The sequence below is a fragment of the Paenibacillus xanthanilyticus genome, from assembly GCF_042682185.1.
Lineage (GTDB): Bacteria > Bacillota > Bacilli > Paenibacillales > Paenibacillaceae > Paenibacillus_Z > Paenibacillus_Z xanthanilyticus.
On sequence record NZ_JBHUHA010000001.1, the window covers coordinates 2303269 to 2533954 of the forward strand.

The window sequence follows — 230686 nt, forward strand, 5'->3', positions numbered from 1 at the left end:
GTTCGCTCCTCTGCTGGTACGGCTTCCACCACCCGCCGTCTCTCTGAACCAGCCGTGTACGAAGCTACTGCTCCTTATCGACGCCCATTACATAAAAATGGTTAGTTCGATTATAAAGAAGCAACGGCTTGCCTGTCAAGTTACGATGACTTTCGAGGTCGATCGAGGTCGCAATCGCCCCGCAACGCGATGCCATGCTTATTTCACGCACACGAAGAACAGCCGCTCGCTCCCCGGATTAGGCGCTTCAAATGCGAAGTCCGCGTAACAGTCGACCTTGCTGAATCCCGCCTCGTACAGCGCGTCCTGCAGCCAATGCCGGTCGTACGCGCGCTGGACATGCGTCTCCTCGATGCGGACGTATTTGGCATCCTCCGCCTCTGCGTCCCGCGCGAAAATGGTCAGCTGATGCTCGATCTCCAACCGATCCTCGTCATAGCTGCTTGTCCAAATGTACGCCACGTCCCGCTCGTCCAACGTGAACGGCTGCTCCTCGGCGTAGCGCTCGAGCTGGCTCGGCGCGTGCACGTCAAACAGAAAAGTGCCGCCCGGCTTGAGCGCCGCCCACGTCGCCCGGAACGCAGCCTCCACGTCCGCCGGCTCCGTCAAATAATTCACGCAGTCGCAAAAGGATATCGCGGCGTCAACCGGCTCCGGCACCTCCCATTCGCGCATGTCCTGCTGCAGCCATTGGATGGAGCCGGCGTCTGCGGGCAGCGCACGCTGAGGCAGCGACTCCCACTTGGCCCGGCCGACCGTCAGCATATCCGCGGCCAGGTCGATTGCATACACCTGCTTGCCAGCCTGCGCCAGCGGGATCGCGATGCTGCCCGTCCCGCAGCCTAAGTCCGCCACGACTTTCGGCTCGCCCAGCTTGCTCCAAGCCTCGCTCGCGAACCGGATCCAGTCGGGATACGGCATGTCTTCCATTAACCGGTCGTAAACGAACGCAAATTGCCCATAAGCCTGCATCATGTTCTCTCCTACTTCATCTTGATCGCTCCATTATAGCACTGCGAAGGACGGAATTGCATACAGCCTCTTCCTTGGTTCATCGCGCAAAAAAGCCGGCAAGCCCTCTCGGACTTCCCGGCTCCATGTCGGATACCTGTTAATTCTCCGCTTGCTGTGGGGCTTCGGCGTTGAGCTTCGTCCAGTTGCCTTCCTGCGTGACGATCCCTTCGCGCATCAGCTTGCCGATCGCGCGCTTGAACGCCGACTTGCTAATGCCGAACTTCTGCTTGATGACGTCGGCCGGCGTCTCGTCCGAATACGGCATCGACCCTGCCGGACGCGACTTCAGAAAATCCAGAATCCGGTCAGCGTCTTCCACGCGGCCGACTTCCTTGCGCTGCGACATCGACAGGTTCACGCGGCCGTCCTCGCGGACGAACGTCACGCGGGCGCGAACGCGCTCGCCCATGCGCAGCGGTTGGGTGCGGTCTTCGGCGGGAATGAACCCATAGGCGCCGAAGCCGAGCACGCCCCCGTCGATCAGCACGAACGAACCGATCTTCAGCGTCTTCGTCACCCAGCCTTCCACCCAGTTGTTCTTCCACGATTCCGGCGCGCGGAACGTGAGGGCGGACAAATCTTCCTCCGTCGCGACATTCGCGACAAGTCGTCCGATTTTGTCATGCGTCAGCTTCACGAATACCTCGTCGCCCGGCTGTGGACGAAGCGTCTTCAGCTCCGGCTGCTCGGAGAGCGGCAGCAGCAGCTGCCGGCCAAGGCCGATCTCCAGGAACGCGCCGATGCGCGGGTGCGTGTCCGCAACCACGAGCCGCGCGATCTCGCCGAGTGTGATGAGCGGCTTGCGCATCGTGGCCGCAATGCGGTCCTCCGTGTCATAGAACAGGAATACCTCGAGCTCCGCATCCGGCTTCGGCTTTTTGCCGACCAGCTCCGTGTAGTGCAGCAGCACTTCGCTTGTCCCATCTGTCAAAAAATAGCCGAAGGGCGACACTTCGCGTGCCACCCTTAATTTCGCGAACTCTCCCGCGACGAACGTCATGCGAATTCCACAACCTTCGCGTCAGACCAGAGCCGTTCGATGTTGTAATATTCGCGCTCGTCGCGATGGAACACGTGCACGACGACGTCGCCGACGTCGACCAGCACCCAGCGCCCTGCGTCCGCGCCTTCAATGCCTCGCAATTGCACGCCTTTCTCTTGCGCCCGCTTGCGAATCTCGGTCGTGATCGCCTGAACCTGCGTGTCCGAATTACCGTGGCAGATGACGAAATAGTCCGCCACCAGCGAAATGCCTTTCAAATCCAGCGCCACGATTTGGTGCGCTTTCTTGTCTTCCGCCGCCGCGACGACGATTCGCATCAATTCATCCGCGTTTACTGTCATAGCTCAGCCTCCTGTAATTGTAAGATCAAATCATTGCGCGCGGCCACCGTCAGCGGGAAAATCCGCTTCCCTTGGGCCAGCAAATACGAAATCGTCGAATCGAATCCGGCAATCAGCGCTTTCTCAACACTATGCTCGGCTAATTCGCGAATTTTATGCACGCCGGGGAAATCCCGGCCGGGTTCCATATAATCGGCCAAACAGACGATCTTATCCAACAGCGTCATCCGCTCGCGCCCGGACGTATGATAGCGGATCGCATCGAGCACCTCGATGTCGGCGATGCCGTAATCCCGCTCCGCGACGAACGCGCCGACGGGCGCATGCCACAATTCCTTGTCGAACCGCAGCAGCTCTTCCGGCATGCCTTGCTCCCGGATGATCGCCTCCATCTTGGATGTCGGCCAATATTTGGCGACGTCGTGCAGGATGGCGGCTTGATCCGCTTGGTCCGGATCCGCGCCGAACCGTTTGGCCAAGATGACCGCCGTCTCCATTACGCCGAGCGTATGGGTCCAGCGCTTCGCCGGCATCTCCGCGCTTACCTTTTCCATCATCGTATTACGATTCATAGAGACCGTTCCTTTGGATATAAAAATAGACGCTATCCGGCACGTAATACCGGATCGACAAGCCCGACACCGCCCGCGCGCGAATGACCGTGGACGAAATCTCGATGTGCGGCATCCTCGCGAACTCGACGCGCCCCTGCAAGAACGCGGGCAGCGCCGACGAGTCTGGCAGCGGCTGGCCCGGTCGCTCCAGCCCGATAAACCGGACCCTTGCGGCGAGCTCCTCAATCCGGTGCCACTTCGCCAGGTCGTTCACCCGGTCGGAGCCGATAATATAGGCGAACTCGTGCTGCGGATGCCGCGTCACAAGCTCCGTGGCCGTATCGATGGAGTAGCTGACGCCACCGCGCTTAAGCTCCATATCCAGGACGCGGAACCGCGGTTCCGGCTCGGTCGCAAGCATCGTCATCTCCAGCCTGGCAAGTCCGTCCGCTCCCGGCTCATGATCCTTCAGTGGAGGCGCGTAAGAGGGCACGAACCATACTTCGTCGAGCCCTGCGGCCTCCAGCGCGGTCTGCGCGGCTATCAAATGGCCGACATGGATCGGATCGAACGTGCCGCCCATAATGCCGACTTTCAACATGTTCGGTTAGCCTCCCTAGCGAAGCGGCGCTCGCCCTTGCAAACGCGCCTAGTCAAGCTTATGGCAGCTCGATCGTTTTATTCTCTTTGGATTCTTTGTAAAGGACGATCGTCTTGCCGATGACCTGTACGAGCTCCGCGCCCGCTTCGTCCGCGATCCATTGGCCAACTTCCTTCGGATCTTCGGTCGAGTTGTTGAGCACCGATACTTTGATCAGCTCGCGCACTTCGATCGCTTCGGCGACGTGACGCACCAAATTGTCGTTGGCGCCGCCCTTGCCTACTTGGAAAATCGGGTTAAGATGGTGCGCCTGCGAGCGCAAGAAACGCTTCTGTTTGCCTGTCAACATGTGCTGGATTCCTTCTTTCCGTTAATAAAAGCTTGCTTCTGCCTAGCCGGTCGCGGTTGCGCCCAGCGCGTCGAGCACGGCCTCGCGCATCGCCGCCACCGGCGCGTCCACGCCCGTCCAATATTCGAACGCGTAGGCCCCTTGATAAATAAACATGCCCAGTCCGCCGTGAAATCGCAGCCCCCGCTCCTGCGCCTCCGCCAGAAACTTCGTCTTCAGCGGATTGTAGATGAGGTCGCTCGCGATGGCTCCCGGCCGCAGCCAAGCCGCTTCGACCGGCGATTCGTCCGTATTCGGGAACATGCCGATCGACGTCGTATTAATGACGATATCCGCCTCGCCGCACAGGGCCGGCAGCCGATCGAGCGCGGCGGTTCGGATATCGGCGCGCCCGTGAAACAGCTCCGCCAACTCCTCGGCGCGGGCGGCCGTCCGGTTGGCCACCGTCACATCGCGGACGCCTTCCTTGGTCAGCGCGTACAGAATGCCGCGCGTCGCGCCTCCCGCTCCGACGATCAGCACCCGTTTGCCGGCCAGATCGGGCTCCGCTTCTTCCTTGAGCGAACGCACGTAACCCAATCCGTCGGTGTTGTAGCCGGTCAGCTTACCCTCGTCGTTGACAATCGTATTGACTGCTCCGATGATCTGCGCGCTCTCGTCGATCGCGTCTAGATGATCCATAATATCAAGCTTGTGCGGGATGGTGACGTTAACCCCGCGGATGCCCATTGCGCGAACCCCCGCGGCGAAATCGCCTAGCCGGTCGCTTGTGACGTGAAAGGCCGTATATACGCCGTTCAGCCCGGTCTCTCGGAAAGCCCGGTTCATCATGACCGGCGACTTGGAGTGCCGGATCGGATCCCCGATCACGCTATACAGCACCGTATGGCTGTCGACGGCATTGCCGCCGGCAGCGGCTTTCGCTTCGTTCCCCAACAAATCCGTTCACGCTCCCATGCGTTAATAAGAATGCCGAACTTTGACGTAACCCCGCGCTAGATCAACGCGTCGCGAAGCATGACGCGGACGCCCTTCGGCGCGTGGACGTCGATGAGCGCGCCCACCTGGCTGTTCACGTGAATCCAGCCGAGCCCGGAGATGAACACGTCCACCTCGGCGCCGCGTTTGACGCTCAGGCGATGCCTCGTCCATGCGGGCATCTCCTCGAGCTGCTCCGCGGTTGGCGGCGCCAGCAGGACCCCTTTATGCTCCGCGAACAGCTCGTCCGCCCGCTCCAGCTTCGTCCGGTGCAGGTTCAAGCCGCTGGCGACGTAGAACGTGAACGACTGTCGATCACCTTCGACGAAATCGAACCGGGCCAGCGCGCCGATGAACAGCGTCTGCTGCGCGTTAAGCTGATAAACGACCGGCTTGATTTCTTTCTCGGGCAGAACCGCCTGGAGCACGTTCCGCGGTACGATCTCGGTCATCCGGTGCTGGTAAACGATACCCGGGGTATCGATTATATCGTGTCCGTCATCGAGCGGGATATGAACGGCGTCGAGCGTCGTCCCCGGATACCGGGACGTGGTCAGCTCGCGCTCCAGATCGGAATAGTCGCGGATAAGCCGATTAATCAGCGTCGACTTGCCGACGTTCGTGGCGCCGACGACGTAGACGTCCCGGTCGCCCCGGTGCTTCGCGAGCGATTCGATGACGTATTCGAAACCGGTGCCGCGCTTGGCGCTGCACAAGATGATGTCCATCAGCTTGATACCCTGCGCCTTGGCCTGCTTCTGCACCCAGTTGCGCAGCCGGTTCGTATTGATGCCTCTAGGGAGCAAATCGATCTTGTTCACGACGAGCAGCACCGGATTGTTCCCGACGAAGCGCTGCAGGCCGGGAATAATGCTGCCCTCGAAGTCGAACAGATCGACGATATGCACAACAAGGCTGTCCGTAGCGGCGATGCCGCCAAGCAGCCTTAGGAAGTCGTCTTGATCGATCGCGACCGAAGCCGCCTCGTTGTAATTCTTGATGCGGAAGCAGCGCTGGCAGATGACAGGCTCCTTCTGGAGCGCGGCTTCCGGCACGTAGCCTGGTTGGCTCGGCGTCTGCGTTTGCAGGGTTACGCCGCATCCGGCGCATCTGCTTGTTTCTTGTTGCAATTTCGTCACTTGCGATCCTCCTCGGGCCATAGCCCTTTTTTGCGCAGCCTGGATAGCGCAACCCGCTCGAGCAAGCGGTTGAAACGCGTCATAATGCCCTCGTCGGCGGGCGATATCGCATGCACGAGGATCGTATACAATCCCATTCGCTTGCCCCCCAGCACGTCGGTCATCATCTGGTCGCCGATGACGGCCGTCTGTGCGGCCGGCAAATCCAGCACCGCGAGCGCGGACTTGAACGCGCGGTTCCACGGCTTGCGGGCGGCGTGAATGAACGGAATGTTCAGCGGCACCGCGAATTTCGACACGCGCGTTTCGTTGTTGTTCGAGACAATGACGACCTTGAAGCCCAAGTCGCGGACGACGTCCAGCCACTTGACCAACTCCGGCGTGGCCAGCGGCTCTTTGGCGCCGACCAGCGTATTGTCCAGGTCCGTAATAATGCCTTTCATGCCCTGTTCCTTCAGCGCATGGAGATCAATATCGTATATGGTTTTGACGCGCATATGCGGCAACAGCCGTTCAAACATGGTTTCGACTCCCCTGCTATCGCTATACCCGAAACTATACCATACAACCGGAAGAGCATGCAAAACTTGTCTGCCCGCCCGCAAGCCCCGCAGTCAGACGCGAAGAACCTCCCTTGCGCAACCGCGGCAAGGGAGGTTCGGACGTGGTCCGTGGCTAAGCGATTCAGCCCGGACGCGATTGCTACATTATTAAGAAGACAAACGCTCGCGAATGGCCTTCGCGTCCTGCTCGAAGCGGGACACGTCTTCCTCCGACAGCGTCGCCCGGCTGTATTTCGCCTTCTCGAACGCGTGCTGCACGCGTCTGAACTCGGGCTGCAAGCTCGAGAAGCGGGACGACCACCGGTCGATGGTCTCGCGCAGCGTCTCGTGCTCGATGCGGTCGTATCCTTTGCGGCGGCAAAAGCGAAGCAGCCGCTCCGTCTCGCGGACGACGCGCTCGTTGGCGTTCTTGTAGCGAACCGCCCGGGCAGGCCATAGCGGCAGCGACTGGCGGAAGCGGAACAGGAAGAACGCGGCTGCCGCGACCAGCACGACGGCGCCAGCGATCATCGCCACCGTTACCCATGGGGAAGTACCCGCCGCTTCCGGAGCCGTTACGGTCGGCGAAGCCTCCAGATCGGCGGGCAGCTCGACCGGCGCCGGTTCAGGCGCGTCTTCCGGCAGCGCGTACGGATAGCTAAAGCCGGTCGTCGGCTCGAATGGCAGCCAGCCGTAGCCGGGAAAATACACCTCGACCCAGGAATGCGCGTCGGAGTTGCGCACCACATACGTGCCTTCGCCCTCTGGATTGATGAATTCCATCTCTTCCCCGCGGAAGCCGGCCATCGAAGGATCGACCGGCAGCGTGCCCGGCGAATAGCCTTTGACCCAGCGTGCGGGAATGCCGAGCGTGCGGACCATGACCGCCATCGACGTCGAGAAGTAGTCGCAGTAGCCCTCCTCCATCTGGAACAGGAAGCCATCGACCAGATCTTCGCTCGTCCGGTTGGTCAGATCCGGCTCATTATTGTAGGTATAATTGTTCTGCAGATACGCCTCGATCGCCTTGACCTTATCGTAGGCCGAAGTCTGATCGCGCGTAATGTCCGCCGCCAGCGTACGGACTCGCTCCGGCAGCGTGTTCGGCAGCTGCAGGTACATGGCGCCGACGCTGCCGTCGCCCTCGCCCGCAGGCACATTCCGGAGCGCCGCCTCGTCAAGCAAGGCCACGTCCGATACGATGGAATACGTCTGCGGATATTGAATCGTCTCCGTTCTGCCGATCAGACGAAGCTCCCATGACTGCGGCAGCCAGCGAAGACGCGGCAGCGGCTTGCCTTCCTCCTCGACCATGACGACGGAAGAGATCGGACCTGCGCCGAAGAGCACCGGAAACTTGTCTTCGCGCAGCATCGTGACCGTCTGGGAGACCTGGGTCGTCTTGATCCCTTCCGGCTGCCCGCTTTCGAGCTGCTGCTCGGCCTTGATGCCGGTGACGGTCGACTCCTCGCGTTCGTCCCTGGCATCCTCCCAGCCTTTGCCCGTATAGAGCGCCTTCGTCTCCCCGCGCCAATAACTGCGCTGGTTCGTCGTCACTTCCATTACGGGCGAGTAGTCGAACGTAAAGCCGCTGCCAAGCGCAGTGTCATTGCGGCCATAGCCGGAGCGGCTGTCGCCTTTCTTGGCAACCGTCTCGATGCCGATCTTGTCGCCGATCATGGAGGGAACCGCTTCGCCCCGCGATTCTTTCCAGGCCGTATACGGATCCTTCACGATCGGATCGATCGAGGGCACGAATACGCCTGCGCCCATGACGATCGCGATGACCAGGACGACGGAGGCGACCAGGCCAAGCGGATAGCTCAGCAGGTCGTGCCAGCTCTCCGGATGCTTCTGCCTGAACTGCTCGAAGTGGCTGGCGACCAGCCAGAGCAGACCGATCATAATGATCAGCGCCACTTCCTGCCACAGGAAGATCGGCGTGAACAAAGAATCGATGACCGATAGGGACAGCAGGGCGGCGCCGACCACGGTAATGAGACCGGATTTCCGCTTGCTGAGCACGACCGAAGCCAGCACGATCAGCCATACGCCGAGACTGATCCAGAAAAATGGAAACAGCGGCGCGATCAGATCGGATAACCATGCCTGAACCCGGCCCGGGCCGAATTCCTTCGGATACACCGCAAACCAGCGGAAATCGGTGAACGCTAGATTAACGACGACCAGGGCAAGCGCTTGCAGCGCAATCGCCAGCCTTCTCCCTGGAACAGCCAAAGCGATAAGCGAGGTCGCCACCAGCTGTCCGTAAATAACGGCGAACGTCTCCTCCCACCACCAGTCGCCGAAACATTGCACCCATAAGGCGATGATTCCGGCCGCGAACAAGTAAGAAAGCCGCTCGAATCCGTTGGCGATCAAATACGAAGCGATGCGGCGCGGCGAAGTTCTCATTGGCTACCTCCTTCCAGCACGGCGGGCAGCTCCTGCAGGCTGGCGACGGAATAGACGCCAAACCCGCTGCGGCGCAGCAGCCTCAGCCATTCCGTGTTCATGCCTTGGGTGCTTTCTTTGCCCCGGATATGGATCAGCAGCGGCACGATGCCCCGCCGGTTCAGCCACTCCATCGCGCGCACGGTCTCTTCGCCGCCCTGAGGCGAGACGATCACCGCGAACGAGCCGTGCGGCAGCATCGCGTCCGCTTGGCGAAGCGTCCGATACAGCGGCGTCGCGCCGTCCGGCTGGACGCGCACGAAATGATTCATCATCAGCTCCAGCTGATCGGGAGACGCTTTGGCCGAGAAGCCTTCCTTTGCGGCGCCCGCCGACAACAATCCGATCGACGTCGAGCTGCGGAAGGAAAATTGCGCAATGGAGGCAACGACCGATACGGCCAGCTCGAACTCGTCGCCGCTCGCATAAGCGCCCGCATAACGGTCCAGGACGAACACCGTGCGCGGCAGCGACTCCCGCTCGAACTCCTTGGACTTCCACTGCCCCGTACGAGCAGTCGCGTTCCAATGAATGCGGGACAGCCGATCGCCGTAAATATACTCGCGCACGCCGTTGATCTGCGTCGTCTCCTTGGCGGCGCGCTGGGTCGCCGACGTCGAGTATGGCCCCTTGGCCCCGGTGCGCAGCTGCGGCCAATAGCGAATCGGCACCGTCTGCGGATAGACGCTGAACGGCTCGGCGTTCACGAAGCTCCCCGAATGCTCGAACAAGCCGAATATATCGCAGGTGGAGCAGACGGTCGGCGCGAAGCGGTAAATGCCTCTCTCCAGCGGGGGCGTCGTGTAGGAGACTTCGCCCATCCGTTTGTAATTGGGCACGAACGAAGCTTCGAAAGGCAGCTCCGATCCGTTCTGGCGAACGAGCCGATCGCGGACGAGCACGTAGGGCGCCGGCCAGAAGCCCGGCAGCTGCACCGCTAGACTGACCTCGACTCTGGAGCCGGCCGACAACACCCGCTCCCCGCCCGCGAATTGACCGCCGAACTGGAGCTTCCGCTCGCCGACCACGCTGCCGATTCCGCTGAACCGGCCGAGCAGCAAATACGCCAACAGCACATTGAAAATACAAAACAACATCAGCGACGTCTTCCCGCCTTGAAAGAGCAGGAAAAGCAGCGAAAAGACGTACAGCAGACCGATGACCCGCCATCGGGTGAGCGCGCGGCTAAAGGTCAGCATGCGCTTACCTTTCCATTCTGACCGGCACGCTCGTTTGGCCGATCACGGCCTCGATCACTTCGTCCGTCGTCAACCCGCCGAGCCGCGCTTCCGTGTGAAGCACGATGCGATGCGCCAGCACCGTGCCGGCGAGCGCCTTGATGTCGTCGGGAATGACGAAATCCCGCTCCTGCAAGAACGCGGAGGCTCTCGCCGCCGCGAGCAGGGAGATGGCCGCCCGCGGACTCGCCCCCAGCTGGACGCCCGAATGGTCGCGAGTGGCCCGCACGAGCCGAACCAAATAATCGCCTACCGCCTCGTCGACGTGAACTTGGCGGACTTTCTCCATCAGCGCCGCGATTTCCGCGCTGTCCGCGACGGGTTCCAGCTTGTCCGCGGGCGATGTCGAATCCGGCGCGAGCAGCATCTCGCGCTCGGTCGCGGCGTCCGGATAGCCGAGCGAAAGCTTCATCATGAAGCGGTCCAACTGGGCTTCAGGCAGCGTATACGTGCCTTCGAACTCGATCGGGTTCTGGGTGGCGATCAGAATGAACGGCCTCGGCAGCGCGTACGATTCGCCGTCCACCGTCACGTGACGTTCCTCCATGGCCTCGAGCAGCGCCGATTGGGTCTTCGTCGTCGCGCGGTTAATCTCGTCGACGAGCAGCAGGTTGGTCATGACCGGACCCGGGCGGAAGACGAACGTCTCATCCTTCGGATGATAGATCGCCACCCCGGTTATATCGGTCGGAAGCAAATCCGGGTTGCACTGCACGCGGCGGAATTGTCCGCCTATCGTTCGGGATAAGGCTTTGACAAGCTGCGTCTTGCCCGTGCCCGGCACATCTTCGATCAATACGTGGCCGCCGGCTAACAGCGCGGTCAGCAGACGGTCGATTTCCACTTTCTTCCCCAGGATACAACGTTCCAGATTGCCGCGTATAAGCTGAATGAGCGAAAAGTCCTTACGTGTTACTTCCATGGTATACCTCCCGGATGATAGAAAATGAACGCCATGTTATTATTTTACAAAATGTTCAGACGGCCGTATAGACGAGGTTTTGCCGAAAAAATTTGGAGGTTGTTACAGCCGCCGAGCTTCTTGCGTTACGCGAAGCGTCGTACAATATCGCCGTATACGTCCACAGCGGCGGGAACGGTCCCGGACATTCGGCGTTACGATGGACCTAGATTTCGCAGGGGCTATTCTAACAACGAGACAAACCCACATTTTGTTACAAAAAGCTCTTATTTCCTGAAGAACAAGACAACGCAGCGAAAAACGCAAAAACGGCTGTGCGAAATTACCCGCCCAACCGTCTCTTTCCTTACGATATACAGTCCCGCCTTTCGGCGCGCCCTAGCCTTTCGGCCTGACGACAAGCGCCGCCAAAAACGAAAAGATGATCGCCGCCGATATGCCCGCGCTCGTCAAATCAAAAATGCCCGTGATGACGCCGATCCACCCGTCCCGGTAATATTCGGTCAGCGCGCCGTGCACGAGCGCATTGCCGAAGCTCGTGATCGGGATCGTCGCGCCCGCGCCGGCGAAATCGACCAGCGGCTCGTAGAAGCCGAGGCCGTCGATGACGGCGCCCGCCACGACGAGCGTCGCCATCGTATGGGCGGGCGTCAGCTTCGCGACGTCGAACATGAGCTGCCCGATGACACAGATGGCACCGCCCACGAGAAAGGCCCACAGAAAATGCATCGCTAATCCTCCTGTCCCTTTATGGTTTCGCCTCGATCGCGACGGCGTGCGCGATGCACGGAATACTTTCGCCCTGCTGGAACGACAGCGGCGAGAGCAGCGCGCCCGTGGCGACGACGAGAATCCGCTTCAAATCCCCTTGCTTCAGCCGCTTCAGCAAATGCCCGTACGTGACAACGGCCGAACAGCCGCAGCCGCTTCCGCCCGCCTGCACCTTCTGCCGCGCGACATCATACACCATTAAGCCGCAATCCCCGAATACGGTGTCCTCCATCGGCACGCCGTCGCGTTTGAGCAAATCCTTGGCGATGCCGTGTCCGACGGTCGCCAAGTCGCCGGTCACGATCAAGTCGTAGTCCTTTGGTTCACGGCCCGTGTCGTTGAAATGCGCTTGAATCGTATCGACGGCTGCCGGCGCCATCGCGGCGCCCATGTTGAACGGGTCCTTGATGCCCAGATCGACGATCTTGCCGATCGTGGCGCATTCGACGACCGGGCCGTCACCGTCCGGCGCCAATACGGCTGCGCCCGCGCCGGTCACCGTATACTGCGCGGTCGGCGGCTTCTGCGACCCGTATTCGGTCGGGTACCGGAATTGCTTCTCGGCCGTGCAATTATGGCTGCAGACGCCGGCCAGCGCATATTGCCCGGAACCGGAATTAATGATCATCGCGGCGAGGGCCAGCGACTCCATCGACGTCGAGCAGGCGCCGAAGACGCCCAAATACGGAGCGCCGATCGACCGGGCCGCGAACGTGCTGCTGATGATTTGGTTCATGAGATCGCCGCCGACGTAAAAGGACAGCTCCTGCTTGTTCACCTTCGCATGCTTGAGGGCGAAATCCGAAGCCTGCTCCATGAGCAGGCGCTCCGCCTTCTCCCAGCTCTTCTGCTGCATGTCCAGCTCGGGGTGCACCAGATCGAAATCCGCAGCCAGCGGTCCGTCGCCTTCATCGGGACCGACGACCGTCGCCGCCCCGATAATGACGGGCCGCTTATCGAACCACCAAGTCTGTTTGCCCCTCAACATGGTTAGTGCCCCTCCAAACCGAGCGCCATATAAATGATGCCGATGAAAAAGGCCGCAACGGTGCCGTAGACGATGACCGAGCCCGCCAGCTTGAACATGTTCCCGCCGACGCCCAACACGAGTCCCTCCGAACGGTGCTCGAGCGCGGCGGAACACATGGAATTGGCGAATCCCGTTACAGGAACCGCCGACCCGGCGCCGGCCCACTGCGCGATTTTGTCATAGACGCCCAAACAGGTCAGCACGACGGAGATCATGATCATGACCGCGACCGTCGGATTCCCCGCCTCCTGCTGGGTCATCCCGAACGCGTAGGCGAAAAAGTCCTGCACCGCTTGTCCGAGCGTGCATATAAGCCCGCCGACGAGGAAGGCGCGGAGGCAATTCTGAGGCACGGAACGCGCCGGTTCCCGGGTCTTCGCATAGGTTTGGTATTCCTGCGGAGACATCGTCATTTTCTTATATTTCGATCCGGTCTTCGTAGCCATCCCGAGGTTCATCCCTTTCCTGGAAGATTACCGCCGCTGCAGCCGATTCATGGGCCGCGGCGGCAGTCTGCGCTACAGAAAAGTATTTGTAAAAACCGCTAACCTTATGTAAAGGACCCGGAAACAGAAAAACCTCCGGAAGTCCAGCATCCGGAGGTTCGGTTCACATCAAGGCGATCAGCAGCAGCACGACAAGCAGCACGTACAAAATCAAGATAAGCAATAAGAACGATTCCCGTGGCAACGCAATCGCGTCTCCTCTCTTGCGTCAAAATGGGCTTATAGTCCATCGTATGCAGAAAGGCGACCGGGCGGAAGCGGAAGTGCCAAGGTTTTTTTCGAAGCCTAGGACGCCGAAGCCGAAGACGCGGCGTCTTCGCCGGATTGCGGCGTGCGCGTCACGCTGCGGCGGCCGTCTACGCCGACCGGCACGTCCCCGTCGATCGTCACGCGCCGCACAACGCGATGCTGGTCGCCGTAGTCGTTCACGGCATAGTGCTGCGTCGCCCGGTTGTCCCATATGACGACGTCTCCTGCTGCCCAACGCCAACGAACGGTATTTTCGAGCCGCGTCACGTAGCTCTGCAGTACGGCGAACAGATGAGCCGAATCCGACGATGGCAAGCCGACGAACCGTTTCACGAAGTGGCCGAGCAGCAGCGACCGCTCGCCGGTCTCCGGATGGACGCGCACGACCGGATGCTCCGTCTCGTAGACCGTCGAAGCGAATACCTCTTTGTGACGTTTGATGTCGTCCGCCGTCGCTTCCGTCTTACGCGCCGCATAGTCGTAATCGTTCGTATGAATCGCCCATAGTTTGTCGGCTAGCTCCTTGAGATGAGGCGGCAAGTCGTCATAAGCCGCGGCGGCGTTCGCCCAGACGGTATCCCCGCCCGCCTCCGGGATGACCACGCCGCGCAGAATCGAAGCCTGCGGGTAAGCGGCGACGAACGTGACGTCTGTATGCCAAGAATTGGCACGTCCTCCATGTTGAGAATCGAGCTCGAGCACGTACGACGTTCCCTGCTTGATCGGCACGGTCGGATGCGCCACCGGCTCGCCGAATGCCTTCGCGAACGCCTCTTGGCCAGCATCGTCCAGATGGTTCTGACCGCGGAAGAATAGCACTTTATGACGGAGCAGTTCCTGACGGATCGCTTCCAGCTTGGCCGGTTCCAAATCAGCTGCTAGCCGGATTCCTTTCACTTCGGCGCCGATCTTCCCCGCTACCCGTACCACTTCAATTCCTTGGTCTGCTGCTAGGCTTTGTTCGACTGTGCTCATCTCGTTACCTCCTCATAATGGCGCTTTCCGTTCATCCGCCCGCCGCTTCGGCAAATAAAAAAGGCCGGTTCGCCGCAAAAAGCGGCGTCCGGCCTCCAGTCACCTGGTGGGCTGATTATTCGTAAGCAATTTAATCCGATTGGATTAGTTATATATTATGTGCTATGGAAGAAGATGTCAAGCGGGTTTTGTTATTTCGCGTCCTCGATCCAAATGGTCTTGGATGACGCCGGCTGCCGACGGGACGCAGGTACATCCATATCCGGTTCCCCGATATACAGCAGCCCCAGCATGCGATCCTGTTCGCGCAGGCCGAACGCCTCGTTCATGAGCGGATGATAGCACGGTTCGCCCGTCCGCCAGACAGCAGCCAATTCAAGACCATGAATCGCGAGGAGCATATTCTGCACCGCCGCGAACACCGCGCCGTACTCCTCAATCTCGATGACGCCTGATCGATCTTGCGGCACGACGGCCACCCCAATCACAAGCGGCGCGCGGTAAGCTTTCTTCCGTGCCGCTTCGGCCTTTGCGAGGCTCTCCTCGCTCTCCGATTCTGGCTCGCCTTCCCGCGCGATAGCCGCATAAGCATTGCCGAGCTTGCCTCGGCCCTCGCCCGTCATTACAAAAAACCGCCACGGCTCCGTCAGCCTATGATTCGGCGCCCAAATGCCCGCTTCCAAAATACGCTCGATCTTCTCGCGCGCGATCGGATCTTGCTTCACCTTGCCAACCGATCTACGGCCGTGTATCGCCTCGAACAACTCCATTGTCGCCCACTCCCGTCTTTCTCAATTAGTCGGACACGCTCATCCCATTGTAGCAAACCGGAAGCTCTATTCTCAACCGATTCTCAATTAGGCCGAATGGGTCCGCTAACCTTCTCGGGGCTTCAGGCGTCGTCGCTCTCCACGAGCCGCTTGAGCGCCTCCAGCTTATGGTCCCAGTACCGGTCGTAGAACGCCAGCCACCGCTTCAACTCAAGGAGCGGCTCCGGCTCCAGCCGGTATCGGCGTTCCCGGCCGACCTTGCGCTCCTTGACGAGCCCGGCCTCCGAAAGAATGCGAAGGTGCTTCGAGACGGCGGTGCGGCTCATTGGAAAATGTCCCGTCAACGTCGTTACCGGGAGCTCCCGATCGACGAGCAGCTGGAGGAGCGACCGCCGCGTCGGGTCGGCGATCGCCTGAAAGACATCATGCTGCGGCTGCTTGTCCGGCTTAACGCTTGACATACTCGGCGAGTTTGCCTACGATGCCTTCCCAGCCCTGAGACATCGTATCGCGCACCACTTCGTGCGGCTGGCCGAATTCCGTCACCTGCTCGGCGGTCCAGCCGGCGTGAATAAGGGTGAACGCCGTCGCCTCTCCTTCGGCGGCAAGCTCGAACGTCAGCGTCCAGTCTTTCCCCCATGTGAACGACAGCCGGTTCGGCTCATCGATTTCCGTTACTTTGCAAGGCGATTTGCCGAAATGACCGGCTTCCAGGTGGAACTCGTGGCCGACGACGGGCTCGAAATTATTCGGCATAAACCAGGCGGAAATGCCTTCGGCGGTCGCGACGGCTTTCCACACTTTCTCGATCGGCGCTTGCAGCGTGATCGTCTTGCGAATGTCGGGCAAAGTTTGCGTACTCATGTGTCAATCGCTCCATTTCGTTATGGATTCGGATGCACGAATGCCATCCCGTTTAATACGAAACCTTTTGGTTTCATTTCGTTTTAATAATAGGATACCATTCGGTTGCGTGTCAACCTTATCACTCGTCATGGAGGGCATTCCCAGCAACCAGCAACAAGACCCCCCGACGCTGGAAACATTGAGCAAGGAAGCGCTATGATGCAAAAGGCCGCAGCTGCTGAAGGCTGCGGCCTTTTTCATTCCCGCATCGGAACATCGAAATACAGGAGCAGAAACAGCACGAAAACCGCGCAAGCCGCTAGCGCCCACCCTTTCCTGCGCGCATGCAGCGGTATTATCGCGAACATGACGAAATAAAAGGCGACGGACCACCAGAGCGACCACCCGTGCTCGTACGATATATAACCTGACAGCATCCAACTCCCCTCTAACGCGCTGAAGCCAGCCACCCATGCAATATAATAGACGAGCATCGGCTTCCGACGAGAAGGAAAGAACCCCAAATAAAGCAGCGTTACGGACGGAAGCAGCACGAATGTATTCGTCATGTCCGCGGGCTTATGGGCAAGCAGAAAATCAGGTTGGAATTTCCAAGTCAAATAATCATGGCAAATAAAGTTGTAGAACACGTTCCAAAACGACACCAGCAAAATCGTATCATAATATTTCCGCCACCTGCGCCATGCCCCGGTGAACAAGACAGCCAACGCAAATAGTACATTCGTGACCAAAATCATGGTCGCGCTGCCTTACGCTTCCACGTACTTGCCATAATCGGGTTTGGCTGCGATATCGAACTCGTTCGCAAGCCTCTGCAGACCCGCCGCCAGTTCTTCGCCGGCTGTCGGCCGACCATGTCCGGTAATGGCGAACTGAGGCCGCAGCGCCGCCAAGCGCTCTACGGAAGCTTTGGCCAGCGTCCAATCGGGCGTGAAATAACGCGGCGGTCCGCTAATTTCGAACTGCTGTGTAATCACCTTGTACAAATACTCCTGCCGCACCGTGACGAACGCGTCGCCCGCAATGAGCGCGCCATCCGACTCCCGATAGAACGAGACATGGCCATCGGTATGCCCGGGCGTCGCTATCCAGCGAAAATCAGGCAGGAACGGGACGGTTCCATCGTCAGGCAGGGGCTGCACATGTTGGCCCAGATCGATGGGCTCATTCGGGAAAAATCCGGACAACTTGGCCACCATGCCGCCTTCCACGCCTGGATCCGGCTCGGGATACGACTTGACGCCGGTTAAATAAGGAAGCTCCAGCTTGTGCGCGTAGACCGGTATCTGCCAATGTTCAATGAGCTCGATTATGGCGCCCACATGATCAAAATGACCGTGCGTCAACAAGATTGCGCTGGGACGTTTGCCGGCGCCGAATCGACCTTCTGCCGCTTCGATGATCGCATTCGCTGAATGGGGCATGCCGGCGTCGACCAACACGTATTCGTCTTGATCCGGTTTTCCGATGAAGGCGATATTGACAATCTGCACCGAGTGGCAGTACAAATCCTCCGCGACCTCGACTCCTTCTCCGCTTCGAACAGAGGTCGCCGGGATGAACCCGTAATCCTCGCCATACGACATTTCCTGATCTGCGCTCATAGGCCCTCCTTCTCTACCTTCGAACTCGACATGCTGCAGTTAATGTTCCACTATTTGTTTGGGCTATGTATGATGAACGACAAACAGGCCGCCTGGAAGGCAGCCTGTTGGGGTTTGTCGAAATTTCCCGGGCAATAAAATCGTCCTCCCCGTCGCTAGGCAAGGAGTTTCAATTTGGCGGGATCCATCGCGTTTCGCAGCAACGCACGGAGCGCTGCCACCTGTTCACCGCCCAACGCGGACTTCGGCACGATAACGGTCCGGGCGCGACCCATATAGACGATCATAAAATCATGGTTCTCCGCTACTTTAAACACGTCCCCCCATAACAGCGTTCCCGCTCCGGAAGACTGCTCGTACGCAATGCCTTCATCGGAGAACGCATAACGCATTTCCTGCTTCAGCAGCCGGTCCGACCCGAAAATCCGCTTACTTCTCAGCCACAAACTGCCGTAAGTCAGCCCGTAGATCACGACGCAAAGCGCAGCGGCACTGCCCATAATAAGCGGAAGCGAGTCGGCGAGCGCGATATCCCGCGTTAAATACAGCACTACGCCGATATAACTCGCGAAATACAGCAGCAGCGAGGCCAGGCGGCTTTTCCTGCTGTGCCACAGGTTCAATCGGAAATAATCGCGAAACGTTAATACGACGGAAACTCGAATCTCTTGCATGATCTCGGTCGCTCCTTTTTCTTGTCTACCTTAGTGCTTTCGGCGCGCGTGGAGCGATTTCCTTTTTCTCACCTCTCTATCTCCGCCACCCCTTCTCGAGCGCGTAAGTCGCCAGTTGGACCCGGTTGTCCAGCCCAAGCTTGCCAAGCAGGTTTTTCAAATGGTTCTTGACCGTTTGTTCGGATATATCGAGCTCGAAGGCAATCTCCCTATTCGTCAGTCCCTTGGATATCCACCCCAATATTTCCCGTTCTCTCGGCGTAACCGGACACGGCGAACCTTCCTTCGGCCTAGCGAATTCACGCAGCATATAACCGGCGATAGCGGCGGGCAGCGGCGTTTCCACCGACACGACCGTCTCTAAAACCGCCAAGGCGATCGAAATCGGCATCGCGCTGCACGAAGGGCATTACTTCGGCATCGCGAACTTCCTCGTCTGCCTGCTCGCCTGCGCTGCGCTCGCCGCAAGCTCGCTGCTGGGCGCTGTCATGTGGTGGCGAAGGAGACCGAGCGGAATTAAGCTCGGCGCCCCTGCTGCCCGAGCGGATTACAAGCTGCGCAAGGGGGCGGTCGCGATCATCCTCGCGCTCGCGGTTCTGCTGCCGCTGGTCGGGATTACGCTGCTCGCGGCGCTGCTGCTTGACCGGCTCGTGCTGCGGCAAATCCCGGCGGTGCGGGCGTGGATGAACTGAAGCGCTTCGATTGGCATGCCACCGTTTTCCACAACGGGCGTGCGAACTTATCCGATTATTATTTTGCGCCCGGGAAACATTATTGGCAGACGACAACGCTTAGGAGGCGCACCAAAATGACGATGGCGTACGGCATTGCCCTGCTGTTCGGCGGGCTTCTGGCGGTGAACGGACTGTTCGCCTATCAAAGCAAGCACATCGACCCGACCTTCTGGCCGACGGTCTGGTTCCAGCTCAAGTGGGTGCCGCTCATGTTCGCCGCCAATGTCATGATCGGGTTCGGCATCAAATTTTGCTATCGAACGACGGACAATCTGACGTTCTCCCTCTCGCTCGCCAAAGGGATCGAAATCGCCATCTGCGTGCTGCTCGGCTGGGTATTCCTGCACGAGGTGCCGAGCTGGAAGACGTACGCGGGCGTGGCCGCCGTGGTTGGCGGGTTCGTGCTCATGAAGTGGGGGTAAGCCGCAGCATGCAAAAGAGACCGCGCCGCCGTGGTCTCTTTTATTGCTATGGAACAGCCTAGCTCTTCATCCGCGGATCCAGCACGTCGCGCAAGCCGTCGCCCATCAAGTTAAACCCGAGCACGGTCAGCATGATCGACAGACCTGGGAAAATAACGGTCCACGGCGCGTTGGCGATGAACTGCCGCGAGTCGGACAGCATCTTGCCCCACTCCGGATCGGGCGGCTGAGCGCCCATGCCGAGGAAGCCGAGCGCGGCCGCTTCGATGATCGCGGTGGCGACGCCGAGCGTGCCTTGCACGATGACCGGCCCCATGCAGTTCGGCAGGATGTGATGCAGCAGGATGCGCGGCGTCTTCATGCCGAGCGCTTTCGCGGCCGTGATATACTCCTCGTTCTTGATGCTGAGCACACGGGCGCGCACGAGGCGTCCGAACACCGGCACGTTGACGATGGCGACCGCCACGAGCGCGTTCTGCAGGGACGGACCGAGCGCCGCCACGATCGCGATCGCGAGCAGGATGCCCGGGAACGCGAGCAGAATGTCGAACGTGCGGGAAATGAGCATATCCAGCCAACGGCCGTAATAGCCGGCGGCGATGCCGAGCAGCGTGCCGACGACGATGGAGCCGATGACGGAGCTGATGCCCACCCAGAGCGAGATCCGCGTGCCATACACAATCCGGGTATAAATATCGCGGCCGAGGTCGTCCGTGCCAAACCAATGGTCGCCGCTCGGCTTCTGCAGCCGGTTCATCAGATCCTGCGCTTTGTAGTCATAGCTCGTAAGCAGCGGCGCTGCGATGGCGACGAGGACGAAGAAGACGATAATGCCGAGACCGACCAAGGCCATTTTGTTCTTCCGAAAACTTCTCCAGCCTTCCAGCCATGGAGAGGTCGAAGCCGCCGCGCCCGCTTGCTGTGGTTGAAGATTCGTTACGGTTTGAGACATGGCGCACTCCTCCTATTCATAGCTGATCCGCGGATCGACGGCCGCGTAGAGCAGATCGATCAGTAGGTTGATCATGACGAAAATAAACGCAATGATGAGAATGCCCGACTGGATGACCGGATAGTCCCGGGAGCTGATCGCTTCGAAAATATACCGGCCGATGCCCGGCCAAGCAAAGATGGTCTCGGTCAGCACCGCGCCGCCGAGCAAAAGCCCCGTCTGCAGACCAATAATGGTGAGCACCGGAATGAACGCATTGCGCAGCGCATGGCGATAGATGACCCAGAATTGCGACAACCCTTTGGAACGCGCGGTGCGGATGTAGTCCGAGCGCAGCACCTCAAGCATGCTGGAGCGCGTCATCCGGGCGATGATCGCCATCGGAATCGTGCCCAGCGCGATGCCCGGCAGGATCAAGTGCTTGATCGCGGTCCATACTTGATCCCATCGACCGGCGATCATCGCGTCGATGACGTACAGATTCGTGACCGCGTCGATCGGATCACGCGGATTCATCCGCCCGATCGAAGGCAGCCAGTGCAGCTTCAGGGCGAAGATCCACTGCTCCATCAGACCGATCCAGAAAATCGGCATCGACACGCCGATCAAGGCGATGAGCATGCACAAGTAGTCGAACCACGAATTGTGCTTCCATGCGCTGATGATGCCGGCGTTGACGCCGACGAACACGGCCAGCGCCATTGCGACGAGCGTGAGTTCGAGCGTTGCCGCCAGGTAAGGCCATATTTCCTTGGCGATCGGCTCCTTCGTCTTGATCGACGTGCCGAGATCGCCCGTTACGAGCTTTTTCAGATAGTCGCCGTACTGCACGTACAGCGGTTCATCCAGCTTCAATTCCTGCCGCAGCGCCGCCTTCGATTCCGGGCTTGCCTTCTCCCCGAGAATGACGTCAGCCGGATCGCCGGGAATGGCATGGATGATGGCGAAGACGATGATCGTCATGCCGAGCAGAACCGGAATGAGCATCAGCAAGCGTCGAACGGTGTAATTTAGCATGCAACCGTCACCCTTTTATTAGAAAGTAGAAGGCGGTAGGTGACCTACCGCCTCGCGTGGAGTCCAAACTTGCTGTTCTTATTTAAAGGAAATCGTGTCGTACGCTTCGGAGCCCGTCGGCGATGGAACATAACCGTCCATGTTCGCCTTGCCCGCCAGCAGCGGCGTGGAGTGAACGAGCGGCACCCATGGCGCGTCCGCTTTGATCAGCACCTGCGCTTGCTTATACAGCGCTTCGCGCTTCGCCGGATCGGTCTCGGACTGGCCGGCTACGAGCAGCTTGTGCACTTCTTCGTTGCTGTAGAAGCTGTAGTTGTTGCTGCCGATGCTGTCCTTGTCGAGCAGCGCATACAGGAAGTTGTCCGGGTCGCCGTTGTCGCCCTGCCAGCCGAGCATGTACAGGTCGTCCTTCTCGCCCTTCTGCGTGTCGTCCAGGTATGTCGCCCACTCTGGCGAGACGATGTTCGTCTTAACGCCGATCTTCTCGAAGTCCGCTTGGATCGCTTCCGCCACCTTCTTGCCGTCTGGCATGTACGGACGCGCAACCGGCATCGCGTAGAACGTCAGCGGATCGGGCAGGCCGTTCGGGTAGCCGGCTTCGGCGAGCAGCTGCTTCGCTTTCTCGAGGTCATACGGGTAATCCTGCACGTCGTCGTTGTAACCCAGCGTCGATGGCGGCATCGGGTTCTTCGCCGGCACCGCAAGGCCGCCGTAGAATGCATTGATGATGCCTTCTTTGTTGACCGCATGGTTGAGGGCGACGCGCACTTTCACGTTATCGAACGGCGCCTTCTTCAGGTTGAAGCCGAGGTAGCCGACGTTGAAGGACGCGCGCTCGATCTTCTGCAGATTCGCATCGCCTTCCAGCTTGCCCAGATCGTCCGGGTTGACGCCTTCCATCATGTCGATCTCGCCGTTCTGCAGCGCCGTGAAGCGCGCGGAGTTGTCCGGGATGACCGTAATGATGACGCGGTTCAGCTTAGGCAGACCTTCCTGCCAGAACTCCGGATTCTTCTCCACCGTAATGGATTCGTTGCGCTTCCACTCTTTGAAGACGAACGGGCCGGTGCCGACAGGCTCGGATTTGAACTTCTCCTTCTTCTCTTCGACCGCCTTCGGGGAAGCGATCGCGAATGCCGGCATCGCCAGATTCTGCAGGAACGGCGCTTGCGGTTTGTTCAGCGTGAACTGAACCGTGCTTGCGTCGACCGCCTTCACTTCTTTGATGACGCGGCTGCCGTCCGGACCGAACATCGAGTCGAAGTAGTCGAAGGAATCGCCTTCGAATTTGAACGGACTCTTCGGATCGAGCCAGCGATTGAAGTTGAACACGACCGCGTCGGCGTTGAAGTCGGTGCCGTCATGGAATTTCACGCCTTGGCGAAGCTTGAACGTGTACGTCAGGCCGTCCGCCGATGTCTCCCAGCTCTCCGCGAGCGCGCCTTCGACTTCCGTCGTGCCTTCCTTGTAATCGAGCAGCGTATCGAAAATTTGCTGTGTCGCCTTGAACGATTCGCCGTCCGTGACGATCGAAGGATCGAGCGCCGCGGAGTCGCCGCCGCGAGCCACGATCAGCGTATCCTGCGTGGACGCTCCCGATGCCGCGCCGTTGTTCGCGCCCTCGGTGCCCGCGTTCGTATTCTCCGTCTTCGGCTGGTTGTTCGCCGCGTTGCCGCCTTCGTTGCTGCTGCAGCCTGCCAGCAAGACCGATGTGGCCAGCACGACGGCCGCGCCGCCCTTCATCCATTGTTTGTTGCTCATGAGACCCACTCCTCTTTAAGTTGATAACGCTATGTATGATTGCGCGATCTCATCCTTGCCCTGCGGCGGGATAGAGATGACAAGCCACGAAATGATCGCCGCCCGTCTGCTGAAGCACGGGGCGCTCGGTGCGGCACCGGTCGGTCGCGGCCGGGCAGCGGGTATTGAATACGCAGCCTGCCGGCACGTTCGCCGGGCTCGGCACTTCGCCTTGCAGCAGAATTCGTTCCTTCGCGGCGCCCGGCTCCGGTGACGGAGCAGCGGACAAAAGCGCTTGGGTATACGGATGCTGCGGATCGCGGTACAGCGAATGCTTGTCCGCGATCTCGACGATGCGGCCGAGGTACATGACGGCAACCCGGTCGCAGAAATGCTTCACGACGCTAAGATCGTGCGCGATGAAGACGTAGGTGAGCTTGAAGCTCTCCTGCAGGTCCTGCATCAGATTGAGGATCTGCGATTGAATCGAGACGTCGAGCGCCGATACCGGCTCGTCCGCGACGATCAGCTTCGGCTTCAGCATAAGCGCCTTGGCGATCGCGATCCGCTGACGCTGGCCGCCGGAGAATTGATGCGGGTAGCGGTCCAGCTGCGAGACGTTGAGGCCGACCGTGACGATCAGCTCCTCGACCAGCTTCCTGCGCTCCTTGGCATCGCCGATGCCGTGGACGATCAGCGGCTCCTCCAAAATTTTGCGAACCTTGTGGCGCGGATTAAGCGAAGCGAACGGGTCCTGGAAAATGATCTGCATCTCTCTGCGCTTGCGGCGCATCTCTTCCTTGGAGAGCTTCGTCACGTCCTCGCCTTGGAACAGCACTTGTCCCGAGGTCGGCTCGATCAGCCGCAGAAGCGACCGGCCCGTCGTCGATTTGCCGCAGCCGCTCTCGCCCACGATGCCGAAGGATTCTCCTTCCTTTACCGCGAACGATACGCCGTCGACCGCCTTGACATGTCCAACCTCCCGCTGCATCAGTCCTTTGCGAATCGGATAGTAAGTGGACAATTCGTTTACTTCCAGCAAGTTCTGTGTCATGTGTTCGTCCCCTCTCTACCCGTTCAGCCAGCAGCGAGACCGGTGTCCCGCTCCCTCGCCCGACTGCACCAGCTCCGGAAGCTCGGCGGCGCAGCGGTCCATGGCGAATTCGCAGCGCGGCGCGAACCGGCAGCCCTGCTTGATCGTCCCCGGAAGCGGCACGCTCCCCTTGATGGAGTACAAGCGGTGAACGTCGTCCTCCATGCGCGGGATGGAGCGAATGAGCCCCTTGGTGTAAGGATGCTGCGGGTTGCGGAACACTTCCTCCACCGTACCTTCCTCGACCACCTTGCCCGCGTACATAACGACGACCCGCTGGCACATCTCCGCGACGACGCCCAGATCATGGGTGATCATCAGGATCGCCGTGCCGGTCTCCTCGTTCAGCTTCTTCATCAAATCGAGAATTTGCGCTTGGATCGTCACGTCGAGCGCCGTTGTCGGCTCGTCCGCGATAAGCAGCTCCGGCTCGCAGCAGAGCGCGATGGCGATCATGACCCGCTGCCGCATGCCGCCCGACAGACGGTGCGGATATTCGTTCACAATCTGCTCGGCCCTCGGAATGCCGACTTTCTTCAGCATCGCCACGGCGTGCGCCTTCGCGTCCTTCTTGCTGATCTTGCGGTGGATGCGCAGCGTCTCGGCGATCTGATCGCCGATCGTGAGAAGCGGATTGAGCGAAGTCATCGGCTCCTGGAAAATCATCGAAATCTCTTCGCCGCGGATCCGGCGCATCCGGCTCTCGCCGGCCTTGGCGATATCCTCGTCCTTGAACCGGATCGAGCCGCCCGCGATGCTGCCGACCGGCTTGGGCAGCAGCTGCATAATCGAGAGCGAGGTGACGCTCTTGCCGCAGCCGGATTCCCCGACGATGCCGACGATCTCGCCTTTGCGAATCGTCAGATCGACGCCGTCGACGGCGGGAATGACGCCCCGGTCCGTCTTAAAATGAGTCTGCAGGTTGGCAATTTCGAGTAACGTCTGACCCATTTTCTACCCCCTATTACGTGTCAACTCTATGTAAACTATGAAGACACCTGCAAAAAACTAAATTATGTAATATATCATGACTCAATTCGGTATTAATTTCTATTTTTTGCGTAGTAACAGTATATTAATAGACTAAAAGTTATGTCAATTCATTTTTTTGCATGAATTATGTGATATTAAATAACATTTTTCACGTTATACAAGGATGCTAATATTTATTCACATATTCTCGTTTGGAATTTAATTACATTTAGAAAAATAGGGGTTGATCAACGATATTACTTCGACATTTCGTATTTTTATGATTATGCATTGCATAATAACGCTTACAAATTCGAATTTCACCCCTGTTGCAGCCATACGCTCAGTATTTATTACAATTCCGCCCTCACTCGCCCCCGCAACCTCGGGCATGTCAAATGAAAGCGTTTGACGTTGAGGCGTCAGCACGGTGCCCGGATAAAGATGAAGGCTATTCTAACACCGAATCTCCTAATATTAGGGTTTCTCAGGATCTTGCTGTAAGCCAAGTCTCGGCGTTATGGCGGCCTTGCCCTCCGGAGAATTGGGAATTTTCCAAGCCTAAATTTAGCAATCTGTACCAAAATCGCGACGACAAAAAAGCACCCTTCATTTCGAAAAATGAAAGGTGCTTTGTCGCAGGCGCATGGCCTCTTTATTGCTGGCTGACTTTCTCTTTGTACATCGCGTTCGTGTCCTCCACGTGCTTCTTGAAGTTGGCGTCGTTCTTGAACGACTCGACGAACTTGTCCCAATCCTCCAAGCTGCTTTGACCGATGATGACGTTCACGATCATGTCGAAGCGCTTCTTGTTCCAGTCTGCGCCTCTTTCCTTGAAGCCGTCTGTCGCCGGCAGTCCGTACGTCGGATCCGGAACCGCGTTCGGCTTAATGGAATCCACGAGCTGGTGATTGTATTCCCGCACATCAGCCGGCATGCCCGCCGCTTCGGCGCGGCCGTACTCGTTGAAGTAGCCGGAGAGCATTTGGTTCGTTTGACCATAGCCGGCTGCTTTGCCCGCGTCCGTCTGCGTAATGAAGCCCGCTTCGTCGACCGTGTAGTCTTTATCCTTGATGCCGTACGAGATCAGGTCGTAGCCTTCTTTGGTCGCCGTGTAGTCGTAGAACTCGAGAATTTTCTTTAGCTTCTCTTCGCTGACTTTCTTGCTGATGAACAGCTGGCCGTAGAAGCCCGGCGCTTCGTTGTAGTACGTTTTGCCGTCGGCCGCGGCCGGGAACGGATACGCCTTGATGACGGCGTTCGGATTCGTTTTGTTCAGCTCGAACTGGAAGTTCCAGCCGTCGTTGACGTTGCCGAACCACATGCCCGCTTTGTTCTGCAGGATATTCTCCTTGACCTGCACGCTCTTCAGCACCGGCATATCCGGGATGATGTTGCCTTTCTTGAACTCTTCGCTGAAGAACGCCAGATTGTCCTTGAACTGCGGCGTCCACCAGTCCGGAATGAGATTGCCGCTGCCGTCGTCCTTCCAGTTCGTGCCCGTGCCGAACATATAGTACGGCAGATTCGGGTTCGGCGAGCCCATGAATACGGCGCCGTACGTGTCTTTCTTGCCGTTGCCGTCCGGATCGTTCTGCGTGAACGCCGTCAGCACCTTGTCGAGTTCTTCCATCGTCGTCGGCGCCTTCAAGCCGAGCTTATCGAGCCAGTCCTGGCGGAACATGAGCGCGGATTGGCCGTTCAGCGGACGGACGCGCGGCAGCGACATGATTTTGCCTTTGTATTTCACGTTGCTCCAGATGTTCTCCGGATACGCAGCGAGGTTCGGATAATCTTTAATGAAGTCCGTCAAATCCCAGAAGGCGCCCTGGTCGATCGCGTTGGCGTACGTCGGCGTCAAGTTGAGGTCCTCGACGAACATGACGTCCGTCAGGTTGTTGCCCGCAAGCAGCGCCGTCAGCTTCTCGGTAATGTTGTTGGCCGGGATATAGTTGACCTTCAGGTTGATGTTCAGCTTCTCGTTGATTTGCTTGATCGCTTCCAGATCGTTCGGCGGCGATTCCGCGAACGTGATCGTCGTGATCGTAATATCCGTCGGCTCGGCTTTTGTCTCTTCTTTGCCGGCATTGGCGCTGGCGTTCGATTCGCCGTTTGCTCCCGCGTTCGACGCCGCGCTATTGCCGCCGTTATTGTTAGTGCCGCCGCAAGCCGCGAGCGATGTCAGCATAGCGGCGCAGACGACGCAGACCGCAAGACGAGTGTGAAGCTTTTTCATGGAATGACCTCCCTGGTATTCGTACATGATTTTGACCCTATGCTCCCAATTGCGCTCGTGTTGCTCCACAATGTACCGGATACCACCACCTCTCAAGTATAGGGCAGGCGGACTAGCCTTTAACAGAGCCCACCATCATCCCTTGCGTGAAATATTTCTGCAGGAACGGATAAACGACGACGATCGGAATCGACGAGATGACGACCGCGGCCATCTTGATGACCTGCGGCGGCATGACCTGCTCGCTGCCGAGCATCTGCGCCACCGACGGATCGGCGACCTGCGTCGAGGACTGAACGAGCATCAGCTGCAGAATGACCTGCATCGGACGGAGCGAGTCGGAGTTAATGTAGAGCACCCCGGCGAAATACGTGTTCCAATACGCCACCGCGAAGAACAAGCCGAACGCCGCCATCGCCGACGCCGAGACCGGTATCATGATGCGGAAGTAGACGCCGATATCCGAGCAGCCGTCGATTTTCGCCGCTTCCTCCAGCTCGTCGGGCACTTCGAGATAGAAGTTGCGCATCAGGAACACGTACCACGCGCTGGTCAGCGACGGCAGGATAAGCGCCCAGATCGAATCCATCAGGCCGAGCTTGTCGATGAGCAGATAGTTCGGGATCATCCCCGGATTGAACAGCATCGTGATCAGAATGGCGAACAGGATGAACTTTCTGCCTTTCAGCCGCCTTCTGGAGAGGACGTAGGCGAGCGAGCTCGTGACCACTAGCGAGAGCAGCGTGCCGCCGACGGCGAGAATGCCGCTGATGCCCATGGAGCGCAGGAATGTTTGGGTCGACAAAATGTATTCGTACGACGCGAGACTCCACGTCTCCGGTATGAGCACGAACGACTTGCTGCTGTATTCGACCGGATCGGTGAACGAGACGAGAATGACGTACAGGAACGGCAGGAAGGTCGCCAGACCGACCAGCGTCAGGATGAGATAGGTAAGGAACGTGACGCTCTTCGCGCCTTCGTGTATGCGGTTCAGTAGAGACCCTCCTCTCCGAATTTCTTCGCCAGCCGGTTCGTCATGATGACGAGGATCAGGCCGACCACCGATTTGAAAATGCCCGCGACCGTCGCGTAGCCGAAACGGCCTTGCTGGATACCGACCCGGTACACATAGGTGTCGAAGACGTCCGCGACGTGGGCGACCGGTCCGCTCATCATCAGGTAAATTTGCTCGAAGCCGACGTCCATTACTTGTCCGAGCCTCAGAATGAGCAGGACGATGATCGTGCTTTTGATGCCCGGAATCGTAATGTAGCGCATCTGGTTCCAGCGGTTGGCGCCGTCGATACGGGCCGCTTCATACAGGTCTTGATTGATGCCCGAGAGCGCCGCGAGGAAAATGATCGTACCCCAGCCGGCTTCCTTCCAAATGCTCTGCGCCGTCAGCATGCCCCAGAAGTAATTCGGCTCGATCAGGAACGCGACCGGCTTGCCGCCGAACTGCTCGATCAGCTTGTTGACGATGCCGTCCGCCTGGCCGAAGAGCAGGAAGCAAATCCCCGCGATGACGACCCACGACAGGAAGTGCGGCAGGTAGACGATCGTCTGCACGATCCGCTTGAACACCATGAGCCGAACCTCGTTCAGCAGCAGCGCCAATATAATCGGAATCGGGAAGAAGAAGACGATGTTCAGCAGGCTGATCGCCATCGTGTTGCGAAACAGGATCATGAAGTCCGGGTTGCTGAAGAATTCCGTGAAATACTTGAAGCCGACCCATTCGCTGTCCCAGAAGCCGAGGAACGGCGAGTAATTCTGAAACGCCAGGCTAAGGCCCCACATCGGAAAATACTTGAAGACGAGGAAGAACAGCAGGCCGGGCACGGCGAGCAGGTACAGAAACTTATCCCGCTTGAACGCCTTCTTCCACTCTTGCAGCGCCCCTTGCTTGTGTCCGGGTTTCGCATGCGGCAGATAGGAGGCCCCTTCCTGCACACGTTCGATTGGTAACGACAACTGAGCATCCCTCCGTAACGATCGAGCTGGATTCGCTCGCTCCTTGTGATGTCTGCATCGTATCGTGCCGCCAAGAAACGCGGCAATGACCATTATTTGAACGGGTTCGGCCGTAAGGGTCGAGTTGGCTGACATCCCGCAGCAGCTAGGCTTTGCGGGTGCCAGGTCGCAAGATTTGCCGCTTCGACCGGGTCCAAACCGAGAAATGGGTATCCCATTTTGGGGCGTTTTCGCCCCTCGGACCCCCTTTTGCGTAAAAGATGACACCGCATGTCGTGCAGGCGATAGGCGATTGAATGCCTTTTGGCAAAAAAAGAGTGTCCCTCCTCCCACCTCCTCCGCCGAGGAGGCTCCAAGCTTATGCTTCCGAAGTGCGGTTTCCATCGGAAACCGCTTAGGCGCTGCCCTCTGGACTCCCGGTTTCGTGCTGCGTGTTGGGTTAGTGGTTGGCGTATTGCTTCGTGCGGAGCACGCTTTTGTCCTTGGGACAAAGCTTACGTTGGTGGATCCTCCTCCCACCTCCTTGGCGGAGGAGGGCTGCTGATTTTGCCAGTCGCATTTTTTGCTATGCCAATGGTCGTATGTTAAAAAATGCGCATCCTTAGGCGCATCGCTAGGGGAGGGCGTGCGGCCGGTGCTAATGATCACAAATCTAAAACAAAAAAAGAGCCCGCTGGCGGACTCTTTTGGCTCCAAGCTATGGATGGATGAACCTACGAGGCTGTCTCTCGGTACTGGCCTGGCGTGACGCCGACTTGTTTCTTGAAGACGCGGATGAAGTTCTTCGGCTGGTAGCCGACCTTCTCGGAGATGACGTTGACGGGCAGATCGGTTTCCGTCAGGTAACGCTTCGCTTGGTCGACTCGAATGCCGGTCAAATATTCGATGAAGGAAATGCCCATCTTCTTCTTGAACAGTTTGCTCAAATAATGCGAGCTGATCTCGCACATTTGCGCGCATTGGTCCAGCGACACGTCCGTGGCGAAATGCTCGTCCAAATAGCGGACCACCTGCTCGACGACGTGCTCGTACGCCTGGCTTTGGCTGCCTTGCACCGATGACGCGATCGGCGTCAACAGGCGCGCGTCGATCCAATCGTGCAGTTCTTGGGCCGTCGTATGGCGAATCATCTCTTCGTACGGATTCGACTCCTTGGCGAACAGCTGGTCCGACCGGATGCCAAGCAGATACGCCATGCGCAGCAAGGTCGTCAGCAGCTGCTGATACGTCATTCGGATGAGCTCCGGCCGGTTGACGTTCGGGGCAAGCGCGCGGGAGAACTCGTCCAACATGCGCCGCGCCTCCGCCAAATCACCCAGCTGCAGGGAGTTCTCGATCTGCGCTTCGATCTCGACCGGGTAGCGGTACTGAATCGTCGGATACGACCGGTCGGAGCTGCTAATTAGCTTGCCGCTGCCGACGAGGAAGCGGGATCGAACCGCGAGCACCGCCTCCTGGTACAGCTGAGGCAGGGCGGCGACGGATTCCGCGATCTCGCTGAGTCCGATCGTGATCGGCACCTTGAGGTAGTTGGCGAACCGCTCGCGCATCAGCTCGGCGGCCGCTTCCGTTCCTTCGCGCCATCCGCTCTCCTCGCCCTCGTCGTTCATGAGCCAGATCGCCACCTGATCGTCCAGCAGCTGAATGACGATGCCGTCCAGCCCCGTCTCCTCCGCGGCGATCGTGTCCATCGCCATGTTCTTGATCGTGAATACGATCAGGTCCTTGTCCTTCTCCGTGAACCGCTTCTCCCCGTCTCGCGACGGATCGTATGCCACCAGCAGCACGCGGTGCCGGCGGTACGCCGGAATATTGTAGCGCTGGAATACTTGCGCCAGCTGCGGCTCGGAATAGTGGGAGAAATGCCCCTGCAGCAGTTGAAGCGCAAAGCTCTCGCGAATGATGGGAATTTGCCGGTTGACCAGATCCTCCAGATGAACCGCCTGCTCGCTGAGTTCCTTCCACCTTCGGCTAACGTAGCCCATCTCATCTTGAATGCCTTCGCCGTCCTTCCCGCCGCGCACGAGCGTCAGGAGACTGGCCACCGGCTGGTACGCCTTTCGCGTCCCGAGCGAGGAGATGGCAATGCCGAGCAGCAGGAAGAAGACGACGATCGCCAGCGTAATATAAGCGATGCCGTTCGCCTGCTTGTTCAGCTGGTGAACCGGGATCATATCGGTGTACGTCCAGCCGTTGAAGGCCGACTTGATCGGCGTGACCTGATAGTCGACGCCGTCCCACTCGTAGATGAAGCTTTGCTTGGATTCCGCCTGCGCATGAATCTTCTTATATAAAGGCTCGGGCGGCTGATCGGACCCGACATGGGCAATAATGGTTCCGTCCGCGCCAAAAATAAAGATGCGCTCCCCCTCGTACGTACGGAACTTCTCGATCATCGTGCGGAACTGCGCGTCGTCGATGCGGATGAAAATGAGGCCGACGGCCGCCCCCGTCTGCAGCGGCGCGCGCAGCACGAGCGTCACCTCCGGGGGCTTGGGCGATGACAAGAACGGATAGGATTCGGTCGTCCACTTAAAGCGGACTTCCCCGCTTAATTCCTCATATAATTGCTGGATCTGATCGGTCGCTTCCACCCGCACGCCGCCGAACGTCGGCGACTGGATGTAGCTGTCCGCCCATGTGTACATGGCAATGTCGCGAATTTCCTGGTTGGCGATTTGGAACGCGGACAGATTCTGAAAGATGCCGGAATAGAAGGAGGCGTAATTCACGTCGCGCAGCTCCTGCAGGTCGGAAGAAAAGAAGGAACCCAGCATAAGCTGCATCGCGTTATTCTGCACCCGGTCGAGCGTTTGGTCGATCGTCGCGGAGGCATTGCTGAGTAAACGGATGTTCGATTCGCTCACTTCGCGTTTGATCGTGGAGGAGGAATACAGGTAACTGAAGATGCCCACGAATATGATCGGTAGGACCGAGGCTATTATCGAAATGGTGATCATCCGCCGCATGAGGAGATCGCGTTTGGGACGAAATATACGGATCGGCGGCAGGAAGCGCGCGAACTTCGACATGGGGACACCCTCTCTAGATGTACATCTAAGCTATCTCCTCTATTATAACGTACATGTCCTCCTCCTTCATACCCTTGGACGGGATCAAAATATGATCGTGATAGGCGGCCTGCTTCCGGTTCCGAACCTGTTCAAAAGCCGCCGGCGTGGAACTTTTACCCACGGAAGCGACAAAGGATATTTTTGATTTTTGTCGAATATAGTCGAATACAATAAATTCGTTTTAGGATGTGCGAGCATGAATCTTTTGCCCAAACTTCAGTCGCGAGGCATTCGGCTGGCCACGGTATTGACGCTGTTGGTCGCGACTGCCGTTATGTCCGCGCTGCTTATCCAACTGATCGCTTCGTACCATTCCGAGGAAGACTCCTTAATCGATACGACCTTGACGCTCAACTATTCGAACGCCCATAAAATCGCCGGCACGATCGACTCATTATTCACGTCGATGCGCAGCAGTCTCAAAGCGTCAGCCGATTATGTCGTCGGAACGGACGCTTTCGAAGCCGGTGATATCCAAACCGAGCTGGAGCTGATTCGAGTGACCAGCCGGTATTTTAATTCGCTGACCTGGGTGGATGAGACTGGCTATGTGCTCAATATCGCTCCGGCCAGCGTCGGCCTCAAGGGCAAGATGGTTAATTCGGGGCTCACGAACGTCGCGCTCCAACTCAGACGCCCCTATTTGTCCAAGCCTTACATTGCCCCGAGCGGCCGCTTAATCGTCATGCTGACGGAACCCTTGTATAATCGCGCCGGCGAGTATCGCGGCATTTTGATCGGTTCCATCTACTTGCAGGAAAGCAACATACTCTATGAAATTCTCGGCAACAGCAGCGTGGACGAAACCGGTTCCTACTTCTATGTTACCGGACCGGAAGGACAAATTCTGTATCATCCCGACCATGCCCGCATCGGCGACAATACCGGCGCGAATCCGGTTGTCCGCAAGCTTCGGGAAGGGCTGAACGGCAAGCAGCAGGTGACCAATACCAAGGGTGTGCCGATGCTGGCCGCCTACGTAGCCGTCCACCAGAATCGGTGGGGAGTCGTCCAGCAGACGCCGATCGACGCGGTGCAGGACAAGCTTAACGCCAATCTACGCCAACAGGTGCTCTACATGCTTGCGCCATTCCTAATTCTGCTTCTAGTTGTCGTCTTTGTCGCGCGCAAGCTGGCGCATCCGTTCGTCTCGCTTGCCGACACGGTCAAACAGATGTCCGAGGGCACGTATGCCCCGATCGCGCATACGAAGCCGCACTGGAACCGGGAGGCGGAGCTGTTGACGAAGACGGTCATCTTCGCCATGGAGGAGATGCGCAAGAACAACACGCAGCTCATTCGCGAGGCTTCCACCGATCCGCTTACCGGTCTGCTGAACCGCCGGACGATGACCGATATGATGGAGGGCTGGCTCGAAGCGCGCTTGCGCTTCTCGGTCGTCATCTTGGACATTGATTATTTCAAGTCCGTCAACGACGCATTCGGACATTCCACGGGCGACGAGGTGCTGAAATCCCTCGCGCGCGTACTCGGGCAATCCGTGCGCCGCAGCGATGTATGCTGCCGGTATGGCGGCGAGGAATTCGTCCTCCTCTTCCCGGGACTGCACCCGGGCGAAGCCTTCGCCCAGGCCGAGCGAATTCGCAGGAAGGTGGAACGGATGGCAACGCCGATCGGCCGGAACGTGACGATCTCCATGGGCGTCGCATCCTATCCAGTCCATGCCGAGACCATGGAAGCGCTGATCGACGCGGCGGATCGGGCTATGTATCTGGCCAAACAAAACGGCCGCAACAAGACGATCGTGGCGTCTTCGGCGGAAAAGGCGGAATCGGAAGATGAGCCGAAGTCCGGCGAATAATTCAAAAGACTTGCCCGCGCGGGTATGCCGCAGGGCAAGTCTTTTGGGCGTCCGCCGATCCTCGCGTTACGAGGTGACGGCTTCGAGCTTTCCATTATACGGAATATTCTTCCTTTTTACCATCAAGGAACACATGCACCGTGTCCATCTTTAAGCGGGATCGCCGTCCCCATAAAAACGCGAAGTAGACGCCTCGTACGATCTCGTCCAGCATCATGGCCAGCACGATGCCCTTCAGCCCCCAGCCGAGCGCAGCCCCAAGCACATAAGAACCGCCCGTCGAGACGAACCACATGCCGATGACGGACATCATCGCCACCGGCCGCGCGCCCCCGACGATATTCAAAGCGCCCGACAGACAGAAGGGAAGGACACGGAGCGCCTGCCATGCGATGCAAAGCGCCAGCAGCGGTTGCGATGCCTCCATGATCGCTTCATCCTCCGTGAATAGGCGCATGACGGGTTCGCCCGCCAGCCATAGCGCCGTCGAAGCCGCGAGAATCAGAACCGTGCCGGATCGGATCGCCCTGTAAGGGCCCCTTCGCACGCGTTCATGCAAGCCGGCGCCGTGCCAATGTCCGATCTGAATCGCCAACGCGCCGCCGACCGCCGACGCGATCATCCACGGGAACTGCTCGACCGTCTGCAAGTAGGTATACGCCGCGAGCGGAACCGGGCCAAGCGACGAGATGACGGCCATCAGCACCAGCTGGGAGAAGCCCCACGACATCGCCGTTATAGAGACCGGCAGGCCGATGGCTAAGATTTCCCGCACGAGATCACTATCAGCGCCGCGGAAATCCGCCCGCCCCAAGCGGGGCCGGAACACTCGCCACAGGACGAAGAGCGCGGCCGCCAGCGCCACAAGCCGGCTGACGACGGTAGAGAGCGCCGAGCCTTCGACACCCATCGCCGGGAAATTGCCTGCTCCGAAGATGAAGACGTAATTCAACAATAGATGCAGCCCGTTCATGGCGACCGTGATGAGCATCGGACTCTTGGTGTTGCCCGTGTTGCGGATCAAGGCGTTCACGACGAGATGCAGCGTGATGACGATCAGCGCCGTGCCTACGATGCTCAAGTAGTCGTTTGCATAATCATGCACTTCGCTCGGCACGCCCATCAGACGCAGCACCCAATCGGAGCCGAAGGCGAAGAACAACCCGCCCGCGAGCCCGAACGCGATGTTCACCTGGATCGCGATTGCCACCGTTTTGCGGGCTTTATCCCATTGCCGAGCGCCCCACATCCGGGCCAAAATCGCGCCCGCCCCCGCGTTGACGACCGTGAACAGCATCATTGCCGCCTGCAGTACTTGGTTCGAGACGCCGACCGCAGACACCGCGTTATCGCCGATCCGGCTGACCATGAGCGTATCGACGGTGCCCATTAGAAACTGTAGCATCAGCTCGATGCCGATCGGCCAGGACAAGCGCCACAGGCCAAGTTGGTTGTTTTCATCCGCCGAATCGCCAAGGGAACGAGATGAGCGCGCCGGCGTCTCGGACGCCGCTAAGGGAAGGGACGCATGCCGGGCATCTCCATCTCGATCCTGCTCCCGTTCATTTTGCCGTCCCTGTTGTTTGGATAATTCGCGGTCCATTTTGGTTCATCAGCTCTTTTCGTATCGAGGTGAGGCTTGTGGGTACCGGACGTTCAAAAAAGACAAGCCGGAGCGCTTCGCTCCGGCTTATCGTACCTGCTATGTTCGCTTAAGCTTGGCGTGTCAGCAGGCGAATGCCGTTGACCGGCAGCTTCACCGCCGTACCGGCCGGCTCGCCGCTCTCCATGTCGCGGTAGCCGCGCGCATCGAGCTCAACCTGCTGCTCCGAGCCGCTGAAGTTCATCAGGAAGACGAAGTCGGTCTCGCCGTCCGTGCGTACCTGTGCCGTCACGCCGGCCGGCAGCTCCGCGTCGATCGCGCGCGCCACGCCCGCTTCTTCTACGATCCGCTTGTAGAACGCGCCCAGGAAGTCGTCCTTCAGCCGCGTCGCCATATGGTAGGCGCGGCCTTGACCGAACCGGTTCAACGTAAGGGCCGGACGTCCCGCGTAGAAGCTGCTCGTATACGTGCCGAGCACCTCCGCGCCTTCTGTGTGGATCAGCTCGCAGATTTCGCCCGCTTCGAACTCGCCTTGCAGGCCGAGGGCATTGCCTTCCGCCAGCGCGACGCCGTTGCGGTCATGGTCGTACAGGCCTTCGATCTCCTCCGCCCAAATGCCGAGCGTCTTGCGCAGCGGACCCGGGAACCCGCCGAGGTGGCACAGGTCATGCTCGTCGACGACGCCCGACCAGTACGTGGCCACGAGCGTGCCGCCCTGCTCCACGAATTGCTCCAGCTTGCGACCCGTCTCCTCGCGGCACAGGTACAGCATCGGCGCCACGATGAGCTTGTAGCCCGCGAAATCCTGTTCCGAGCCGATGATATCGGTCGGCACGCCCTGCTCCCACAGTGCGCGGTGATGGGCGTAGACGGTCTCCTCGTATTTGATGCCCATATTGCGCGGACCTTGCGAGTCCTTGATCGCCCAACGGTTGTCCCAGTCGAAGAGAATGGCGGTCTGAGACGGCGTTACCGTGCCGACGACGGCCGAAATGTCCTTCATCGTCTGGCCGAGCTTCGCGACGTCTTGGAACACGCGCGTATGCTCGTGACCGACATGGTCGACGACCGCGCCGTGGAATTTCTCGCTCGAGCCCCGGCTTTTGCGCCATTGGAAGTATTGAACGGAATCCGAACCGTGCGCGATCGCCTGCAGCGACGACAGCTGGTGCATGCCCGGCTGCTTCAGCTTGCTGACCGGCTGCCAGTTCGTCAAGCTCGGCGTGCTCTCCATGAGCAGGAATGGCTTGTGCTTCAGCGAGCGGTACAAGTCATGGTAGAACGCGACCGATGCGCCCAACTGACTGTCGTCCACTTGCTCGTGCCACGTTGGGTAAGCATCCCAGGAAATCACGTCGAGCACCTCTGCGAATTTGCGGTAGTCGAGCCCTTCGATCATGTGCATATTCGTCGTCGCCGGCAGCGACGGATTTGCGCTGCGCACCGATTCAATCTCGTGGCGGCAGAAGTCCACCGTCTGGTCTGTCACGAAGCGGCGCCAGTCGAGGTTGTGGCCGTGCACCATGTTCTCGCCGTGCGGAGCCGGCGATTCCACTTGGCTCCAATCGGTGTACGTGTGCGCCCAGAACGTCGTCCACCATGCGCTGTTGAGCGCATCGAGCGAGCCGTATTTCTTCTGCAGCCATTGGCGGAACGCTTCTTGGCAGTAGTCGCAATGGCAATCGCCGCCGAATTCGTTCGAAATATGCCAGCCGAGCACGGCCGGATGGTTGCCATAGCGCTCCGCGAGCTTGCCGTTGATGATCGCCGTCTTCTCGCGATAGACCGGCGACGTGTTGCAGTGGTTATGCCGCATGCCGTGCAGATTGCGAACGCGATTCGCTTCCGTGCGGAGCACCTCCGGATACTTGGCGCTCATCCATGCCGGACGCGCGCCGCTCGGCGTCGCCAGCCAAGCGTAGATGCCGTTCGCCGCGAACGAATCGAGCACCTTGTCCATCCATTCGAAGTTGAAGTTGCCTTCGGTCGGCTCGAATGCGGCCCAGGAGAAAATGCCGACGGCCATCACGTTGCAGCCAGCCAGCTTCATGAGCCGGATGTCTTCCTCCAGCACCTTCGGATCGTGCAGCCATTGGTCGGGATTATAGTCGGCGCCGTGCATGAGCACGGTCAGTTTATCGCTTATCGGGGCAAATTTGGTCGTCATCTTCGATCGCTCCTCGCATTATCGTCATATCCGCTTATCTACTTTTGATTATAAAATGAAATCGTTTTATACTCATAGAACAGATGCTTCAAAAAATCGTACGATCTTAACATGGAAGGTGGACTGACTTCCTGATGATGCCATTCCTGCTGGCGGAATTCGCCAATCTCGAGCAACTCCTTCCGCTCTACGTCACGTGCGTCGGCAGCCATGCCCAGAAGCATCTCGACCGGCCGGACGGGTATACGGGCCACCAAATTCTGCTCTCCCGCAGCGGCAAAGGCGTCTTCCGGATCGAGGGACGCGGGGAGCTGAAGATGACGCCGGGCACGATGCTCCTTCTGCCCGCCGGGGTGCCGCACGAATACTATCCCGACCGTTCGGACGAGATCTGGGACCTGGGATTCGTCGCGTTCGACGGCTCCGCGGCCGCGCTGCTGCTGAATCAGATGAACCATCTGACGACGACCGTGCTTCCGGCGCCGAACTTCGATGATCTGTGGAGCCAGCTGGAATCGCTGTGGCATTTGATCAGTTTGAACGGCGAGCAGGCATACTGGGAATCGTCCAAACGGATGTACAGCCTGCTGCTCTCCGCCTTGGAGGGACAGACCGCCGCGAAGCGACCGGCCACGAACGTCTATCCCGCCGGGCAATCGAACGCCGCGCTCCAGACGGCCGTCAAGCTGATCCACGACCATTACAACGAGCGTCTGCTGCTCGCCAACGTCGCCCGCGCCGCCGGCTATTCGGTGCAGCACTTCCACCGGCTGTTCGTCGAGAGCTTCGGCATCACGCCGCAGCAGTATATTCTTCAGCTGCGCATGCGAAGGTCGGTCCAGCTGTTCGAGGAGCAGCCCGGCATCTCCGTCGAGAAGGTTGCCGAGCTTATTGGCATGGAGACGAGCTACTTTATACGGATGTTTAAACGGACTTATGGGACGACGCCTAAACAGTATAGTAAGTGAAAGGGGCTTCGCCCCTTTGGAATCCCCCGTTTGTTGGCCTCCCCCCACCCCCTCCGCCGAGGGGGCTCCAAGGGCTCCCGCCCTCTGGACACCCGCTTTTCCAGCATCGCGTTCGGGCGCGGTTGGCGGTTGGTTTCCGTGCTGGGCACGCTTTTGTCCTGACGGACAAGGCTTACGTTGCGAGTTCCCTCCCCCCACCCCCTCCGCCGAGGGGGCTCCAAGGGCTCCCGCCCTCTGGACACCCGCTTTTCCAGCATCGCGTTCGGGCGCGGTTGGCGGTTGGTTTCCGTGCTGGGCACGCTTTTGTCCTGACGGACAAGGCTTACGTTGCATGTTGCCTCCCCCCACCCCCTCCGCCGAGGAGGCTCCAAGGGCTACCGCCCTCTGGACACCCGCTTTTCCAGCATCGCGTTCGGGCGCGGTTGGCGGTTGGTTTCGTGCTGGGCACGCTTTTGTCCTGACGGACAAGGCTTACACTTGTTGGGCTGATCCTTCATGGCGAATATTATGCAGGCTGCGTTGGTGACTATCGCTTACGTTCGCTTTCGCGGACAGCTTTACATAAAACAAAGCGCGAACCCATTGTCGGGTCCGCGCTTTTGTTTACAACTTTATTCCCCATACAACACGCCCATCAGCTGATGGATCACCACGGCTGCTTCGGCTCTCGTTGCGGTTGCTTTCGGGGCGAATTTGCCGCCGTTTGTGCCTTGCATGAGTCCTTGCGCTTGGACGGCCTTGACCGCTTCGCGGGCGAAGGAGGAGATGGCGGCTTCGTCGGTGAAGCTTGCTGCCGTTCCTGCGGCCGGCTCGGCGCCGGATGCCTGGATGGCGCGGTGAAGTAGCACCGCCATCTCCTCTCTTGTGATCGCGTCGTTCACGCCGAACGTGCCGTTCGCTTTGCCTTTGACAATGCCGAGCGCTTCGGCGGCAGCGATGGATGCGGCGTACCATTGTCCGTCTTTTACATCCGCGAATGTGCTCGCTTGGCCTTCGGCGGAGCCGCCGATTGCCTGTAGGAGCATGTGCAGGAATGCCGATCGTGTGACTTGGCCGCCCGGCTGGAACGCTTCCGCGCTTACGCCTTGGACGATGCCTTTCGCTGCCAGCGCGGCGATCGCCGGTTGCGCCCATGGGTGAGCCTCCGCGTCCTTGAAGGTCAGGTTCGCATAGGCCGCCGCATATCGGCTGAAATGCTTCGGCAAGAAGTACAGCGTCGACGTCGCTTTGTCATAACGGACTTGGCGAACCGCCTCGAGACCTCCTTGCTCGTTGACGTAGTACACGGTCAGCTGATCCGCGCGTTCGCCTGCCTTGAGCGTGTACGGGATCCCAACTTCGATTTTGTTGCCTTTCCATTCGAGCTTCTTGCCGTCCACGGCCAGGTGGAAGTCATAGACCGGACGGTCGCCGACCAGGCTGCGCGCTTCTGCTGTCAGGTTCTCCACGTTCACTTGCGCGACCGAAAGCTCTATCGGCTTGCCGGCCAAGCCTGCGGCTTTGTCCAGCAGCGACGGATCGAGGCTGACTCGAACACTGCCGATCGCGACCTCGACGGCTTTCACTTCTTTTTGCGTCAGATTCGCCATCCAGTCCGCAGGCAGCGAGACGTCCGCTCCCTTGGCGCCGGCGGGCAGCTCGATCGCGATGGCGATGCGCTTGTCATCGCCTGCCGCCGTTTGCGGCAGCTTGCTCGAGCTTAACTCGACGCTCACCTTGCCTTCCGCGTCCGGCTGGCCGGCCGCAGCTACCTTCACCTGCGAGCCATCGACCGTTACGGAAGGCCCGCTTGGCGTGCCGACCACGACGGTGCCGCCGGATTGCTGCTGACCGGCGACAAGTCCGGCGAGGGCCGTCTTCAGCTGCTGAGCCGCGTTGTCCACTTCGTCCTGCAGGACCTCATGGTTCGCCGCAATTTGCTTCGCCGCTTGCAGCGCGGCCGCAAGCTTCGTCCAGCTGTCGCTTGTATATCCGCTCTGCTGAAGCGCATCCGCCTTGGCGATTTCCGCTTCAAGGACAGTCTTGTTCGTCAGGAACAAGCCGGTTGCGCTGAGATCCATGAAGCCGACCCAGTCGCCGCCATTCGTAACGGTAACTTTGATGTATCTGGCGATCGTATTCGCCGGCAGGACGACCGAGGATTGGTCGATGACATCATTCGTCGTGTCCGCCGCCACGGTGTACGTCTCGCCGTCCTGCGAGACTTCGATTTTGAACTTCTTCATACCGGACCACAGGTTCATCGACACTTTCTTCACGAGCGCCGGCTTGCCCAGATCGACGCTCCACCAGCTGCCTACGCCTTGGTCCGTGCCCCAAGACGTATTCGGATTCGCGTCGATCGCGCCTTCCGGCGAATTGTTCTGTCCGCCGCCGCTGCCCGCGCTCGACGATGCGGTTGCAATCACGCCTTCGGCTTCCGTCAGGTCGACGAGCGGGCGGAGCGCCGTCTTAGCCGCTTCCAAAGCGCTCAGCGCCGTATCCACTTCAGCCTGCGTGGCATCTGCATTCGCTTGTACCGCGATCGCGGACGTCAGCGCCGTTTGGAGCGACTGCCAAGTCGAGCCCACATAATCAGAGCCGCTCAGCTTGCGAACATTGGCGATCAGCACGAGCAGCGCGCTCTTGTCGACATTGGACAATTGATCGATGGCCGCATTCAGACTCGCCGCCGCCTCGTTCGTCTCGGTCTGCGTCGCCTTCGCGCTCGCGAAGACTTGTTTCGCCGTCTCGAGCGCCGATGTGAGGACGCTCCACGTCTGCGCCGTCCAATCGGACGCTTCCAACGCTTCCGCTTCTTGGATCGCTGCGGCCAGCGTCGTCTTTACCGCCGGAATCACGTCAAGCGCGCCGATCGCGGACGTCAACGCCGCCGCAGCCGAATCGACTTCCTGCTGCGTCGCTGCGGACGCGCCGTACGCCTTGGCATTGACGGCATCTGCGGCCGCGATCGCCGGCGCCAGCGATGGCCAGCTAGCTGTCGTAAAGTCCTCCGCCTTGAGCGCCTTCGCCTTCGCCAGCACCCGTGCGAGCTCCATCCGGTTCGCCGGAGACTGCGCCATGCCGACCTTGTACACGTCGAGCGAGCTTAGCGCATAGCCCTTGTACGCATAGCCGCCGTTCTCCGGATACGAATCATAGTCGAACATCGACTGATTCTCCCACGCATCGCCTTCGGAGGCGATCCAGCCGACGTTGGCCGGAATCCAGGCAGGCTCCCAGTAGAAGAATCCGGCGCCCTTGTCTGCTGGCACGGAAGCTAGCAGCTCCATGATTTTCTTGATTGCGTCGTATTGTCCCTGCACGGTGGCCGGCCAGATCGCCCCTCCGACCAGATTAGCATCGGAACCAATTATATTGCCGTGCGCGTCGCCGTCTTTATACGAGAACGGATACGACGTTTCGGCGATAATGACATCTTTGTTGTAACGTTTCGAAATGTCGTCCATGTTGCTCTTGACTGCTTCCAGCGTGCCATGCCAGAACGGATAATACGACAGTCCGATAAGGTCATAATCGACCTTGCCCGTCACGCCTGCCGTCATCCCGCTAATGCCGTCGAAGAAATTGCGGAACGTGCCGTTTTGGCCGCCCTCGGCCAAGTGAATCATGATTTGGATCTTCTTGCCGTCAATCTGTGAATCGCGGACCGCCTTCGCGCCGCTGTTCAGCAGCTGTACCTGCTCGTTGAAATTAACCGAGCCGCCGAGTCCGGTCAAGACGCCGGAGTTGATCTCGTTGCCGATCTGAACCATGTCCGGCAGCGCGTTTGCTTTCTCCAATTCCGTCAACGTTTCGAATGTGTAATCATAGACCGCTTGCTTCAGCTGATCAAAATTATAATCCTTCCATGCCGCAGGACGAACCTGCTGGCCCGGATGCGCCCAATCGTCGGAGTAATGGAAATCGACGAGCAGCTTCATGCCTTTCGCCTTCACGCGTGCGGCCATCCGAACGACATCTTCCATATCGTTGTAGCCGCCCGACTTCGTCGGTGCGTTCCACTGCCGCAGACGGACGTAGTTGACGCCGCGGTCCTTCAGAATGTCCAGCAGATCCCGCTCCGTCCCGTTCTCGTCAATATACCGGCCGCCGTTGTCTTCGATGGCGGTCAACGTCGAGATATCGACGCCGCGCACAAAATCGTCCCGGTACCAGGAGACTGTAACGGAGGCAGAAGGTTGAACCGACGCACCCGCGACCGTGCCAGCGACCATAAAGCTGCCTGCCGCCGCATATTGGCTTGCACTCACGCTGCCCCATGCGACGTTCACTTCCCCGCTCGTTCCGTTCGCGTAACGAGCGGTTACTTTGGCAGGAAGCACGGGCGCGATGCCGACTTTGGTCGTCAACGCAACCGGATCGTAGCCGGTAATCGCGCTCGGCGCATGGTCATTTTGGAGCTCCCGGATTTTCAACTCCTTAATGCCCGGCCACCAGCCGCTGCCGGCATAGAACGAGATATTCACCTTCACATAACGGACGCCGAGCTGTTGGAACGAGTCCGTCGCAACCGTCGATGCCGCCGTATTGTTGGATTGATCGACCGCCGTCGTCCAATCCGTGCCGTTCGCAGACACTTCGATTTTGTATTTGACGTTCTGCCCGTCATCCTTCCAGGTGATCTCCGAGCCTGCGAGCGAGTAAGATTGGCCCAGATCTACCGTGAGCCAGTGCGTACTTCCTGCCTGAATCGCGCTTGGCGCGGCCCATTTCGTATCCGACTTGCCATCGACCGCATAGTCCTTTAAATTCCAATTCGCCGCATCTTCCCCGCTCACGGTAACCGTCTTGCCCTGTGCCAAATTAACGTCCGCCGCTTGTGCAGGCTGCGCGGTCCATACCATGCTTCCCCATGCAAGGAGTAACGACATGATCAGTGCGAAATGCTTTCTACCTCGACGCATTCGAGCCTCTCCTTCATATCACGTATTGTCGCCGTTGACTCAACCCCATATGTAAGCGCTATCGCAAAAGCTAAAAATAAAGGCCTTTTGCCTAAGCGATTGGGTTTTGCATATGCAACCTTAGTTGAGTCCAACGGCATGCCGTTCGTTTCCTTTCTCTCTTCCCGGATTCCAATATGTGCCATCTGCTTTGCTTTTGAAAAAAGCTGTCCCGAACTTTCGTTGCGGGACAGCCGTATTCACTTCAATTGCCGATTACTTTTGCGCCGCGAGGAACGCGTCGATTTGCGCTTGCAGCTCGGTTTGCACCTTGTCGATGCCTGCCGCTTTGAGCTGCGCGATCAGGTCGGCTTGGCCTTTGTCCAAGTCTTTGATCAGGCCGTACTCGAGCGGAATCGCGTAGCGGAGCATGACGTTGCCGATGTTCGCCACTTCGTTCTTCACTTTGGAGTCGTCGAACACGAACGTCTCGAGCGGGAAGTGATACACTTTGCTCGTCCACGTGTTGAACATGTCGTCCGCCACTTTCGGATACGCCGCGTCTTGACGGTTCAGCTCCGAATTCCAACCCCATGCGGAGAAGCCCGATGGCGAGTAGTTCGCCGCGCTAGGACCCGCGTTATACTTGTCTTCGCCTACCGGCTCGTAGTGCGTGCCGGCAATGCCGTACATCGAGAGATCGTGAATTTGCTTGTCGTTCTGAAGCAGGTCGATCAGCATCAGGGAACGCTCGACGTTCTTGCTCGTCGCGTGGATCGCCAGGCCGTTCTGCGTGGAGATCGCGCTGATTTTCTTCTTCTCTGGCGTCAGGTCCGCGATGGCCAGCTCGATGCCGACGTTCTCGCGCGTCGCTTCCATGATGTTCGCTGCGACTGTGCCGATGTTTTGCGCATAGGAAGCCGCTTTGCCTGCTTTAATGTCTTGCCATACGTCGTTCTTGTTGCTGACGACGTTGCGGGACCAGCCGTTGTTGTCGGCCAGATCTTTGTAGTACGCAAGCAGCTGCTTGAACTCCGGCGTGTCGTACACGTTGAACACTTTGCCTGTAGCATCGTCCATTTTGTAAGCCAGCGGGAAGTTGTAGTCGACCAGGTTCCACTCGTTTTGCTGCTCGAGCAAGATTTGGTCGAGCTCATGCCATTTCCAGCCGTCGGCCGCTTTCGCTTGGAACGCGTTGATGCCTTTCTCGTTCGCCGCGATCGCCTTGACGTACGCTGCATAAGTCTCCGGGCTCGTGACCGGCTCCAGGTTGTATTTTTTGCGCAGATCTTCGCGGATCAGGACGACTTTGTCCGTGATTTCCACGTTGTTGTTCGGTACCATGAACAGCTTGCCGCCGACTTTTGCTTGCTCCCAAGCGACTTTCGGCATATTCGCCCAAGTTTGCGGGGCATACTTCGAAAGCAGGTCCTCGGTCAGCTCCAGGAAGCCGCCTTTGAGCGATTGGTCATTGTAGAACGCCCAGTTCGCCGTGTACACGATGTCGAAATCTTCATTCGCCGCGAATTTCAGCGGGTATTTCTGCGACCAGTCCGCCCAGTCGAGGAATTCGGCTTCGACCGTCGCGTTGATTTTCTCTTTCACGAGCTTGTTGAGCTCGCCGAAAACTTGGTCGTAATCCGCTGGCTTGCCGCCGACGAGCAGCATTTTGAGCGTCACTTCTTCGCTCGTATCCGAAGTGCCGGCATTCGCCGCACCTTCGGTCTCGCCGTTCGCAGCGCCGTTGTTCGCTGCTTGGTTATTCGTCCCTGCGGTATTGTTGTTGCCTCCGCAAGCGGTGAGCACAATGGACAACATCATGATGATCGTCAGCAGAAGAATCGCTGATCTTTTCTTGGTTTGCATGAACCGCTTCCCCCTAAAAATATAGATAAGTGTAGTATATGATAACCGGGCGGTGCCCAGGGTCATCCAAATCTTAGCCTTTGACCGAACCGATCGTCAGACCTTGCACGAAGTAGCGCTGAATGAACGGATACGCGAGCAGGATCGGACCAGTGGCCACGAGCGTCATCGCCATCTTGAGGCTCTCCGTCGGCAGGCTGACGTTCACGACCGCGCCGGATTGCATCATCGCTTTGCGCATGCCCTCCATGTTGCCGAGCATTTTGTACAAATAATACTGTAGCGGCATCAGGTTCTCGTTGGAGATGAACAAGAGCGCGTTGTACCAGTCGTTCCAGTAGCCCAGCGCGATGAACAAGCCGATCGTCGCCAGCGCCGGCTTGGCCAGCGGCAGGATGAGCTGCAGGAAGATGCGGAAGTCGCCGGCGCCGTCGATCTTGGCCGATTCCGTGATCGCTTCCGGAATGCTGCTCATGAACGATTTCATGACGATGATGTAGAAGACGTTCAGCAGCATCGGCAGAATCAGGACGAGCAGCGTGTCTTTCAGATGCAGGTACTTGATGATCATGAGGTACCATGGCACCAAGCCGCCGCTGAACAGCGTCGTGAAGAAGAAGAAGAACGAGAATTGGTTGCGCCATTTGAAATCTTTGCGCTGCAGGACGTAGGCCGTCATCGCCGTGAGGAACAAGCCGACCAAGGTGCCGATGGCCGTCACCGCGATCGTGACGCCGTAAGCGCGGAGCATTTGCTCCGGATACTTGAATAGAACGCTGTATGCTTCCGTCGAGAACGCCGATGGGATCAGCTGGAAGCCATTCTCGATGATCGACTGCTCCGCCGAGAAGGAGGAGGAGACGACCAGCAGGAACGGAACGAAGCAGAACACGGCGAGTACGGTAATGACGATATAGCCGATGATTTGGAGCAGCAGCACGTCTTTGCCGCGCCGGTTGGCGGCGGTCTTCGATGGACTGCTTGCTTGCGCTGCGGATGCGCTCATGTACAATTCCTCCTTCTGTTAGAACAATGCGCGGTCTTTGTCGTAGCGGCGCACCGCGTAGTTGGCGAGCATGATTGTCGCGAAGCCGAGAATCGATTGATAGAAGCCGACCGCCGCCGACAGTCCGATTTCGTTGGACGTGGTCAAGGAACGGAAGACGAAGGTATCGATGACGTCCGTGTTCGAGAACAGCAGGCCGTTGTTGCCGACCATGTTGTAGAACATGCCGAAGTCGCCGCGGAAAATGTTGCCAATCGCCAGGAGCACCAGAATGATGATCGTCGGGTACAGGTTCGGGATCGTCACTTTGAAGATCCGCTGGAAGATGTTCGCCCCGTCGATCTCCGCCGCCTCGTACATTTCCGTATCGATGCTCGTGATCGCCGCCAGGTACATCACCGTGCCGTAGCCGAGCGTCTTCCAAGCCGATACGATGACGAGAATGACCGGCCAGTAGGATGGCGTGTTATAGATGTCGATCGGCTCCATGCCGAACGTCGTCAGGATCGAGTTGATCGTGCCTACGTCATAGTTGAACAGGTTGTACGCGATCGCGCCGACGACGACCCAGGAGATGAAGTACGGCAGGAACATGACCGACTGCGCGATTTTGCGGAACCACTTGCCCGCGACCTCGAACAGCAGAATCGCGACCGTGATCTGGAGCACGTTGTTCACGACGATGAACGCGATATTATAGAGCGCGGTGTTCCGCGTAACGAGCCAGGCGTTGCCGGACTCGAAGAAGAATCGGAAGTTGTCCAATCCGTTCCAAGGGCTGCCGAAGATGCCGCCCGTATGGTTGTACTGCTTGAAGGCCAGTACGATACCCGCCATCGGGACGTAGGCGAATACGAGGAAGAACAGTACGGCCGGCGCGAGCATGATCAGCAGCGCCCGGTTTTTCCTGATTTCCCCCCAAAGTCCATTCCGGTTCATCCGAATGTCTCCTCTCGTGTGTTGCTCTCTGTGTGTATAAGCTAATTATAGCGAGGGAGCGCTTTCGACAAGATTGAGGGGGGCAACTAAAAGTAGTACAAAAACAATGATTTGCGATTCGAAGTTTAGTTTAGAGTTGAGCGGGATAAAAAGACGGCACCCCAGGCTGAAATTAACCGGGATGCCGCAAGTTCCTTATAGATGTGTATCTTAACCTTTCTTATATGTAGGGTTAAGCCCCGAATGCCCGGGGCTTCCTCATATTAAGTGATTCCGACTTGTGCCGCCACATATCTACCGCGCCCGATACGCCTTCTCATACCGCATCACTTTCCGAAAAATCCGCTTATCCGGCAGCTTCCGGAACAAATACGGATCCGGCATCGTGTTCACCTCGAGAATCCACGGCTTGAGCGTGGCGTCCATGGCGATGTCGAGGCCGACCTTGTACACGCCGGGGAAAGCGTTCCGCAGCGTCCGGCCGGTCAAGACGCCGAGCTCGGCCAGCGACTTCAGCTTCGCGTCCGCCTGCTTGGCGTGCGGCGCGAGCAGCCGCTCTGCCGCGACGAGTTCGCCGCCGTTGTGCGCGTTCGTGACGATCTTCCGCTTGTCGGCGACGCGGCCGATGATGCCGGTCGTCTCCCAGGTTCCGCGAGGCGAGTATTGGGCCATGACGCGCAGATCGAACCGCCGGCCTTTATATTTCAACAGGTTGATGCCGCGCTGGACCAAATAGTTGCGCTGACGCGTCTCTCGCAAGAGCGCGGCATAGAGCGAATCGTAAGTACCGTGTTCCTTCACCTTCGTACCATGCTGGTACCGGAAAGCGCTGCCGAGTCGTTCCACCCGCATGACGCCGTTGCCCCACATGCCCTTCTCCGGCTTGACGTATACCATGCCGTATCGGTCCAACATGCGCTTCAGCGTCGACTTGCGCATCCGCGCCGTCTCCGGAATGCAGCGGGCGATGCGCGGCTCCTTGCGAAGCGCGGCGGTTTTCTTCCATTTGCTCCAGACATACCCGGGCACTCGTTCCACCTCTTCCCCCGACGTCCGCCTTCCGCGCCGCCGGGTCTAGATTGAAGCAGGCCGCTTCAGGCTATCCTATGCGATGCGCCATTCGCCTGACCGTCCATTTGCCCCGGGAAGACCAAAGGCAAAGACCCGCATCCTCCCGGACGCGGGTCCCCACTCATATCTTATGCTTCTTCCGGTACTCCCCAGGCGACATGCCGATCGCCTGCTTGAACTGCCGGTTGAAGTAAATGATGTTCTTATACCCGACACGCTCGGCAATCTCATACACCTTCAGCAGCGGGTCGCGCAGCAGCTCGCAGACGCGGTTCATCCGCCGCTCGTTCAGGAAATCGCTGAAGTGCTGGCCGGTATCTTCCTTAAACACGTGCCCCAGGTAGTTCGGCGTGAAATCGAAGTGCGCCGCGACTTCCTTCAGCGTGACGCGGTGCTCCAGATGGTCGTCTACGTAGCGGATGATCTCCTCGATCAGCTTCCGCTTCTGACGCTGCTTCTTGGCGTACAGCATCTCGGACAGCTCGAAGAATCGGCGGCGCAGCCAGGACAGCACGTCGCCCATCGTCTCGAATTGGAACAGCATGACCGGCTGATGCGATTCCCACTGGAGCAGCTCGTACAGGTTCTCGCCCTGCCGCTGCAAATCCGCGTGCAGCTTGGAGGTGATCCGGATGATGAGGTCATAAATTTCGCTCTTCCGGCTGCCGGAGACATCCCGGTTGAACAGCTGGAGCAGGCAATCGTCGATGGCGACGAGATCGTATTCGAGGATCGCCTCCAGCATCCGGTCGACGACCTCGTCGTCGCTTCCGGCCAGCGCCGGACGCGGCGAGGACGCCGCGCCGTCGCGGATAAGCCGGCTCTTGCCGAGCAACCACTTCGCGCTGATCGCCGCCTGCGCCTGCCGGTACGATTCGTGCAGCCCCGTCAGCGAAGTCGTATAATGGCCAAGGCCGACCGTAATCGTGAGCGGCGATCCGCCGCGCACATCGGCGATCAGCTCCTCCAGCATCGCCGTCAGCCGCTCCTCCGGCACGGAGGAGACGAGGATGAACCGCGAAGCGCCGCTCATGAGCAGCGTCCCGAGCGCCCGCTCCTGGACCAAGCCCGCGATCAATAGCTCGATCCGGCGCGCCGCGCCCGCCCGCTCTTCTTCCGGCACCCGCCACTCCAGATCGTCGATCTCCATCGCCGCCACGGTCGCCCCCGCCTGCAGGAACGGGTGCAAATAGTCGCGGATATGCGGCTCCACCGCGCCCCCATCGCCGGATTGGAACCATCGCAGCAGGAGCTCTTGACTGACGAGCGAGAGCGCCTCGGACATGGAGCGGTCCTGCTCGCGCTGCCGGCTCAGCTTCGCGTTCAACGTCTCGAGCATCTCGTGCAGCTCGTTGTCGTCGACCGGCTTCAGCAGATAGCCTGCCGCGTTCACCTGCATCGCTTCCTTCGCGTAGCCGAAATCCTCGTGCCCGCTAATGAAGACGATCTGCACGTGCGGATGCAGTTCTCTCACCTTTCGCGCGAACTCCAGCCCCGTCATGATCGGCATCCGGATGTCCGATAGAATGACGTCCACATGCTGCTCCTCCATCAGCTTGAGCGCCGCGAAGCCGCTGTTCGCCGTTCCCACGACCTGCACGTTCAAGTGGCTGCCCGCCACCCGCCGCCGCAGCCATTCCAGATCGATCGCCTCATCATCCACCAACAAAATATTCATTCTGTATGCACCTCGCTTGCTGTAATCCGCGTATTTCGCGTCCGCATGGCCGATCTATCCGCCGCTTGCATCCTCCGCGCCCGCCTCCTCGCGATGCTCGAACGGGAGCAGCAGCTGCACCGTCGTGCCGCCGCCGTAGACGCTCTTGATCGTGACGCCGTATTCGTCCCCGTAGCGCAGCTTGATCCGCTCGTTGACGTTCTTCAGCCCGTAGCTGTCCGACTGGCTCGGACCGACAAGCAGCCCCCGCACCGTCTCCGGCTTCATGCCGACGCCGTTGTCGATGACTTTCAGCTCGATCGACTGGCCGACCCGTCTGCCGGTGATCCGGATCGCGATCCGTTCCCCGAACCACGCATGCTTGAAAATATTCTCGACGAACGGCTGCAGAATGAGCTTCGTCACCTGCACGTCCTCGATGCCCGGTTCGATGTCGATGTAGACGGCGAATGCGTCGGCGTATTTCACCCGCTGGATGTCCAGGTACGTCTCCACCTGTTCGACCTCTTTGCCCAGCGGGATGAACACCTTGCCCGAATTGAGCGTCAGCCGGTAAAACTTCGCCACGCCCTTCACCATCTCCGTCACCTTGCGCGTCTCCCCGAGATTCGCCAGCGAGCTGATCGTCGAGAGCGTATTATATAGAAAATGCGGGTTGATCTGCGCCTGGAGCGCCTCGAGCTCCGCCTGCTTCTTGTGCAGCCCCTGCACGTACACGCGATTGATCAGTTCTTGAATGTTCGCGGCCATGACGTTGAACGCATCGGCGATCTGCACGAATTCGTCGCTGCCGCTGAACCGGATCCGCTTCTGGAAGCTGCCCTCCTGGAAGGAGCGGAGCATCTTGACGATGCGGTTCATCTTGCGTCCGGATAGCCTGGCCACGATGACCCCGATGAACGCCATGACGGCGAAGCTGGCCGCGCAGACGAGCATGATCGAATTGCGCAGCTTGCCCGCGTCCTTCTTCAAATACGAATACGGCACGAGCGTCTCGATCGAATAGCCCGTCCGCGGTATCGGCTCGATCAGCGTCAGCGAACGCTCCCCCAGGCTCGAGCTCGCTTCGCCCCGCTGGAACACGGTCCGACCGGTCGTCGTCTCCTGGAGCCGCAGCACGATGCCGTCATCGAGCGGGAACGCGTTGAAATCGCCGAGCAAATCGTCCAGCCGCGTCGTAATGCGCACGTAGCCGATGACCGTCAAGTAATCGCTGTACGACACCAGCTTGCGCAGATGCGAAATGTTCTCCAGCCGCTCGTCCGAGTCCAGCTGCACCCACGTATTGTCCTTGCCGGATTGGCGGAATTCGCGATAGCCTTCGCTCTCGGCCAACCGCTGCGCGGGAACGATGTAATAGTCGCTCTTCTGGATCGGCGCCGCCACCGGGTCGCCTTCGACCACGTTCAGATCGTCGTTCATCGTAAATAGCATAAGCCGCAAATTATTCCCGTACAGCTTGAGCGGCCCCTGCAGCTGCGGCACGATCTCGTCGAGCATCGTCCAATACATCTCGAGCGGCTCGCCGCGCGTCTGGATCGCCCGCTGGAACGGCACGCTGCTGAACAGCGTGTCCGAAATGCGCTGCATCTCGGACATTTTGTACGTCATATTGTTGCGCGACTGCTCCATCGCCGTGCGGATGTTCGTCTCCGCCATCTCGGTTCGCGATTGGATGAGCATCGTGTAAGAGATATAGCCGATCAAGATATCCGTCAACAGGACGAGAATCAGATAAGGCAGCATCATTTTGTACGTAAAAGGCATGTATCGCTTCATCTTCCGCGTCGCTCCCCGGCCGTTCGTATCCCCCGCGGTCTTCCCGGGCTTAGTATGCCCCGTGACGCCGCGAACGATGGAAATTGTTGCATTAGTATAACAAAACGTTGATGCCCTCATCTACAGCCGCATTATCAAAGCGCTTACAATTTGAGATGTCGGAAGGTCGCGACCCTAATAACCGATAAACTACCCCACCGCTCAAAAGGAGGAATCATCATGTCTCAACATTCGAAAAGGTTATGGAAGCCGTTCCTGCTGCTGCTCGCCGCGCTGCTGTTGACCACCTCGTTCCCGTATACCGCCGGTCAGCAAGCCGCCGCCGCGCCAACGTTCGCCAAAGGCGCCGATATTAGCTGGGTCGCCGGGATGGAAGCGCAAGGGTACAAGTGGAAGGACAAGAACGGCACGACGCGCGACATTTTGCAAATTTTGAAGAACGATTACCAAATGAACTCGGTGCGCCTGCGCGTCTGGGTCAATCCGAACATGAGCGACTACTTCAACGGCTACATGAACGCCGACACGGCGGCGAAGCTCGCCAAGCGCGCCAAGGACCTCGGCATGAGCGTCATGCTGACCTTGCACTACAGCGACTCGTGGGCCGATCCGGGCCAGCAGACGAAGCCGTATGCGTGGCAAGCCTATAATTTCACCCAGCTGATGGACGCGGTCTGGTCGCACACCGTCTACGTCATGAACACGATGAAGACTGCAGGCGTCACGCCGGATTGGGTGCAGGTCGGCAACGAGACGAACGACGGCATGCTGTGGAGCGACGGCCGGGCTTCGGTCAACATGAAGAATTACGCCTGGCTCGTCAACACGGGCAATAACGCGGTCAAGAGCGTGTTCCCGTCCACCAAAACAATCGTCCATCTGGCCAACGGCTACGATAACGCGTTGTACGTCTGGAACATCGGCGGCTTGATCGCCAACGGCGCGACCTTCGACATCATCGGCATGTCGCTCTATCCGAGCGCGTCGGATTGGAGCGCCAAGGTGACGCAGACGATCAGCAACGCGAACAACATGATCAGCCGGTACGGCAAAAGCATCATGATCTCCGAGATCGGACTCGACTACAATCAGCCGGCAGCGGCGAAGAGCTTCATTGCCGACATCAAGACGAAGGTACGCAGCATCTCCGGCGGCAAAGGCCTTGGCGTGTTCTATTGGGAACCGCAAGCGACGCCGGGCTACAACGGCGGCTATAACAAAGGCGCTTGGCAGGCCGACGGCAAGCCGACGATCGCGCTCGACGGTTTCTTGAACTAATCTCTTCATTGTAAAACGACCCTCGCGGCGCGCGGCATAGAGGCCAGCAACGAAAACCGATACTTTTTCAACGATTCGATGAAAAAGGGGAACCGCCGGGCCAGATTATAGTAGAAACGCAAAGAAGGCAGACCCCGCGGTCTGCCTTCTTTGCGCACGCCATCGAGGATGACCGTGCGCCAAGCTCTACTCGTCCAACATGATCCCCGCCACGCCCGCGCTGATGAGTCCCGCGACCGCTTCGATGACGGCCCGCGGCTGATGAATATGAATCGCATGCCCGTTATCAAGGTATCAGCTGCATGATTTCCAGCAGCGTGCGCGTCTTCTCCCGCTTGGTCGGCGTGCGGAACATCGAATCGACGTACGTATCCTTCACCCAGTCCTCGAACGGCTCGGACGTCTCCACCTCGTTCGTATCCGGGTTATATTCGATGCCGATGACCGACAGCTTGGACTGCGCGCGTTTGCCGGTCAAGCGCAGGACGGAGGCCATATTCGCCGCTTCGCCCGAACCGAGATAGGCCAGGATGCTATCGTGCGTCTCCTTGTATTGCGCCTGCAGCCGCGTGATTTCCTCGGCCGCCGCATTGTCCATCGCCGCCTGCTTCTCGAGCTCCCGTTCCCGGACCGCCTCCATCTCGTCGTCCGTCAGCGGCCGCGTCGGCTTGCCGAAGGATAAGGGATCATAGACGGACTCCGCCACGTAGGGGTAGCCGGTCCGCTTGGTCCAGACGCCGCCTCCTTTGCGCAAGATATGACCGATCGACGACGACGAGCCTGCCGTCGCATCCACGAGGCCATGGTAATCGTTGCCGCCCGGTCCCTTCCTGTCGGCAGCCATCGGGATCATGAAATCCGGCCGCGATCCGCGAAGATTGCCCGGCGTCGCTTGGATGTCGACGCCGCTCATGTTGGAGGAGGCGTAATCCTCGATGAGATAACCGCCCGGAGCGGATGGATGCACGCTGGCTCTGCCGCTGATATGATCCATCAGCTTGTTCTGGAAATTATCCGCGTGCCCGCTATAAGGGAACTTGGCGGCAACCTCCGTCACCTTCGTCCGGCCGGCGATGACGTCATTCACGACCTTCTGCACGTTATCTCGCGCCTTGTTGACGTGGCCGTCGATTTCTTTGGCTTTCGATCTCGCCCCTGCGATCAGTCCCGCCAACGCCCGATTCTGGTCATCGTTCAGCTCCTTCGAGACGACCGGCGGCGTCGGGGTCGGCACGTATTCGATCACCCGTCGCTGCATGACGGGCCCGCTAGCTGCCGCCCCCGGCTTCACGGCCTGATCCGCCGCCAGCTGAAGCAGCGCCTGGTTGCCGATCTTCCGCTGCAGGGCGTGCATCGCGTGGGATGGCGCAGCCGCCCTGCCGTCTCTGCCGCCGGGCGGCTGCGTCTGCGCGTGGCGGCCCTCGCGCTTGTACCTGTCCATGTCGTGCTTCATCCTCGTTTGCTCCTCGCGCCTTCTGTTTGCCATGCTTCTCTCGCTACTTCATATTGTAATCGGTTGTCGAATCATGCTAAACGGCTATATCGGAGCGCGTTCTGTCACGAGGATAGGCAACTAGGAGGAGCAGCGGGCGTCGGACCGGTCTCTGTCGGCGATTCGCGGCTTAATAACGCTCGAGAATCAGCTGCGTCTTGAGCGAATCGGCCGTGATGAGCCAGCCTTGGCTCTGCAAGTAGGCGATCAGCGCCGCGCGCTCCGATGCCGCCTCGGACGCGCTGTCCGTTTTGAACGAAATTTCCACGATATGTTCGGTACCTGTGCCGGCGGCATTGCGGATCGGCCAAATTTCCAGGTCGGTCTCCACGCTGCCGAACGCGCCTTCGTGCTTGCTTACCGCGATCGGACCGTGCACGCGGGAATTCTCCAGCGTATCTTCGCCCCAGCCGTCCTCGTTCCAATCCGCCAGCTCGCTGGGCATCTTGTCGACCGCGATGCTCCGCGCTTTCGATTCCGACGGCAGCGTCGTGCCGCTGTACCCCGATGCGCTTTTCGTCGCCTCGGTCGAAATGCTGAGCGTCTGCTTGCCGTAGTTCCAGTCGATCTCGGCTTCGAAATCTTCGTCGCCCGCGTCGAATCCGTCCTGATTCGCCTGCGTCAGCGCGGCGTTAATATCTCCGTTTACGATCGGGTACCGCTTCTTGTAATTGATCTCGAACTCGCTCTTGCTCGCCTTCTTGCGGAAGCGCACGTCCCAGCCTTCCCCGTTCAGATCCAGCTCGTCCGTATCGAAATACTCCACGCCGATCGCCGCAGCCGAGCCGAGACCGAACGCGCTCTTCAGCGCCGCGGTCGGCTTATGGTCGGAGCCCAGCACGAGATTCGGGTTCAGCAGCAGCTTCACCTCGTAGGTTGGCGTCATGTTCGCGCCGGCCGCCTGCGCCGGCTTCTGCGCCGGCAGCGCCGGGGCAAGCAGCGCCGCTCCCACCATCATTATCGCCACTCTCTTCGTCCATGTCCGTGTTTTCATTCCTTCAGCTCCCTTGTCGATTGGTTTCTCGCGTACAGGTTAAGCATAGAGGCGGCTTGTCAATCGGGAATGAAGGACGATCGGTTGTTGCATTAAAAATACAAAGAAAAACTATATACGCTCCAATACTTCCTTTGCGGGAGCCGGCGGCGAATCGGTCGTAGCCGGCGTCAAGTAGCTGATAAAATGATGCAGCAGCTCCGACGTATGCCGATCCCGGTTATACGCGCAGCAGATACTCCGCGCATATTGAAACTCGGGGATCTCTTTGGCGACGAGCAGTCCTCGCTCGACCTCGCTTTGAACGGCCAGCTTCGAGATGAACGACGCGTGGCCGCCCTGCATGACCGCCTGCTTGATCGCCTCCAGCGAATCGAGCTCCAGATGGCTCTGCGGCTTGATGCCCCATCGGGCGAGCCAGCGGTCGGTCATTTGGCGCGTGCTTGAATCTTTGCCGTGCAGAATCAGATTGGCGGTGGAGATAAGCGCGGGCGTAAGCGCCGGGTAAGCCTCGAGCGGATGGCCGGGCGCGCAGATGAGTACCAGCTTGTCCTCGCAGATCGTCCGCAGCGCGAGCGGCGGCAGTTGGAGGGGCTCGGTGGAGATGACGCCCAGATCGATCTCGTGCTGCATCAGCATCTGCTGAATGATCGGAGACGGCTTGACCGCCACCTGGACGGTAACGCCGGGAAAATGCGCCGCGAACCGGGTCATCGCCCGCGGCAGCATATAGGTAGCCGGCACGTAGCTGGCCCCGATCCGGAGCGTTCCCCGGGCAAGCGCGCCGAATTCGCCGACGACCCGCTCCGCCTCCGCCGCGAGCGCGTTGATTTTGGACGCGTAATGGAGCAGCGCCTTGCCCGCTTCGGTGAGGATGATTTTGTCCATGCGCGGCTCGAACAGCTTCACGCCCAGCTCCTGCTCCAGCGTCTTCATATGGTACGTGACGGTCGGCTGCTTCAGCCCGAGCAGGTCGGCCACGGCCGTAATGCGGCGGTGTTTGTCCACCAGCTCCACGATTTGAAATTTCAGCAGGTTGATGTTCACGCGGCGCCTCCTTTAGGTTCATCCGTTTAATCGTACGCTGGGGCTAGCTATCGACCGGAATCAAGCTCTTCCTCGCCGGTTGCTCCACTCACCACGCCGCGCACCGATAGTCCGCGTAGCGATTCCCGTGAACGGTCGCGCACGAGTAGGCCATCCGCCCGTTCAGCTCCACCAAGGTAAGCCGTAGACCGTGCTTCGCGCCCGTATCGATGCCGAGCATGCCTGCGCCCTGCCAGAGCTCGCCCGGCTCCGCGCCTAGACGGCGAGTCGGCGTGTGGCCGAACACGACCGTCTCCTCCCCCGTATAGGGCGTCGTCCAAAATTCCTCGCGGATGCCGACGAGATCGCCCGGCAGCTGCCGCTCCAGCGGCACGCCCGGACGCAGCCCCGCGTGGACGAACACGCAGCCGCCCTGCCGATGATAGAGCGGGAGCGCCTTGGCGAACTGCAGCAAAGCCTTGCTCACGAGTCCGTCCCCGCCGCTGCGGGCGCACCGCTCGAGCAGCGCGCATTCCATGTTGCCCGCCAGCGCGACGGCGCCTTCCGCCACCAATTCGCGGATCGTCCGCAGCGCCGCATAGGTCGCCGGGTCCGTGTCGATGTAATCGCCGAGCAGCACGAGCGCGTCATGGCCCGGCCGATAGTCCGCCTGCTTCAGCAGCAGCCGAAGCCCCTCGACGTGACCGTGTATATCCGAAATCGCAAATAAACGTGAGCTGCCCATATTACCCTTCCTCTTCGATTCGATAGATGAACGTGCGCGCCGCCTGCAGCAGCAGACGTCCGGCTGCGCCCGCAGGAAGCGGCTCTTCATGGAGGAACGTAAGCGACTGGTCTTCCGCCGTCCGGGCTAGTACCCGCCAATGGCCGCCCTCGAACACGCTGTGCACGATGCGGACAGGCAGCGCGCTCGCGCCCTTGGGCACTTCTGCCAACGTATCGGCCATAAGCGGCCATGCGGCCTCGCCGCCAGACGAACGAGCCTCGGCCAAAACCGCCGCGCCTGCCTCCCGGCCGTTCGAACGCCTCACGGAATCCTGCCCCGCCGCCGTTTCCGCTTGCGCGGAGGTCACAAGCTCGACGGCTTCCCCCGCACAGTCGGGATCCGGGCTCCACTGCGCCGCATCCGGCCGCCACAGCACCCTGGCTTCTTCCCCTGGTCTAACCGCTGCGCCGAGTGCCGGTGGTACGCCCTGGATCTCGGCGCCGTCCACCTGCAAGCTCGCATATTCGCCATGACGCAGCACCCTGCCGCGCAGCTGATTGCCCGCGCCGAGCAGCAGCGCCGCCGAACGGGTCGCCGGCCGCCTGTAGCAGGCCTGCGGCGTATCGATCTGATCGATGCCGCCGGCGCGCATGATGATGATCCTGTCCGCCATGGAGAACGCTTCGTCCGGGTCATGCGTAACGTGGAACACCGTCGTCCCCAAGCGGCGGAACAAATACGCCATCTCCGCCCGCATCTCGATGCGCAGCCGCATGTCCAGATTGGACAGCGGCTCGTCCAGCAGCAGCAGATCCGGCTTCGTCGCCAGCGCGCGGGCGATCGCTACCCGCTGCTGCTGCCCGCCGGAGAGCTGCGGCGGCAGCCGGTCCTCCAGTCCTTGCAGATGCAGCAGCCGTACCAGCTCCGCGATGTCCGAGCGGATGACCGCTTCCGCCTTCTTCTGCCTGCGCAGGCCGTACGCGATGTTATCGAACACGGACATGTGCGGCCAGAGCGCGTAATCCTGGAATACCATGTTCATGCCCCGCTTCTCCGGCGGGACGCTTCGCGAGGCGTTCGCGATGACCGCCCCTCGCATGCGGAGCTCGCCTTCGTCCGGCTGCGCAAGCCCCGCGATCAGCTGGAGCAGCGTCGATTTGCCGCAGCCCGACGGGCCGAGCACGCTGATGATTTCCCCTGCGTATACTTCAAAACCGACGCCCTGCAGCGCAGCCTGCTTACCATACCGCTTGCCGAGCCCGACCGCCTCCAATATCGGCTTCCTCATGCCGCCGTCTTCCTTTCCGTTCGTCGAGCCGGCCTCACGATGAGCTCCAGCACGAGTATGATGATGATGACAAGTCCCGCCCCGGTCAGCGTCGCCGCCGCGGCGTAGCCGAATTTCAAATCCTCGAACGCTTTGTTAATGACGACCGGCAGCGTCATGTAATTCGGCGGATAGAGGATCGAGGAGATCGCCAGGTCGAAGACGCTCGAGCCAAACGCGGTCAGCGCGGCCGACAGCAGCGCGCCCTTCGTAAGCGGCGCGAGAATCGTCCGCAGCCGAAGCGCGAAGCCCGCTCCTTGCATCTGCGCCGCCGCCAGCAGCTGGCCCGGCACCTGCGCCATCGCTCCGGTAATCATCCGGGTGACGACCGGGATCGCCCCCGCGATGCCGGCCAGCGCGAGAATCCACGGCGTGCCGTAGAGCAGCAAGCCCACATGCTCGAGCCAGGCTTGATTCCAGATGAAGATGTAGCCGATGCCCAGTACGATGCCCGGCACCGCCAGCGACACGAGCGTGATGGCGTCGATCGTCCGGCGGAACTTGAATTGCGAATACGTCAGCACGTAAGCGACGAGAAAGCCGATCAGCAGCGCGATAATCGCGGCGCCAGCGGCAATCTCGAGCGAATGCAGCAAACCGGTCAGCAGCGCGCCGTTCTCGTTGAACAGCGCCTTGTAGTGCGCCATCGTCATGCCGCCTGCCCCGGCGTCCGCGCTGCCCGTGAACGACATCAAGGCGTTGGAGCCGAGGGGGATGCCGATCGCTGCCGCCAGGAATAACGCGTTGCCGGAGGCCAGCAGCCAGCCGCCTCTTCTTGGTCGGCGCGGCTCGTTCTTCACCGCCCGCGAGGAGAGAAAATCGAATCGCGCCCTGCGCAGCGCCAGCAGCTGCACGAGCATGGCGAAGACGATGAGCAGCACGAGGTAGAACGACAGCGCTCCCGCCATATCGAACCGGATCGGCGACGTATAGAGCGCGCTGTAGATCGAATACGGCAGCGTCGGAAAACGGAACACGGTCGCGATCGAAGCCGGAAGGCCGAAATCGCCGACCGTATCCACGAACACGAGCATCGCGCCCGACGCGATGGCCGGCAGCAGCAGCGGCGCTTCGATCGTCCGCCACGCCGTCCACGGCGAGGCGCCGGACATGCGCGCGGCGTCTCCGAGGCGACTCGCCTTCCACGCGAGCGCCCCGTGAATCGCCAAATACGCAAGCGGGAATTTGCTCAGCGTCATGACCGCGATCAGTCCCGCCGGCTGAAAGACGAGATCATGCAGCCATCTCCAACCGAGCCAAGAAGCCGCCAGTCCGTCCGCGGAGGCGAACATGACCCAGCCTTGCGCCAAAATAAACGAGGGCGTCACGAGCAGCAGCCAAACGGCGATGTCCAGCAGCCGCGCGCCCGCGAACGCCCATCGGGCACGCACGGCGGCGAGTCCTCCGCCGAGCAGCGTCGCCAGCACGGTCGTGCCGACGCCGAGCAGCAGGGAGTTCTTCAAGGAGGCGAACCAGAGCGGCCGCTTGAAAATATCGAGCAGGAGCGACAGGTCGCCAAGCGCGAAGCGGCCGAAGAACACGCCCGGCAGCAGCACTTGGATGACGACGGCGGCAAGCGGAAGCAGGATGAGAACGACGAGAAGGGCCAGCATCAGCCAGCCCAACCGGTCGCCTTGTTTGAACAGGGCGCGCATCGCTTATTTCACCGCTTGATCCGCGAACCACTGCTTGATTTCCCCTTCGTGCTCGCCTGCCCATGCCGCTTCGGCCACGACCAGCTTGGCTTCGGCCGCGCGGTCCGCCTTCGCCTTCACGCCTTGCGCCGACGGCTCGAAATAACTCTCCTCGCCCTGGTCGATGAGCGCCTGCTGCGTCTTCGGATCGAGCAGGAACTCGACGAACGCCTTTGCCGCGTCGGCATGCTCCGTCTCCTTCTGGATCGCCGCGACGCGGACCGAAGCCGGCGCGCCTTCCGCCGGCCAGATGATGTCGACCGGCTCGCCCTTCGCCTTCAGCGTATACGCGTTGCTCTCCTGCAGCGCGGCCGCCTTGATCTCGCCGCCGGTCAGCGCCTTGGCGACATTCGGGTTCTTCGGATAGACGCGCAGGCCGTTCTTCATGAGGCTCTCGAAATACCCTTGCGCCGCTTCCGCGCCCTGCGACTGGAAGAACCACGCGACGAACGGGTACGCCGGCGCGGCGACGGCCGGATCAGCCATGCCCACCGCGTCCTTGAACTTCGCGTCCGCGAGCTCCTGCCACGTCTTCGGCGCGCTGGCCGCGTCGTACGCCTTCGTGTTGTACACGATAACCGAAGCCGCGTGCGCGCCGGTCGGATAATAGGCGCCGCTGGCCGGAATCAGGCCTTTGGCGAAGTCGGTCAAGCCCTCCTTGTTGGCCGGCGTCCAGTTCTCCAGCAGCTGGCCGTTCTTGCCGAGCTGGTCGATCATCGGCATCGCGTCCATCCACAGCACGTCCCAATGCGGATTGCCCTTCTCCGCTTCGATGCGGGAAGCGAGCTCCGCGCCGTTGCCGGTCACCAATTCCAGCTTGTAGCCGGTCGCTTCCTCGAACATCGGCTTGATGATCTCGTCGAAATCGTTCAAGTAGACGACGAGCGGCTCATCCGATTTCGGGGCGTTCGCCGATGCGTTCTCCGCCGTATTCGCGCCGGCCTCCGCTGCCGCCGCGTTGCCGCCCGCGCCCGTCGTGCTCGTCGACTCGTTGGCCGCCTGCGCGCCGCCGCCTTCCGCATTCCCGCTCGCGGCGTTGTTCGTGCTGCCGCAAGCCGACAGCGCCATGGTCAACAGAATCGCAGTCGCCAAGGTCATGCTTTTGTTTCGATAACGGTTCAACATCGTATACCCTCCCGATTGATCTTCCTTGTCCCTCTACACGTTAAGCGTACAGACGGAGTGTCACGCGATGATCAACGAGAAGCTAAGAGATTATTAAAAGAAGTTGATAGATATCGAGGATCGCATAGAATTTTTCTATACGCCGCGCCCCGGGGCACAGGAAGGAAAGTTACGAATTATCGGGGCGATGATGATTTTGACGGAGGCGCTGTCGAATATCGGCCGCTCAACGACGAACGAATCCACGGCTTCACGGAAAGCACGCCTACACCTTAACAATAAAATAACGGGACATCCCCCTGCAGCCCGCTATAATAATGCTTGCAGTCCAAATCGTTCCAATCGAAGGAGGAATACCCGTAATGAACAAATGGCTCCGGCTGATCGCCTCGATCGCCATGGCGCTGACGCTCGTCTTCGGCAGCGCCGCGTCGCCGCTGCTCCAGGGGAACCAGGTCGCCGAGGCGGCCGCGCTCGGTCCGACCGACTTCGCGGGCATCATCAATTACTTAAAGGCCAATGGCAAGCTGCCGCCCAACTTCCTGACGAAAAGCCAGGCGACGGCGCGCGGCTGGGTATCCAGCAAGTGCAATCTGGCGACAGTGGCGCCGGGCTACAGCATCGGCGGCGACGTGTTCGGCAACCGCGAAGGGTTGCTGCCAGCCAAATCCGGCCGCGTCTACTACGAAGCGGACGCGTACTACGTATCGGGCTGCCGCGGCTCGAAGCGCGTCGTCTGGTCGAACGACGGCTTGTATTACACGACAAGCGACCATTACGCCACGTTCACGAAATGGTAAGATAGGAACGGGACTTGCGCCGCCGGCGCAAGTCCCGTTTACTTCAGACATCATCCTTGAGGAGTGAAACCGATCATGACCGTATCCGAAATCGTTCTGGACGGCCGTACGCTGACGACCGTCGGCGACTTCCACGACCTGTTCCAGTCCCGCCTGCATTTCCCCGGTTACTACGGCCGCAATCTCGACGCGCTGTATGACTGCCTGCACGATTACGCTGCCCCGCCGCTGACGATCCGCTGGCTGCATTACGACGAAAGCGTGCGCCTGCTGGGCGAACGTGCGCATAGCATCGCGCAGACGCTGCGCGACGCGGCCGGCGAGATTAGCGGACTCGAGCTGGTGATCGAAGGCGCTTCCGAATAAGTCAGCTCCCCCGTATTGATCGGATCGAAGCCCCTAAACGACCGCGGTCGGTTGTGATGGCCCCTATGCCGGGCGTTTCACGGCGCGGCCGCGGCGGTGAATAGCGACTAGATGCGGCTGCCATCGTCCGAATAGCTGGCCGAGCCTTCGTAGCGGAGGACGGCTTGCGTCCCGTCCAAAGCGACGCGCATCCGCGCTTTTCCATGTTAACCCCCCTTTGCTTCATAGGCATGGATACATCAATCATATGGTAAAATAAAGGCATTGCCCAGCATCGAACTTCCGTTTCCCGGAAAGGAGGTCTTCCTGATGAGCCCAGCCAAACTGCTCAAGTGGCTTACCGGCGCAGCCGAGCTGTTCCTCGCCATTCCGATCCTGGGCGGCGCCATCGTCATCGCAAACGGCTACGTCCCGCTGACGATCATGTTCATCGCGCATGCGGTTACGCTGCTGCTGTCCATGAAAGAGCGCTCGTCCAAATACGGCTCCGTCTTCGGACTGCTAACCAGCCTGCTGGCTTGGATCCCGTTCCTCGGCTGGTTCATGCACGCCGTTGCGGGGATTCTGCTTATCGTCAGCGCGATACGCGGCGAGCGGTCGCATTACACGCGTCCCTAACGCGCAGCACAACGCACAACGGCCTCGCGGGCGACGATCGTCCGCGAGGCTGTTTCAATTCGGCCAACTTGTCCACCTCATCGGCCACGACGGCGAAGCCTTGCCGTGCTCGCCGGCCCGCACCGCTCTCCGAACGGTGCTCCGTCGCGACGGGATCGGCCAAGCGGAAAAAACCCGGCGAGTTCGCTCGCCGGGTTTTAGCTGCTGCACCATTCACCGACGGCGTTACGTTCTGCGGGCATGCCTTTCGGCCCATTCGAACAGGTCGGTGACCCATTTGGCCGCCAAACCGCCGGCATAATACAACGGCAGTAGATACCAGTACTCTATATTATAGCGCCAGAACAAATCGGCCGCGCCCAGCAGCGGCTTCACTCCAAACGTGAAAACGAGCGAAAGGAGCAGCAAATATAAATAATAATTTTTTCTTCGATTAATGGTCCACTGGTAAACCAGCATATAGGTCACCGGAATTAACGAGGCCTCCTGGCTAAAGCTCATCGACGGGAACGGCGTGAGGCGATACGGATAGGCCCACAGTTTATGCGCCGTCGCGTACAGATCGGAGTAGAATGCGATAATATGGATGGCGAATCCATAGAAGCCGATCCGGAGCGCCTTCGTGCGGTCAAGCTTCAGCGCCAGCACGACCAGCGGGAAGACAAGCATGGCAAGCACGACCCAGAACTGCCATGTCCCCATGCCCGAATAGGTTTCCCAATATTGAGCTTCTTTGCTCACATTAGCCGATAGCGCGTCCATGAGGTCCTTCAATGTTTGTTCCTGTGTATTATCCAAGTGGCAACCCTCGCCTTGCTTTCGTTGTAGTCGAAATTATTCTTTCCCGGCAATCCATTTTTACTCATCCAGATCGGACTTGTCCCCCAATCGAACGGTCGCGCGCAACAAAAACAGCCCTTCCGGAATTGGAAGGACTGCCTGTTCGCGGCAATTCGCCGCGTCTTACGGATTAATTTTGACTTTCTTTATAATGGGTTTCGTGCCGGTCACGGTCACCGCGCCGCCTTGAACGTCTTGCTGTTCGTCGGCCGTCAGTTCCTGCGCCAGATCGGACAACAATGCCTCGTCGGAAGATTGCTCCCGCTTCTCTTGTTCGGACATCCTAATTCCCCCTCAAGATAGATGACATAGATTAGACAAATTATACCACGACTTTAGAACTAGATACGAGCGTTTGATTTTAAAAAAACGAGCCGTTTTATCGGCTTCCTCGAAATTGGCGCAGCCTGCCCGCAGCCGCAACCGCGAACAACACAACCGCAGCCGCAAGCACGTACCACGCCATTCCTTGATCAAGCGCCTGCCGCGTCGTCCCGAGGAAATCGAGCCCGGACAATTTGTTCAGCGGCCCCACGTACCAAATCAGCAAATATACAACCTGGAACAGCTTCGCGCTGCCCGACCAGATGCCGAGCGCCAAGGCCAATCCGGGAATGAAAAGCTCTCCGGCCAGCAGCGCGAGCGCGTTGTCCCACGCGCCGACGAACAAGAAATGGACGAGCGCGCCGAAACCGCATAGAAAACTCACGACGATCCCCGCCAGCGCCAGCGCCAGGAACTGGTTGCGAATCGGATTCGCTGCCGTAAAGATCAGCTGCTGCGTCCGGTGCTGCGCTTCGCCCGTCCCCATGACGGACCAGATCAGGGCCGGCCAGACGAAGGTGAGCGGGACGATGATCTCCACGACCGCCTCGTAAGGCAGACTGACGCCGAGCACGATGAAAAGCAGCGCGATCCCATACCACCAGACGCGCAGCCCCTTCAGCATGAGACGCAGCTCCATCGCAAACGTGCGGAAGAGCTTCCTGCCGGAGGCAGTTCCCCCCGCATAAGGGGTCAGCTTGATCCGCATGCCGCTCTCTCCGGTCGTCTTCGCTTGAAGCGCAAGCTCCTCGCGTTCGGCCTGCAGCCGTTTGGCCCGCTTCTTGCTTCTGCCGCGGCTTCGCTTCGGGGCGTATTTGGCCTCGTCGAAACGATGGAAGAACAACGACGCGAGCGCGGCGATTCCGATCGCGACAAGCAGCCAAATGTACCGTTCGGCGAACATGGCGAAGGTCCAATCGACGCCCTGCCAGTCGTACGTGACGAGCTCGTTCTTCACCGGCGTGAAGCCGAAGACATGCGCTTCTGAGCCTGCCTTTCCCGCCACCGCATTCGCTTCGGCCGACATATCGTTCAGCACCGGCGAGATGCCCATCATGTCGGCGAGCGGCCGGGTGGCCGACGTCGACATGCGCAGCAGGCCGATCCAGACCATGAAATAGACGAAGTTGCCGAGCCCCTTGCGCAGCAGCGGGACGGATTCGAACAAGATCGCAAGCGCCGCGACCAGCGCCATCGTCGGCACGGCCGCGTACAGGAACGGGAGCAGCAGCTCCAGGGCGTTGACGGACCGTACCTCCCCGCGCAGGAGCTGCATGGCGAGGGCGGAGACGATCAAGACGCTGACGATGGTCAGCAAGAGGACGAAGCTGCTCCACATTTTACCTACCGTATAGAGCAGTCTTGTCATCGGCGTGGAAGCAAGAATTTGGCCGACCCCCGTTCGCGTATCGCGCTCCACCGCATCCTTCACCAGATAGAAAGCCGGCAGACTGAGCAGCATGGAGGCGAGGACGGCGACGGCGCTGCCAACCCAAGCGGAATCGTACATACCGCGCACGTCATCGATCGATAAGGATAAATAGCTATCCGAGCTGGACGGAATAAATTTATAAACGATGAAGACCGACGCGAGGACGGTGATGAGAAAGCTGTATCTGCGGGTTCGTTCGAGGAAGTCGGCTTTCATCATGTGGAACAAAATACGGGAGCGGTTCATGCGCCGGCCACCTGCTTGCTTGCCGCGATGTAATACAAGTAGGCGTCTTCGAGATTAGGGGCCGCGGGCACGCTCTCCGGCGCAGGCTGCGAATCGGCGATAACGCGGACCTTCACCCCTTCGCCGCTCTGCACGGTGCCGCTGATCAACAGCTCGCCGCGCTTGGCCACCCATTGCTCGCTCGTCATCATCCACTCCCATACCTTTCCTTCGGCCTCGGCCAGAATGGCGCTCGGGGAGGCCTGAGTAATGGTGCGTCCCTTATTGACGATCGCGATATCCGTGGCGGTCGCTTCGATATCCGATACGATATGGGTGGAGAGAATGATAATCCGGTCGCCCGACAGCTCGGCGAGCAGGTTGCGGAAGCGGATGCGCTCCTCGGGATCCAATCCGACCGTAGGCTCGTCGACGATGAGCAGCTTCGGATCGCCGAGCAGCGCCTGTGCGATTCCGACCCGTTGGCGCATCCCGCCGGAGAAGCCGTGCAGCGGCTTGTTGCGCGCTTCGTAGAGGTTCGTCAGATGCAGCAGCTCTTCAATGCGCTTCCGGGCGATGCGCGCGTCAAGTCCGCGCACGGCGGCCAAATAGTCCAGGAACTCCACCGCGTTCAAATTCGGATACACGCCGAAATCCTGCGGCAGATAGCCGAGCACGGCGCGCACCGCGTTCGGTTGTTGCACGATATCGACCCCGTTCCACGTGATTTTGCCGGACGTCGGTTCCGTGATTGTAGACAAAATGCGCATGAGCGTCGATTTGCCTGCTCCGTTCGGGCCGAGAAGGCCTAGAATGCCGGTGCGGATGTGCAGTGACAAATCGCGAAGACCATAAAAGTCCCCCTTATACTTCTTGCTTACATGCTCGATAATCAGCTCCATATGAGCTCCCCCCGGATCAAAGATCCATTATATGGCAAATAAAACTCGGATCATCTAATGATTGCATAGATTACATGCATCCTCAATAGCCATTTTTGCTAACGGAAGCCAGTTCTGGATATCCGATCGCAGACGCGAGATCTCTCCCCGCCGCCGGCAGGATAATGGTAGAATAGGAGGGCATGCACAACCGGATCCGAAGACGGAGGATAACGCGTGGATAACGAGAAGCAAACGTTCTGGCGCTCGTATTTGTCCGGGCTCCAGCTGAGCGTGGCGGTCGCCGCCTACACGAAGGTGCCGCTCACCTGGCGGGACGACGATTACGTGCCGGACATTAACAAGCTGTATTTCATCGAGGACGGGGAGGGCTACGTCGCGGTCGGCGATGACCGCTACTACCCGAAGCCGGGCAGCCTGTGCCTGCTGCCGGCCGAGCGGCGGCAGTCGTACGGCACGACCGGCGAGCAGACCTTCAGTAAGTATTGGTGCCACTTCACGGCGAAGCTCGGCGGCCTGCATCTGTTCCATGCGCTGGAGGTGCCGGTCGTCGTGCGGATCGACGATCCGCCCCGGCTGAAGGCGATGTTCGACCGGCTGATCGCCGCGCATCAGAGCCCGGATTGGACGGCCGGCATGCTCGAGCAGGCGGCCCTGCTCGAAATCTTGGCCGCTTTCCTCGAGCAATCCCGGCCAGTCGCGGCCGTCGCGTCGCCCGAAGGCGCAATCCAGAAGATGACCAGCGTGCTGGCGTATATCGAGGCGCATCTGGCGGATAACCTGACGGTCGAGGAGCTGGCGGCCCTGCTCCACTTTCATCCGAACTATTTCAGCCGCGTGTTCAAGCGGACGACGGGCCTGTCGCCGATCCAGTACGTGAACCGCAAGCGGATGGACAAGGCGCGGCACCAGCTCGCCTTCACCGGCATGAGCGTATCGGCCATCGCCCTGTCGCTCGGGATGGAGCCGACCTACTTCTCCCGGATGTTCAAGGAGCATACGGGCCTTGCGCCGAGCGAATACCGGGAGAGCTTCGCTTGAGCGACGAAGCGCGAACAGGGCCTCCCCCGTCACCATTGCGGATGACGGGGAGGCCCTTATGCGTTACGGATAGAACGTGCTGGCCGGCGTCGTGCTCGCGCACCACCTGGACTTGAACAGTTCCGCGATGAGCAGGTCCTTTGCTTCGGCCGTGCCGATGTAGCGCAGCGCTTCGGAAGCGTGAGCGCGCACGTAGCGGTTGTCGTCGGCGAGCGCCCCCGCCAGCGCTGGCACAGCCGCGCCGGCGCCCGGTCCGAGCTGCGCAAGCGACAAGCCGGCGGTGAAGCGAACCTGCGTGTCCGCGTCGGTCAGCGCGTCGGCCAGCGCCGAGACGACCGCAGCCTCCGGCGTGCCGATCATGCCGAGCGCCTCGGTCGCCGTGCGGCGCACCGGCGCGGACGGATGGGCGCACAGCGCGAGTAGATCCGGCAGCGCTTCCTTGGCCGCGTCGCGCAGCTCGCCGAGCGCGAACGCCGCGTGCCGGACCGTCTCCTCGCGACCGTCTTGCAGCGCCTGCCGCAGCCCCGGCACCGCCTCTTCCCCCGCAACGGACAGACCATAGGCGGCCAGCCTCGATGCGGCAGCATGCTCGCCCCGCAGTGCCAGCTGCAGCGCCTCTACGCCCGGCTTGCCGCAGCGCGCCAGCTCGTAGGCCGCATTCAGCGCGGCAGGCTCGAACGCGTCGGCAAGCCCAAGCTCAAGTTCCGCAATGTGTGCGGCATCCGCTTTACGCGTATTCGCCAGACTGCCGATTTGCCCGTGCAGCCAATTCCAATTCTCCTCCCACATCGCCTCGTGGCGAGCGATCGGCGCGCGCAGCCCGGCCGGTTCGCGCCATTGCCGCTCCTCGCTTGCCCAAGTAGGCGCCGTCGGCGCTTCCGTCCGCATGAATTCGAACTTCAACATATACCGCGGGCTGCCCAGCACATTCGGGGTCGAGCGGTGCCAGATGTCGTAATGGATCAGCGCGAACGTCCCCGCGCCGCCGCTGGCCACCTGCTCGTCTTCGGTATCGTCGGCCGCGAATGTGCGCGTCTCGTAGTTTTGCGTGCCCGGCATAACCCCCGTCGGCCCGAGCGCCACCGGCGTATCCTGCGGGAAATACATGATCATCGCCCACCATGGATGGTGATTGCGGATGCGCGAGTAGCCCCAGTAGCTGTCCTTGTGCCAGCCCCCGGCGACCGGCTGCGCGTTGTAATGCCCATGACGGTGCGCATGCAGCATGTAGTTGCGGCCCAGCACGCTCGTCAGCGCGCCCGTGATGACCGGATGGTCGAACACCTGCTGGATTTCGCGAACGCGCGGCAGCAGGTTATTGCCCGGATTGCCTTCCTCCTTGTAGATGGCGTCCAGCTCCTCCGTCAGTTTCCGGTGGAACGCTTCCGGGAAATCGGTGCGCAGAATGAGAAATCCTTCTGCGATAAAGGTCCTCATCTGCTCGTCGGTTAGCAATATCGGCGCTTGGCTCATGGCGGCTGCCTCCCTATGGGAATGGTGTTGTCGCTTTCACCTTGATTATAGGGATAGCGCAGCCGAACCGACATCCACGATCCTAAGCGATTGTTGGATAAAACAAACCTGGTTCAAACCTTGGGCGAACCGGCCGACGCGGCTAAGGTTAGGGCTCTTTGCGGATTCGCCGATTCTTCAACTCGGAACCTGAAATAACGATCGAAACGGTCGCTTCCACCTTTGCTTTGGCGAACAAGTCGTTCCAATCCTTTTTGAGCGGTTTGAACTGACGGTAATGATAGCGATAAAGCTTTTCCCCGAACCCGAATATATCCACGCCGTATTGATCCTGCACGCGGCCGATGATGTGCAGGACTTGCTGCTGCATATAATCGGACAACGCCTGCTCCAAGGCTTGAAATCCCTGCACCTTATGAACGGGCAGATCGGCATCCAGGCTGTTTAGCTGGCCTTCCCCTCGAATTCGCAATTGAATGAACGGCGCGCCATTCTTCATCGCGACGCGCACGCGGGTGTGCACGCGGTTGATCCGGACGGAAGCTTGGCCCGCATGGCCGGGAATCGGGAACGTCATTCCCGTCTGCTTCAGTTCGTTACGGACGAGATTCAAGATGCGCGTCTCATTGACCGAGAGGAACCCAATCAGCCTATCGTCCTTGAATACGGCCGATCCCGCGACTTTCAAATTCGACTTGGGGATAGCCGACTGGGAGTTCTGTCCGGCGTCGTTTGCCTTGACATTGCCGATCACCGTGATCGCCCCAAGCGTGAGTTCTCTCCCGTCGATCAAAATCGCCTGCGTGTAGTCGAACAATCGGCTGTTCGGAACGCCTCCCCATTCCTGGCGGAAATTCTCGACCTGGGACTGAATCTTCCAGCTGGCGTACACGCCGCCCGGCGACAGCACCTGCAGCACGTCCGAGGCGGGCACATCCTTCGCGACCAAGAGCAGCACGTCCTCGCGTACGTACCGCGAGCGCTGGACGAGGTCGATGAAATTGTTCAACCCTTTGCGCGCGGTTCGCTCGTCGATCACGATGACCCGCACGTGAGAAGGCATCATCAGCCGCTCGACATTTTCGTTCAGCCTTGACGCGGTGTCGGCGATCGAATTTCCCTCTACCGTATAGAGAACGGTCGGAATGCCAGATCCCTGACCTTGGGATGGCGTCGCCCCCGCCGCGTTCAACACCTCGAAGGTGACGCGGTGCCGGCCGTTCTTGCCCGGCTCCACCGCGACGCCGGTCAGCAGCGCCGACCGGTTCACCTCGGTCAAATCCCAGCAGCCGGCCAGCATCGCGCATGCGGCCGCGAGCGTCAGCCCCCTCAACAACCAGCGAATGCCTGTCATGAGGTCTTCCCGCCGATGATCCGCGAGAATGGGGACATATAAGGGACACCGAACGTTTCCATGCGCGACAGATGGATCATCAGAACGGCGCAGCCGAGGATGACGCCGTACAAGCCGGTGCACGACGCGAGCAAGATGAGACCGAATCGGAATAGGCGAATGTTCGAGCCGAACGTATAGACCGGCGCGACATAGCTCGAGATGACGGTAAGCGCGACGACGATGACGTTGATGTTCGACACGATGCCCGCCTGCACCGCCGCTTCGCCAAGCACGAGCGCGCCCGCGATCGAGATCGCCTGTCCCACGAGGCGGGGCATCCGGGTACCCGCTTCCCGCAAAATCTCGAAAGCGGCCTCCATAAGCAGAATTTCAACCACCGCCGGGAACGGAATCCCTTCCCGCTGGGCCGCGATGCTCGTCAGCAAAATCGTCGGAATGAGCTCCTGATGATAGCTCGTAATGGCGACGTACAGCGAAGGGACGACCAGCGACAACAGGAACGCGACGTAGCGAAGCACCCTGGCGAACATGCCGACCAGGAACCATTGATAGTGATCTTCCGGCGACTGGAAGAAATCGCGAAAAATCGCGGGGACGACCAGCACGAACGGACTGCCGCCCACGATGACGGCGATGCGCTTATCCAGCAGGCAGGAGCAGACCGAATCCGGCCGCTCGCTGTTGTAGACGGTCGGGAACAGCCAATAGCCGCGCGGACGGAACAGCGACTCCAGACTTCCCGAATCGAACAGGCTGACCATCCTGCAGGAGCTCACCTGTTCCCTCACCTGCCGCAGCACCTCTTCGTCCGCTTCCTCTTCGATGTAGGCGAGGTACACCTCGGTTCTCGTCTTCTCTCCGATCTCGTATCGCTCGAACCGGAGCTTGTCCGTCCTGATGCGCCTTCGGATCAAGCTCATATTCGTCGCGGCCGATTCCGTGAAGCCTTCCTTGGGCCCCCGGACGACGTTCTGCGAAGTCGGCTCCTCCACGGAGCGGGTTACAAGCTCCTTCACGTCGACGAGCAGGCAATCGCGCGCTCCTTCCGCGAACAGCGCGGCATACCCGCGGCCGAGCTTCATCGGCAGGACCTGCAATTGGCCGGACAGCTCGGCGCTTAATCCGCTTAAGCAGCGCTCCCGCACCTGCTTCAGCAGCGCATCCGCATCCTCGCCGGCCAGATCGTCGCCCGCTTGCGCGAGCGGCTGGATCACGTAATCCATGATGAACGACGCGCTCGTCAACGTCGTGAAGTAGCATAACAGGCCTTCCTTGCCGCAGAAGCGGAGCGATACGAGCGCCAGATCGTCCGTATTGCCGAACGTCCTTTGCAGCGCGGTTCGCACGGCCTCAAGCGTCAGCCCGCCCCCGTCTAGTCCGGTCGGGCTCCAATCGGTTGTGTTGTCGCCACGGTTCATGTGCGTTCTCCTTTGCGAAAGCGGATCCGCAGCAGGATGAGCGTTGCCGCCGGGACCGCGAGCTGGACCGGGATATGAAGCCAATAGATGACGTACTTCAACCCTTCTTCGAAATGCTCGGCATTGTTATGCGTCACCAGAATCGAGAAAGCGCCGACGAGCAGCGCGCACGGCAGCGTGAAGCGGCGTTGGCGCCCGAACACCCGGTTCGCCCCGAGGGCGGCGGCATGCACGAAGACGGCGCATTTGATCAGAACGCCAGAGATGATAATGAGCGCGACGAACGCGTCCAGCCGGGTGATGAAATTGAAAATACTGATCATCCTCGCCGCGTCCAGCAGCGGGAAAACCGAAAACACGATGTTTTCCATCCCCAGCACGCTCGTTTGCAGCATGTCCGAGAACGTCAGCAGCAGACAGGCGCTGATCATCGCCACCCAGCCGGTGCGCCGGAATGAACGAACCGTGCCGAAGCTGGAGCTAAAGACAAGAAAGACGATCAGCTCCCCGTACGGGAACCATACCGAGCTTTTCAGTGGAACGATAAGCACCTTCGTCAGCCCTTCGGATAGAAACGGCAGAAGCCGCTCCGTGTCGACGGAGCCGCTGAACAAGAGAAGAAGCGCCAACGCAAAGAAAAAGGAGCCGATAAGCGCCGCGATCAGCACGGATAATCGGCCCATCACCGCTATTCCTCCGGACGCGGCATAGGCGATAACCAGCACGAACATAAAAATCAAGACCGAAGACGGTGTGGCACGCAGTATCGAGGTCATGACAAGCTCGATCATGTCGCGGACGTTGCGCGAGGCGATATAGAGAAAATAGACAAGATAGCACAAGGCCCACACGCGCCCAAGCGTCTTCCCCCACGCTTTGTCTAGAATATCGTACCACCCGCCCCCTTTCCCGGCCGCGGCCAGTCCCGCGAAGAGAAGGAAGAGCGCGCCCGCGGGAACGACCGCGATCAACTCGACAAGCCAAGCATCGGGCACAAGCCGGGGCGGCCCGAAAATGATGGACGTCCCGAGCAGAAAGACGAGCAGGATGGTATACCCGTGCACCACGTTCATTCTCGTAGTGGCCGCCAAAGCTAGATCACTTCCTTTCGTCCTGAATCCGAATGGCTCGCAGGCGGCGTAGGATGGCTGCTCCCATGTCTCCCCAGCCGGCGAGCAGGAGCGCCGCGCCGATCATGATGAAGGCGGGGCCGTGCGTATAATCGAACAACAAATGCCGACACGTCTCGTACAAGCTCTTCCGGTACACCAGCATATCCAGCCCGGCCAGCAGGATTAGTCCCATCGAAGCGATGATCCAAACGCCAAGCGCCGTCATCTCCATGCTCCTCTCGAACGCGTCTATACATGGTAAATTGCGCTTGCCCGGCCTTAATTATGTACGATGTCCGAATGAGTCGGGCGTTTCTACCACGAGGCGAACGCCCTCGACAACCGGTGCAGCCGCACATAAGATATCGGGATACCTGCAAGCGGAACAACGCTGGGAAGGAGAACGCCCATGGCGCGAACATTTAACCGCAAGCCGGCTGCCAAGCGCATTGCCGCCGCAGCCAAGCGTCTACGAGTAAAACCAGGACGTTCGCGATTCGGCCCCAAACGTTCGGTATCGAAACGAACCAAACGAGGCGCCGGGTCGCTTAAGCATTCGCATAAGAAGCGGCGCCCAGCGCGATTCGCGGTCTCCGCGCTGCCGGTGCCCGCATTAAACTTGCCCGACGTGCCGCGATATGCCCCCGCCCCGCCGGGCGAACGCCAGCTGTCCGGAGCGAAGCTGTCCATCCTGTATCTCGTGCACGGCTTCTTCCCCGAGTCCTACACGGGCACGGAGAAATTCGTGCTGAACATGGCCAAGGCCATGCAGCAGCGGGGCCACCGCGTCAAGGTCGCCACCTATAGCGGCCTCGTGCCGGAGGAAGCGCCGCTGACATTCGGCGACGTGCTCGGCAGCGAATACGAATTCGAAGGCATCCCGGTGCTGGCTTACCGTCACCGCAGACACGATCCCGCGCAGGCCGCCGGCTTCGGCGATCATTCGCTTCTGGCGCTGGCCGAAAGCATCCTCATCCGCGAGCAGCCGAACCTGCTGCACGTCGGACATGCGATGCGCGGCATGGAATTCGTGCAAGCCGCCCGGAACTTAGGCATCCCTTACGTCATGACGTTAACCGACTTCTGGTTCGCCTGCCCCCGTTCGAACCTGCTGCAGGTCGACAAGCAGCTGTGCGCCGGGCCCGAGGGAGGGACGGCCTGCATGACGCGCTGTCAGATCCCTTACGCCGCCGACCGGCTGCAGACCCAGATGCCGCTGCTTCTCGGGGCTAGCCGGATTCTATCGCCTTCGGTCTTCCTCGCTTCCTTCGTCAAACAGGCCTTGCCTGATCTGCCGATCGAAGTGCTGCCGCACGGCATTCGCCATGAGACGGTCGTCCCCAATGCCAAAAGCTACGGGAAAGGCAGCCCGATCACGCTGATCTACGGCGGCTCGTTGAACGAGCATAAAGGGGTGCACGTGCTCATCGCCGCCCTGTCGAAGGTCGCCTCGCGCCGGCTTCGCCTGCATATCTACGGGTCCGGCGAACCCGCCTATGAAGCCGCGCTGCGCCGTGCCGCCGCCCGCGACGCGCGCATCTCGTTCCGAGGCCCCTATGCCGAGGGCGACATCCCCCGCCTATATCAAGAGGCCGATATGGCCGTCGTGCCGTCGGTCTGGTACGAGAACTACCCGCTCGCGCTGCACGAAGCGCTCGCCGCCCATGTCCCGGTACTGGCGTCCAATATCGGCGGCATGGCGGAGAAAATCGTCGATGGGCTAAACGGCTACACCTTCCGCGCCGGCGACGCGAGACATTTGGCGGAGCGCATCAGCATGGTCGCGCGCGATCCCGCGCTGCTTAACGGCTTGAAAGACAACATTCGCGCCATGCCGCTTTCGGACGTCGGCGTCGAAGCGGAAGCGTATGAATCGATCTACTATGCGCATGCGAGACCATGACGAAAGCCCTCGGCCAGTCGCGTTGACGCGAGTCTGGCCGAGGGCTTTGCAAGGTTGAACCGGAAGCTGGCGAAACACTGTCTTATAGGGGCAAGCGCAAATGGAGTCGGTTCGCGGCCGGCTATACTCGTCTAACGGCCGACGGACCCGCGATCACGTCGACGAGCAGCTCGGGGAATTGCTCCCTGAGCATCGCCGCCACGGTGGCCATCCCCGCCTCCTCGCTTTTTTGGTGACCGGTTACGAGCAGCGCCTTGGCCAACCCCATGTCGACCGCGTCGCGAACATATTCGTTCGTCTCCCACTCGTTCGTCTCGCCCGCGATCAGCAGATCGATGCCGCCAATGCGCAGGACGTCCATCTGAATTCGTCCTCCCGGCGCGCCGGGAAGGAACCCGATCCGGCGGGCGGGCATGGCGGGATCGCCGGCCAGCAGCAGGCTGTCGATGCCGAGCCGCTGTTTCAGATGATCCGCGACGGCGCCGACATTCCCCGCTTCGCCGGGCGGCAGCGTCAACAGGTGGCGGTGGTCGGGATCGGCATACGCCGACCAGCCGAGCTCCTGCAGCATGCCGCTGAGAATGCCGTCGGGCTCGTATTCGTGAATATAGTCATGCAGCCGGAAGATCGCGATGCCCGTCGATTCGATCAACTCGCGCTTCTTCTCGTAGACGGGATCGCCCTCGAGCCAGCTCGTCTCGTCCAGATGGTTGTAGAACGTCGGCTCGTGCGCGATGATCAGGTCGGCGCCCGTGTCGACCGCCTGCTTGATGATCGCGAAGGTCGCCGTCATCGCGACCGCGACCTTGCGCACCGGCTTGTCGGGGCTGCCGCTCTTCAGCGTGTCGACCGTCTGATCGAGCGGTCCGACCGGCGCGACGAGACGGTCGATAATCGTTTGAACGGTGATGCTCAATGGATGGTGCCTCCTTCATGGGGATTAGGGACGGAAATAAGTATGTACGCATGCTACAGACTAGCATAGCATGAAATCCAGCCGATTCGCGCCGGTCCAGCCTGGCCAACGGCAAAAAAACCGGCTCGCCCCGCGAGCCGGTTACTTCGTCTGTCCTTGCTTATTTCACATCCAGCACGATTCCGCTTGCCGTCGCCCACGCGCCGACCGGCGTCACCTCGTACGTCATGCCGGCCGTCAGCTTGCCGCCGTTCTGAATATCGAAGATGCCGGTCTCGCCTTTGCGCGTCTGCACCCGGTATTGCGCCGTCAGCACCGAGCCATCCTTGCCCTTCAGCTGCACCGAGCGGTAAGCGAACAGCTCGTCGCCCGGATCGGCCGTCAGCGATATGCGGATCGAAGCGTCGTCGATGTTGGCCGCGGAAGCGATCGTAAGCGGCGCCACCTGCTCAGCGGTGAAGGTCTTATTCGCAAGCTCGAACCAATCGGAGGTAACGGTATACGTCAAGCCCGGTTGGAGCGAGGTGCCGGCCGGCAGACGGAATTTCGGCTCCTGCTTGCCGTCGGTCGATTGCGTGAAGCCAACGTAGTTGACCGTGATCGGCGCGCCGTTCTCCGGCGTGAGCACCGCTTGGCGGGTCGCCAAGGAAGAAATGATTTGAAGCGGCTTGCCTTGGAACGTGTTATCCGCTTCGAGCACGATGGCATTGGCGCCACGGCCTCCCGAATAAGCGGAGATCACGTAACCGTAATCGATGACGCCGTCCTCGCGCAGGGAGCTAACTTCGAACGTGTCGTTCGTCACTTGGCGGACATCCTTGAGCTTAATCGTTTCCTCGGCACCGGTCAGGTTGAACGTTTGATTGCCTTTATAGGTGAGCGAGAAGCTCTCGCCAGGTTTCATCGTTTGGACGGGCACGATATAAGTCGCGATGGAGCCGGTCTTGAGTCTCGGCTGGTTCACGAGCTTCAAGCCGTTGCTGAACACGAAGTTCGCCTGCGCCGCTGCCGTCGCTTCGTCCGCCAGCGTCATCGGCTGGTCGAATACGACTTCGAACGTAATTTTGTTGAGCGCCCTGATCGATACGATCGAGGCCGCTTCGCTGCGTACCGCTTGCTGCGCTTGAAGCAGCAGCTGCGCCGCTTGGCCGCGCGTAAGGTTAGTTTGGCCGATGCTCAGACCGTCCATCCAATATTGCACGGACTTGACGTCGCGCTGCAGCGCCTTGGCGATCATCGGCGCGATGTCGGCGGCCGCGAGCGGCTTGTTCGGCTGGAATTGCGCGTCTTCTGTCAGCAGTCCGCCGGCGAGCGCGGCGCTCGCGTAAGCGTCGTACCACTTGGCGTTCGGCAGCTCCGATGCGGCCTCCACGTTCAAGCCCAGCGCCAAGACGGCCATCTTGATGAATTCCGCGTTCGTCAGGTGCCGCTCCGCGTGCAGCTTTCCGTCGCCCCCGCCTTGCAGGACGCCTTGCTCCGCGAGCTTCGCCATCGCCTGCTCGACGCTTACCGCCGCCCTGTTGCTCGCGCTTGCCGCCGATAGCGGCGCTTGGAACGGCAGCAGCGCGCCTCCTCCGATCATCATGGCAATCGCGATCATGGCTGCTTGCTGGTTACGCTTCTTCATCTATTCCTCTTCCTCTCGGCTCTGATTTAGTGGTGTTTCCCTTGACTACTTCATCATAAGGGACGACCCTAAACCCGCTTCAAAGGAGATCTAAACAATTTATAAACAAGTCCGAAACCTAGCATGAACAGATTCATCCGATGGCCCGCTACACCGTGAACCGATAGCCTGCTCCCCATACCGTCCCGATAAACTGCGGATTGGACGGGTCGGCTTCGATCTTCTCCCGAATGCGCGAAATGTGCACCGTGACTGTGGCGATCTCGCCATTGGATTCCATTCCCCAAATGCGCTCGAACAGCTCTTCTTTGCTGAATACCCGGTTCGGATGCTCGGCCAGAAACAGCAGCACCTCGAACTCCTTCGCGGTCAGCGGCACCTCTCGGTCGCGCACGAAGACGCGGTACGCCGCCTTGTGGATCGCAAGCTCGCGCACCTGGATCACCTCGGGCTCGGCCGTCTTCCGCTCCGCATCCCGATCCCGTGCCGATAGCCGGTCGTACCGGGCCAAATGCGCTTTCGCCCGCGCCACCAGCTCGCTCGGACTGAACGGCTTGGTGACGAAATCGTCGGCGCCGAGCCCGAACCCTCTTATCTTATCCACTTCCTCGTTCTTGGCCGACACGATGAGCACGGGAATATCCAGCTTCTCCCGCACCTGCTTGCAAATCTCGAAGCCGCTCGCGCCCGGCAGCTGCAAATCGAGAATGAGCAGATCGAAACCGCCATCCAGCGCAAGCCTCAGGCCTTCCGTGCCATCATGGCAAATCTCCGCGTTGATATCATGCAAGCCGAAGTAGTCCTTCTGCAGTTCGGCGATATAAGGATCGTCTTCAATAATCAGTATGCGTTTCATCAGTTCGTATCACCGGCGTTCCTGTAAGATTGGCAGCGTAAAATAAATCGCGGTTCCTTGGCCTTCTTCGCTGCGGGCCGTAATCGTCCCGCCATGTCCTTCGACGATCTGCTTGGCGATCGCCAGCCCCAGCCCGCTCCCGCCGCCTGACCCCGGCGTGCGGGAGTCGTCCGCCCGGTAGAACCGGTCGAACACGAACGGCAGCGCCTCCGCCTTGATGCCCGGCCCGTTGTCCGCGATCATGACGGTCACCTGGCCATGAGGCTCGTCCGGGCGAATGCCGACGGTAATCCGCTTCGGCTCGCGCGTCATGAACTTCATGCTGTTGCCGAGCAGATTCCGGACGACGCGCTTCAATTTCTCCCGGTCGGCCCGCACGAAGACCGGCTTCTCCGGCAGCGGCTCCCACTCGACCTCGATGCCCGCCCGCTCGAAGTCGATCGCGTGCTCCTCGACGAATCCTCGCATGAGCACGGCGGCTTCGGCGTCCTCGAACGTGAACGGCTCCTTGTTCAAATCCAGCTTCGAGTAGTAGAACAGCTCCTCCACCATGCGCTCCATGTCGGAGGCGCGGGTATGGATGGCGCGCGCGTATTGGTCCAGCTTCTCCGGCGTCCGCGCCACGCCGTCCCGTATGCCTTCCGCGTACCCTTTGATCGTCGTGATCGGCGTGCGCAGGTCGTGCGAGATATTCGAGAGCAGCCCTTTGCGGTTCTCCTCGTACTGCAGCTGCAGCCGGATCGATTCCTGCAGCCGGCGCCGCATCTCGTCGAAGCTTGCGGTAAGCTGTCCAACCTCGTCCTTGGACGTCGGCCGCAGCTCTTCGGTTAGATCGCCTTCCTTGATCCGTTCCGCAGACTTGCGCAGCCCTTCGAGCGGCAGCACGATTTTGCGCGTGACGTACCGGTACAGCACGATGCCGGTCAACAGCACGATCAGCGCGAACAAGCCGACGAGGACGGGCAGCATTTTGCGGACGACCTCCGCGAACGGACTCCGCTCCCGGATGACGAAGATGCTCCCCTTCTCCTTCTGCGCCGCATCGAAGTAGAAATCGAATTTGGCGTAGGCGAAAAAGCGGCTGCCGACGTTCATCGTCTCGCGAATGCGATAATTCCCCATTTCGTAGGCGGGCAGCGCGCCGGCGAAATCGGTCTCCTTCATGTTCGGCGTCGCATAGAGCAGCTCGTCGTCCTTGCGAACGAGCAGTCCGGCCTGCACCATTTTGAGCTGGAGATCGTAATCCTGCAGCAGCGCCGGGTCCGTCAGCTTGTCCGGATCGTGCTTGGCCAGATATTTCAGATCGAGGAAGATGCTCTCCTCTTCCTCCGACAAGGGATGAAGCGAATAATGGATCGTATAAAAGCTTCGCACGCTCCGGTAATCGCCCGTCGCCGCGACGGACAACAGGTAGGCCGCCAGCATGAACAGCGTCACCGAGACGATGACGACCGAGGTCAACGAGAATAGCAGCCGAAACCGAATCGACACGAGAGGCACCCCTTCCTTTTCGTCTGATTAAGCGAGATAGGACTCCGTAAGTTTCGCGTATTCCGCATATTGCCGCGCCCACTCTTCCTTCCGCTGCGGTATCGGGCGGCCGTCCAGCAAAGCGGCGATCACGTCCAGGCAAACCTGCCAACCGGCCAAGTCCCTGGCTGTGTGCGCCGTGACCGTGCCGATCGTCTCGATCAGAATAAGGCTGCTGCCTTCGTCTTGCGGCTCCAGCTCGAAGCGGACCCGATCCTCGCCCCACTCGTATTCGAGGACGGCCTGCGGCGTCATCGCCATAATCGTCATGCGCTCGAACGCGCCGTCCCCCATATCGAACAGCATGGCCCCGCCTTCGCGCAGCTCCTCGACCCGCAGCTCGCCGAACCATTGGGTCAGCTTCTCGTTATCCGTCAGCATCGCCCAGACGTCCTGCGCCTCATGACGGAACCGCCGTTCGAAACGGGCGATATAACCGCTCTGCGTTTGTTCGAAATTAGCCAGCATCTCAAGGTCCTCCCCTATATTTAGATATTCCGTTGCTCTGAAACGCTATCCATAACAAGAATTCACTTCATTCTAGCATAAGGGCATAAAAAAAGACCAAGCATCAAATCGCCTGGTCCGCAAATGCCGAAGTCCTTACAATTCCGCCAACGCCTTCTCCCGGTAAGCTTTCACTTCCGGCACGTCGGCCTGCTCTCCGTTCTTCTTCACGAATACTTGCCAATCGTTCCGCTCCAGCACCGCCAAAAATCCCTTCACGATCTCGCCCGTCTTCGTGTCGGGGTGCGCGGCGACCGTCTTCGTGTAGCTCGCCTTGACCTCCTCCGCCAGCTTGTACGTATCGAAATCGAAGACCGGCGTGTTATTCAACCCATACAGGTACATCGACAGGTAGTTCTGAAACAGCTGCTTCACGCGAGCAAACTCCGGCGCATCCGGATACCGGGTCAGATAGGCTTCATGCGCGAGCGTCCGCTCGGCGAGCTGGTCCCAGCTGATGACAAGACCGGCATCGCTGGACGACTTCTCGTCCGACTCCAAGGCGAGCAGCGCGATATAATCCACAAGCTGCGGCGATAGCGAGCCCGCATGCTTCTTCAGCAGGCCGTAATCGACCACCGGGAAAATCATGCCCTCCGTCGCCTCCAGTTTGTAGCCTTCCGCCCACACGTTTTCGATCGCCCGCTTCACCTTGTCGTCCGTCACCTGATTCAGCTTCTCGGGCGTAATCGGCCATTCGATCGCCGCCAGCTGCTCGTCGATCCGCTGATCGGCCAACCGCTGTTGAGCCGGCTCCAGGTCCTGCTCGTAGAACGCCAGCATGTCCCGCATGATTCGATCCGCCTCGTCCGCCGGCAGCTTGGCCAGATTCGCATCCAAGAACGCGAGCCGCTCCTTCGCGTCCGCCTGCTTCGTCTTCAGCGCTTCATATTCGGCGACGATCCGTTCGGTCTTCTCTTGATCGGCGCTGTCCGCATCGTTCGAGCCATTGCCTCCGTTCGTCGTCTCGCTGCCAGTCGAGCCCGAGCCCGTCTGCTCGTTATGAACGGTGTCTCCGCCCGGATCCGATGCCTTCCCGCAGCCGACCAGCAGCGTGCCGGCAAGCATAATCGCCATGAGCAGCGCCGTATAAGAACGCCATTGTGTTTGTCTTGTCAAGCGAATCCCTCCTACATCCTGCTAAGTAGCTATTAGACGGCTAACGATGCGTCAAGGTTGCACCGCGATGGAACCGCAGCGCCATATCCATACGCACCGGTAATATGCGTCTTCCCGATGGATGCGATGCACGCGGAGCGAGCTTAGCATGTTCATGGCCACAAGAAGCACCAACAAGAAGGAGCACATGGTCTCCTTCTTGTTGGTAACGTTAGCTCGAATCAGCCCCTACGCGGTTTATCGGAATAATCCCAATACCGCGTCCAGCGAGTAGTCACCGGCACCCGTCAGCGCCGCGCCGATCGCGACGGCGAGCAGGACAAGCGGATATTCATAGCCGTTTGCCGTAGACCACAGGCCGTTGCGCCAGTGCACTTTGACGATCGCGCCGATCATCGTCAACGCGATGAAGGCCGCGGCGATCGGCGTTAACAGACCCGCCGCGAACAGCGCCCCGCCCGCCAGCTCCAGCAAGCCGGCGAATACCGCCATGACGACGCCGGGTTTGATGCCCACCGATTCCATCCAGCCGCCCGTTCCTTTCGGCCCGTAGCCGCCGAACATGCCGAACAGCTTCTGCGCCCCATGCCCAACAAACAATACCCCTACCACGACGCGTACAATCAACAACCCGAGATCCATCATGTAAACCCATCTCCTTTTTCGTTTTATTTTAATTATCTTTATTTAAAGATATATAGCGCAAGTTTAGTCATGATCGCCGTTCGCGAATTTCTCGGCGGCGAGTTTCAACGGCGTGACGTCATTGCCGCGCTCATCCATGACGGACACGCTGCGCATCATCGTTTTCACCTGTCCGCGGATATAGCCCAAATATTCTTGGCGAAGCCTCGCTTGCTCGAGACGTTCATCCTCCGTCAATCCGCCGCCGCGCTGCATGCGGCTCAATTCGTTAATCCGGTCCAAAATCGGGATCATCATATCGTTCATCTCTCCTTGCATGCATGTATTAATAAGGCGCTACGGTCGTAACCGGCAGCAGCTTCGCTTCGATGTCGGCTCTTTGCTCCTCGAACCATTCCGGCAGCATCAGCTTCTCGCCGAGCTTCTCCGGCTCTTCATCCCGCGCGAAACCTGGAGGGTCGGTCGCGATCTCGAACAGTATGCCGCCGCTCTCCCTGAAGTACAGCGCCTTGAAATAGTTGCGGTCCACGATCGGCGTCGCCTTGAATCCGTGCTGGATCGCGATGTCTCTCCATTGCTCGTGGTCCTGATCGTCCCGCGCGCGCCATGCAATATGGTGAACGGTGCCTGCGCCGCTTGCGCCCCACTCCATGTCGCGGAGCGGCACGTCGACGCGGTTGCCCAGTTCGGCGCTCGATTGGAATCTGGCGTAGTTGGCGTCTTCGCCGACTTTCACGAATCCGAGCACCTGCGCAAGCGTACGCATCGTCGACGCGTGATCCACGCTGTAGAGCACCGCGCCGCCGAAGCCTTTGATCGCCTTCGCCGCCGGGATGCCGCCCGTCGTCGCCGTCTGCGTCGCGCCTTCCACTCGCTCCACCAGCTCCAGCCTTAAGCCGTCCGGATCGGCGAACTGCAAGTACGTCTCGCCGAACCGTACCGAATTCGACGCGCTCACGCCCAGCAGCGCGAGCCGCTCTTCCCAGTACGACATCGCGCCTTGCGGGATGACGAACGTCGTGACGCCGACCTGCCCGCCCCCGACGCGTCCCTGCCGGGCGTGCGGATACGGGAAGAACGTGATGATCGTGCCCGGCGTTCCCGCTTGGTCGCCGAAGTAGAGATGATACGTGTGCGGATTATCGAAGTTGACCGTCTTTTTGATCAAGCGAAGCCCGAGCACCCCCGAGTAGAAATCGACGTTCTCCTGCGGGTTTCTTGCAAAAGCCGTAATGTGGTGAATGCCTGCCGTCCGGTTCGTCATCCTTAATCGCTCCCTTAATATAGGTTAGTTGTTGGGTGATCCATCTATTGCCTCGTCGCCGTGTCCGTTCGTTGTTGTCTTTGTTTTAATTATCTTGAATTAAAGATACTTTACTTTGAATCAATTGTCAATACCCTCTTATCCATTTTCCGCTTTTTCGTTCTTTATATTCTTGCCTTCTTAATTACCGCTTTTCTCTTACTTGTTCGGCTGCTTTCTTTTTCTCGCCGCCCCCCTCCCGCTTTATGTCGATTGATGTCATAATAGTAGTATCTATCAATCTACCGGGGAGTCGTGGCTACCATATGAGCCTAAATCATGAGAACGACCATTCTTCATCCTGGATGGAGCCGCGCAGCATGCAGTTCCCGGGTGCCGCGCTGTTCATCGATATTTACGGTTTCACCTCCTTAAGCAAGCAGCTTACCGCGCAGGGAGCAGCCGGCATCGAACAAATTTCTATATTACTGAATACATATTTCGACCGCATGCTCTCGGCCATCGACCGCATGGGGGGCGAGGTCGTGCAGTTCGCAGGAGACGCCCTGCTCGCCGTATGGACCGTCGACCCGGACGAGCATTCGCTGGAGGAAGCCGTTCTCTCGGCCGCCCGCTGCGGATTGCTGCTGCAGCGCCAGCTGCATGACCGGGAGATGCTGCCCGGGCTCCTGCTCTCGCTTCGCATGAGCATCGGGGCGGGCGATATCGAGAGCGCGCTTGTCGGCGGGCTGGATAAGGAGTGGGAGCTTGCGCTGGCCGGCGAAGCGCTTTCTCAGATTCGCGCCTGCAGCGCCTACGCCCAGGCGGGCAGGGTTCTCCTCTCTCCGGAAGCCCGCTCGCTCATCGGGAAGCGCTATCCTTCGGAATTAACCGAAGCCGGCAGCGCCTTCTTCTCCGAGGAGGCGCACGATGAGCCTCCATCCGAGTCGAAGGATAATGAAGGAACCCTCCTTCAAGATCCCGCCCAAGCTGCCCAGGTCGACTGGTCCGCCGAGCTTCGGCTCATCACGGTGCTCTTCGTGAAGTTCAGCCAATCCGCGAATAAGCTGGACATCGGGCAGCTGCAGCCCGCGACGGTCGCCATTCAGCAGGCCATGAAACTGCACGGCGGCACGATCCACAAGATCAGTCACGACGATAAGGGCAGCGCCGTCATCGCCGCGCTCGGGCTTCCCGCCCACACCCACGAGAACGACGCGTTCCGCGCCGTTCGGGCCGCGCTGGCGATGCAGGAGCGCTTGAAGGCTCTCGGTCTCGGCCATCGCATCGGCATCTCCACCGGTCTCGTGTTCTATGGCTCGATCGGCAACGCGGTGAAGCGGGAGTACACCATGCTCGGCGACGCCATGAACTTGGCGGCCCGCCTCATGCAGCATGCGCCGGAGCAGGAGATCCGGTGCGACGCCGCGACGCGCGAGGCCGCCGGAGGCGGCGTATGGTTCCGCGAAGAAGCGCCCGTCATGCTTAAGGGGCTGAAGGAGCCGCAGCCGCTGTTTACCCCGCTCGGATTAACGGGAGAAGCCCGGAGCAGCGGGCAGACGCTAGTTGGCCGGGAGCGCGAGATCGCCGAGCTGCGGCAGAGGCTAGACCTGCTCGCACAAGGAAGCGGAAGCTACGTCAGCCTCATCGGCGAAGCCGGCATCGGCAAGTCCCATTTGCTCCAATTCGTCCTGCGCGAAGCGGCCGCCCGAGATGTGACCGTCCTTCGCGGCGCGGCGGACGCCGCCGAGCAGTTAACGCCGTACTATCCGTGGCGAAGCATTTTCCACGCGCTGCTGCGATTGGACGCGCTTCCCGAAGACGAGGACGCCAGGCAGCTGGCCGTTCTGGACACGATCCGCCGTTCCGCTCCCGACCTGGAGCACCTGGCTCCCCTGCTGACGCCCGTGCTGCCATTCGCGATCGCGGACAATGCGTGGACCAAACCGATGACCGGTCAGATCCGAGCGGATAACGCGCATGCCTTGATGGTGCGGCTCCTCGGACACTTCGCCGAAGCAACGCGCACCGTGCTCGTGCTCGACGACGGCCATTGGGCGGACTCGTCCTCCTGGTCGCTGCTGCTGCAAGCCGCGGGCGCGCTGCCGCAAGCGCTGCTTATCGTCGCTTCCCGGCCGGAGAGCGAGCAAGTGGAGGCGGGCGAGCAGGCGAGCCTGCAGCTTCCGTCCTCCCTTACGCTGCGCCTCATGGAGCTGTCGCGGGACGAATCGCTCGCGCTCATCGCCGACCGGCTCGGCGTCGAGCGGCTGCCGGACGAGGTGGGCGCGTTTATTCTGAGCAAATCGGAAGGCCATCCGTTCTTCAGCGAAGAACTCGCCTATGCGATGCGCGACAGCGGCGTCCTTGAGATCCACGACGGCCAATGCCGCGTGCTGCGCAACTTGGACGAATTGTCCGACGTGCATTTTCCGACGACCATCCAAGGCATCGTCCGAAGCCGCATCGACCGTCTGCCCCAGGAGGAACAGCTCGTCTTGAAGGTCGCCAGCGTCATCGGACGCATCTTCACTTATGCGGCGCTGGACGGGACGATGCCCGTCGCCGGCGGCGGCGAGAAGCTGTTGGCCCTGCTGGAGACGCTGACCGAAGCGAACCTTACGCTCCGCGAACCGTCCGATACGGAGCTTACCTACCTGTTCAAGCATGTCATCACGCAAGAGGTCAGCTATAACTTGCTGCTGCATTCCCAGCGCAAACAGCTGCACGGCACGCTCGCCAGCTGGTACGAGTCGCAGTACTCCGACTTGTCGCCGTATTACGGTCTGCTCGCTTACCACTGGTCGAAGGCCGAGGATACCGACAAGACCGCCTACTACCTGGAGCGAGTCGGATTACAAGCGCAGCGGACGGGTGCCTATCAGGAAGCGGTCGGCGCGTTCACCGCGCTCGTCGGCGGAGAGACGTTCGCCGAATCGTCCGCCTCGATGGCGAAGTGGCGCCGCATGCTTGGCGAAGCGTATATGGGCATCGGGGATATGGCCAACGCCTCGGAGCAGCTGTGCGCCGCGCTGACGCTGTACGGGCGCCCGCCCGCTTCGACTCCTGGCCGCTTCAAGCGGGACATCGCCAGACAGGCGGCTCGCCAGCTGCTGCATCGCGTCATCCCGGAGCGTCTGGTCGGTCCCTTCTCGCAAAGCCGAAGAGAGCTGCTGCTGGAGCAGTCGCGGTGTTACTGGCGGCTGGCGGAGATCGCGTTCTTCGTGAACAAGCCGGGCGATAATCTGTACCATACGCTGCACGGCCTGAATTTGGCCGAGCGCGCCGGCATCTCGCCGGAGCTCGCCCAAATCTCCGGCAACATGTGCGTCACGGCCGGCATCATGTCTTTACATAAGCTCGCGAAGGCCTATATCAATCAGTCGCTTCGGACGATGAACCAAATCGAGGAGCTGTCGGCCGAAGCCTGGGTGCGCATGAACATCTCGCTTTATTTCACCGGCACCGCGCAGTGGAAGGAGTCGATGGACTATTCCGGCCGCGCGATGGATATCTACGAGAAAATGGGTAACAGACGCTACTGGGAGGCTTGTTCTTATCTGATGGTCAAAGCGCTGGCTTACCACCATGCAGACTTCCCGGCAAGCACGGCGCTCGCGGCGAAAATCTACGAGTCCGGCCGTCTTAGCGGCAACGCGCAAGCCAAGTCTTGGGGGCTTCTGGCGCAAGCGGAGAATGCGCTCTACAACGACAAACCGCCGGAAGCGCTGCGCCTGCTGTCCGAAGCCGAGGCGCTCATTCCGATCCATATCGGATTGACGGAGGAAATCCGCCTGCACAATCTGCTCGCGCTCGTCCATCTGCGCACCGGCGGTCTCGACGAGGCGAAGCGCTACGCTCGCCAGGGATTGACGCTGACCAACCAGTCCGCGGCGACGACGTATTATTCGTTCGACGGCTACGCCGCGCTTGCCGAGACGCTGATCGATCTGTGGCAGCGGGAGAGCGGCGATCGGATCGAGAGCCGAGCCGCGATGGACGAGGCGATCGGCATCCTGCGCCGGTTCGCCAAGACGTTCCCGATCGCGCTCCCTCGCCTCCATGGTTACGAAGGCTCGATCGCTTGGCATGAAGGCGACCGCGAACGCGCCCGCAAGTTGTGGAAGCGCAGCCTGCAGCAAGCCCGCAAACTCGGCATGCCGTACGAGGCATCGCGGACGGAAGCCGTCATGTGGCAACTGGATAGCCGCTCTTCCTAGCGGTTGCAGCAGCCTCGCCTATTTGGACAATAAGAAGGCCTGAGCGAGACGTCCTTGGAGGACGCCGCTCAGGCCTTTTTTGGCGCTTCGAATCAGAGCCGTTATTTGACGCTCGCGAGCTCAGCCGCAGGTAACTCCGTCATGCGCGCCGTCAGCCCGCCGAACGGGTAAGTCGGCAGCGTGATCCGGCTAGGCCGCATCTCGCCTTCCCCGTACAACCCGGTCCAATCGACGCCAAGTCCATGTACCCATAGCGGGAGCAAGCGGTCAAACTTGCGCTTCGCCAGCCAGCGGCGAACGAGCTCGCCGCAATCCTCGTCGTCCGCCGCGAACAGGCGCACCGCTTCGTTATCCGGACTTACGCGGCCGTAATAGATGCCTTCCTGCCCGCAATTGCCGGAGACGAAGGCCGTTAGCTTAGCGCTTAACTCCCGGAACGATCCGGCCACAACCGCAAGCCTTGCGTCCATCGCATCCCTGCCTGTCTGAAGCGTGAACGCCGCGTCGTCGATCCGCTCCTCCGGAAGCGTGGAGACGAAGGCGAGCAGCTCGACTGCCTGCGCTTGGAGCGCGGCTTCGTCCATCGCCGACAGCAGGAACACGCCCGGCTGCTCCGGCGCAATGACGCTGGCTCTTGGCTTCCGAGGTCTCCGCTCGTACGCTTCCAGTACGACATGCGCGTTGACTCCGCCGCGGCCCAGTGCCGTAATGCCCGCCAGCCGTGGCGCCTTCCGGCCTTGCTCATCCCGATTCGCGTTCTCTCGGTCCACAGCGAAAGGCTCCGCGGCGGAATCGCGCGACGGATCGGAAAGGTCCGGCCGCAACAATTCCAGCGCATTCATAACGCTCGCCATTCCGGCAGCTTGACCTGCGGCGCTCGACGTACGGAGGCCGTGTCGCGGCTCCAGCCGACCAGTATCTCCCGCCGCCCGTCCAAGCTCGCCGTACGCGGCTTCCGCCAGCACTTGCAGCGCATCCTGCGCCTCTGATCCGAAAGCCTTCCCGTCCAGCTCCGCGTAGTCAACCGCCGAAGGAGCGATGTCCATTTGGTCGTAAGCATCCGCTATCAGCTCGGACAGCGCATTCTCGCTTGGCGCGGCATTCGACCTGGAACGTCCGCCATGGCTCGCGATCGAAGCACGGATCACCGCGGCGATCGGGTCTCCATCGCGCTCAGCCGCGCTCAGCTTCTTAAGCAGCAGCATGACGCCTTGTTGATCGCCCTGTACGGCGGCACCAGCGTCGATTCCGCCGACGAGCGCCGTCTCGCATTCGCCTGCGCGAATGGCCTTAACCGCGCGATCGATGGCCGCGAGCGCGCTCGAACCGGCCGTATTGATATCCTCGCTCGGTCCGCGAAGATCGAGCAGCCAGCTGAGCGAATTTGCCGCATTCAGCGGGGGCCAACCGGCATCCAAGCCGTCTCCGATTGCTGGGTCTAGGTGCCGGGCTGAATCGGCGGCAGCGCCTCCGTCCATGCCGACGAAGACGGCCGTTCGGCTGCCCGCAAGCGCGCCCGGCGCGCAGCCAGCAGCCTCGACCGCTTTCCAGCCGTGCATCAGCGCCAGCCGATGAAGCGGCTCCACAAGCGCAGCCTGCTCCGGCGACAAGCCGAAGATCCGCGGATCGAACCGCTCCCGCTCGGCGTTATCAGCCTCTCCGGCTTGCGGCTGAAGCCCTTGTTCATCCGCGCCTGCGACGAACGGCAACGAGCCGCTCATGCCAATGATCGCGATCGGTTCATGCAAGACGGGTCCTGTCACGGCAACGCCGTGAGCGGCCTCGCGCTGCGGTTCTCGCTTCGGCAGCCAGTGCCGGTCTTTCGCCAGCGGATAGACCGGCAGCGGGACGCGAACGTATCGCCCGCCCCGGAACAATTCGCCGTAAGGCAGCGGGCAGCCTTCCGCAAAGAGGCGCGCGAGCGTTCGAACAGGCTCGTCGCCCGCCTCTCCGGCGGAAGCCCCCGCGCATCGGCTCAGACACTCGCGTCCCAGCCGGAGCGCGGCCTCATCCTTGCTTCCGCCGCGGACAGCCGCTTCCGATACGCGGACGTCCTCGCTACTCCCCGCTGCCAGCCAACGTTCAAGCATGTGCAGCAGCTCGCTTGGCGTACGCGCGGCGCATGCCAGACGGTGTCCGAGATGCTTTCTTCCCGTTAGCAGCGTAAAGCTGATGTCCGCCAACCCCTCAGGCCGCTCCCGGCGAATGTAATCCGCCAGACGTTCGGCTTGCAGACGCAGTTGATCCGGCGTTCTCGCCGACAGCGCGATCAGCCGGCTACGGCCGTCCGCGGTCGGATGAGGCCGATCAGGCGCTTCCTCCACCACGAGATGCGCGTTAGTGCCGTTCAGCCCGAAGGCGCTGAGCGCGGCTCTGCGCTTCCCTCCAACTGGCGCCTCCCAAGGCGTCAGTTCGGTATTGACATAGAACGGGCTTTGCTCGAAATCGATATTCGCGTTCCTGTTCTCGAAGTGGAGCGTCGGCGGCATCTGGCGGTTCTGCATGGCCAGCAGCAGCTTGATTAACCCCGCCACGCCGGAAGCGGTCGCCGTATGGCCGATATTGGACTTGAGCGACCCAATGGCGCAATATCCGTTCGCCGGCGCGGACGAGCGGAATACGCGGCTCAACGCCTCGACCTCGATCGCGTCTCCGAGCTGCGTGCCCGTCCCGTGCGCCTCCACGAATTGGATCGTCGACGGTTCGATGCCGAAGTCCTCGTATACCCCGCGGACGAGCCGCTCCTGCGACTTGGCGCTCGGGGCGGTAATGCCGTTCGTTCTGCCGTCCTGGTTCATGCCCGAGCCCCGGATCACGCCGTAAATATGGTCTCCGTCCGCGATCGCGTCCTCTAACCGCTTCAGCACGACGGCGCCCGCGCCTTCGCTCAGCACGAAGCCGTCCGCACGGTCGTCGAATGAGAAGCAGCGTCCTCGCGTAGACAGCAAACCGGCATTGGAGCCCGTCGCTTGGAAGTCCGGTGTTAGCCGCACCGATACGCCCCCCGCGATCGCCATCTCCGTTTCGCCCGTCCACAGGCCTTGGCAGGCCAGATGAATCGCCACGAGCGAGCTTGAGCAAGCGGTATCCACCGCGATCGCAGGCCCGTGCAGATCAAGCACATATGCGATGCGCGACGGGATGAGCGAGGGCGACATTCCCCACAGCGCTTGCGACGGCGCGTCCTCGCCGTAGAGTTGATGGTATTCGCCGTTCTGACAGCCGACGTAGACGCCGCAGCGACGGCCTTCCATCGCTTCGCCGGCATAGCCCGCATCTTCCAGCGCCTTCCACGCTTCCTCCAGGAAAATGCGCTGCTGCGGGTCCATATAGTCCGCTTCTTGCCCTGGAATATTGAAGAATGCGGCGTCGAATTCGTCGATCCGCTCTAGGAAGCCCCCATACAGCGCGAACGGCTCGCGATTCGGGAACGCCCGTCCAAGATCCCAACGCGTCGTTTCCTTGACGAGATCATCGCCGGCCGCCAGATGCGCCCACAGCTGGTGGACATCCTCCGCGCCGGCGAATCGGCCGCTCATCCCGACAACGGCGATCGGCCCTTTCGCAACTACGGGAGTCGAAGCGGCGCCGCCGGCTTCGCGGCTCTCCGCGCTCGCGGCGGTCTCCGCGGCCGATTCGCCGACGAATCCCGCGACTTCATAACCGTCGAACATGGCCTGTTCTTGCGTAACCCATGAAGGATCGGTCGCTGCGCTGACGTCTCCCTTCGGCATGCTGGCGCGATTGTCGGACGCCGCTGCCGCGCGCCGAGCAGCCCAGCTCGATGCGATCGCGTCAGCCTCGTCGCTTAAGCGAGATTCCCGGGCAGCCGCCGCCTCCTCGAGGCCAGAATCCTCCGCAGTCTTCGGCAGCCTGATATCGGAAGCATGTCGATCGACGAGGTGACCGGCCAATTGATGAACGGAACTATAGTCGAAGATGTCCGTGATCGACAGCTTGCAGCCGAGCGCTTGATTCAGCCCTTTGACCAGCTGAATGCCGGTAATCGAATCCAGGCCGTAATCGGAAAAGGCGTCGTCGTCGTCGATCATGTCATCCGTCAGCTGAAGCGACTGCTCCAACTGGCCCCGGATCACCGTCCGAACATAGGCGCGGACCTCGTCCGGCGTCCATTCGCTCATGCCCGTGCCGGTTCGGCGGTCGGCCGATATTGCCGCTGCAGCATGGTCGACATTCAAGTCCGCAACTTGGCGCTGCGGAATTACGAGTCCCACCGCCTCGGCAACCGCTAGTCGCGATGCCTCCGAAGTCTCCGAAGCCGTCGCCGGCTGCCGAATGAATCCGTCGCTTTCGCTGACGATGATTTGCTGCCCTCTGCCGCCGTCCGCCGCGAACAGCACGGAACGGAAGCCTTCATCTTCCAGCGCCCGCTTCCATTCCGCCTCGCCCAGGCACGGCGAGCCCGGAATGCGGATCGCTTCGTCCTCGTACAACCACCAACCGTCCAGCAGCCCGAACGTCACGTGGGCGAACACGGTATTGGACGTAATTTCGTTCAGCAGCAGCAGCCCGTTTTGTTTCAACGCCGCTTTGCAATTGCGCAGCGTCCGGCGAATATTGGCCGTCGCATGCAGCACATTGGCCGCGATGACGAGGTCATACGCGCCGCATTCCAGTCCTTGCTCTCCATACGGAAGCTCCGCATTCAGAAGGCGGCAGTTCAAGTAGGGATTCTCGCTGCCGTACGCCCGCTTCGCATGCGCCAGGAACGCCTTCGACATATCCGTATAGCAATATTCCTGCACGAGCTCCCGATAAGGCCGCAGCCTGCGGAATATCTCGGCGCTCGTCCCTCCTGTGCCGGCCCCTACCTCCAGAATGCGAATGCCGGGCCGATCTGCGGCGCTTGACGTACGTCGCTCCGCCGCGATCTCTTCCATGTACGCTTCGACCATATCGCCCAGCACGCCGTTATAGTAGTCCGCGGTCCGGTTGTGCTTATAGATGCCTTCCACGAGTTCCATCGTTCCGCCGGGGAATAAAATTTCCGTCGCCTTGACCAGCCCGGCCAAAATATCGGGCAGCGCGCGCAGCGTCCGTTCGGCTAGGCGCGCTTGCGCCGCCAAATCCGGATCCGCGAGCCAACCCGCGCTCAGACGGTCCCACTGCGTCCACAGCTCCCTGACATCCGGAGGATCGGCCTGCACCGCGGCGTAGCCCTCTCCCGTTCGGACGAGGAAGCCCGCGCGCGCCAAAACGTCCAGACTCTCGCGCATCCATCGCCGGTGCGGCGCCCGTAATGCATTCGTCTGCTCCATGAGCGAGCGAGGGTCGCGCCCCCGCCCGAAATAGCCGGCCGCATGAAGCTGTCCCCATAGCATTCGGTTTAACATCTGTTCCATGAGCTCCATGCATCCTTTCTTCATAAATCCGCAAGCCGCCCGCGAAAGGCGCCCCTTCGTTTAGAGACCATGACGTTCGCCAAGCGCGGCCGCCGCCTCCCGAAGGGTCAGCCGAACGTCTTCCGGCAGCGCGGTCAACCGAGCGCCAAGCTCCTCGCTCAACCTGCCGAGCAGCTGTACCCATGCGACGGGATCGATCCCCTGCTCCGCGAGCGAAGCGTCGGCATCCATGGCCGAGCGATCGACACCCATGCCAGCCGCCGCAAGCTCCAGAATTGCTGCTTCCAGCTGCGCGGCGGCGCGGCTGTCTGCGAGTACCGCCTTCGGCTGGACCAGATCGCCAAGCCGCGCGCTGCCCGCTCTTCGGCGCATGGCCTCCATGCGCGAAGCTCCCGCTGCCGGGTTGAACGACAATCGTGTTCGCCGGTCGATCAGCTCGAACTTGAAACGCGAATTGCATTTCATGAACGCCGCTTGAACGAAGGGCCCGCTCAACAGAGCTTCCAGCGCCCGCATGCCTTCCTCCGGTGTTACGGACGCAAGGCCGGACTGGGCCAACCGATCGCGGTAAATGTCCGAGGCGACAATACCGACCGTGCCCCAATACCCCCAGTTCATGACTTTCACCGGGCATGGCCACTCGCGGCCGAGCGCCCGGGCGAACATATCCTTGAACAGGCAGCCCGCGACGTAATTGCTCTGGCCTGCCGCGCGCATGAACGAGTTGACCGAGGAGAAGAACAGGACGAAATCGAGCGTATCCCGGCCGAAGACTTGCGCCAGCCGCACGCTGACGTCGATCTTCGCGGCAAGCGAAGCGCGGAAACGATCCTCCTCCATCCGCATGAGCCCTTGATCGAGCATCACGATCGCCGAATGGACGATGCCGTTGATCGCGCCGAAACGCTGGCGGATGATCGCACGGGCGTCCTCCAGCGCAGCGCGGTCGGACGCATCGGCACTGACATAGAACGGCGCCGGTCCGAATCGGGACAGCTCCCGGATTCGGCCGCGGATCGCTTCATCCTCTTCTCTGCGCCCGATCCAAGCGATCTGCGCCCGATAGCGGCGGATCATATATTCGGTCCACGCTTCGCCGATTCCGCCTGCCCCGCCAATGACCACGTAGACGCCGCCATGGCGATAGGCGCTGCCCGCCGGCTGAGCGGCCGGGGATTCCTGCGGAATCAATCGCTGCCGATACCACTGATTGCCCCGTCTTGCAAAGCACCCTTGGCCGCCCGCCGAAGCCGGGATAGCGTCTAGATCGGGAACCGCGCCGCCCTCGAGATCGAGCGAGACGACCTTCCAGAACGGGTACTCCTTCGCCATGACGCCGGCTAATCCGTGAATGCCCGCGTGATGCGGCGCCGCCTGCTCGTCCGGCCGGACCTGCTGCGACTGCCAGGTCAACCATATCCAAGCCAGCTCCTTCGTGCCGTAGCCGAGCTCCAGCATCGCCTTGACGACTCGGAAGGCGGCAAGCGTCCCTTCCTCCTGCGCATCGATCAACCGTTCGTCGGACGCCGTGCCGAATTGCTCCTCCGGTGCCGCCCAGAGTACGCGGCCGATCGAACCCAGTCCAGCCAGCTTGTCGACCAGCTGCTCAACGGATGCGCGCGGTTCGACGTTCAACAGGATCGCATCGGCATAACGACGACGCACGGCCAAGCGAACCGACTCGTTCCCGCCGATCATGACGGTCCGTCCGGGTGCTTCCGACGCGACTGTTACCGTTGCCTCGACCGTCTCCCAGACGGGAATCAGCGTTAACGCCTCCGCGTCCTGGTTCGGATCCGCATCGTGCTGCGCCGAAGCAAGCTCGGTCCCGGACGCCGCCAAAGGTTCAGGCGGCGTCCGGACGGATGAAGGCTCCGTCCCATACGCCGCGGAGCCGGCTGCCGCGTGTCCCGCATCCGACGATGCCACAGGGGCATCCCCGCGCCAGATCGGATACAGCTGTCCGCCGAACGGATACGTCGGCAGGCTCATCCTGCGCGGCCTCGCGCCTTCGTAGAGCAGGCTCCAATCGACGGCGAACCCGCGCGCCCACAGCGCGGCAAGCTTGCGGCTGTTCCGGCTGCCCGCGAGCGACCGGACGACGTCGCCGAGCGCCTCCTCGTCCTGGAGCAGCGCGAGCAGCTCTTTGTTCTGCTTCACTTGGCCGCGGTGAACGTGCTGACGCTCGCCTGCCAAATAACCGCGAAGCAGACCGTCCAGCTCGGATACGCTTCCGACGACGCAAGCCAGCCGTTCCTCCATCGGCTCGCGGCCGACCTGGAGCGTGTAGGCGGCATCCCGAAGGTTCGCATCCGAAATTTTGCCCTGCCGGATGGCCTCGAGCAGACGCCCGGCCAGCTCCAGCAGCTGTCCTTCGCTTCTCGCCGAAAGGGGAATCACATAACGATCCGCGGGGAGTCCATATCCGGCGCTGCCGGTTTCTTCCTGCGCGTATTCGCTTATTACGACGTGGGCGTTCGCGCCGCCCGCTCCGAACGAGGAGATGCCCGCGATGCGGACGCCTCGCCCTCGCAGACCCGGCGCTCCGACTTCCGGTCGATGCCACGCCGCCAGCTCGCGCTGTACCCGGAACGGCGTCGACGGGAAATCAATGTCCGGGTTAAGCGTCGCGCTGTGCAAGGACGGCGCCAGCTGGCCGTGTTTCATTTGGAGCAGCACCTTCGTCAGCCCGGCAATGCCGGCCGCGCTCTCCCCATGGCCGATATTGGTCTTAACGGAACCAAGCGCGCAGTACTGCGTCTTGTCCGTATGCTGCCGGAACGCCAGCGTAAGTCCCCTTACCTCGATCGGATCGCCGAGCGCTGTGCCCGTGCCATGGGCTTCGATGTACGACACCTCGTCGGCCTTGACGCCCGCCGTCTCCAAGGCGCCCTCGATTACTTTGGCATGCGCCGCCGGATTCGGTACCGTGTAGCCGTTCGTTCGACCGCCTGCATTGATCATGCTGCCTTTGACGACGCCGTAGACATGGTCGCCGTCGGCGATGGCGCGAGCGAGCGGCTTCAGCAGGACGGCGCCGACGCCTTCGCCGTCGACGAACCCGTCCGCCCCGTCCCCGAACGCCCTGCATTCGGGTCCTTCCGACAGCATCGTGAACTCGGACAGCACGACCAGATGGTCCGGCTTGATAATGAGATTCACCCCGCCGGCGATCGCGCAATCGCTTGATCCGCTGCGCAGGCTGTCGCACGCCAGATGCAAGGCCGTAAGCGATGACGAGCAGGCCGTATCGACCGCGAGGCTAGGTCCCTTCAGATCGAAGGCGTACGAGACCCGGTTCGCGACGGAATAGTTGCGGCTGCCCCGGCCGGACGCCCCATGCGTGACCCCGACGAATACGCCTACTTTGCCGTTCGCTCCCATAGACGATGGGGCATATCCGGCATCCTCCAGGCATTCGTAGGCCACCTCGAGGAACGCCCGTTCATGCGGATCCATCTCGGCCGCTTCCGCCGGGGAAATCTGGAACAACAGCGAATCGAACCGTTCCAGGCCATCGATGAAGCCGGCCCATTTCGTATAAGCGACGCCTTTTCGCCCTTTGCCCGGCGCGTAATGCGCCCGCCAATCCCAACGATCCGCCGGGACCTCCGCGATCGCGCTGCGCCCTTCGCTTAGCAGCTTCCAGAACTCGTCCGCGTTCGCCGCGCCCGGGTACCGGCCGGCCAAGCCGACGATCGCGATCTCGTCCTCGTAAGCGAAGGCTTTGGAAGCACGCGCCGCAGCATTAGGAGCGGCAGACAGGAAGCGGTTCTTGGCAGGCGCGCTGTTAGGCGTAGTCTTCGGCTCGAGCGATCTGCTTGCCGGAGTATGATCGATTGCCTCGCCAGCTCCGTTGCCCACGGCTGCCGTTGTCTGGACGGCCGAAGCCGCCGGCGCGGCCGCCAGCCCGAAGTGCGCCCGCAGCGTCTCGGCTCTGGTCTGGACGAAATGGTCGGACAGCTCGTGGATCGTCCGATGCTCGAACAGCAGCGTTTTGCCGACATGGCCGAACGCTTTCTCCAATTTGTTGCTCACTTGCACGATCAGGATCGAATCGATGCCGTACCGTTCCATCGGCTCGGACGGATCGATTTTGCCGGCGGGCAGGCGCACCGCCTCGGCGACAATCTGCACGATGTACGCGCTGCAGCGCTCCTTCAGCAGCCGGTCCGCAGCCGCGTCGGGCTGCACGGCAGGCGGTACGGCCGCGATATTCCGCTCCGCGGACATCGCCGGTTCTGCCGCAAGTTCGGGTCTCGGATTCGGTTGCTCGATAGCAGCCTCATCCCCGATAACGCCGTCGCTCTCCGCCCAAATAATCTGCTGGCCGCCCCGATCGTTCGCGGCATAACGGACGTTCCGATAGCCTTGGTCCGTTAGCGCGCGCGTCCATTGTTCGGCCGAGAGGCATGGCGAGCCCGGCAGTCGGACATCCTCCTCCTCGTACAGCCACCAGCCGTCCAACAAGCCGAACGTGACATGGGCGAATACCGATTTCTCCGTCAGCTCGTTCAGGACGAGGAGCCCGCCCTTCTTGAGCGCGCTCTTGCAATGGCGCAGCGTCCGGCGAACGTTGCGCGTCGCGTGCAGGACGTTCGTGGCCAGCACGAGATCGTATTCCCCGCAGTCCAGCGCTTGTTCCTCGAACCGCTGCTCCGCGTTCAAGATCCGGTAAGTCAAATAGGGGTTCGCCGCGCCGTATTCCCGTTCGGCATGAATCAAGAACGCCCGGGACAAATCCGTGTAGCAGTACTCCTTCACCCGCGCCCCGTAACGCTGCAGCCGGCGAAGCACCTCGGCGCTCGTGCCGCCGGTGCCTGCCCCCACTTCCAAAATCCGGACGGCCGGCTTGCCGGCCTCTACGCTGCGCTGCACGTACGCTTCCACTACATCCGCCACGACCGCGTTATAATAATCGGCCGGCGCATTATGCTTGTAGATGCCTTCGACCAGCTCCATCGATCCGCCCGGGAATAAAATCTCGGTCGGCTTCACCGCTCCGGCCAGAATGTCCGGCAGCGCCTGGAGCGTCGACTCGGCCAGTCTCACGCGCGCAGCCAAATCCGGATCGGCCAGCCAGCGCGTCTTGTGCGTGCGCCACTGTTCCCACAGCGCGGCGTTATCCGGCCGGTCCTGCCGCGAAGGCACATACGAGTCGCCGGCCGAGACAAGGTAACCGGCGCGCGCCAGCACGGCCAAGCTCTCCCGCATCCATTTATCATACGGCGCCCGAAGCGCGGATGTCTTCTCCAACAATCGCGCAGGCGTCAGTCCCGGCTCGAAAAATCCGGCCGCGTGCAGCTGTCCCCACAGCAGGCCGGCAAAGGTCTGCTCCGTCTCGGCGAGCGTCGCCAAGCTGGCTTCGTCCCACGGGACGCCGCGCGCAGGCGCTGCAAGAAGCGCTTCGCCTTCGACGGCCGCGCCCGCTTTCTGCATGCCCGTACGACTGCCGTCCGCCGCTTTCATGAACACCAGCTCCCTTACGTATACCAGCATACGGCCCTGCTCGTCGCATAACGCGACGTCGAACAGGTCAATCGCGCCCTCGGCCAGCCGGACATGGGCCCAAGCAACTTCCGCCGTGCCCCCGAATACTTCGATCGCCGCCGCCGTGAACGGCAGGAACGGGTGAGGCTCCTTGTCCAGCTTCTCGGCCAGCAGACCGACGCACGCTTGGATGGCGGTGTCCATCATGCCCGGATGAAGGATGAAGCCCTCTTCCGTGCCGGATACCGTCTCTTGGCGCAGCGTTAGCTTAGCGATCGCTTCCTTGTCGCCTACGTAGAGCATGTCGATCCCGCGGAAAGTCGGTCCGTATTGCAAGGCAGAGGCGTCGAACAGCTTGTAGCAGGCTTCTGCGTTCATGGTCCGGACTGTGCAGCGGCGCAGCATCTCGTTCACGTCGATTGCATCCGGCCGGACGCGGCGGTCCAACTCGCCCGCGACGGCGATCGCCTGGGCATGAAGCACTTCTTCGCCATCCGCGGCGATGCTGAACATGTCGCACGCAATTCTTCCTTCATCTCCGGGCTGCAGCCGGATATGAAGCTCGCGCGGGCCGCCATCGACGTAGAACGGACGAATCCATACCGCGTCCTCGAGACGTGCCGTACGCGATTGCGAAGCCAGCGACGAAGCCGCGCGGGCCATCTCCAGATAGGCGACGCCAGGGAGCAGCTTCCGGCCGTCCACGCGATGGTCGCGGAGGTAGAACTCCCCGCCATCGAACGCGGTGCTGTAGCGCTGCTCCGCGAAGGTGGACGTATTCCGGCGAACAAGGGGATGAAGCGCGCCGCTCAGACTGCCGGCGCGTCCGGCGCCCCCCATCATGCCGCTCGGCTGCGGATCGACCCAGCAGCGCTCCCGCGCGAACGGATATGTCGGCAGCGGAATGCGACTCGGACGGCGATCCGCTTCATACAGCCGCGTCCAGTCCGTCTCTGTACCGCGTACCCACGATGCGGCAAGCAGCTCCAAGTCGGCCGGCTCATACGTCATCCCTTCGGCTTCCGGCTGCCGCTGCGCGGCACGCCTCGCGCTTCCCCGGAAGACGCCTTCCGCCTGTCCTTCCAAATAGCCGGATAGCCGCGCCGCAAGCTCCGAGACGGAACCGGCGACGATCGCCAGCCGCTCTTCCATCGCTTCGCGCCCCGTCTGCAGCGTATAAGCGGCATCGGCCAGCCGGTCTTCCGGCAAACTGCCCAGCGCGGCAAGCAGCCGCTCCGCTTGTTCGCGCAGCCGGTCTTCCTCCTTGGCCGAGAGCACGAAGATGCCGGGCCGCGCCGGTGTAATGCGGGCGACGTCCGTGTGCCTGCGGCTGCGGGGGACGTATTCCTCCAGCACCAGGTGGGCGTTCGCCCCGCCGAAGCCGAAGCTGCTGATGCCGGCGCGGCGCGGGATCGGATTCCCGTCGCGATCCGTCAGCGCGGTCCACTCCTCCGTCTGCCGCACGATATAGAACGGGCTGCCTTCCAGCTGAATATAAGGGTTGATCGTATCGCAATGCAGACTCTTGACCCGCTTCTTATGCTTCATCTGCAGCAGCACCTTGACGACGCCCGCCACGCCGGCCGCCAGCTCCAGATGGCCGACGTTGCTCTTGACCGAGCCTAACCCGCATGTCGGACTTGCTTCCGCCGTGCCGCCATGCTGCGCATACAGCTCGCGGAACGCCGATTTCAGCCCGTTGATCTCGATCGGGTCGCCCAGCTCGGTTCCCGTGCCGTGCGTCTCGATATAGGTCACTGTCCGCGGGTCGATGCCCGATTGCGCGTAAGCGGCCACGAGCAGATCGGCCTGCGCTCTCGGATTCGGCGCGGTCAGCGAGCTGGCGCGGCCGCCGTGGTTGACGGCGGCGCTCCGGATGACCGCATACACATGATCGCCGTCACGCTCCGCCGCGCTCAGCTTCTTCAGGACGAGCATCGCCGCCCCTTCGCTGCGCACGTAACCATCGGCCTTGGCCGAGAACGTCTTGCAGCGGCCGTCCGGGCTCAGCATGCCCGCCTTAATGAAGCTCTCGTAGTAGTCCGGCGAGATCAGCGTATTCACGCCGCCGGCCAGCGCCAGGTCTGAGGCGCCGCTCCGGATGGCTTGCACCGCGCGGTAGATCGCGACGAGCGAGCTCGAGCAGGCGGTCTCGACCGGCTCGCTCGGGCCGTGGATGTTCAGGAAATAACTCAACCGGTTCGGACCGACCGAAGCCATCGTGCCGGACGCGTAGTGGCCGTCGATCGGATGACCCGACTTCGCGATCAGCTCGTTATACCCGTTGCTCATCATGCCGGCGAATACCGCCGTATTGCCGCCGGAGAGCGAGCGGGGATTGCAGCCCGCGTCCTCGAGCGCCTTCCACGCGTGCATCAGCAGCAGGCGCTGCTGCGGATCCATGAGCTCCGCCTCCTTCGGCGAGATGCCGAAGAACAGCGGGTCGAATCGGTCGATGTCTTCGACGAAGCCGCCCCAACGCACCGCGTTCCCGCTGGCTTCCTCCGAATCGCCGCTCTGCCTGAACCACGTCTGCCGATCGCGCGGCAGCTCGCCGATGCAATCTTTCCCTTCCAGCAGATTGCGCCAGAACTCGTCGACATCCCGAGCCTGAGGGAAGACGCCGCTCATGCCTACGATGGCGACAAGCTCCTCTTCCGAGCTTGTCCGTTCCGCCCGTTCGGATATTCCCGCCCGAGCCAGCCCCGATTCCGTCTTGGCAGCGTCCGATTCCGAGCGGAGCGGCACGCTCTCGCCCGCATGGAAGCTCGCCTGCTCTTCAAGCGGCGGGGTAACCACCGTGATCCGGCGCGCATCCTCCGACAGTCGACGAGATAGCGAGTCTCCGCCCTGATCCGCGAGATAGGACGCCAGCCGGCCCAACGTCGAGTAAGTGAAGAAATCGGCAGGGGTTAGTCCGAACGCATAGAAGCCGTTCAATTGTCTGGAAAGCTGTAAATATAAAATCGAGTCAAAGCCGTACTCTCCCAGCTCCGTGTCACCGCCCAGCATCGACCGTTCCGCGTTCAGCAGCTCCGCCGCCGTATCGAGCAGCAGATCCAGCACTCGCGCCTCAAGCGTTCTCTCCTTCTCTGCCGGGGAGAAAGTCGAGACGTTCAGCGCTTCCCTATTACCGCCGCTATGACCGCCCTTCTGACCGGCCAGCTCGTCCCGACGGCCGGCTCGTTCTTCCTCCCGAGCCTGCTGCGCCGTCCGAATCGCCTTCGGCAGCCAGTATCGCTCTCTCGCGAACGGATAAGCCGGCAGGCGCACGCTGCGCCAGGCGACGCCTTCAAACAGCGGCCCCATCACCGCGCGGACTTCGCAGCCGGCTTCGTACAAATCGGCCAGCCTGCTGATGCCCCGCGCGTAATCATCCGCCCCTAAGTCACCGGCAGCCAGCTCCGCGGCAAGCGCGCGTCCTTCTTGCTCCGGCTCCGGCGTCCAACCTTCCTGCCCATTGGCCTGCCCATAAGCCGCTCCCGTGCCGGCTTCCTGCTCCAACAGGCGGAGAAGCTCCTCCAGATTGGCCGCCACGTACGCCTTGCGCGCTTGAAAATGCTCCCGTCCCATCGCCAGCGCCGAACTGACCTGCTCCGGGGTCCATCGTCCGGCTTCGCGCCGCAGCCAGCCGCCAAGGTCGCGTATTCGGCGCGCCAACGCCTCCGGCGTTTTGGCCGACAGCGCGAACAGATAGGCGGGCCGATTCATGCCCGGCAACACGGATGCCTCCGGCTGCTCCCGAAGCACGACATGCGCGTTCGTGCCGCCCGAGCCGAAGCTGCTGACGCCTGCGTAACGCAGCCGTCCGCCGCCCGCTAACTCCCACTCCCGCGCACGGTCGAGGACGTAGAACGGACTGCCGGCCAAATCAATCTCCCGATTCAATCGGTTGAAATGCACGTTCGCGGGCAGCGTGCGGTGGCGGATCGCCAGCACCGTCTTGAGCAGGCCGGCCATTCCCGCCGCCGCTTCCAGATGCCCGATGTTCGTCTTGATCGAGCCGAGGCCGCAATAAGGCGTCGCGATCGGATTCTTCGATTCGTCCGTGAACGCTTCGGTTAACCCGCTCACTTCGATCGGGTCGCCGAGCGGGGTTCCCGTGCCGTGGGCTTCCACGTATCCGATCCTCTCCGGCGGCACCCCGGCATCGCGCAGCGCATCCTTGACCAGTGCCGCCTGCTGCGACGGATTCGGCACCGTCAGGCCGCTTGCATGACCGCCGTGGTTCACGGCCGTCCCTTCCAGCACGGCCAGAATCGAATCGCCGTCCGCCAGCGCGCGTTCAATCGGCTTGAGCAGCAGCATCGCCGCGCCCTCTCCGCGAACGTAACCGTCCGCCCCTTGGTCGAACGTGCGGCACGCCCCTTCCTTGGACAGCATGCCTGCCTTATAGTAGGAGACCGTATTGGACGGGTCGCACATGAGATGGACCGCGCCGACCAGCGCTTGGTCGCAATCGCCGCGCCGAATGGCGCGCACCGCCTCGTGGACGGCAACGAGCGAGCTTGAGCACGCGGTATCGATTAACAGGCTCGGTCCGAGCAGGTCGTAATAATACGAGATGCGGTTCGGAAGCATCGACATGGCGCTGCCCAAGCCGAAGCGGGCATCCACCTCCTCTGCCGAACGGCCGAGCAGCAAATGATAATCCGAGCCGCTGGCGCCGATGTAGACGCCGGTGCGCGAGCCGGCGAGCGAGCTCGGCGGATACCCTGCATGCTCGAGACATTCCCAGCTCAGCTCCATGAGCATCCGCTGCTGCGGGTCCGTCCACTCCGCCGTGCTCGCCGGCATGCGGAAGAACGCAGGATCGAACTCGTCGATACGATCCAAATAGCCGCCGCGATCGATGCCCTCGTGCTCGCCCGAAGGGTCGATCGACGTAGGCCAGCGCCACCGGTCCGACATCGCGGATACCGCGTCTCGTCCTTCGAGCAGCAGCTCCCACAGGGATTCCAAATCGCGAACGCCCCCCGGCAGCCGGCAAGCCGCTCCGACGAGCACGATGCCGCCTTCAGCGACAGCCTCGGCCGCTGCCGCGTTTCCTTTGGCATGCGGCTCGACCTGCTCCGCTTCCTGCCGAGGCGCCTCCGTCTCCGCCTCTTGCACGGCGGCATGCTCGCTCAGATACTTCGCCATTTTGTCGACCGTGCCGTGCTTGAAGAAGAACGTCGTGCCGAGCGTCACGCCGTATTTGGCGTTAATATGCTCGCTTAATTCCAGCAGATCGGCCGAATCCAGCCCCATGTCCATGAGCGGGACATGCGGCTCGCAGCTATCGGGGTCGCTCAACATGAGCTTGATCGTCGCCTCCAGAAACCGGCGATACGGCTGCGTGTCCCTCGTCTTGGCCGCTTGTCCGCCAAGCACCTTATCCGGCTGCTCCGCGTTCGCCGAATGCGCGCGCTCGTACCGCCGCCGCGCGCGAAGATCGTAGCGCACCAGCACGCCATTCCCTTCGTTCGCCGCGTCCAGCGGCCGGTAGCCGGGCACGATTCCGACGATCCGGGCGCCGTGCATCTCGTGAAACCGGAGCGTGGCGTCCTTCGGCAGTCCGAGCTGGTTGCGCGCCTGTACATACTGCGGGTAGGCAAGCTCCGATTGTTTGGCGTAATCCCTGCACCGGGAGACACCGGCTGCTTCGCCGACGCCGCTCGTCACCGAGGCCAGCTGCAGCGCGAATTCAAGCAGCTGGTCGCCGATGCCTTCGTTCTGCGCTTCCGGCAGCACTTGAATGCCCAGCAGCTGCACGACGCTTCCGCCGGGCCGATGCAGCGACTCCACATCGTCGATGCGCGCGCGAAGCAGCTGGTCCGCGCTCGCGATCCGCTGGCTGTAGATTGATCCGACGATCCGCCCTTCCTTCGCGACGACCAGCTGCCCCATTGGATAGCGGGCGATTCTGGCGGCTAGCGTGTCCCTGGAGGCGCGAATGGACGAATCCCAGCATTGCCGCTCCAGCTCCTCGAGCGCGTCCAGATCCGCCGGCGACGCGGTGCGGACGCTGTAGCCGCGCGGCTCGAAGCCGTTCAGCGTAATGCGCGCAAAATTAAGCGTCTTCGGATATTTGCGCCCGTATTTCTCGTGCGGGAACAAGCCCGCGGCCGCGGCGGCCAGCAGGAATTGATCGGCCTCGACGAGCAGCTGCTGCGAGAACCGGTGGAACGCGTCGAAATGGAAGCTTTCGCTCTTGCTGATTTGCCCTCGCAGCGCGGTTGGCTTTAAATTATGGACCTCCAAGACAAGAAGACCATGCTCCGATACGACGTCCGCCCATTTGCGCAAATGCTCGGTCAAGCTTCGGAACGCCTCACCAGCCGGGATTTCACGCCCGTCCGCCGCGACGAATATCCCTTCGTCCACGCCGTGCGCGGCTGCCCCGTCTCCCTCGGCAGGCGGCAAATAGATCCGATCATGATCAAGGAAGGAGCGCACGTGGAGAATACGCTCCGGCTGGTCGACGCCCAGCGCCGCCAAATCCTTCATTAGCTTCGCCGGATTGCCGATGTCTCCGGTCAGGGTCAGCGGGTTCAGTCCTCGCAACGTCTCCCGCGTCGCCTCCAGCGCCTTCTCGTTGTAGTCGATGCCGATCAGCCGCAGCGGATAGCGGTCCAAATGCCGGCCCCGCACCGACTTGGCGCAGATCATCTCGTGCAGCCGGTACAGCAGCGTGCCGTCGCCGCACCCCATATCTGCGATATAGTCCGGCTGTTCGTCGAGCGGCTCCCGGTCGAAGATCGCCAGGACGGCCGCTTCCAGGTCCGCGAAATATTTCTCGTGCTGAAAACCGCTGCCGGTGACGTTCAGCGTCCGGTCGATGTGCGCCTCGTGCCCGTCATCGCCGCGTCGAAACACCGCCTCGCAATCGCCGAAGAGGACCTGATTCATTTGCCGCAGCATGGGCTTATAGGAATAAAGGATGGCGGTGTTATACATGCGGTCGATCAGAAAAAATCCCAGCTCGGTCAGCTCGTCGCCCTGCGGCTTGCGCGTCAGCCAGCCCTTGGCCAGAAGCAATCCGACTACCTCGTCCCGGACGCGGCCGGACAGCCCCGCGAGCAGCGCTTTCGGGTCGGAGGCGCGTCGGCTGTCCAGATCGGCCCGGCCTTTGAGCTGCGTGATCAGAGGAACGAACAGCATTCCATCCAGAAATTCGGCGAGCAGCGGGTCGTCGATTCCCCAGCCTGCCGCGGCGCGCGATGCCCAGTTGGCCAAAGTTAGCGAGGAATCCTCGCCTTCAACATACGCGCGCATCGGGAAATCGAGCAGCTCGGTCATATCCGCGGGAATAAGCCGCTGTCGCGCAAGCTCATCCGTGCCTGCATAACGGTCTTGGTCGTCCCGTTCCACCCACCCGAGCGATTCAAGCATCGCGAGGGCTGTCCGCAAATGGCCGCCGTTGGCGCCAAGCCGCTGCGCGAGCGAGGCGAATGGAACCGGCTGCCCGGCGCCCAGCAGCTCGAATAAGCCGTGCTGCCTGCAGGCCAGCAGGACCGGGACGGCGATCAGGCCGTTCGCGTAATTGTGCAAAATACTTAACAATCGGTTTCCCTCCCATTCGATCTCTATCTATAGGCCGGTCATCGCGGCGAAACGCCGGTTCAGGTATGCTGCCGCTTCTCGCATGAGCAGTAGTCCCAGCTCGTCGACATGCCGGCTTCTCCATCCTTCGAATTCGGTTCCCCGCACCCACTGATTGAACGCGCCGAGCGCGGGACCGCAGAAAATTTGATAGTCCGTCCGCCAGTCCGGATCGCCGCTCAGCGCTCTGTCCGCGGATTCGTCCAAATACCATTTGAAGACGAGCGCCATCTTTGCCTTCGGATCGCGTTCCGCCCTTGCCGTCTCCTCCCGCGTCGCCGATGTTTTGGCAGCCTCGTACGCTTCATTGAAGCTTCGTTTCAAATATTTCGACTGTATCGCCTCGCGCGTCTTGTCGTCGATCGACTCGAACGACTCGTGTTTGTCGTAGAGCTTGGCCAGCTTATCCGCCCGATAGGGGAAAAACGTGCCGCGCCCGGCAACCTGCACCTTCGCGCCGTTCTCGAAGCCCGAAGCCGACGGCGCGTAAGCCATATCCTGCACCTGCGCGCGCGCCAGCAGCTCCTTGACGGCATCGCTCGCGGCCGCTTCCGCCGTGCACTGGTTGATCGAACCCGTCGCGATGAAGTCCGCGCCGAGCATGAACGCCGCCGCGGCCGATTCGGGTGTGCCGATGCCGCCGCCCGCTCCGACGCGGATCCGCCGCGCGTAACCGTGTCGCCTCGTCAGCTCGTCCCTTAGCCGCGCGATCGCCGGGAGCAGCACGGCCGTCGCGCCCTGGTCCGTATGGCCGCCGGAATCCGACAACGCGACCACATCGTCCGCGACGGGCAGACTTCGCAGTCCTTCCGCTTCGCCTGGTGTGATAAGCCCTTCGCGCAGCAGCTCCTGCACGAGCATCTCCGGCGCCGGACTCATGAACGCCTCGGCGACCTCGGGTCTTGTGACTTTGGCGATAATCCTGTGGTTATTCGTCCAGCGTCCTTGTTCATCCCGAAGCAAGCCCTTCGCCTTATACCAGACCAAGGCGCGGGTGACGGTCAAGAACGACGACGCTTCGACTACGCTAACGCCCCGCTTCGCGTACAATCGGACGAGCGCTTCCTCCGCCGCGGGATCTCCAGGCCGGTGAAGCACATTAAATCCATATGGCTCGTCTTTCCCAAGTCCGGATTGAATGTCCGCGATCGCTTGTTCAATCGCGCTCACACTAAGCCCGCCTGCGCCGAAAATACCGAGCATCCCGGCACGTCCGCATTGGACGACGAACGAAGCGGAGGAGATTCCTTTGTACATGGCGCCCGCCATATAGGCGTACTTCAAGCGATAGTCCGCTTTGAAGCTCGCATCTCCCAGCGATTCGGCCGAAATGAGGGCGGCGCTCGCGCTGCCAGATGGCGATACCCGCGCTAGTTCCGCACCAGGCGTGTTTTCGACCCTGTGATCTTCGAGTCGGCTTGCGGCCGTCTCCATTCGCGCCGCGATCACCGGGTTATCCGCGCGTGCAGCATCGGTCGCCGGCGGCCGATTCGCCTCGAAGTCCTGTCTGATCGCCCGCACGAGCTTCGTCAGCACGTTCCCCGGCCCTACCTCTTCCATGACCGTCTCGCCGCCTTGCGCGAGCAGATAGCGGACGGAATCCGTCCATCGGACCGGGCTCGTCATCTGATTGACAAGTCCAGCCTTGATCTGCTCCGCTTCGTATGGCCGCGCCTCCACGTTCGAGATCACCGTTATCGACGGCTCGCGGAACGCCAACGGGTGCATGAACCGTTCGAAGCTCTCCCTCGCTTCCTTCATGTACCGGGAATGGAACGGTCCGCTCACGTTCAAAGGAATGTACATGCTCGCGCCAGCCGACTCGAACACGGACTGCGCACGAGCGATCTTGGCCTTCGGGCCCGCGATAACGGTCTGCGTCGGCGAATTATAATTCGCGACGTCGATTCCCTCGAGATCCCCGCTCTCCAATACATCGCGCACGCCTTCGCCCGGAAGGCCGATCACGGCAGCCATGGCCCCTTCCGGCGCCTCAGCCATCAGCGCGCCCCTGCGCTGCACGAGCCGAAGCCCCGTGCCGAAGTCGAATGCCCCTGCCGCGAACAAGGCCGAATATTCGCCCAAGCTGTGTCCCGCGGCGAAGTCGGGCAGCCGCCCCGCCGTCTCGATCCGGCTTAGATAGGTCAACGCGTTCACAACGTACAGCGCGGGCTGCGTGTAAGCCGTATTCGCCAATAGCCCGCGCGGATCGCGCAGGCACAGCTCTTCGATGGAATAGCCCAAGATCTCGTCAGCCTCTTCGGTCAACGCCCTGAAACGCCCGAACAATTCGCCGCCCATCCCTCTATGCTGCGAGCCTTGCCCGGGAAACAAATATACGAGCATGCTTCTCATCTCCCCATAACGCCTTATTAACAAGAGGACTCCCCGTCCCGGTCCATCCATCCGGGTTCCAGCAATCGATACAGGTCCGGCGGCTCATGCTCGTAGTTGACCGGCAGCACGACGGACATCGCCGTCTCCCGGAACAGCCAGGAGAAGGCCCGGTATTGCGGGAAATTCGCGAATCCCGCGACGAGCCAGCGTCCGGTCCTCTCCACGCGGTCGATCTCGTAGACGGACAACGGCGTGGTCAGGCCGGTCCGCAAACATTTGGACAACGACTCCTTCGCCGTCCACAGCAAAGTCGCGGCCTCCTGGAACGAAAGTCCCGCCGCCGTCGTCCGTTCAAGCTCGCCTGGCGTCAAATACGATCTCACGAGCTCCGCTCGTTCCTCGCTCAACATTTCCTCGATATCGATCCCCGCCGGGATGGATTCGGGAAAAGCCAGACATGCCGCAAGCCGGTCGGTATGCGCAATGCTCACCTGCCGGTTGGCAAGCTCAGGATGAATGAGAACGGGCTGCCCGAACATGCCCGGCCTGATCAGCATGCGCGCGAGCGGGATGTTCGACGCGACGCAGCCCGCGGCCAGCTTGGCGGCGTGCCTGCCGAGCAGATACGCCGTCTTCCGTTTGTCGGCCTTCAATTGGTCCCAATACCGCCGCTCTTCCGGATGCAAGCTTGCCAGCAGCGGTCCGGCCGCCGGCCAAGCTCCCGCCTTGGACAAGCAGATTCCGACGGCATTCTCGTCGCCGAACGAGAACAGACGGGTATTAGGCGGGTTATTGTCAATCGATGCGATTGCGTCTCACCTCTTGTCTATGCTCCCGGTTCCATATATCCGCTCTATGATTAGTCAAACAGGTCTATCGATTTAAGCCGAAATGCCTTCCTGCCAAGATCTTCTTCCCAATTGAACCAATTATAACGTAACGATAGAAGAGCATCTATCCAGAAAGATGCGGGTCTGGTTATATACGGAAGCCGGTGCGTCGATATGGCGCAAATTTTCTCTTTTTGGTTATCTCCCATATATTCGCAGTTCGAACGGTTTTTCCTTTTTTCGACAGTAAACAAGCTGACCGGCACGCCGATGCCGGCGCTTCGCGTCCTGCGACGCAGCCGGAAACGACAAAGAACCGTTCTTGGGCCGCGGCCTAAGAACGGTTCTTCCGTCTCTCTATTCTTCCACGTTCATGCCATACAAGAATTCGAACTGGGCTGCGTTCGCGGATGCGGGCGCCCGTCGAAGCAGCGCGTCGCGCAGCGGAATGAGCCATTCATGCTGCAGCTGCGCTACCATCCCCACCCTGCGGGATAGCGTGATTATTTTCCCGGCCCGTTCAACTCGCGTCTGTTCGTAGGCGGCTAAGGCGGCCCGGACATCCGGCGTTCGACGGCGAAAGGCCGCGGCCAACGCGACCGCGTCTTCGATCGCCTGACTCGCGCCCTGCCCCAAATTCGGCGTCGTCGCATGGGCGGCATCGCCGAGGAGCGCAATGCGGCCGAAAGCGAAACGGGAGATCGGTTTCATATCCACGATATCGTTATGGATGAGCGCCTCTGGGCTAGCGCGCTCGATCAGCTGCGGAATCGGAGCATGATAGCGGCCGAACATGCGGGCAAGATCCGATGGCTGCAAAGCCGCCATGACCGGATCGCGCGGACCGGCCTTGACGCAGGCGAACCAATACACGCTGCCGCCCGGAAGCGGCACGATACCGAATCTTCCCGCCGGCCCCCACGTCTCCGTCGCCACGGCTCGGTCCAAGGGTAGACCGTCGCCGGGAACGACGGCCCGCCAGCACGTATACCCCGCATAACGGGGGAGCGACTTCGGCAGCAGCTTGCGTCGGAAGGCCGAATTCACCCCGTCCGCGGCTACGACCGCATCTGCCGCGACGGTGGTCCCGTCGGCGAAGGCGACGTCCACACGCTGCTCCGTTTGCGAGAAATCGACGGCGCGCTTCCCCGTGACGAGCGCGTCTTCGGCCAGCTCGCCGCGCAGCGCCCGGTGCAGCGCCGCCCGATGAATGGACGCGTTGTCGTTGCCGAACCGTTCGCGGATAACCGCCGAATTCACCTCGCTGAGCATCTGGCCGCGATGCGCCAATATACGAAGCTCACGCAGCAGGTTCGCGGACTGCATGACCCGCTCGCTTAATCCGAGCTTATCGAGCGCTTGCCAAGCGTTAGGCGCGACGGTAAGCCCTGCGCCGAGCGCCTCCACCCGCTCCGCCCCTTCGTACACGACCGCCTCGAAGCCCTTGCGCCGCAAAGCGATCGCCGCGCATAAGCCTCCGATTCCTCCGCCAACGACTACGATCCGCATCTAAACGCCTCCGCTTCTTATTCGAACTGTACGCGAATGCTCGCGATTTCCGACCGCGTCCCGATCCGGATGGGCGGTCCCCAGAAGCCAAAGCCGCTCGTGACGATGGAATGCAGCTGCTCCTTCTTCACGTAGCCCCAATCGTTCTCGTAGATCGCATCGGTAATCAGATTGCCGGGGAATACCTGCCCGCGATGCGTATGGCCCGATACCATGAGACCGATGCCTGCCTCTTGCGCCATATCCAGCTCATATGGCTGATGCTCGAGCAGGATGACGGGCTTCGTCATGTCGACGCCTTCCATCAGCTCGGACAGCGGCTTCCGTTCGTGGTCGCTGCGATCCTTACGCCCGATCAGCGTAAGCTGTCCCTCGACGACCGCGGTCTCGTCATAGAGCACTTCGATGCCGCTGGCCTCGAGCGTCCTGATCAGCTCCTCCATCGTGCCGTCGTGCTTGTCGTGATTGCCGAGCGTGGCGTAGACGCCATAAGGCGCCTGCAGGCCGGCCAAAATATCGCCGATCTTCTGATCGATGAACGGCCGGATGTCATCATCGAACAAATCGCCGGGCAGCAAAATCAGGTCCGGCTTGAGCTGGTTCATTTCATCCACCAACCGCCGCGCGTGATCCTTCCCCGACAACAAGCCGAAATGCGTATCCGCCGCCATCCCGATGTGCAGCTTCTCTAACGAGGAAGCTCCTTTCTTCATCTGAACGTCGTACGTCCGCACGACGGGGCTATAAGCGTTATAAGAACCGTAAGCCAAAAAACCCAACAGCAGCGCCAGCGTGACGAAACCGGCCCAGACTTGCGTCCCCCGTCTCGGCAGCCGGGTCAGCCGCAGCGCGATGACGGTCAAATGCGCGAGCGGCACGAGGAGGAGCAGTAAATAGAATACCGCCATCCAATAAGCGCCGATGATCCCCAGTATGCGCGCTTCCGAGATCCGGCCCACGATAAGGGAGCTCGCGGCCAGCGCGACGACGGCGCCGTACAACAATTTGAACCGGCGGCTCGACGCGCCGGGACGCATCCAGCGGAAGCCGCGCCAGCCAATATAATAGACCAGCCCGCCGTACAACAGCAGGGCGATGATGCCGATGACGATAAACATGCGCATTCTCCTGACGTTCGAATTTTAGCTCGCTACCGACCATTTTACACGAACAAGGGGGCGAGTAGACAGGCATGCTCTGACGGTTATGTGAAATGCGCAACGACACCATCTAATTATATCTATTTATATTTAATTATAACTAAACACTACTAAATGTTGCAGGATTATGTTACCATGATGGACATATTCAACCGGGGGGGCGTTATCCGAATGCGAACCAAATGGCTTGCTTCGCTTGCGGCTGTGCTGGCCTTCGCAGCTCTAACCGCGCAGGCCGTGCCGGCCGGCGCCGCGAAATCGAAGAAAACCGAGCTGCTCATCTCTGCGGCGGTCAGCCTGAAAGACAGTCTTAGCGATATCGAGAAGCAGTACGAGAAGACGCACACGAATATCGACTTGAGCTTCAACTTCGGTTCCTCCGGCACGCTGCAGAAGCAGATTGAGCAAGGCGCCCCTGTGGACCTGTTCTTCTCGGCGGGCCGCAAGCAGATGGACGCGCTAAAAAAAGAGAAGCTGATCGAGAGCAACTAACCGGCAAATCAATTAAGAAAATAGCGATCGGCCAGCCCGAGACGGTACCTGCCGGCCAATACGCGAAGGAGACGCTGACGGCTCGCAAAGCATGGGATGCGCTGCAAGACAAGCTGGTGTATGCCAAAGACGTCCGCCAAGTGCTAAACTATGTGGAGACCGGCAACGCGGACGCCGGCTTTGTCTACCGGACAGACGCACTAATGTCGAAGAAGGTACGCATCGCGGTCAACGTCGACCCCCGCGTACACGCGCCGATCGTCTACCCGGCGGGCATCGTGAAGGAGACGGAGCATCCCGAGGAAGCCAGAGCGTTCCTCGCGTATCTGCAGACGGAGGAAGCCGCCGCCATCTTCGCGCAATACGGATTTATAACGGACTAATTCTTCATAGACGGGACTGAAACGGCTTGGACTGGAACACCTTCTTCGAACCCATCGCGCTGTCGATCCAAATCTCGATCGCGGCAAGCATCGCGGTCTTCTTCTTCGCGCTGGCCGCCGCTTGGCGGATGGCCCGAGCCCGCTTCGCCGGCAAGAGCTTGGTGGAGACGCTGCTGCTGCTGCCGCTCGTGCTGCCGCCGACGGTCGTCGGTCTGATCTTGCTCGCCGCGCTCGGCCGGCGCAGCTGGATCGGCCAGGCGTACGAGTCGTTGTTCGGCGGCCCGATCATCTTCACGTGGGGAGCCGCCGCGATCGCGGCCGTCGTCGTCGCCTTCCCGCTCGCGTACCGGGCGATGAAGACGGGCTTCGAGAGCGTCGACGGCGACCTCGAGGACTCGGCCCGGGCGATGGGCGCGACCGAATGGCAGGTGTTCCGCTACATTTCGGTCCCGCTCGCCGGACGCGCTTTGACGTCGGCGTATATCCTCGGCTTCTGCCGCGGACTCGGGGAGTTCGGCGCTACGCTTATGATCGCCGGCAGCATCCCCGGCAAGACGCAAACGATTCCGACCGCGATCTACGTGGCGGCGGACGGCGGCAGCATGACGATGGCCTGGGCGTGGTCCGGCGCGATGCTAATGCTGTCGTTCCTCATGCTGCTGCTCTCGAACCGGATCGTTCGGGAGCGCGACTAAACAAAGGGCGAGCCCCGCCGATCGGCGGGGCTCGCCCTTTGTCGTTCATTCGCGGTCAATATTCATCGCACATGATTCATCGATGCGGCAGCCAGGAATGCCGACCGCCTTTCGTGCCGCCGCACGAGGCAAGCCCCCGACGTGCCGCCGACCTTCCGCTCACTCATATTCCGACAGCGGGTCGGCAGCCGTACCTCCGGCGATATCCGCGATCGCGCGGTACAAGTTCGGCGGGAACTCCGCGATGCGGTGACAGAGGTACAAATACCACTCATCGCCGTACGTAATATAGACGCGCACCGGATAGCCGATTGCCTTTAACCGGCCGGCCAGATCGGGGCGGATGCCGTACAGCAGCTCGAACTCGAGCCCTTGGCCTATCCAGCCGCGCGCGGCGACCGCTTCGATGAGCGTCTCGTCGTGCGTCGCGACCGAAACGCGCCGTCCTTGAGCAAGCGCGGCCTCGACAAGCGACAAGTACCGCTCGTTCAACGCTTCCGATCGGCCGATTGCCGCTTCCTCCGGTTCCCGGTAGGCGCCCTTGACGATGCGCACGGGACCGCCTATCCCTTCCAGACCCGCCAAGTCGCCGGGCGTCCGGTTCAAGTAGGCCTGCAGCGTGATGCCGATGCCCGGCTCCTCTGCGGCCGCTCGCTTATAGACGGCCAGAATGCGGTCCGTCTTGGCGGATTCCTCCATGCTGACGAATAGCTCGATGCCGGTTCCCCGCGCTCGCCGGGCTAACCCCAGCAGCTGCGCGACCGCCAGCTCGTCGTCCGCCGCCAAGCCGATATGCGACAGGTCGAACGAGACGCGCGCCGCCATGCCGAGCCGCCACAGCTCGCCGACGAGCGCCGCCAGCTCCTCCGCCGCCGCTTCGCAGGCTTCGGCGTCCTGCGTATTCTCGCCGATATATTCGAGCGAGATCGCATATTCTTGCCCTAGCAGCCTTCGACCGGCTTCGATGCCGTCCTCGCGCGAGTCCCCGGCCACATAGCGCGCGGCCGCGCGCCGCAGCAGCCCGTTCAACGCGGGCGTCCGCTCGACTTGCGCTTTCAGATCCTGCCTTCGCGCAATCGACTTCAACGCATCCGCCGCCTGACATTCCCACTCTATAATTCGATTCATGGCAACCACTCCTTCGCTTCTATACCTCTTCAAGGTACAAGAACAAAGGATCGCCGTATTGTACGAAATTGCGCTCTAGCGGGAAACCGCGTATTTCCCCGGCGTGGCCCCGACGATCCTGGCGAACTCGCGCGAGAAGTGGCTTTGGTCGTAGAAGCCCGTCTCGGCCGCGATATCCGCGATCGGACGCCGCTTCGCCAGCTCCGCCTTGGCATGATTAATCCGCAGCAAGTTCTGATACGCGTGCGGCGGCAAATGACACTCCCGCTTGAATAACCGAATGAGGTGAAACCGGCTGATGCCCGTCGCCTCCTCAAGCTGCGCCAGCGTGACGCGGTCCATGTAATGCGTCTGCAAGTAATCCCTCACCCGCTCCGCATGCTTACGCTCTCCGAGCTGACGGCGCGCATGCCCGCGGTCGCCGAGGCCGTGACCGGATAACGTCTGAACCAGCCCGATCAACGCCGTCTCCGCCTCAAGAGGCGTGCCCTTGCCGGATATGGCGTCCATCGCCGCCCGAATCATCGCCGCGCATGCCGCATTCTTCCCGTCACCCGGCAAGTACGGCATGTCGAGCCGATCCGCCTCGCCGCACTCCGACAGCTTCATCCACTCCGGGCGGATAAACAGCATGCTGTAGGCCCAATCCGACTCCGATTCGGGCTGGCAGGCATGCAGCATAAGCGGCGGAAAGCTGATGACCCGCCCCTTCTCGACCTGATGCACGTCCCCGTCGCACCAGGCGCGGGTTCGCCCCGAATCGATCAGGCCGATCGAATGCTCCTCGTGAAAATGTTTCCGGTAAGCCAAATCGCCGCGCGTGCAGCGCTTGCCTTCCAGGAACGGCAGCGCCTCGTCGCGGTAAAATGCAACCTCCGCCATGCGAAAGCCCTCCCTTGCCGTTAGCGGTTTGGAGCCTGCGCCTCGGCAGGCATCCTTCCACAACACTCTTTCGATCTATATGCCCTTATCTCCTGCTTGACTGCTTACTCCGTCTGCTTATACCGATCCAGCGCCTGCTGGTGAATCTCGATCGCTCGGCCGATGTTCAGGGCATGCAGCTCTTGTACATAAGCGTCGAACTTCTCCAGCGGCTCGATCCCGAGAATGATCTTCAGCGAAAAATCGTCCACGAGCGCCGACGCCTCCTGCATGATCGCCGCCAGTTCGGCGCTCTCCTTCTCCGTCTTCGGCGAGGCGGGCAGCGCATGCTCCGCCGCGTCGGTGCGCGCCCACACCCGGATCGCCTCCTGCTGCTCCGGCATCGCGTAATACTGCTCCATGTACCGGACGTCCTGCACGAACGGGCCGAAATAACTCGCCCGCGTGTACAACGCCAGCGCCTGCGAAGGGGCTAACCCGTCGGGATTACGCAGAATCAGATCCGTGTATCTCGGATAGCCGTCCCTCATCTCGTACGTTACACCCTCGGTTCCGAAATTGAACAGCATATGCCCTTCCGGTCCGTAGCCGTAATCGAGCAGCCGCACGGCCGCTTCGGCGTTCTTGCTCGTCGCCGCGATCGCGACGCCGCCGCTTGCGCCGACGGACGGCGCCCGCTGGCCGAATTTCGGCCGCTCCCCCTTGCGCAGCACCGGATACGGCGCGGCGACCAGCTTGGCGTTCGGCTCCTGCTGCCGCAGCGAAGGCAGCCAGGTGCCGATGCCCGCGCCGGCATTCCATATGCTGGCCCCGCTGCGCCCCGTCTGCATGCTGACATCCTGCGTGACGGAATCGACGGCGGCGAAATTCCGGTCGATCAGCCCTTCGGCATACCAATCGCGGAAGAGCGCGAGGAACGCCTTGTACCCCTGCTCCAGCGGCCCGTAATTCACCTGGCCATTGTCGACGTAGAATCCTTTCTTGACGCCGAACGCGCCGACGAAACCGCCGTTCTCGATGCCGTTCAGCGGATTGGGCACGCCGAGGAAGGTCAGCGGCGCCTCCACGCCTTTCCGCTCCTTGAACGCCCGGAGCGCCTCATGCCAGTCATCGATCGTCTCCGGCACGGGCAACCCCAGCTCATGGAGCCAGTCTTGGCGGATAATCGGGCCTTGGTAGATGCGAAGCCGCTCGTCCCGCTGCACGAACGGGAAGGCGTAATAGCTGCCGTCCGCCGTCCGGATCTGCTTGTCGATGTCGGGATGCTCGGCCAGATAGCGGCGCAAATTCGGGGCGTAACGCTCAATCAGGTCGTTCAACCGCAAAATATGTCCATCCCGGATCGCCTTCTCCGGCCCGCCGGGGTAGTTGATCCACTCGTGTTCGATCATGTCCGGCAGCTGGCCCGAGGCGAGCAGCACGTTGATCGCCTCCTTCGATTGATTGCCGGGCGGCCGGAGGAACGAAATCTCGACGCCGGTCTGCTTCTGCCATTCCTGAAAGAACGGCACGTCCCTGAAGTCGGACCGGATGCCGGCCGCGTTGCCGTTCATCTCCGCCCAATATGTCAGCGCCGCGCCTCCCTCTCCGCCCGCCTCGGCTGCTTGATCCCCGCCTACCAAGGCAGCGCCCGGGTCCGTTGCGGCTCCGCCGGCGCAGGATGTCAGCAGCAGCAAGGACAGACATGCCGCCGCCAGCGGCAAGCCGAACGCAATCTTCCATCTGATCCCCCGCATAGCAGATCTCCTTCCCTAGTAGATCTCCTTGTATTTGCCCGGCGTGACGCCCTCGTATTTTTTGAACACGCGGATGAACGTGGCGGCGTCGTTGTAGCCCACCATGCGCGAAATTTCCGTAATTGAATCCCGTTTGGCCCGGATCATCGCCTTCGCTTGGGCGATTCGGGTTTTGTGTATGTAATCGAGCAGCCCTTCGCCAGTCTGGTTCTTGAACAGCCGCGACAGGTAGCTGCCCTTCAAATCGAACGCGTCGCCGATGCCGTTCACATTCAGGTTCGCGTCCGTGTAGTTGTCCTCGATATAACGAGCCACCTGGGCGGTCAGGTCGCGCAGCGAATCGTCCCGCTCCTGCGACACGTTGGCGGCGCGCTTCGCCTCCGCGAAAGCGCATACATCTTGCAGCAGCGCTTGGAGCTCCACGCGCATCTCCTGGATCGTATCGCAGGCGAGAATCCGATCCATCCGCAGCGGATCGTCCGCCAGCGGGCCGCCGCCCGCTTCGCCCAGCTCGTTGACCGCCTTGACCATCGTGCCGACGAGATTGAACATTAGACAGCGCGCCAACGTCAGCGGCATGCGCGGCTGGTCGAAGTTGCGGCTCGTAATCTCGTCCATGTACGCGGCAGCCTGGCACCGGTCGCCAACCTTGATGAAATTGATCAGCTGCTGCTCGACCGCGAGCGGATAATAATAACCCGTCTGTCCGCCGCCGGCCGGGCTGATCCGGATGTCTTCGTATGCGATGATGCCCTGCTTGCCGAGCACCATCTTATACTCCATCGCGTCGACCGCCTCCCGATAAGCATCGGCAATGCCCGGCAGCGCCCCATGCACGCCGCTAAGCGAGATCGTCATCTCCATCTCGTACCGCCGCAGGAAGTTCTGCGCCTCGGCCGCGATGCTCCTTAGATCCGCGCCGGCATCGCGGGCATCCGGGTGAAGATTGACCAGGCAGACCATCATATCGTCCGCCTCCGCCATGTAGCCCGCATGGCCGTGTCGACCGGCCAGCTCCTCGACGACGTTGGCGATAATGAACGGAATGAGCCTTCTCCGCTCGCTCGCGTCAATGCCCGGCAGCTTCGCGTCCAGCTCCGCCTCGTTCTCGAGCACGAACAACAGGACGGCATATTCGTCGGACAGCATCGTCATGCGGAAAGAGCGGAACGCTTCCTCGTACGGCACGGGCGTATCCATCCGGCCTTTGAGCAGCCGGTTGATCATGTTCGAGCGCAGCGCGTGCTGATGCTTCTGCAGCTGGCTGGCGATCTCGTCCTTCTCGCTGCGGGCGCGAAGTATCGCGCGCTGAATCATCCGCAGCTCGTTGGCATCCTCCCGCTCCGGCGCGGCGCTCCGACCGCCGAGCAGGCGAATCAGCTCCTGGATCGGCGAGTAGTTGCGGCGCATGAAAAACCAGGTCAGGATGCCTGCTCCGATAACGCTGATCAGCATGCTGATATAGGTGAACCGGCGGACGTATTCCGCCTTCTCCCAATAGAGCCCGGCCGGCAAAATAAGCGCGTACTTCAAATCCGACACGTCCGATTCGATGGTGAACAGCTCGGACTCCCCCATCCGCGAGGAAGCGAGCTTGACCCGGTTTCCCTCCATGAACGGCGCAAGCTCTGGCGCGTCCGGACGGCTCTGGAGCAGGACGTTGTCGTCTTCGTTCAGAATGAGCAGGAGTCCGCCGCTGAAGCCGGAGATGCTCTCGATCCCGCCGAGGAATCTCGCCGCGTCGGCCATGACGACGACCGTCCCTGTCCCGCGTCCGCTCAGATCGTTCGGCAGGGTGGCAATATAAGCGATCGAGGACTGCGAGGGCTTCGCGTATAGATGAGGCAGCACGGCGAACCGGCTGCCGCCCCGCTGCCCGACCGCCTGCGACCACTGTTCGAAGGTCATCGCTCCCGTGTCGTGCACCGTGCGGAAGGCCGTCTTCATATCCCGAATGTTGCCCGGCCGCAGCACGGAAGCGCCTTCATTCCACACCACGTAAAATTCGTCGATCGTCGCGTACGACGTCTTGTAGAATCGCAGCGCCTTGGCGACCTCGTAAGCGCCGAACGGCATTTCCTTCGCCGGCATGTTCGTGTACATGAGCTGGCGCACCTTCTCGTTCCACAACATCTCCATGCTGAGCCGCTTCATCAGATCCACCTGGTTGTCGATCGTGTAACGCATCTGCTTGAGCAGCGAATCGTTGGCGCGGTGAATCTCGCTCTTGAGGGCGCCGCTCGCCTGTCCGTAGATGACGAGACTGATGAGAATCGGGACGAAGAGCACCGCGCTGTACGACAGCAGCCACGCGACGACGATGCTTTTGCGTTTGTGCCATAACGAACGAATTGTCGGCAAGCGCTCATCCCCCCGGTTGCAAAAAGTTGGACATCGATCATTTCGCGCAAGGAACGCCATTCGTCATTGGACGTCCGCCTGCCTTTGAGACCTTCATTATACCGGGTTATGTCCCGCTCCCGGAATAGCTAAAAGTCGCAAATCGATTGATCAAATCGCCACTTTATCCGAAAGCCGACTCCCTTTTTGCGAACGCGGAATGCCCGGGCGGGCCACTGGGGGTGTCCGATCGGGCTGAAGCTGGGTGTATGGGAAGCGACTATCACCTGAAGGCTTGCCATTCAATCTACCCTTTCAGCGACCCGACCATGACGCCCTTCACGAAGAAGCGCTGGACGAACGGGTAGATGCACAGGATCGGCACGGTGGCGACCATGATCGTCGCGTATTTGATCGTCTCGCCGATCTGGAACCGGTCGCTCGCCGACGCGCCGGCCGCCATGCTGTCGGTCGAGTTGGCGATGAGAATTTCGCGCAGCACGAGCTGCAGCGGGAACAGCTCCCGGCTCTTAATGAAGATCGACGCGTAGAACCAGCCGTTCCATTTGTCCACCGCATAATAGAGGATCATGACGGCGATGACCGGCATGGACAGCGGGATGATGATGCGGAACAGAATGGTGAAATGGTTCGCCCCGTCGATTTTGGCCGATTCCTCCAGACTATCCGGGATGCCCATGAACGCGGTGCGCATGATGATCAAGTTAAACGTGCTCACGGCGAACGGAATGATCGTCGACCAGAGCGAATCGAGCAGGCCGACGCCCTTCACGACGAGGTACAGCGGGATGAGGCCCCCGCCGAAGAACATCGTGAACACGATGAAAAACATGAAGACGTTGTTCCACATGACGTTCTTGCGGGACAGCACGTATGCGCCGAGCGACGTCATCAGGAGGTTGACGAGCACGCCGGCGACGACGATGAACAGCGTATTGCGGTAGCCATTGGCGATGCCCGGATTCGCGAGCACGCTCTTGTACGCCTCCAGGCTGAAGCCGAGCGGCTTCCAGAGGATGCCTTTGTTCACGACGAGCTGCCCGGCGTCGCTGAACGAGGCGAACAGCACGTAGAGCAGCGGATACAGCGTCGCCACGACGAGCAGCGTGAGAATCGCATAGATGACGACGTCGAAGACGCGATCGAAAAAACCGGTATGCGTATGCATCCTTTCCCCCCTACCATAGACTGGTTTTGCTCACCCGACGGCTGATGGCGTTCGCGGTGACGAGCAGCACGAGATTGATGACCGAGTTAAACAAACCGACCGCGGAGCTGTAGCTCCAGCCGAACTCCAGCAGCCCCTTGCGGTAGACGAAGGAGGAGATGACGTCGGCCGTTTCGTAGGTGATCGGGTTATAGAGCAGAATGATTTTCTCAAAGCCGACGTTGAGCAGGTTGCCCATTCGCAAAATGAGCATGATCGCGATCGTCGGCATGATGCCCGGCAGCGTGATGTAGATGATTTGCTTGAGCCGGCTCGCACCGTCCATCCGCGCGGCCTCGTACTGCTCTTGGTCGATGCTCATGAGCGCGGCGATGTAGATGATCGACTCCCAGCCGATCCGCTGCCAGATTTCCGACAGAATATAGATCGGGCGGAACAGCCCTGGCTTCTGCAGCATCGCCTGCCCGTCATAGCCGAGCCAGACGAAAATTCGGTTAATCAGGCCGTCGGCGTTCGTGAAATCCGTGATGATGCCGCAGATGACGACGAGCGAGATGAAGTAAGGCATGTAGGTGATCGTCTGCACGGTGCGCTTGAACGCCCGGTTACGCACCTCGTTAATAAGCAGCGCGAGAATGATCGGCGCCGGGAATTCGAACAGCAGCGAATACAGGCTGATAAGCAGCGTGTTCTTGAGAATGCGCCAGAAATAGTAGCTGTTGAAGAAGTCGGCGAAATGCTTCAGTCCGACCCAATCGCTGCCGAGGATGCCTTTCATCGGCGAATAGTTCTTGAATGCGATGACCGCCCCGTACATCGGCACGTAATGGAACACGATGTAATAGACGAGGACCGGCAGCATCATAAGATACAAATATTTGTTCAGCAGGAAATCCCGGACGAATCGGTGTTTGAACGTTTGTGGATTGGCCATGTCGTAGCGCTCACCTCTTTTCAAGTCGGAAGTCGGGGAGAACCGGCTAGCTGCCGATTCCGGGATGTTGTCTCGGCCGATTCGTCCCCCACGCTCCGCTAGCTTATCGGCTGTTGTACCGCTCGAGCGCCGCGGTCTGGATTTCGATGGCGCGCGCCAGGTTCAGCGACTTCATTTTGTCCAAGTAGCTCTCGTAGGCGTCGACCGGCTCGGTGCCAAGGATGATTTTGAGCGTCATCTCGTCCACGAGCGTATCGATGTCGTTCATGATGGCCGCGTACTCGGAGCTCTCCTCCGGCGTCGGCGTAATCGGCGGCAGCTGGTATTTCGCCGCATCCGTCTTCGCCCACACATTGATCGCGTCGCGCTGCGTCTGCAGGGCGAAGAACTGCTCGGCGTACCGTTTGTCCTGGATGAACGGGCCATTGTAGCTGCCGCGGGCGTACGTCGAGATCATTTGGGCCGGCGCGAGCTTCTCCGGATTCTTCAGGATCATGTCCGTGTACGTCGGATAGCCGTCCACCATGTTGTAGCTGACGCCCTCGGTGCCGAAGTTGAAGAACATCCGGCCTTCCTCGCTGTAGCCATAGTCCAGCAAGCGTACCGCAAGCTCAGGGTCCTTCGCCGACGACGTGATCGCGACGGTGCCTTCGGATGAATACGCCTGGTTGCGCTGGCCGAATTTCGGCGTCTCGCCTTTGTTCAGCACCGGATACGGCGCGGCGATGAGCACGGCCTTCGGATCGTTCGCCGCCACCAGCGGCTGCCACTTGCCGATGCCCGCGCCCGCATTGCCGATCGTCGCGCCGGTCGCGCCGGAGGCGATGTTGCCGTCGAGCGCCTTCGTATCGACCGTGGCCGCGTTCTTGTCGATGAGCCCTTCCTTGTACCAGCCTTGGAACAGGCGCAGATATTCCTTGAAGCCCGGCTCGGCCGGCCCGAATTTCACCTGGCCGTCCTCCTGGTAGAAGCCCCGGCTGACGCCGAACGCGCCGATGAACGCCCCGTTGCCGGACTCGTTGAAGAACCGCGGCTTGCTCGCGAAGGACAGCGGCGCGGCGGCGCCTTTCTTCTCCTTGAACGCCCGCAGCATCGTCGTCCAGTCGTCGATCGTCTCCGGCACCGGCAGCCCGAGCTCGTCGAGCCAGTCTTTGCGAAGAATCGGGCCCTGGAAGACGCGCAAATATTCGTCGCCCCGGATGAACGGGAAGGCGTAGTAGCTGCCGCTGTCGGTCTTGACCATTTTGTCGATGTCGGGATTGTCCTGCAGGAATTTCTTCAGGTTCGGCGCATGCTTGTCGATCAGGTCGTTCAGCTTGATAATGTAGCCGTCGCCGATCGCCTTCTCCGGTCCGCCCGGGAACGAGAGGAAGTTGAATTCGAGCATGTCCGGCAGGTCGCCCGAGGCGAGCAGCACGTTCAGCGCTTCCTTCGCCTGCCCGGTCGGCGGCGCGATGAAGCTCAGCTTCACGCCGGTCTTCTTCTGCCAATCCTGGAAGAACGGGACTTCGTCGTGCGTCGCCTTGAGGCCGATCAAGTTGGCGCTAATTTCGCTCCAATAGGTCAGCGTCTTGTCGGTCTGGATCGGGTACGTCGTCGCCTCGGGCGCCGCCTGATTATTGCCCGCGGATGCGTCGTTCGCTGGCTTGTTGGTCGTGTCGCTGCCGTTGGCGCCGCCATTATCGCCGCCGCCATTCGAGCACGCCGCGAGCAGCGATCCGGCCAACATGAGGATAACGCCGGTTCTCAGCACGTGTTTCATCTGTATTCAACCCTCTCCGATAAAGTCTGTCGTGAGCCCTGCCCCACGCCTTCAGACTACCCCGTCCGGCCGCGCTTCCGATATGCGCAAAAACGCCAATGCCATGTGGATTTCGCACGGCGGGGAGTGACGAAATCGACAATCGGGTTGATTGGGAGGCGGAAAGCGGGCCGAGCTGAGCGGTGCGACCGCGGAATAGTGACTCTCCAATCTAAAAATGCCGAGGCTAATTTCGCCCCGGCATTCTCGCGTTCCCCGTCCTCCTACTTCATGTGAACTTCCTCCTCCTGTTCTAATAGCTATGCGTGTATCGACGAACCATGTCCCGTCCGGTCCCCCTTCCCGTTTGCGATAGCCCAGCCCCAATAGTATGGAACGATATGGAATTTGTTTGGTATGGGCAAAACGCGCGTTGCGATTGACGGAAACGTATGCGAATCGACCAAAATGGAAACCGAATCGACGATTCGCTCAAAAAAGCGCATTGATCGGGGATATTTGACTTTCACCATCCTCTGGACCGGTCGCCACGGCGCATCACCAAAGCAAAAAAGACGTTCATAAGAACGCCCCTCTTGCTATTCCGATATGCTATTGGATCGTCAAGTTAAATCCGCTCTGAATGTAATACAGCGTCGGGTACGCGATATTGCGCGTCACCAGGTTCTTGAACGTGGCGGAGCCGTTGCCGGTATACGTGTAGATGGCCGCGCCTTTATGCGGGCCCGAGAACCGGGAGGTCGTCACGCCGTCAAGCCCGGTGCCATCGATCGTCAGATTGTTGAACACGATGTTCTCGAAGCCGCCGCCGTAGCCGAACTGCACGCCGTCGCGCTGCGTGTTGATCAGGTCGATGTTCGTGAACGTCACGTTCTTGATCGCGTCGTTGGACGCCTCCAGATCGATTGCGCCGCGCTCGCCATTGTAAAGGTCTTGGCTCGTGCCGCAGGCGATGATCGTCGTGTCGGAGAATGTGATGCCCGCGTTGTTCTGGAAGTGGTAGCCCGGGAATACGGTGTTCATCCGGATGCCGGACCCGCCTACGCAGTCGATAATATAGTTGTGGTCCGCCTTGTGGCCGCCGCCGCCGAAGAAGGCAATGCCGCCCGCGCGCCAATTGTTCTCGATCGTGTTGTAGGAGAACGTGTTGTCCACGCCGGCAGGCGCGCCGTTCGTGTTGCTGGTCCAGACGGCCAGCGCGTCGTCGCCGTTGTTGCGCAGGTTGCTGTTGCGGACCGTGGAGTTGCTCGTGCCTTGGGAGAAATTGACGCCGTCGGCCAGGTTGTTGCGAATCCGGCTGTTCTCGATGACGAGACCGGTCGCGTAGATCGCCGGCGTATGCGCGTAGTCCCCGACCCAGAAGCCGCATTCGAAATGCTCGACCCAGACGTCGCGAATGACCGAGTTCGTGCCGAAGTTATCCATGAAGCCTTTGTAGATCGCCTGCTGCCCGTAACGGGAACGCAGATTGGAGTTCATGTAGACATTGCTGAAGTCCAGCTTGCCGGTGACGCGCAGCGAGATGCCGCCGCCCGCCGCATTCGGATTCGTAAACTGGATGTTCGTATGCCAGATGCCCGCGCCGGTTACCGTCAGGTTGTTGATCTTGCTGCTGACGGAGCCGATCTCCCACATGCCGCCCAGGTGGAATGTACCCGCTGGGATATAGAGCGTCTTGCCGCCAGCGACCGCCGCGTTCACGGCTGCCTTGAAGGCCGGCAGATCGTCTTGGCCGTCGCCTGCGATGGCGCCGTGATCCGTCACGGACACCGCGCCGGTTGGTTTGGCAATCGCCGTCGGCACCGGCTCGATCTCGAGGAAGTCGACGCCGTATTCCAGGCTGTCCCCATTGTTCTTCTGGATGCGGATCGTGTCGCCCGGCTGTAGCGGCGCATCCATCTTCCAGTGCACTTCGTCGAAGCGGAACAGCGGACGGCCGGCGGATGGCGCGTCGCCCGGATGGTCGCTCGAGAAATACTGCCAGCTGTAGTAGGAAGACAGCGAGATCGTCTTCGCCTTCGCGCCGTTCACATAGACGTCCAGCGCGCCGGTGAGGCCCATGCCGTCCGCCGAATCCGGCAGCGTGAAGCGCATCGTCACGCCCGCTCCGCCTTGGCCGGGTCTAACCGTCCACTGCGCGTAGGAACCATTCGACGGCAGCGCGATGTAGCGCTGGCCGGATGCCTCGGAAGCGGTCTGCGACTGGTCGAACGTCGGCGCGGACTTCAGGACGGCTGCCCCGCCGCGCGTGGCGTCGTCGGTATCGTAGCGGAAATACGGCATGCTCGCGCCGCGCGCGGAGTAGACGGTGAGCGTGGAATTGCTCGTATTGTTCGCTTGCTTCGCCGCGATCTCATTGGCGTCGACGGCGACGGTCGTCGTCACCGCATAGCTGCCGTTCGCCGCCGTCCACGTGCCCGGAATGGCGACGTTGACCGATGCGCCGGCTGCGAGCGCGCCGCTATACGAGCCCGTAAGCGTCTGGAGCGTCGTGCCGGCGCCGTTCTTGAGCACGATCGTAATGCCGTGCGCGCCGCTAGCCGCCGCGACCGTGCCTTCGTTCTTCAGGTTGACGTTGAAGGCAACCGCGTTGCCCGCCACCGGCGTCGATGGCGACCAGGAAGCCGTCGCGACCAGATCGGAGCTCGGCGTCGCGCCGACGACGAGCGAGGAGGCGTTCGTCAAGCTGTTGTTCGTCTCGTTCTGCTCGATGATGGCGTTCGTCTCATCCACCTTCGCGCTGACGGAATAGGTGCCGGCCGGCTTGGCGCCGATGTTCGCCGTTACCGTCGTCGAAGCGCCGGCCGCAAGCGCGCCGACCTGCGCCGAACCCGCGAGCGAATTATTCAGGTAGAAGTTCACCGTCGTCGCCGGCGCATTGGCGGAGCCGTTGTTCTTCACCGCCGCGCTCAGCGTAATCGCGCTGCTCTCGGACGGGGATGCCGGCGCCCAAGTCACGCTCGTAACCGTCAGATCCGGATTAGCCGCAGCCGTGCCATATACCTGGAACTCGGCGACTTGACCGGCCGGCGCGCCCGTGTTGCCGGTGAAATTCAGCTGCAAGCGCTTGACCGTCGCCGTCACCGGAATCGTGACCGTGTTGCCGGTCGCCGGATTGAACGCGTAGGCTTGGGACGCCACGAGGCTGCTAAACGTCGTCGTGTCCTGATTGTGGCCGAGCACCTGGATCGTCTGGCTGCGCGATCCCCAGACCGGATCCGGGTTCAGCTTCAGCACGATCGACGAGATGCTGTGGTTCGCGCCGAGGTCGAGCGTCAGCTGGCTCGGATTGCCCGCGCCTTCCCAATACGTGGACGTGCTGTTATCATTGGCGTTCGCCGCGACGAACGCCCCCGTGCTGCCGGATGCCGAGATCGCTTTGCCGACCGCGACGTTCGTGCCCTGCGGCGGGTCGACGGGCGGCGTTGTACCGCCGGCGCCGTAGATTTCGAATTCGGACAGCTGCGCCGCCGGCCACGCCGTATTCGCCGTGAAATGCAGGCGCACATAGCGCGTGCTGACCGCGGAGAAGTTGATCGTCACCGAATTGCCGGCGACGGCCGGGTTAAAGACATAGCTCGCCGAACCGACGATATTGGCGAATGTAGAGCCGTTCGAGCTGCCTTGAACGGCCAGCGTCTGCGTCCGCGTCTCCCAGCCGGCCGGCAGCTTCAGCACCACCTGATCGATGCTGGCCGATGCGCCGAGATCGACCTGAACCCACTGCGGGAAGGCGTTGTTGACGCTCTCCCAGTACGTGCCTTGGTTGCCGTCCTTGACATTGTTTGCATTGTAGACGTCCGCGTAGCCGCTCGCCGTCACGGTTTTGCCGAGGGCGAGATTCGTCCCGCCCGCCGCCAGCGACGTCGTCGGCTGCAGCAGCGGGAACACTTGGCTGATGATCATGGCGAAGAGGCACAGCCACAAGCTTTTTTTCTTCATTATTCGGGTCTCCTTTAATTGTCGTATTCAAGCGTCGGTCTGACCGTCGGGCCGATGTCGAAATCAGCTCCTTTCATTGCATGTAAGCGCTGTCTAATTACAATGTTAATTGTATCAGTTCGCCTCATGGCGAAGAATGTGCGTTATTACGATCAGCAGGTGGAATCTTATGCGTCTTCCGATATAGGAAATGAGAAAAGACCGCTCGCGGGGAGCGGTCTTTCCGTATGTAAGGCGTTATCGTTTGCCTGACGTCACTCGCCCCTCTTCTCCCGCTCCCCGTCTCCCGCCTGTCTCCTAATCTACGATTCTCGCATTATATATAGGATACGAATGCTGAAGGAGGGTGCGGCATGCTGACGCTGGAACAGATACGGGGCGTATACGACGCCATCTATAGTCTGGGGCACAACTGCCTGCCGGGGGTGCAAATGACGCGCAGCGGGCTGCGGCGGAACGCCGGGCCGATCGATTGGATGGGATCGCCGGCGCTGTCGGGCGTCACCAGGGCGCTTCACGACCGGTTCGCGCATTTTATGAAGCTGTCCAACTTAAGCGTGGTCGGCATCGATCCGAACGCCGGCTGTTATCTGGTGAAGGACCTCGCCTACGGTATCGTGTCCAACCACGATTTTCCCGTCGGGACGGGAACGGCCGATCCGCTGCTGCCTTACCCGGCGTTCAGCGCCAAGATGAAACGCCGGACCGATCGGATGCTGGACGACATGCAGACCAAGGACCGGTTACTCTTCATTCGCGCGGAAGGCACGTATCCGGAGCTGTTCGAGCTGTCGCTCACGCTGCAGGCGATGGTGCGCGGCGAATTCCGCATTCTCTTCGTGCAGCATGGCCCCGTCTCCGCCGTCACGCCGATGGGCTGGCACATCCCGCATGTATGCGCGCTGCAGATTCCGCTGTGCGCGGACCCTTTTCACGATAACGATTCGCACTGGAGGGCGCTGCTAGCCGGCATCACCCATCGGTGAACGCGACCACCGCGGCCGTTATTGCGGCGCCTTCGTCCGCAGCAGGTTCAAGCCAAGCCCGATGAACATCACGCCGGTCACTTTGTTCATGATCCCGACGGCGCGGGGGCTGCCCTTCAGCCAGCCACTCATGTACGAGGAGCCGTATGCGACGACGAGGCACCATAGCAGGCCGGTCGTGCAGAACGTCAGTCCGAGCAGCAGGAATGGCACCGGTCCGGAAGCGCCGGGCGCGAGGAATTGCGGCAGGAACGCCAGGAAGAACAGCGATACCTTCGGATTCATGAGGCTCGTCAGGATGCCCTGCATGAAGACGCCTCGAACACTGCCAGGCCGTCCGCCTTCCTCGATCGACGCCGGGGACGACCGGTCCAGGAACATGCGGATGCCCAGATAGACGAGATAGACGACGCCCGCGAGCTTGATCACGTTGAACGCCAGCATCGATTTCATCAAAATGACCGACAAGCCGCATGCGACGAACAGCGTATGAATCAGCGCGCCGCTAACGATGCCGAACACGGAATAGACGCCGGCCTTACGGCCTTGGGTGACGCTGCGGCCCAGCACGTACATCGTATCCGCGCCGGGAATAAGATTGAGCAGCATACACGAGATGAGGAACACTTCGTAATTCATAATGCCGAACATGAGGCACGCTCCCTTCCGAATGGTGGATTGTGAGCCATCATAGCCGGGCGGTCCGCTTTTTGTCAATCTCGTGACGCCACAAATCTGTTAGATCTCCCTGCCCGATCCGGTTGCGGGGCAGGGGCGCGATCGACTACTGTAGAGGGGTAGGACAAACTTCGAAAAGGAGCACCGCCCATGTCTTCGAAAAAGTCATCGCATCCGGACGTCCCGGCCGGCCGGACGCGCAATTACGCCCCGCTCATCGTCGCGCTGTCGATCGGCATCAACGTGCTGGTCGCGATTCTATTCTTCCTGCCGGGTTACGACGGAGAGGTCGGCTTCGATATCTACCTGCTGCCGATGCTGAACGCGATCTTCAACAGCTTCACGTTCGTCTTCCTGCTCGCGGCGCTGTATTCCATTATGAAGAAAAACGTCAAGCTGCATAAACGGTTCATCTTCGCCGCCTTCACGTCGACCACGCTGTTCCTCATCTCGTACGTCACCTACCATGGACTATCGGAGTCGACGTCGTACGGCGGAACAGGCATTCTGCGGGGCGTCTACTTCTTCATCCTGATCACGCATATCCTGCTGGCGATCGTCATCGTGCCGCTCGCGCTCGTGTCGACGGCGCGCGGCCTCAACATGCAGGTGGAGAAGCACCGCCGGATCGTCCGCTGGACGATGCCGCTCTGGCTGTACGTCTCGCTGACCGGCGTCATCGTGTATCTGATGATCTCGCCTTATTACGGATAAATGCCAGTCGTTGGACAAAAAAGAGGTCGTGGTTAGCCGCTCCCGCGGTAGACCACGACCTCTTTCCTCTTCGATCCTAACGTGCGTTCAACAATCCCGATGCGACCAGCAGCCGATTCAGCACGGCCGCCGCTTCTCCGCGCGATACGACTCCGGCCGGCTCGAACCTCCCTGCCGCCGTACCTTTCATCAATTTCGCCGCGGTCGCCTGGGCCACGGCCTCCGCCGCCCAGGCATGAATAGCCGCGGCATCGGCGTAGCGAATCTCCGTGGAAGACGGCTTGGATCCGGTCGCGAAAGCCAGCGCTTGGACGGCCATGACGGCCATCTGTTCGCGCGAGAGCCGGTCGTCCGGACCAAAGCGGCCGTCCGCGTAGCCTTTCATGAACCCCGCTCCGACCGCCATCCCAACCGGCTCCTCGTACCAACTGCCGGACGCAACGTCCGGGAAGGACAGCGGCTTGCCGTTAGCGCGAAGTCCCAGCGCGCGCGCCAGCATCGCCGCGAACTCGGCCCGCGTAACAGCGCGGACGGGGTCGAACGTCTCTGCGGATACGCCGCTTAGAATGCCCTTGCCGGCCAGCAGCACGATGTCGCGCTCCGCCCAATGACCAGCCGTATCCGTGAACGCGCGGGCTAGCTTCGCAGCGGTGTACACGCTGTTGCCCGTGCTTCGGATCGTGACGACCGTCGCGCCGTCCGCGAAGGCAAAGGTTGCCGGCACGAACCGGAAGCTGCCGCTTGCCGAATCATACATCAATACGGTGGTTTGCGTGTGGTCCAATTTGCCTTCGATCGTAAGCGTACGCTCGACGTACTTGCCGCCGTAGCTTGCGACTTCGATCGTTCGTCCGCCAGCTTGAATCGTCACGCCGAACTCGGTCGGCTTGCCGACGGGCTCAATGCCCTGCTTCGCCGCATCGCTCTGAAGCTTGGCTGCTCGATCGGACGCAGCGGCTTGGATCGTGAACTGCATGACTGCCTCCTCCACATTCGCGATCCCATGTTCCCGCAGCACCTGCTCTACTAGGCTGAGCGGGAAGCGATAGGTGGCGTCGGAGGCCGCCATGACGAGCATGGCTGCCGGTTCGGCTTGCGCGGCATGCTGCAGCGCCTTCACGCCGAATGCTGCCGTGCCGCCGGTAGACGGAGAATCCACGCGGAAACGTATGGATTGTTCCCCTGCGTTGACCGCGCGTTCCAACGCTTGATCGTTCGCCTTGCGGTCGGCCGAGGCGGTAATTCCGTCTCGGTCGGACGTTCCCGGACCGAAGACAGTACCCTGTCCATTGCCATTGCCGTTGTCATTGCCGTTGCCGTTATCCGCCGGAACGGAAGTCACGCGCAGCGTAAATTGGCGAATGTGCGAGTCATGGGCTGCTTTAAATTCCGTTACGCCCGGCTTGAGGGCTTTCAACCGTCCGTTCGCATGCACCGCGACGGTATCGTCGGCCATCGTAATTTGCGCGTCTGCCGTCACCTCGGTCCCATCGGCGGCGAAGACGCGCAGCGATGCATCCTGACCCGCCGTAAGCTCGAAAGGTCCCGCCCCCGCTTCGCCCAACCGGATGCCGAACGGCTTCCGAAGACTGGCGAGTCCTTCATTGCGCTCCGTGAACTCGAACTGCGGATTGACGTCGTTCACGACGGCTATCCGCTCCCCGCGCACGATTACGTTATCGGCCGTGATCGATCCTTTCACGTTCGGGGTGACATCGATGCCATTGGTGCCGACGCCGTCCAGCACGATATTCTCCAGCACCACGCCGTTCATCGCGAAATCACCATGGACGATGAGCCCCGCATACGTGCTGTCGATGGCCGTGTTGTCGCGGACGCGAATATCTGCGTTCATGTCCTTGTCGCTTGCGAACAGCCAGATCGCGCCGAGGTTCACCCCGTAGCCGTTGTCCTTGCTGCCGGTGCGGATGAGCGTATTGCGCTCGACGATCGTCGTGCCGCTGAACGGCACCGGATTGAACCGGGTCGACACCGCCAAGCCCGCGCCGTTCACGATCGTGTCCTTGGCAATATTATCGGTCATCTTGTTGTCCTTCCCGCCGAAGATGACCAGATTATCCGCCAGCCATGGGAGCGAGACGGTATTGAACCGGGCCGTATTATTCGTGCTGGCCAGACCGCCGGTCGACCACATCGCGATGCCGTCGTCGCCCGGATAACGGATATCGCTTTGTTCGAGCATGCTGTTGCTCGTGCCCACGCAGAAGTTGATGCCGTCGGCCATCAGATTCCGCATCCGCAGGCCGACCATGTGCAGACCGTCCGTGATCCCTTCGCTGCCTTTCATGCGGGTCAGCCACAGCCCTGTCTTCGCATGCTCGATCCATACGTGCTGGATGAGCGAGCCGGGACCGAATTCGCCCTCGAAGCCGTGCGTGCTCGCCTCGTCGTCGCGGACGTTCAGGTCGCCGTCGACAAGCAGGTCGTACACCTCGATGCGTCCGCCGCGTCCGGCGAATTTGGCGCCGAGCAGCATCGTATGCCACATGCCCGAACCCCGGATGACGATATCGCTCAGATCGAGAAGACCCTCGCGCAATTCGAAGACGCCAGCCGGGAACCAGACGCCCTTGCCTGCTTCCTTAGCGGCCGCCATGGCAGCCTTGAACGCAGTCGTGTCGTCGACGCCGTCGCTGGCGATCGCGCCGAATTCGGCGACGTCTAGGAAACCCTGCGGCATGCTCCGCGGACCTTCAACTTGCTCCATATCCGCCAAGTCGATGACGTAATAATCGGCCGCGCTGTCCGCATCCTTCTCCAGCCGGATCGTGGCGCCTTGCGGCACGTCGCCGATGAGCGCGTGCATCTCATCGAAGAAACGGTGCGCGCTGCCCTGCTTCGGATCATTCGACCATGGATAGCTGCCGTATTCCCAGGCATGCTTGGAGGTCAAATGCAGCTTCTGGCGGAATTGTCCGTTGACATAAAGTCCTAGCGTCGCCTCGATGCCGCTGCCGTCCGCGCTGTCGGGCATGGCGTACCGGAGGACGATCGCGTTCGCCGGCTTGGCGAGCGTGAACTCCACGTATTCGCCCGTTGCATCCAGCTGCACCGCCTGACGGCCGGAAGCTTCGGAAGCCATCTCGCGATAGACGCGCGACGGCCCGATCCGCGTCGCGTTCGTGGCGGCATGCTCGGCCTCATAAGAGACGTACGGCAAGGTCGCTCCCCGGTAGGCTTTGTTGACGCTGCCGCGCACGGTCAAAGCGTCCAGCGCGAAGGTACCGCCCGCCATGCCAGCCTTGCGCACGGTGACCGTGTTGATGCCGGCGCGCAGATCAAGCTTCAACGCCGCGTTCCTCCAACTGTCGGCCCTCGAAATCGTCAGCGTGCCGGCCGGCTCCCCGTTGATCGCGATGCGAAGCTCGGACGAGGCGTCCGCGAGATACCGAATAGAAGCCTGATACGCGCCGGCTTCGCCCGCGTTGACGCTGAAGCGCACCAAATCCGACTCGCTTGCCATGCCGCCGATATAACCGGTTCCGGAAAAACCTTTCGCTTCCGAAACGACCGCGAGCGTGCCGCTGTGGAACGCCTCCTCGGCTTCGTAGACAGGATCACCGACTACCGGCGTCAGTTCCCATGCAGCGCCCGAGGTTAGACCAGCCTCACCATACGCCAACCCGGAGTCTCCGATAAATAGCGCCCCGGACTGCTTGGCATTCGCGATGATGAAACGCCCCAAGCGCTCCTCGAGCAGCCACTGCTCGGCATCCGTCGGATGCCCCCCGTCCTTGAGCACCAGATTCAGCGAGAGCAGCTTGCCGGACATCCGGTTGCGGATCAGCTTCCGGCCGTTATAATCTTGCAGCAGCCATTGCGCGGAAGCGGCCCCGGCGGCATTCCCGTTCAGCAAGGCGGCGCTGCCGTTCTCCTCCTTGAGCGTCTTGCCTCCCAATGTGAGGAAGACGTCGTTCGTATCGCTGAAGACCGGCGTGCCGGTCGCTTCGTTGCGTGCCTCGCCCATCTCCGGCTTCGTGAATTCCTCCGGCGCGGCTTCGAACGACCACTGCAGCGTGCCGAACGAGGACGGATACAAGCCCCGCTCCGCATAGCCGGCCCCTCCCTGCACATGGATGTACTCGTCGTCGAAGCCGGCGGCCGTGCTGCGAATGAGATAGCTCGCGCCCTGCTCCTCGATGGACCATAGCCCAGCCGCTTCGCCGCCAGGCGCAAGTTCCCGGCCGGCGATATACGCGTAGTCGCCGCTGACCGTCATGTAATGCCCGGTCGCGCGGTTGCGGATGCGGCTGATTCCATTCTCCGTCTCCAGCTGCCAATGGGCGTAGCCGTTGTCTTCGCCGACTTCGCCGTACAGCACGATCCCGCCGCGGTTCTCGTATAGGTACTGTCCGTTCGCCGCGTTCTTGATGCGGACCGGCGCCGAGGGCAGCGGCGTCTTCGGCGGCGTGACGCGCTCGACCGCGAATTGCCCCTCGTCGGTGTCCGCCGCCAGCTTGCTGACCTTCGTATAGCCCGCGTCCTCGCCGCTCGTCGTATAGACGAAGTGGCCGGCCCACGCGCTCTTAATATTGATATAGCCGTCATTCGCGCTGCTTAGCATATACCATTTGGCGCTGCCCCACTGCGGATAGATCGTCTCCGCCACGAGCTTGAAAGCCGGCGCTTCCTGCTCGACGGCGCCGCCGACGCCTTCCATCGAGAGGTAGTGCCCGGTGCGCAAATTCTTCAATCGGACGGAACCGACGCCATCTCCGGCATCTTCCGGGAACCAGATGGAAGACGTGTCGGATACCGGCGCCGCAGCCGATTTTACCTTGCCCAGATCGTCGCCCGCTTCGGTCGCTTCGACCAAATATTGGCCCGTCGCCTTGCCCTTCAGCCGGATATAGTCCGGGGCTTCCTTCGGAACAGGAAGGAACCGCCAGCGCGGACTGCCCCAATTCGGATTGATAATGCCGTACTCCGCGAACTTCATTACATTCTGCACATGCAAATATTTCTTCCGGCCTTCCTGATTATTGGCATCCAGCACGCTGTGGATAAGCCTGGAGCCACCGCCAGTATCCTCGATGACCCACACGGCCGATTTCCACTCGTCCTCCACGTCGGTAACGCCGATATGGCCGTCGATTACACGCTGCAGATTGATGTAGTGGTTCGTCTCGCGGTTCTTGATGCGTTTGCGGCCCTGGAACACCTCGATGAGCCACTGGTCTCGCTGGTCGCCGCTCCGCGCATTGCCGTATTTGAGCAGCCCGTTCGCATCCTCGTACAGCACCATGGACTGCCACTCGTTCATGATGCGCACGTATTGCGGAGAGCCGTCGTTGCTCGCCGCCGGATCGCCAAGCAGCCATTGCGCGGCATTCGTGTTCGGATCGATCGCGCCCGCCTCCGCCGAGCCGGCGGCCGCTTCCATGTTCAGGTATGCGCCCGCTAGCGCGGCGCTCTGGAACGTCTTGTAGTCGTCATAGATGGCGGAAGACGCCATCGACCACTGATACGAAGCGTCCACGGCCTCGATCGGCCCGGCCTGCAGCGGACCAGCCGATGCGCCGACGCGTATGTAATGACCGGTCGCGAGATTGCGAATGAGCTTCTTGCCGTCGTAGTCCTCCAGCATCCATCGATAAGCATAGCTGCCGCGATTGTCGCCCGTGATCGGCCCATACTTGACGATCCCGCCATCCTCGTAGAGATAGACGGCCGCTGCCGGGTTGTCCGTATAGTTGGAGATCCACACCGGCTCCACATCCGCAGCCAGCTCCATTCGCCATTGCGCGCTGCCCCATGCCGGCTGTGCCCAATCATTCGCCCGCACGTTCGTATCATCCGGGAACTGCGTGTTCAGCACGTAAGTCGGCGCGCCGGCATTGGCGAACGTCACGAACCCTTCCGCGGACGCCTCGCCCGTGATCCATTCGCTCTTGATGCCGTCCATCGCCCCTGCCGCCAATGGCATCCAGCCTTCGGCGCCCTGCGTGATGTAATGGCCGGTCGCCCGGTTGCGCAGGCGTACGTTGGAGACGTCCTGCCCCGGTTGGACCTGCTCGATGAACCAATGGGTCGCCGTATCCGTCATGCCGCGATCGCCGCCGAATTTGACCATCCCATCCTTATCCTCGAAAAGATATTGGCCGGCTTTGTATTGATTGACGATACGCACAGGTTCGCCTGCCGGGTCGACCGGCTCCAGCATCCACTGCGGGCTCTCGAAAGTAATGTTGATATCGCCGCTTACTTCGGCGAAGCCGAGCTGATCCTCCTGATGGATGACCAGATTCCCCGCCGGATTGACCGCGCTCTTGATAATGACGTAGCCCGGCCGGCTGGCGGCCTCGATCAGCCATCGATCCTCCGTCCGATCGTCCGCCGCGGCCTTGCTGTAGAGCGGATCGCGGCGCTGCGGCGTCTGCGCCATCGTGATGTAATGGCCGGTCGCCCGGTTCTTGATCCGCTTGACGCCGTCCGCTTCCTCGATCTTCCAGTGCGAGGTCTGATCGCCCATGGACGTCAGCCCGTACCGGACGACTCCATCCGATCCTTCGTACAAATAATTGCTCTTCCACTTGTTCTTGATTCTGACGTAAGAGACCGCCCCGTTGTCTCCTTCGCCTGCCGCCCCGCTATCCGCCGCATATGCCGGATACGTCATGAACAGCATCAGTAACGCCAGGATGGCCGAAACCATCCGCTTGCCGCTCGCCATTCCTATTCCTCCTCGGTCGTATTCGTGCATGGCCTACATGTTCCATCATAAAGTGTAAGGGCTTACAGCAAGAGTTCTCCTATTCGGATTATGAGGTGTTTTATTATGATGTTGCGCATGCGAATGCCCGGCGGCACTCGGCCGCCGGGCATTCGGTCGCACGCTAAGGGCATGCCGCCTTTATTTAACGCTCATATAGCGCTCGTACGCATCTTCGTAAATCTTGATCAGCTTCGCAAGTCCCATCTCTTCGAGCTTCTTCACGTAAGCGTCCCAATTCTCGTCGATGCCGCCCTTCGTGATCCATTCGGCGCGGGTGCTCGCGATATAACCGTCGATATCGGTCGTCAGCGTCGGCAGCTCCTGATACTCCTCCGCCGTATACATGACGCTCGGGAACGGCTCGGTGACATGCGCCTTGCCTAGCTCATCAAGCTGCAGCTTCAAGCCGTCGCCGGTCGTCGGATCCAGCTTGATGTTCTTCTCGAAGTCCGGACTGACGTATTTCGGCCCGAAGTCCCGGAACGAATTATCCCAATACCAGGCGTCCGCGCTGGTGCCCTCCGGCGCCTTCATGAGGGAATACGTGCCGTCCGCCCCCTTCTCGATGGAGGTGCCGATCGCGCCCCAGAAATTCTGAATGCTCGCCTCGTTCGTGTAGAACTGGTCGGCCCAGCGTGCGGCGACCTCCGGATATTTGCTCGAGCTCGTAATGAGCAGCTGATTGCGTCTGAAGCTAAGACCGCTCGGATCGCCTTCCTGATAGCGCTTTCCGTCCGGGCCGGCGATCGGCGCGATCGTCTCGTACTGATCGCTCCACTTGCCGAAGACCGCGTCCGGCGTCCACTGATACGTGAAGCCGATTAGCGGGACGTCGGGATTTTGCCGCTTGGCCGTCAGCATCGTATTGTCCTGCGTGAACGATTCCTTGTCGATCAAGCCTTCCTCGTACAGCTTGCGCGCCCACTTGAGCGATTCCTTATACGCCTCGGACGTCGGGTAATAAACCGTCTTGCCGTCCTGGATCATCATATGGTTCGCCCGCAGATCGGTAATGCCGAACGGCGTAAGCAGGAACAGATCCAGATCGCCCGCGCTGCTTGTCGGAATTTCGTCCGCTTGGCCGTTGCCGTTCGGGTCCTTCTCCTTGAACGCCTTCAGCACCTGGTACAGCTCTTCGATCGTCGTCGGCGCTTGCAATCCCAGTTTGTCCAGCCACGCTTTGTTGATGACCGGCTGGTTCTGGGACACCGGCCTGGACGGCAGCCGCGCCGGCAGCGAGTAGATTTTCCCGTCGGGGAACGTGCTGATCTTCTTTAGCTCCGGCGATTGTTCCATTGCGGCCTTCAGGTTCGGCATATGCTTGTCGATCAAGTCGTCCAACGCCAGGAAAGAGCCCGCATTATTGACGATATCCGAATCCCCGTAGGCGATATCGCCCAGAATGACGTCCGGCAGCTTGCCGCTGGCCAGCATGACCGACTTCTGGTCGTTCCAATCGTTAGAGGACATGACCTGCCAATTGATTTTGACGTTCGAGTTCTTCTCCAGCTCCTGCAGCCAAGTATTCTTGACGAAGCTGTCCCCCATATTCCCCCAGCGGACCGTCAGCACGTTGAGCGTGACCTGCTCTTTGACGATCGGCAGCCCTTCGGGATTGAAATTCCCGCCCTCGCCGACGGCGGCCGTGCCGGCGTTATTCGTATTATCCCCGCTGCAGCCTGCCAGTACGGACGTGCCGAGCGTGGTGGCCATCGCGAGGACGATGAGCCTCCTGCGTACCGTCTTTCTCGATCTAATCTCCATGTCCAATCCCCCTGAACGTTCATAGTGAATGATTCGTTGCTCTATCATGCGGTTCGCTGCGCTAGGACTTCACGGCACCGATCATCACCCCCTGATTGAAGTACTTCTGCACGAGCGGGTAGAAGCACATAATCGGAATGGTCGACACCACGATGACCGAATACCGGAGCATATTGGCCAGACGCATCGCGATTTGGGCGGCCTCGCCGGTCCCCATGCCGGACTGCATCTGGTTCGTGATCAGAATATCCCGCAGGACGAGCTGCAGCGGATATAGATTTTTATTTTGCAAATAGATGAGCGCGTTAAAGTACGAATTCCAGTGGCCGACCGCGATCCACAGCGCCAGCACGGCGATGACCGCCTTCGACAGCGGCAGGACGACCCCCACATAGTAACGAAGGTTGCCGCATCCGTCAATTTGCGCCGCTTCCCACAGATCCCCCGGGATGCTCGTCTGGAAGAACGTCCGGGCGACGATAATATCGAACACCCCGACGGCGAACGGCAGCACCATGACCAGGAACGTGTCGTACAGATGAAAGTCGCGAATCGTCAGGAACGTGGGGATCAGCCCTCCGTTGAAAAACATCGTGAAGATAAAAAACAGCGTCAACGCCTTTCGGCCGAACAGGTCCTTCCGCGACAGCGCGTAAGCGGCCGATAGATTGACCGCCAGCCCGATCGCCGTGCCGACGACGGTATACAGAATCGTGTTCCGGTAGCCGATCCAAATGTTGGCGTGCTTCAGCAGTTCCAGATAGCCGTCGAACGTAAAGCCCTTCGGGTAGAGCCACACCTGCCCATTGCCGACTGCGGCCGGGTCGCTGAACGACGCGATGACGATGAAATAAATGGGATACAACACGACGATCAGCGTGACCGCCGCCCATGCATACAGCAAGACCTCCGTCATCTTATCGGACGAGCGTCCGGCGCTCTTGGGCCAGGCTTGCTTTGCCGTTGCTGCCATATTCCCTCCCTCCTCCATTTACCAGAGACTTTGCCCGCTGTATCTTCGCGATACCCAATTGACCAGGATAAGCAGGACGAAATTAATGATCGTGTTGAACAGATTGATCGCCGAGGAGAAGCTGTACTGCGCGCTTAACAAGCCGATTTTGTACACGTAAGTCGAGATGACCTCGCTGCCGGAAATATTCAGATTGTTCTGCATCAGATACGCCTTCTCGAAGCCGACGCCGAGCAGTCCGCCCACGCGCAGAATAAGCAGCGTGATCGCCGTCGGGATGAGCATCGGAATGTCGATGTAGCGGATTTTCTGCCATCGGCTCGCCCCGTCCACCGTCGCGGCCTCGTATAAGCTCGGATCGACCGCCGACAGCGCCGCGATGTAGATGATGCTGTCCCAGCCGGTGTGCTGCCACACATCCGACCAGACGTACACGCTGCTGAACAGGCCCGCCGAACCCATGACGTTCGGGGCTTCCGCGCCGAACAAGCCGTAGAGATGCCCGATCAGCCCGTTGCCCGGGGAGAGCAGGATCATCATGAGCCCGACCATGACGACGGTCGAGATGAAGTGCGGCATGTAGGTGACGGTCTGGAACACGCGCTTAAAGTAGTTCTGCCGCATCTGATTGACCAGCAGCGCGAAGATGATCGGGATCGGAAACAATACGAAGCTGTACAGGCTGATGATGAGCGTATTCTTGATCGTGACCGAGAATTGATAGGAATGAAAATATTTCTCGAAGTACTTCAATCCCGCCCACGGGCTCCCGGATATGCCGAGCGCCGGGCTGAAATCCTTGAAGGCGATCACGACGCCGTACATCGGCTTGTAGGTGAAGCAAATCAGCAGCGTCACGGCCGGCAGCAGCAGCAGATACAGACCCCAGTTCCGGCCGATGCGAGCGAACGCGCGCTGCAGGCTTATATTCGGTTGGCTGGCTTTCAATACAATCCCCCTTCTCTCTTTTTCCGGAATGAAAGGCACCGCGCCGTTAAAGGATGTCGCTAGCCGTTTCACCTTGATAGTTCAAGTATAGAACGCCGCTTCGCCGTTATTTGGACTTCGTACGCGCGCTATCCGGACCTGTGCGGTCCCCGCACCCTTCGCCAACCTCGCGGCCGCCGCCGCGTCTGACGGAATTCGGACTTCTCCTGCCACTATCCGGACCTTTGCCGCCGCAAGCGGCAATTCGCGATAGGTTTTTCGATTAGCCAGCCTTATAATAGACCCTATCCATCAATTGAAACCGCTTTATTCAGAAATCAAGAGGCACCGGAAAGGAGCGCGCCGGCCTATGGCTAACCATGCGAAAGGCAAAACCTACCCGATCCAGCACTACGTCAAAATCATGCTCTTCATCTCGTTCTCCGCCCTCATCCTGGATTTCGCGATCAGCTTCGCCACGATCACGATCGTCAAGCAGCAGTCCTCGCGCTACTTGCGGGACACCGCGGATCTGTATATCAACCGGATCAACAAAGACTTCAACTATATCAATCACTTCATGGGCTGGACGCTCGCCAACGACGAGAACGTGGAGACGATGTCCGCGCTGGACGCGAACGACTATGCGTTCATTAAAGCCAACCGGAATTTATATAAGCGGTTCACCGAGCTTCAGAAATTTTACGGGGAGGACTATCATTTCTTCCTCTATCTGGACCAGCAGAACAAGCTGCTGAACAGCGCGCCCATCACCATGACCTATCCGCAATACCAGTCGCTCAAGCGGCAGATCGAGATTTACGTGCAGGACAAAAACTTATACGAGAAGTTCTACTCCAGATGGTCCACGCTCAATCTGAACGGAACCTATTACGTCCTGAACATCGTGCCTTACCATAACAGCTACATGATCTGTCTCATCGCGGCCAACGAGCTGATCGAGCCGCTGCGGCAGATCAATCTCGGCGAGCACGGGCTGGCCTCGCTCGTCGGCGAGCAGGGCGAATTCGTGACGAGTCCAAGCATGGCTCACGGGGACGACGAGGACAACGGAGACGCGGATTCGAAACCGTCCTTCCTGCTCGATATCCTGCAGACCCGGACGACGGTCGACGCCGAGTTCACGAACGCCTCGTTCCACGTGAACCTGGTCATTCAATTCGGCGCCTTCGAGAAAATCATGATCGCCCAGCTGCTGGTCGTGCTGCTCGCCGTCATTATCGCGTGCAATCTGTGCTTCATCCTGCTGTATTTCAAGAACAAGGTGCTCGGCCCCATCAAGAACTTCTCGTACAACTTGACCTGCTGGACGGAAGACGGCGAACCGATTGATATGGAGCATAGCAAAATCATCGAGCTGGAGAAGGCGAACAAACAGTTCCTTCATTTGGTGCGGCAGATCAAAGCGTACAAAATCGATATTTATGAACGCGAGCTGGAGAAGCAGCGAATCGCGCTCAACTACATGAAATTGCAAATCAAGCCGCATTTCTTCCTGAACTGCTTGACCACCATCTACAGCATGGCGCAAATGCAAATGCACGCGGAGATCGAGCGGATGACGTTATCGACGTCCCGCTATTTCCGCTACATTTTCCAAAACGAACAGGATTTCGTCCGGCTGGCCGACGAGCTCGAGCATGTCCGCATCTATCTCGAAATCCAGAAGCATCGTTACCGGGATGCGTTCGTCTACCGGATCGAGCAAGACGACGGCGCGGAAGGCGCCCGAATACCTCCGCTCGTGCTGCAAACCTTCATCGAGAACGCGATCAAGTATGCGGTATCCAGGGAGCAGGAGGTTCAAATCCGGGTACAGGTCGAGCGAAGCCGCGCGGAAGGAGAGGCCTGCACCGTCATCCGGATTACGGATACGGGACCCGGCTTCTCGCCGGAGGTGCTGGAGAAGCTGAACGAAGGCCAGCCGCTGGATCAAACGCTGGGCACGCAGATCGGCATTATGAATACCGTTCATCGGCTGGAGTACCTCTATCGCAAGCAAGCGACGGTCCGCTTCGGCAATCGGGAAGGCCGCGGCGCCAGCGTCACGCTGACGATTCCGGACCTGCCGGCCGAACCGCAAGAAAGGAGCGCCTGAACATGAACGTGCTGCTCGTCGACGACGACTATTTCGTCGTGACCGCGTTGGAGAAGAAGATCGATTGGACATCCCTGCGCATCGACGGCGTCTATACCGCGAACAACGTCGCCCAAGCACGGGAAATCATTAAGCAGCAGGAGATTCACGTCCTGATCTCGGATATCGAAATGCCCCAAGGGAGCGGCCTGGAGCTGCTTGCGTGGATTCGGGAGGAGAAATACAATGTGCAAACCATCTTCCTGACCAACTACGCGGATTTCAATTACGCGCAGAAGGCGATCGAGCTGCAAAGCTTCGAATATTTTCTGAAACCGATCGAGTTCGACAAGCTGATGCTGATCATTCAGAAGGCCGTGGCGAAGGCCAACGAGCAGCGGCATGCGGCGAAAGCGCAGCAGGAAGGCTACTTCTGGCAAAAGAATCAAAGCAAAATCGTGGAACACTTCTGGCGCAAGCTGGCCAGCTGCAGCAGCTCCGTCCCGATGAAGCCGGCCGCGATCGCGAATGCGGTCCAAGAGCAGCATCTCGACTATGGCATGACAGACCTATTCCAGCCGCTGCTGCTCAATCTGTTCCCTTATGACGGAAGCATGGGGAAGGAAGAGAAGGATCTGTTCGATTTCGCGCTGCTCAACGTGCTGGGCGAGCTGTTCCGGCATCCCGCCTTCGCGGTCGAAACGATGCTGGAGCATTCGCCCCGCAATTGGATCGCCGTCTTGAAATGGACGCAGCCGCCCGACGCCCGCCTGATCGAGGAGCTGTGCGCTTCCTTCATCCATCAGGCCAATCGCGCCCTCAAATGCGATGCCTGCTGCAACGTCGCGCCCGCCGGCGAGCTGGGCGGGATCGGCTCTATTCTGAAGCAGCTGCTGGACATGAACGAAACGGTTACTAAATCCCGTAATCGCATCCTGCACGTCTCCCGCGACCGCCTGACGGAGGATGCCGCTTACGCGCCGCCGGATTTGGCGCTGCTGGATGAGCTGCTCAACCACAACGAGCCGGCCGCCTTCCTAAACGAGACGAGCCGCTATATGAGAATGATGCCGAGCACGTCGGCCTTGAGCCGTTTCCGGCTTGATATCGTCCAGCTTGTCTACGCCTTCCTGAAAAATAAAGGCATCCCCGTCCATCAACTGTATACCGGCAAAACCCATGATCAGCTGCTCATGCAGTCGCTCAACTCGCTGGAGGACATGGAGGAATATTTGCGCTACTTGGTGAACACCGCCATGCAGTATCGGCATGGCGCCGCCGAGCCGACGTCCGTGGTCGAAGCCGTCAAGCAATTCATCCAATCCCATTACGGCCGCGATCTCACCCGCAACGCGCTGGCCGAGACCGTGTACCTGCATCCGGATTATTTGGCGCGGCTGTTCAAGAAAGAGACGGGCGTGTCGCTCGGCAGCTACGTCATCCAGACGCGCATCTCGGCGGCCAAGCTGCTGCTGGAGACGAGCAGGCACTCCGTCTACGCGATCGCAAGCAAAGTCGGCTACGACAACTACTCGTATTTCTCCAAGCTGTTCAAGCAGGTGGTCGGCTGCACGCCGAACGAGTATAAGAAAGTGAAACAATAACGACAAAGGCGCCTTCCCGCAATATTCGCGTAAAAGGCGCCTTTCGGCATATGATCGAGAATTACAATATTTCCGGCATCAAATGAAGGCATGCCGGCGCCGAAAAGCAGCCATTCGGGCTGTTTTTTCGCGTTTTTTAGGTTTTCGGGTGCATTTCTTGCCAGAATGATTCGATTTTTGACAGACAAATGAGTATAATAAACTGGGATAGGACAAGAATTCGTCTTTAAGTATCTTGAGGGAGGACTAGAAAATGGCATTGGTTTCGATGAAAGACATGCTGAACAAAGGTTTGAAGGAAGGTTATGCGGTTGGCCAGTTCAACATCAATAACCTGGAATGGACGCAAGCGATCCTCGCGGCAGCCGAAGAAGAGAAATCCCCGGTAATCCTGGGCGTCTCCGAAGGCGCTGCTCGTTATATGGGCGGCTTTACGGTTGTAACGGCAATCGTTAGATCCCTGGTCGAAGAAATGAAAATCACGGTACCGGTCGCGATCCACCTGGACCACGGCTCCAGCTTCGAGAAATGTAAAGCGGCGATCGACGCGGGCTTCACGTCCGTCATGATCGATGCTTCGCACGGTCCGTTCGAAGACAACGTCCGCATCACGAAGCAAGTCGTCGAATACGCGCACGAGCGCGGCGTTTCCGTTGAAGCCGAACTCGGTACGGTCGGCGGCCAAGAAGACGACGTCGTAGCTGACGGCGTTATCTACGCGGATCCGAAAGAGTGCAAAGAGCTCGTCGAGCGCACGGGCATCGACTGCCTCGCGCCAGCGCTTGGCTCCGTTCACGGCCCTTACAAAGGCGAACCGAAACTGGGCTTCAAAGAAATGGAAGAAATCTGTCAAACGATCAACCTGCCGCTCGTTCTTCACGGCGGAACAGGCATCCCGACGGAGCACATCAAACGCGCCGTATCCCTGGGTACAGCGAAAATCAACGTCAACACCGAGAACCAAATGTCCTTCACGAAAGTCGCGCGCGAAATCCTGACGAAAGACCTGGAAGTTTACGATCCGCGTAAATTCCTGGCGCCAGGCCGCGACGCGATCAAAGCAACGGTTATCGGCAAAATGCGCGAGTTCGGTTCGTCCGGCAAAGCGTAATACACATAGAAGACAAGAAGACCGGACACGCGCTGTCCGGTCTTTTTTTGTTCGCGGCATGCTGCGATCTCAAATTGGAACGCAAACCAATCCGCTTCGGCTGAATGCTGCATTCTCAATCTTTGGATTGAGAACGCAAACCAATCCGCCTTTTGTTCGCGGAATGCTGCATTCCCAATCTTCCGATTGTGAACGCAAACCAATCCGCCTCGGCTGAATGCTGCATTCTCAATCTTTGGATTGAGAACGCAAACCAATCAGCCTTTTGCCACTAATTTCCTCATGAAATACGGCCTAATTGTCCGGGTGTCGGGTCCTTCGCGCGCTGTGCTATAGTTTCAATTGACAACGCTTACATACCGGATGACGACATTTTATCAAGGAGGTTTATCGAATCATGCCATTGCTTCGCAGACCTAGACACCTGCTCGTCCTCACCCTTCTTCTTCTTGTCGCCATGCTCACCCCGGCCGTCGCTTCCGCCTCGGACGACGCCGAGCGGGGGCAAGAGCGCGCCAGCAGCATCCAGTCCTACGTCAAGAAAATGCAGCCGGGCTGGAATCTCGGCAATACGTTCGACGCCACCGGCGCGGACGAGACCTCCTGGGGCAACCCGCGCGTGACCAAGGCGCAAATTAAAGCCATTGCCAAACAAGGCTTCAACAGCATTCGCATCCCGATCACCTGGCAGCAGCGCATGGGCGCCGCGCCGGACTATACGATCGATCCCGCCTTCCTGGACCGCGTCGAAGAAGTCGTCGGCTGGTCGCTGGACGAAGGGCTATACGTCATGATCAACCTTCACCACGATTCCTGGCTGTGGGTGACAAACATGGGCACCGCGCACGACGAGGTGCTCGCGCGCTATAATGCCGCATGGACCCAGATTGCCGACCGGTTCAAGAACTACGGGGCCAAGCTTTCGTTCGAAAGCATCAACGAGCCGCGCTTCAGCAGCGGCTGGGGCGAAGATTCGTCCGCGTTCTTCACGTATTTGGCCGAGCTGAACACATCCTTCCATGAGATCGTCCGCGGCTCCGGCGGCAAGAACGACGTCCGTCCGCTCGTGCTGCCGACGCTCGAGACGAACGCCAACCAGGACCGGCTCGATCAATTGTATGGCACGATCCAAAGCCTGAACGACCCGAATCTGATCGCGACCGTCCACTATTACGGTTTCTGGCCGTTCAGCGTGAATATCGCCGGCTTCACCCGCTTCGAAGAGCAGACGCAGAAGGATATTACCGACACGTTCGACCGCGTCTACAATACGTTCGTGGCCAAAGGCATTCCGGTCATCCTCGGCGAATTCGGCCTGCTTGGATTCGACAAGAACACCGGCACGATCGAACAAGGCGAGAAGCTGAAGTTTTTCGAGTTTCTGATCGACTACTTGAATCAGAAGAACATTACTCACATGCTGTGGGATAACGGCCAGCATTTCGACCGGTTGAAGCTGACGTGGAAGGATCAGCAGCTGTTCGATCTCATGAAAGCGAGCTGGAAAGGCCGTTCCGCGACCGCCGCGAGCGATCTGATCTTCCTGAAGCAAGGCGCGGACCTCCAGGACGCGTCCGTGACGCTGAACTTGAACGGCAACAAGCTGTCCGCGATCCGCGCGGACAAGGAGAAGCTGAAGAAAGGCAAAGACTACGAGCTGAATGGCGATACGTTAACGTTCAAGTCCGCCCTGCTGAAGAGGCTGACCGCCTCCGGCAAGCTGGGCGAGAACGCCGAGCTGGTCGCCGAATTCAACAAAGGCGCGGATTGGACGTTCGACGTGATCGCGTACAACACGCCGACGCTCGCAAGCGCCGAAGGCACGACCGAAAGCTTCGCGATTCCGACGGTCTTCAATGGCGATCGCCTCGCCACGATGGAAGCCGTCTATGCCGCAGGCGGCAACGCCGGACCGCAGAATTGGACCTCGTTCAAAGAATTCGGCTACGCGTTCTCGCCGGATTACGCGGCGGGCACTATCATCCTGCCCGCGAACTTCTTCAATGAGGTTAGCGACGGCGTCGTGAACCTGAAGCTCCACTTCTGGAGCGGCGAGATCGTCAACTACACGATTACGAAGCAAGGTGCGAGCGTGACGGGAACGGCCTCTTAGTTCCCTAAATCGACGAAACACCCGAAGGGCGAGCCGACTTGGCTCGCCCTTGCTGTACTATATGAAGTAAATCGCCACTCGCAAGCCAGCCGTCGTGATCGGCTGGTTTCTTCTTGCTCCTAATTCATCAGCTCCTCCCACGCTTTCTCGATCTCCCTGACCCCCGTATCAACCGTCTCTTTGCCAAGCAGCATCGCATTCAGTTGGTGCGTAAAGTCCATGAACAGCTTTGCCGCCTCGGGTATGGACGGCACGGCTTTCGCCGTCGCTAGCTGTTTCATGAAGCCCTGCACGATGCGATCCTTCGCCAGACGCGTGTCGGCATAAGCGGCGGTTTGCGTCGGCAGCGTCTTGAAAGCCAGGCTCTGCCGCACCTGCGTCTCGCTGTCCGTTAAATAAGCGATCAATTCCATGCTTTCCTTCGGATGCTGGCTGTACTTGTTGATGACCAGGCTGTGACCGCCGATCGGCGAGCCTTGACCGCCCGGTCCCTTCGGCATCGGCGCGATGCCGAGATAGTCGTTCGATCTGAATTGTCCGCCCGTCGACAGGATGTCCCCAATCGCCCAGGGGCCGTTCATGATCATGGCGGATTTGCCGCTCGTAAAGTCGCCGATCATCCGGCTGTACCAATCCGTGAAATCCGCGTAGGGCTGCGTTACGCCTTCCTGGCGAAGACGGACCATGAAGGCCAGCGCGCGCCTTGAATTGTCGGACGCGATCTCGATCTCGCCTTCTTCCGTGAGCATCCCGCCGCCGAAGGCCCATAGGTAAGGCAGGGCATAGTAGGAGTCTTCCGAGACGAACAGCCCGTACCGGCCGCCCCCGGTCAGCTTCTTCGCCATGACCAGCAGCTCGTCCATCGTAGCCGGCGGCGAGGTAAAGCCCGCTTCGCTCAGCAGCCGCTTGTTGTACAGCAAGGCCGGTACCTCCATGACCGAAGGCAGTCCGTACAACCGCCCTTCGTACAACAGCGGGTCGATCGCGGAAGCTGAGAAGCCGCCCCACCGGGATGCCGGCGCCAGCTCGTCCAGCGGATACAAAATGTCGAGATCCGCATATTCGGGCACCCACGAGTTGTCCGCGCGGAAGACGTCCACCGTCTGATCGCCAAGCACCGCCGTCTTGAATTCGTTCGTGGCGAACGGGAATTCATGCTGCTCCACCCTCACCTGAATGCCGGGATGGTCCTCCATGAATGCTTCGATCCGGTTGCGGAAGAAAGTTGTCTGCGCTTGGTCGGTCGTCGTCCAGAACACGAGCTGAACGGGCTCGTCGGATTCGCCGGCGCCAGAGCAGGAAACAAGCGGCAGTACGATCAACGCGATGGCGGTCAGCCATGCCGACAAGCGCGCTCCGCGTTTCGTCATGATGGTTCTCCCCCTCCTTGGCCGGCGTCCGCCGGCGCGTAGAGGCGAATCCGGTTGCGGCCGCTCTCTTTGGCCGCATACAGCGCTTGGTCGGCTTCGAAGAGCAACAGGTGCGGATGCTCCAGCTCATGCGCCGGCGCGGTCGAGACGCCGATGCTCACCGTCACCATGTCGCTCACCTCGGAGCGGACATGCGGAATTCGCCGTGCGGCCAGCGCTTCTTGTATGCGGGATGCTGCGCGGAAGGCGTCCGCCTGATCTTGATCCGGAAGCAGCACCACGAATTCTTCGCCCCCGTAGCGCGCCGCCATCTCCCCCGGACCGACCTGCTCCTGCACGATCGCGGCCACCTGCTTCAAGCATTCGTCGCCCGCCTGATGACCGTAGTGGTCGTTATATCGCTTGAAGTAATCGATGTCGAACAGAATGAGCGAGAGCGGCTTCGCTTCCTGGGCGAGACGCCGCCATTCCCGCTCCAGCGTTTCGTCATAGCATCGGCGATTCGGGATTCCCGTCAGCGGGTCCCGGCTTGAAATTTGGGTCAGAAAAGCGTTCGAGTCGATCACGGTCCGCAGCGAATGCGTCATCCGGTTGAACGCCTCCGCCAGCTCGCGCAGCTCGTCGCGTCCCCGGAAGCTTAAATCGGCCACCTGCAGATCGCCTTCCGCCACCTTCTGCGCCGACGATTTGAGCAGCCGGATGCGGTGCACGAGGTAGTTGGACAGCAGATATGCGATGAGCAGCGACAGCGCGAACGCGGAGCCGGCCATCGTATAGTTCACCTTAAGAATCAGCTTGCCGCTGTCGCGGATTTCGCGGTTGTTCCGAACCACCCGCGCCTGCTCGTTCTTGAAGAACGCATGCAGCGCGAACGCGATGGGGTCGAAGCTATCCTTCGCGTACGCTTCCCGCGCCTGCTCGGCCTCCCCTTGTATTTTAAGCGCCATCGTCCTACGCTTGTCCGTTACATAGTCCGCCCACATTTCCTTGAAGCGCTGGATTTGGGCGAGGCCTTGCTTATCGCTGGTCGTCTCGGTCAGCCGCTTCAGCTCCGCGTTCACATATCGCACGTTCGAACTGAATCTCGAGTCGTAATCCGCTTCGAGGTAGCCGGGCGCGAGCAGATAATGCGCGCCGTTGTCGTTCGCCGCGCGGGCGAACAAATTCAGCCGCTGGAGCACCTCCATCCGCTTGCCCGATTCGCCGCTCTCGTTCGTCAGCTCCACCATCCGCCCGGATAGATAGGCCGACAAAATAACGGTCGCGACAAATAGCGCGATAATGGCGCTGAAGCTTAAGTATAATTTCTTGCGCAACGTCAGTGCCAAGCTGCCAACCTCCGGTCGTTGATCGCGCCTTTTCATTCCGAAACCTTACTAGTGTGCTTTCAATCCGCTCCGCTCATTCCCAAAAGGTGGATTTTGATCAAGTAGAATGCCAAAAAACCGCCTCCCGTTAATGGAAAGCGGCTCTGACGCTCGAGACGAACGTTATTTGACCGACCCGATCATCCCCGCCACGAAGTGCTTCTGCATCAGGAAGAAGACGAGCGCCGTCGGCAAGGTCGCGATGACGATCGCGGTCATGATGACCCCGTAGTCCGGGGAGTAACCGGAGCCGAGATTGGAGATCAGGAGCGGAATGGTTTTGTTCTCCTCCGACTGCAGGACGATGAGCGGCCACAGATAATTGTTCCAGCTCGACATGAACGTGATGATCGCCGCGGCGGCGTAGGTCGTCTTCATCGTCGGCACGTAGATGCGGAAGAAGACGCCCAGCTCGCTCAGGCCGTCCATGCGACCCGCTTCGAGCATATCCTTCGGGAACATCTTCGTGCTCTGGCGGAAGAAGAAGATGAGGAACGCGGTCGTCATCGTCGGCAGCACGACGGATGCGGCCGTATCGATCCCGATGCCGGGCGCATGCTGCGACAGCGTCGCGAACATCCGGTACAGCGGCACCATGAGCGCGGCGAACGGGATCATCATCGACAGCAGCAGAATGTTGAACACGATATCCTTCGCGCGGCTCCGGTAGATCTCGAAGCCGTAGCCGGCTAGCGAACCGATCAAGAGCGCCAGCAGCGTCGTCGTGATCGAGATCTTGGCCGAGTTGAGCAAGGCGGGCACGAGATCGACCGTATCGAGCAGCCGCTTCACGTTGCCAGTCAGCTCGCCGCCGGGGAGCAGCCGGCCCTTGGTCACGTCGACCGATTTGTTCGTCGTGCTGACGAGCATCCACAGGAACGGGAAAATCGAAACGACGGCGGCGATAATCAAGAACCCATAGGCGAACGCCCGTCTCAGCTTAGGCATGCTTATCACCTGCCGCTTTGAATTGGAGGAACGAGAAGACGACGATCAACGCCACGATCGAATACGAGACGGTAGCCGCGTAGCCGAAGTCCGGCGTGTATTTGAACGAAAGGTTGTAGATATATTGGGAGATCGTCGTCGTCGCGCTCCCCGGCCCGCCTTTCGTAATGTTCATGACCTCGTCGAACAGCTGAAGCGTGCCGATCGTCGACGTGATCGACGTGAACAGAATGATCGGCTTGAGCATCGGAATGGTAATGCGGAAGAACTGCGCCATGGACGAAGCGCCGTCGATGCGGGCGGCCTCGTAGATCGCATGGTCGATATTTTGCAGCGCGGACAAATAGAAAATCATGTTGTAGCCCGTCCAGCGCCACGTAATCGCGATGATGATCGTGATTTTCGCCCAGAAGGGGTCGGTAATCCAGCCGATCGGCTCCGAGATAAGCGACAGCTTCATCAGCATCACATTGACGAGGCCGTCCTGGCCGAACAAATATTTGAACACGACGGAGTAAGCGACGAGCGACGTGACGCAGGGCAGGAAGATCGCCGTCCGGAAGAAGCCTTTGAATTTCAAGTGCTTATCGTTCAGCAGCACGGAGATGACCAGCGCGAGCATGATCATGACCGGCACCTGGACGATGAGATAGACGAACGTGTTCTTGACCGCGGTTATGAACGTCGAATCCGCGAATAGGCGCTTGTAGTTCGCAAGGCCGGCGAAGCTCAGGTTCGTTCCCTTCCCGCTCTGCAGCGACAGCAGGAACGCCTGGATCATCGGATAAAAGTAGAAGGCGGCGATCAGCACGACGGGCAAGACGACGAATGCCCAGCCGACCGCGCTCGCCTTTCGCTGCATGCTCATGGCGGGTCTGGCAGCTCTCATAAGATTCTCTCCTCTCGGCCGGCGTCGGCAGCCGCGCGCCGGGACTTGCGCCCCAGGCACGGCTTGCCAATGCCGGTGTGCTAGCGGGAATGCCGGCGCGCTTTACTGGGTCTGCGCCTCCGCTTGCTGCTGCGCGTCCTTCAGCACGTCGTCGATCGCCTTGCCGCTCAGGAAATTCTGCATTTCAACGACGAGGATGTCTTCGATCGCATACGTGCTGGAGCCGTAGTTGACCCGCGGGATCGAATCGGTCCATTTCGCGAAGTCCGCGATCGTCTTCTGACCAGCATAGTAAGGGTCGGCCGCCTCGTACGCCGCGCCGCTCGCCGCCGGCGAATACGTGCCGATCGCACCGATGTCGGTGACGAGCTGCTGATAAAAGTCGACGTTCGCGCCGAACGTCTTCGCGAGGAAATCGGCCGCCGTCTCTTTGCCTTCTACGTTCAGCACATACCAGGAGCTGCCGCCGAGGTTGGACGCGTTCACCGTGTCCGGCTGGCCGGCCAGTCTCGGGATCGGCACGACCGCCCATTTGCCGGACTGCGACGCTTCGGCCTTGATCGAGGCGTTGATCCAGTTGCCGGTCGGCACGGACGCCACTTCGCCGCTGTTGAAGTTCGCCAGGAATTGGCTCCAGTCGGAATGCGGCTTCACGATGTCCGCTTCCATAATGCGCTTGTAGACGTCGAACGCTTCCTTCAGCGCCGCGTTACCCGCCAGATACGGCGCTTTGCCGTCCTTGTCCATGTACCAGGAGCCGGCCGTCTGGATCATGATGCGAATGATGCCGAGGTCGTTCGGGTCCAAGCTGATCATCGGCTTGCCCGTCGCTTCCTTGACCTTCTTGCCGATCTCGATGAAGTCGTCCCACGTCAAATTTTGCAGGTCGGCGACTTTATACCCCGCTTGCTCGAGGTAGTCCGTCCGCACGAACAGTCCCGTGACGCCGGAATCGAACGGCAGGCCGTAGTTTTTGCCGTCCAGGCTGGTCGGCCCGATTTTGTACTGCGCGAAATCGTCGGCCTTGAACGTGCCCGTCAGCTCGTGGAACATGTCCGGGAACGCCTGCAGGAAGCTCTGCGACCGGTAATCCTCGATGAGGACGATGTTCGGCAGTCCTTTGGTCGTGCCCGAGCCGAGGCTCGTGTTCAGCTTCTGCACGACGTCCTCCTGCGCGTTCTCGACGATGTTCAGCTTGAAATCGGGATGATCCTTCTTGTACAGCTCGGCCGCGATATTAAGCGCCTTGATGTTGAAGTTCTTATCCCACGCCCAGACGGTCACCTCCGAGCCGCTCGCCGGCGCGTTCCCGCCGCCCGCAGCCCCCTCGTTCGTTCCTCCCGCTCCGTTGTTCGTATTCGATGCGCATGCGCTGAGCAGCAGCATCCCGGATAACAGCACCGTCGCCAACTTCTTCTTCATCCATCTTCCCCCTGTCGAAAGCATAATGAAAGCGGTTACTTATTGACAACGTCATCGTATCATCCCGCCTTCGGCGACCGTTAGGAATATCTTTGAACGGAATTGGACTATTATCGTCTCTCTTCTGTCCGTACAGGTCCGTCCCTAGGAAGATTGTTGGAAACTGGCATTATCTTCAGGTTCGCGCAGGAAAGGCAAGCGAATGCGCACCTGCGTGCCCTGTCCCGGCTCGCTCGCGATCGTGATGCCGTACGGCTCTCCGTACAGCAGCTTCAGCCGGTCGTTCACGTTGCTCACGCCGATGCCGGTGAACAGCTGCCGGCTGCTGGATGCCTTCGGCAGCTTGCTTCCGTCGCCGCGCTCCATGCCGTCGCCGTTGTCGGCGATTTCGCAGACGAGGTCGCCGCCTTCCCGGGCGATGAGCACGTAGATGTACCCCTCCTGCTTGGCATTGAACGCATGGAAGAACGAGTTCTCGATGAACGGCTGGATAATCAGCTTCGGCACATGCGCCTCCATGCAATCCGGCGCGACGAAATAATTGACCTTGATCCGCTCGCCGTACCGGACCTGATTGATGAAGACGTAGCTTTTCAAATTGTCCAGCTCTTGTTCGATGCTCACCGTCTCGCTGACATTGCCGATCGCGTTCTGCAGCAGCGCGATGAGCGCGTTGATCGTCTCCGCCGCCTTCTCCCGGCTGCCCTGCTGCACCATGATTTTGATCGAGGCGAGCGTGTTGTACAGGAAATGCGGGTTAATCTGCCGCTGCAGCGCCGCAAGCTCCGCATTGCGCTGCTTCTTCTGCGTCTTCACCAGCTCGTCGACATAGACGTGCAGCTCGTCGAGCATGAAGTTGAACGCGTGCGCCAGCTGACGCGTCTCGAAGCTGCCGCTCACCGCGACGTAATGATGGAAGTCGTACTTGGAGATGTTCGAGATTTGCTTCACGAGCCGCGTCAGAGACCGGGTCAACCGGCGGAAGATAAGAAACACGATGATGAGCGCGACGCCGACGATCGCGATGCAGATGAGGGCGATCGACTTCGTATCGATCAGCTGCCCGAGCGCCCATTGCTTATCGATCAGATTGACGACATGCATGTCGTAGAAGGACAGGTAATCGGCCAGGATAATGTTGTCCTTGTCCATGAACCGCGCGTCCTTGTAGTCAAGGCCCCGCTTCTCGATATCGCGCGCGTGGCCGAGCAGCTCGGGCGCCCGCTGTCCGATCAGCTCCTCGCGGTCGCTCGAGACGATGACGCCGTCTTTGCTCAGCACGACCACATGATTGCCCTCGCTCGTATAGCTCTCGTAATAGCGCTTGAACCGGCTCTCTTTCATGACGAGGTACATCACGCCGTATATTTTCCCGCTGGAGCGTTCCATCAGCGCCTTCGTCGCGGCGATGATCGGCTCCCGCTCGCCGTTCTCGTTCTCCAGCCCGTCGCTGTATTGGTAGAGCAGCCGCCTTGGCTGCGCTTTGGCGGCGGCCGTCATCGGCTCGCGCTTCAGCGCCTCGTCGGCGATCGGCCAGTTTTCCCGCTTCGTCGCGAAGACGCGTCCGTTCGCGCCGCTGATGCTGATGTCGATCTCGAACGCGTCCACGTTATAGGCGATTTGATTCATCTGCTTGTTCATGTTGTAGTAGGTTTTGGACATCGCCAGCGAGCTGCCGCCCCCTTCGGTCAGAAACTGCTTCACCGTGCCGCTCTGCTGAATGTTGTTGACGGCCGTGACGACCGCGGTATTCAGCGATTCGAAGCCGGATTTGATCTGACCGATGACCTTCGCGTTCGTAATGCTGAACGTATTGATGAACAGCCGCTCGGAAATCCGAATCGTCGTCCACGAGACCGAGACGGACACGGCGATGATGCTGACGACAAGAATGATGAACATTTTCAGGAAGAGGCCGTGGTATTTGAGCCGCGCAAGGTATCGTTTCATCCGCGCCACTTCCCTACGACAGCGGCTGGCGCCTATAGCTGCTCGGCGACAATCCCGTCAGTTTCTTGAATACTTTGCAGAAATAACTATGATCCGAGTAGCCGACCAGACCGCTGATCTCGTTGATCGGCAGATCGCCCTCGCGCAGCAGGACCGCCGCCTTGCCGATGCGAATCTTGTTCAAGTGCCCGGCAAACCCATCCGGATTGTGGGCGCTGAAGATGCTCGACAGATACGACGGGTTGAAGTGAAAATGCTTCGCCATCTCCTTCAGCGTCAGCGGCTCGGCATAGTGCGCCTCCATATAGTCGAGCAGCCGTTTCATGTTTGCGCTTCCCGTCCCGCCGTCGGCCGCCGCCGGAGCGGCGCTCGCCGCGCGAATCGCCTCCTCCACGAACTCGAACAGCCGCCGCGCGGCCTCCTGGGCGCAGCGCGCTTCGTTGATCGCGTTGAACGACGCGAACTTGATGCGCTCGAGCGGCTTCACGTCGTACCCCGCGTTGCCCAGCAGGACGATAATGTTGAAGATGATGTTGCTCAGGAACGACTTGTACTCGAACGCGTCCATCGTATAGGAGACGCTGATCGCATCGACATGTTTGCGCAGCTGGCCGAACGCGGACTCGAATTGGCGGCGGGCCAAGTCCGCCGCGAACCGGTCCAGGGGGAACGTAGGCGCAGCCCGCCCGGATGCGGGGAGCTTGCCCGACTCGAGCAATCGCAGCTCCGGGAAATAAAATCCGGCCTCCAGCAGCTCCCGGAGCCGGCCGCGATACATCTCGCCCAAGCTCCGAAAATCTTGGAACGGCTCCGTCAGCGCGACGAAGGCAAGCGGCGCGGCTTCGCGTACGGCTGCCGCGGCCGATTCCGCCAAGGCCGCCGCCTCTCGCTCCGCCTGCGCGGCATCGTAGTTCAGCACGACGAGCGCGACGTTCGGTTCTGCTTGAACCGCGTAGATTCGAATGCCTGCCGCATCGGAGCCCGAAGCCCCGGACGCGCAAGCGGCACTCTCCGTCAATGCCTTCAGCGCCGCCTCGCCTTCGCTCTGCCGCCCATGCGCCGGCCATTCCGAGCCGAGCAGACGGAACGCGCTGTGCGGGAATGTCCGGCGAATGGCTTCCGGATCGCATTCCATCTCATAGCCGGCGATCATGCGCTCGATCTCCCGCCGGATATCCGGGCTGTCCTCTCGCTCGGCGTCCACCTGGCGCAGCGAGCCGATGCGGCCCGCGGTCTTGCGCAGCACGCCGAGCAGCTCTTCCGTCGCAAGCTTCGGCTTGAGGATATAGTCGGCCACGCCGCTCTGGAACGTCGCCCGCACGTAATCGAAGTCGCCGAAGCTGCTCAGCACAACGACCTCGATGCCAGGATACGACGCTTTGACGGCTTGGGTCAGCTCGTTGCCGTCCATGACCGGCATGACAATGTCGGTCAGCACGATATGCGGCCGCACCTTCTCGATCAGCTCCAGCGCCTCCTTGCCGTTGCCCGCCTCCCCCGCGATGCTGAAGCCCTCCTGCTCCCAATTCATATAATGTTTAATGCCCTGCCGGATCAAGATCTCGTCGTCCACGATCAACACTTTGCACAGCTCTCTCGCCGCCATCGCTATCTCCTCCGTATCGGAACCTGTCTAGTTTATTGTTTTTTGGTTGTAACCGCATACATACTGTACTACAGGCCGGCCCGGATTGGATAGTTCGGTCGCTTTTCGCGGATATCCAATGCGAAAAGGCCGCTCCGCGGCGGCCCTTCATCTCATCGCTATTTTCCGTTCGTCGCTCCCGCTTGCGCTTACCCCAGCCGTCCCGGCTGCGGCATCGTCCTCGACTGCTCGACCAGCTTGCGCGCCTCGTGCCGATCGAGCACCTGCAGCTTGTTCAGGATGTTCGAGACATTGTTCGCGACCGTCTTGGCGCTAATGTGCAGGCGAGCCGCGATCTGCGCGTTCGTCTCGCCGCCGGCGATGCACTGCAGAATGTCCGCTTCCCGGCGCGTCAGCTCGGCGAACAGCGGGTTGGCGGACAAGCCGCCGATCCCGGCCGGTTCCGGCGCGGAAGGCGCCGCGAAATAATGCATCATCCGCTCGGCGATCTCCGTGCTGAACACCGCGCAGCCGCTGCCGACCATCCGGATCGCCTGCAGCAGCTCCTCCTCGTCGGCATCCTTCAGCACGTAGCCTTTGGCCCCGACGCGCATCGCGGTGAAGACCGACTGGTCGTCCCGGTACATGGTCAGGATCAGAATATTGATCGACGGGTACTGCTCCTTGATCACTTGCGTCGCTTCGATGCCGTTCATCCCCGGCATCCGGATATCCATCAGGATCAAATCCGGCATCAGCTTCTCCGCCTGCGCGACCGCTTCTTCGCCGGTGGCCGCTTCTCCGACGACCTCCATGCCGTCGATCGTCGCCAGCAGGCTGCGCACCCCGTTCCGAAACATCGGGTGATCCTCGGCTATCACGATTCTCATGCCAGCTTCTCTCCTTTATCCTTGCTTGCTTCCGCCTGATTCAGCGGCAGCTGCGCCCATACCCGCATGCCGCCCGTCTCCAGCCGTTCGAAGCCGCATTCGCCGCCGATCTCGGCCGCGCGCTCCCGCATCGACATCAGCCCGATGCCGCTCGACATCCCCGACCAAATCGGATGCTGCGGATTGCTCGCGCCGTCGTCCGAAATCTCGACGTACAGCCACCCCCGCTCCAAAACGGCCAGCTGCACCCGGCACAGGGATGCGTTGGCGTGCTTGACCGTATTCACCATCGATTCGGTCACGATGCGGTAGACGGCGACCTCCACCGCCGCCCGCAGCGCCGGCAGCGTGCCGTCCACGTCCAGCTCGAAGCGCAGCGGCTTCGCGCTCTCCTCCCCGGCCAGCAGCAGGGCAGGCTTGCTCAGCTCGTCCATGCGGGTGCGGATCGCCCCGATGAGTCCCAGCTCGTCGAGCGCCGGCGGGCGCAGATCGTGCACGAGCACGCGAATATCGCCGACCGTGGAGCGGATCGTCTGCCGAAGCTCATCCAGCATCGCGATCGCCGCGGCGGGATCCCGCTCGACGAATTTGCGGGCGGTCGCCGCGTTGAGCGCGAGCGCGGCCAGCCGCGGCGCCAGGTCGTCGTGCAAATTGTTGCGAATCTGCCGCCGCTCTTCTTCCCGGGCGAGCACCAGCTTCTCCCGAGACTCCTGCAGATCCTCGGCCAGCTTGCGCATCGCATGGAGCATGTCGGCATTGTTGACGAGCGGACCGGCATGGCGCAGCAGCACTTCCAAGAACAAATTATCTTCGGCGGAGAACGACTCGCCCGGGGATCGGCTGGCGGCATACACCGTGCCGAGCGTCCGTCCGCGGTGAACGACGGGGAACGCCTGCAGCTCATGCTGCCCGCGGCCTTCGCCTGCTTCCGCAATGACCGTCTCCTGCCCCTCGACGCCGATCGTGACGCCGACGTACGGCAGACGGAGCGCTTCCTTGACCTTGCCCGCGATCACCTCGAGCATCGCCTCCGGCGCGAGCGGCTCCGCCATCTGGACCCCCAGCTCGAGCAAAACGGCGTAAGGATCGTCGTGCCTGCCTTTGAGCATTCGATTCACCTGCCGCTGCAGCCATTCCTTAATCGGCGCGAACACGACCGCCACAAGCGCGGTGACGATGAACGAGACGATGAGCGGGTTCCAATTGCTCAGCACTTTGCCCAAATACAACACCGCCGCTGCGTACAACAGGACGATGGTGAGCGTGAGCGCCCCGTACACGATCGTGCGGTTAACGAGCGGGTTGATATCCCACAGCCGCCGTCTTAACAGGGCAAGCGTCAGCGTAATCGGCAGGGCGGTTAGCGTCACGTGCAGCGCGGCGTTCAGCCAAATGAACATGATCGCCGTACCATCGTTCACGACGGGACTGAACATGAGCGTGATGATGGCAAATCCGATGAACATAATCGTGACGCCATACACGACCCATTTCGTCTGCTGCCGCTGCTCAGGCGTGGAGACATTGCGGAACCGGTGCACTTGCGAATAGATGAGCAGCGACACCGTGGACAAGAACCAGACGAACTGGGAAGCGACCGGCAGGCCATAGTACGCCCACATGCTGCCGTCGGTAAAAAGGTTCGCGAGATTCTGAATCACGATTAGAACGAAGGCGTAGCGGCTCCAGCGCGGCACGAATGCGCCGTTCGGGAAGAGCAGGCAGAACAGCGAAATCGCCGTCCACGCGACCGTCGAGACGCCCAGGAACCACATTTTTAGCAGCGGCGTGCCTTCCGAGCCGACGAAAGACAATGAAGGGAAGGTCGTGCCGAAGGCGACGAGCGCGAGCGCGCCCAGCAGTCCCATCGGCTCGCGGCCGCCTTTCCATAGAATGATGGCCGCCGACGCGTAGAACAGCATCGTGAAGGAGACGTCGATCAGCACGAGCCACAGCGCCGTCTGCTGGACCGATACACCGCCGGGCTCCATCTCGAGCACAGGCACCGACAAGCCGCATCCTGATGTAATGCAGCGGTCGATTAAGGCATGGTAATAATCTGGTATGCAATTGATGTAGAGCGCTGCCGTCGAGAGGAAGAAGACGGTGACGAGCAGCATATAGATTCGCGTCGTTTTCATGGCTTCATTATAGCGCGGTTGTTGGAGGGTGAATATGCCAAAATCGCGTTTTCCCGGGTCATGCCCGGTTTTCCCGATTTCCGGGCGCCTCATCTTCCTGGAAAACCGAGGATGACCTACCCTGCCAACCGTGATTGCGCCGGAGGTATGATGAGAACAGATCGAAACCAACCTTAGGAGGCAATAAACAAAATGAATGTTAATCGCGTAATTCAATGGCTCGGCTTGATTTGTTTGATCGCGGGGATCGCGAGAATGGGGATGACCCCGACATCGCTCATCTGGGGCACGGACAGCGTACAGGAGCTGACGTTCGGCTTCATCGCCTGTATCCTCATGTCCGTCGGCTCGATCGCCTTGTATATGGTGCAATCCCGCGAGACCGGCATCCTAGGCTTTATCAGCACGCTCGCCATTATTGTCGGCAACGTCATGACGACGGCGCTCGTATTCACCTCGTTCCTGCCCGGCTTCCAGGAAATCGCCGAAGGAAGCGCCATTACGGGCATTACCCAAATGATCGGCATGATCGGCATGGCCGGCGGCACGCTGCTGTACGCCATTGTCACCTTCCGCGCCAAGGTGTTCCCTCGCTGGGTCGCGGTGCTTCACGTGGTCATGCTGCTGAGCATTTTCCTACCGATCGAAGACAACAAGTACTTCGCGTTCTTCTGGGGCTTGTCCTACGTCGGCGCCGGCCTGTGCATCTGGATCGGCAAACTGACGCCGCGCTCGGTCGAAGGCGGGAAGTTCGCGGCTTAACCTAAGGCTTATTCAGCATCACGAAATCACTACGCCCCCTCAAGCTTTGGATATCCACGCAACGCAGCCGGCCATCCCCACAGGGAAACAACGTAATGGTATGGCCGCTCCCCATCGCGCATCACGCGCCCACAACCGATTATCCCCGCTTCACCTCTCCGATTTTATTTCCAAAAAACCGCTCGCACCGGAAAAGGCAGCCTGTCCGCCCGGTGCGAGCGGCTTCTCGTCTATCGATGGGAGGCGATACCGGTTCCGCGCCGTTATTGCGTCCCAAGCGCTTCCTCTCGCGCCTGCAGCTTATCCGCCACTCTTCGCCCACGTATCCGCGTCTTCCGATCACACGCCGGCGCCCGGCTCATAAAGCGCGGACGTATCCCGCAGCCGCCACAGCTCCGCCGCCATGGCTTCCACATAAGCCGTCGCCGCATCCGAGAACGCGTTGCCGATGCTGAACCGTTTCACGCCGAGCTCCTGCAGCCTGACCGCGTCCGTCATACCCGGCAGGGACATGACGTTCAGCGGCAAGCTTACGCCCGAGACGACTTCCGCGATGTCCGTTTCTTCCCGAAGACCGGGTACGAAGAGGCCGCTGGCGCCGCTCTCGGCATACGCCTTCCCTCTGGCGATCGTCTCCCCGAGCGGCTGCTCCAGGAGAAGATACGTATCGGTGCGCGCATTCATGAAGAAGCCGTCATACCCGTTAGCATCAAGCGCGGAGCGAATCGCATACAGCAGCGCCGCCTGTTCGCCCAGCGGCTTCAGAGCCCGCGGCCCTTTCGACGAATCCTCGATGTTGATCCCCGCCGCCCCCGCCTCCGCAATGCGCAGCACGTGGCTTACCACCGTCTCCGTATCCGCGCCGTATCCCGCTTCGATATCCGCGGAGACCGGAATGCTCACCTGGCTCGCGATCGCCCGAATCAGCTCCACATGCACCTCGAATCCGATCCGCTCGCCGTCGGCGAATCCCCGCGTGCTTGCCACGCCCCAACTGGTCGTGCCGATCGCCTTGAATCCCGCCTTCGCCAGGGCTAGCGCCGACATCACGTCCCACGCATTGCCCAGAAACAACAGTTCATCCTTGCGGTGCAAATCGTCGAATACTCGAATCGTGTTCATGGTCCTCATCCTCTGCTTCGTTTTTGTTCGCGCCAAGGCGCCTCGCGAACTTCAGTATGGCGTATCCGCGGAGGAGCAAAAAGTGTATCATTTGCATAGAACCGTTCACCTTTTACGAAGAGAGGATTCACGCCTATGCACATCGCACAGCACTTCTTCGAGCTTCGCGCCCATTACCGCGCGCAGCCCGATCGACTCCTGTTCCCCGTTACCGTCGAGAAGCTGTCCGAGGTGTGGTACTGCACGCCGCGCAACGTCAAAAAAATCGTCCGCGACTTGTCCGAGCAGGGGTGGATTCAGTGGCAGGCCGGCAGAGGGCGCGGGCACACGTCGCAGCTGGCGTTCATCGCGGACGAGAACGAACTCTTGTCGTCGGAGATCAAGCGCAAAATGGCGCAGGGTCAGATCAAGGAAGCGATGGACTGGATGAACCGCTTCGGCACGCCCGCCGCGCGGGAGCTGCTCATCGACTGGCTGTCCGGCGAAATGGGTTTCTCCCGCAGGCGCGTCGAGGGCGATGCACAGGATACGCTGCGCTTCCCGGTCCACCGGGCGCTGGAGACGCTGGACCCCGCCCTCGCGTATTATGCGTTCGACTCGCATATCATTAGCCAAGTGTTCAACACGCTGGTCGAGTACGACCCGGACGCCCGCGAACTGAAGCCTTGTCTTGCCCATACGTGGACGAGCGGCCCGGATGCCACGACGTGGACCTTTCATCTTGGCAAACATATCTTGTTCCATCACGGCCGCGAGCTGGCCGCTTCCGACGTCGTCTTCTCGCTGGACCGGATCCGGCAGCATGCGGACCGGTACTCCGCCTCGTGGATGCTGCAGGACGTCGTGTCCATCGAAGCCGTCGATTCGCGCACCGTGCGCATCGCGCTTGCGCGACCGAACGTGCTGCTGCCGCGCTTCCTGAGCACGGCGGCGATGAGCATCGTCCCGGAAGAGCTCGCGCGCGCCTCCGGCGACGCGTTCGCCCGACAGCCGGTCGGCACCGGCTCGTTCCGCATCACGCAGCTCGACGAAGGGCTGTGCGCGCTGGAATCGTTCCCGCGTCATTTTCGCGGAAGCCCGCTGCTCGACCGTGTCGAAGTCTACATCTTGCCCGGCGTCGAGGAAGGACGGATTCGGCAGCCGGACTGGAACTCCGTCCTGTCCTCGGACGGTCGTGCGCAGCGGCCTTCTTCGCCCGCCGATACGGATCCGCCCCAAGATTGGCACGATCTGGAGGCCAGATGCATCTGCTGCAGCGTGCTCGCCTTCAACCTCCGCAAGGACGGGCCGCACCGGCATCCGGCCTTTCGGCACGCGATGGACCGTCTGCTCGACCGGGAGCGGATGATCGCCGATCTGGGCGATAGTCTCATCATACCGGCGGACGGGTTCCGGCCTGCCGCGATCGCCGCCCCAATGGCGGCCGACCGTCCGACAACGGAGGAGACGGGGGCCATCCGCCGTCTTCTTCTCGAAAGCGGGTATGCGGGCGAGACGCTGCGGCTGTCCTCCAATTCCTATCATGAGACGGAAGCCAACTGGATCATCGCTTGCTGCCGAGCGTATGGCATTCAGGTCGAACTCCGCATTACGAACGAGGTTCCGGGTCAGGCAGGGGCCGGCGAACCGGACGACTTCGATTGCCGGTTATTCGGCTACGTGCCGATCCACCCGGAAATTACGGAGATGGGCGCTTACTTGTAGCCGAATTATTTCTTGTCCGCCATCGATGAGGCGAAGCTGCCGCTTGTATGGGATATCGTGCGCTCGGCATGCGCAGAGCCCGAGGAGCGCTTACGGGCTCGGCATCTGGCCAGTCTGGAAGCGCTCCTGAAGGACAGCGCGTCCGTCCTGTTCCTCGTGCACAAGAAGAACAACACGCAGTACCACCAAGCCGTGCGAGGCGTGCGCATCAATTCGTACGGCTGGGTCGATTTTCGGCAAATTTGGTTCCCTTCCCAGGAGGCTGCCGCCGTCCCCCTGTCATAGCGAAAGGCTGTTTCCGCGTCATCCATAGGTGACGGAAAACAGCCTTTTTTCGTTCTGCCTCGCAGTTCGCGCATCTATCTCCTTGCCAGAATCCAAGCTTGCGGGAGCCCCAGCCAGAAACCCGACACCGGCATAATGACCGCGCCGAGCAGGCACGTCGCCATTAGCAGCCACCCCAGCGCCACGGGAGGGGTTGCCCCAAGTTTCTTCAGCATCCAATCCACCGCATAACCGAGCAGCATGAGGACGAAACCGAACATCATGAACCAGAAGGCGTTCTCGCGATGGATCAGCCGCTCCTCCCCGACCACCGTATCCCAGAAGCCCTCCGTTACGATCGGGATCAAATCCGGAGTGAAAAGCGCCAGCCCTACTACGGTGTGCAGCAGCCCCGTCAACACGAGGCATAACCCCATTTGCCTCTTCAGTCCGCTTACATGGTTCGTCATGACTTCCCGCTCCTTTTCATCGTTTTACTCTTCCGCGATCTCGATTTTGCGCGCGCCTCTCGCCATCTTCGACGCGGCAGGCTTGCGAGAAGCGATGGAGCCGGACGACGCGCCGCTCCCCTCAGCCGCATCCCGGCCCGCCTCTGCGTCGTCATCCAAGACGTCGATCAAACTATCCAGCACCGTGCGGGACGCAAGCAGCCACTCCTTGGCGGCCGACCGCGCATGCCGGAACGCGCCCCGCTCCTCCATCCGCTCGAACAGCTCCGCCGCAAGGAACGCCCCTCCGGCCAGCCGGACGAGCCTCGCCTTTCTTCTTCGCATGCCTGAACTCAGCTCCTTCCCGCCGTTTCCCGCTTGCCGAACCGGATGACGAGCCGATCTTCCGCATAACGGGCTCCGAGCACGGCACGCCCCATCAGCGTCCTTGGAAGCACGACCTTCCGTTTGTACGTGCCCGCGTTGACCGTCAGCTCGTCGCCGTTCTGCGTCAGATCTAGCTCCTGCTTGCTGACGAACGGGATGCTCAGCGTAAGCAGCAGCTCACCGTCCGCCTCTTCGATCGTCTCGGTTCTGCCGGCGAACAGCATCGCAGATGGGTCGAGCTCCCCGAATACGAGCTCTGCCAGCTCGCCGAGCACCTCGGTGCCGATCGCCTCTCTCGGCAGCAGCGGCGCCTTCAGAATCGGGAGCGGCTCGAAGTTCTCCCGGATCTCCGTCTCGTACTGCTTCTGCAAAGCGCGCCAATGCGCGAAGAAGCCCTCGCCCGCCTCATCCGGCAGCACCCGGTTGACAATGACCGCGTCGGTGTGGAAGCCGAACAAATTCAAATAGGTGAACGAGCGTTTCGCCTCCGCCAGCACCATTTTCTCCGGATTGATGACGATACGCACCGACGTGACGGCCGGGTCGAGAATGATCCGCTGCATGTCCTCCAGCCCCCGCGCGAACCGCTCGATCGTATCCAGCACGTCGTCCGACGGCAGCTCGACGCTTCCCACCAGCTTCGATACCGGGCGGACGAGTTTGATCAGCCGGCGCTCGTGCGGGAAAATTTTGTCCAGCCACCAGTTCAGCACATTCGGATAGCTCAGAAGCCGCAGCGTCTCCCCCGTCGGCGCGCAGTCGACCACGAGCGCGTCGAATTGGCCGCTCTGCGCATGCTTCTTGATCTGCAGCAGGCTGAACAGCTCCTCCAAGCCCGGAAACACGAGCATCTCCTCGGTCGTCACGTCGCGCAGCTGCGCCTTGTCGAGCATCGCCGTCAGCCATCCCTGCACCGCGCCCCAATTGTTCTCCGTCTCGCGAAGACTGCTGACCTCTTGGCCCCAGAGATTCGGTCCGAGACCGACCGGATCCGGCCCGATCGGCATGGCGAGCGAATCCGCCAAGCTGTGTGCCGCATCCGTGCTGAGAATAAGCGTACGCTTGCCAGCCTTCGCCAGCTTGACCGCCGTCGCCGCCGCGATGCTCGTTTTGCCGACGCCACCCTTGCCCGTGTAAATGATAATCCGCATAGCCTTCGCCCCTTTTAGTACGATTTCGTAGTAATTATCGAAAAAAGAAACCGGTTCAACCCGGTTACTCCTCGATGCGAATCTTGACCGCTTGCGCGCGCGTCTCCGCCGCCCGCGCCGGTCCTTCCTGCTGCAGCACCTTCGCCGCCTTCAGCAGCAGCACGGTGAACTGCTCCATCTCTTCCGGCGTGAACGCCGTCTCCAGCTTGCCCAGCACCGACATCATCATCTGCTCGGACTCCTTGGCGATGGCGCGACCTTCCTGCGTAAGGGTGACGAGCTTCACCCGCTGATCCTGCGCGGACGTCGCGCGGGCGATGTATCCTTTGCGCTCCAGACGCTTGGCGATGCTCGTCATGGAGCTGAGCGGCGCGCCCATCTCGGAAGCCAGCTCCGTCATCGTCGAATCGCCGCGGAACAGCAGAATGAGCAGCGTCGACAAATCCGAGCGCGTGACCTTCTGTTCAAGCGGGTGGGAATCGAGAAAGGCGAACGGGCGCAGTCCGGTTCGAAGGAAGAGGTCATATAGCTGATGCATGCCGGAAGCTCCTTTTAGAGGGGTTCAAAGAGTCTCCAATTGATCGCGAAGCAGATCAAGGCGCTGACTCGTCGACTTATTGAACCTCCATTTTTAGTACGATTTCGTAGTAGTTATGACGTTAATTTACTACGATATCGTATTATTGTCAATTAATAAAATGGAAGCCCGTCCCATGGGATCGAGCTTCCATTCGTCAGTGCCGCTGTCGACTAGCCTTTCATCCAGAACGTATTCAAGTACGCTGTCTTGAAGCCCGCCTTCAGCATGTTGCCGTGGCTCGCCGTTCCGAATTCCACGTCCGTCGCGACGAAGTCCAAGCCGAGCGCTCTCGCATCCGACAACCGGCGGCGAATCAGCGACGTCTGGCAGCCCCTTCCGCGGTAAGTCTCGAACGTATAATCGTTCGCCAAATACCCGGATCGACCATAGATGAACATCGAGCCCATCGCAGCCGGGGCTCCATCGATCCGCAGCATATAATTCGCGAAGTCGGGACGATGAAAGAACGGCTTGGAGCGCGCCATCATTTCCTGGGTAATGACCATGTCGCCATGCGAATCTCGAATCCAACCGACGAATGCTTCCGCGGTCTCCTCCGTCACGCGCTCGATCTCAAACTCCGAATGCCCACCCGCATCGTCAAGCGTTTCCATATACATGTAGACCAATTGTTGAACCGGCCAATATCCGCGCTCGCCCAACGACCGCGCCACCGATTCCGCCATGCCCTCCGGCGTGAGCTCGAAGGACGGGGATGCCTTGCCGTATTCGGCCAGCAGCTTGTCCAGCTCGGCGATGTGCTGCGTTCCGAAGCCTTTAATCCGATTATAGTAGGGCGATGCCGTGTCGGCGTGGTCCATCAACAGCTTGCAATCTCCCGCATGCCGGATCTCCAGACGCCTAGGCACGGCGCTCAGCGACCGGGCTGCGTTCAGCTTCGTCAGCTCCAGCTCGAGCGTTTCGATTCGTGCGAGAATATCCCGCGGCTTGTAGATGTTCAAATTACGGCCCCCTTCTCTTTTCAAGTACCAAGAAGCAATTATCGCAATAAGTATGGTGAAAACTCATTCACGCAGCCGCCTTCCACATTTTCGTGGATAGGTAGAACCTTGTCAACATTTGTCGTAAACCCTTACATTTCCTTTAATGAAAATTTTAAAATGGGTTGGGCAAACTAAACCCTTGATTTGTCCAAATTTAAGTCAAAACCCGTTGACACGGTATGGGAATCGCGATATATTTGTTTTCGTTGGAAATGATAATCATTATCATCGATATCGAGAAGCAGTGAGCAAGGAAACAACCTATACAACACTAAAGGGGACCACAGCAATGAAGAAGTTACTCGTACCATTCGTCCTGATCCTTGTGCTCGTTCTGAGCGCATGCGGCGGCAAGGACAACGCATCGAACAACGCCAACTCGGCGGCCGGCAGCAACACAGCGACCGAGAGCAATACAGCGGCTGAAGGCAACGCAGCAGAAGGCAATGCAGCAACGACCGAAACAAAAACAGGCACCGTCACCTACCAATCCGAGACCGGTCCGGTAGAAGTGCCTGCTGACCCGCAGCGCGTCGTCATGCTCTCCGGCTTCACGGGCAACGTCATCAAGCTCGGCGTTCCTGTCGTCGGCGCGGACGTATGGTCCAAGACGAACCCGACGTTCACGGAAGAAATGAAGGACGTCGTGGAAGTATCCGACGAGAATCTCGAGAAGATCATCGAGCTGAATCCGGACCTGATCATCGGTCTCTCCACGATCAAGAACATCGACAAGCTGAAGGAAATCGCGCCGGTCGTTACGTACACGTGGGGCAAGCTGGATTACCTGCAGCAACACGTCGAAATCGGCAAGCTGCTGAACAAAGAGCAAGAAGCTCAAGCATGGGTGGATGACTTCAAATCCCGCGTCGAGCAAGCCGGCAACGAGATTCGCGCCAAAATCGGCGAAGACGCAACCGTATCCGTCATCGAAGCATGGGGCAAAGATCTGTACGTGTACGGCGCGAACTGGGCCCGCGGCACCGAAATCCTATACCAAGGCATGAAGCTGAAGATGCCGGAGAAAGTCAAAACCGACGCGCTTGAAGCCGGTTACTACACCCTCTCCGCGGAAGTGCTTCCGGATTACATGGGCGACTACGTCATCCTGAGCAAATACTCCGATGCCGACGCTGCTTTCCAGCAAACCGAAACATACAAGAACATCCCGGCCGTGAAGAACAACCACGTCTTCGAAATGCAAGGCGAAGGCGCTTCGTTCAGCGACCCTGTAACGCTCGAGAAGCAGTTCGAGTTCTTCAAAAAATCTTTCCTCGGCAACTAATACACCATTCGGGAGGAATTCTTAAAGCCACTTTAAGAATTCCTTTTTCCCTATTCTAAGAAGGAAAAGATGAGTGATCATGACGAAAAAAAATCAGCGTTCGATTCCGTTCACAATTAAATTCATCGGCTCGCTCCTCTTGCTCGCAGCCATGTTCGTCGTCGCCATGGCCTTCGGGGCGGCGGACATCGCCGTCCGGGACGTATGGGCGGCATTGACCTCAAGCGAAAGCAGCCAGTCCATCAACATTATCCGGGAAATGCGGCTGCCGCGCGAGATCGCGGCGATCGTCGTCGGCGCGGCGCTGGCCGTCGCCGGCGCGATCATGCAGGGCATTACCCGCAATCCGCTCGCCGATCCCGGCCTGCTCGGTCTCACGTCCGGCGCCAACGCGGCGCTCGCGGTTGCGATCGCCTTCGGCGCGGGCAGCATGTTCTCCACGATGGTCGCCTGCTTCATCGGCTCGGCCGTCGGCGCCGGACTCGTCTTCGGCATCGGCGCGCTGAAGAAGGGCGGCTTCTCGCCGGTGCGCCTCGTGCTGGCCGGCTCCGCGGTATCCGCGTTCCTGTTGGCGCTCTCGCAATGGGTCGGCATCCATTATAAAATTTCCAAATTCGTCTCCTCGTGGACCGCGGGCGGCATGGTCGGCACGACCTGGAGCCAGCTGCAAATCATCGTGCCCATCGTCGCGCTCGGCATCCTGGTCGCGATTCTGCTGTCGCGTCAGCTTACGATTCTAAGCTTGAATGAAGAGGTCGCGCTTGGCCTTGGCCAGAATACGACCAAGATCAAAATGGCCCTCTTCGTCGTCATCATTCTGCTCTCCGGCGCGGCGGTCGCCCTTGTCGGCAATCTCGTCTTCGTCGGTCTCATGATCCCGCATCTCGTGCGCGCGTTCGCGGGCACGGATTACCGATACATACTGCCGCTTGCCGCGGTCATCGGCGCGACGTTCATGCTGCTCGCCGATACGATCGGCCGCACGATGAACGCGCCTTACGAGACGCCGGTCGTGGCGATCGTCGCGATCATAGGCCTGCCTTTCTTCCTGTACGTCGCGCGTAAAGGGGGCAAAGCATTCGCATGAGACAATCCGTGATCGCGAAACAACGTATTATCCTCGTCGTCCTGCTTGCGCTCATCTTGGCGACGATCGTCATCAGCATGGGGCTTGGCGCCGCGAAGCTCTCGTACGACCGCCTGCTTCCGACGCTGTTCGGGCAGGGAACGTTCAAAGAAGACTTCGTCCTCTTCTCCATCCGTCTGCCGCGTATCGTCATCACGCTGCTCGCCGGCATGGCGCTCGCGCTATCCGGCTCGCTCCTGCAAGGGGTAACGCGCAACGAGCTGGCCGATCCCGGCGTTATCGGCATCAACGCCGGGGCAGGCGTCGGGGTGGCCGTGTTCTTCCTGTTCTTCCCGATCGAGCCCGGCTCGTTCGTGTACATGATTCCGGTCGTCGCCTTTATCGGCGCGATGATCACGACGCTGCTTATTTATCTGTTCTCGTACAGCCGCAAGCACGGCCTTCAGCCGATCGCGATCGTGCTGAACGGCATCGGCTTCGCCTTCGCCCTCTCGGGTCTTATGTTCGTCCTCATCTCTTCCGCTGAACGGGAGAAGGTCGACTTTATCGCGAAATGGCTGGCGGGCAACATCTGGGGAACGGATTGGCCGTTCGTCTACGCGCTGCTTCCTTGGCTCGTCGTGCTCGTGCCGTTCGCCCTCTACAAGGCGAACCGGCTCAACATTCTCGGCCTGAGCGATCCCGTCGTCATCGGCGTCGGCGTCTCGATGAACAGGGAACGCTCGTGGCTGCTGCTGGCCGCGGTCGCGCTGGCTTCGGCCGCCGTCTCCGTGGCAGGCGGCATTACGTTCGTCGGGCTGATGGCGCCGCACATCGCCCGGGCGCTCGTCGGTCCGCGCTTCCAGCTGTTCATGCCGGTCTCTGTCCTCACCGGCGGCTTCCTGCTGCTCGTGGCGGATACGATCGGACGCAACATCGGCAGCGCGGAAGGCGTGGCGGCCGGCATTATCGTCGCCCTGATCGGCGGTCCGTATTTCGTCTATCTGCTGCTGCGCAAAGATAAATCGGCCGGTTAGAAATCAAGCAAGCTGTGCGCAAAATTAAAAAGAGGCAGGTCGCTAAGGCGACCCGCCTCTTTTTCGTTATTCGCCGAATCCATGCTCGATTCCGTCCGCGAGCGCGGCGAAAGAATAGACCCGTCATGGTTTAGGCCGCGACGTCTCTGCGCGTAAATACGAGCCAAGACACGAGATTGAACACGACGAAATAAGCAGTCAACACAAGAATCGAGAACGTGAGCGTCATCCCGTCCTGATAAGGGCGGCCGTCCAAGTACATGGACAAGTCCAGGTTCGCGAAGAGCACGTACTTGCTCCACGAGTAGATCTGGATGAGCTCCGTCAAGAGCGTGCCCGCGAACAGCGCGAAGATCGAGAACCCGATCGCCATGGCGCTGCTGCGGAACGCTGCCGAGATCATGAATGCCATCGTAACGAATAGAATCGTCGATACCCCATTCAGCAGATAGGTCTGCCATAGATTAGCAACCATGCTCTTCTCCATCGCGTTGCCGGCCGCGTCGGTCGTGACGAGCGGCAGGGCCATGTCCTTGAACTGGTAGAGCAGCCCGTTGATGAGCACGGAGACGACGAACAGCACGACGAGCAGCAGCAGTCCGAATAGGATCATGGAAATATACTTCGATACGAGAATCTTCAGCCGGCTCGCCGGACGAATAAGCAGCAGCTTGATCGTACCGGTCGAGAACTCCCCGGCTAGACTGTCCCCGGCCACGATCACGGTGAACAGCGTGATGAGCATGACGAGCGTCGCCGAGCCGTTAATGCCGTCCCACATCGTGCCCGACTCGGGCCTAATGTCGTGCGCAAGCTGGTATTCAATAATGGCGAGCTGATCCTGGATATACACCTTCGACTCTTCTTCGGTATCCGGATCGGCCAGCGCCTTGGTGAAGTGCTCCTTTTGTTCGGCAATCTCGGTGCGCCAAGCGTCCGGCTGGGCGTCTTTGTCGTCGTAATACCACTCGACGAAGCTGCCGAGCAGCACGGCTCCGATCATGAGCGCCACCATGACCCACGTGCGCCAGCGGCGGTACAGCTTCATGTTCTCGTTGAGAATCAAGTTAACCAATGCGCTCACCTCCCGTAATTTCCAAGAACCGGTCTTCCAGCGATTGCCGCATCGGCGTCACGCCGTAGATGCGGACGTCCGCGCGCATCAGATGGGCGAGTATATCCGGTACCCGATCACGGTCAGCCGTCACTTCCACGCCTTCGGGAACCGCCTTCACCGCGCTCGCCCCCGCGATCTCCACGACGGACGCGAACGCCCGATCGGCGGGAGACGCCTCGATCAAGTAAGACGCCGCTTCATCCCGCGACCCGATCAGCTCCTGGGTCGGCTTCACGTCGACGATCTTGCCGCCCATCATGATGGCGACCCGGTCGCACATGAGCTCCATCTCGGAGAGCAGATGGCTGGAGACGATGACCGTGATCCCTTCCTCGCGGGTCAGCTGACGCAGGTAGTCGCGCAGCTCGCGGATACCCGCCGGATCCAGGCCGTTCGTCGGCTCGTCCAGAATGAGCAGCGACGGGCGGTGCAGGAGCGCCTGCGCGACGCCGAGCCGCTGGCGCATGCCGAGCGAATACTTCTTCACCTTGTCGTGAATCCGGTCCTCCAGCTTGACGAGCTCCACCACCTCGCGGATGCGCTCCTTCGTGACGCCGGGCACCATGCGCGCATAGTGAACGAGATTATGGTAGCCGCTTAAGAATTTGTACATCTCCGGGTTCTCGACGATGCCGCCGACGTGGCTGATCGCCTGTTCGAATTGTTTGGCGACGTTCTTGCCTTGAATCGTAATCGTGCCGGAGCTGATTGACATCAGACCCACCATCATTCGGATCGTGGTCGTCTTGCCGGCGCCGTTGGGGCCGAGGAAGCCGAAAATTTCGCCCTTCGGCACGTCGAACGAGACGTTATCGATAATCGTCTTGCGTCCGATTCGCTTCGTTACGTTGCGAAGACTTACGATAGGTTCGCTACTCATGGTCTGCCTCCTAGTTCTTCTGCGGCTCGGCCGCATGGGTATAAAGATGAATGTCCGACGCGACGCCGTCGATGGCAATCGACTTCGCGCCGTCGCCTACCGTGCCGCGGAGCCGCTTCAACCCGACGTTCTGCGAATCGCGTTCGATCGGAAGCGGCAGACGAGTGCGGATGCCGCCGTCCTGGACGGAAACGTCCAAGGCGTAGCCTGCGCCCTCATCCAGCATGACCGTCACGTCGCTCGACTCGGGCCGAATGCGCGCATCGCCCTTCATGCCGACCAGCTGGACGTTGCCGGCTACGACCGACAGGTCGGTATCGCCGCTGTCGCTTAGCACGACGGAACCTTGCTCGGCTCTGCCCGTAACCGGTCCGTCGACCGAACGGATATAGTTCACCCCGTTGTCGCTCTCCAGCTGTAAGGCGCCACGTACGTCCTCCATATTGATGTCGCTGGTATCGTTCTTCAGCGCGACGCTGCCCGTAAGGTCATGCAGGTAGACGTTGCTGTATGACACATCCGCGGCGATCTGCCCGCGGACGCCGGCGATCTCCAGCATGCCGCTGCCCAATTGGACGTCAAGATCGCCCTTCGTGTCCGCGATCGTCAAGGCGCCGTATTGGTTCTTCACGATCAGCTTCAAGCCCGCGGGGAGCTGCAGCTCATAATCGAGCGAAATCTCGCCGTCTTCAACGGGCTCGCCGCCCAATGCCGCCGCAAGCGTCAGCCCCTCGCCTTCGCGGGTGTCGCCGACTTTGAGCTTCGCCAGCTTCCGGTCGGCCGCTTCCTCGCTTGGCGCGGTGACCGTTATCTTGTAGCGCAGACGAATCGTCTTGCCGTCGGCAGGCTTGACGTCGATATCGCCGTGCCAGCCCGTTAGCGACACGCTCTGGATCGCATCGGCTTCGACGGTCAGCTCGCCTTCCTTCGTCTTCGTTGAATCTTGATGCGCTTCTCCGTACACATTCGTCTTCTGTTCATTGACCAGCTTTCGGCCGAAATCCTCGAACATCTCTTCTTTCCCGATCCAGATGTCGACGATCATACCGGCCATCGCGACCGCCACCAAGAGGAGAAGGACGATCCGGTTCATTCGCAATGCCATCCTTACACCTCCACGACTTTCTCGAATAAATAACCGTTCAGCCAGATTAGACCCGCGCCGAGCAGCGCGAGCGCGACGAACATGCCCGAATGCAGATAGATCACGTCGGCCAATTCGCCGCCGAAGCGAAGATCCGGCAGCCAGGCGAGCAGCATCGACAGAAGGGGCGCGGCGCGGAAGATCAGCCATAATCCTCCGAAGAAGGCAGCCAGCACCACGACCCACCGGAAGCGCGCGACCAGCTGACCGCACAAGAACGCGAACTGCGCAAGCAGCACCAGCAGCGCGATCGCCAGCAAGTAGATCCAGGAGCTGTTGCCCGCCATGTTCAGCAGCGTGGCGGAAATCTCGCCGAACGCCTGGTCGCTGAACAGCGCCTCCCACAGGTTGCGGAGCAGAATGAGGCTGAAGCTGACTCCCATCCACGCCAGCGTCCCGACGAGCAGCAGCAGAAGCGCGGCGAGCTTCGCCGCGAGCACCTTCCACCCCCGCATCGGCAGCGACATCAGCAAGTAGATCGTATTCGTGCGCCATTCGGTGCCCAGCTGGAAGAACCCTACGCCGACGACGAGCATGGACGCGAACAGGAACGGCATGAAGATCGAGATGACCAGCATCGCGTCGTCGCCCCAGGCCTCGCCTTTGAACTTCACGATCATCTGCAGCACCGTCACGGCGACGCCGTAAACGGCGAACAGCGGGAACAGGCTTTTCACTTCTTTGCGGAATAAATTGCGGAAGCCCATCTACGCGTACACCTTCTCCCATATGTTCTCGAGCGAGCAGCCGTACGCCGAACGCAGGTTGTCGGCCGTGTCGAACAGCTTGACGCTGCCATGGTGCAGGAAGATGACGTCGTCGAACATCGGCTCCGACTCGCTGACCGAATGCGTCGACAGGAGGATCGTCTGCTCCCCGGTCTGGAATTCGCTGATGATCGACCGGATGATTTTCGCCCGGGACGACGGGTCGATGCCCGAGAACGGCTCGTCGAGCAGCACGAGCGGCACATTCCGCGACAGAGCCGCGATCAGCTTCAGCCGCGCGCGCATCCCTTTGGAGAGATTGCGCACCTTCTGCCTGCCGTCGAGGTCCATCGTCATGAGCAGCTCGGCCGCCTTATCCGCCTGCCAGTCGTCGTAGAAGCCGGCGATGAAGCGCAGCGTCTCGTCGACCGTCATCCAGCCGTACAGATGATCGATCTCGGGCAAATAAGCGATCTGCTTCTTATAGCTGGCATCCGGCGCGCGTCCGGCGATGCGGATCGTGCCCGACGTCGGATGGATGAGGCCGGCCAAAATCTTCAGCAGCGTCGACTTCCCGCTTCCGTTCGGGCCGAGCAGCCCGACGATGCTGCCTTTCTTGATCTGAAGGTCGATGCCGGTCAAGGCGGTCTTGAGCAAATAACGCTTGTGCACGCCGGACAGCTCGATCATATTCTCCGTAACTTCCGTGGACACGCTAACCCTCCTTCTTGTCTTTCTGTAATTGGTCGCGCAGGATCCGCTCGATCTCTGTCGCCTCTATGCCTAAGCCGCGCATCTCCTCGATGAAATGCAAAACGGCGGTTTGCGCCATCTCCGAACGAATATGCTGCAGCAGCGCCGGGTCGTTCTTAATAAAAGTCCCTTGTCCGCGCAATGTTTCCGTCAGTCCTTCCCGCTCCATTTCTTGATATGCCCGCTGTACCGTATTCGGATTGACATTGGACATCTGCGCTCTTTCCTTCAGTGAAGGAATTTTGTCTCCGGGAGCGAGCTCCCCGCGGACGAGCGCCTTCTTCGTCTCGTCGACCATCTGCAAATAAATCGGTTTGGGGCTGTTGAAATTCAGCTGCAACGTTCTATCCTCCTTCACCTCAACGAACCAGTGCACTATCTCACTAGTGCACCTCAAACATTAATCGCCTTTGTCGAACTTGTCAACGATTTTTTGGGGAGGCATGCCAAAAAAGCCGCGTCCGCTCGAACGCCCGCTTGAGGGACATTCGAAGCAAAAACGGCTTTCTTGTGTGACTTCATATGACGGCTCGCAGGGGAGCCGATATCGGTCATCGTACACGCTTAGTACCTTCATACACGCGGTCAAAATGATGCGCGGCGATCCGCATCCGCCGCTTCAAGTAGAAGCGGTGGGCGTCATGCCGCTGCACGCCCGAATCCAGATGCAGGGACTGACAGCCGGCGCGAAGCGCTTCCTCGTCGAGCCAATTCATTAATTCGCCGGCGTATCCGCTTGCGCGGCTGTTCTCGTCCGTAATCAAATCGTCCACATACAGGAACCGGCCCCAGGCCAGGTTCGCGCCGAGCCGATAGCCCGCCGCCGCCTTCGCCACCCCCTGCTCGAAGATGACCGCCAGCCGATAGCCCTGCTCCTGCAAACTCCGGATCGTCTGGACGTAGTCGTCCTCGGCCAAATGCGGGCGAAGCTGTTTCATAACGGCGAAAGTCGCGCGGATCTGTTCGTCGGTTTGCGCGATGGTGACACTCATCCCGGTTCACTCCTTCATAGGCTCGTTCAGGCTAACGATAGCGGAAGAAGCGACCAGAAAAAAGAGCCAATCATGAGCGTTTTTGATGAACCAGTTATATCACCCGCCTGTGCTTGCTCCCCTCTAATGTACCGCGATAGCAAGCGAGCAGCGAAAACAGGCTGCCCTTAAAGGGAGCCTGTTTTCGCGCCTATCGGCAATGACGTTTAAGCTAAGTTGATTTCGCGGATGAGTTCGAGCGGCACCTTCGGCTTGCGGTCCTCGGTCAAGAGGCCGTTCACCTCTTGCTGCACGTCGGTAATCTGCGTGTAACAGTAGCCGACGATGTAATCCGTCTCCTTGATCGCCTCGTGGATACCCCGGAATCTCGCGATGAACGCCTCTTCCGACGCCTCTTGATTGCCATAGCCCCAGCCGGATTCCGACTTGAAGGCGATGCCGCCGAACTCGCTGACGATGATCGGCTGGCCGCCGTAGCGATATCCGTCGGCATAGGCGTATTTCCAGTGGTTGAACGACTTCTCGTTGTCCGTAATCTCGCCCTTGTTCGCATACCGCTTCAGGAATTCGTCCTTCGTCTCCACGTAGTCGTGCAGCGTCAGTATATCCGAGACCGTATGCTCCCAGCCGTCGTTGGTAATGACCGGACGATGCGGGTCGAACGCTTTGGTCAGGTGGTACACCGATTCGGTGAACTGCTGCTGCCGGACGTCGTGCCGAATGTTCATGATGCCCCACGATTCGTTGAACGGCACCCACGTGACGATCGACGGATGATTATACTGCTGACGCACGATCTCCATCCATTCGTTCGTGAATTTCTGCACCGCGTTATCGTTGAATTCGAAGGTCGCGGCCATCTCCGACCAGACGAGCAGCCCTTTCACATCGCACCAGTAAAGGAACCGCGCGTCCTCGATCTTCATATGCTTGCGCACGCCGTTGTACCCCATCGCGAGAATATGGTCGATATCCGCAATGAGCGCCTCTTCGGACGGCGGCGTCAGATGCGACTCCGGCCAGTAGCCTTGGTCGAGAATGAGCCGCTGGTAGATCGGCGCGTTGTTGAGCAGCACCTTGCCCTTCTCGATCGAAATCTTCCGCATGCCGAAGTATGAGTAGACATGGTCGATCCGCTCCTCGCCCCGATAGAGACGGAACTCCACGTCGTACAGGTTCGGATGCGCCGGCGACCAGTGGCAATGCTTCCACGGGCCGTTCGCCTCATGCACGAGATCGACGTCCAGCCGCAGCCAAGGACGGTCGATGACGAGACTGGCCGTCTTGACCGGCTTGCCCTTCAGGCTGATGACGGTCTCCAGGCGAAGGTCCGCCGCGGACGCGAGATCGCCCTTCACTTGATATTCGAACCGGACGGATCTCGCATCGAAGTCCGGCGTTATTTTCACGGTATCGACATGGACCGGCTCGACGAATTCCATCCACACCGTCTGCCAGATGCCTGTCGTCTGTACATAGAAGCACTCGAAGTTGTCCTGCACCCAACGCTGCTTGCCGCGCGGCTGCGTCGCGTCGAGGCTGTCCTCGACCTTCAGCGTCACTTGGTTCTCCGCGCCGTATGCGAGGTACGGGGTGATGTCGAAGCTGAAAGCCGCGTAGCCGCCTTGGTGGCTGCCGACGTAGCTGCCGTTGACCCACAGTTTGGCGATATAATCGACCGCCTGAAAATGAAGCAGCACGCGCTTGCCCGCCGCTTCCGCCGGAATATCCAGCGCGCGGTTGTACCAGACGTTCGGATGATGAGCTGTCTCGCCGATGCCGCTTGCCGTCGTCTCGTAGGTGAACGGAACGAGAATCGTCCGGTCGCCGCCGAAATGCGACGGCCAGCCATTGCGCTCGCCCTCGTTCGCGTCGTCGAAGCCGAAGCGCCACGCGCCGTTCAGGTTCGTCCAGTTCTCCCGCACGAACTGCGGGCGGGGGTAATCTTTGATATACATCTTCGTCGTCATATGCTGATCTCCTACTCCATGATCGCGCACTCGCCAGGTGCGGAGCGCTTTATAATGTCTTGCCGTTCTATTCCTTGCCAATCGGCGAGACGGTCACCTCGGAGAACGACCAGCCGGCCGAACTCGCGCGCAGGCCGATGCGTCCGTGCAGGAACGCGCTGCTATCCGCATAGACGAGGAGCGGCTCGTCGCTGCCGTCCGCGTAGACCGTCAGCCGCGGTCCATCCAGCTTCACCCGGACGCGGGCCGTCTCGCCTTCGCCGATCTCCAGCAGGGCGGAATCGAGCTCTTCGTTCAGCTCGTAGCTGATCTTGCGCAGAATGACGCGTCCGTTGCGGAACGCCAGCTCGTAGCCGATGAAGGCGTCGGCGACCTGATCCGGGAAATCCGACTCGCTTGTCGTCCGCAGCAGCATCGCCGCTTCCCCGAGCGGTTCCGCCGTCTTCGTCAAGCCGAAGGACGCCTCGTAGTCTCCCCAGCGCACATCGCCGCCGTACATTTTGCTATCCCGGTCGTCGCTCGCCAGCGCGTAGCTTCCGTCCTTCGCCTGCCATTCGCCGAAGGTCGCCTCCGGATCGAATTCGACCGGCGCGGCTTCGCCTATCTCGGCCGACAAGGCGGCTTCGAGATAACGAATGTCCGCTTCGCCTTTGATGCCGGTCAAGGTGAGCCACTGCGTGCCTTTCTTCAAAGTTAGACGCGCAATCGGTACTTTGGCCCAATCTTCCTCGCCCGCGAAGGACGCTTCCTCCAGCGTGACGCTCCCGCTTGCATCGCCTGCATGAACCTTGAGCTTTGCGCCTGCCGATGCCTTGGTCACCATCGCGGCGATCGCATACGTCCCGTCCTGTTTCACGTCGACAGGGAACGCTATTTCGCCGCCTTGGACCAGCTTGGCCGCTCGGCTGCCGTCAGGCGTCTCGGCCGCGGATACCGGAGCCGTCGCGCCTTCGCCGGTGACGCCATGCGCCGCTTCCATCGTACCCGGCACCGGCTTGATCGCCTTGGCGTCGCTGCTGCCGCCTGCTTCACCCGAGAAGGCGGTGTAATGCAGTTCCGGCTGCAAGGCTTCCGCATACCGGTAGCCGATGCGTCCGGCCGCCGCTTGCCATTCCTTACGCTCGGCCAGCAGCAGGCCGTCCCAATAGACGCGCGTCCCCGCGGCGTCCGATTCGACCCGAACCGCGTGCAGCGCAGCAAGATCGGTGCCGTCCGGCAGCTTCGCTTCTTGCAGCGCGGCCGCTTGACCTTCGCGCATCTCCCGGAGCGACAGCGTTCCTGCCGACGGGTCGATGCCGATGCTGCGGTAGTTCCGCTCGTCCTTGAAGGAGAATAATGTCTCGAACCGCTCACCAGCCGCTGACGGAGCGCGATGCCCCTTGGGCTGGATGATGGCATTGAATTCCGCCGTGAAGCGAGATCCCGTCTGCTCCTTCGTCACCCACATGCTGCCGCCATCCGCTCCGGACGCCTGCTCCCACTTGTCCGCCGCCGGATCGCCGCCGAGCGGATCGCGGAACGTCGGAAGCGCCGGCGCCTCGGTTGGCGCGCCGTGCGTCGGGCCGAGCACCGCCATTTTGTCCCCGTTGAAGGTCAGCCGATCCATGTTCAGCATACGCACGGGCGGCCCTTCGGCCGAATGGCCGATCAGATTGTGATAGACGATGTAGTAAGAGTCCATGTCCGGACCGAGCACCGTCGCGCTGTGGCCAAGCCCGCTGAAGTCCTTGGCCGTCGAGATGAGAATCGGGTTATTCGCCGCGATCGTGTACATCCCGTCCGGCGCCTCGTGCCCGACCGCGTAGTTGACGCGATAGCCTTTGCTGAATACGTGGTTGCCGGTGTACGTCAGAAAATACGTTCCGCCCCGCTTGATAATCATCGACCCTTCCGTCCAATGGCCGAGCGAGCTGTTCAGCTTCGTCCCCGCGTCCATCGTGTACGGATCGTTCATCCGGCTGGCGACGATGCCGCCGGACTCCGCCCGGGTGAACGTCCAGCTGGCGTCGTCGTCGATGAACACCGAGCCGTCGATCGTCTGGCCAAGGTTCTCCGTCTCGATCGCGAATGGCCCGGTCGGGCTATCGCTGCGCAGCACGTAGTGCCCTTTGCCGCCCGGAGACGTGTACATATAGAAGGAGCCGTTCCAATAGACGACCTCCGGGGCATAAGCGCCCTCGGTCAGCGGCTCCTCCGTCACGAGTCCGGCATACGTCCAGTTGACCAGATCGTCCGAGCTCCATGCTTTGACGCCAATTCGCCAATCCTTCGTGCTGCAGTACAGATAATACTTGCCGTTATGACGCAGCACGTACGGGTCGCCGATGCCGTAATCCTCCCATTCTTCGGGCAGCGTCATCGGGTTCTCGTAGGTTCTCTCCATCGTCACCGCCACCTTGTCGCTTGCTTCGTTGTTGTCCGTGGACATCCAGAGCGTGCCGCCAGCGGCGGCCGCGATGACCACGGCGCCCGTGCCGATGAGCGTCCACTTCTTCGCCGGGCTCTTCATGCGCTACCCTTTGATCCCGCTGATCGCCATCGATTCGATGAAATAGCGCTGCGCCAGGAAGAACACGATAATAACCGGAAGCAAAGCGATAATCGAGGCCGCCATCATGGACGGGTAGTTGGAATTGGAAATATAGTTCGACTGCATGCTCGCGATGAGCACTTGAATCGTTTGCTTCTCCGGCGTATGCAGGTAGATGAGCGGTCCCATGAAATCGTTCCAGATGCCCATGAAGCCGAGCGCCGCCTGCGCCGCGATCGCGGGTTTCGCGATCGGTAACGCTACCGTCGTGAACGTGCGGAAGTAGCCGCAGCCGTCGATTTTGGCCGCATCGATCAGGTCGTTCGGAATCGCCCCCTGCATGAATTGGCGGAAGAAGAAGATCGTGACGATGTTGCCGAATAGACCCGGCACGATCAGCGGCAGCAGCGTGTCGACCCAACCCAGCTCGGAGAAGCCGATGTACTGCGGAATCATGACGACTGAATACGGGATCATCATCGTACCGAGCAGCGCCATGAAGATCGCTTCTTTGAACGGGAAATCGAATTTGGAGAATGCATAGGCCGCCATCGCCGCGACGAACAAGCCGACCGAGAGCACCGTCACGACGATGATCGCGCTGTTCATGAACCCGTGCAGCAGCGGCGCTTTATCCCAAACATCCGAGTAGTTGGCCCAGGTGACGGGATTCGGAACCCACTGCGGCGGCACGTCGAACACGTGCGCTTGCGTCTTCAGCGACGTCGATATCGTCCAGATGAGCGGTCCGAGCATGAATACGGAGCCCACGAGCAGCAGGGCATAAATGATTGCATTAATAAGCCGGCGTTCTTTCGCCATTGTCCTTCACGCCTCCTAACGGTCGTGCTTACGCTTAGTCCTGATACACCCAACGCTTGGAGAAGCGGAATTGGATCAGCGTCACGATGAAGATAAGTATGCCGAGCACCCAAGCGACCGCGCTCGCGTAGCCCATGTTGAAGTATTTGAACGCTTCCTGGAAAATGTAGAACACGATCGTGCCCCCGCTGTATTCCGGTCCGCCGTCCGGGGTCAAAATGTACATCTGGCTGAACGCCTGGAACGTGCCGATAATGCCCATGACGACGACGAAAAAGTGAATCGGCGACAGGAGCGGCAGCGTAATGTGGCGGAATTGATGCCAGCGGCTCGCGCCATCGACCTCGGCCGCCTCGTAGTACGTCGAGGAAATACCCTGCAAGCCCGCCAGATACAGCACCATCGTGCCGCCGACGCCGCCCCACAGGCCGAGCATCAGGAACGACGGCTTCACCCAATTCGGATCGCCGAGCCAATTGGGGCCCTGCACGCCGAAGATGCGCCAGATGAATTCGTTAATGATGCCGTAATCGTAGTTGAGCAGCCACTGCCAGAGCAGCGAGATCGCGATGATCGGAGAGACGACCGGAATATAGTAGATCGTTCTGAATATCGAGATGCCCTTGAGCGGCCGATTCATCATAATCGCCAAGACGAGCGCCACGATCATGCCCAGCGGAATGCCCAGCAGCAAGTAAAACGTGTTGAACAGCGCCTTGTAAAACTTCTCGTCCTCCGCCATCTTCGCGAAGTTATCCACCCCGACGAATTTGGCCGGCGTCATCATGTCCCACGACATGAAGCTCAGCCCGAAGGAGGTGAGCAGCGGCGCCAAGCCGAAGATCAGGAAGCCCAGCACGGGCGGCGCCACGAACGCCAAGGACCACAGCATTTCCTTGCGCCGAAAGCCGGTCGTTTTCTTCTTCATTAGTATCCTCCCCTGCCTCAAGCAAGCGGAAAGGGGCGAAGGTGCGGATGCCCGACCTCTTCGCCCCTCCCATCCGCCATTCGGGCCTTACTTGTTGCCTTCGTCGTACAGCTTCTGCAGCTTAGGCTGCTCTTCCTTGAGGAATTCCGCGGCCGTCTTCTTGCCCGTCCACACTTGGCTGGCGTCTTGGTTGAACGTATCCAGCCACTTGAGGTTCTTGGAGCCGACTTCGACCGGCGGTCTGCCGTAGTCTTCGATAATGTCGATGAACACCTGGCGGGTTTGCGGCGCTTTGTCCATCTGGAGGAATTCGCCCTTCGCCATGTCGATCAGGTTCGGCACCGCTTGGCCGAGCTCGTAGTTCTGCTTCTGGGAATCGCGGTCCAAGCTCAGGTAAGCCGCCAGCTGGAACGCATCCTCCGGAAACTCCGTGTTCTTGCCGACGACGAAGCCGAGCGAGCCGAGCCATGTCGCCGTTTTGCCCGTCTTCGGACTTGCCGGCCAGGCCGCGATGTCCCACTTGAACGGCAGGTTCCAGAAGCCCGGCTGATCCCAGGGCCCCATCGGGAACATGGCGATCTTGCCGGCTACGAAGCGCGCGTAACCGTTCTGCGCCTTCTCGTCGTCCGGGGAAGGACTTACTTTGTATTTGTTGCCCAGGTCAGCCGCGAACTGCATCGCCTCCGCGAACTCCGGCGTGTCGATCGTGACGGTGCCTGTGCTGTAGTCGATCCAGTCGCCGCCGTTGCCCCATACCGCCGCTTCCAGCGAGAAGCCCGCGATGCCGAAGGTATCGATCTTGCCGCGCGCGTTCTTCACCGTCAGCTTCTGCGCGGCAGCCAGCATGTCGTCCCATGTATACTCCCCTGCTTTGGCGCTCGGGTAAGGAAGTCCGGCCTTGTCGAACAGGTCCTTGTTGTACGCCATCGCCCATGGACCGACGTCCTTCGGCAGGCCGTACAGACTGCCCGTGCCGACCGTCTTGCCGTCGAAGCGGTAACGGTCGAGACCGGCCTTCCAGACGTTGTTCGGATCGACCGCCCCGGTCGATTCGATGAGCGGGTCGAGATTCAGCAATTGATCGCTGCTGACCAGCTTGTTGAAGTGCGCGCCGCCCGCGTAGAATACGTCCGGCGTCTTCTTCGCCGCGATGAGCGTATCGAGCTTCTGGTAATATTCGCCCGGCGGCACGACCGTATATTTGACTTTCTTGTTCGGATATTTCTTCATGTATTCGTCGATCAGCTTCTGGAATACCGCTTTCTCGGTGTCGCCGCCCCAGCCCATGAATTCGATCTGGGACTTCGCGTCCGCGGCCGCTTCAGCACCGCCGTTGTTCGTTCCCTCCGCGGCCTTGCCGTCGTTCGTCCCCTGCTCCGCGTTGCTGCCCGCATTCGCCGGCTGATTCGCGTTCCCGCCGCCGTTATTGTTGTTCGATGCGCAGCCGGTTACGCCCATCGCGAGCACCAGCATCGCCGCCACGGACATATGAGACCATTTCTTCTTCCAAATCACCATTTGCCTTCCCCCTTAAGGATGAATGATTCCGTCTGAAACAAATAAGCTGCTTTCGCGGTTGCATCTAGTTTCTTTGTTTTGTTACAACTTATTTGTTTGTATCCAAAATATACATGCGCCATATTCTTCTTGTCAACGCTTTCTTTCAAAAAAAGTGTATCAATCGATGAAAAAGGGCTTTGCCCTTGGAGAACCTGTTCACGTTACCGCTCCCCCTTCCCCCTCCGCCGAGGGGAACCAAAGGACTTCGCCCTCTGGACACCCTTTTTCGTGCTGACACAATTGTTCGCGGTCGGCGGGTCGGCTTGAGTTGGGCACGCTTTTGTCCTTGAGGACAAAGCTTCAGTCCCCGTGACATCGTTCGGTGGGTCGGCTTGAGCTGGGCACGCTTTTGTCCTTGAGGACAAAGCTTCAGTCCCTGTGACATCGTGCTGACCTTCGCTTTTGTCCGCTTCCGCGGCACGGTTTACGTTTTGCTTCTAAAGTGCTCAACAAAAAAGTTTCAGACCCTCGCCTGCGCGAATGATCTGAAACTTGGGGCCGGCCTTGCATGAAGGCCGGTGGGCGCTATTCATATTGCATGCGCATGATGATGCCTTGCGGGTAATCGCCGAATTGCCGGCCGAACAGGTTCATGCCGCCTTGGTGCTTGGCGTCGGGCTTCAGCCCGATTCGGAACGTAATGTACGGCTTCTCGTCGAGCCGAAGGTCGGCAAGCTTGGTAGCGGAGCAGCGCTCGCTGTCGACCGTGCTGCGCGCGGCGTCGACCGCCCACGTCTTCAGCAAGCCGTGCTGCGTGCTGGAATCGTTCCACCAGGAAGGATTCAGCTTGCCGCGGTGATCGCCGAAGTCCCCGGGCGAGATCCAGGAGCCGATCTCCGCGTCGTTGATCCATACCGTAATCTCCGACGGCCAATCGTTGTTATAGTTCGGAGCCTCCGAGCACAGCTCGAGCGAGAATTCGAGGGAGACGACCCGCGCCCCGGGCGGGAGCTTCTTCGGGAACCGATACTCGATCCAGCCCTTGCGCAGCCAGATGATCTCGGCCGTCCGGCTGTCCGGATGGTAGAAGTTGTCCGGCTCGTCCTCGGCGAACAGCATGCCCGCCGCGCTCGCCATCCCGCATGTCGGCTGAATGTCGAAATTGATGAAGTGCCCGATCGGCATCTCGACCTCGATCAGCTTGCTCGTATTCTGGTAGAATGCGATTGGATTCAGGATCATGCGCACGTCGTCGAAATTGCGGCTGCACACCTTCATCGCCCCCCTGGTGGCCGGCTGCAGCTCCGTCAGGATCAGCTCCGCCTCCTCCAGCACCTTCACGTTCGTGGCGGCCGTGGAAACAGGGATGTTCAGCTCTTCCGCAATTTCGATAATATTGACATTGGGCTTCGTCAGCAGCAGCTTGATGATGCCGATTCGCGTGTGCGTGCTCAAAGCATGCGCGACCTTGACCAGACGGTCCGGCTCTTCGATGGTCAGTTCTAACAACGATAGACCTCCTTTTTCTTGTTTTCTTACCGTTATTTAATCATCCCTCCGTCATTTTGTCCATATATTTTGTAATAAAAAATTAGTTTATTAACCAATTAACATTTAACTGATGTCAAATCAGACCTAAAATCTCCGATCGATTCCAGTTGACCCCGGATAGGAGCGTCAACTCTAATGTACCGTACCGCCTTGCACGGATTCTTCTTCCTCCCTCCTCCCTTTGATTCCCAAAAAAATATATCTAATCGGTTATAAGCGGATGTATCTTCCCTTTGCTATACTCCATCTTGCAAACGCTATCATTTCGATGCAGGGAGGTGCCGCAGCTCCGGATTGACAGGCGCAAGACCCATCCATATCCAACTTGAGGAGATGATCCGATATGAAACCTTGGCGAACGCTGATTCTCGGCGCGGCGGCGCTCATGCTGCTGCCGGTCCAAACTTACGCCTACAGCAACCCGTTTAACCTAACGAGCTCCTGGCGATGGGCGAATAACGATTTCTATGGCGAGGGCGATCCGTACATCCTGAAGTTCAACGGTACCTACTATCTGTACGTTAGTACGGTCGACGATCAGACGGGCGTGAAGGTATGGTCGTCCACCAATCTGGTCGACTGGACGTACCGCGGCCTTTGCACGACCGAGGCCGTCACCAAAGCCGCCTACGCACCCGAGGTTTTCTACTGGAACGGCAAGTTCTACATGTACACGTCGCCGGGCGGCGGCGGCCACTACGTGCTATCGAGCGACAGTCCGACCGGTCCGTTCACGGTGCAGACCGGCAACCTCGGCATGGGCATCGACGGCAACGTCTTCATCGACGACGACGGCAAATGGTATTTCTACGCGACGGGCGCCGATACGCTGATTGCACGCCCGATGCCGACGCCGACGACGTTCGGCGCGCCGGTCGCGACTGGGCTGTCCATGGCCGGCTGGACCGAAGGGTCGACGACGTTCAAGCGGAATGGGAAGTATTACATGACGTATACCGGCAACCATGTCTGGAGCACCGCCTACCGGGTCGATTACGCGACGAGCTCAAGTCCCACGACCGGCTTCGCGCCGGCCGCCGGCCAGAATCCGATGCTGATCGATACCGAGGGCGCCAACGTGGGACTCGGGCACAACGGCATGGTCCAAGGCCCGGATCTCGACTCCGATTACATCGTCTACCACTCGCACGCCCACGGCGGCAACGCCGTCTATCCGGGACGCAAAATGAACATGGACCGCGTCGTCTGGAACGGGGACAAGCTGCTCGTACTCGGGCCGACGACGACTGCCCAGCAGAATCCCGATCTGCCGGACTTCGAGGACCGCTTCAACCGGACCGCGATCGGCGCCGGCTGGACGAACGTCGGCGGCGGCACGTGGGGCATCTACAACCAGGAGCTGATGTGGCAGGATACGATCGGCAATACGACGACGTACCGGCAGGTGACCGCCGCGAGCTCCGCCGCCGATTACACCGCGGAATTCCATGCCAAGCAGCTGAAGCAAGGCACAAGCGCGAATCCCGTCTACGGCGCCGTGTTCTCCTACACGAACGAGAGCAATTACGGCGTGGCGGTGCTGAGCCGCAACCTGAACCGGCTGGAGACGAATTTCGTCGTCGGCGGCGTCAGTCAAGGCTGGCAGCACGCGGCGCTGCCGACCGGCTACGATTACACGAAGTGGCATAGCATCCGCGTGGAGAAAGCCGGCGCCGCATTCACCGTCTACGTGGACGGCATGAAGAAGCAGACGCGAACGGTCAGCGGACTTGGCGGAGGCAAAATCGGCTACACGACGACCGACGCCCACGCCGACTTCGGCTATGCGGCCTTCAGCAATAAGGTGAACGGCAGCAGCGCCTGGAACGCCTATAAGCCGCTGCCCGGCAAGATCGAAGCCGTGCATTACATGAACGGCGGCGAAGGCGGCGCGTACCACGACCTGTCGGCGGGCAATCTCGGCGGTACATACCGCAGCGGGGACGTCGACATTCGGAACTCCGCCGCGGAGGGCAAAAACATCGTCGGCTGGAACCAGACGGGCGAATGGTTGAAGTACCGCGTCAACGTCGCCGAGACCGGCTACTACGATCTGGACGTGCGCCTGGCGACGACCTTCACGGATGCGACCTTCCGCGTCTGGGACGGGGCGACCGACCTGACCGGCATCGTGGCCGCGCCAAGCACCGGCGACTGGGAGAGCTGGAAGACCGTCGGCAAGAAGGGGCTCTACTTGACCGCCGGCAACCACGAGCTGCGCTTCGAGATCGTGAAGGGCGAATTCGATCTCAGCGGCCTGACGTTCTCGCGCGGCGACGCGACGACGGCGCTGCTCGACGACTTCAACGACGGCAACGACAATGGCTGGACGCGCTTCGAGGGCAATTGGTCGGTGACGGGCGGGGAGCTGGCTTCGGCAGGCGCCGGCGCGTTCGCCAAGACGACGATCGGCAACGAGCGGTGGGCGGACTACACGGTGGAATCGGACATCAAGCTGGTCGACACGACAGGCGACGCCGGTATGCTCGTGCGCGTGAACAACCCGGCCAACGGCACGGTGCTCGCGAACAATCCGGATTACGTGCAGGGCTACTATGCGTTCCTCAAGCCGGACGGCGTCTATTTGGGCAAATTAAACTACGGCTACCAGGCGCTTGCGTCCGCGCCGATGACGATTCCCGCGAATGCCTGGCAGCATATGAAGGTCATCGCGAGCGGCACGACGATCCGCGTATATGTCGGCGATATGAATACGCCGAAGATTACGTACACGGATAACAGCGCGAATCCGTTCACGCACGGCAAAGTCGGGCTACGGACGATGAACAACGCCACGCGATTCGATAACTTCCGCGTCTCGCCTTAACTAACGTCGGGAGAACGGATCGGAGACGACAAGCTCCATACCATGACAAAGGGGCCAGCCCGGCGCATCCTCCTTGGATGAACGCCTGGGTTAGCCCCTTCGCGTATTCGCGTCTCTCGCTCGATTGTCGTGATCTCGTTACGGAGACGTCTTGAGCTCCGTCGGCACGACGTGCTGCCCGGGCGAAGAAGTTCCCGTCCGCAGCTGGTCCATCAGCAGCGCGACGGCCCGCTCGCCGATCGCCGCGATCGCCTGCCGGATGTAGGCGATGCCCTCGATCTCGGGATCGTCGAACGTTACGATTGACTTGCGCTGTGCCTCGCCCGTCCCGAATACGCGGACGAGCGCCCGATAGGCCGCCCGCGCCAGCTCGACGTCGACGGCCACGACCGCCGCGAACGCCGCTTGGCGCATGCGAATCCAACCCTCCAGCGCAGCGGTCGCCGACTCCTGCGGGACGTTGAACCAATCATAGGGCACGGTCACCCGAAGGAGTGACGCCTCCGCAATGCCATGCTCCGCCAACGCCTCCTCGATGCCCGCAAGCCGGTCGACGACGACGCTATGCTCCGGCGGCGGCGTCAGCAGCGCAAGCTGACGGTGCCCTTGGCCCGCCAGATGCGCGACGGCCATCCGCCCCCCCGCCCGATTGTCCGAGCTGACGCTGGCGACGTCCAGATCAGCGTAATAACGGTCGATCAGGACGAGCGGGCAGCCGAGCGCGAGCGCGGTATCGACCGTCTGGCGCTCGTGCGCCGCCCCGATCGGGAACAGTATGAGACCGGCGATGCCGAGCGCGCGCAGCTGGGCGATCGATTCGCGCTCCTTCGCCGCGCTGCCGCGGGAGACGCGGATGACGAGTGTATAACCACGCTCGTTGACCGCGCTTTCAATGCCGTCCAGCAGCCGCTGCTCGACCTTCGTGCGCATCGACGGGATAATCATCCCGATCATCGCGCCGGCGGGCGGCGCTTCATCGACGGGAGCCGCGGACGGCTTGCCGGACGGCGCTTCCCCGGGCGGCGGCATGCGCAGTCCGAAAGCGGCCTCCCCTGCGACGAAGGTGCCCTTGCCTTTCGTCCGCACGACGATGCCTTCGTCGGCCAAGCCGCCAAGCGCATTCTTGGTCGTGATCAGACTAACGTGGAATTGCTCGGCCAGCTCCTTCTCGGACGGAATCCGGTCGCCTGGACGAAGGTTGCCGAGCGCGATTTGGGACTTAATGGCGTGTTGAATTTGTTTGTATAACGGCATGTCCTTCATGGCGATCACCACTTTAACTATACTTCGGGCGACGCCGGTCGGACAATGCCGTCTTTGGCGCGGGGCGCGCCGCTAGCGCGTCAGCGCCGTCTTGCGGCAGGACGGCATGCTGCAGGCAAGCCGGAACGAGAGCGGGACGATCCCGCAGCCATTACCAGACGGCCGCGGAATCGTCCCGCTCTTGCGTATTCTTATTCCGTGCCGGCAGGCAGCGCCAGCGCCGCGCCCCATCCGGCAGGCGTGCCGAAATCCGGCGTGCCGTCCTCCCGCCAGCCGAACGGCTGGATGAACGTGCTGCGCAGCTTCGTATCCGCGCCCGCCTCCGGCAGCGCGTGGTAGACGATCCAATCCTCGGTGCCGTCCGGGGAGACGGTAAGGCTGTTATGGCCCGTCGCGTACACCCCGGCCTCGACGGATTTGCGGAAAACCGGCTCCTGCGTCTTCGTCCATGCGCCTGGCGCCATCGGATCGGACGTCTCCGCCATCGTCAGCAGGCCAAGCGCGTAATCCTCCGACCAGGTCGTGCTGGCGGAATAGACCAGGAAGACGCGGTGGCTGCGCTTCAGGAAGACGGGACCTTCGTTGATCGCCATCCCGCCCTGCTTCTCCCATTCCAGCGTCGGAGCCGTGAGCAGCGCCTCCGGTCCGGCTAGCGTGCATGGGTCGGTCATGCGCACGAGATACAACGCCGACCCGTAATCCGGGAAGTGACCATACCCCGCATAGCAGAAATAGAGCGCTCCGCCATGCTCCAGCACCGAGCCGTCAAGCCCCGGCCGCTCCGTCGCAAGCGCGCCCCGCCATATCCATTCGCCTTCCAGCGGATTACCCGCCTCGTTCTCGAGGACGCATACGCGCCGCGTCTCGTCTCCGCCGCCGTCATTGGCCGTATAATAGACGTACCACCGCCCGTTCAGCCGATGAATCTCAGGCGCCCATAGGTTGAAGCTGTAAGGGCCGGGCTGCTCCGGCTGCCAGATCGTCCGCTGCTCCCCGTCCGCGATGCCCGCGAGCGACCGGGACCGCCAGAGCGTCAGTCGGTCTCGCTGCGTAACCATGAAATAATAGAAGCCGTCGTCATGCCGGAGCACCCAAGGGTCCGCACCGGGCGACATAATCGGGTTCGTGAAGGTGGCTGTCATGATCGCTATCCCCTTTTCTCGTATTCGATGCGCTGTACGCCACACCATCATACCGGGGCCTGGGACGGACGAGTAGCCTTAATTAAGTATAAAATGAGCATGTGCCGTCAAGTCGTCGAGGATGGCGTCAGATTCGCGGGTGCGTTCCGCGGACGGTCGTGAGTTGGATTCTGCAGCGCAAAAAAAGACGACAGGGCAAGCCCGCCGTCCCCTCATGATGTCGCAGGCCGCGAAGCCCCGCTGCCGTTCTCCCGCACCGCGTGCACCTGCACCGCATGCTTATTATCCACCGTTGCCAGGATAACGTCGGACAAGCGCGCGGGCTGGATTTGCTTCTCGAGCCAGGCCTGCTCCTTGCCGATGTCGCGCAGCAGATCGTGGTCCATATGGCCGTCCGTGATCACCGGCCTCGTCAGGTTGAACGGCTGCACGGGCAGCTTCAAGTCCGACGGCGTCACCGGCTGATTCGCCGGGTTCACGAAGACGGACAGCGTGCCGCCCGGCTCCCATGCCGCGTACGCCACCTTCGCGATATCTTCCACATTCGACTTGCGCAGCTCGGCGTACAGAAATTCGATCGGCAGCTTCGCCCTGACCAGATTCCGGTAATTCAGCTTGCCGCCCTCGATGAGCGTAAGCGCCGGCGGGTCGAAGAATCGCTTCAGCAGCGGCACCTTCAAGCTGAGCCAGACCGCTCCGACATAGAGCACCACGAGACTGACCGTCGTGATCATCGAGCCTTTCAGCCCGAGATGTTCATCCGACAGCGGGTGGGCAATGATATTGCCGAGCGTCAGCGCAATGATGAAGTCGAGGAAGCGAAGCTGCGAAATCGAGCGCTGCCCGAGCATTTTGGCCGCGACGAGCAGGAAGACGAAGCCGACGATGCTGCGCAAAATCCATTGCAGCGCCGTCAGCGACTCCTGGCTTTTGAAAAACTCCATCGTTGCAATCCCTCCGCATCACATTCGTTTGCCGCGTAGGATGCCCCATTTATATCCATTTTATCCCCGAGACGCCCGCCTCCTGTGAACGCAATAAAAAAGGCCGCTTCCTCGAAGCGACCTTGTTGCGCGTTTACCTTCTGACCGCTCTGAACCCGACGAAACGTTTGGCCGTTTCATCCCACAGCCGGTAACGAAGCGATTGCAGACTCATTCGGATGCCGATCGCCGGCACGTTCCGCAGCACTTCATGACTGTGGTGGATTTGCTCCAGCCGGTAGTTGGTTGCCTGGGGCACGAGATGGTGAATGTGGTGGAACCCGATGTTCCCCGTCAGCCATTGCAGGATCTTCGGCAGCTTGTAATAGGAGCTCCCTTGCATCGCCGCGCTGACGTAATCCCACTCCTCCGCGTGTTCGAAATACGTATCCTCGAACTGATGCTGCACGTAGAAGAGCCAAATCCCCGCCGCGCCCGCTACGTAAAGAATCGGCACATAAACGAGCAGCGCTTCCTGCCATCCCAGCGTCCAGCAGAGAATACCCATCATCAGCGCGATGGAGAAGTTGGTCAAATACGTGTTCAACCGTTCCTTGCGCTTGGCTTCCCGCCGGTTCACCCGATACGCCACCAGGAAAATATAGATCGGCCCGAGTCCGAACATCACGAGCGGGTTGCGATACAACCGGTAAACGAGGCGCTTCCAGAAGGAGAGCGCCGCGTATTCATCCGTCGTCAGCGTCCAAATATCGCCAGTGCCCCTCCGGGATAAGTTCCCGCTCGTGGCATGATGAATGGCATGCTCGTTCTTCCATTGTTCATAAGGGAAAAAAGTAAGGATTCCCGTGATGGTGCCGACGATCGCATTGGCGCGCTTACTCGAGAAAAACGAGAAGTGACAGCAATCATGGAAAATAATAAAAATCCTTACCAGGAAACCGGCGGCTACGATCCCCAGTCCCCATGTGAGCCAAACGGAAACCGACAAACATAAATAGGCAGCCGCCCAAAGCAGAATGAAGGGAATGATGGTGTTTACCATTTGCCAGATGCTCTTCCGCCTATCCGGTTTGCCTTGGGCCGTGATATCCATTCTTAAACGGCCGTACTCTGGTGTTAATTTCATTGCAAGCTCCTTTTTCTCATGGAAAAATATGCAGTCTCGCTTTATTTTACCACGAAGAGGCCCGAGAAAACCAATCGAACGGCACGTTTCCCATAATTATTACGAATCCGACCGCGCTCCCCTTCCGCCCAACAGTCCGTTCAGCTGCTCCGAACAGAGCAGAAGCGCCGCCGCCGAAGCGGCGATGAACCACGGGAATACGCCGATGGAGACAGCGGAGGCGAGGAAGCCGAAGAAAGGCGGCAGAAAGGTGCTGCCCGTATAAGCCATCGCCATCTGGTAGCCCATGATGGTCTGCGAATGACGCTTCCCGAACCGGACCGGCGTCTCGTGCAGCATGCACGGGAAGATCGGCGCCAGTCCCAAGCCGATCACGATCAGACCGACGAGCGCGAACGCCGAAGGCAGCGGCAGCAGGAGCAGCAAAGCGCCGGCCATCGCCGTCAGCTGTCCGCTCCGGATGAGCTGGCGGTTGCTAACCTTGAACGTAATGAAGCCGGTAACGAAACGGCCGACCGTGATGCCCAAGTAGTAGAAGGACACCCACTGCGCCGCTTGCGCCGCAGACAGCTCCTTCACGCCGACGAGGAAGCTGCTTCCCCATAAGCCGACCGTCGCCTCGACGCTGCAGTAGAACAAGAACGACAGCATCGCCAGCTTGACGCCCTTCACCCGCAGCGGCTTCGTCGTACCGGCGTCGATCGCATGCGAGATCGTCGCTTCTTCCTCCGCCTTATCGCTGCCGTTCAAGCCGCCAGACCGCGCGACCCGATCCCAGAGCGGCAGCGTGAAAAGCAGAATCACGACCAGCGCGAATTGGATGACGGCCACGGTCAAGTAGCCATCGCGCCAGTCGCTGCGGCCCGTGATGAACTGCGCCATGATGATCGGCCCCAGCGTGGCGCCGACGCCCCAGAAGCTGTGCAGCCAGCTCATGTGGTGCGCTTTGTAATGGGCGGCAACATAGTTGTTCAACCCCGAATCGACGGCGCCCGCGCCGAGTCCGAGCGGAATGGCGAAGACGAACAGCCACGCCAGCGAAGGCGCGAAGGCGTAACCGAGCAGCGCCCCCGCGGTCATGATGCAGCTGATCAGCGTGACTTTCCCCGTACCGAAGCGGTTCAACACGCGGCCGCTCAGCAGACTCGACACGATCGTGCCGGCCGCGATCGTCATGAAGACGAGACCGGCCGCGCCGAGCGGCGCCTCCAGCTCCCGGCGCATAACCGGCCACGCGGTGCCGAGCAAGGAATCCGGCAGTCCCAAGCTAATGAAAGCCAAATAAATAATGATCAAGAAAAACGTTGCCATGCTGCTCCCCCATTCGTTCACATGCGTCTACGCTTAGGCATCGGTTCCCGCAATCATCAGATCGAGCGCCAAATGCTGCAGTCCGCTCAAGTAATCCTGCTTCCAGTCGCTCATCGTCAGCAGCGGCACATGCTCCCGCGGAATATACGCCGCGCTTCTCTCCGTTATGCGGGCCAGCAGCGTCTCATCCACCTCGTCGTCGCAAAAGACGACCGCCCGCGGATTCGTGATGACGGCGTACGTCGCGATCAGCCGGGCGACCGCGTCGATCTGTCCTTCCCCGGTCAGGACGGCCCGGCGGCTGCGATCCCCGTCCTGCAGCGCCTCGAGGAAGTTCCGGTCGTCGTACTGCGGGACGAGCGAAATTTCGCCGGAGAAGAACGTGCTCCCCCTTACGACGTCGCCGTTAATCATAATGCCGGAGCCCGGTCCGTTCTGGCCGAAGTACAGGTAGACGAGCGATTCGTCCTCGATCTCCATGTTCGAGGCATAACCGAGCACCGCCGCGTTCATGTCGTTCTCGACGACGACCGGGATTTGGAAGCGCGACTCGAAGGTGCCCTTCAGGTCGTAATCGTGAAAATGCGGGTACGGGGGAATGAAAATAATACGTCCGTTGTTGACCGCGCCCGGCACCCCGATCGCGATCGAGCGAAGCTTCGGATATTTCTCGATCAGCCCTTCGATATGATCGGCCAGCAGCTGCGAGTCCTCCCGCAGGACGCTCGGCGTCGTCCCCTGCTCCTTGATGTCCCCGACGCAGTCGAAGATGGTGTAGTTCGTCTCCGTCTTCTCGACGAAGATCGCCAAGCCCAGCATGTATTCGGGGTCGTACGCATACCGCTTCGCCCGCCGGCCGCCGCTGGAATCGTCCTCCCCGGAGCAGCGAATCTCGCCGTCCTGCTCCATCTGGGCCAGGAATTTGCTGATCGTCGGGAAGCTGATGCCCAGGCGCTGGCTGAGCTCGGCCTTCGTCGCGCTGCCCATCATAATAAGCGCTGCCCGGATGCGCTGAATAATCGCCTTCTTCATTTCTTTCGGCGTCGTGTGCAAATCGGTCATGTCGTTTCAACGCCTTCCGTCGCGTAATGGGATGTCCGCACTTTTTAAACACATTAAATAAGTCCAGATCATCTTAGCAGAAACGGCGAACCGGGGCAATATGCGCGGATTGAATTATTGAATGGGAGCAAAGTACGCGTATGTGGTGCGAATCACCTTCTCGAGCGGGTTCTACAAAACTTAGAACTTACGCCAAGCCGCGTCCGTTCCTATACTGAGTGCAAGAGGTGAGTGAACATGTTCAAATGGCGATGGTGGGTCACCGGCTGGGCGGTGCTGCTGCTTTTGTTCTCCGCGCCGCCGATCGTGGCGATGGGAGTGGAATACGCGGCGAGCGCCAAGGTGCGGAATCATTTCGAAATCGACCGTATCTATGTCAATTCCGCGCAGCCCGGCGATGTCGAGGTGTTGAGAGACGGGACAGGGATGCCGATCCCCGGCTTCTCGCTGCGCAACAGTCTTATTCGAGAAGGGGTAACTGTCGTCATTAGTAACCTTGTCGAATACGAGCTTCAACTTGCCCCGCTATCCGATGAAGCCGTGGCCTATGTAAGAGAATACAGGTGGAAGGGACAGTCCATCCGCGTGACGGATCGCTTTTCGACCGGCGGCGTGACGAGGGACAGCCGAGCGCAGTCGGCTTTGCAGATGACGATCAATGGCACGGACTGGTCGTCCGCTAGCTTAGCGGAGGTTCGTCCCGCCTACTTGGACGAGAACCGGTATCACGGGTATTTCGGAATGCTGCTCGTACGGGAGGAAGGCGAGGAACGCCTTGTCCTCGTGCAGCGGGTAGACGGGGTCGGGTTTAATTTCAAGCCGGACACGTTGGCTTGGCGGATGGTCGACGTTCATGCGGACGGTACCGTTACGGAAAAGCATGTGGCTTATGGCGAATGGGGCGATGAGCCGGAGCTCGCGAATTACGTGAATCAGTCGAACGCCTCGCCGGTCTCGGTCGGCTATCGGTCCGGCATTTTGCAGGTGTGGCCGAGTCTGTTCTTCCCGATTCTGTATCCGTTCGCCAGCGCCGGGGTTGGGCTGCTGATGTTGGTTATGGTCGGGTTGTCGCTGCCGTTCAGGAGAAGAGAATCGCGGGAGCGAATGATGGAGTGAAGAGCAGGCACGAGTTTGCTCATTGCTGCTGAAAAAACACAGAAGCAACCGCTTAGTCGGTTGCTTTTGGCGGGTCTTTCAGTTCGATGTCCAGTCGAACAAGATAATCTTCCTTCAACAAGACATATTGACGCTGGTCCATGACGGCGGCTTCGCTAAGATGAAATCCAGGTCCAGCGTATCCCCCTATCGATTCACGAATACCAACAAGAGTCCGGTGACGACAGCGATCCAAATTAATATGATCAGACCTCCGACCAACCAGTTCTTCGGTTTGCCGCCCTTCATGCGTTCTTCCGCCTTCCCCCGCGCTTCCGCGAGGACGGCGTCCGGCATCATTTTGAGCGCGATCAAGACGCCCAGCGGAACGAGGATGACATCATCCAAATAACCTAGAATCGGAATGAAATCGGGGATGAGGTCGATCGGGCTGAACGCATACGCGACGACGCAGATCGCGAATAGCTTGGCGTACCATGATGTGCGGTCGTCTTTGTAGGCGAAATAGAGAACGAAAACTTGCTTTTTGAGCTGCTTCGCCCAGGTTTTGAGTTGGGTGATCATGGCTGGTCTCCTAGGAATCAAGATGCTTCATTGTAGCATGAACTTCACCGGTTGGGGCGATCAAACACGCGCAGTCTCATCGATACTCGGCTTATAATTGATCGATGAACGACTGCACATGCGCCCGAACTTTCGTCTTTTCGGCTTCCGTCATCTTGTTCATCTTGAACGGACCGGACTCGCCGTCGGGAAGCAGGATAGCCGCCGGTTCCTCGAGCGTCGCCGTCCGGTGGTCCTTGTCTTCCGCTAACGTCACGTGTGATTTATGCAGCGAGGAGTGAACGATTTCGGTTTTCATGTGCCGTCCTGCCGTATCGTAGTAGTCCTCGATGGTTTTCGTGTCCGTCTTCACGTGGTTCTTCCCTTCTTCGATCGTCGTGACCGCGTTCACCTTCTTGAAGCCGATCGCCTCGTAGAAGCCCGCTTCATTCTGCTCCAGCGTCTCCACGATGAATACTTCCACATGCTCCACGTGTTTCGTGCCGCTGCCGCATGCGCTCAAGACTAGCAATGCCGCGAGAAAAAGAGCTAATGGCGCTAGTCCTGCAATCGGCTTTCTCATGAGAGCACCTCCTTTTGCAAATACTGTAAGCAAATGCAAGCTTGGGAATGATCTATGTTTGAAGGACTTGTTGGCGAAGCGACTCAATATCCTTGACCAACAGGGGGTTCGCCCAGAAGGCGAGATTACGATCTTCTAGAATTGGTCTTCGTTCTACTTCTTCGATGCTCTTGACAGGCAACCGGCCGATCCGATTGCTTCCTCTTATCACCAAATGTATAAGAATACGCTGCAAGTCTTGTTCGTCTGCCTTCACCACATTTCGTTGCGCCGCTAGATATGGAAAATCGAGATATTCGCTATGCATGACGACCAGATGATCTTCCTCGTTCGGACCTTCCTGCAGCGTTCGACCGGAAGGTGCATAGCGAATTCTCTCATTCAACGGCCACTCATGCTCGACCAGCAGGCGTACCGGTGAGACGTATGGCTTGCCTTTATACGTCTCGGCAATAATCTCAAGACCGTTTGCATACCATTCTAATTTCCCGTAGTTAGGAGCTTCAGAAGGATTAAAGTACTTCAGTCCAAACTCTTCTGCCCGTATCGGCGGCCCCGACCAAGCTCCATCATCGGAAAAGATCAAACCGTTCGTCAATTCCGCCAGCGCGGCTGCGAGGAAACCATATGTCGCATTGATAATGGATGGCTGTCCGGCCGACCGTCGGAACTCCCAATAGTGCCCGATAGAAAGGGACGTAAAAACATCCGCGTAAGGTCCTTCTTGATCCTCGTATTCCTCCCACATTTCGCTCGTAAGCTCGTCAACGGTTCTATAATACGCATCCGAACCCCCTCCATCCTCATTAGGCGTGACAAAAAACCATGCGTAGTCCGCATCCCAACGAGCCGTTAGCGCACTCGACGAACCGCTTTCAATGATGTCCTCCCCGATCCGCACGCCGATCACCGGGGTGATCTCCAGCTCGAGCGGCATCAAAAAAGCATGCAGCTTTTCGTTCGCGAGCGCCAAAAGTTCCGGCATTTGTGGGATGTATGCTGTTGTGGGATATACTTGAAAGGTCGTACTCATTTGTTTGCCTCCCATTCATTTGATTTGAGAATCTAACTCTAAAGCAACATCTCACTCAGATGACTTTCCGTAATCGTGACGGAATGATACGTATTTTCCGAGAAGGTTATTCCTTTCACATGAGCGCCTTTAAAAATGGCACCGTCTAGGGCATTCCCCTGCATTCTTGCACGAGTAAAATTACAGTAAGAGAAGTCGCATGATTTTAAATTACATTCGATAAAGCGAGTGTCTTGAAAGTTAGAACCTGAAAAATCTACAGACAAGATACAAGCGTTAAAAGTTAAGTTTGTTAAATCAAAACCTCTATATGCTCCTTCTTCGATGCAAATCCGGTTGAAAACCCGCTGTCCTTGCCGAAGCAGCTGAACAAATTCACCTTCCGTAACCTCTCGCTCCACTATGCCTTCCCCTTTATTCAGTCCTTGGCTTAACTAACAACTAACCTGACTCTCAATCAACTTATAAAACTTCTCGCTTATGAAATACAGTTGTCCGGATTCTCATGATGGGGTCCTGATCATGAAATGCGATACTTATCGGCAGATGGGATTCTACCGTTTGACAAACGGATGCCAAAGCAACTACCGTTCTAGCAACTAAGTACAGCGTGTTTCCGATTGCTGCTTCTGAGCGATCAAAGCCGTATTCGGCGTAAATTTCGGCGAATTCGATATGAGAAGGGCCTTCAACATGCTTTTCCCACTCGCTGGCCCAATCTTCGTCTTCCTCTTCAAGCGTGTTGTATTGATTACACAAATAGAAGCAGCTCTTCCAGTCATTATCAAGATCGTACTCAAAATAAATCGCCTTACTCGAATCATCCGCCAAAGAAATAGCCTTATTTAAGGCTGAACGAAGTGTTTCCTGATAGTCGGCCAGTTCTATACTCTGAATTCTATCAGCCTCATTCTTGCCCGCTAGCCCTGAACAGAGTTCGAAATATTTCGGCTCAATCGCCGCTAACTTTTCCCGGAACAAATCATGCTGCAGCTCATCGAGAAAACTAAATATCCGGCTTGCCATTCCTAATCCCCCCTGTTTGTTCCCCCCGTGAATCGCCAATGCCCATTCTGATCAATTCTACCATATCATGGTGTCGTTATCGTCTCCTTCTCCTCTACTTAACAGCAAAAAGCCGCCCAACCGCCAAATGACGGTGGACAGCTCTTCCTTCCCCTTTGATCGAGCCGACGTACACGCCGAACGTAAAGCCGAGCGATTGCCATAGCAACCCTTTGTGCGCGACTAGCCAGGCGGATGCGACGCAGGGCTTACTTGCAGCGGATAAGCAGATCGACCGGATATCGGCCGGCATTGCGGCCGTAGAGCGACAAGCCGCCGTCCTCGGCCTCGAGCTCCAGCTTGATCGACCGCCGCAGGTCCAGCTTGGCGGCCAGACGGCCGGGCACCTTCGCCTGGATCAAATACCCGTACGAGCCCGCTTCGTCCAGCCGATTCGGCTTGGCTTGGTAATGCCAGGACAAGACGCCGCGGCTGTCGGCCGGATCGTCCGGCAGCACGAACGAGCCGATCCGCTCGCCGTCGACGAGGACATGCACGCGGGATTCGTGGCGTTCTTCATCCGTCATGTAATACGTATTCGGATTGTACTCCACCCGCGCAGACGCGCCGTGCATCATGCTGATGCCGTGCTGCTCGAGCTTCGCGCCTTCGATATGGCGCGCCAGCGGCCGGCACGCGGCGGCTTCGAATGCGATCGCAAGTTCCCCGATCAGCTCCAACTCGTCCCGGCCCGGCAGCGTAATGTCGTAGGCGAAGCGGCCCGCGCCCGCACCGGTCGTCTTGGCGCCGCCGACCGCCTGCCATTGGTGCGCGAAGGTGTGGTTGCCGAAGCCGCCGACCGGCAGCTGGATGAACAGGGCGTCCCCATCCGCGCGGGAAGTCCGATCGCCGCGGACGTCGAACGTCGTAAAGTTGCGCGTCACGATCTTGCCATCGCCGTCCACCAGCTTGATCGCGAGCACGGCTACCGCATCCTCCTGCGGCATCGAGACGGTCAGCTCGCCTACCGATGCGACGCCATATCCTTCCCATGACGCGGGCAGCGTCCCGGTCGCTGCGGTCGTGCGCGTCCCCAGACTGTCGTAGGACAGCTCCCAAGCTACGGTCAGCGTCTGTCCGTGATACCGGTCCGAGAAGCTCGAACGCAGCAGCGTCACCGTTGCGCTCTCGCCGGCCGCGATCGTCTGGCACGGCGGCGCGTCGATGACGACGAAGTCGGGCGCATGCAAATCCGCGACCGTCATGCCCGGCACGAACGCCTCGTAGCCGAAATCTTTCTCCGTCCCGTCCAGCCGATAGTACCCGTTGAATTCGTTCGTCACGTCGCGGAACTCGGTGAAGACGAAGCCGCACAGCTTGTCGTGCCGGCGGAATTCGTTCATCATGTACCGGTAATGCCAGGCAAGATCGCTGTCGCCCGCGCCGCCTTCGATGCCCCATACATTGCCGCATTCGCTGTTCATGAGCGGGGCGTCCGTCTGCGCGTTGCCGCCGATGAAGTTGTGCGCCGAGCCTGGCACCGCCTTCGCGACGACCTCCTCCACATGGCCGCGCAGCTGTTCGTAGCCGTTGATATAGAAGTGCCACGTGTTCAGATCCGTCTCCACATGATCCCCGTTGCACGGCGAGTTATCTTCTACCAGACGCGTCGGGTCCAGCCGCTTCGCCCAATGATACATGCTTCTGACCCACTCTTGCGTCTCCGGCCGATAGCTGCTCGCCTGCGCCGCATCGCCCGTCAGGCCGCCGCCAGCGCCCTCGGTCTTGAGGCCCCATGTCTCGTTGAACATGACCCAGGAGAAGATCGACGGATGATTCCAGTCCCGCTCGATTACTTCCAGCGCTTCGCGTTCATAGCTGCTGCGGGCTTGCTCGCCCGGCGCGCCCCAGAAGCACGGCATATCCTCCATGACGAGAATGCCGAGCTTATCGGCCCAGTAGAGCTTGCGCGGCTCCTCCGGCTTAATGTGGATGCGGACGAAGTTGAGGCCGAGCCGTTTCATGAGGTAAATCTCGTCCCGCATCTCCTCGTCGGACGGATAGGTGAAGTAGCCGGTCGCATGGTACGACTGATCCAGCGTGCCGTTCAGATAGACCGGCTTGCCGTTCAACGTGATCCAGCGGTAGCCGCGCTCGCCGAAATGCGCCGTGCCGATCTCCCGAATGCCGAAATACGTCTGCACGACGTCCTCGCCGCCCGCGTCCTCGCGAAGCCGAAGCTCCCCTTCGTACAAATGCGGATTTTCCGGCGACCACAGCTTCGGACTGCTTACTTGGAACGAGGTCTCGATCACGTTCTCCCCCGCCGACAGCGCCGCATGAGCCGCATGCTTCACGTCCCCTTGCGCAAAGTCGAACAAAAGCGTCCCCGATCCCGCCGACAATGCCTCGATACGGGCTTTCACCTGAATCGTGCCGTCCAGGGACGTCGTGAATTTGGCGTCGCGGACGAACGTCCGCGGTCTCGCTTCCAGCCAGACCGGCTGCCAAATGCCGCGAATTTCGCCGTAGCCCTGCTTTCCTCTCGCCTGGTAGTCGCGGTCGTGATCCTGCGCCTTCACGACGATCGTATTGCCGCCGCCTGCCTGCCAAAGTTCCGTCACTTCAAACTCGAAATTGCCGTAACCGCCATGATGAACGCCGGCGAACGTCCCGTTCACCCACACTTCGGCCGTATAGTCCACCGCGCCGAAGCGCAGGAACAACCGGCTGTCTCGCTGCTTCGGCTGCCAGTCTACCGTGCGGCGGTACCAGCCGATGCCCGCCGTATTCTCGCCGATGCAAGAGAGCGGGCTAGCCCAGGAGAACGGCACCGTAATCTCGCGATCGAACGCCGCTGCGGGACTTAGCTGCCACGACGCCACGCTCCCTTCGTCCAGCGGATCGAATCGGAAGGCCCAGGCGCCGTTCAGATTATGCCAGTCCGCGCGCTGCCAGTCCGGGCGGGGAAACTCCGGTCTTACGGTTGCTGCCGATGTCGTTTGGGTTGTCATCGATCGAACACATCCTTTGCTTGGTAGTGGAGGTGGGAGCGGATTCATCCATGGCGTGAATCAACATCGAAGTTAACTAATCGCGTATGTAACCGCTTATTCAAGGCTAGTTTAGAACAAAGACCGTTTTTTAACAATACATAAGTTAATTTATAAATCAACGGGTTAATATATGTTGGAAAACGTAGACAAATTTTTTGAACATCGTGAGACCCTGTTTATTAATCCGCGGCCTCCTGCTATAGATAGAAGTGCGCCCGCCCTTGCGGGCGACGATCGACAAGCGGAGAGGATGATGATTGATGAGAAGAACGTTAACCCGAACCGGTAGACTGGCATTGGCCATGCTGCTCCTGTGCATGCTGCTCATCCCCTACGGTTCAGCCTTCGCGGCCACGCACCAGAGCAATTTTTACAATGTGCTGGTGCAGGACGGCGCGGATCCGTGGGTTTATAAGCACACCGACGGTTACTATTACTTCACGAAGACGACGGGCGGCAACGTGACGATTTGGAAAAGTCCTTCCCTGACCGGCATCGACGCCGCGCCGTCGCGGGTCATCGAGACGGGCTGCTGCAACGTCTGGGCGCCGGAAATTCACTACGTCAACAACGCCTGGTACATCTACTACGCCAAGGATAACGGCGACAACGTCAACCACCGGATGTACGTGCTCGAGAACACCAGTCCCGACCCGATGCAGGGCACGTGGGTCAACAAAGGACAAATTACGGACGCGACCAACAAGTGGGCGATCGACGGCACCGTGCTGCAGACGGGCAGCCAGCTCTACTTTATCTGGTCGGGCTGGGAGGGCGATACGAACGTGCGGCAAAATCTGTACATCGCCCGCATGAGCAACCCGTGGACGATCAGCTCGAGCCGGACGGAAATCGCGCGTCCCGTCCACGCCTGGGAGACGAACCATTCGCCGAACGTCAACGAGGGGCCGCAAGTCATCGTGCGCGGCGGGGTCATCAGCCTCGTCTACTCCGCCAGCGGCAGCTGGACGAACGATTACTGCCTCGGACTCATCACGGCCAGCGCGAGCAGCAATCTGCTGAACGCCGCCTCTTGGGCGAAGCGCAGCCAGCCGGTCTTCAAGTCCGGCAACGGGCTGTACGGTCCCGGCCATCATTCGTTCACCACCTCGCCGGACGGCAAGGAGGATTGGATCGTCTATCATGTCGCCAAATACAACAACGCCGGTTGGAACCGGGAGATCCGCGCCCAGCGCTTCGGCTGGAACGGCGACAATACGCCGAATCTCGGCGCGCCTAGTCCGGCGAACACCCCGATCGCGATCCCGTCGGGCGAATCCCAGCGCGTCCGCTATGAAGGCGAGGAGGGCACGTTCGGCGGCGGCGCTTACGCTTCCTCGGATACTAGCGCCTCGGGCGGCAGCAAAGCCGGCCATATCGATACGGCCAGCTCCTATGTGGAATATTCGGTCTATGCGGCGGCCGCGGGCGAATACGTGCTGTCGGCCCGCACGGCGAACGGCACGGCCGGCGGCGGCTGGGCGACGCTGAATCTGACGATCAACGGCGTATCGGCGCCATTCCATGTGACCAATAAGGGGTGGGAGAACTGGGGGACGTCGACCCGCCGCACGATGTTGAACGCCGGCTGGAACACGGTTCGCTTCGGTAAGGGGGACGGTTATGCGGAGCTGGACTTCTTCGACCTGACGCCCTACCAACCGTCCGCGCTCACAGGCGCCGTCTACAAGCTGATCAACCCGGCCAGCGGCAAGGCGCTGGACGTCTCGGGCGGTGCCACGGCGAACGGCACGAACGTGCAGATTTGGGAAGATAACAACACCGCTGCTCAGGAGTGGCGCGTGACAAGTCTTGGCGATGGCGCCTATACGCTCGTGAACACAAACAGCAGTAAAGCGCTCGACGTGGCCGGCACCGGGACAGCCGACGGCACGAACGTGCACATCTGGCAGGACTCCGGCGGCAATGCCGCACAGCGCTGGGCGATCATTCGCAACGGAGGCGCCTTCAAGCTGATTAATCCGAACAGCGGCAAGGCGCTCGACATCGCGGGCGGTTCGACGGCCAATGGCGCCAACGTGCAAATTTGGCAGGATGCGAACAACGCCGCCCAGACGTGGCAGTTGGTGCGGAAATAGCGTCAGGTCTGTTCCGTTAGGCGTAGATTAGTGTCATACAACAAACAAAAGCGAGCCTGCGCGTCATGCGCTGGCTCGCTTATTTGGGCGTTTTACCGAAATCGGCTGCAACTCGTTAAGACTTCGGCGGAATCTTCAGCTTGGTGCCGACCTTGACGTCGTCCCCGTCGCCGAGCTGGTTGTACGCGGCGATCTTCTTCGCGTAGCTGTTGGACCCGAAATAGGTCCGGGAAATGCTGTACAGCGTATCGCCTTCTTTCACCGTATGCACAACGGCTGCTCCCGAGGATGCGGGCTTGTCCGAGCTGCTCGTATCGCCGTCTTGCGACTTCGACAACGCCGGGATCACAATAATGGTTCCGGCCGTCAGTTCCGCGTCCTTGCTCAGCTTGTTGCGCGACGCGATGTCGCCGACATGCGATTTCGAGCCGTAGAACAGCTGCGAGAGCCGATATAGCGTGTCGCCCTTGCGCACCGTGTAGGAATACGGGAGCGCCACCTTCGAGTAGTCTGTCGTCGCGGGCTTGGCCGTCGCGACCGGCTTAGCCGTCGTCGGCTCCGGCTCAATGTCCGTCTTCCCCTCGCTTGCTACCGGCTCGTCCGCAGCCGACGAAGGCGTCTCTACCGCTGCGTTCCCGGCCTCGCTTGCATCGTCCACGCCTGTTCCCATGTCCGTACCCATTGACGGAGATTCGTCGTCTCCGCCAAGCCCCGCACCTTCCTGGGCTCCGTCCCCCACCGTGCCGTCCACGCCGTCCACGCCGCCTGCCGGTGCCGAATCCGCGCCTTCCTCCGCTGGGTCTGCCGCTTCTCCCTCGCCGCCCTCTGAGGCGGCCGAGGGTTCATTGACCGCTCCGGCATCGGCGCTTTCGCCGGCCGTCTGCTGCAAGACGTCCTCGGGGCCGTTCGGCGATAACGTCAGGGTATATACAAGTCCGCCGAAAATAATCAAGGCCAGAAAGCAAACGAGGATCATCTGGGGCGGTGCAGGCGTTTTGTTCTTCTTGCTCCGCGCCGATCTCGGCTGGAGGCCGCTGCTTGGCTGATTTGCGTTCAACGTTCGATCATCCTTTCCCCTAGTAAATCGCTTCTCTAGACATTATTCTACTATATTTGCCCATCTCGAATCGAATCTCCTGAAAAATCAGGCCGCTAGCCCTAGTCGGCGTCGAATGCCGCCTGCTCTATTGCTGCTAAATAATGGTATAATAGCCGCATGAGATTCGAAGAGGAGGACGCTTGTCATGAGGCTCGGAATAGGAACGGCCGCTCGCGGCGATCTCGCCCGGTTCGTACGGATGAAAGGAACCCGGCCGCTCGTGGCCGGTATGCTTTGCTATGGGGTCGGAACCGGCATCTTAGCCCCGATGAACGCCATTTATTTGCGGGAGCAGATCGGCCTCGCCAAAGGAGAGATCGCCGCGGTCTTCGCGATCGCCCTGCTGCTCAACATGGTCGCCACGCTTATCGCGGGCATCTATGGCGATCGCATGCGGAATCGCAAGACGCTCCCGCTCGTCGCTTCCGCAGCTTGCATGGCCGGCCTGCTGCTGTACATGCGGGCGGATAGTTTCGGCTCGGCCCTGGCGGGGATGGCGCTTGCGACTTCGCCGTCCGGGCTGATTCTCGGCCAGCTGTACGCCCTGGCCAGAAACCGCTTTACGCGGGAAGCGGCCGACCTCGTCGAGATGGCGCTGCTCTGGCTGCGGGCGACGTTCAGCGTCGGCTTCTTCGGCGGGCTTTTACTGGGGGCGAATCTTTATCTGGTCACATCGTTCCAAGGGGTGTTGTGGGGGAATTTGGCCGGATACGCCTGCTTGTTCCTCCTGCTCGCACGGTACAAACCTGCCGCGGATGAAGGTTCCAAGCCGGCGGCAAAGCCGGCGGGCGAGCCGTTCTCGGCGTGGATGCTCGCCGCGCTGCTGCTGCTCGGCTGCGGGGACGCGATCCGAGGCTTGTATTTGCCGCTGGTCGTCAACCAATTATTTGGGCAAGCGGAGATCATGTCGTACTTATGGAGCGTGCAGGCCGTCTTTGAGCTGCTCTTCATGACGGTGACCGGTTACTGGGCCATGCGCTACGGGAGCAAGCGCGTCATTCTGCTCGGGAGCTTGTTCGGCCTGATCAGCTATGTCGTGTACGCGAGCGGCCCCCCGCTGCCGCTGTTTTTTCTCGTGCAGCCGCTGCATTCCTTCTATGTATCCATCTTCTACGGCGTCGCGATGGGGTACGTCCAGCGCATGTTCATCGCGCGCGCCGGGTTCGGCGCCAGCTTGTACGTCTTGATCACCCAGGCGGCGACCATGATCGGCTACGTGTTCCCCCTCGCGATCAAAGGCATATCGCCGTCGATCTTCCTCATCGCCGTCGCGCTCGTGTTAACCGCGATCCTCTGCATGATCAAGAGCGGACTGGGCGGACCGGGGACGGGCGCTTCGCTGGAATTAAAAGGGTGACTAGCCCTCCCGGATGCAGACGCTGCTTATACGCCGCTTACCTCCATACGAAGAAGGGGCCGGCAACCGCCGGCCCCTTCTTCATTTAAAATCCCATACATTGCCGGCCTTTACGGCGCGCTCGCGATCGCGAACTGCTCCCAGCCGCCCGCCGTTGCCCGGTTCGCGTACAGCACCGGCGACGCCAGGTTAAGGTCCGCCGTGACATACTGGTTGTTCGCCGCCGAACGCAGCGTTGTCACCCCGCCCGCGTCGGCGCGGTAGAACTTCTCCCACGTCCCGATCGCGGTCGAGGCGGCGATCAGCCGCCCGCCGTTGTTCAGGTCGGCCATCACGTACTTATTGTTGGTCACCGCCTGCAGGGACACCGTGCCGTCGCTGTTCGAGACGAGCCGGAACTTCTCCCAGTCGCCGACGGCCGTCCGGTTCGCCACGAGCGGATCGGCGCCCGCGTTGTCCGCGCTGACGAAGCTGCCGTTGGCGCTCGCTTTCAAGCTGACCGCGCCGGCTGTGCCGCTTCCGCCGTTATTGTTCCATTTGAAGGTGACGGCCGAGTTGGCTTTGAGCGTATACGAGATTTTTTGCCCGTTCCAGACAAGCTTGAACGAGTTGCTCGCGCTGCCGTGGTTGAAGACGACGATCGCCTTGGAGCCGTCCGGATTCTTGAACGCGACGTGATCGAGCGTGCCGCCGTTATAGCCCGTGGAAGCAATGCGATGGGCGCCCGGCACGACGAATTTGCTGAAATGGCCGATTGCGTAATATTGATCGTTGTATGTGACGCTGTCCATCGCCTCGGAACGAATGGTCACGGTGCCCCAGTTGATGCTGTTCGGCAGGACGGTCGGTCCGTTGTTCTGATCCAACGCCAAATTCCAGAGGATATACGACTTCGACCAGTTGCGCGGCACGGCGATCATCTCCCGCATCATGCCGTTGAAGCTCGGATTCCAGGAGCCGTAGCCGCCCTCCGTGAACCAGATGTCCTTGTTCGGATATTTGTCGTGAATGGTCGTCATCGCGGAAGGGGTGCCGCCGTAATGGTGGTACGCGGTTCCCGCCACGTAGCTGTTTACAGCCGGGTCGGCCAGCGCCTGATCCGGGAAGGATACGTTGTCCCAGTTGAAGTCGTACGCCATGATTTTCGTGCCGAGTCCCGCATTGCGCATCGCCGGACCGAGGTTGTTCTTGATGAAATTGTTGTGGTCGGAGATCGACATGTACGTCGTCGGGTAATCCTTGATTTGCAAGCCCGGCTCGTTCACCGGACTGATCGCGTAGATCGGAATGCCTTGGCCTTGGTACGCTTGAATGAATTTGATTAAGTAGTTCGCATACGCTCCGTAATATTGCGGATCCAAGTAGCCGGTCGCCATCGGGTGGACGGCGTCGGGGAACTGGCCCTTCTTCATCCAGCCCGGCGGGCTCCACGCCGCCGCCATCACCTTGAGGTTCGGGTTGACGCCGCGCGCCTGCTTCACCATCGGGACGATGTACGGCATATCCCGGGCGATCGAGAAGTTGTTCATCGCGGTGTCGCCGGCCGTCTCGTTATAGCTGTAGATTTCCCAGTTGAAGTCCGACGCCCCGATCGTCTGGCGCAGCAGGCTGAGCCCGATGCCGGTCTGGCCGAACAGCTTCTCCATCACCTCGGCCCGCTTCGCCGACGTCAGCTTGTAGTTCAGCAGCCAAGCCGAAGCATCGGTGATCGAAGCGCCGAAGCCGTCCATCTGCTGGTACTGGGTATTCTCGTCGACGACGATCGAGGTGCCGGCCGCCCCGTCGTCGGGACCGAACGTGAGATTGGCCTGCTTGGCCAATCGCGTCCCCGTGCTCAGATCGGTCAGCCATACCTCGGCCGACTCGTTCGCGGCGATCGCCGGAGCCGGCGCCGCCGTCGTCAGCAGCACAACTGCTGCCCCGCAGCCCGCAAGCGCTTTCATAAATGCGGATCGCAAATGCTTGTTCATGAAGATCCTCCTCTTTTCGCGCGGTTCTCATCCCGCAAGATTCTTGAAATCGATTACAATTCCATGCAGCACACGCGTACGCCCACCTCCTTTGAACCCCAGTGTACCCCGCGGCCAGAAAGAAAAATAGGACCCATTTTTAAGGGGAGGTGCCGTTTTTTCGGGAGAAGGGCTCCGCCCGGTCATGCCGTCGATCAAGCTGGGCAAACCAAAACAACTGCCGCAATGCGGCAGCTGTCTTCCTTCGCTTATTCAGCTGGCTGCCCCTCGATACGCGGCAGGCGCACGGTCACTTCCGTCCCGCCTCCATATTCGCTCTCGACCTTCATGGTCCCGCCGAACTGCTTGACGATCTGGTAACAGACGATCATGCCTAGTCCCGTCCCCGTCTCCTTCAGCGAATAGAACGGCGAACCGATCCGCTCCAGCTGCTCCGGCGTCATCCCGACCCCCTCGTCCTTGACCTGGATCAAGGCGCTGTCCCCGTCTGGTCTGCAGCTTAATTCGATTACGCCGCCTTCCGGCATCGATTCGATCGCATTCTTGAGCAAATTGATGACGAGCTGGCCGAATTGCTGCCGGTTGACGCTTGCCTTGCAGCCCGATAGCGCGAGCGTCCGAATCGATACCCCTTGATGGGCCGCATAAGGCTGCATCACGTTCGCGGCCCGGTCCAGCTCGTGCGCCAGCTCCGCGACGCCGCGTTCGGCCGAAGCTGGCTTGCCGAAGGAGAGATAATCGCCGATGACCGCGTTCGCCCGGTCCAGCTCGCCGATCGACAACCGGATGTACTGCTTCTTCTTCTCGGGGAGTGCCGGGTCGTCCAGCAGTTGGAGGAACCCTCTGGTCGTCTGCATCGGATTGCGGATTTCGTGCGCGAACAGGCTCGTCAGCTCGCTGATCGTCCGCAGCCGCTCGGCTTCCATTCGCACGAACTGAACCTCATGGACGAAGTCGTTCAACCGTATCGCGACCCACGTGGTGAACAGCACGCATAGGAGCTGGATCGCTTGAACCTTCAAGCTGTCGAGCGCGAAGCCGCGCAGCAGCATCGACCATCCGATGCCGGCGAAGCAATAAAAGCTCGCGAGCGAGCAGCCGATCAGAACTCTGCGCTGCAGATCGCCCTTCAAGAACGCCCGCCGAAACAGCACCATGGGCGGTATGCCGCACAGCGCCGTCAGCAGCGTCGTATAGAAGCCGATATCCAAGCCCAAGTATAGACGGAACGACAGCAGCAGCGCCGTCAGCGCGAGTCCCGTTCCGGGTCCGCCGTAGAGGAAGCCGAGCAGCAGCGGAATAATGCGGATGTCGAGCCTGAATTGTATCCCATAATTAACCGGGAACGTCATGCACGCCACGAGCGCAATGCCCCATAAGACCGTCATTATCGTTCTCTTGTTCTTCTCCCACGGCATCTGATGGCCGAACACGGGCATGGCGATCAGCGCGATTTGCAATAAAAAATCCTTGATGACGTTCATCGATCCGGGTGCCCTTCCTCTTGATAGTCTTGTATGCCGCTCATTCCGCCTGCTCCATCCACACATCCTTGAAGTCGATCCAGCCGAGCGCGTTCAACCGCACGACCCCGCGCACCGATGGGTGCAGCAGCGTGTTCAGCCTTCGATGGTACAGGAACACGACGCACGCTTCCTCGCGCAGCCGGCTCTCGATGCCGCGGAAGATCCGGCGGCGCGCGTCCGAGGATTCCGCCGCTAGCGCCTCGTCGATCCGGCCCGTAATCCACGCCATCCGTTCCGGGTCCAAATAGCGCTTCAGCGTGGCGGACTCATGCTCGTACGTCTCGATCTCGCACACCTCGTCCTCGGCGAGCACGATGTTCATGATCGTGCCGTCCGCGTCTTCGTCCTGCGCGCCGCAAATACCGCCGGGCGGCACGACGAGCTCGGTCCGGATGCCCCAGCGGCCGAGCCGCTCGCATATCCAGCTGGCGTCCAGCTTATGCTTCTCGTGAACCGACAGGCGGAAAGGCTCGCCGTCATAGGCGGCGCCGAGCAGCGCGTCGCGGATGTCGGCCTCGCCGAAGTCGGGCGGCTCGTAGGCGCTGCTCGTCTCGGGACAGAATCCGTAGGCCGGCATCGCCCGGTCCCCGCCGATCTCGGCGATCATGTCGCCCGCGTCCAGAATCATCCGCACCGCCTGGCGGAAGCGCTCGCTGCGCTGCGGACCCGAACGCCTAAGGTTCATGCTCAGCATCGTGCTTCCCCGGCAGAGCTGCTCGATGTTCTGCCAACTATCCGTCGCTTCGCCGTACGGATCGGCATCGTCTTCATGCCGGTCCGCCGGCACGCCGAAGGATTCGGAACGGCAATAATCCGGCATCACGATCATGTCGACGCGGTCAAGATAGGGACGGCCTTGAAAATAGTCCGGATTCGCCTCCAGCCGGATGCGGCAAGCCGGGCCTGGCGCGAGGCGAAACGGCCCTGTTCCGGACGGCTGTCCCCTCCATTCGCCGGTCTCTGCTGGTCCACCCGAACCGGCTTGCATAATTGAGGCGGCCGCCGAACAGACGAAACGGTCGAAGATGCGGTTCGGCCGAAGCAAGCGGAACCGGACGACCAGCGCCCCCGCGGTCTCGATCGCCGCGACGCCGCGCATGAGCCACCGGTTGCTCGTGGCGCCGCGCAGCCGGTCGAACGTGTAGCGGACGTCGGCTGCGGTTAATTCCCGCCCGTCATGGAACCGCACGCCTTTGCGCAAATAGAAGGTCCACTCGGTCGCGTCCGCACCGGACGTCCAATGATGCGCGAGCCCGCCGACGATCCGCCTGCCTTCCGCGTCGTAATGCAGCAGCCGGTCGAACACTTGGCGGATGATTTGCGCGTCCATGGCGTAATAGAGCTCGGCCGGATCGAACGTGCTCGTCTGCTGATTGACCGGGAAGACAAGCGCGTCCATCGCCCGCCCCTCTTCGCCGATCGCTTCCTTCCGGTAGCCGAACTGGCCGTTCAGCCAATCCAGGAAGCGTTCCCTTGTCTCCTGTCCCTGCCCGAACGTCTCCAACAGATCGAACGCCAGCTTGTAGTCGCCGGTCTCCGCCTGGCCGCGCGCGACCTCGAGCAGATACGCTTCCTGGTCTTTACGAAAAACAATCTGCGACCGATTGCCTCGGCCAAGCCCCGGCCGCCACTCGATCAGCCTCTCTTCCTCCAGCTTCCGCACGATAAGACGCGCATTGCGCGCGGTGCAGAACAGCGCCGCCGCGATATCGTCCAGCGTGGCTTCGATCGGGACGCCGGCGGCGACGTCCGGCGAGAATCGGTTATATAAGGCCAAATATCGTTCCGTCGTCAATAGCTGCACGGTGAGCCCTCCCATGCGTCGGATCACAAAATAAGCGAAATTTCATTTACGAGAGTATACACGCTTTATCCTCTTCTGAACAGTACATGTTGCACCGCAGGCGCGCCGTCTCGGCGTACGAGCAGGGGGAGAATATCGAAGCCAACAGGCAGGCGCCCGTCTGCCCCGGATTCCCTTGAGGCCGATAACGCCGAACGGCGCCGCGGGGTTCGAGCCCGCGGCGCCGTTCGACTGCCATTACTATTTGTTCTCCGCCATCGTTTGCCCGCACAGCCTGCGCGCATTCAGACTCCCGACTACGCCCGCCCTTCGTAGCGGAACGCCGCGAAATCGGCATGACTGCCGCCGGTGCGGTACATGTCGTGCGCGGCGATGCCGATGAAGTTGCCGGTGAAGCCACCGCTCAGGAAGTCGATCGCGAGCTCCTCGCCGAGCGGCTGCCAGGCCTCGCCGTCCAGGCGGCAGGAGAACCTCGCTTGGATGCCGTCGCCCTCCACGGCGAGACTAACTTCCCCGCCGCCCGGCACCAAGACGGCATCCGGCAGCAGCGTGAAGACGTCGGATGCGCAGCGCATGAGCCGGACGACGCGCCCCTGCCGCTCGTCGCGGGTGACGCAGGCATACACATAATTCTCGTCATTCAAATAGAGCAGCAGACCGGCCATCTGCAAATAGGAGGTCGGCGCGTAATCCAGCGTCGTCTCGGCCCGGAAGCGCAGCTCCGTCTGGCGAATGGCGACCATATGATGGCGGAATAACGTCTGCGGCGACTCGCCGGCCGTGATTCTCAAGTAGCCCGGACGCGCCGCCAGCGTGCACCAGCTCTCGTCCCGCAAGATTCGCAGCGTATTCCAATTTCGGTGCAGGGCCGGCCCGTCGAAGCGGTCCTCGAACAGGCAAGGCGCATGCGCGGACGGCAATTCCTTCGCGGCGCCCGCATCTGCGGCATTCGCGCTGCCGGCCGGAGCCGGCGCCTCGAGCAGCGGCAGCTTGCCGCCGCCATACAGGCGGAGCCAGCCGTCCTCGGTCCATTCCACCTTCTGGATCGCGGTCTCCCGGCCGAGTATCGCGTATTGGCCCTCCACGGGCCGCGTGCACAGATGCGCCATATACCAGTCGCCCTCCGGCGTCTCGACCAGACTGCCGTGACCCGCGCATTGCAGCGGCCAGTCCGGCCTGTCGCTGGCGGTCATCATCGGGAAATCCGGATCGATCTCGTAAGGCCCCGCCAGTTGGCGCGAACGCGCGACCGTCACGGCATGCCCCGTGCCCGTGCCGCCCTCGGCGGTGATGAGGTAATACCAGCCATCCCTTTTGTAAATATGCGGAGCTTCCGTCTTCGCCAGATGCGTGCCGTCGAACAGCTTCGCCGGCTCGCCGATCAGCGTCTGCCCGATCGGGTCGTATTCCTGGATGACGATGCCGGCCGACTTGTTGCTCGTCTCGAGCCGGTAATCCCAAATCTCGTTCAGCAGCCACTTGCGGCCGTCATCGTCATGGAACAAGGACGGATCGAAGCCGCTGCTGTTCAGATAGACCGGCTCGGACCACGGGCCGTCCAGAGACGGCGCGGTAATCAGGTAGTTGTGGCTGTCCTTGAAAGGACGCCTTGTGCTTTTCACGTCGGTGTAAACCAGGTAGTAAAGCCCGTCGCGCCAGCTCAGCTGCGGCGCCCAAATGCTGCCGTTCTTCGGATTGCCGCGCAGATCGACCTGATCCGTCAGCAAATCCGCGCGATGCGTCCAGCTGTTCAAATCGGCGGATTCGTACACCCGCACGCCAGGCAGCCACTCGAAGGACGACACCGCGATCAGGTATTTTCCTTCCGCGCGCAGCAGATAAGGATCCGGGTTAAAGCCGCGCAGCACCGGGTTGGCAATGACGCCCCTTCCTTCCGCAGTGTTCGCGATGCCGGCGGTCGTTTGCTCGTTCATCTCGCTCATCAGACTCCCTTCATCGTAAGAAATGCGCTGTCCCGAAACAGAACCTCCGCCGCCAATCCGGCCGGGATTCGGTCCGTCCGAAAACCGAAGCCGTCCTTCCCCGGCGGAACATCCGCCGGCGGTTCATCGGACCGTCCGTCCACCTGGTAACCGGGACGATCTGCCGAACGATCTGCCAATGGCTCGACGAGCGAGCGGCAGCCGAATTCCCGGTACCGGACCGTGGCGCGGGCATGCGGCTTCTCCCAATCGTCCCAGCGGTCCGGATGCAGCGGCGCGCCATACAGAGAGCCGGCCCAATCGGTCTTGGCCGCGTCCCGCCACGGCCGGCCGAGATAGACGGGCGCCGCTCCCGCCTCCGCCGTCAGCAGGCAATCGCGGAACACGTAGCCATGCTCCCGGCCCGCCGGGGTAGAAGCCGCCGTGACGTAGACCGGCCCCCCCGCCGCTGCGCTTGCGGGCATGAAGATGGCAGCGCTCGAACAGAGCCGTCGCCCCGCCGAATATAAAATCGACCGTGCCTTCGATCCGGCAGTCGACGTAACGCTGGCGGCAGCGTGCGTGACGCTCCCGGATCGGAATGCCGCCGAAGGGCTTCCCTTCCATCGACATCTCCGGGAGCGGGCCGGTGCACACCGTGTCCTGGTAGCCTAGAAACGTGCAGTTGCGGAACACCGCTTCGTCACAGTGGGCGTACAGCGCCACCGCCTGGCCGACGAGGTCGCCGCAGCCGGCCGCGTTCTCAACCGTCACGTTCGCAAGCTCCACCCGGCAACCGCCCAGGAACAGCGTCGCCGTGCCGAACGTGCCGAGCGGCTCGCCCCGTTCATCCGGCTGACGGGCGGACAACCGGCCGCGGATGATGACCTCTCCGATCCCGACGATGCGAAGGTCCGAGCGATAGACGCGCACGCTCTCCTCGTAGACGCCGGGCAGAATCGTCAGCGTGTCCGCCGAGGCGGGCCCGCGTCGCTCCAGCTCGTCGACCGCCGCTTGAATGGTGGCGTAATCGCAGCCGGGATAAGGCCCAACAAGCATATGCGATGCTCCTTCCTTCTCTTGCGGCCATGCCTTGCTCTCCCGCAGCTACAGATGCTCGCGCAAAAACCGCTGCCAGCGCGCCCGCATCTCCGCCGTCTCTCGATGGCCGCCGCCTCCGATGACCGACTGCCAGCTGCCGGCCGCGCCCGCTTCCGCATATGTCTCCCGAAGTCCCGCGTCCAGCAGCTGCACGCCTTCGAGCGGACAGAGACGGTCGCTCCGGCCGTTCAAGCTCATCCGCGGCCTCGGCGCGATCAGCCGCTGAATATCGAGCGTGGCGAACGCTTGCAGCAGACCGGGTACATACGAATACAAGCCGTGATGATCAAGCCCTCGCTTCATAATGAGCGTCTCCGCGTCCACTTGACCGCAAATATCGACGACGACGCGGATGCGCGTATCGACCGCGGCCAGCCACCAGGCCATGAGGCCGCCCATCGACATGCCGAGCGTGCCGATGCGCGACGCGTCGATATCCTCGCGCGATGCCATCGCGTCCGCAAGTCGGAGCGTGTCCTCGACCATCAGTCCCCACAGCACCTTGCCCTGCCAGAGCAGCTCCTTGAACAGCTCGCTCTCCGTCCGGCCGCCGCGGTCGCCGAACAGGCGCATATCCATGCAGCATGCCGCGTACCCCATCCCCGTGAGCGCTTCGGCGTACGAGGGCTGCTGCAAATACGAGCTGCTCACGGTCATCTCGCGCCGTCCCCGCTCGTAATCCCCGCCGTGCGAATGATTCACGATGACGAGCGGGAACGGTCCTTCGCCTTGGAGCGGCAGCGCCACATCGACCGGGGCGAGCTCCCCGTCCCCGACCTCGAGCAGCAGTGTATCGAGCCGATAACCCGTGCGCGTCTCGCTGCGCAGCAGCTCGAGCCGCGGTTCGGGCAAGCTGCTCAGCCGGTCCTGCCCGGCCGGAGAACCGCCCGCAAGTCCTGTCGCTCCCGCACGTCCGCTCGCGTCATGCGCGTCCCGATCGGATCGGCTCGCAATGCCAAGCAGCCGAAGCAGCTCTGCCCGCCGGCTCAAGACGGCTCCCCGCCGCCGGCAGCCTGCGAGCCCGCCGCGATCTCCGCTTGCGTCGTCTCTGCGGCGATCCCGTCGCCGCGCGCTCCCTCCGCCCGCTGGACGAGCGGCTCCGGCTTGCGCGTCCGCACGGACCGGCAGCCGTCGAGCTCTACGCCCTCGGCATGCTCCAAATAGAAGGCCGGCCCGTCGTGATCCTCCACCGTCACCTTGCTGAACCGGATATCCCGCACGTTGCCGAGATAGAAGCCGCGCCGGCTCATCTTCGGAATGCCGTCCATCATCGCCGGGTATTCCGGCTCGGGATCCTTCGCCATGGAGATGTCGATGTTATCGAACGTGATCTCGCTGATGTACTGCTCGGCGAGGCCGTAGAGGAAGCCGGCCGAAGCGCGCACGCCGCGAGCAGTAATCCCGCTGAAATGAATCCGCCGGAAGCACGGCGTCTCTTCCGTGACTGGGTACGGATTTTTGTCCCAGACGTATTTGTCCTTGCCTTTGGGGCCGCAGAAGTAATATAGCTTCAGAATGAACGGGCAAATAACGTCCTCCATCACGATGTTGCTGACCCGAATGTCTTCCACGATGCCGCCGCGCCCGCGCCTCGACTTGAGCCGAATGCCACGATCGGTGCCCATGAAGACGCAGTTCGAGATGGTCACCCGGCGGATGCTGCCGCTCATCTCGCTGCCGAGCACGACGCCGCCGTGCCCGTGCACCATCGTGCAGCCCGTGATCGTGATATTCTCGCACGGAATCCGCTCGGCCGTATCCTCCGTCCCCGCCTTGATCGCGATGCAATCGTCGCCGACGTCGATATGACAGCCGCTAATACGCACGTTGCGGCACGACTCGGGGTTGATGCCGTCCGTGTTCGGCGAATCCGCCGGATTATAGATGCTGAGGTTGTCGATCGTCACGTCCTCGCACTCGATCGGATTGACCGTCCAGCTCGGGCTGTTCACGAGCGTCAGATCGCGCAGCGTCACGCGGCGGCACCGATCGAAGCTGATCAGCTTCGGCCGCGGGAAAGCGAGCGCCTCCCGCCGTTCCCGGTGCAGCTTCCACCACGGCTCGCCTTGTCCGTCCAGCTTGCCGAAGCCGGTGACGGCGACGTTCGTCAGGTCCGATCCGTAGATGCACGACGCGTAGACAGGCCGGCGTACGCCTTCCCAGCGGGAGTCGACCGGCGCGTAATCGGCCGGATCGTTGCTGAAGGCGATCACCGCGCCCGGCGACAGGTGCAGCTCCACGTGGCTGCGCATGCGAATCGGTCCGCTCAGGAAGGTGCCGGCGGGCACGACGACCGTACCGCCGCCCGCCGCGGAGGCCGCTTCAATGGCGGCCGCGAACGCGCCGGTCGCCAGCTCCGAGCCGCCCGCGACCGCGCCGTAGTCGGCGATGTTGTAGATCGTCATGCCTTGCCCGCCTCCCCCGCAGCCGCCGGTACCGCTCGGCCATGCTCGTATTCCGCGCATGCCTGCAGGAATGCCCCGACCCCCTTGAGATCGTTCGCGATGATCGGTTCGCTGATGTAATACGCGTACGTCCCGTCGCGGCGGTCCGCGCCGCCGAGACCCGCCACCTGGCAGTTCTTGTTCAGGTTGATCCAGCCTTCCTTCGTCTCCAGCACGAACTCCGCGATGAGGCCGGCGAAGGCATGCTCCAGCGTCTCGTTCCATGCCGGATCCAGCACGCCGAGGCGCAGCCCCTTGGCGATGGCCAGCGTGATCATGGACGACGCCGACGCCTCGAGATAATTGCCCTTGCGACCCGCTTGATCCAACACCTGATACCACGCGCCCGATTCGGCGTCCTGCACGTTGCGAAGCGCCGTCAGCGTGTCCCGGAGAATTCGCTCCAGCTCCTTGCGGTCCTTATGGCTCTCCGGCAGCAGCTCCAGCACGTCGGCCAGCGCCATGACGAACCAGCCCATCGAACGCCCCCAGAAGCTCGGCGACAGGCCGGTCGCCGGATCGGCCCACGGCTGCTCGCGCTTCTCATCCCAGGCATGGTAGAGCAGCCCCGTCCGCGCGTCGCGCGTATGCTTCTCGCACAGGATGAACTGCTTCGTCACGTCATCAAGCCCTTCGCCGTTCTCGAACGTCAGCAGGTAATCGAGATAGAACGGCGCCCCCATATACAAGCCATCCAGCCAAATTTGGTACGGATAGATCTGCTTGTGCCAGAAAGCGCCCTCCGCCGTCCGCGGATGCGTGCGCAGCTGGTCCCGGAGAGAGGATGCCGCCAGCTTATACTTCTCCTCGCCGGTCTCGCGCCACAGGTCGATCAGCAGCTTGCCGTTGTTGATATGGTCGATGTTGTATTCGTCCGCCCGGTAGCCGCGAATAGCGCCGTCCTCGCCGACGAACGCGTCCATATTGTCTTGGATGTAACGGAAATACCGCTCGTCGCCCGTGAACGTCCACATCTGCCGAAAGCCCCTCAGCACGACGCCGTAATCATAGGACCACTTGCCTCCGTACCCCTTGTCTTCGCCCAGGCGCGGCGTGCGCGCCATGATCGTCTCCGCCGTGCGGACCGCCCATTTCGATCGCTCCATAATAACCTCCTCGTTCTCGTAAGGAGGTCCTGCCCGCACCCATCGAGCTGCGGGCGGGCAGGACCCTCTCCATGACGAAAGTCTGTTCGTTAACCTTGCACCTTGGCGAAAGCCGCTTCATATTCGCTGATGACGCTCGCGCCGCCGGACTTCTTCCAGTTCTCGACCGCCGCCTTGAAATCGTCCAGCGTCGCTTTGCCGAGAATGTACTTATATGTCGCGTCGGTAATGATCTTCTGCAGCTCGGATCCCTGCGAGGACCACGTCGGCGCTTCCAGCGAGTAGAACGGATTCAGCACCGCGTATTTCGCGTTGTCCGCGATCAGCTTGTCGGCTTCCTTCTTGAGCGGGTCCGCGTCGTGAATCTTGTAGCCGACCTCCTTCGGCCGGGACGCGGCGAATGGCTGCACCTCCTGCTGCCACAGATCGGTGTTGCTGATCGTGACGGCTTGCTCGGCGTCCTTCGTATAGTGCGTGCCTTCGATGCCATACGTCATCAGGGCGTACGCCTCTTCGCTCATCAGATCGTTGACGAACTGCAGGACGCGCTTCAGCTCGGCTTCGTCCTTCACCTCCGAACGAGGGAACGAGAGCAGGCCGCCGATGCCGTTGTTGCCGCTCCAGATCGCGCGCTGCTGACCCGGCGCCGTCATGTCGTTCACCATGACGAGCTGCATGTTGTCCTGCACGCCTTTGGCCATGTTAAGCAGGTTCTTGCTGTCGAACAGGGCGCCGACGTAGATGCCCGCCTTGCCTTGGGCGAACTTCTGCTGCTGGTCCGTCTTGGCCGTCACCGCGAAATCCTGGTTAATATAGCCGTTGTCGTACAGCTGCTTCATGTAGTTCATCGTATTGACGTAGCTTTCGGTTTCGAACTCCGCGATCGCCTTGCCGTTCTCTTCCTTCCAGATGTTCGGGGTGCCGAAATAGGAGCCGAGCGTCTTGAACGCGCCGAATACCAAGTCGCTGCGGTCGACGAAGCCCGTCGTATCCTTTTGCCCGTTGCCGTCCGGATCCTGCTCCGTGAACGCCTTGGCGACGTTCATCAGCTCGTCGGTCGTCTTCGGCACCGGCAGCTTCAGCTTATCGAGCCAATCCTTGCGGATGACGACCCCGTTGCGCGCCATCGCCTTCTGGAACGGGATGCCGTACAGCTTGCCTTCGATCGAAGCCGAGGTGCGCGTATCCTGGGAGATCTGGCTTAAATTCTCGAACTCGTCGAGGAACGGACCCACGTCCCAGAACATGCCGGACTTCAGCGCGCTGCGCACAGAGGAGTTGTCCAGAATCGTCAGGGTCACGATATCCGCCAGCGAGTCGGAGGCGAGCGACGTATTGATGCGCTCCTCCTTGGAGGCGTCCGGCACCCAGGAGAAGGTGAGATCGGTATTGGTCAGCTCCTCGATCTTGTTCAGCACCGTATCGGTCGGCGGCGAGGCGGTATGCAGGATATTCAGCCAGGTGATCTTGGCCTTCTCCGCTTGCTTGTCGCCCGCATTCGCGCCATTCGCGGCCCCGGTCGCCCCGTTGTTCGTCTTGGCCGGCTCGGCCGAGTTGCCGTTGCCGCCGGAATTGCCGCCATCGCCGCAAGCGCTGAGCAGCATCGCGCTGCCGAGCAGCAGGGCCGCCGTTTGCTTCCATGTTCTCTTCGTCATCGTTTACATTCCCCCTTGATCGAATAAACGTCCTTATGTCCTGTCATGCCGTCGTGTTCATGCTATCTTCCTCCCGACAGGTGTCGGCCTACGGGTTGAATTCGAGATGATCGCGCAACCAAGCGCGTTCAGCTTTTAATACACGCCGTCCTCGCCCATCTTCTTCGCCAGCTTGTTCGAGAGCATGACGAGAATGAGGCCGACCAGTCCTTTGAACAAGCCGACGGTCGTGCTGTAGCTGAGCTGGCCGTTCTTGAGGCCCGCCGTGTAAATGTACGTATCGAAAATTTCCGCCACCTCGCGGTTGAGCGAGTTGAGCAGCAGGTACATATGCTCGAACCCGAGGTCGAGCGTGCTGCCGATCTTCAAGATGAGCAGCGTGATGATGACCGGACGGATCGCGGGCAGCGTGACGTGCCACATTTTCCGCAGACGGCCCGCCCCGTCCATCTCCGCCGCCTCGTAGAGCTGCGGGTCGACGACCGTGATCGCCGAGATGAAGATGATGGTCGACCAGCCGAGCTCCTTCCAAATGATCTGGCCGATGTACATCGTGCGCAGCCACTCCGCCGAGGTGAGAAAGTTGATCTTCGCGAAGCCCATGGCGGCCAGCAGCTCGTTGACGACCCCGCCGTCCACCGTCAGGAACACGTAGCAGATCGAGACGATGATGACCCAGGAGAGGAAGTGCGGAATGTAGATGATCGTCTGCACCGCGCCCTTGAAGAACCGATGCCGGACCTCGTTGAGCATCAGCGCCAATATAATCGGCAGCGGGAAGAAAAAGACGATGTTCATGAAGAACAGCACGAGCGTGTTGCGCAGCAGCATCCAAAACGTCGGTTCGGTGAACAGGCGCTCGAAATGCTTGAAGCCGACCCACGGGCTATCCTTGACGCCGAGGAAAGGCTGGTAATCCTGGAACGCGATGACGAGTCCGCCCATCGGCAAATACTTGAACGCGATAAAAAATAGGAAGCCGGGGAGTATCATCAAATAGAGCAGCTTGTTGCGCCGGATCTCCTTCCAGGGGATGGCGACTCTCTTCTTGCGGTTGCGGGCAGGCGAGAGTGAGACCTGCGTCGCGACGGTTTCCTGCATTCGTAATTCCTCCTTGTAAGCGCTGCCTTTCATGTCCTCATCGTAGAGCGTCCGAGGCGTTCCGTACATAATCATTAGTACACGAACCACCGCGAAGCCCGTCGTTGCAACGTTTTGGACACGCGCATCTGGGCTGATGACAACCGCCTAAGCTGATGATTATCGCCCCCGGATCGCCGCTTCCGCCCCTTGCAAGTCCTCCCGGGGGAACACCTCGGCTGCGGATTATATACGGAATGCGAGGGGCTTGGTACAGTCGAGATATCTCACATCCCAAGGAGGACAACCGCATGTCGACATCTCGCCAACGATCGTCCGCGGGCAGCCGGCTGTTCCACGCCGCGAACAATACGGCCTTAACGCTGATCGCCCTTATTTGCCTGGTTCCGTTTCTGAATGTATTCGCAAGCTCGTTCGCATCCACGCAGGAGGTCGTCGCCAAGAAATTCATTTTATTCCCGACGACGTTCTCGCTCGATGCTTACCGGTACGTGCTCTCCACGCCGACCCTCTTCAAGGGACTTGCCGTCTCGATCGGCGTCACCGTCGTCGGCACGGTCGTCAGCATGGCGCTGACCGCCCTCATGGCGTACGGCCTGTCCCGCAAATATTTGTACGGCCGTGATTTCATCAATTTCGTCGTCGTCTTCTCCATGCTGTTCAGCGGGGGGATGATCCCGACCTTCCTCGTCGTCAAATATTTCGGCCTCATCGATTCGTATTGGTCGATGATCGTGCCCGTGGCGATCAACGCCTTCAATCTCATCATCATGCGCAACTTCTTCCAGGCGCTGCCGGAGGGACTGGAAGAATCGGCCAAAATCGACGGCTCGAACGACTTCGGCGTCTTCTTCCGCATCATGCTGCCGCTGGCCATCCCATCGATCGCGACGATCTCCCTGTTCTATGCGGTCACGTATTGGAACACGTACATGAACGCGATTCTCTACATTATGGATTCCGCCAAATGGCCGATCCAGGTGCTGCTGCGCCAGATCGTGCTCGTCTCGAGCGGCATGCAGGCCGAAGGTACCTCGGTCGACGTCATCCCGCCCGCGCAGACGATCAAGATGGCCGTCATCGTCGTCGCCACGCTCCCGATGCTCATCGCGTATCCGTTCGTGCAGAAGCATTTCGTGAAGGGCGCGCTCCTCGGGGCGGTCAAGGGGTGACTGATGTCGCTCCCCCTTTCCCCTCCGCCGAGGGGACTCCCGTTTTTTCGCCTCCCCCCACCCCCTCCGCCGAGGGGGCTCCAAAGGGCTCTGCCCTCTGGACTCCCTTTTCGTGCTGACGACATGGGTTGCGGGTGGCGGTTGCGTTCGAGCTGGGCACGCTTTTGCCCTTGCGGACAAAGCTAACGTCATTGTTTGTGCTGGGGATGGTATCCTGCAGGGTATGCGCTTGATGCGGCTCAGCGTTGACCATCGCTCTCGTCCGCTTTTGCGGACACGCTTTACTTATCCATAGGACTATTGGCAAATGAAAAGCCGCAATCCCCGGTGGATGTGCGGCTTCGTTATGCGGCGATACGTATGTTGGGACGGCTAGGAGCTCTGCTGCTCCTTCCGGTAGGCGCCGGGCGTCACGTTTTCTTTTTTGCGGAAGGAACGAATGAAGTTCTGCGGATTCTGGTATTGCAGCCGCTCCGCGATGTCCTTCACGGACAGGTCGGTCTCGATCAGCCACTTCTTGGCCATGTCCAGCCGGTAGTTCATCAAGTATTCGCTGAACGTGATGCCGTACTCCTTGCGGAAAATGCTGCTCAGGTAGTTCGGATTATAATGGAGCCGGTCGGCGATCAGCTCGAGCGACAGCTCCCGGTCGTACTCCTCGCGCACGATGGCCGCCACCTGATCGGAGAGCGAGCGGAATTGGCGGTTCGTCTTCTCCTTCATGACGCGCACCATCGGCTGGATCGCTTCCTCGATCAGAATGCGTTCGATCTCCTCCGGATTGCGGATTTGGAGCAGCCGCTGGAACAGCGTGCGGTTGTCCGGCGTCAGCAGCACCTGGATGCCGAGCAGCTGCTCGAGCTGGATCAGATTGTTCACCAAGCGGATGAGCGTCATCTCGAAATCGGCGGAATCCTTGCTCGACTTCATCATCTCGGCGAGGAACGGATACAGCGCGCGGGAGACGCCCTGCTCGTCGCCGAGGCGGATCGCGTCGAACAGCGCGTTCTCCAGCTGGGCCGGATAATGAAGCACGACGGGACCGGAGACGACGCCGGAGACGTCCTCGTAGAAAATGATCGATTCCTTGCCGAGATTCAGCCGCTGGTGGAGCGCCTGCTTGCCCTTCTCGCACGCTTCCTTACTGCCGAGCGCCAAGTCCTCGTACAGGCTGCCGAAGCCGACGCTGACCGATACGCCAAGCACATCGCGCGCGCGGCGCACGGCGGCTTTGGCCGTATCGAGCAGCGATCTTCGGACGTCGTCCTCCGACTCTCCGCCTGGCATCAGGATCGTCGCCTGCGTCGTATCGTTCAGAACGATCGGGATGAGCCGCCGCTCCGGCGGCACGAGTTCCGCGATCAGCTGGCTTAACGCCAGCAGGAGCATGTCCTTGTCCGCGGCGTCCCGCCCGCCGTAGCTGTCGAGCTGGATCAGCATGACCGCATAGCGGCAGCCCGGCTCCGGCCGGTATCCGAAGCGATGCAGCTGATGGCCGAGCTCCTCGGGCGCGATCCGGCCCCGCAGCAGATTCAGCGCGAATTGCGTCTCCAGCTTCGGCAGCTCGGATTCGATCATTTGCTCCAGCCCCTGCTTCTCGTCCAGAATCGCATCGATCGAGCCGATGATCCAATCGATCTCGTTCGACCGCGGTCCAGGAGCTACGGCGGGCAGACGGCGCTGGATGCGGCGGATCGTATTGGCGAAATAATAGGCGATGAAATACGCCACGACGGCAATGAGCGCCGAGATGACAAGCCCCATGACGATGAGGCCGATGCGGGTCGTCCGCAGCGCCTCCGTCGTCTCGGCCGGCTCGAGCGGCGTCGCGTAAATCCAGTTGTTATAATCGGAACGGGCAAAGACGACGCTCGCGTATTTCCCCTCTTCGGCTGTGAACTCGACGAGTCCGCTCCGCGCGGCGCCGCTCTCCTCGGCCGCGCTCGCAAGACCGGTCAGCTGCGCTTCGGAGAGCCCGAGGGCGCGATTCTCGTACAGCAGCTCGCCCTGGCCGTTCAGAATGAAAATCGCCGCTCCGTCGTCCGTCCGCATAATGCGATTGAGGCCCGCGAGCGACAGATCCGCCAGCGCGATCGCCTCCTTCTTGTTCGAGAAGGACGGCAGCGTGTAGACGAACCGGAGCCCGCTGTCGGTCCGCTGCCAGAACAGGCCGCGCGGGCGGCTGTTCATATAGGCCGCCATCAGCTCCTCGCGTCTGTCCGCGGTCAGCTGAGAGAGCTTGCCGCTTGCGATTTCCCAATTCTGCACGAGGCTGATCAGCGTGTATTTGGCGCCGTCCAATCCCATCGAGGCGATATAATTCAGCTGCGTGTTGACGCTCCGATAGGCTTCGAAATCCTGCTCCGTGATCGGATTCTTGATGACGTCACGGAATGAGCTGGTCGTGCTATAGGTACTGAAAGCGTATTCAATTGTTTTCACTTTTTGCTCCAGACTGTTCTTCGTCTGGGTGATGAACGCTTGTTTGCTGATCGCGACCCGCTCCAGAACGGATTGCTGCGTCGTCATATAGATGTACGTGCCGAAGCTGGCCACGAGGCCGATTCCCAAAACGAGAATAGACACGAATATGCGGGTGAACGTGGTTCCTCTTTTCATCACGAGCTCCTTTGCCGCCGAATATTTGGGCCTTGCCCCATTATATAGGCAGGTTTAAGCTTTTGACAAATAGATTAGCCTGCGTGCTACCGATAGCCACTCATCTTCCGAGGAGGTTTTTTCAACGATGCTTAGCCTTTATATTGCAGGAGATTCCACCGCCGCCCAGAAGAGCGGCGCCGAGAAACCAATGGCGGGCTGGGGCGAATTCCTGCCCTTCCGCTTCCGATCCGGGGTGACCGTGCGCAATTGGGCGATCAACGGCCGGAGCACTAAATCATTCATGGCGGAGGGCCGGCTGGCCGCGATCTCGCGTGAGATCGCCCCTGGCGACTATTGGTTCATTCAATTCGGCCACAACGACGGCAAGGCCGAGGACCCGTCGCGGTATTGCGACGCGGATAGCTATAAAGCCAACCTGCGCCGGTTCGTCGAGGCCGCAAGGGGAGCCGGCGCCGTTCCGGTGCTGCTGACCCCGGTCAGCCGGCGCTGGTTCGCCTCGGACGGGCAGGCCGATCCGCTGGCCGTTGGTCCATACCCGGAGGCGATGCGCGAGACGGCCGCGGAGCTGGATGCGCCGCTGCTCGACCTGTTCGCGCGTTCGCAGCAGCTGTACGCAGAGACCGGCGTCGAGGCGTCCAAAGCGCTGTTCGTCCACCTCGCCCCCGGCGAACATCCCAATTATCCGGATGGGCTGACGGACGATACGCACTTCTCGGAGGCAGGCGCCGAGGCCATAGCCCAGCTCGCGGCGGAGGAAATTCGCCGGCATCCGGCGCTAGTGCCGCTGGCGGCGCAGCTGTCGGCAGAGTAGGCGACTGCAGGCTGTCGCACGCACAGCAAACTTCACAACGTTAGTCGCACGAGCCGGTGTCGTATCGGCGTTCCGGCGATTCCAGACGCCGGGCGGTATTGGCGTACGCGAGTATCGCCACCTTCCGGCCGCATGCTACTTGGCTTTGAAGCATGGCACAGCAAGGCACACAAGAAAAGGCTGCCCGCGGCAGCCTTTTCTTGTGACCTGTTTGTTCGATTATCCACGCTTCGATTCCCGTTACTCGTACGCAGCCACAAGGTCGCCTTACGCTTCTTCTTCCTCAAACGCCTTCGCCGCCCCGCTCAGCGCTTCGCCGATCGACGCGTGAAGGACCAAGTCCGCATAGCCGTCCAGCGGCGTCGGATCATGGTTGACGATCGCGAGCTTCGCCCCGCGCCGCTTGGCGAGCAGCGGAATTTGGTTCGCCGGACTGACCGCCAGCGAGGAGCCGAGCACGACCAGCAGGTCGCAGCCAGCGGCCCACTGCTCTGCGCACGCAAGCGCCTCTTCCGGCAGCCGTTCCCCGAACAGCACGACGTTCGGCCGCACGAAGCCGCCGCACGCGCAGTTCGTCAGCGCTTCCGGCGGAAGATAAAGCGCCGCTTCATAGCGCTTCCCGCAGCCCATGCACCTTAGACTCCCCAGGTCGCCGTGCAGCTTGGCGATGCGCCGCGTCCCGGCCTGCTCGTGGTAATCGTCCACATTTTGCGTAATGATGCCATGAACCTTGCCGCGCTTCTCCCAGTCCGCCAGGATGCGATGCCCTTTATTCGGCCGGCAGCTTCGCATGGACGCAATCCGCCACCGGTAGAAGCGCACGAACTCGTCTTGATTGCGCGCCATCGCCTCGGTGGACGCCAATTCGGCGGGATTGCGGTTATTCCACATGCCCCGGTCCGCCGAGCGGAAATCCGGCAACCCGCTCTCGGTCGACATACCCGCGCCGGTGAAGACGATGGTCCGGCTCGATTCGGATAGCAGCTTGCTCAGCATGGCGCTCGCCTCCCCCCGTCTCCCTCGCCTAGCTTCATTAGAATCGCGCGAAGACGTTCAGCGATTCGAGCGCGTTGCCCTCGAAATCGAATAGCCCCTGATTGCCCCAATGGTTGCCCATCGCGCCGATGTCGTGCCCGTATTCCATGCCTGGCGGGCTCGCCCAGCTGGTGCCGTCAAGCGGCAGCCATGCCGGCTCCCAATAGACAATGCCGCGGCCGCGGCCGCCCGGCACGCGCTGCACCATCGTCATGAGATCGGACAGGAAGCGCGCCTGCCCTTCCACCGTCGCGGGATAGCCGCCGACGCGCGCCGATTCCGCCGTGAAAATATCCGCGCCGTGCTTGCTGTCCGCCGTGAAGCCGTACGCCGTCTCGACGACGAGCACGTCCTTGTCGTAGCGCGCGCTAATGTCGGTCATATTGGCGCTCAGCTCGTCCAGACTGCCGTGCCAGATCGGATAGTAGGACAAGCCGATTATATCGTAATCGACCTGCCGCGCCTGCATTTCGTCGAACCACGTCCGGTACAGCACGTTGGAGCCGCCCGCGTCGAGGTGGAGAATAATGCTGGAATCGCCCGCTTCCCTCGTCGCCCGAATGCCCGCTTGCACCAGGCGCGCCAGCCGGTCGAACGCCGCTTGCCACTCCCCCGCTTCGACCTCCTCGAACCGCTTGTCCTCGAAATGATACTTCGGCGTCTTGCCCTCCGGCCACAGCATGCCGTTCGTCGTCTCGTTGCCGATCTGCACGAGCTCCGGCAGCGCCGCCTCCGCCTTGAACCGCGCCAGCACGTCCGCCGTGTAGCGGTATACCTGCGCTTCCAGCTCTTCGCCGGTCAGCGATGCCCATGCCTTCGGCTTGTACTGCTTCTTCGGATCGGCCCAGAAATCGCTGTAGTGGAAATCCAGCATTACCTGCAGGCCGTGCGTTTTGGCTCGTTTGGCCAGCGCAAGCGTCGTCGCCAGGTCGTTCGTCCCGCCCATGTACGGCGTGCCGTCTTCCGCGTACGGATCGACCCACAGCCGAAGCCGAACGACGTTCAGCCCCTTGATCCGGAGAATATCGAACAAATCCCTGCGTGCCCCGTCCAGGAAGTACGCCCCGCCCAAACTTTCAATTTCCTTGACGATCGAAATATCCGCGCCTTTGATGAAGGGTTGGCTCATATTCGTGGTTCCTCCTGCTCGTTAGCTATTACTGCGTCCACTATACAAAAACGCAGGGAGGTTCGCAACGCGGCCGAGCGGAAACGATCGGGAGCATCGACATTCGGTCCGCGACACGACTCCTGCCTGGGCCCCTCCAACGGCAAAAAAAAAGGAACCGACAGGTAAATCCGTCGGTTCCGTTCCTTCTTTACAAGCGTTACTCCACCACGATCAGCGTCGCCGAGCGGGCCGGCAGCTTCAGGGACAGCTCGCCGCTTGCGCCGATCGACGCCGCGCCGATCGCGCCGAGACTCGACTTCGCGTCGAACCGGTACAGCTGCGCCGAAGCGCCGCCACGGTCTGCGCCCGCGTTCGCGTTGACCTCGCGGGAGACGGTATCTTTGTTGAAGAGCAAGAGATACAGCTTGCCGTTGTCGCCCACGATCGCATAGGAGCCGACCGCGTCGTGCAGGCTCGATGCCGCCTTGACGCTCGTGCCCTCGATGCGCGAGCCTTGGCCGTCGTAGTTCAAGTACAGCTTGAACGCGTCCTCGAGCGGCGTGCCGGCCGGCAGCGTGCCGAATCGGGTCGCCAGATCGACGCCCTCGCGGCCGAAGATCGCCAGCGCCTCCGCCTGCGCGAGCCCGGCGCTAATGCCGTCGCCGTTGCCGAAGTTGTATTCGGTAATCGCCAGCTTCGTCCCCGGCAGGTTCTCCGCGATAATCTCCTTCATGCGCGGGATGAGCCGCACCGGCTCTTGAATCCACGAGTTATCGATGAAGTTCGGATCGTACAGCGACTTCAGCGCCTGGAAGCGGCGCTTCGCGGCATTCGGGCTTTCCTCGCCCGAGCCGACGACGTCTTCTTGCGAATAATAATGGACGTCGAGGTAATCGACTAACCGCGTGCCGGTCTGCTCTTCATGCCGCGCGGCCTGCTGCAGGTACCACGCCAGGAACGGCGTGCCGCCGTGCGACTGGCGGTCCGGGCCCTCGGCGCAGTTGTCCGCCGAGGAATAGAAGTAGGCGCACCAGCCCCAGGATACCGGGCCGAACAGCTTCGCGTCCGGATCCTTCTCCTTGATCGCCGTGCCGTATTCAAGCGTCTTGTTCCATAGCTCGTCGTAGGTCGGCGGCTCCGGATGCACGTCGCGATGCGTCACGTACCAAATCTCCGGCTCGTTGTCCAAGGCGTAATAGTTCACGCCGTCCTCGCCCGTTCGGGAGGCGATGTGATCCATCCAGCGGGTGACGAACTCCGGCCCGACTTGCTTGGACGTATCGGACGGATCATTGC

170 protein-coding genes, 4 pseudogenes and 1 other annotated feature (2 of these 175 running past the window's edge) are annotated in these 230686 nt (G+C 60.4%); of the genes and pseudogenes, 33 read left to right on the forward strand and 141 right to left on the reverse strand.

Annotated features, from left to right (window positions below):
- Positions 1 to 90 (reverse strand) — a binding site (T-box leader); it reaches 157 nt to the left of the window's first position.
- 108 nt (positions 91 to 198) lie between these two features.
- The 23 genes from ACFSKT_RS09840 to ACFSKT_RS09950 all read right to left on the reverse strand — a co-directional run bounded on the left by ACFSKT_RS09840 (position 199) and on the right by ACFSKT_RS09950 (position 18972).
- Positions 199 to 972, reverse strand: coding sequence for a class I SAM-dependent DNA methyltransferase (locus ACFSKT_RS09840; protein WP_377722870.1), 774 nt, complete (start codon positions 970 to 972; stop codon positions 199 to 201).
- 139 nt (positions 973 to 1111) lie between these two features.
- Positions 1112 to 2014, reverse strand: coding sequence for a CvfB family protein (locus tag ACFSKT_RS09845; protein WP_377722561.1), 903 nt, complete (start codon positions 2012 to 2014; stop codon positions 1112 to 1114).
- Positions 2011 to 2358: a ribosome silencing factor gene (gene rsfS / locus ACFSKT_RS09850; RefSeq protein WP_377722562.1), complete on the reverse strand. Its 348-nt coding sequence runs from the start codon at positions 2356 to 2358 to the stop codon at positions 2011 to 2013. The genes ACFSKT_RS09845 and rsfS overlap by 4 nt, the downstream gene beginning before the upstream one ends.
- Entirely contained in the window at positions 2355 to 2930 is a 576-nt protein-coding gene (gene yqeK, locus ACFSKT_RS09855) for a bis(5'-nucleosyl)-tetraphosphatase (symmetrical) YqeK (RefSeq protein ID WP_377722563.1), read from the reverse strand. The genes rsfS and yqeK overlap by 4 nt, the downstream gene beginning before the upstream one ends.
- Positions 2920 to 3510, reverse strand: a complete 591-nt coding sequence (nadD, locus tag ACFSKT_RS09860; RefSeq protein ID WP_377722871.1) for a nicotinate-nucleotide adenylyltransferase — start codon at positions 3508 to 3510, stop codon at positions 2920 to 2922. The genes yqeK and nadD overlap by 11 nt, the downstream gene beginning before the upstream one ends.
- A 61-nt stretch (positions 3511 to 3571) precedes the next feature.
- The gene (yhbY, locus tag ACFSKT_RS09865) at positions 3572 to 3862 is read right to left on the reverse strand and encodes a ribosome assembly RNA-binding protein YhbY (protein WP_377722564.1); all 291 of its coding nucleotides are present in this window, start codon (positions 3860 to 3862) and stop codon (positions 3572 to 3574) included.
- A gap of 42 nt (positions 3863 to 3904) precedes the next feature.
- On the reverse strand, positions 3905 to 4801 hold the full coding sequence (gene aroE / locus ACFSKT_RS09870; RefSeq protein WP_377722565.1) for a shikimate dehydrogenase: 897 nt from the start codon (positions 4799 to 4801) through the stop codon (positions 3905 to 3907).
- A gap of 56 nt (positions 4802 to 4857) precedes the next feature.
- A complete protein-coding gene (gene yqeH / locus ACFSKT_RS09875; RefSeq protein WP_377722566.1) occupies positions 4858 to 5979 on the reverse strand; it encodes a ribosome biogenesis GTPase YqeH in 1122 nt (373 codons plus the stop codon).
- Entirely contained in the window at positions 5976 to 6563 is a 588-nt protein-coding gene (locus tag ACFSKT_RS09880; RefSeq protein WP_377722567.1) for a YqeG family HAD IIIA-type phosphatase, read from the reverse strand. The genes yqeH and ACFSKT_RS09880 overlap by 4 nt, the downstream gene beginning before the upstream one ends.
- 126 nt (positions 6564 to 6689) lie before the next feature.
- Positions 6690 to 8936, reverse strand: a complete 2247-nt coding sequence (locus ACFSKT_RS09885; protein ID WP_377722568.1) for a transglutaminase TgpA family protein — start codon at positions 8934 to 8936, stop codon at positions 6690 to 6692.
- On the reverse strand, positions 8933 to 10174 hold the full coding sequence (locus ACFSKT_RS09890; protein WP_377722569.1) for a DUF58 domain-containing protein: 1242 nt from the start codon (positions 10172 to 10174) through the stop codon (positions 8933 to 8935). The genes ACFSKT_RS09885 and ACFSKT_RS09890 overlap by 4 nt, the downstream gene beginning before the upstream one ends.
- Before the next feature lie 4 nt (positions 10175 to 10178).
- Positions 10179 to 11135, reverse strand: a complete 957-nt coding sequence (locus ACFSKT_RS09895) for an AAA family ATPase (RefSeq protein ID WP_377722570.1) — start codon at positions 11133 to 11135, stop codon at positions 10179 to 10181.
- 378 nt (positions 11136 to 11513) lie between these two features.
- Positions 11514 to 11864 carry a stage V sporulation protein AE gene (gene spoVAE / locus ACFSKT_RS09900; RefSeq protein ID WP_377722571.1) on the reverse strand — a complete coding sequence of 117 codons (351 nt, stop codon included), beginning with the start codon at positions 11862 to 11864 and terminating at the stop codon, positions 11514 to 11516.
- Positions 11865 to 11883: 19 nt separating this feature from the next.
- Complete coding sequence (gene spoVAD / locus ACFSKT_RS09905) at positions 11884 to 12894, reverse strand: stage V sporulation protein AD (protein ID WP_148928532.1); 1011 nt, start codon at positions 12892 to 12894, stop codon at positions 11884 to 11886.
- Between the two features lie 2 nt (positions 12895 to 12896).
- On the reverse strand, positions 12897 to 13382 hold the full coding sequence (spoVAC, locus tag ACFSKT_RS09910; RefSeq protein ID WP_377722572.1) for a stage V sporulation protein AC: 486 nt from the start codon (positions 13380 to 13382) through the stop codon (positions 12897 to 12899).
- Between the two features lie 345 nt (positions 13383 to 13727).
- Complete coding sequence (locus tag ACFSKT_RS09915; RefSeq protein ID WP_377722573.1) at positions 13728 to 14666, reverse strand: TauD/TfdA dioxygenase family protein; 939 nt, start codon at positions 14664 to 14666, stop codon at positions 13728 to 13730.
- Between the two features lie 191 nt (positions 14667 to 14857).
- Positions 14858 to 15436, reverse strand: a complete 579-nt coding sequence (locus ACFSKT_RS09920; protein WP_377722574.1) for a nitroreductase family protein — start codon at positions 15434 to 15436, stop codon at positions 14858 to 14860.
- Positions 15437 to 15558: 122 nt separating this feature from the next.
- Entirely contained in the window at positions 15559 to 15897 is a 339-nt protein-coding gene (locus tag ACFSKT_RS09925) for an ArsR/SmtB family transcription factor (RefSeq protein WP_377722575.1), read from the reverse strand.
- Positions 15884 to 16300, reverse strand: a complete 417-nt coding sequence (locus ACFSKT_RS09930; RefSeq protein WP_377722576.1) for an SRPBCC family protein — start codon at positions 16298 to 16300, stop codon at positions 15884 to 15886. The genes ACFSKT_RS09925 and ACFSKT_RS09930 overlap by 14 nt, the downstream gene beginning before the upstream one ends.
- Before the next feature lie 239 nt (positions 16301 to 16539).
- A complete protein-coding gene (locus tag ACFSKT_RS09935; protein ID WP_377722577.1) occupies positions 16540 to 17040 on the reverse strand; it encodes a CBO0543 family protein in 501 nt (166 codons plus the stop codon).
- Between the two features lie 12 nt (positions 17041 to 17052).
- On the reverse strand, positions 17053 to 17907 hold the full coding sequence (locus ACFSKT_RS09940; protein ID WP_377722578.1) for an MBL fold metallo-hydrolase: 855 nt from the start codon (positions 17905 to 17907) through the stop codon (positions 17053 to 17055).
- Positions 17908 to 18062: 155 nt separating this feature from the next.
- A complete protein-coding gene (locus ACFSKT_RS09945) occupies positions 18063 to 18581 on the reverse strand; it encodes a YcxB family protein (protein ID WP_377722579.1) in 519 nt (172 codons plus the stop codon).
- Between the two features lie 76 nt (positions 18582 to 18657).
- Entirely contained in the window at positions 18658 to 18972 is a 315-nt protein-coding gene (locus ACFSKT_RS09950) for a response regulator transcription factor (protein WP_377722580.1), read from the reverse strand.
- Positions 18973 to 18976: 4 nt separating this feature from the next.
- On the opposite strand from ACFSKT_RS09950, the pseudogene ACFSKT_RS09955 reads away from it, so the two are divergent.
- The 3 genes and pseudogenes from ACFSKT_RS09955 to ACFSKT_RS09965 all read left to right on the forward strand — a co-directional run.
- Positions 18977 to 19024: pseudogene (locus ACFSKT_RS09955) on the forward strand (hypothetical protein); the annotation flags it as partial.
- Between the two features lie 45 nt (positions 19025 to 19069).
- A complete protein-coding gene (locus ACFSKT_RS09960) occupies positions 19070 to 19273 on the forward strand; it encodes a hypothetical protein (protein WP_377722581.1) in 204 nt (67 codons plus the stop codon).
- A gap of 116 nt (positions 19274 to 19389) precedes the next feature.
- Complete coding sequence (locus tag ACFSKT_RS09965; RefSeq protein WP_377722582.1) at positions 19390 to 19737, forward strand: hypothetical protein; 348 nt, start codon at positions 19390 to 19392, stop codon at positions 19735 to 19737.
- A 58-nt stretch (positions 19738 to 19795) separates the two neighbouring features.
- Here ACFSKT_RS09965 and ACFSKT_RS09970 read toward each other — a convergent pair whose 3' ends face one another.
- From ACFSKT_RS09970 to ACFSKT_RS10010, 9 genes are all read right to left on the reverse strand, one after another.
- The gene (locus ACFSKT_RS09970; protein ID WP_377722583.1) at positions 19796 to 20689 is read right to left on the reverse strand and encodes an ABC transporter permease; all 894 of its coding nucleotides are present in this window, start codon (positions 20687 to 20689) and stop codon (positions 19796 to 19798) included.
- 12 nt (positions 20690 to 20701) lie between these two features.
- Positions 20702 to 21706 (reverse strand): ABC transporter permease, encoded by a 1005-nt coding sequence (locus tag ACFSKT_RS09975; RefSeq protein WP_377722584.1) that lies wholly within the window; start codon positions 21704 to 21706, stop codon positions 20702 to 20704.
- Positions 21707 to 21784: 78 nt separating this feature from the next.
- Entirely contained in the window at positions 21785 to 23467 is a 1683-nt protein-coding gene (locus ACFSKT_RS09980) for an ABC transporter substrate-binding protein (protein WP_377722585.1), read from the reverse strand.
- 49 nt (positions 23468 to 23516) lie between these two features.
- A complete protein-coding gene (locus tag ACFSKT_RS09985; protein WP_377722586.1) occupies positions 23517 to 24500 on the reverse strand; it encodes an ABC transporter ATP-binding protein in 984 nt (327 codons plus the stop codon).
- Positions 24501 to 24515: 15 nt separating this feature from the next.
- A complete protein-coding gene (locus tag ACFSKT_RS09990) occupies positions 24516 to 25490 on the reverse strand; it encodes an ABC transporter ATP-binding protein (protein ID WP_377722587.1) in 975 nt (324 codons plus the stop codon).
- Positions 25491 to 26166: 676 nt separating this feature from the next.
- Positions 26167 to 27747 (reverse strand): extracellular solute-binding protein, encoded by a 1581-nt coding sequence (locus ACFSKT_RS09995; RefSeq protein ID WP_377722588.1) that lies wholly within the window; start codon positions 27745 to 27747, stop codon positions 26167 to 26169.
- A 112-nt stretch (positions 27748 to 27859) separates the two neighbouring features.
- Complete coding sequence (locus tag ACFSKT_RS10000) at positions 27860 to 28597, reverse strand: carbohydrate ABC transporter permease (RefSeq protein ID WP_377722589.1); 738 nt, start codon at positions 28595 to 28597, stop codon at positions 27860 to 27862.
- A gap of 143 nt (positions 28598 to 28740) precedes the next feature.
- Complete coding sequence (locus tag ACFSKT_RS10005) at positions 28741 to 29724, reverse strand: ABC transporter permease (protein WP_377722590.1); 984 nt, start codon at positions 29722 to 29724, stop codon at positions 28741 to 28743.
- A 713-nt stretch (positions 29725 to 30437) separates the two neighbouring features.
- Positions 30438 to 32756, reverse strand: coding sequence for an AraC family transcriptional regulator (locus ACFSKT_RS10010; RefSeq protein WP_377722591.1), 2319 nt, complete (start codon positions 32754 to 32756; stop codon positions 30438 to 30440).
- A 238-nt stretch (positions 32757 to 32994) separates the two neighbouring features.
- Between ACFSKT_RS10010 and ACFSKT_RS10015 the strand changes: the two genes are divergently transcribed.
- Positions 32995 to 34620 (forward strand): sensor domain-containing diguanylate cyclase, encoded by a 1626-nt coding sequence (locus tag ACFSKT_RS10015; protein WP_377722592.1) that lies wholly within the window; start codon positions 32995 to 32997, stop codon positions 34618 to 34620.
- A 94-nt stretch (positions 34621 to 34714) separates the two neighbouring features.
- Here ACFSKT_RS10015 and ACFSKT_RS10020 read toward each other — a convergent pair whose 3' ends face one another.
- Both ACFSKT_RS10020 and ACFSKT_RS10025 read right to left on the reverse strand, forming a co-directional pair.
- Entirely contained in the window at positions 34715 to 36223 is a 1509-nt protein-coding gene (locus ACFSKT_RS10020) for an MATE family efflux transporter (protein ID WP_377722593.1), read from the reverse strand.
- A gap of 109 nt (positions 36224 to 36332) precedes the next feature.
- Complete coding sequence (locus ACFSKT_RS10025; protein ID WP_377722594.1) at positions 36333 to 38390, reverse strand: beta-galactosidase; 2058 nt, start codon at positions 38388 to 38390, stop codon at positions 36333 to 36335.
- Positions 38391 to 38524: 134 nt separating this feature from the next.
- Here ACFSKT_RS10025 and ACFSKT_RS10030 point away from each other — a divergent pair, with 134 nt between their 5' ends.
- Positions 38525 to 39358, forward strand: a complete 834-nt coding sequence (locus ACFSKT_RS10030) for an AraC family transcriptional regulator (protein WP_377722595.1) — start codon at positions 38525 to 38527, stop codon at positions 39356 to 39358.
- 611 nt (positions 39359 to 39969) lie between these two features.
- On the opposite strand, the gene ACFSKT_RS10035 is transcribed toward ACFSKT_RS10030, so the two are convergent.
- From ACFSKT_RS10035 to ACFSKT_RS10065, 7 genes are all read right to left on the reverse strand, one after another.
- A complete protein-coding gene (locus ACFSKT_RS10035; RefSeq protein ID WP_377722596.1) occupies positions 39970 to 44265 on the reverse strand; it encodes a glycosyl hydrolase 53 family protein in 4296 nt (1431 codons plus the stop codon).
- A gap of 255 nt (positions 44266 to 44520) precedes the next feature.
- Positions 44521 to 46110, reverse strand: a complete 1590-nt coding sequence (locus tag ACFSKT_RS10040; RefSeq protein ID WP_377722597.1) for an ABC transporter substrate-binding protein — start codon at positions 46108 to 46110, stop codon at positions 44521 to 44523.
- Positions 46111 to 46183: 73 nt separating this feature from the next.
- Complete coding sequence (locus ACFSKT_RS10045; RefSeq protein ID WP_377722598.1) at positions 46184 to 47116, reverse strand: carbohydrate ABC transporter permease; 933 nt, start codon at positions 47114 to 47116, stop codon at positions 46184 to 46186.
- An 18-nt stretch (positions 47117 to 47134) separates the two neighbouring features.
- A complete protein-coding gene (locus ACFSKT_RS10050; protein ID WP_377722599.1) occupies positions 47135 to 48055 on the reverse strand; it encodes an ABC transporter permease in 921 nt (306 codons plus the stop codon).
- Positions 48056 to 48349: 294 nt separating this feature from the next.
- Positions 48350 to 49084, reverse strand: a complete 735-nt coding sequence (locus ACFSKT_RS10055; RefSeq protein ID WP_377722600.1) for a YheC/YheD family protein — start codon at positions 49082 to 49084, stop codon at positions 48350 to 48352.
- A 163-nt stretch (positions 49085 to 49247) separates the two neighbouring features.
- The gene (locus ACFSKT_RS10060; protein WP_377722601.1) at positions 49248 to 50804 is read right to left on the reverse strand and encodes a response regulator; all 1557 of its coding nucleotides are present in this window, start codon (positions 50802 to 50804) and stop codon (positions 49248 to 49250) included.
- A gap of 54 nt (positions 50805 to 50858) precedes the next feature.
- Complete coding sequence (locus ACFSKT_RS10065) at positions 50859 to 52583, reverse strand: sensor histidine kinase (RefSeq protein ID WP_377722602.1); 1725 nt, start codon at positions 52581 to 52583, stop codon at positions 50859 to 50861.
- A 219-nt stretch (positions 52584 to 52802) separates the two neighbouring features.
- Between ACFSKT_RS10065 and ACFSKT_RS10070 the strand changes: the two genes are divergently transcribed.
- On the forward strand, positions 52803 to 53861 hold the full coding sequence (locus tag ACFSKT_RS10070) for a glycoside hydrolase family 53 protein (protein ID WP_377722603.1): 1059 nt from the start codon (positions 52803 to 52805) through the stop codon (positions 53859 to 53861).
- Positions 53862 to 54147: 286 nt separating this feature from the next.
- Here the strand turns inward: ACFSKT_RS10070 and ACFSKT_RS10075 are convergent, their stop codons facing one another.
- From ACFSKT_RS10075 to ACFSKT_RS10105, 7 genes are all read right to left on the reverse strand, one after another.
- Positions 54148 to 55314, reverse strand: a complete 1167-nt coding sequence (locus tag ACFSKT_RS10075; protein ID WP_377722604.1) for a hypothetical protein — start codon at positions 55312 to 55314, stop codon at positions 54148 to 54150.
- A gap of 169 nt (positions 55315 to 55483) precedes the next feature.
- A complete protein-coding gene (locus ACFSKT_RS10080; protein WP_377722605.1) occupies positions 55484 to 56347 on the reverse strand; it encodes a hypothetical protein in 864 nt (287 codons plus the stop codon).
- Positions 56348 to 56458: 111 nt separating this feature from the next.
- On the reverse strand, positions 56459 to 57394 hold the full coding sequence (locus tag ACFSKT_RS10085) for a LysR substrate-binding domain-containing protein (RefSeq protein ID WP_377722606.1): 936 nt from the start codon (positions 57392 to 57394) through the stop codon (positions 56459 to 56461).
- A gap of 88 nt (positions 57395 to 57482) precedes the next feature.
- Positions 57483 to 58118: a metallophosphoesterase gene (locus ACFSKT_RS10090; protein WP_377722607.1), complete on the reverse strand. Its 636-nt coding sequence runs from the start codon at positions 58116 to 58118 to the stop codon at positions 57483 to 57485.
- Position 58119: 1 nt separating this feature from the next.
- Complete coding sequence (locus tag ACFSKT_RS10095) at positions 58120 to 59388, reverse strand: ABC transporter ATP-binding protein (RefSeq protein ID WP_377722608.1); 1269 nt, start codon at positions 59386 to 59388, stop codon at positions 58120 to 58122.
- Positions 59385 to 61082 (reverse strand): ABC transporter permease, encoded by a 1698-nt coding sequence (locus tag ACFSKT_RS10100; RefSeq protein ID WP_377722609.1) that lies wholly within the window; start codon positions 61080 to 61082, stop codon positions 59385 to 59387. Before ACFSKT_RS10100 ends, ACFSKT_RS10095 begins: the two co-directional genes overlap by 4 nt.
- Before the next feature lie 3 nt (positions 61083 to 61085).
- Positions 61086 to 62246 carry an extracellular solute-binding protein gene (locus ACFSKT_RS10105; protein WP_377722610.1) on the reverse strand — a complete coding sequence of 387 codons (1161 nt, stop codon included), beginning with the start codon at positions 62244 to 62246 and terminating at the stop codon, positions 61086 to 61088.
- A gap of 362 nt (positions 62247 to 62608) precedes the next feature.
- Between ACFSKT_RS10105 and ACFSKT_RS10110 the strand changes: the two genes are divergently transcribed.
- The 3 genes from ACFSKT_RS10110 to ACFSKT_RS10120 all read left to right on the forward strand — a co-directional run bounded on the left by ACFSKT_RS10110 (position 62609) and on the right by ACFSKT_RS10120 (position 64030).
- Positions 62609 to 63046, forward strand: coding sequence for a ribonuclease domain-containing protein (locus ACFSKT_RS10110; RefSeq protein WP_377722611.1), 438 nt, complete (start codon positions 62609 to 62611; stop codon positions 63044 to 63046).
- Between the two features lie 75 nt (positions 63047 to 63121).
- Positions 63122 to 63412, forward strand: coding sequence for a barstar family protein (locus ACFSKT_RS10115; protein ID WP_377722612.1), 291 nt, complete (start codon positions 63122 to 63124; stop codon positions 63410 to 63412).
- A 309-nt stretch (positions 63413 to 63721) separates the two neighbouring features.
- Positions 63722 to 64030, forward strand: coding sequence for a hypothetical protein (locus tag ACFSKT_RS10120; RefSeq protein ID WP_377722613.1), 309 nt, complete (start codon positions 63722 to 63724; stop codon positions 64028 to 64030).
- Positions 64031 to 64255: 225 nt separating this feature from the next.
- On the opposite strand, the gene ACFSKT_RS10125 is transcribed toward ACFSKT_RS10120, so the two are convergent.
- From ACFSKT_RS10125 to ACFSKT_RS10140, 4 genes are all read right to left on the reverse strand, one after another.
- Entirely contained in the window at positions 64256 to 64828 is a 573-nt protein-coding gene (locus tag ACFSKT_RS10125) for a CBO0543 family protein (RefSeq protein ID WP_377722614.1), read from the reverse strand.
- Between the two features lie 165 nt (positions 64829 to 64993).
- The gene (locus tag ACFSKT_RS10130) at positions 64994 to 65152 is read right to left on the reverse strand and encodes a hypothetical protein (protein WP_377722615.1); all 159 of its coding nucleotides are present in this window, start codon (positions 65150 to 65152) and stop codon (positions 64994 to 64996) included.
- A 97-nt stretch (positions 65153 to 65249) separates the two neighbouring features.
- The gene (locus ACFSKT_RS10135; RefSeq protein ID WP_377722616.1) at positions 65250 to 66872 is read right to left on the reverse strand and encodes a hypothetical protein; all 1623 of its coding nucleotides are present in this window, start codon (positions 66870 to 66872) and stop codon (positions 65250 to 65252) included.
- Positions 66869 to 67753: an ABC transporter ATP-binding protein gene (locus tag ACFSKT_RS10140; RefSeq protein ID WP_377722617.1), complete on the reverse strand. Its 885-nt coding sequence runs from the start codon at positions 67751 to 67753 to the stop codon at positions 66869 to 66871. The genes ACFSKT_RS10135 and ACFSKT_RS10140 overlap by 4 nt, the downstream gene beginning before the upstream one ends.
- 216 nt (positions 67754 to 67969) lie before the next feature.
- Between ACFSKT_RS10140 and ACFSKT_RS10145 the strand changes: the two genes are divergently transcribed.
- Complete coding sequence (locus ACFSKT_RS10145) at positions 67970 to 68794, forward strand: helix-turn-helix domain-containing protein (RefSeq protein ID WP_377722618.1); 825 nt, start codon at positions 67970 to 67972, stop codon at positions 68792 to 68794.
- A gap of 63 nt (positions 68795 to 68857) precedes the next feature.
- On the opposite strand, the gene ACFSKT_RS10150 is transcribed toward ACFSKT_RS10145, so the two are convergent.
- The 5 genes from ACFSKT_RS10150 to ACFSKT_RS10170 form a co-directional block, all read right to left on the reverse strand.
- On the reverse strand, positions 68858 to 70267 hold the full coding sequence (locus ACFSKT_RS10150) for a HEAT repeat domain-containing protein (RefSeq protein ID WP_377722619.1): 1410 nt from the start codon (positions 70265 to 70267) through the stop codon (positions 68858 to 68860).
- Positions 70268 to 70415: 148 nt separating this feature from the next.
- Entirely contained in the window at positions 70416 to 71621 is a 1206-nt protein-coding gene (locus ACFSKT_RS10155; RefSeq protein ID WP_377722620.1) for a Ger(x)C family spore germination protein, read from the reverse strand.
- Positions 71618 to 73042 carry a spore germination protein gene (locus tag ACFSKT_RS10160; protein WP_377722621.1) on the reverse strand — a complete coding sequence of 475 codons (1425 nt, stop codon included), beginning with the start codon at positions 73040 to 73042 and terminating at the stop codon, positions 71618 to 71620. Before ACFSKT_RS10160 ends, ACFSKT_RS10155 begins: the two co-directional genes overlap by 4 nt.
- Positions 73039 to 74133 (reverse strand): GerAB/ArcD/ProY family transporter, encoded by a 1095-nt coding sequence (locus ACFSKT_RS10165; RefSeq protein ID WP_377722622.1) that lies wholly within the window; start codon positions 74131 to 74133, stop codon positions 73039 to 73041. Before ACFSKT_RS10165 ends, ACFSKT_RS10160 begins: the two co-directional genes overlap by 4 nt.
- A 7-nt stretch (positions 74134 to 74140) precedes the next feature.
- Positions 74141 to 74380, reverse strand: coding sequence for a hypothetical protein (locus ACFSKT_RS10170; RefSeq protein ID WP_377722623.1), 240 nt, complete (start codon positions 74378 to 74380; stop codon positions 74141 to 74143).
- 183 nt (positions 74381 to 74563) lie between these two features.
- On the opposite strand from ACFSKT_RS10170, the gene ACFSKT_RS10175 reads away from it, so the two are divergent.
- Positions 74564 to 76057, forward strand: a complete 1494-nt coding sequence (locus ACFSKT_RS10175; protein ID WP_377722624.1) for a glycosyltransferase family 4 protein — start codon at positions 74564 to 74566, stop codon at positions 76055 to 76057.
- Positions 76058 to 76178: 121 nt separating this feature from the next.
- Here ACFSKT_RS10175 and ACFSKT_RS10180 read toward each other — a convergent pair whose 3' ends face one another.
- The 9 genes from ACFSKT_RS10180 to ACFSKT_RS10220 all read right to left on the reverse strand — a co-directional run bounded on the left by ACFSKT_RS10180 (position 76179) and on the right by ACFSKT_RS10220 (position 84521).
- The gene (locus tag ACFSKT_RS10180) at positions 76179 to 76973 is read right to left on the reverse strand and encodes a Nif3-like dinuclear metal center hexameric protein (protein WP_377722625.1); all 795 of its coding nucleotides are present in this window, start codon (positions 76971 to 76973) and stop codon (positions 76179 to 76181) included.
- A 160-nt stretch (positions 76974 to 77133) separates the two neighbouring features.
- Positions 77134 to 78600, reverse strand: a complete 1467-nt coding sequence (locus ACFSKT_RS10185; protein WP_377722626.1) for an S-layer homology domain-containing protein — start codon at positions 78598 to 78600, stop codon at positions 77134 to 77136.
- A gap of 148 nt (positions 78601 to 78748) precedes the next feature.
- The gene (locus ACFSKT_RS10190; protein ID WP_377722627.1) at positions 78749 to 79456 is read right to left on the reverse strand and encodes a response regulator transcription factor; all 708 of its coding nucleotides are present in this window, start codon (positions 79454 to 79456) and stop codon (positions 78749 to 78751) included.
- 9 nt (positions 79457 to 79465) lie between these two features.
- Positions 79466 to 80947 carry a sensor histidine kinase gene (locus ACFSKT_RS10195; RefSeq protein WP_377722628.1) on the reverse strand — a complete coding sequence of 494 codons (1482 nt, stop codon included), beginning with the start codon at positions 80945 to 80947 and terminating at the stop codon, positions 79466 to 79468.
- A gap of 27 nt (positions 80948 to 80974) precedes the next feature.
- The gene (locus tag ACFSKT_RS10200) at positions 80975 to 81454 is read right to left on the reverse strand and encodes an SRPBCC family protein (RefSeq protein WP_377722629.1); all 480 of its coding nucleotides are present in this window, start codon (positions 81452 to 81454) and stop codon (positions 80975 to 80977) included.
- A gap of 135 nt (positions 81455 to 81589) precedes the next feature.
- Positions 81590 to 82612 carry a hypothetical protein gene (locus ACFSKT_RS10205; RefSeq protein ID WP_377722630.1) on the reverse strand — a complete coding sequence of 341 codons (1023 nt, stop codon included), beginning with the start codon at positions 82610 to 82612 and terminating at the stop codon, positions 81590 to 81592.
- Between the two features lie 237 nt (positions 82613 to 82849).
- Entirely contained in the window at positions 82850 to 83257 is a 408-nt protein-coding gene (locus tag ACFSKT_RS10210; protein ID WP_377722631.1) for a DoxX family protein, read from the reverse strand.
- Positions 83258 to 83320: 63 nt separating this feature from the next.
- Positions 83321 to 83554: a DUF896 domain-containing protein gene (locus tag ACFSKT_RS10215; protein ID WP_377722632.1), complete on the reverse strand. Its 234-nt coding sequence runs from the start codon at positions 83552 to 83554 to the stop codon at positions 83321 to 83323.
- A 28-nt stretch (positions 83555 to 83582) separates the two neighbouring features.
- Positions 83583 to 84521: a ring-cleaving dioxygenase gene (locus tag ACFSKT_RS10220; protein ID WP_377722633.1), complete on the reverse strand. Its 939-nt coding sequence runs from the start codon at positions 84519 to 84521 to the stop codon at positions 83583 to 83585.
- A gap of 305 nt (positions 84522 to 84826) precedes the next feature.
- Between ACFSKT_RS10220 and ACFSKT_RS10225 the strand changes: the two genes are divergently transcribed.
- Entirely contained in the window at positions 84827 to 88717 is a 3891-nt protein-coding gene (locus tag ACFSKT_RS10225; RefSeq protein WP_377722634.1) for a BREX system ATP-binding domain-containing protein, read from the forward strand.
- A 101-nt stretch (positions 88718 to 88818) separates the two neighbouring features.
- Here ACFSKT_RS10225 and ACFSKT_RS10230 read toward each other — a convergent pair whose 3' ends face one another.
- From ACFSKT_RS10230 to ACFSKT_RS10255, 6 genes are all read right to left on the reverse strand, one after another.
- The gene (locus ACFSKT_RS10230; RefSeq protein ID WP_377722635.1) at positions 88819 to 94080 is read right to left on the reverse strand and encodes a beta-ketoacyl synthase N-terminal-like domain-containing protein; all 5262 of its coding nucleotides are present in this window, start codon (positions 94078 to 94080) and stop codon (positions 88819 to 88821) included.
- Between the two features lie 60 nt (positions 94081 to 94140).
- Positions 94141 to 107115: an SDR family NAD(P)-dependent oxidoreductase gene (locus ACFSKT_RS10235; protein WP_377722636.1), complete on the reverse strand. Its 12975-nt coding sequence runs from the start codon at positions 107113 to 107115 to the stop codon at positions 94141 to 94143.
- A 27-nt stretch (positions 107116 to 107142) separates the two neighbouring features.
- Entirely contained in the window at positions 107143 to 109500 is a 2358-nt protein-coding gene (gene fabD / locus ACFSKT_RS10240; RefSeq protein ID WP_377722637.1) for an ACP S-malonyltransferase, read from the reverse strand.
- 26 nt (positions 109501 to 109526) lie between these two features.
- Complete coding sequence (locus ACFSKT_RS10245) at positions 109527 to 110225, reverse strand: 4'-phosphopantetheinyl transferase family protein (RefSeq protein ID WP_377722638.1); 699 nt, start codon at positions 110223 to 110225, stop codon at positions 109527 to 109529.
- 453 nt (positions 110226 to 110678) lie between these two features.
- Complete coding sequence (locus ACFSKT_RS10250) at positions 110679 to 111830, reverse strand: FAD-dependent monooxygenase (RefSeq protein ID WP_377722639.1); 1152 nt, start codon at positions 111828 to 111830, stop codon at positions 110679 to 110681.
- 17 nt (positions 111831 to 111847) lie between these two features.
- Positions 111848 to 112948: a metallophosphoesterase gene (locus ACFSKT_RS10255; RefSeq protein WP_377722640.1), complete on the reverse strand. Its 1101-nt coding sequence runs from the start codon at positions 112946 to 112948 to the stop codon at positions 111848 to 111850.
- A 213-nt stretch (positions 112949 to 113161) separates the two neighbouring features.
- On the opposite strand from ACFSKT_RS10255, the pseudogene modA reads away from it, so the two are divergent.
- Positions 113162 to 113865, forward strand: a pseudogene (gene modA / locus ACFSKT_RS10260) (molybdate ABC transporter substrate-binding protein).
- A gap of 26 nt (positions 113866 to 113891) precedes the next feature.
- Complete coding sequence (gene modB, locus ACFSKT_RS10265; RefSeq protein ID WP_377722641.1) at positions 113892 to 114560, forward strand: molybdate ABC transporter permease subunit; 669 nt, start codon at positions 113892 to 113894, stop codon at positions 114558 to 114560.
- A 159-nt stretch (positions 114561 to 114719) separates the two neighbouring features.
- Here modB and ACFSKT_RS10270 read toward each other — a convergent pair whose 3' ends face one another.
- The 8 genes from ACFSKT_RS10270 to ACFSKT_RS10305 all read right to left on the reverse strand — a co-directional run bounded on the left by ACFSKT_RS10270 (position 114720) and on the right by ACFSKT_RS10305 (position 128473).
- Positions 114720 to 115688, reverse strand: coding sequence for a proline dehydrogenase family protein (locus ACFSKT_RS10270; protein WP_377722642.1), 969 nt, complete (start codon positions 115686 to 115688; stop codon positions 114720 to 114722).
- A gap of 75 nt (positions 115689 to 115763) precedes the next feature.
- Positions 115764 to 116570, reverse strand: coding sequence for a helix-turn-helix transcriptional regulator (locus ACFSKT_RS10275; protein ID WP_377722643.1), 807 nt, complete (start codon positions 116568 to 116570; stop codon positions 115764 to 115766).
- 104 nt (positions 116571 to 116674) lie between these two features.
- A complete protein-coding gene (locus ACFSKT_RS10280) occupies positions 116675 to 118306 on the reverse strand; it encodes an extracellular solute-binding protein (protein WP_377722644.1) in 1632 nt (543 codons plus the stop codon).
- A gap of 15 nt (positions 118307 to 118321) precedes the next feature.
- Positions 118322 to 120667, reverse strand: a complete 2346-nt coding sequence (locus tag ACFSKT_RS10285; RefSeq protein ID WP_377722645.1) for a helix-turn-helix domain-containing protein — start codon at positions 120665 to 120667, stop codon at positions 118322 to 118324.
- A 286-nt stretch (positions 120668 to 120953) separates the two neighbouring features.
- On the reverse strand, positions 120954 to 121835 hold the full coding sequence (locus tag ACFSKT_RS10290) for a carbohydrate ABC transporter permease (RefSeq protein WP_377722646.1): 882 nt from the start codon (positions 121833 to 121835) through the stop codon (positions 120954 to 120956).
- Positions 121836 to 121845: 10 nt separating this feature from the next.
- Complete coding sequence (locus tag ACFSKT_RS10295) at positions 121846 to 122769, reverse strand: ABC transporter permease (protein ID WP_377722647.1); 924 nt, start codon at positions 122767 to 122769, stop codon at positions 121846 to 121848.
- A gap of 103 nt (positions 122770 to 122872) precedes the next feature.
- Positions 122873 to 124531 (reverse strand): extracellular solute-binding protein, encoded by a 1659-nt coding sequence (locus ACFSKT_RS10300; RefSeq protein WP_377722648.1) that lies wholly within the window; start codon positions 124529 to 124531, stop codon positions 122873 to 122875.
- Between the two features lie 591 nt (positions 124532 to 125122).
- Positions 125123 to 128473 carry a galactose-binding domain-containing protein gene (locus ACFSKT_RS10305; protein WP_377722649.1) on the reverse strand — a complete coding sequence of 1117 codons (3351 nt, stop codon included), beginning with the start codon at positions 128471 to 128473 and terminating at the stop codon, positions 125123 to 125125.
- A 353-nt stretch (positions 128474 to 128826) separates the two neighbouring features.
- Between ACFSKT_RS10305 and ACFSKT_RS10310 the strand changes: the two genes are divergently transcribed.
- Positions 128827 to 129459, forward strand: coding sequence for a DUF1796 family putative cysteine peptidase (locus ACFSKT_RS10310; RefSeq protein WP_377722650.1), 633 nt, complete (start codon positions 128827 to 128829; stop codon positions 129457 to 129459).
- A gap of 18 nt (positions 129460 to 129477) precedes the next feature.
- Here the strand turns inward: ACFSKT_RS10310 and ACFSKT_RS10315 are convergent, their stop codons facing one another.
- Positions 129478 to 130110, reverse strand: coding sequence for a LysE family translocator (locus ACFSKT_RS10315; protein ID WP_377722651.1), 633 nt, complete (start codon positions 130108 to 130110; stop codon positions 129478 to 129480).
- 177 nt (positions 130111 to 130287) lie between these two features.
- On the opposite strand from ACFSKT_RS10315, the gene ACFSKT_RS10320 reads away from it, so the two are divergent.
- A complete protein-coding gene (locus ACFSKT_RS10320; RefSeq protein ID WP_377722652.1) occupies positions 130288 to 130851 on the forward strand; it encodes a DUF420 domain-containing protein in 564 nt (187 codons plus the stop codon).
- Between the two features lie 76 nt (positions 130852 to 130927).
- Here ACFSKT_RS10320 and ACFSKT_RS10325 read toward each other — a convergent pair whose 3' ends face one another.
- The 4 genes from ACFSKT_RS10325 to ACFSKT_RS10340 all read right to left on the reverse strand — a co-directional run bounded on the left by ACFSKT_RS10325 (position 130928) and on the right by ACFSKT_RS10340 (position 141272).
- Positions 130928 to 137545 (reverse strand): S-layer homology domain-containing protein, encoded by a 6618-nt coding sequence (locus tag ACFSKT_RS10325; RefSeq protein ID WP_377722653.1) that lies wholly within the window; start codon positions 137543 to 137545, stop codon positions 130928 to 130930.
- Positions 137546 to 137725: 180 nt separating this feature from the next.
- Entirely contained in the window at positions 137726 to 139300 is a 1575-nt protein-coding gene (locus ACFSKT_RS10330; RefSeq protein ID WP_377722872.1) for an extracellular solute-binding protein, read from the reverse strand.
- A 112-nt stretch (positions 139301 to 139412) separates the two neighbouring features.
- The gene (locus tag ACFSKT_RS10335; RefSeq protein WP_377722654.1) at positions 139413 to 140324 is read right to left on the reverse strand and encodes a carbohydrate ABC transporter permease; all 912 of its coding nucleotides are present in this window, start codon (positions 140322 to 140324) and stop codon (positions 139413 to 139415) included.
- Between the two features lie 18 nt (positions 140325 to 140342).
- Positions 140343 to 141272: an ABC transporter permease gene (locus tag ACFSKT_RS10340; RefSeq protein WP_377722655.1), complete on the reverse strand. Its 930-nt coding sequence runs from the start codon at positions 141270 to 141272 to the stop codon at positions 140343 to 140345.
- Positions 141273 to 141621: 349 nt separating this feature from the next.
- On the opposite strand from ACFSKT_RS10340, the gene ACFSKT_RS10345 reads away from it, so the two are divergent.
- From ACFSKT_RS10345 to ACFSKT_RS10360, 4 genes are all read left to right on the forward strand, one after another.
- Positions 141622 to 143370 carry a sensor histidine kinase gene (locus ACFSKT_RS10345; RefSeq protein ID WP_377722656.1) on the forward strand — a complete coding sequence of 583 codons (1749 nt, stop codon included), beginning with the start codon at positions 141622 to 141624 and terminating at the stop codon, positions 143368 to 143370.
- 2 nt (positions 143371 to 143372) lie between these two features.
- Positions 143373 to 144953, forward strand: a complete 1581-nt coding sequence (locus ACFSKT_RS10350) for a response regulator transcription factor (protein ID WP_377722657.1) — start codon at positions 143373 to 143375, stop codon at positions 144951 to 144953.
- A 253-nt stretch (positions 144954 to 145206) separates the two neighbouring features.
- On the forward strand, positions 145207 to 146064 hold the full coding sequence (locus tag ACFSKT_RS10355; RefSeq protein ID WP_377722658.1) for a class II fructose-bisphosphate aldolase: 858 nt from the start codon (positions 145207 to 145209) through the stop codon (positions 146062 to 146064).
- A 397-nt stretch (positions 146065 to 146461) separates the two neighbouring features.
- Positions 146462 to 148177: a cellulase family glycosylhydrolase gene (locus ACFSKT_RS10360; RefSeq protein ID WP_377722659.1), complete on the forward strand. Its 1716-nt coding sequence runs from the start codon at positions 146462 to 146464 to the stop codon at positions 148175 to 148177.
- Between the two features lie 119 nt (positions 148178 to 148296).
- Here the strand turns inward: ACFSKT_RS10360 and ACFSKT_RS10365 are convergent, their stop codons facing one another.
- The 9 genes from ACFSKT_RS10365 to ACFSKT_RS10405 form a co-directional block, all read right to left on the reverse strand.
- On the reverse strand, positions 148297 to 149547 hold the full coding sequence (locus ACFSKT_RS10365) for an extracellular solute-binding protein (protein WP_377722660.1): 1251 nt from the start codon (positions 149545 to 149547) through the stop codon (positions 148297 to 148299).
- Positions 149544 to 150875 (reverse strand): GGDEF domain-containing protein, encoded by a 1332-nt coding sequence (locus tag ACFSKT_RS10370; RefSeq protein WP_377722661.1) that lies wholly within the window; start codon positions 150873 to 150875, stop codon positions 149544 to 149546. Before ACFSKT_RS10370 ends, ACFSKT_RS10365 begins: the two co-directional genes overlap by 4 nt.
- Before the next feature lie 162 nt (positions 150876 to 151037).
- Positions 151038 to 151862, reverse strand: a complete 825-nt coding sequence (locus ACFSKT_RS10375) for a carbohydrate ABC transporter permease (RefSeq protein WP_377722662.1) — start codon at positions 151860 to 151862, stop codon at positions 151038 to 151040.
- Positions 151855 to 152751 (reverse strand): carbohydrate ABC transporter permease, encoded by an 897-nt coding sequence (locus ACFSKT_RS10380; protein ID WP_377722663.1) that lies wholly within the window; start codon positions 152749 to 152751, stop codon positions 151855 to 151857. The genes ACFSKT_RS10375 and ACFSKT_RS10380 overlap by 8 nt, the downstream gene beginning before the upstream one ends.
- A gap of 102 nt (positions 152752 to 152853) precedes the next feature.
- Positions 152854 to 154173 (reverse strand): ABC transporter substrate-binding protein, encoded by a 1320-nt coding sequence (locus ACFSKT_RS10385; protein ID WP_377722664.1) that lies wholly within the window; start codon positions 154171 to 154173, stop codon positions 152854 to 152856.
- Between the two features lie 144 nt (positions 154174 to 154317).
- Positions 154318 to 156123 (reverse strand): cache domain-containing sensor histidine kinase, encoded by a 1806-nt coding sequence (locus ACFSKT_RS10390; RefSeq protein ID WP_377722665.1) that lies wholly within the window; start codon positions 156121 to 156123, stop codon positions 154318 to 154320.
- A 13-nt stretch (positions 156124 to 156136) separates the two neighbouring features.
- Positions 156137 to 157729 (reverse strand): response regulator transcription factor, encoded by a 1593-nt coding sequence (locus ACFSKT_RS10395; RefSeq protein WP_377722666.1) that lies wholly within the window; start codon positions 157727 to 157729, stop codon positions 156137 to 156139.
- 188 nt (positions 157730 to 157917) lie between these two features.
- Positions 157918 to 158598, reverse strand: coding sequence for a response regulator transcription factor (locus ACFSKT_RS10400; protein ID WP_377722667.1), 681 nt, complete (start codon positions 158596 to 158598; stop codon positions 157918 to 157920).
- Positions 158595 to 160739 carry a GAF domain-containing sensor histidine kinase gene (locus ACFSKT_RS10405; RefSeq protein WP_377722668.1) on the reverse strand — a complete coding sequence of 715 codons (2145 nt, stop codon included), beginning with the start codon at positions 160737 to 160739 and terminating at the stop codon, positions 158595 to 158597. The genes ACFSKT_RS10400 and ACFSKT_RS10405 overlap by 4 nt, the downstream gene beginning before the upstream one ends.
- Before the next feature lie 192 nt (positions 160740 to 160931).
- Between ACFSKT_RS10405 and ACFSKT_RS10410 the strand changes: the two genes are divergently transcribed.
- Positions 160932 to 161501, forward strand: coding sequence for a hypothetical protein (locus ACFSKT_RS10410; RefSeq protein ID WP_377722669.1), 570 nt, complete (start codon positions 160932 to 160934; stop codon positions 161499 to 161501).
- A gap of 339 nt (positions 161502 to 161840) precedes the next feature.
- On the opposite strand, the gene ACFSKT_RS10415 is transcribed toward ACFSKT_RS10410, so the two are convergent.
- Positions 161841 to 162623: an isocitrate lyase/PEP mutase family protein gene (locus ACFSKT_RS10415; protein ID WP_377722670.1), complete on the reverse strand. Its 783-nt coding sequence runs from the start codon at positions 162621 to 162623 to the stop codon at positions 161841 to 161843.
- A gap of 135 nt (positions 162624 to 162758) precedes the next feature.
- Here ACFSKT_RS10415 and ACFSKT_RS10420 point away from each other — a divergent pair, with 135 nt between their 5' ends.
- Together ACFSKT_RS10420 and ACFSKT_RS10425 are read left to right on the forward strand one after the other, a co-directional pair.
- Positions 162759 to 164327, forward strand: a complete 1569-nt coding sequence (locus ACFSKT_RS10420; protein ID WP_377722671.1) for an ABC transporter substrate-binding protein — start codon at positions 162759 to 162761, stop codon at positions 164325 to 164327.
- Between the two features lie 12 nt (positions 164328 to 164339).
- Entirely contained in the window at positions 164340 to 164612 is a 273-nt protein-coding gene (locus ACFSKT_RS10425; protein ID WP_377722672.1) for a hypothetical protein, read from the forward strand.
- A 74-nt stretch (positions 164613 to 164686) separates the two neighbouring features.
- On the opposite strand, the gene ACFSKT_RS10430 is transcribed toward ACFSKT_RS10425, so the two are convergent.
- From ACFSKT_RS10430 to ACFSKT_RS10450, 5 genes are all read right to left on the reverse strand, one after another.
- Positions 164687 to 165061 carry a DUF6463 family protein gene (locus tag ACFSKT_RS10430; protein WP_377722673.1) on the reverse strand — a complete coding sequence of 125 codons (375 nt, stop codon included), beginning with the start codon at positions 165059 to 165061 and terminating at the stop codon, positions 164687 to 164689.
- Between the two features lie 24 nt (positions 165062 to 165085).
- Positions 165086 to 165385 (reverse strand): hypothetical protein, encoded by a 300-nt coding sequence (locus ACFSKT_RS10435; RefSeq protein WP_377722674.1) that lies wholly within the window; start codon positions 165383 to 165385, stop codon positions 165086 to 165088.
- Positions 165386 to 165393: 8 nt separating this feature from the next.
- Entirely contained in the window at positions 165394 to 166578 is a 1185-nt protein-coding gene (locus ACFSKT_RS10440) for an ArsA family ATPase (protein WP_377722675.1), read from the reverse strand.
- Positions 166579 to 166642: 64 nt separating this feature from the next.
- Complete coding sequence (locus tag ACFSKT_RS10445) at positions 166643 to 167116, reverse strand: MarR family winged helix-turn-helix transcriptional regulator (RefSeq protein WP_377722676.1); 474 nt, start codon at positions 167114 to 167116, stop codon at positions 166643 to 166645.
- A 212-nt stretch (positions 167117 to 167328) separates the two neighbouring features.
- The gene (locus ACFSKT_RS10450; RefSeq protein WP_377722677.1) at positions 167329 to 168120 is read right to left on the reverse strand and encodes a hypothetical protein; all 792 of its coding nucleotides are present in this window, start codon (positions 168118 to 168120) and stop codon (positions 167329 to 167331) included.
- 331 nt (positions 168121 to 168451) lie between these two features.
- Between ACFSKT_RS10450 and ACFSKT_RS10455 the strand changes: the two genes are divergently transcribed.
- The 3 genes from ACFSKT_RS10455 (at position 168452) to ACFSKT_RS10465 (ending at position 171550) form a co-directional block, all read left to right on the forward strand.
- Positions 168452 to 169447 carry an iron-hydroxamate ABC transporter substrate-binding protein gene (locus tag ACFSKT_RS10455; protein WP_377722678.1) on the forward strand — a complete coding sequence of 332 codons (996 nt, stop codon included), beginning with the start codon at positions 168452 to 168454 and terminating at the stop codon, positions 169445 to 169447.
- A gap of 79 nt (positions 169448 to 169526) precedes the next feature.
- Entirely contained in the window at positions 169527 to 170534 is a 1008-nt protein-coding gene (locus ACFSKT_RS10460) for a FecCD family ABC transporter permease (RefSeq protein WP_377722679.1), read from the forward strand.
- A complete protein-coding gene (locus ACFSKT_RS10465) occupies positions 170531 to 171550 on the forward strand; it encodes a FecCD family ABC transporter permease (RefSeq protein ID WP_377722680.1) in 1020 nt (339 codons plus the stop codon). Before ACFSKT_RS10460 ends, ACFSKT_RS10465 begins: the two co-directional genes overlap by 4 nt.
- A gap of 130 nt (positions 171551 to 171680) precedes the next feature.
- On the opposite strand, the gene ACFSKT_RS10470 is transcribed toward ACFSKT_RS10465, so the two are convergent.
- From ACFSKT_RS10470 to ACFSKT_RS10530, 13 genes are all read right to left on the reverse strand, one after another.
- A complete protein-coding gene (locus ACFSKT_RS10470) occupies positions 171681 to 172625 on the reverse strand; it encodes an ABC transporter permease (RefSeq protein ID WP_377722681.1) in 945 nt (314 codons plus the stop codon).
- On the reverse strand, positions 172618 to 173547 hold the full coding sequence (locus ACFSKT_RS10475) for an ABC transporter ATP-binding protein (protein ID WP_377722682.1): 930 nt from the start codon (positions 173545 to 173547) through the stop codon (positions 172618 to 172620). Before ACFSKT_RS10475 ends, ACFSKT_RS10470 begins: the two co-directional genes overlap by 8 nt.
- Positions 173548 to 173557: 10 nt before the next feature.
- Positions 173558 to 174652: a DUF4097 family beta strand repeat-containing protein gene (locus tag ACFSKT_RS10480; protein ID WP_377722683.1), complete on the reverse strand. Its 1095-nt coding sequence runs from the start codon at positions 174650 to 174652 to the stop codon at positions 173558 to 173560.
- Positions 174653 to 174654: 2 nt separating this feature from the next.
- The gene (locus ACFSKT_RS10485; RefSeq protein ID WP_377722684.1) at positions 174655 to 175398 is read right to left on the reverse strand and encodes a hypothetical protein; all 744 of its coding nucleotides are present in this window, start codon (positions 175396 to 175398) and stop codon (positions 174655 to 174657) included.
- Positions 175399 to 176112, reverse strand: coding sequence for an ABC transporter ATP-binding protein (locus tag ACFSKT_RS10490; protein WP_377722685.1), 714 nt, complete (start codon positions 176110 to 176112; stop codon positions 175399 to 175401).
- 1 nt (position 176113) lies between these two features.
- Complete coding sequence (locus ACFSKT_RS10495; protein WP_377722686.1) at positions 176114 to 176491, reverse strand: GntR family transcriptional regulator; 378 nt, start codon at positions 176489 to 176491, stop codon at positions 176114 to 176116.
- Positions 176492 to 176702: 211 nt separating this feature from the next.
- Entirely contained in the window at positions 176703 to 177143 is a 441-nt protein-coding gene (locus ACFSKT_RS10500) for a GNAT family N-acetyltransferase (RefSeq protein ID WP_377722687.1), read from the reverse strand.
- A gap of 206 nt (positions 177144 to 177349) precedes the next feature.
- Positions 177350 to 179113: a glycoside hydrolase family 2 protein gene (locus ACFSKT_RS10505; RefSeq protein ID WP_377722688.1), complete on the reverse strand. Its 1764-nt coding sequence runs from the start codon at positions 179111 to 179113 to the stop codon at positions 177350 to 177352.
- Between the two features lie 67 nt (positions 179114 to 179180).
- On the reverse strand, positions 179181 to 181622 hold the full coding sequence (locus tag ACFSKT_RS10510) for a family 43 glycosylhydrolase (RefSeq protein WP_377722689.1): 2442 nt from the start codon (positions 181620 to 181622) through the stop codon (positions 179181 to 179183).
- Positions 181623 to 181625: 3 nt separating this feature from the next.
- Positions 181626 to 182465, reverse strand: coding sequence for a carbohydrate ABC transporter permease (locus ACFSKT_RS10515; RefSeq protein ID WP_377722690.1), 840 nt, complete (start codon positions 182463 to 182465; stop codon positions 181626 to 181628).
- 34 nt (positions 182466 to 182499) lie between these two features.
- On the reverse strand, positions 182500 to 183393 hold the full coding sequence (locus tag ACFSKT_RS10520) for a carbohydrate ABC transporter permease (RefSeq protein ID WP_377722691.1): 894 nt from the start codon (positions 183391 to 183393) through the stop codon (positions 182500 to 182502).
- Positions 183394 to 183480: 87 nt separating this feature from the next.
- A complete protein-coding gene (locus ACFSKT_RS10525) occupies positions 183481 to 184911 on the reverse strand; it encodes an ABC transporter substrate-binding protein (protein WP_377722692.1) in 1431 nt (476 codons plus the stop codon).
- A 567-nt stretch (positions 184912 to 185478) separates the two neighbouring features.
- The gene (locus ACFSKT_RS10530; protein ID WP_377722693.1) at positions 185479 to 186402 is read right to left on the reverse strand and encodes an ArsR/SmtB family transcription factor; all 924 of its coding nucleotides are present in this window, start codon (positions 186400 to 186402) and stop codon (positions 185479 to 185481) included.
- 385 nt (positions 186403 to 186787) lie between these two features.
- Between ACFSKT_RS10530 and ACFSKT_RS10535 the strand changes: the two genes are divergently transcribed.
- Complete coding sequence (locus ACFSKT_RS10535) at positions 186788 to 189271, forward strand: family 43 glycosylhydrolase (RefSeq protein ID WP_377722694.1); 2484 nt, start codon at positions 186788 to 186790, stop codon at positions 189269 to 189271.
- Positions 189272 to 189409: 138 nt separating this feature from the next.
- Here the strand turns inward: ACFSKT_RS10535 and ACFSKT_RS10540 are convergent, their stop codons facing one another.
- From ACFSKT_RS10540 to ACFSKT_RS10565, 6 genes are all read right to left on the reverse strand, one after another.
- On the reverse strand, positions 189410 to 190534 hold the full coding sequence (locus ACFSKT_RS10540) for a GntR family transcriptional regulator (RefSeq protein WP_377722695.1): 1125 nt from the start codon (positions 190532 to 190534) through the stop codon (positions 189410 to 189412).
- A 191-nt stretch (positions 190535 to 190725) separates the two neighbouring features.
- Entirely contained in the window at positions 190726 to 191676 is a 951-nt protein-coding gene (locus ACFSKT_RS10545; RefSeq protein WP_377722696.1) for a glycoside hydrolase family 43 protein, read from the reverse strand.
- A 212-nt stretch (positions 191677 to 191888) separates the two neighbouring features.
- Positions 191889 to 192620, reverse strand: coding sequence for a DUF421 domain-containing protein (locus ACFSKT_RS10550; RefSeq protein ID WP_377722697.1), 732 nt, complete (start codon positions 192618 to 192620; stop codon positions 191889 to 191891).
- A gap of 133 nt (positions 192621 to 192753) precedes the next feature.
- Positions 192754 to 193746 (reverse strand): Delta(5) desaturase DesA, encoded by a 993-nt coding sequence (gene desA, locus ACFSKT_RS10555; RefSeq protein WP_377722698.1) that lies wholly within the window; start codon positions 193744 to 193746, stop codon positions 192754 to 192756.
- Between the two features lie 99 nt (positions 193747 to 193845).
- Positions 193846 to 195057, reverse strand: a complete 1212-nt coding sequence (locus ACFSKT_RS10560) for an MFS transporter (RefSeq protein ID WP_377722699.1) — start codon at positions 195055 to 195057, stop codon at positions 193846 to 193848.
- Positions 195058 to 195090: 33 nt separating this feature from the next.
- Positions 195091 to 196119 carry an ROK family transcriptional regulator gene (locus ACFSKT_RS10565; RefSeq protein ID WP_377722700.1) on the reverse strand — a complete coding sequence of 343 codons (1029 nt, stop codon included), beginning with the start codon at positions 196117 to 196119 and terminating at the stop codon, positions 195091 to 195093.
- A gap of 237 nt (positions 196120 to 196356) precedes the next feature.
- Here ACFSKT_RS10565 and ACFSKT_RS10570 point away from each other — a divergent pair, with 237 nt between their 5' ends.
- Entirely contained in the window at positions 196357 to 197235 is an 879-nt protein-coding gene (locus tag ACFSKT_RS10570) for a hypothetical protein (protein ID WP_377722701.1), read from the forward strand.
- Positions 197236 to 197421: 186 nt separating this feature from the next.
- Here the strand turns inward: ACFSKT_RS10570 and ACFSKT_RS10575 are convergent, their stop codons facing one another.
- The 6 genes from ACFSKT_RS10575 to ACFSKT_RS10600 form a co-directional block, all read right to left on the reverse strand.
- On the reverse strand, positions 197422 to 197799 hold the full coding sequence (locus ACFSKT_RS10575; protein ID WP_377722702.1) for a YkvA family protein: 378 nt from the start codon (positions 197797 to 197799) through the stop codon (positions 197422 to 197424).
- A gap of 91 nt (positions 197800 to 197890) precedes the next feature.
- Positions 197891 to 198361 (reverse strand): hypothetical protein, encoded by a 471-nt coding sequence (locus ACFSKT_RS10580; RefSeq protein WP_377722703.1) that lies wholly within the window; start codon positions 198359 to 198361, stop codon positions 197891 to 197893.
- Positions 198362 to 198413: 52 nt separating this feature from the next.
- On the reverse strand, positions 198414 to 199394 hold the full coding sequence (locus ACFSKT_RS10585; protein WP_377722704.1) for a hypothetical protein: 981 nt from the start codon (positions 199392 to 199394) through the stop codon (positions 198414 to 198416).
- A 38-nt stretch (positions 199395 to 199432) separates the two neighbouring features.
- On the reverse strand, positions 199433 to 199795 hold the full coding sequence (locus ACFSKT_RS10590) for a pentapeptide repeat-containing protein (protein ID WP_377722705.1): 363 nt from the start codon (positions 199793 to 199795) through the stop codon (positions 199433 to 199435).
- A gap of 61 nt (positions 199796 to 199856) precedes the next feature.
- Positions 199857 to 200420, reverse strand: coding sequence for a hypothetical protein (locus tag ACFSKT_RS10595; protein ID WP_377722706.1), 564 nt, complete (start codon positions 200418 to 200420; stop codon positions 199857 to 199859).
- 248 nt (positions 200421 to 200668) lie between these two features.
- On the reverse strand, positions 200669 to 203413 hold the full coding sequence (locus ACFSKT_RS10600; RefSeq protein WP_377722707.1) for a glycoside hydrolase family 2 protein: 2745 nt from the start codon (positions 203411 to 203413) through the stop codon (positions 200669 to 200671).
- Positions 203414 to 203757: 344 nt separating this feature from the next.
- Here ACFSKT_RS10600 and ACFSKT_RS10605 point away from each other — a divergent pair.
- Positions 203758 to 205110, forward strand: a pseudogene (locus ACFSKT_RS10605) (family 43 glycosylhydrolase); the annotation flags it as partial.
- Positions 205102 to 205554, forward strand: coding sequence for an RICIN domain-containing protein (locus ACFSKT_RS10610; protein WP_377722873.1), 453 nt, complete (start codon positions 205102 to 205104; stop codon positions 205552 to 205554). The pseudogene ACFSKT_RS10605 and the gene ACFSKT_RS10610, both read left to right, overlap by 9 nt.
- Before the next feature lie 115 nt (positions 205555 to 205669).
- On the opposite strand, the gene ACFSKT_RS10615 is transcribed toward ACFSKT_RS10610, so the two are convergent.
- A complete protein-coding gene (locus tag ACFSKT_RS10615) occupies positions 205670 to 206611 on the reverse strand; it encodes a LysM peptidoglycan-binding domain-containing protein (protein WP_377722708.1) in 942 nt (313 codons plus the stop codon).
- A 187-nt stretch (positions 206612 to 206798) separates the two neighbouring features.
- On the opposite strand from ACFSKT_RS10615, the gene ACFSKT_RS10620 reads away from it, so the two are divergent.
- Positions 206799 to 208010: an MFS transporter gene (locus ACFSKT_RS10620; protein ID WP_377722709.1), complete on the forward strand. Its 1212-nt coding sequence runs from the start codon at positions 206799 to 206801 to the stop codon at positions 208008 to 208010.
- A 110-nt stretch (positions 208011 to 208120) separates the two neighbouring features.
- On the opposite strand, the gene ACFSKT_RS10625 is transcribed toward ACFSKT_RS10620, so the two are convergent.
- The 11 genes and pseudogenes from ACFSKT_RS10625 to ACFSKT_RS10675 form a co-directional block, all read right to left on the reverse strand.
- Entirely contained in the window at positions 208121 to 209980 is a 1860-nt protein-coding gene (locus ACFSKT_RS10625) for a glycoside hydrolase family 30 beta sandwich domain-containing protein (RefSeq protein WP_377722710.1), read from the reverse strand.
- Between the two features lie 248 nt (positions 209981 to 210228).
- Positions 210229 to 211464: an ATP-binding protein gene (locus tag ACFSKT_RS10630; RefSeq protein WP_377722711.1), complete on the reverse strand. Its 1236-nt coding sequence runs from the start codon at positions 211462 to 211464 to the stop codon at positions 210229 to 210231.
- A gap of 40 nt (positions 211465 to 211504) precedes the next feature.
- Positions 211505 to 213310, reverse strand: a complete 1806-nt coding sequence (locus tag ACFSKT_RS10635; RefSeq protein WP_377722712.1) for an ABC transporter substrate-binding protein — start codon at positions 213308 to 213310, stop codon at positions 211505 to 211507.
- A 296-nt stretch (positions 213311 to 213606) separates the two neighbouring features.
- Entirely contained in the window at positions 213607 to 215244 is a 1638-nt protein-coding gene (locus ACFSKT_RS10640) for a glycoside hydrolase family 43 protein (RefSeq protein ID WP_377722874.1), read from the reverse strand.
- Between the two features lie 8 nt (positions 215245 to 215252).
- The gene (locus ACFSKT_RS10645; RefSeq protein WP_377776332.1) at positions 215253 to 215717 is read right to left on the reverse strand and encodes a pectinesterase family protein; all 465 of its coding nucleotides are present in this window, start codon (positions 215715 to 215717) and stop codon (positions 215253 to 215255) included.
- Positions 215716 to 216291: pseudogene (locus tag ACFSKT_RS10650) on the reverse strand (pectinesterase family protein); the annotation flags it as partial. The gene ACFSKT_RS10645 and the pseudogene ACFSKT_RS10650, both read right to left, overlap by 2 nt.
- A gap of 48 nt (positions 216292 to 216339) precedes the next feature.
- Positions 216340 to 217194, reverse strand: coding sequence for a dienelactone hydrolase family protein (locus tag ACFSKT_RS10655; RefSeq protein ID WP_377722875.1), 855 nt, complete (start codon positions 217192 to 217194; stop codon positions 216340 to 216342).
- A 125-nt stretch (positions 217195 to 217319) separates the two neighbouring features.
- Complete coding sequence (locus tag ACFSKT_RS10660; RefSeq protein ID WP_377722714.1) at positions 217320 to 218738, reverse strand: glycoside hydrolase family 28 protein; 1419 nt, start codon at positions 218736 to 218738, stop codon at positions 217320 to 217322.
- Positions 218735 to 219883, reverse strand: coding sequence for a glycoside hydrolase family 88/105 protein (locus ACFSKT_RS10665; protein ID WP_377722715.1), 1149 nt, complete (start codon positions 219881 to 219883; stop codon positions 218735 to 218737). Before ACFSKT_RS10665 ends, ACFSKT_RS10660 begins: the two co-directional genes overlap by 4 nt.
- A gap of 89 nt (positions 219884 to 219972) precedes the next feature.
- Positions 219973 to 221538, reverse strand: coding sequence for an extracellular solute-binding protein (locus tag ACFSKT_RS10670; protein ID WP_377722716.1), 1566 nt, complete (start codon positions 221536 to 221538; stop codon positions 219973 to 219975).
- Between the two features lie 135 nt (positions 221539 to 221673).
- Positions 221674 to 222639, reverse strand: coding sequence for an ABC transporter permease (locus ACFSKT_RS10675; protein ID WP_377722717.1), 966 nt, complete (start codon positions 222637 to 222639; stop codon positions 221674 to 221676).
- Positions 222640 to 222929: 290 nt separating this feature from the next.
- Here ACFSKT_RS10675 and ACFSKT_RS10680 point away from each other — a divergent pair, with 290 nt between their 5' ends.
- On the forward strand, positions 222930 to 223811 hold the full coding sequence (locus tag ACFSKT_RS10680) for a carbohydrate ABC transporter permease (RefSeq protein ID WP_377722718.1): 882 nt from the start codon (positions 222930 to 222932) through the stop codon (positions 223809 to 223811).
- A gap of 372 nt (positions 223812 to 224183) precedes the next feature.
- On the opposite strand, the gene ACFSKT_RS10685 is transcribed toward ACFSKT_RS10680, so the two are convergent.
- On the reverse strand, positions 224184 to 226430 hold the full coding sequence (locus tag ACFSKT_RS10685; RefSeq protein ID WP_377722719.1) for an AraC family transcriptional regulator: 2247 nt from the start codon (positions 226428 to 226430) through the stop codon (positions 224184 to 224186).
- Between the two features lie 127 nt (positions 226431 to 226557).
- On the opposite strand from ACFSKT_RS10685, the gene ACFSKT_RS10690 reads away from it, so the two are divergent.
- Positions 226558 to 227244: a rhamnogalacturonan acetylesterase gene (locus ACFSKT_RS10690; protein WP_377722720.1), complete on the forward strand. Its 687-nt coding sequence runs from the start codon at positions 226558 to 226560 to the stop codon at positions 227242 to 227244.
- Between the two features lie 267 nt (positions 227245 to 227511).
- On the opposite strand, the gene ACFSKT_RS10695 is transcribed toward ACFSKT_RS10690, so the two are convergent.
- The 3 genes from ACFSKT_RS10695 to ACFSKT_RS10705 form a co-directional block, all read right to left on the reverse strand.
- On the reverse strand, positions 227512 to 228240 hold the full coding sequence (locus ACFSKT_RS10695; RefSeq protein ID WP_377722721.1) for an NAD-dependent deacylase: 729 nt from the start codon (positions 228238 to 228240) through the stop codon (positions 227512 to 227514).
- A gap of 37 nt (positions 228241 to 228277) precedes the next feature.
- Positions 228278 to 229408 (reverse strand): glycoside hydrolase family 53 protein, encoded by a 1131-nt coding sequence (locus ACFSKT_RS10700; protein ID WP_377722722.1) that lies wholly within the window; start codon positions 229406 to 229408, stop codon positions 228278 to 228280.
- Between the two features lie 199 nt (positions 229409 to 229607).
- Positions 229608 to 230686, reverse strand: partial view of a glycoside hydrolase family 44 protein gene (locus ACFSKT_RS10705; RefSeq protein WP_377722723.1) — the 3' portion only. 2530 nt of this gene lie beyond the right edge of the window; only the last 1079 of its 3609 coding nucleotides appear in the window; its start codon lies off the right edge, out of view; it ends in the stop codon at positions 229608 to 229610.

What these genes read in the sequence shown, in the direction of transcription:
- ACFSKT_RS09840 (WP_377722870.1), bottom strand. Translation starts at nt 972, where the DNA reads ATGCAGGCTTATGGGCAATTTGCGTTCGTTTACGACCGGTTAATGGAA.
- ACFSKT_RS09845 (WP_377722561.1), bottom strand. Translation starts at nt 2,014, where the DNA reads ATGACGTTCGTCGCGGGAGAGTTCGCGAAATTAAGGGTGGCACGCGAA.
- rsfS (WP_377722562.1), bottom strand. Translation starts at nt 2,358, where the DNA reads ATGACAGTAAACGCGGATGAATTGATGCGAATCGTCGTCGCGGCGGCG.
- yqeK (WP_377722563.1), bottom strand. Translation starts at nt 2,930, where the DNA reads ATGAATCGTAATACGATGATGGAAAAGGTAAGCGCGGAGATGCCGGCG.
- yhbY (WP_377722564.1), bottom strand. Translation starts at nt 3,862, where the DNA reads ATGTTGACAGGCAAACAGAAGCGTTTCTTGCGCTCGCAGGCGCACCAT.
- ACFSKT_RS09885 (WP_377722568.1), bottom strand. Translation starts at nt 8,936, where the DNA reads ATGAGAACTTCGCCGCGCCGCATCGCTTCGTATTTGATCGCCAACGGA.
- ACFSKT_RS09890 (WP_377722569.1), bottom strand. Translation starts at nt 10,174, where the DNA reads ATGCTGACCTTTAGCCGCGCGCTCACCCGATGGCGGGTCATCGGTCTG.
- ACFSKT_RS09895 (WP_377722570.1), bottom strand. Translation starts at nt 11,135, where the DNA reads ATGGAAGTAACACGTAAGGACTTTTCGCTCATTCAGCTTATACGCGGC.
- spoVAE (WP_377722571.1), bottom strand. Translation starts at nt 11,864, where the DNA reads ATGCATTTTCTGTGGGCCTTTCTCGTGGGCGGTGCCATCTGTGTCATC.
- spoVAD (WP_148928532.1), bottom strand. Translation starts at nt 12,894, where the DNA reads ATGTTGAGGGGCAAACAGACTTGGTGGTTCGATAAGCGGCCCGTCATT.
- spoVAC (WP_377722572.1), bottom strand. Translation starts at nt 13,382, where the DNA reads ATGGCTACGAAGACCGGATCGAAATATAAGAAAATGACGATGTCTCCG.
- ACFSKT_RS09915 (WP_377722573.1), bottom strand. Translation starts at nt 14,666, where the DNA reads ATGAGCACAGTCGAACAAAGCCTAGCAGCAGACCAAGGAATTGAAGTG.
- ACFSKT_RS09920 (WP_377722574.1), bottom strand. Translation starts at nt 15,436, where the DNA reads ATGGAGTTGTTCGAGGCGATACACGGCCGTAGATCGGTTGGCAAGGTG.
- ACFSKT_RS09925 (WP_377722575.1), bottom strand. Translation starts at nt 15,897, where the DNA reads ATGTCAAGCGTTAAGCCGGACAAGCAGCCGCAGCATGATGTCTTTCAG.
- ACFSKT_RS09930 (WP_377722576.1), bottom strand. Translation starts at nt 16,300, where the DNA reads ATGAGTACGCAAACTTTGCCCGACATTCGCAAGACGATCACGCTGCAA.
- ACFSKT_RS09935 (WP_377722577.1), bottom strand. Translation starts at nt 17,040, where the DNA reads ATGATTTTGGTCACGAATGTACTATTTGCGTTGGCTGTCTTGTTCACC.
- ACFSKT_RS09940 (WP_377722578.1), bottom strand. Translation starts at nt 17,907, where the DNA reads ATGAGCGCAGATCAGGAAATGTCGTATGGCGAGGATTACGGGTTCATC.
- ACFSKT_RS09945 (WP_377722579.1), bottom strand. Translation starts at nt 18,581, where the DNA reads ATGCAAGAGATTCGAGTTTCCGTCGTATTAACGTTTCGCGATTATTTC.
- ACFSKT_RS09950 (WP_377722580.1), bottom strand. Translation starts at nt 18,972, where the DNA reads ATGCCGATTTCGATCGCCTTGGCGGTTTTAGAGACGGTCGTGTCGGTG.
- ACFSKT_RS09960 (WP_377722581.1), top strand. Translation starts at nt 19,070, where the DNA reads ATGTGGTGGCGAAGGAGACCGAGCGGAATTAAGCTCGGCGCCCCTGCT.
- ACFSKT_RS09965 (WP_377722582.1), top strand. Translation starts at nt 19,390, where the DNA reads ATGACGATGGCGTACGGCATTGCCCTGCTGTTCGGCGGGCTTCTGGCG.
- ACFSKT_RS09970 (WP_377722583.1), bottom strand. Translation starts at nt 20,689, where the DNA reads ATGTCTCAAACCGTAACGAATCTTCAACCACAGCAAGCGGGCGCGGCG.
- ACFSKT_RS09975 (WP_377722584.1), bottom strand. Translation starts at nt 21,706, where the DNA reads ATGCTAAATTACACCGTTCGACGCTTGCTGATGCTCATTCCGGTTCTG.
- ACFSKT_RS09980 (WP_377722585.1), bottom strand. Translation starts at nt 23,467, where the DNA reads ATGAGCAACAAACAATGGATGAAGGGCGGCGCGGCCGTCGTGCTGGCC.
- ACFSKT_RS09985 (WP_377722586.1), bottom strand. Translation starts at nt 24,500, where the DNA reads ATGACACAGAACTTGCTGGAAGTAAACGAATTGTCCACTTACTATCCG.
- ACFSKT_RS09990 (WP_377722587.1), bottom strand. Translation starts at nt 25,490, where the DNA reads ATGGGTCAGACGTTACTCGAAATTGCCAACCTGCAGACTCATTTTAAG.
- ACFSKT_RS09995 (WP_377722588.1), bottom strand. Translation starts at nt 27,747, where the DNA reads ATGAAAAAGCTTCACACTCGTCTTGCGGTCTGCGTCGTCTGCGCCGCT.
- ACFSKT_RS10010 (WP_377722591.1), bottom strand. Translation starts at nt 32,756, where the DNA reads ATGTCGAAGTTCGCGCGCTTCCTGCCGCCGATCCGTATATTTCGTCCC.
- ACFSKT_RS10015 (WP_377722592.1), top strand. Translation starts at nt 32,995, where the DNA reads ATGAATCTTTTGCCCAAACTTCAGTCGCGAGGCATTCGGCTGGCCACG.
- ACFSKT_RS10020 (WP_377722593.1), bottom strand. Translation starts at nt 36,223, where the DNA reads ATGGACCGCGAATTATCCAAACAACAGGGACGGCAAAATGAACGGGAG.
- ACFSKT_RS10025 (WP_377722594.1), bottom strand. Translation starts at nt 38,390, where the DNA reads ATGACGACCAAATTTGCCCCGATAAGCGATAAACTGACCGTGCTCATG.
- ACFSKT_RS10030 (WP_377722595.1), top strand. Translation starts at nt 38,525, where the DNA reads ATGATGCCATTCCTGCTGGCGGAATTCGCCAATCTCGAGCAACTCCTT.
- ACFSKT_RS10035 (WP_377722596.1), bottom strand. Translation starts at nt 44,265, where the DNA reads ATGCGTCGAGGTAGAAAGCATTTCGCACTGATCATGTCGTTACTCCTT.
- ACFSKT_RS10040 (WP_377722597.1), bottom strand. Translation starts at nt 46,110, where the DNA reads ATGCAAACCAAGAAAAGATCAGCGATTCTTCTGCTGACGATCATCATG.
- ACFSKT_RS10045 (WP_377722598.1), bottom strand. Translation starts at nt 47,116, where the DNA reads ATGAGCGCATCCGCAGCGCAAGCAAGCAGTCCATCGAAGACCGCCGCC.
- ACFSKT_RS10050 (WP_377722599.1), bottom strand. Translation starts at nt 48,055, where the DNA reads ATGAACCGGAATGGACTTTGGGGGGAAATCAGGAAAAACCGGGCGCTG.
- ACFSKT_RS10060 (WP_377722601.1), bottom strand. Translation starts at nt 50,804, where the DNA reads ATGAATATTTTGTTGGTGGATGATGAGGCGATCGATCTGGAATGGCTG.
- ACFSKT_RS10065 (WP_377722602.1), bottom strand. Translation starts at nt 52,583, where the DNA reads ATGAAGCGATACATGCCTTTTACGTACAAAATGATGCTGCCTTATCTG.
- ACFSKT_RS10070 (WP_377722603.1), top strand. Translation starts at nt 52,803, where the DNA reads ATGTCTCAACATTCGAAAAGGTTATGGAAGCCGTTCCTGCTGCTGCTC.
- ACFSKT_RS10075 (WP_377722604.1), bottom strand. Translation starts at nt 55,314, where the DNA reads ATGAAGCACGACATGGACAGGTACAAGCGCGAGGGCCGCCACGCGCAG.
- ACFSKT_RS10080 (WP_377722605.1), bottom strand. Translation starts at nt 56,347, where the DNA reads ATGAAAACACGGACATGGACGAAGAGAGTGGCGATAATGATGGTGGGA.
- ACFSKT_RS10090 (WP_377722607.1), bottom strand. Translation starts at nt 58,118, where the DNA reads ATGGGCAGCTCACGTTTATTTGCGATTTCGGATATACACGGTCACGTC.
- ACFSKT_RS10095 (WP_377722608.1), bottom strand. Translation starts at nt 59,388, where the DNA reads ATGAGGAAGCCGATATTGGAGGCGGTCGGGCTCGGCAAGCGGTATGGT.
- ACFSKT_RS10100 (WP_377722609.1), bottom strand. Translation starts at nt 61,082, where the DNA reads ATGCGCGCCCTGTTCAAACAAGGCGACCGGTTGGGCTGGCTGATGCTG.
- ACFSKT_RS10105 (WP_377722610.1), bottom strand. Translation starts at nt 62,246, where the DNA reads ATGTTGAACCGTTATCGAAACAAAAGCATGACCTTGGCGACTGCGATT.
- ACFSKT_RS10110 (WP_377722611.1), top strand. Translation starts at nt 62,609, where the DNA reads ATGAACAAATGGCTCCGGCTGATCGCCTCGATCGCCATGGCGCTGACG.
- ACFSKT_RS10115 (WP_377722612.1), top strand. Translation starts at nt 63,122, where the DNA reads ATGACCGTATCCGAAATCGTTCTGGACGGCCGTACGCTGACGACCGTC.
- ACFSKT_RS10120 (WP_377722613.1), top strand. Translation starts at nt 63,722, where the DNA reads ATGAGCCCAGCCAAACTGCTCAAGTGGCTTACCGGCGCAGCCGAGCTG.
- ACFSKT_RS10130 (WP_377722615.1), bottom strand. Translation starts at nt 65,152, where the DNA reads ATGTCCGAACAAGAGAAGCGGGAGCAATCTTCCGACGAGGCATTGTTG.
- ACFSKT_RS10135 (WP_377722616.1), bottom strand. Translation starts at nt 66,872, where the DNA reads ATGAACCGCTCCCGTATTTTGTTCCACATGATGAAAGCCGACTTCCTC.
- ACFSKT_RS10140 (WP_377722617.1), bottom strand. Translation starts at nt 67,753, where the DNA reads ATGGAGCTGATTATCGAGCATGTAAGCAAGAAGTATAAGGGGGACTTT.
- ACFSKT_RS10150 (WP_377722619.1), bottom strand. Translation starts at nt 70,267, where the DNA reads ATGAGCCAAGCGCCGATATTGCTAACCGACGAGCAGATGAGGACCTTT.
- ACFSKT_RS10155 (WP_377722620.1), bottom strand. Translation starts at nt 71,621, where the DNA reads ATGACAGGCATTCGCTGGTTGTTGAGGGGGCTGACGCTCGCGGCCGCA.
- ACFSKT_RS10160 (WP_377722621.1), bottom strand. Translation starts at nt 73,042, where the DNA reads ATGAACCGTGGCGACAACACAACCGATTGGAGCCCGACCGGACTAGAC.
- ACFSKT_RS10170 (WP_377722623.1), bottom strand. Translation starts at nt 74,380, where the DNA reads ATGACGGCGCTTGGCGTTTGGATCATCGCTTCGATGGGACTAATCCTG.
- ACFSKT_RS10175 (WP_377722624.1), top strand. Translation starts at nt 74,564, where the DNA reads ATGGCGCGAACATTTAACCGCAAGCCGGCTGCCAAGCGCATTGCCGCC.
- ACFSKT_RS10185 (WP_377722626.1), bottom strand. Translation starts at nt 78,600, where the DNA reads ATGAAGAAGCGTAACCAGCAAGCAGCCATGATCGCGATTGCCATGATG.
- ACFSKT_RS10190 (WP_377722627.1), bottom strand. Translation starts at nt 79,456, where the DNA reads ATGAAACGCATACTGATTATTGAAGACGATCCTTATATCGCCGAACTG.
- ACFSKT_RS10200 (WP_377722629.1), bottom strand. Translation starts at nt 81,454, where the DNA reads ATGCTGGCTAATTTCGAACAAACGCAGAGCGGTTATATCGCCCGTTTC.
- ACFSKT_RS10210 (WP_377722631.1), bottom strand. Translation starts at nt 83,257, where the DNA reads ATGATGGATCTCGGGTTGTTGATTGTACGCGTCGTGGTAGGGGTATTG.
- ACFSKT_RS10215 (WP_377722632.1), bottom strand. Translation starts at nt 83,554, where the DNA reads ATGATGATCCCGATTTTGGACCGGATTAACGAATTGAGCCGCATGCAG.
- ACFSKT_RS10220 (WP_377722633.1), bottom strand. Translation starts at nt 84,521, where the DNA reads ATGACGAACCGGACGGCAGGCATTCACCACATTACGGCTTTTGCAAGA.
- ACFSKT_RS10225 (WP_377722634.1), top strand. Translation starts at nt 84,827, where the DNA reads ATGAGCCTAAATCATGAGAACGACCATTCTTCATCCTGGATGGAGCCG.
- ACFSKT_RS10230 (WP_377722635.1), bottom strand. Translation starts at nt 94,080, where the DNA reads ATGGAACAGATGTTAAACCGAATGCTATGGGGACAGCTTCATGCGGCC.
- fabD (WP_377722637.1), bottom strand. Translation starts at nt 109,500, where the DNA reads ATGCTCGTATATTTGTTTCCCGGGCAAGGCTCGCAGCATAGAGGGATG.
- ACFSKT_RS10250 (WP_377722639.1), bottom strand. Translation starts at nt 111,830, where the DNA reads ATGCGGATCGTAGTCGTTGGCGGAGGAATCGGAGGCTTATGCGCGGCG.
- ACFSKT_RS10255 (WP_377722640.1), bottom strand. Translation starts at nt 112,948, where the DNA reads ATGTTTATCGTCATCGGCATCATCGCCCTGCTGTTGTACGGCGGGCTG.
- ACFSKT_RS10270 (WP_377722642.1), bottom strand. Translation starts at nt 115,688, where the DNA reads ATGAATCGAATTATAGAGTGGGAATGTCAGGCGGCGGATGCGTTGAAG.
- ACFSKT_RS10275 (WP_377722643.1), bottom strand. Translation starts at nt 116,570, where the DNA reads ATGGCGGAGGTTGCATTTTACCGCGACGAGGCGCTGCCGTTCCTGGAA.
- ACFSKT_RS10280 (WP_377722644.1), bottom strand. Translation starts at nt 118,306, where the DNA reads ATGCGGGGGATCAGATGGAAGATTGCGTTCGGCTTGCCGCTGGCGGCG.
- ACFSKT_RS10290 (WP_377722646.1), bottom strand. Translation starts at nt 121,835, where the DNA reads ATGCATACGCATACCGGTTTTTTCGATCGCGTCTTCGACGTCGTCATC.
- ACFSKT_RS10295 (WP_377722647.1), bottom strand. Translation starts at nt 122,769, where the DNA reads ATGGCCAATCCACAAACGTTCAAACACCGATTCGTCCGGGATTTCCTG.
- ACFSKT_RS10300 (WP_377722648.1), bottom strand. Translation starts at nt 124,531, where the DNA reads ATGAAACACGTGCTGAGAACCGGCGTTATCCTCATGTTGGCCGGATCG.
- ACFSKT_RS10305 (WP_377722649.1), bottom strand. Translation starts at nt 128,473, where the DNA reads ATGAAGAAAAAAAGCTTGTGGCTGTGCCTCTTCGCCATGATCATCAGC.
- ACFSKT_RS10310 (WP_377722650.1), top strand. Translation starts at nt 128,827, where the DNA reads ATGCTGACGCTGGAACAGATACGGGGCGTATACGACGCCATCTATAGT.
- ACFSKT_RS10315 (WP_377722651.1), bottom strand. Translation starts at nt 130,110, where the DNA reads ATGTTCGGCATTATGAATTACGAAGTGTTCCTCATCTCGTGTATGCTG.
- ACFSKT_RS10320 (WP_377722652.1), top strand. Translation starts at nt 130,288, where the DNA reads ATGTCTTCGAAAAAGTCATCGCATCCGGACGTCCCGGCCGGCCGGACG.
- ACFSKT_RS10325 (WP_377722653.1), bottom strand. Translation starts at nt 137,545, where the DNA reads ATGGCGAGCGGCAAGCGGATGGTTTCGGCCATCCTGGCGTTACTGATG.
- ACFSKT_RS10330 (WP_377722872.1), bottom strand. Translation starts at nt 139,300, where the DNA reads ATGGCCACCACGCTCGGCACGTCCGTACTGGCAGGCTGCAGCGGGGAT.
- ACFSKT_RS10335 (WP_377722654.1), bottom strand. Translation starts at nt 140,324, where the DNA reads ATGGCAGCAACGGCAAAGCAAGCCTGGCCCAAGAGCGCCGGACGCTCG.
- ACFSKT_RS10345 (WP_377722656.1), top strand. Translation starts at nt 141,622, where the DNA reads ATGGCTAACCATGCGAAAGGCAAAACCTACCCGATCCAGCACTACGTC.
- ACFSKT_RS10350 (WP_377722657.1), top strand. Translation starts at nt 143,373, where the DNA reads ATGAACGTGCTGCTCGTCGACGACGACTATTTCGTCGTGACCGCGTTG.
- ACFSKT_RS10355 (WP_377722658.1), top strand. Translation starts at nt 145,207, where the DNA reads ATGGCATTGGTTTCGATGAAAGACATGCTGAACAAAGGTTTGAAGGAA.
- ACFSKT_RS10360 (WP_377722659.1), top strand. Translation starts at nt 146,462, where the DNA reads ATGCCATTGCTTCGCAGACCTAGACACCTGCTCGTCCTCACCCTTCTT.
- ACFSKT_RS10365 (WP_377722660.1), bottom strand. Translation starts at nt 149,547, where the DNA reads ATGACGAAACGCGGAGCGCGCTTGTCGGCATGGCTGACCGCCATCGCG.
- ACFSKT_RS10375 (WP_377722662.1), bottom strand. Translation starts at nt 151,862, where the DNA reads ATGCCTAAGCTGAGACGGGCGTTCGCCTATGGGTTCTTGATTATCGCC.
- ACFSKT_RS10380 (WP_377722663.1), bottom strand. Translation starts at nt 152,751, where the DNA reads ATGAGAGCTGCCAGACCCGCCATGAGCATGCAGCGAAAGGCGAGCGCG.
- ACFSKT_RS10385 (WP_377722664.1), bottom strand. Translation starts at nt 154,173, where the DNA reads ATGAAGAAGAAGTTGGCGACGGTGCTGTTATCCGGGATGCTGCTGCTC.
- ACFSKT_RS10390 (WP_377722665.1), bottom strand. Translation starts at nt 156,123, where the DNA reads ATGAAACGATACCTTGCGCGGCTCAAATACCACGGCCTCTTCCTGAAA.
- ACFSKT_RS10395 (WP_377722666.1), bottom strand. Translation starts at nt 157,729, where the DNA reads ATGGCGGCGAGAGAGCTGTGCAAAGTGTTGATCGTGGACGACGAGATC.
- ACFSKT_RS10400 (WP_377722667.1), bottom strand. Translation starts at nt 158,598, where the DNA reads ATGAGAATCGTGATAGCCGAGGATCACCCGATGTTTCGGAACGGGGTG.
- ACFSKT_RS10405 (WP_377722668.1), bottom strand. Translation starts at nt 160,739, where the DNA reads ATGAAAACGACGCGAATCTATATGCTGCTCGTCACCGTCTTCTTCCTC.
- ACFSKT_RS10410 (WP_377722669.1), top strand. Translation starts at nt 160,932, where the DNA reads ATGAATGTTAATCGCGTAATTCAATGGCTCGGCTTGATTTGTTTGATC.
- ACFSKT_RS10415 (WP_377722670.1), bottom strand. Translation starts at nt 162,623, where the DNA reads ATGAACACGATTCGAGTATTCGACGATTTGCACCGCAAGGATGAACTG.
- ACFSKT_RS10420 (WP_377722671.1), top strand. Translation starts at nt 162,759, where the DNA reads ATGCACATCGCACAGCACTTCTTCGAGCTTCGCGCCCATTACCGCGCG.
- ACFSKT_RS10430 (WP_377722673.1), bottom strand. Translation starts at nt 165,061, where the DNA reads ATGACGAACCATGTAAGCGGACTGAAGAGGCAAATGGGGTTATGCCTC.
- ACFSKT_RS10435 (WP_377722674.1), bottom strand. Translation starts at nt 165,385, where the DNA reads ATGCGAAGAAGAAAGGCGAGGCTCGTCCGGCTGGCCGGAGGGGCGTTC.
- ACFSKT_RS10440 (WP_377722675.1), bottom strand. Translation starts at nt 166,578, where the DNA reads ATGCGGATTATCATTTACACGGGCAAGGGTGGCGTCGGCAAAACGAGC.
- ACFSKT_RS10445 (WP_377722676.1), bottom strand. Translation starts at nt 167,116, where the DNA reads ATGCATCAGCTATATGACCTCTTCCTTCGAACCGGACTGCGCCCGTTC.
- ACFSKT_RS10455 (WP_377722678.1), top strand. Translation starts at nt 168,452, where the DNA reads ATGAAGAAGTTACTCGTACCATTCGTCCTGATCCTTGTGCTCGTTCTG.
- ACFSKT_RS10460 (WP_377722679.1), top strand. Translation starts at nt 169,527, where the DNA reads ATGACGAAAAAAAATCAGCGTTCGATTCCGTTCACAATTAAATTCATC.
- ACFSKT_RS10465 (WP_377722680.1), top strand. Translation starts at nt 170,531, where the DNA reads ATGAGACAATCCGTGATCGCGAAACAACGTATTATCCTCGTCGTCCTG.
- ACFSKT_RS10475 (WP_377722682.1), bottom strand. Translation starts at nt 173,547, where the DNA reads ATGAGTAGCGAACCTATCGTAAGTCTTCGCAACGTAACGAAGCGAATC.
- ACFSKT_RS10480 (WP_377722683.1), bottom strand. Translation starts at nt 174,652, where the DNA reads ATGGCATTGCGAATGAACCGGATCGTCCTTCTCCTCTTGGTGGCGGTC.
- ACFSKT_RS10485 (WP_377722684.1), bottom strand. Translation starts at nt 175,398, where the DNA reads ATGGGCTTCCGCAATTTATTCCGCAAAGAAGTGAAAAGCCTGTTCCCG.
- ACFSKT_RS10500 (WP_377722687.1), bottom strand. Translation starts at nt 177,143, where the DNA reads ATGAGTGTCACCATCGCGCAAACCGACGAACAGATCCGCGCGACTTTC.
- ACFSKT_RS10505 (WP_377722688.1), bottom strand. Translation starts at nt 179,113, where the DNA reads ATGACGACGAAGATGTATATCAAAGATTACCCCCGCCCGCAGTTCGTG.
- ACFSKT_RS10510 (WP_377722689.1), bottom strand. Translation starts at nt 181,622, where the DNA reads ATGAAGAGCCCGGCGAAGAAGTGGACGCTCATCGGCACGGGCGCCGTG.
- ACFSKT_RS10515 (WP_377722690.1), bottom strand. Translation starts at nt 182,465, where the DNA reads ATGGCGAAAGAACGCCGGCTTATTAATGCAATCATTTATGCCCTGCTG.
- ACFSKT_RS10520 (WP_377722691.1), bottom strand. Translation starts at nt 183,393, where the DNA reads ATGAAGAAGAAAACGACCGGCTTTCGGCGCAAGGAAATGCTGTGGTCC.
- ACFSKT_RS10525 (WP_377722692.1), bottom strand. Translation starts at nt 184,911, where the DNA reads ATGGTGATTTGGAAGAAGAAATGGTCTCATATGTCCGTGGCGGCGATG.
- ACFSKT_RS10535 (WP_377722694.1), top strand. Translation starts at nt 186,788, where the DNA reads ATGAAACCTTGGCGAACGCTGATTCTCGGCGCGGCGGCGCTCATGCTG.
- ACFSKT_RS10540 (WP_377722695.1), bottom strand. Translation starts at nt 190,534, where the DNA reads ATGAAGGACATGCCGTTATACAAACAAATTCAACACGCCATTAAGTCC.
- ACFSKT_RS10545 (WP_377722696.1), bottom strand. Translation starts at nt 191,676, where the DNA reads ATGACAGCCACCTTCACGAACCCGATTATGTCGCCCGGTGCGGACCCT.
- ACFSKT_RS10550 (WP_377722697.1), bottom strand. Translation starts at nt 192,620, where the DNA reads ATGGAGTTTTTCAAAAGCCAGGAGTCGCTGACGGCGCTGCAATGGATT.
- desA (WP_377722698.1), bottom strand. Translation starts at nt 193,746, where the DNA reads ATGAAATTAACACCAGAGTACGGCCGTTTAAGAATGGATATCACGGCC.
- ACFSKT_RS10560 (WP_377722699.1), bottom strand. Translation starts at nt 195,057, where the DNA reads ATGGCAACGTTTTTCTTGATCATTATTTATTTGGCTTTCATTAGCTTG.
- ACFSKT_RS10565 (WP_377722700.1), bottom strand. Translation starts at nt 196,119, where the DNA reads ATGACCGATTTGCACACGACGCCGAAAGAAATGAAGAAGGCGATTATT.
- ACFSKT_RS10570 (WP_377722701.1), top strand. Translation starts at nt 196,357, where the DNA reads ATGTTCAAATGGCGATGGTGGGTCACCGGCTGGGCGGTGCTGCTGCTT.
- ACFSKT_RS10575 (WP_377722702.1), bottom strand. Translation starts at nt 197,799, where the DNA reads ATGATCACCCAACTCAAAACCTGGGCGAAGCAGCTCAAAAAGCAAGTT.
- ACFSKT_RS10580 (WP_377722703.1), bottom strand. Translation starts at nt 198,361, where the DNA reads ATGAGAAAGCCGATTGCAGGACTAGCGCCATTAGCTCTTTTTCTCGCG.
- ACFSKT_RS10585 (WP_377722704.1), bottom strand. Translation starts at nt 199,394, where the DNA reads ATGAGTACGACCTTTCAAGTATATCCCACAACAGCATACATCCCACAA.
- ACFSKT_RS10595 (WP_377722706.1), bottom strand. Translation starts at nt 200,420, where the DNA reads ATGGCAAGCCGGATATTTAGTTTTCTCGATGAGCTGCAGCATGATTTG.
- ACFSKT_RS10600 (WP_377722707.1), bottom strand. Translation starts at nt 203,413, where the DNA reads ATGACAACCCAAACGACATCGGCAGCAACCGTAAGACCGGAGTTTCCC.
- ACFSKT_RS10620 (WP_377722709.1), top strand. Translation starts at nt 206,799, where the DNA reads ATGAGGCTCGGAATAGGAACGGCCGCTCGCGGCGATCTCGCCCGGTTC.
- ACFSKT_RS10625 (WP_377722710.1), bottom strand. Translation starts at nt 209,980, where the DNA reads ATGAACAAGCATTTGCGATCCGCATTTATGAAAGCGCTTGCGGGCTGC.
- ACFSKT_RS10630 (WP_377722711.1), bottom strand. Translation starts at nt 211,464, where the DNA reads ATGAACGTCATCAAGGATTTTTTATTGCAAATCGCGCTGATCGCCATG.
- ACFSKT_RS10640 (WP_377722874.1), bottom strand. Translation starts at nt 215,244, where the DNA reads ATGAACGAGCAAACGACCGCCGGCATCGCGAACACTGCGGAAGGAAGG.
- ACFSKT_RS10645 (WP_377776332.1), bottom strand. Translation starts at nt 215,717, where the DNA reads ATGCCCGCAAGCGCAGCGGCGGGGGGGCCGGTCTACGTCACGGCGGCT.
- ACFSKT_RS10660 (WP_377722714.1), bottom strand. Translation starts at nt 218,738, where the DNA reads ATGACGATCTACAACATCGCCGACTACGGCGCGGTCGCGGGCGGCTCG.
- ACFSKT_RS10665 (WP_377722715.1), bottom strand. Translation starts at nt 219,883, where the DNA reads ATGGAGCGATCGAAATGGGCGGTCCGCACGGCGGAGACGATCATGGCG.
- ACFSKT_RS10670 (WP_377722716.1), bottom strand. Translation starts at nt 221,538, where the DNA reads ATGACGAAGAGAACATGGAAGCAAACGGCGGCCCTGCTGCTCGGCAGC.
- ACFSKT_RS10675 (WP_377722717.1), bottom strand. Translation starts at nt 222,639, where the DNA reads ATGCAGGAAACCGTCGCGACGCAGGTCTCACTCTCGCCTGCCCGCAAC.
- ACFSKT_RS10680 (WP_377722718.1), top strand. Translation starts at nt 222,930, where the DNA reads ATGTCGACATCTCGCCAACGATCGTCCGCGGGCAGCCGGCTGTTCCAC.
- ACFSKT_RS10685 (WP_377722719.1), bottom strand. Translation starts at nt 226,430, where the DNA reads ATGAAAAGAGGAACCACGTTCACCCGCATATTCGTGTCTATTCTCGTT.
- ACFSKT_RS10690 (WP_377722720.1), top strand. Translation starts at nt 226,558, where the DNA reads ATGCTTAGCCTTTATATTGCAGGAGATTCCACCGCCGCCCAGAAGAGC.
- ACFSKT_RS10695 (WP_377722721.1), bottom strand. Translation starts at nt 228,240, where the DNA reads ATGCTGAGCAAGCTGCTATCCGAATCGAGCCGGACCATCGTCTTCACC.
- ACFSKT_RS10700 (WP_377722722.1), bottom strand. Translation starts at nt 229,408, where the DNA reads ATGAGCCAACCCTTCATCAAAGGCGCGGATATTTCGATCGTCAAGGAA.